General features: G+C 44.8%; 200 protein-coding genes, 1 pseudogene and 1 riboswitch (2 of these 202 cut by a window edge). Of the genes and pseudogenes, 34 read left to right on the plus strand and 167 right to left on the minus strand.

Translation table 11 applies throughout. The features are described 5' to 3' along the window. The 5 genes from AB4111_RS01645 to AB4111_RS01665 form a co-directional block, all read right to left on the minus strand. Nucleotides 1–699, minus strand: the 5' portion of a protein-coding gene (locus tag AB4111_RS01645) for a response regulator transcription factor (protein ID WP_442029918.1). It extends 417 nt beyond the left edge of the window; only the first 699 of its 1,116 coding nucleotides appear in the window; it begins with the start codon at nt 697–699; its stop codon lies off the left edge, out of view. Nucleotides 700–1,082: 383 nt separating this feature from the next. Continuing rightward, a complete protein-coding gene (locus AB4111_RS01650; protein WP_442029920.1) occupies nt 1,083–1,922 on the minus strand; it encodes a formylglycine-generating enzyme family protein in 840 nt (279 codons plus the stop codon). A gap of 133 nt (nt 1,923–2,055) precedes the next feature. Then, on the minus strand, nt 2,056–2,691 hold the full coding sequence (locus AB4111_RS01655) for a glycoside hydrolase family 11 protein (RefSeq protein ID WP_278295165.1): 636 nt from the start codon (nt 2,689–2,691) through the stop codon (nt 2,056–2,058). A 72-nt stretch (nt 2,692–2,763) separates the two neighbouring features. Continuing rightward, nucleotides 2,764–3,537, minus strand: coding sequence for an alpha/beta hydrolase (locus tag AB4111_RS01660; RefSeq protein ID WP_442029923.1), 774 nt, complete (start codon nt 3,535–3,537; stop codon nt 2,764–2,766). A gap of 41 nt (nt 3,538–3,578) precedes the next feature. Beyond that, nucleotides 3,579–4,862, minus strand: a complete 1,284-nt coding sequence (locus AB4111_RS01665) for an SGNH/GDSL hydrolase family protein (RefSeq protein ID WP_442029925.1) — start codon at nt 4,860–4,862, stop codon at nt 3,579–3,581. A gap of 290 nt (nt 4,863–5,152) precedes the next feature. On the opposite strand from AB4111_RS01665, the gene AB4111_RS01670 reads away from it, so the two are divergent. Continuing rightward, a complete protein-coding gene (locus tag AB4111_RS01670) occupies nt 5,153–6,295 on the plus strand; it encodes a glycosyl hydrolase family 8 (RefSeq protein WP_442029927.1) in 1,143 nt (380 codons plus the stop codon). Between the two features lie 224 nt (nt 6,296–6,519). Here AB4111_RS01670 and AB4111_RS01675 read toward each other — a convergent pair whose 3' ends face one another. The 14 genes from AB4111_RS01675 to AB4111_RS01740 all read right to left on the minus strand — a co-directional run bounded on the left by AB4111_RS01675 (nt 6,520) and on the right by AB4111_RS01740 (nt 27,697). After that, nucleotides 6,520–8,127, minus strand: a complete 1,608-nt coding sequence (locus tag AB4111_RS01675) for an ABC transporter substrate-binding protein (protein ID WP_442031551.1) — start codon at nt 8,125–8,127, stop codon at nt 6,520–6,522. 68 nt (nt 8,128–8,195) lie between these two features. Beyond that, nucleotides 8,196–9,125, minus strand: a complete 930-nt coding sequence (locus AB4111_RS01680) for a carbohydrate ABC transporter permease (protein WP_442029929.1) — start codon at nt 9,123–9,125, stop codon at nt 8,196–8,198. A 27-nt stretch (nt 9,126–9,152) separates the two neighbouring features. Beyond that, entirely contained in the window at nt 9,153–10,007 is an 855-nt protein-coding gene (locus tag AB4111_RS01685; RefSeq protein ID WP_091034906.1) for an ABC transporter permease, read from the minus strand. Nucleotides 10,008–10,282: 275 nt separating this feature from the next. Next, nucleotides 10,283–12,652 (minus strand): helix-turn-helix domain-containing protein, encoded by a 2,370-nt coding sequence (locus AB4111_RS01690; protein ID WP_442029931.1) that lies wholly within the window; start codon nt 12,650–12,652, stop codon nt 10,283–10,285. Between the two features lie 296 nt (nt 12,653–12,948). Continuing rightward, nucleotides 12,949–14,652, minus strand: a complete 1,704-nt coding sequence (locus AB4111_RS01695) for an RICIN domain-containing protein (RefSeq protein ID WP_442029933.1) — start codon at nt 14,650–14,652, stop codon at nt 12,949–12,951. A 276-nt stretch (nt 14,653–14,928) separates the two neighbouring features. Continuing rightward, a complete protein-coding gene (locus AB4111_RS01700; RefSeq protein ID WP_253435654.1) occupies nt 14,929–15,876 on the minus strand; it encodes a carbohydrate ABC transporter permease in 948 nt (315 codons plus the stop codon). 17 nt (nt 15,877–15,893) lie between these two features. Continuing rightward, complete coding sequence (locus AB4111_RS01705) at nt 15,894–16,739, minus strand: carbohydrate ABC transporter permease (protein WP_442029936.1); 846 nt, start codon at nt 16,737–16,739, stop codon at nt 15,894–15,896. Nucleotides 16,740–16,792: 53 nt separating this feature from the next. Further along, nucleotides 16,793–19,369, minus strand: coding sequence for a DUF5696 domain-containing protein (locus AB4111_RS01710; RefSeq protein WP_442029938.1), 2,577 nt, complete (start codon nt 19,367–19,369; stop codon nt 16,793–16,795). 17 nt (nt 19,370–19,386) lie between these two features. After that, a complete protein-coding gene (locus AB4111_RS01715) occupies nt 19,387–20,022 on the minus strand; it encodes a YIP1 family protein (RefSeq protein ID WP_253435645.1) in 636 nt (211 codons plus the stop codon). Next, a complete protein-coding gene (locus tag AB4111_RS01720) occupies nt 20,006–21,469 on the minus strand; it encodes a hypothetical protein (RefSeq protein WP_442029940.1) in 1,464 nt (487 codons plus the stop codon). The genes AB4111_RS01715 and AB4111_RS01720 overlap by 17 nt, the downstream gene beginning before the upstream one ends. A gap of 15 nt (nt 21,470–21,484) precedes the next feature. Continuing rightward, entirely contained in the window at nt 21,485–22,366 is an 882-nt protein-coding gene (locus AB4111_RS01725; protein ID WP_442029942.1) for a carbohydrate ABC transporter permease, read from the minus strand. Continuing rightward, the gene (locus AB4111_RS01730) at nt 22,363–23,319 is read right to left on the minus strand and encodes a carbohydrate ABC transporter permease (protein ID WP_253435636.1); all 957 of its coding nucleotides are present in this window, start codon (nt 23,317–23,319) and stop codon (nt 22,363–22,365) included. The genes AB4111_RS01725 and AB4111_RS01730 overlap by 4 nt, the downstream gene beginning before the upstream one ends. A gap of 19 nt (nt 23,320–23,338) precedes the next feature. After that, nucleotides 23,339–26,236 carry an extracellular solute-binding protein gene (locus tag AB4111_RS01735; protein WP_442029944.1) on the minus strand — a complete coding sequence of 966 codons (2,898 nt, stop codon included), beginning with the start codon at nt 26,234–26,236 and terminating at the stop codon, nt 23,339–23,341. A 105-nt stretch (nt 26,237–26,341) separates the two neighbouring features. Then, entirely contained in the window at nt 26,342–27,697 is a 1,356-nt protein-coding gene (locus AB4111_RS01740; protein WP_442029946.1) for an ABC transporter substrate-binding protein, read from the minus strand. 275 nt (nt 27,698–27,972) lie between these two features. Between AB4111_RS01740 and AB4111_RS01745 the strand changes: the two genes are divergently transcribed. Continuing rightward, on the plus strand, nt 27,973–28,740 hold the full coding sequence (locus AB4111_RS01745; RefSeq protein WP_253435627.1) for a response regulator transcription factor: 768 nt from the start codon (nt 27,973–27,975) through the stop codon (nt 28,738–28,740). Between the two features lie 129 nt (nt 28,741–28,869). Here AB4111_RS01745 and AB4111_RS01750 read toward each other — a convergent pair whose 3' ends face one another. The 5 genes from AB4111_RS01750 to AB4111_RS01770 all read right to left on the minus strand — a co-directional run bounded on the left by AB4111_RS01750 (nt 28,870) and on the right by AB4111_RS01770 (nt 37,176). Then, the gene (locus tag AB4111_RS01750; RefSeq protein ID WP_442029949.1) at nt 28,870–30,495 is read right to left on the minus strand and encodes a response regulator transcription factor; all 1,626 of its coding nucleotides are present in this window, start codon (nt 30,493–30,495) and stop codon (nt 28,870–28,872) included. Beyond that, nucleotides 30,480–32,246 carry a sensor histidine kinase gene (locus AB4111_RS01755; RefSeq protein WP_442031552.1) on the minus strand — a complete coding sequence of 589 codons (1,767 nt, stop codon included), beginning with the start codon at nt 32,244–32,246 and terminating at the stop codon, nt 30,480–30,482. The genes AB4111_RS01750 and AB4111_RS01755 overlap by 16 nt, the downstream gene beginning before the upstream one ends. Nucleotides 32,247–32,294: 48 nt before the next feature. After that, nucleotides 32,295–33,974 carry an extracellular solute-binding protein gene (locus tag AB4111_RS01760; RefSeq protein WP_442029951.1) on the minus strand — a complete coding sequence of 560 codons (1,680 nt, stop codon included), beginning with the start codon at nt 33,972–33,974 and terminating at the stop codon, nt 32,295–32,297. Between the two features lie 126 nt (nt 33,975–34,100). Then, a complete protein-coding gene (locus tag AB4111_RS01765; protein ID WP_442029953.1) occupies nt 34,101–35,651 on the minus strand; it encodes a glycoside hydrolase family 43 protein in 1,551 nt (516 codons plus the stop codon). Nucleotides 35,652–35,658: 7 nt separating this feature from the next. Continuing rightward, nucleotides 35,659–37,176, minus strand: a complete 1,518-nt coding sequence (locus tag AB4111_RS01770; protein ID WP_442029955.1) for a glycoside hydrolase family 43 protein — start codon at nt 37,174–37,176, stop codon at nt 35,659–35,661. A 162-nt stretch (nt 37,177–37,338) separates the two neighbouring features. Between AB4111_RS01770 and AB4111_RS01775 the strand changes: the two genes are divergently transcribed. After that, nucleotides 37,339–38,199 carry a helix-turn-helix domain-containing protein gene (locus tag AB4111_RS01775; protein WP_442029957.1) on the plus strand — a complete coding sequence of 287 codons (861 nt, stop codon included), beginning with the start codon at nt 37,339–37,341 and terminating at the stop codon, nt 38,197–38,199. Nucleotides 38,200–38,335: 136 nt separating this feature from the next. Here AB4111_RS01775 and AB4111_RS01780 read toward each other — a convergent pair whose 3' ends face one another. The 4 genes from AB4111_RS01780 to AB4111_RS01795 all read right to left on the minus strand — a co-directional run bounded on the left by AB4111_RS01780 (nt 38,336) and on the right by AB4111_RS01795 (nt 41,997). Further along, nucleotides 38,336–40,030 carry an ABC transporter substrate-binding protein gene (locus AB4111_RS01780; protein ID WP_442029959.1) on the minus strand — a complete coding sequence of 565 codons (1,695 nt, stop codon included), beginning with the start codon at nt 40,028–40,030 and terminating at the stop codon, nt 38,336–38,338. Between the two features lie 284 nt (nt 40,031–40,314). Then, a complete protein-coding gene (locus AB4111_RS01785; protein WP_442029961.1) occupies nt 40,315–40,590 on the minus strand; it encodes a barstar family protein in 276 nt (91 codons plus the stop codon). 14 nt (nt 40,591–40,604) lie between these two features. Next, complete coding sequence (locus AB4111_RS01790; RefSeq protein WP_442029963.1) at nt 40,605–41,039, minus strand: ribonuclease domain-containing protein; 435 nt, start codon at nt 41,037–41,039, stop codon at nt 40,605–40,607. 196 nt (nt 41,040–41,235) lie between these two features. After that, nucleotides 41,236–41,997 carry an alpha/beta hydrolase gene (locus AB4111_RS01795; RefSeq protein ID WP_442029965.1) on the minus strand — a complete coding sequence of 254 codons (762 nt, stop codon included), beginning with the start codon at nt 41,995–41,997 and terminating at the stop codon, nt 41,236–41,238. 139 nt (nt 41,998–42,136) lie between these two features. On the opposite strand from AB4111_RS01795, the gene AB4111_RS01800 reads away from it, so the two are divergent. The 3 genes from AB4111_RS01800 to AB4111_RS01810 all read left to right on the plus strand — a co-directional run bounded on the left by AB4111_RS01800 (nt 42,137) and on the right by AB4111_RS01810 (nt 45,046). Beyond that, nucleotides 42,137–42,748 (plus strand): TetR/AcrR family transcriptional regulator, encoded by a 612-nt coding sequence (locus AB4111_RS01800; protein ID WP_442029967.1) that lies wholly within the window; start codon nt 42,137–42,139, stop codon nt 42,746–42,748. A gap of 27 nt (nt 42,749–42,775) precedes the next feature. Continuing rightward, nucleotides 42,776–43,657, plus strand: a complete 882-nt coding sequence (locus tag AB4111_RS01805) for a helix-turn-helix domain-containing protein (RefSeq protein ID WP_442029969.1) — start codon at nt 42,776–42,778, stop codon at nt 43,655–43,657. 108 nt (nt 43,658–43,765) lie between these two features. Further along, nucleotides 43,766–45,046, plus strand: coding sequence for a glycoside hydrolase family 27 protein (locus AB4111_RS01810; RefSeq protein WP_442029971.1), 1,281 nt, complete (start codon nt 43,766–43,768; stop codon nt 45,044–45,046). Between the two features lie 67 nt (nt 45,047–45,113). Here the strand turns inward: AB4111_RS01810 and AB4111_RS01815 are convergent, their stop codons facing one another. The 6 genes from AB4111_RS01815 to AB4111_RS01840 all read right to left on the minus strand — a co-directional run bounded on the left by AB4111_RS01815 (nt 45,114) and on the right by AB4111_RS01840 (nt 52,484). Next, nucleotides 45,114–46,487 (minus strand): MFS transporter, encoded by a 1,374-nt coding sequence (locus AB4111_RS01815; protein ID WP_442029973.1) that lies wholly within the window; start codon nt 46,485–46,487, stop codon nt 45,114–45,116. Between the two features lie 68 nt (nt 46,488–46,555). Continuing rightward, complete coding sequence (locus tag AB4111_RS01820; protein WP_442029975.1) at nt 46,556–47,146, minus strand: TetR/AcrR family transcriptional regulator; 591 nt, start codon at nt 47,144–47,146, stop codon at nt 46,556–46,558. A 185-nt stretch (nt 47,147–47,331) separates the two neighbouring features. Next, nucleotides 47,332–47,730 carry a hypothetical protein gene (locus AB4111_RS01825; RefSeq protein WP_442029977.1) on the minus strand — a complete coding sequence of 133 codons (399 nt, stop codon included), beginning with the start codon at nt 47,728–47,730 and terminating at the stop codon, nt 47,332–47,334. A 134-nt stretch (nt 47,731–47,864) separates the two neighbouring features. After that, nucleotides 47,865–48,593, minus strand: coding sequence for an amino acid ABC transporter ATP-binding protein (locus AB4111_RS01830; protein WP_253435581.1), 729 nt, complete (start codon nt 48,591–48,593; stop codon nt 47,865–47,867). Next, nucleotides 48,586–50,034 carry an amino acid ABC transporter substrate-binding protein/permease gene (locus tag AB4111_RS01835; RefSeq protein WP_253435578.1) on the minus strand — a complete coding sequence of 483 codons (1,449 nt, stop codon included), beginning with the start codon at nt 50,032–50,034 and terminating at the stop codon, nt 48,586–48,588. Before AB4111_RS01835 ends, AB4111_RS01830 begins: the two co-directional genes overlap by 8 nt. A 344-nt stretch (nt 50,035–50,378) precedes the next feature. Then, nucleotides 50,379–52,484: a serine hydrolase domain-containing protein gene (locus AB4111_RS01840; RefSeq protein ID WP_442029980.1), complete on the minus strand. Its 2,106-nt coding sequence runs from the start codon at nt 52,482–52,484 to the stop codon at nt 50,379–50,381. A 281-nt stretch (nt 52,485–52,765) separates the two neighbouring features. Between AB4111_RS01840 and pdxR the strand changes: the two genes are divergently transcribed. Further along, nucleotides 52,766–54,196: a MocR-like pyridoxine biosynthesis transcription factor PdxR gene (gene pdxR, locus AB4111_RS01845; RefSeq protein WP_442029982.1), complete on the plus strand. Its 1,431-nt coding sequence runs from the start codon at nt 52,766–52,768 to the stop codon at nt 54,194–54,196. A gap of 45 nt (nt 54,197–54,241) precedes the next feature. Next, on the plus strand, nt 54,242–54,862 hold the full coding sequence (locus tag AB4111_RS01850; protein WP_442029984.1) for an NAD(P)-dependent oxidoreductase: 621 nt from the start codon (nt 54,242–54,244) through the stop codon (nt 54,860–54,862). Between the two features lie 134 nt (nt 54,863–54,996). Here the strand turns inward: AB4111_RS01850 and glyA are convergent, their stop codons facing one another. From glyA to AB4111_RS01900, 10 genes are all read right to left on the minus strand, one after another. Beyond that, complete coding sequence (gene glyA, locus AB4111_RS01855) at nt 54,997–56,241, minus strand: serine hydroxymethyltransferase (RefSeq protein WP_442029986.1); 1,245 nt, start codon at nt 56,239–56,241, stop codon at nt 54,997–54,999. A 25-nt stretch (nt 56,242–56,266) separates the two neighbouring features. Next, nucleotides 56,267–57,472, minus strand: coding sequence for a benzoate/H(+) symporter BenE family transporter (locus AB4111_RS01860; protein WP_181155406.1), 1,206 nt, complete (start codon nt 57,470–57,472; stop codon nt 56,267–56,269). A 19-nt stretch (nt 57,473–57,491) separates the two neighbouring features. Next, entirely contained in the window at nt 57,492–58,235 is a 744-nt protein-coding gene (locus AB4111_RS01865) for a YggS family pyridoxal phosphate-dependent enzyme (protein WP_192131644.1), read from the minus strand. 325 nt (nt 58,236–58,560) lie between these two features. Beyond that, nucleotides 58,561–59,493 carry a ribose ABC transporter substrate-binding protein RbsB gene (gene rbsB / locus AB4111_RS01870; protein ID WP_442029989.1) on the minus strand — a complete coding sequence of 311 codons (933 nt, stop codon included), beginning with the start codon at nt 59,491–59,493 and terminating at the stop codon, nt 58,561–58,563. Between the two features lie 14 nt (nt 59,494–59,507). After that, the gene (locus AB4111_RS01875; RefSeq protein ID WP_442031553.1) at nt 59,508–60,470 is read right to left on the minus strand and encodes an ABC transporter permease subunit; all 963 of its coding nucleotides are present in this window, start codon (nt 60,468–60,470) and stop codon (nt 59,508–59,510) included. A gap of 10 nt (nt 60,471–60,480) precedes the next feature. Further along, a complete protein-coding gene (locus AB4111_RS01880; RefSeq protein ID WP_442029991.1) occupies nt 60,481–61,962 on the minus strand; it encodes a sugar ABC transporter ATP-binding protein in 1,482 nt (493 codons plus the stop codon). Between the two features lie 14 nt (nt 61,963–61,976). Beyond that, a complete protein-coding gene (rbsD, locus tag AB4111_RS01885) occupies nt 61,977–62,378 on the minus strand; it encodes a D-ribose pyranase (protein WP_442029993.1) in 402 nt (133 codons plus the stop codon). Further along, a complete protein-coding gene (gene rbsK, locus AB4111_RS01890; protein ID WP_442029995.1) occupies nt 62,378–63,256 on the minus strand; it encodes a ribokinase in 879 nt (292 codons plus the stop codon). The genes rbsD and rbsK overlap by 1 nt, the downstream gene beginning before the upstream one ends. Beyond that, nucleotides 63,249–64,238 carry a LacI family DNA-binding transcriptional regulator gene (locus AB4111_RS01895; protein ID WP_442029997.1) on the minus strand — a complete coding sequence of 330 codons (990 nt, stop codon included), beginning with the start codon at nt 64,236–64,238 and terminating at the stop codon, nt 63,249–63,251. Before AB4111_RS01895 ends, rbsK begins: the two co-directional genes overlap by 8 nt. Before the next feature lie 304 nt (nt 64,239–64,542). Continuing rightward, complete coding sequence (locus AB4111_RS01900) at nt 64,543–64,950, minus strand: cupin domain-containing protein (RefSeq protein WP_442029999.1); 408 nt, start codon at nt 64,948–64,950, stop codon at nt 64,543–64,545. Between the two features lie 206 nt (nt 64,951–65,156). Between AB4111_RS01900 and AB4111_RS01905 the strand changes: the two genes are divergently transcribed. Beyond that, complete coding sequence (locus AB4111_RS01905; RefSeq protein WP_442030001.1) at nt 65,157–65,714, plus strand: TetR/AcrR family transcriptional regulator; 558 nt, start codon at nt 65,157–65,159, stop codon at nt 65,712–65,714. Between the two features lie 156 nt (nt 65,715–65,870). Beyond that, on the plus strand, nt 65,871–66,845 hold the full coding sequence (locus AB4111_RS01910) for a DMT family transporter (protein WP_442030003.1): 975 nt from the start codon (nt 65,871–65,873) through the stop codon (nt 66,843–66,845). A 102-nt stretch (nt 66,846–66,947) separates the two neighbouring features. On the opposite strand, the gene AB4111_RS01915 is transcribed toward AB4111_RS01910, so the two are convergent. From AB4111_RS01915 to AB4111_RS01925, 3 genes are all read right to left on the minus strand, one after another. Further along, nucleotides 66,948–68,090 carry a DUF4309 domain-containing protein gene (locus tag AB4111_RS01915; RefSeq protein WP_442030005.1) on the minus strand — a complete coding sequence of 381 codons (1,143 nt, stop codon included), beginning with the start codon at nt 68,088–68,090 and terminating at the stop codon, nt 66,948–66,950. Between the two features lie 298 nt (nt 68,091–68,388). Next, nucleotides 68,389–69,522 carry a serine hydrolase domain-containing protein gene (locus AB4111_RS01920; protein ID WP_442030007.1) on the minus strand — a complete coding sequence of 378 codons (1,134 nt, stop codon included), beginning with the start codon at nt 69,520–69,522 and terminating at the stop codon, nt 68,389–68,391. Nucleotides 69,523–69,738: 216 nt separating this feature from the next. Next, a complete protein-coding gene (locus tag AB4111_RS01925) occupies nt 69,739–69,933 on the minus strand; it encodes a hypothetical protein (protein WP_017688524.1) in 195 nt (64 codons plus the stop codon). Nucleotides 69,934–70,152: 219 nt separating this feature from the next. Between AB4111_RS01925 and AB4111_RS01930 the strand changes: the two genes are divergently transcribed. Then, nucleotides 70,153–70,827 carry a cyclase family protein gene (locus AB4111_RS01930; protein WP_442030009.1) on the plus strand — a complete coding sequence of 225 codons (675 nt, stop codon included), beginning with the start codon at nt 70,153–70,155 and terminating at the stop codon, nt 70,825–70,827. Nucleotides 70,828–70,929: 102 nt separating this feature from the next. Here AB4111_RS01930 and AB4111_RS01935 read toward each other — a convergent pair whose 3' ends face one another. Both AB4111_RS01935 and AB4111_RS01940 read right to left on the minus strand, forming a co-directional pair. Beyond that, the gene (locus AB4111_RS01935) at nt 70,930–71,802 is read right to left on the minus strand and encodes a YitT family protein (protein ID WP_253435530.1); all 873 of its coding nucleotides are present in this window, start codon (nt 71,800–71,802) and stop codon (nt 70,930–70,932) included. A gap of 91 nt (nt 71,803–71,893) precedes the next feature. Further along, a complete protein-coding gene (locus tag AB4111_RS01940) occupies nt 71,894–72,250 on the minus strand; it encodes a MerR family transcriptional regulator (RefSeq protein WP_253435527.1) in 357 nt (118 codons plus the stop codon). Between the two features lie 111 nt (nt 72,251–72,361). Here AB4111_RS01940 and AB4111_RS01945 point away from each other — a divergent pair, with 111 nt between their 5' ends. Further along, on the plus strand, nt 72,362–73,135 hold the full coding sequence (locus AB4111_RS01945) for an SDR family NAD(P)-dependent oxidoreductase (protein WP_442030012.1): 774 nt from the start codon (nt 72,362–72,364) through the stop codon (nt 73,133–73,135). Between the two features lie 192 nt (nt 73,136–73,327). Here the strand turns inward: AB4111_RS01945 and nspC are convergent, their stop codons facing one another. The 5 genes from nspC to AB4111_RS01970 form a co-directional block, all read right to left on the minus strand. After that, complete coding sequence (gene nspC, locus AB4111_RS01950) at nt 73,328–74,455, minus strand: carboxynorspermidine decarboxylase (RefSeq protein ID WP_442030014.1); 1,128 nt, start codon at nt 74,453–74,455, stop codon at nt 73,328–73,330. Between the two features lies 1 nt (nt 74,456). Next, nucleotides 74,457–75,695 (minus strand): saccharopine dehydrogenase family protein, encoded by a 1,239-nt coding sequence (locus AB4111_RS01955; RefSeq protein WP_105409674.1) that lies wholly within the window; start codon nt 75,693–75,695, stop codon nt 74,457–74,459. Nucleotides 75,696–76,250: 555 nt separating this feature from the next. Continuing rightward, nucleotides 76,251–76,712, minus strand: a complete 462-nt coding sequence (locus tag AB4111_RS01960) for a nucleoside deaminase (RefSeq protein ID WP_442031554.1) — start codon at nt 76,710–76,712, stop codon at nt 76,251–76,253. A 162-nt stretch (nt 76,713–76,874) separates the two neighbouring features. Continuing rightward, a complete protein-coding gene (locus AB4111_RS01965) occupies nt 76,875–78,128 on the minus strand; it encodes a cytochrome P450 family protein (RefSeq protein WP_442030016.1) in 1,254 nt (417 codons plus the stop codon). Between the two features lie 218 nt (nt 78,129–78,346). After that, nucleotides 78,347–79,240 (minus strand): TetR/AcrR family transcriptional regulator, encoded by an 894-nt coding sequence (locus AB4111_RS01970; RefSeq protein ID WP_442030018.1) that lies wholly within the window; start codon nt 79,238–79,240, stop codon nt 78,347–78,349. Between the two features lie 235 nt (nt 79,241–79,475). On the opposite strand from AB4111_RS01970, the gene AB4111_RS01975 reads away from it, so the two are divergent. Together AB4111_RS01975 and AB4111_RS01980 are read left to right on the plus strand one after the other, a co-directional pair. Next, nucleotides 79,476–80,123 (plus strand): TetR/AcrR family transcriptional regulator, encoded by a 648-nt coding sequence (locus tag AB4111_RS01975; RefSeq protein WP_442030020.1) that lies wholly within the window; start codon nt 79,476–79,478, stop codon nt 80,121–80,123. A 20-nt stretch (nt 80,124–80,143) separates the two neighbouring features. After that, nucleotides 80,144–82,468, plus strand: coding sequence for an MMPL family transporter (locus tag AB4111_RS01980; protein WP_442030022.1), 2,325 nt, complete (start codon nt 80,144–80,146; stop codon nt 82,466–82,468). Between the two features lie 106 nt (nt 82,469–82,574). On the opposite strand, the gene AB4111_RS01985 is transcribed toward AB4111_RS01980, so the two are convergent. From AB4111_RS01985 to AB4111_RS02005, 5 genes are all read right to left on the minus strand, one after another. Beyond that, a complete protein-coding gene (locus AB4111_RS01985) occupies nt 82,575–83,330 on the minus strand; it encodes a gamma-glutamyl-gamma-aminobutyrate hydrolase family protein (protein ID WP_442030024.1) in 756 nt (251 codons plus the stop codon). Between the two features lie 243 nt (nt 83,331–83,573). Next, complete coding sequence (locus AB4111_RS01990; RefSeq protein WP_442030026.1) at nt 83,574–84,323, minus strand: methyl-accepting chemotaxis protein; 750 nt, start codon at nt 84,321–84,323, stop codon at nt 83,574–83,576. Nucleotides 84,324–84,328: 5 nt separating this feature from the next. Next, complete coding sequence (locus AB4111_RS01995; protein ID WP_442030028.1) at nt 84,329–85,558, minus strand: HAMP domain-containing protein; 1,230 nt, start codon at nt 85,556–85,558, stop codon at nt 84,329–84,331. Nucleotides 85,559–85,801: 243 nt separating this feature from the next. Continuing rightward, complete coding sequence (locus AB4111_RS02000; protein WP_442030030.1) at nt 85,802–87,328, minus strand: response regulator transcription factor; 1,527 nt, start codon at nt 87,326–87,328, stop codon at nt 85,802–85,804. A 63-nt stretch (nt 87,329–87,391) separates the two neighbouring features. After that, the gene (locus AB4111_RS02005) at nt 87,392–89,155 is read right to left on the minus strand and encodes a sensor histidine kinase (RefSeq protein WP_442030032.1); all 1,764 of its coding nucleotides are present in this window, start codon (nt 89,153–89,155) and stop codon (nt 87,392–87,394) included. A gap of 206 nt (nt 89,156–89,361) precedes the next feature. Between AB4111_RS02005 and AB4111_RS02010 the strand changes: the two genes are divergently transcribed. The 3 genes from AB4111_RS02010 (at nt 89,362) to AB4111_RS02020 (ending at nt 92,448) form a co-directional block, all read left to right on the plus strand. Next, nucleotides 89,362–90,675 carry an ABC transporter substrate-binding protein gene (locus AB4111_RS02010; RefSeq protein WP_253435486.1) on the plus strand — a complete coding sequence of 438 codons (1,314 nt, stop codon included), beginning with the start codon at nt 89,362–89,364 and terminating at the stop codon, nt 90,673–90,675. Nucleotides 90,676–90,743: 68 nt separating this feature from the next. Further along, nucleotides 90,744–91,616, plus strand: a complete 873-nt coding sequence (locus AB4111_RS02015; protein WP_062834362.1) for a carbohydrate ABC transporter permease — start codon at nt 90,744–90,746, stop codon at nt 91,614–91,616. Nucleotide 91,617: 1 nt separating this feature from the next. Then, complete coding sequence (locus tag AB4111_RS02020; RefSeq protein WP_017688542.1) at nt 91,618–92,448, plus strand: carbohydrate ABC transporter permease; 831 nt, start codon at nt 91,618–91,620, stop codon at nt 92,446–92,448. Between the two features lie 170 nt (nt 92,449–92,618). On the opposite strand, the gene helD is transcribed toward AB4111_RS02020, so the two are convergent. Next, nucleotides 92,619–95,036, minus strand: a complete 2,418-nt coding sequence (gene helD, locus AB4111_RS02025) for an RNA polymerase recycling motor HelD (RefSeq protein ID WP_442030036.1) — start codon at nt 95,034–95,036, stop codon at nt 92,619–92,621. 411 nt (nt 95,037–95,447) lie between these two features. Between helD and AB4111_RS02030 the strand changes: the two genes are divergently transcribed. Beyond that, nucleotides 95,448–96,428, plus strand: coding sequence for an aldo/keto reductase (locus AB4111_RS02030; RefSeq protein ID WP_442030038.1), 981 nt, complete (start codon nt 95,448–95,450; stop codon nt 96,426–96,428). A gap of 76 nt (nt 96,429–96,504) precedes the next feature. Here the strand turns inward: AB4111_RS02030 and AB4111_RS02035 are convergent, their stop codons facing one another. Next, nucleotides 96,505–96,876 carry an iron chaperone gene (locus AB4111_RS02035; RefSeq protein WP_442030040.1) on the minus strand — a complete coding sequence of 124 codons (372 nt, stop codon included), beginning with the start codon at nt 96,874–96,876 and terminating at the stop codon, nt 96,505–96,507. Nucleotides 96,877–97,003: 127 nt separating this feature from the next. Beyond that, on the minus strand, nt 97,004–97,477 hold the full coding sequence (locus AB4111_RS02040; RefSeq protein WP_442030042.1) for an HIT family protein: 474 nt from the start codon (nt 97,475–97,477) through the stop codon (nt 97,004–97,006). A 335-nt stretch (nt 97,478–97,812) separates the two neighbouring features. Between AB4111_RS02040 and AB4111_RS02045 the strand changes: the two genes are divergently transcribed. Then, nucleotides 97,813–98,331, plus strand: a complete 519-nt coding sequence (locus AB4111_RS02045; protein WP_442030044.1) for a hypothetical protein — start codon at nt 97,813–97,815, stop codon at nt 98,329–98,331. A gap of 200 nt (nt 98,332–98,531) precedes the next feature. On the opposite strand, the gene AB4111_RS02050 is transcribed toward AB4111_RS02045, so the two are convergent. Further along, on the minus strand, nt 98,532–99,572 hold the full coding sequence (locus AB4111_RS02050) for an NAD(P)-dependent alcohol dehydrogenase (RefSeq protein ID WP_339261088.1): 1,041 nt from the start codon (nt 99,570–99,572) through the stop codon (nt 98,532–98,534). A gap of 192 nt (nt 99,573–99,764) precedes the next feature. Here AB4111_RS02050 and AB4111_RS02055 point away from each other — a divergent pair, with 192 nt between their 5' ends. Beyond that, entirely contained in the window at nt 99,765–100,178 is a 414-nt protein-coding gene (locus AB4111_RS02055) for a MerR family transcriptional regulator (RefSeq protein ID WP_442030046.1), read from the plus strand. A 151-nt stretch (nt 100,179–100,329) separates the two neighbouring features. Here the strand turns inward: AB4111_RS02055 and AB4111_RS02060 are convergent, their stop codons facing one another. After that, nucleotides 100,330–100,908, minus strand: a complete 579-nt coding sequence (locus AB4111_RS02060; protein WP_442030048.1) for a TetR/AcrR family transcriptional regulator — start codon at nt 100,906–100,908, stop codon at nt 100,330–100,332. Between the two features lie 294 nt (nt 100,909–101,202). Here AB4111_RS02060 and AB4111_RS02065 point away from each other — a divergent pair, with 294 nt between their 5' ends. After that, the gene (locus AB4111_RS02065; protein WP_442030050.1) at nt 101,203–102,126 is read left to right on the plus strand and encodes an AraC family transcriptional regulator N-terminal domain-containing protein; all 924 of its coding nucleotides are present in this window, start codon (nt 101,203–101,205) and stop codon (nt 102,124–102,126) included. A gap of 126 nt (nt 102,127–102,252) precedes the next feature. Here AB4111_RS02065 and AB4111_RS02070 read toward each other — a convergent pair whose 3' ends face one another. The 4 genes from AB4111_RS02070 to AB4111_RS02085 form a co-directional block, all read right to left on the minus strand. Continuing rightward, nucleotides 102,253–103,275, minus strand: a complete 1,023-nt coding sequence (locus tag AB4111_RS02070; RefSeq protein ID WP_442031555.1) for an NADH:flavin oxidoreductase/NADH oxidase — start codon at nt 103,273–103,275, stop codon at nt 102,253–102,255. Between the two features lie 81 nt (nt 103,276–103,356). Continuing rightward, the gene (locus AB4111_RS02075; RefSeq protein ID WP_442030052.1) at nt 103,357–103,719 is read right to left on the minus strand and encodes a rhodanese-like domain-containing protein; all 363 of its coding nucleotides are present in this window, start codon (nt 103,717–103,719) and stop codon (nt 103,357–103,359) included. A gap of 364 nt (nt 103,720–104,083) precedes the next feature. Next, entirely contained in the window at nt 104,084–104,509 is a 426-nt protein-coding gene (locus AB4111_RS02080; protein WP_442030054.1) for a MarR family winged helix-turn-helix transcriptional regulator, read from the minus strand. Between the two features lie 187 nt (nt 104,510–104,696). Beyond that, a complete protein-coding gene (locus AB4111_RS02085) occupies nt 104,697–105,725 on the minus strand; it encodes an ABC transporter substrate-binding protein (protein ID WP_442030056.1) in 1,029 nt (342 codons plus the stop codon). 211 nt (nt 105,726–105,936) lie between these two features. Here AB4111_RS02085 and AB4111_RS02090 point away from each other — a divergent pair, with 211 nt between their 5' ends. After that, a complete protein-coding gene (locus AB4111_RS02090; RefSeq protein WP_442030058.1) occupies nt 105,937–106,749 on the plus strand; it encodes an undecaprenyl-diphosphate phosphatase in 813 nt (270 codons plus the stop codon). Nucleotides 106,750–106,847: 98 nt separating this feature from the next. On the opposite strand, the gene AB4111_RS02095 is transcribed toward AB4111_RS02090, so the two are convergent. Beyond that, on the minus strand, nt 106,848–108,026 hold the full coding sequence (locus AB4111_RS02095; protein ID WP_442030060.1) for an MFS transporter: 1,179 nt from the start codon (nt 108,024–108,026) through the stop codon (nt 106,848–106,850). Nucleotides 108,027–108,383: 357 nt separating this feature from the next. Between AB4111_RS02095 and AB4111_RS02100 the strand changes: the two genes are divergently transcribed. Next, a complete protein-coding gene (locus tag AB4111_RS02100) occupies nt 108,384–108,749 on the plus strand; it encodes a winged helix-turn-helix transcriptional regulator (RefSeq protein ID WP_442031556.1) in 366 nt (121 codons plus the stop codon). A gap of 128 nt (nt 108,750–108,877) precedes the next feature. Here AB4111_RS02100 and AB4111_RS02105 read toward each other — a convergent pair whose 3' ends face one another. After that, nucleotides 108,878–109,348 carry a GNAT family N-acetyltransferase gene (locus AB4111_RS02105; protein ID WP_442030062.1) on the minus strand — a complete coding sequence of 157 codons (471 nt, stop codon included), beginning with the start codon at nt 109,346–109,348 and terminating at the stop codon, nt 108,878–108,880. Nucleotides 109,349–109,548: 200 nt separating this feature from the next. Between AB4111_RS02105 and AB4111_RS02110 the strand changes: the two genes are divergently transcribed. After that, on the plus strand, nt 109,549–110,214 hold the full coding sequence (locus tag AB4111_RS02110; protein ID WP_442030064.1) for an MBL fold metallo-hydrolase: 666 nt from the start codon (nt 109,549–109,551) through the stop codon (nt 110,212–110,214). Between the two features lie 71 nt (nt 110,215–110,285). Here AB4111_RS02110 and AB4111_RS02115 read toward each other — a convergent pair whose 3' ends face one another. Beyond that, nucleotides 110,286–110,909 carry a hypothetical protein gene (locus tag AB4111_RS02115; RefSeq protein ID WP_442030066.1) on the minus strand — a complete coding sequence of 208 codons (624 nt, stop codon included), beginning with the start codon at nt 110,907–110,909 and terminating at the stop codon, nt 110,286–110,288. A gap of 194 nt (nt 110,910–111,103) precedes the next feature. Between AB4111_RS02115 and metE the strand changes: the two genes are divergently transcribed. Next, nucleotides 111,104–113,398 carry a 5-methyltetrahydropteroyltriglutamate--homocysteine S-methyltransferase gene (gene metE / locus AB4111_RS02120; RefSeq protein WP_442030068.1) on the plus strand — a complete coding sequence of 765 codons (2,295 nt, stop codon included), beginning with the start codon at nt 111,104–111,106 and terminating at the stop codon, nt 113,396–113,398. A 161-nt stretch (nt 113,399–113,559) separates the two neighbouring features. On the opposite strand, the gene AB4111_RS02125 is transcribed toward metE, so the two are convergent. From AB4111_RS02125 to AB4111_RS02155, 7 genes are all read right to left on the minus strand, one after another. Then, nucleotides 113,560–114,102 carry a TlpA family protein disulfide reductase gene (locus AB4111_RS02125; RefSeq protein WP_442030070.1) on the minus strand — a complete coding sequence of 181 codons (543 nt, stop codon included), beginning with the start codon at nt 114,100–114,102 and terminating at the stop codon, nt 113,560–113,562. 11 nt (nt 114,103–114,113) lie between these two features. Beyond that, a complete protein-coding gene (locus tag AB4111_RS02130) occupies nt 114,114–114,827 on the minus strand; it encodes an ABC transporter ATP-binding protein (RefSeq protein WP_442030072.1) in 714 nt (237 codons plus the stop codon). Further along, nucleotides 114,820–115,641, minus strand: coding sequence for an ABC transporter permease (locus AB4111_RS02135; protein ID WP_442031557.1), 822 nt, complete (start codon nt 115,639–115,641; stop codon nt 114,820–114,822). Before AB4111_RS02135 ends, AB4111_RS02130 begins: the two co-directional genes overlap by 8 nt. Nucleotides 115,642–115,669: 28 nt before the next feature. Continuing rightward, nucleotides 115,670–116,251, minus strand: coding sequence for a nitrous oxide reductase accessory protein NosL (locus AB4111_RS02140; protein ID WP_442030074.1), 582 nt, complete (start codon nt 116,249–116,251; stop codon nt 115,670–115,672). After that, nucleotides 116,248–117,636, minus strand: coding sequence for a right-handed parallel beta-helix repeat-containing protein (locus AB4111_RS02145; protein ID WP_442030076.1), 1,389 nt, complete (start codon nt 117,634–117,636; stop codon nt 116,248–116,250). Before AB4111_RS02145 ends, AB4111_RS02140 begins: the two co-directional genes overlap by 4 nt. A 318-nt stretch (nt 117,637–117,954) precedes the next feature. Further along, nucleotides 117,955–118,629 carry a bacillithiol biosynthesis deacetylase BshB2 gene (bshB2, locus tag AB4111_RS02150; RefSeq protein ID WP_442030078.1) on the minus strand — a complete coding sequence of 225 codons (675 nt, stop codon included), beginning with the start codon at nt 118,627–118,629 and terminating at the stop codon, nt 117,955–117,957. A 23-nt stretch (nt 118,630–118,652) separates the two neighbouring features. Beyond that, entirely contained in the window at nt 118,653–118,997 is a 345-nt protein-coding gene (locus tag AB4111_RS02155) for a YojF family protein (protein WP_253435407.1), read from the minus strand. Nucleotides 118,998–119,254: 257 nt separating this feature from the next. Between AB4111_RS02155 and AB4111_RS02160 the strand changes: the two genes are divergently transcribed. Next, a complete protein-coding gene (locus AB4111_RS02160; protein WP_442030080.1) occupies nt 119,255–120,034 on the plus strand; it encodes a DUF817 domain-containing protein in 780 nt (259 codons plus the stop codon). A 24-nt stretch (nt 120,035–120,058) separates the two neighbouring features. Here AB4111_RS02160 and AB4111_RS02165 read toward each other — a convergent pair whose 3' ends face one another. From AB4111_RS02165 to AB4111_RS02175, 3 genes are all read right to left on the minus strand, one after another. Next, nucleotides 120,059–120,754 (minus strand): hypothetical protein, encoded by a 696-nt coding sequence (locus AB4111_RS02165; protein WP_442030082.1) that lies wholly within the window; start codon nt 120,752–120,754, stop codon nt 120,059–120,061. Nucleotides 120,755–120,899: 145 nt separating this feature from the next. Next, nucleotides 120,900–121,790 carry a UDP-N-acetylmuramate dehydrogenase gene (gene murB, locus AB4111_RS02170; RefSeq protein ID WP_442030084.1) on the minus strand — a complete coding sequence of 297 codons (891 nt, stop codon included), beginning with the start codon at nt 121,788–121,790 and terminating at the stop codon, nt 120,900–120,902. Between the two features lie 266 nt (nt 121,791–122,056). Beyond that, on the minus strand, nt 122,057–123,037 hold the full coding sequence (locus AB4111_RS02175) for an SDR family NAD(P)-dependent oxidoreductase (protein WP_442030086.1): 981 nt from the start codon (nt 123,035–123,037) through the stop codon (nt 122,057–122,059). 243 nt (nt 123,038–123,280) lie between these two features. Here AB4111_RS02175 and AB4111_RS02180 point away from each other — a divergent pair, with 243 nt between their 5' ends. Beyond that, entirely contained in the window at nt 123,281–123,955 is a 675-nt protein-coding gene (locus tag AB4111_RS02180) for a class I SAM-dependent methyltransferase (protein ID WP_442030088.1), read from the plus strand. 70 nt (nt 123,956–124,025) lie between these two features. On the opposite strand, the gene AB4111_RS02185 is transcribed toward AB4111_RS02180, so the two are convergent. The 11 genes from AB4111_RS02185 to AB4111_RS02235 all read right to left on the minus strand — a co-directional run bounded on the left by AB4111_RS02185 (nt 124,026) and on the right by AB4111_RS02235 (nt 139,330). Next, entirely contained in the window at nt 124,026–125,429 is a 1,404-nt protein-coding gene (locus AB4111_RS02185) for an outer membrane protein assembly factor BamB family protein (protein WP_442030090.1), read from the minus strand. A 193-nt stretch (nt 125,430–125,622) separates the two neighbouring features. Further along, on the minus strand, nt 125,623–127,674 hold the full coding sequence (locus AB4111_RS02190; protein ID WP_442030092.1) for a serine hydrolase domain-containing protein: 2,052 nt from the start codon (nt 127,672–127,674) through the stop codon (nt 125,623–125,625). Between the two features lie 111 nt (nt 127,675–127,785). Then, the gene (locus tag AB4111_RS02195) at nt 127,786–129,084 is read right to left on the minus strand and encodes a GHKL domain-containing protein (RefSeq protein WP_442030094.1); all 1,299 of its coding nucleotides are present in this window, start codon (nt 129,082–129,084) and stop codon (nt 127,786–127,788) included. Next, on the minus strand, nt 129,085–129,825 hold the full coding sequence (locus AB4111_RS02200) for a LytR/AlgR family response regulator transcription factor (RefSeq protein ID WP_442030096.1): 741 nt from the start codon (nt 129,823–129,825) through the stop codon (nt 129,085–129,087). It lies immediately after the preceding gene. Nucleotides 129,826–130,055: 230 nt separating this feature from the next. Continuing rightward, nucleotides 130,056–132,875 (minus strand): glycoside hydrolase family 2 TIM barrel-domain containing protein, encoded by a 2,820-nt coding sequence (locus tag AB4111_RS02205; protein ID WP_442030098.1) that lies wholly within the window; start codon nt 132,873–132,875, stop codon nt 130,056–130,058. A gap of 199 nt (nt 132,876–133,074) precedes the next feature. After that, nucleotides 133,075–133,596 carry a GNAT family N-acetyltransferase gene (locus tag AB4111_RS02210; RefSeq protein WP_442030100.1) on the minus strand — a complete coding sequence of 174 codons (522 nt, stop codon included), beginning with the start codon at nt 133,594–133,596 and terminating at the stop codon, nt 133,075–133,077. Between the two features lie 148 nt (nt 133,597–133,744). Next, a complete protein-coding gene (locus tag AB4111_RS02215; protein WP_442030102.1) occupies nt 133,745–134,539 on the minus strand; it encodes an SDR family NAD(P)-dependent oxidoreductase in 795 nt (264 codons plus the stop codon). Nucleotides 134,540–134,668: 129 nt separating this feature from the next. Further along, nucleotides 134,669–135,667 (minus strand): helix-turn-helix domain-containing protein, encoded by a 999-nt coding sequence (locus AB4111_RS02220; RefSeq protein WP_442030104.1) that lies wholly within the window; start codon nt 135,665–135,667, stop codon nt 134,669–134,671. Between the two features lie 166 nt (nt 135,668–135,833). Then, nucleotides 135,834–138,008, minus strand: coding sequence for a stalk domain-containing protein (locus tag AB4111_RS02225; protein ID WP_442030106.1), 2,175 nt, complete (start codon nt 138,006–138,008; stop codon nt 135,834–135,836). A 257-nt stretch (nt 138,009–138,265) separates the two neighbouring features. Continuing rightward, nucleotides 138,266–138,838 carry an alpha/beta fold hydrolase gene (locus AB4111_RS02230; RefSeq protein ID WP_301290355.1) on the minus strand — a complete coding sequence of 191 codons (573 nt, stop codon included), beginning with the start codon at nt 138,836–138,838 and terminating at the stop codon, nt 138,266–138,268. Nucleotides 138,839–139,021: 183 nt separating this feature from the next. Next, a complete protein-coding gene (locus tag AB4111_RS02235) occupies nt 139,022–139,330 on the minus strand; it encodes a hypothetical protein (RefSeq protein ID WP_442030108.1) in 309 nt (102 codons plus the stop codon). Nucleotides 139,331–139,492: 162 nt separating this feature from the next. Here AB4111_RS02235 and AB4111_RS02240 point away from each other — a divergent pair, with 162 nt between their 5' ends. Further along, nucleotides 139,493–140,728: an ATP-binding protein gene (locus tag AB4111_RS02240; RefSeq protein WP_442030110.1), complete on the plus strand. Its 1,236-nt coding sequence runs from the start codon at nt 139,493–139,495 to the stop codon at nt 140,726–140,728. 39 nt (nt 140,729–140,767) lie between these two features. Further along, entirely contained in the window at nt 140,768–141,196 is a 429-nt protein-coding gene (locus tag AB4111_RS02245; RefSeq protein WP_442030112.1) for a hypothetical protein, read from the plus strand. Between the two features lie 86 nt (nt 141,197–141,282). On the opposite strand, the gene AB4111_RS02250 is transcribed toward AB4111_RS02245, so the two are convergent. Then, nucleotides 141,283–142,515 carry an exo-alpha-sialidase gene (locus AB4111_RS02250; RefSeq protein ID WP_442030114.1) on the minus strand — a complete coding sequence of 411 codons (1,233 nt, stop codon included), beginning with the start codon at nt 142,513–142,515 and terminating at the stop codon, nt 141,283–141,285. Between the two features lie 18 nt (nt 142,516–142,533). Beyond that, the gene (locus AB4111_RS02255; protein ID WP_442030116.1) at nt 142,534–142,902 is read right to left on the minus strand and encodes a hypothetical protein; all 369 of its coding nucleotides are present in this window, start codon (nt 142,900–142,902) and stop codon (nt 142,534–142,536) included. 181 nt (nt 142,903–143,083) lie between these two features. Here AB4111_RS02255 and AB4111_RS02260 point away from each other — a divergent pair, with 181 nt between their 5' ends. Further along, nucleotides 143,084–144,358, plus strand: coding sequence for a stalk domain-containing protein (locus AB4111_RS02260; protein ID WP_442030118.1), 1,275 nt, complete (start codon nt 143,084–143,086; stop codon nt 144,356–144,358). Between the two features lie 87 nt (nt 144,359–144,445). On the opposite strand, the gene AB4111_RS02265 is transcribed toward AB4111_RS02260, so the two are convergent. From AB4111_RS02265 to AB4111_RS02305, 9 genes are all read right to left on the minus strand, one after another. Further along, nucleotides 144,446–144,664 (minus strand): hypothetical protein, encoded by a 219-nt coding sequence (locus AB4111_RS02265; RefSeq protein WP_442030120.1) that lies wholly within the window; start codon nt 144,662–144,664, stop codon nt 144,446–144,448. Between the two features lie 44 nt (nt 144,665–144,708). Next, on the minus strand, nt 144,709–145,884 hold the full coding sequence (locus tag AB4111_RS02270) for a Ger(x)C family spore germination protein (RefSeq protein WP_442030122.1): 1,176 nt from the start codon (nt 145,882–145,884) through the stop codon (nt 144,709–144,711). A gap of 18 nt (nt 145,885–145,902) precedes the next feature. Beyond that, nucleotides 145,903–147,018, minus strand: coding sequence for a GerAB/ArcD/ProY family transporter (locus tag AB4111_RS02275; RefSeq protein WP_442030124.1), 1,116 nt, complete (start codon nt 147,016–147,018; stop codon nt 145,903–145,905). 40 nt (nt 147,019–147,058) lie between these two features. Next, nucleotides 147,059–148,468, minus strand: coding sequence for a spore germination protein (locus AB4111_RS02280; RefSeq protein ID WP_442030126.1), 1,410 nt, complete (start codon nt 148,466–148,468; stop codon nt 147,059–147,061). A 201-nt stretch (nt 148,469–148,669) separates the two neighbouring features. Continuing rightward, on the minus strand, nt 148,670–149,551 hold the full coding sequence (locus AB4111_RS02285; protein WP_091016464.1) for a carbohydrate ABC transporter permease: 882 nt from the start codon (nt 149,549–149,551) through the stop codon (nt 148,670–148,672). A 14-nt stretch (nt 149,552–149,565) separates the two neighbouring features. Next, complete coding sequence (locus tag AB4111_RS02290) at nt 149,566–150,456, minus strand: carbohydrate ABC transporter permease (protein WP_091016465.1); 891 nt, start codon at nt 150,454–150,456, stop codon at nt 149,566–149,568. Between the two features lie 105 nt (nt 150,457–150,561). After that, nucleotides 150,562–151,827, minus strand: coding sequence for an ABC transporter substrate-binding protein (locus AB4111_RS02295; protein WP_442030129.1), 1,266 nt, complete (start codon nt 151,825–151,827; stop codon nt 150,562–150,564). An 85-nt stretch (nt 151,828–151,912) separates the two neighbouring features. After that, nucleotides 151,913–152,797: an AraC family transcriptional regulator gene (locus AB4111_RS02300; protein ID WP_442030131.1), complete on the minus strand. Its 885-nt coding sequence runs from the start codon at nt 152,795–152,797 to the stop codon at nt 151,913–151,915. 116 nt (nt 152,798–152,913) lie between these two features. Then, complete coding sequence (locus tag AB4111_RS02305; RefSeq protein ID WP_091016470.1) at nt 152,914–153,909, minus strand: LacI family DNA-binding transcriptional regulator; 996 nt, start codon at nt 153,907–153,909, stop codon at nt 152,914–152,916. Nucleotides 153,910–154,073: 164 nt separating this feature from the next. On the opposite strand from AB4111_RS02305, the gene AB4111_RS02310 reads away from it, so the two are divergent. Beyond that, nucleotides 154,074–154,499, plus strand: a complete 426-nt coding sequence (locus tag AB4111_RS02310) for a MaoC family dehydratase (RefSeq protein ID WP_442030134.1) — start codon at nt 154,074–154,076, stop codon at nt 154,497–154,499. Between the two features lie 81 nt (nt 154,500–154,580). On the opposite strand, the gene AB4111_RS02315 is transcribed toward AB4111_RS02310, so the two are convergent. From AB4111_RS02315 to AB4111_RS02450, 28 genes and pseudogenes are all read right to left on the minus strand, one after another. After that, on the minus strand, nt 154,581–155,771 hold the full coding sequence (locus tag AB4111_RS02315; protein ID WP_442030136.1) for an aminotransferase-like domain-containing protein: 1,191 nt from the start codon (nt 155,769–155,771) through the stop codon (nt 154,581–154,583). 179 nt (nt 155,772–155,950) lie between these two features. Further along, entirely contained in the window at nt 155,951–157,099 is a 1,149-nt protein-coding gene (locus AB4111_RS02320; RefSeq protein WP_442030138.1) for an NAD(P)/FAD-dependent oxidoreductase, read from the minus strand. Nucleotides 157,100–157,105: 6 nt separating this feature from the next. Then, the gene (locus tag AB4111_RS02325; RefSeq protein WP_442030140.1) at nt 157,106–157,825 is read right to left on the minus strand and encodes a methyltransferase domain-containing protein; all 720 of its coding nucleotides are present in this window, start codon (nt 157,823–157,825) and stop codon (nt 157,106–157,108) included. Beyond that, nucleotides 157,812–158,969: a type III polyketide synthase gene (locus AB4111_RS02330; RefSeq protein WP_442030142.1), complete on the minus strand. Its 1,158-nt coding sequence runs from the start codon at nt 158,967–158,969 to the stop codon at nt 157,812–157,814. The genes AB4111_RS02325 and AB4111_RS02330 overlap by 14 nt, the downstream gene beginning before the upstream one ends. A gap of 266 nt (nt 158,970–159,235) precedes the next feature. Next, a complete protein-coding gene (locus AB4111_RS02335) occupies nt 159,236–160,120 on the minus strand; it encodes an alpha/beta hydrolase (RefSeq protein WP_442030144.1) in 885 nt (294 codons plus the stop codon). Nucleotides 160,121–160,197: 77 nt separating this feature from the next. Continuing rightward, nucleotides 160,198–160,869 (minus strand): hypothetical protein, encoded by a 672-nt coding sequence (locus AB4111_RS02340; RefSeq protein WP_442030146.1) that lies wholly within the window; start codon nt 160,867–160,869, stop codon nt 160,198–160,200. A gap of 74 nt (nt 160,870–160,943) precedes the next feature. Beyond that, nucleotides 160,944–161,300, minus strand: a complete 357-nt coding sequence (locus AB4111_RS02345) for an MmcQ/YjbR family DNA-binding protein (protein ID WP_442030148.1) — start codon at nt 161,298–161,300, stop codon at nt 160,944–160,946. A 144-nt stretch (nt 161,301–161,444) separates the two neighbouring features. After that, complete coding sequence (locus tag AB4111_RS02350) at nt 161,445–162,872, minus strand: DEAD/DEAH box helicase (protein ID WP_105598631.1); 1,428 nt, start codon at nt 162,870–162,872, stop codon at nt 161,445–161,447. Between the two features lie 117 nt (nt 162,873–162,989). After that, a complete protein-coding gene (locus AB4111_RS02355) occupies nt 162,990–163,304 on the minus strand; it encodes a DMT family transporter (RefSeq protein WP_442030150.1) in 315 nt (104 codons plus the stop codon). Next, a complete protein-coding gene (locus tag AB4111_RS02360) occupies nt 163,304–163,642 on the minus strand; it encodes a DMT family transporter (protein WP_442030152.1) in 339 nt (112 codons plus the stop codon). Before AB4111_RS02360 ends, AB4111_RS02355 begins: the two co-directional genes overlap by 1 nt. Nucleotides 163,643–163,745: 103 nt before the next feature. Beyond that, nucleotides 163,746–163,846, minus strand: a riboswitch (guanidine-I (ykkC/yxkD leader). A gap of 70 nt (nt 163,847–163,916) precedes the next feature. After that, the gene (locus tag AB4111_RS02365; protein WP_442030154.1) at nt 163,917–164,546 is read right to left on the minus strand and encodes a pentapeptide repeat-containing protein; all 630 of its coding nucleotides are present in this window, start codon (nt 164,544–164,546) and stop codon (nt 163,917–163,919) included. Continuing rightward, nucleotides 164,543–165,322 (minus strand): class I SAM-dependent methyltransferase, encoded by a 780-nt coding sequence (locus AB4111_RS02370; RefSeq protein ID WP_442030156.1) that lies wholly within the window; start codon nt 165,320–165,322, stop codon nt 164,543–164,545. The genes AB4111_RS02365 and AB4111_RS02370 overlap by 4 nt, the downstream gene beginning before the upstream one ends. Before the next feature lie 611 nt (nt 165,323–165,933). Beyond that, a complete protein-coding gene (locus tag AB4111_RS02375) occupies nt 165,934–167,013 on the minus strand; it encodes a threonine aldolase family protein (protein ID WP_442030158.1) in 1,080 nt (359 codons plus the stop codon). Next, a complete protein-coding gene (locus AB4111_RS02380) occupies nt 167,010–167,432 on the minus strand; it encodes a MarR family winged helix-turn-helix transcriptional regulator (protein WP_091016501.1) in 423 nt (140 codons plus the stop codon). Before AB4111_RS02380 ends, AB4111_RS02375 begins: the two co-directional genes overlap by 4 nt. A 247-nt stretch (nt 167,433–167,679) precedes the next feature. After that, nucleotides 167,680–169,397 (minus strand): annotated as a pseudogene (locus tag AB4111_RS02385) (ABC transporter ATP-binding protein). Nucleotides 169,398–169,399: 2 nt separating this feature from the next. Further along, nucleotides 169,400–169,774 carry a hypothetical protein gene (locus AB4111_RS02390; protein ID WP_442030160.1) on the minus strand — a complete coding sequence of 125 codons (375 nt, stop codon included), beginning with the start codon at nt 169,772–169,774 and terminating at the stop codon, nt 169,400–169,402. A 177-nt stretch (nt 169,775–169,951) separates the two neighbouring features. Next, nucleotides 169,952–170,893, minus strand: coding sequence for an alpha/beta fold hydrolase (locus tag AB4111_RS02395; protein ID WP_442030162.1), 942 nt, complete (start codon nt 170,891–170,893; stop codon nt 169,952–169,954). Nucleotides 170,894–170,918: 25 nt separating this feature from the next. Then, nucleotides 170,919–173,048, minus strand: a complete 2,130-nt coding sequence (locus AB4111_RS02400; RefSeq protein ID WP_442031558.1) for a serine hydrolase domain-containing protein — start codon at nt 173,046–173,048, stop codon at nt 170,919–170,921. Nucleotides 173,049–173,242: 194 nt separating this feature from the next. After that, entirely contained in the window at nt 173,243–174,604 is a 1,362-nt protein-coding gene (locus AB4111_RS02405) for a sensor histidine kinase (RefSeq protein ID WP_442030164.1), read from the minus strand. Beyond that, the gene (locus AB4111_RS02410; protein WP_024634381.1) at nt 174,601–175,275 is read right to left on the minus strand and encodes a response regulator transcription factor; all 675 of its coding nucleotides are present in this window, start codon (nt 175,273–175,275) and stop codon (nt 174,601–174,603) included. The genes AB4111_RS02405 and AB4111_RS02410 overlap by 4 nt, the downstream gene beginning before the upstream one ends. 112 nt (nt 175,276–175,387) lie before the next feature. Next, entirely contained in the window at nt 175,388–177,478 is a 2,091-nt protein-coding gene (locus AB4111_RS02415; RefSeq protein WP_442030167.1) for a serine hydrolase domain-containing protein, read from the minus strand. A gap of 23 nt (nt 177,479–177,501) precedes the next feature. Beyond that, nucleotides 177,502–178,956, minus strand: coding sequence for an alpha/beta hydrolase family protein (locus AB4111_RS02420; RefSeq protein ID WP_442030169.1), 1,455 nt, complete (start codon nt 178,954–178,956; stop codon nt 177,502–177,504). A 132-nt stretch (nt 178,957–179,088) separates the two neighbouring features. After that, nucleotides 179,089–180,072, minus strand: coding sequence for an alpha/beta fold hydrolase (locus AB4111_RS02425; RefSeq protein WP_442030171.1), 984 nt, complete (start codon nt 180,070–180,072; stop codon nt 179,089–179,091). Nucleotides 180,073–180,198: 126 nt separating this feature from the next. Further along, nucleotides 180,199–181,197 (minus strand): alpha/beta fold hydrolase, encoded by a 999-nt coding sequence (locus tag AB4111_RS02430; protein ID WP_442030173.1) that lies wholly within the window; start codon nt 181,195–181,197, stop codon nt 180,199–180,201. 216 nt (nt 181,198–181,413) lie between these two features. Further along, complete coding sequence (locus AB4111_RS02435; RefSeq protein WP_442030175.1) at nt 181,414–182,784, minus strand: sensor histidine kinase; 1,371 nt, start codon at nt 182,782–182,784, stop codon at nt 181,414–181,416. Continuing rightward, entirely contained in the window at nt 182,781–183,455 is a 675-nt protein-coding gene (locus tag AB4111_RS02440) for a response regulator transcription factor (protein ID WP_124114570.1), read from the minus strand. Before AB4111_RS02440 ends, AB4111_RS02435 begins: the two co-directional genes overlap by 4 nt. Before the next feature lie 43 nt (nt 183,456–183,498). Next, entirely contained in the window at nt 183,499–184,032 is a 534-nt protein-coding gene (locus AB4111_RS02445) for a GNAT family N-acetyltransferase (protein ID WP_442030177.1), read from the minus strand. Nucleotides 184,033–184,130: 98 nt separating this feature from the next. Then, complete coding sequence (locus AB4111_RS02450; protein ID WP_442030179.1) at nt 184,131–184,736, minus strand: TetR/AcrR family transcriptional regulator C-terminal domain-containing protein; 606 nt, start codon at nt 184,734–184,736, stop codon at nt 184,131–184,133. 282 nt (nt 184,737–185,018) lie between these two features. On the opposite strand from AB4111_RS02450, the gene AB4111_RS02455 reads away from it, so the two are divergent. Beyond that, nucleotides 185,019–186,458, plus strand: coding sequence for a DHA2 family efflux MFS transporter permease subunit (locus AB4111_RS02455; protein WP_442031559.1), 1,440 nt, complete (start codon nt 185,019–185,021; stop codon nt 186,456–186,458). A 95-nt stretch (nt 186,459–186,553) separates the two neighbouring features. Here AB4111_RS02455 and AB4111_RS02460 read toward each other — a convergent pair whose 3' ends face one another. From AB4111_RS02460 to AB4111_RS02470, 3 genes are all read right to left on the minus strand, one after another. Further along, nucleotides 186,554–187,786: a cytochrome P450 gene (locus AB4111_RS02460; RefSeq protein ID WP_442030181.1), complete on the minus strand. Its 1,233-nt coding sequence runs from the start codon at nt 187,784–187,786 to the stop codon at nt 186,554–186,556. Nucleotides 187,787–187,997: 211 nt separating this feature from the next. Continuing rightward, entirely contained in the window at nt 187,998–188,285 is a 288-nt protein-coding gene (locus AB4111_RS02465; RefSeq protein WP_442030183.1) for a hypothetical protein, read from the minus strand. Beyond that, entirely contained in the window at nt 188,282–189,424 is a 1,143-nt protein-coding gene (locus tag AB4111_RS02470) for an NAD(P)/FAD-dependent oxidoreductase (protein ID WP_442030185.1), read from the minus strand. Before AB4111_RS02470 ends, AB4111_RS02465 begins: the two co-directional genes overlap by 4 nt. A 294-nt stretch (nt 189,425–189,718) precedes the next feature. On the opposite strand from AB4111_RS02470, the gene AB4111_RS02475 reads away from it, so the two are divergent. Next, nucleotides 189,719–190,534 (plus strand): AraC family transcriptional regulator, encoded by an 816-nt coding sequence (locus AB4111_RS02475; RefSeq protein WP_253435183.1) that lies wholly within the window; start codon nt 189,719–189,721, stop codon nt 190,532–190,534. Here the strand turns inward: AB4111_RS02475 and AB4111_RS02480 are convergent. From AB4111_RS02480 to AB4111_RS02525, 10 genes are all read right to left on the minus strand, one after another. Further along, nucleotides 190,531–191,172, minus strand: a complete 642-nt coding sequence (locus AB4111_RS02480) for an HAD family hydrolase (protein ID WP_442030187.1) — start codon at nt 191,170–191,172, stop codon at nt 190,531–190,533. The genes AB4111_RS02475 and AB4111_RS02480 overlap by 4 nt on opposite strands. Nucleotides 191,173–191,211: 39 nt before the next feature. Beyond that, complete coding sequence (locus AB4111_RS02485) at nt 191,212–191,805, minus strand: DUF1349 domain-containing protein (RefSeq protein WP_442030189.1); 594 nt, start codon at nt 191,803–191,805, stop codon at nt 191,212–191,214. 78 nt (nt 191,806–191,883) lie between these two features. Beyond that, complete coding sequence (locus AB4111_RS02490) at nt 191,884–193,128, minus strand: MFS transporter (RefSeq protein WP_253435175.1); 1,245 nt, start codon at nt 193,126–193,128, stop codon at nt 191,884–191,886. 92 nt (nt 193,129–193,220) lie between these two features. After that, the gene (locus tag AB4111_RS02495; RefSeq protein WP_442030192.1) at nt 193,221–194,252 is read right to left on the minus strand and encodes a zinc-dependent alcohol dehydrogenase; all 1,032 of its coding nucleotides are present in this window, start codon (nt 194,250–194,252) and stop codon (nt 193,221–193,223) included. Between the two features lie 43 nt (nt 194,253–194,295). Beyond that, the gene (locus AB4111_RS02500; RefSeq protein WP_442030194.1) at nt 194,296–195,603 is read right to left on the minus strand and encodes an aminotransferase class III-fold pyridoxal phosphate-dependent enzyme; all 1,308 of its coding nucleotides are present in this window, start codon (nt 195,601–195,603) and stop codon (nt 194,296–194,298) included. Nucleotides 195,604–195,640: 37 nt separating this feature from the next. Then, on the minus strand, nt 195,641–196,795 hold the full coding sequence (locus AB4111_RS02505; protein WP_091016536.1) for a glycosyltransferase family 2 protein: 1,155 nt from the start codon (nt 196,793–196,795) through the stop codon (nt 195,641–195,643). A gap of 353 nt (nt 196,796–197,148) precedes the next feature. Next, nucleotides 197,149–197,715 (minus strand): TetR/AcrR family transcriptional regulator, encoded by a 567-nt coding sequence (locus AB4111_RS02510; RefSeq protein ID WP_442030197.1) that lies wholly within the window; start codon nt 197,713–197,715, stop codon nt 197,149–197,151. Between the two features lie 215 nt (nt 197,716–197,930). After that, entirely contained in the window at nt 197,931–199,409 is a 1,479-nt protein-coding gene (abc-f, locus tag AB4111_RS02515) for a ribosomal protection-like ABC-F family protein (protein ID WP_442030199.1), read from the minus strand. A gap of 462 nt (nt 199,410–199,871) precedes the next feature. Beyond that, a complete protein-coding gene (locus AB4111_RS02520) occupies nt 199,872–200,384 on the minus strand; it encodes a GNAT family N-acetyltransferase (RefSeq protein WP_442030201.1) in 513 nt (170 codons plus the stop codon). A 35-nt stretch (nt 200,385–200,419) separates the two neighbouring features. Beyond that, nucleotides 200,420–201,277, minus strand: coding sequence for a MerR family transcriptional regulator (locus AB4111_RS02525; RefSeq protein ID WP_442030203.1), 858 nt, complete (start codon nt 201,275–201,277; stop codon nt 200,420–200,422). A 143-nt stretch (nt 201,278–201,420) separates the two neighbouring features. Between AB4111_RS02525 and AB4111_RS02530 the strand changes: the two genes are divergently transcribed. Continuing rightward, complete coding sequence (locus AB4111_RS02530) at nt 201,421–202,926, plus strand: MFS transporter (RefSeq protein ID WP_442030205.1); 1,506 nt, start codon at nt 201,421–201,423, stop codon at nt 202,924–202,926. 266 nt (nt 202,927–203,192) lie between these two features. Here the strand turns inward: AB4111_RS02530 and AB4111_RS02535 are convergent, their stop codons facing one another. The 23 genes from AB4111_RS02535 to AB4111_RS02645 form a co-directional block, all read right to left on the minus strand. After that, a complete protein-coding gene (locus AB4111_RS02535; protein ID WP_442030207.1) occupies nt 203,193–203,576 on the minus strand; it encodes a hypothetical protein in 384 nt (127 codons plus the stop codon). A 140-nt stretch (nt 203,577–203,716) separates the two neighbouring features. Continuing rightward, nucleotides 203,717–204,322 carry a pentapeptide repeat-containing protein gene (locus tag AB4111_RS02540; protein WP_442030209.1) on the minus strand — a complete coding sequence of 202 codons (606 nt, stop codon included), beginning with the start codon at nt 204,320–204,322 and terminating at the stop codon, nt 203,717–203,719. Nucleotides 204,323–204,573: 251 nt separating this feature from the next. Next, nucleotides 204,574–205,182 (minus strand): GNAT family N-acetyltransferase, encoded by a 609-nt coding sequence (locus AB4111_RS02545; protein WP_442030211.1) that lies wholly within the window; start codon nt 205,180–205,182, stop codon nt 204,574–204,576. Between the two features lie 32 nt (nt 205,183–205,214). Then, the gene (locus AB4111_RS02550) at nt 205,215–205,577 is read right to left on the minus strand and encodes an Asp23/Gls24 family envelope stress response protein (RefSeq protein WP_442030213.1); all 363 of its coding nucleotides are present in this window, start codon (nt 205,575–205,577) and stop codon (nt 205,215–205,217) included. A gap of 164 nt (nt 205,578–205,741) precedes the next feature. Next, nucleotides 205,742–206,218 carry a hypothetical protein gene (locus tag AB4111_RS02555; protein WP_442030215.1) on the minus strand — a complete coding sequence of 159 codons (477 nt, stop codon included), beginning with the start codon at nt 206,216–206,218 and terminating at the stop codon, nt 205,742–205,744. After that, nucleotides 206,215–208,233, minus strand: a complete 2,019-nt coding sequence (locus AB4111_RS02560; RefSeq protein ID WP_442030217.1) for a prolyl oligopeptidase family serine peptidase — start codon at nt 208,231–208,233, stop codon at nt 206,215–206,217. The genes AB4111_RS02555 and AB4111_RS02560 overlap by 4 nt, the downstream gene beginning before the upstream one ends. 21 nt (nt 208,234–208,254) lie before the next feature. Next, entirely contained in the window at nt 208,255–209,184 is a 930-nt protein-coding gene (locus tag AB4111_RS02565; protein ID WP_442030219.1) for an ABC transporter permease, read from the minus strand. Between the two features lie 16 nt (nt 209,185–209,200). Beyond that, nucleotides 209,201–210,118 carry an ABC transporter permease gene (locus AB4111_RS02570; protein WP_442030221.1) on the minus strand — a complete coding sequence of 306 codons (918 nt, stop codon included), beginning with the start codon at nt 210,116–210,118 and terminating at the stop codon, nt 209,201–209,203. A gap of 106 nt (nt 210,119–210,224) precedes the next feature. Then, a complete protein-coding gene (locus tag AB4111_RS02575) occupies nt 210,225–211,790 on the minus strand; it encodes an ABC transporter substrate-binding protein (RefSeq protein ID WP_442030223.1) in 1,566 nt (521 codons plus the stop codon). After that, nucleotides 211,787–212,998 carry a M20 metallopeptidase family protein gene (locus AB4111_RS02580; protein WP_442030225.1) on the minus strand — a complete coding sequence of 404 codons (1,212 nt, stop codon included), beginning with the start codon at nt 212,996–212,998 and terminating at the stop codon, nt 211,787–211,789. Before AB4111_RS02580 ends, AB4111_RS02575 begins: the two co-directional genes overlap by 4 nt. After that, entirely contained in the window at nt 212,995–213,747 is a 753-nt protein-coding gene (locus tag AB4111_RS02585; protein ID WP_442030227.1) for a FadR/GntR family transcriptional regulator, read from the minus strand. The genes AB4111_RS02580 and AB4111_RS02585 overlap by 4 nt, the downstream gene beginning before the upstream one ends. A 404-nt stretch (nt 213,748–214,151) precedes the next feature. After that, complete coding sequence (locus tag AB4111_RS02590; RefSeq protein WP_442030229.1) at nt 214,152–214,865, minus strand: glycosyltransferase; 714 nt, start codon at nt 214,863–214,865, stop codon at nt 214,152–214,154. Between the two features lie 319 nt (nt 214,866–215,184). Beyond that, nucleotides 215,185–216,282, minus strand: a complete 1,098-nt coding sequence (locus tag AB4111_RS02595; RefSeq protein WP_442030231.1) for a Gfo/Idh/MocA family protein — start codon at nt 216,280–216,282, stop codon at nt 215,185–215,187. A 12-nt stretch (nt 216,283–216,294) separates the two neighbouring features. After that, nucleotides 216,295–217,218: an AraC family transcriptional regulator gene (locus AB4111_RS02600; protein ID WP_442030233.1), complete on the minus strand. Its 924-nt coding sequence runs from the start codon at nt 217,216–217,218 to the stop codon at nt 216,295–216,297. 24 nt (nt 217,219–217,242) lie between these two features. Then, nucleotides 217,243–218,247, minus strand: coding sequence for a Gfo/Idh/MocA family protein (locus AB4111_RS02605; protein ID WP_442030235.1), 1,005 nt, complete (start codon nt 218,245–218,247; stop codon nt 217,243–217,245). Nucleotides 218,248–218,662: 415 nt separating this feature from the next. Continuing rightward, a complete protein-coding gene (locus AB4111_RS02610; protein WP_442030237.1) occupies nt 218,663–221,464 on the minus strand; it encodes an alpha-mannosidase in 2,802 nt (933 codons plus the stop codon). Nucleotides 221,465–221,482: 18 nt separating this feature from the next. Next, nucleotides 221,483–222,307 carry a carbohydrate ABC transporter permease gene (locus AB4111_RS02615; protein WP_076211825.1) on the minus strand — a complete coding sequence of 275 codons (825 nt, stop codon included), beginning with the start codon at nt 222,305–222,307 and terminating at the stop codon, nt 221,483–221,485. A 22-nt stretch (nt 222,308–222,329) separates the two neighbouring features. After that, complete coding sequence (locus tag AB4111_RS02620; RefSeq protein ID WP_442030240.1) at nt 222,330–223,196, minus strand: carbohydrate ABC transporter permease; 867 nt, start codon at nt 223,194–223,196, stop codon at nt 222,330–222,332. A 67-nt stretch (nt 223,197–223,263) separates the two neighbouring features. Next, nucleotides 223,264–224,643: an extracellular solute-binding protein gene (locus AB4111_RS02625; RefSeq protein ID WP_442030242.1), complete on the minus strand. Its 1,380-nt coding sequence runs from the start codon at nt 224,641–224,643 to the stop codon at nt 223,264–223,266. Nucleotides 224,644–224,739: 96 nt separating this feature from the next. Then, on the minus strand, nt 224,740–226,041 hold the full coding sequence (locus AB4111_RS02630) for a glycoside hydrolase family 125 protein (protein ID WP_442030244.1): 1,302 nt from the start codon (nt 226,039–226,041) through the stop codon (nt 224,740–224,742). Between the two features lie 223 nt (nt 226,042–226,264). Next, nucleotides 226,265–227,437 carry a GntR family transcriptional regulator gene (locus AB4111_RS02635; RefSeq protein WP_442031560.1) on the minus strand — a complete coding sequence of 391 codons (1,173 nt, stop codon included), beginning with the start codon at nt 227,435–227,437 and terminating at the stop codon, nt 226,265–226,267. A 149-nt stretch (nt 227,438–227,586) separates the two neighbouring features. Beyond that, nucleotides 227,587–228,348 (minus strand): YheC/YheD family protein, encoded by a 762-nt coding sequence (locus AB4111_RS02640; protein WP_442030246.1) that lies wholly within the window; start codon nt 228,346–228,348, stop codon nt 227,587–227,589. 200 nt (nt 228,349–228,548) lie between these two features. Continuing rightward, nucleotides 228,549–230,686, minus strand: the final stretch of a protein-coding gene (locus tag AB4111_RS02645; RefSeq protein ID WP_442030248.1) for a S8 family serine peptidase. Its footprint extends 3,112 nt past the window's final position; 2,138 of the gene's 5,250 nt are visible here — the last part of the coding sequence; its start codon lies off the right edge, out of view — the gene reads right to left on this strand; the stop codon is at nt 228,549–228,551.

The raw sequence follows: 230,686 nt of genomic DNA on the forward strand, positions 1-230,686 counted from the left end.
ATGCCATTCTTTTTCACATAGTATTTCTCTGTAAACCTCTCTTTTTCCATATTTCCGTAGCAACTCCCCATGGATATATCGGATGACATGATGTATCCATTCCAATGAAACTTCTGCTGTCTCACTCTTCTCTAGCAATGCACTCACTGCATTATCGATGGAAAAAGTGTCTCCGGCTTCAATCGACGCCAAGATATCTTTGGAGATGTTCATCATTTGCTCTAAATCATATTCTTCGTTTGTTCGATATTCATTAAGATGATTTTCATGGGCTTCATCTGTAACCATGATTTCATGCTGCTGTTTTTGCTCATTTCTACGTTTGTCCAGAGGTTCAATCATTTCCATAAGGATTTGATGAATTTCCTCTGGAACAAGAGGTTTAAGCACATACTGATCGACCTGATACCGTATGGCTTGCTTGGCATAATTAAAATCGGAGTATCCTGTAACGATAACGATTTTAGAGGTATAAGCGAGATCTTCTCGCAAGGTGTGAATCAAACCGAGACCATCCATAACAGGCATTTGAATATCAGTGACGACAAGATCGGGTTCAACCGAGTTGAATAAAGCAAGTGCTTCCTCCCCATCCGTTGCCGTTCCACAGAGTTCATATCCACAAGCTCGCCAGTCGATCATCGTTCTCCATCCTTCTAGCATAAACGGCTCATCATCCGCGACAATGACCTTGTACATTAGCTCACCTCTCTTTTGTCCGTGATCAGCTGCATGTATTTTATCTATATCTATGGGTAGATTTCATTTGATCCGAAAACGCTAAACAGCAGAACAACAGCAGGATTGTTGTCTGCTCGCACAACTTGGAGAACTTCAGGATCTGAAGATGTATGCAATTGTATAAGAAATAACATTTTCACCAGTCTCATCGTCATTAATCGATAACTTAGAATTGAATCTATCAGACGTATTATAAGAACGCTCCGATTATAACGAAGCGCCGGGAATGACAATACAAGTGTAACGCTTACATTTTTGCGCAACAACCTGATAAACTATAGGTTTTCACCCGACAAATTATAGGTCGAGCTCAGAAGTAATCCACTAACAGGCAAGAGATTTTATTCTCCACGCACAATACGGAATCCTTGATCAGGCCCAAAACCATTTGCATCAAATTTGCCTCGGAATGCTATTTCATTGTTATTTACACCACCAATCCAGCCTCCGCCTTTCACCACTCGCCAGGATTGTTGTGGACTCTCCGGATCGCTGTACCAGTCCCAACACCATTCTCTCACATTCCCAGACATATCATAGATTCCTAGCTCATTCGCCTTCTGAGTTCCGACTTTTTGGGTTTGATTACGATTGCTCTCAATAGCGGGCCAGCTCCAGTCACCTGTCAGAATCTTGTCGCCGGCATTTATCCAGTACCAAGCAACTTCATCAGGATTATTACTTCCACTGTATGTGTAATCTAAGCTCTTTTGGCCTCCGCTTGCAGCGTATTCCCATTCTGCTTCTGTAGGTAAACGGTAACCGTTGGCGCCTTCGTTGATCGTTACATTCCATTTGATATTGTCGTTTTCATTGTGATTATTCGTGTCCAGGTTGTCCTTGTCTATATTGTAATAAGGTTTCAGGTTTTCTTTTATACTTTTTTGATTACAGTATTCTACTGCGTCATACCAGCTGACCATTTCAACGGGCAGGTCATCTCCCTTGAAGCCAGACGGGTTTTCCCCCATAATTTCCATCCATTCTTTTTGAGTCACTTCATATTTGCCAATATAGAAGGAGTCCAGCGTTTCATTTTTATTAATCTGACTCGGCTTACTGCTCTTGAAAGCCCCTCCTTCGACAAATACCAAGCCATCGTTTAATTCAGAATTACCCGCTGAACAAGCACTTAGACTAACAAGCATTGCGATTAAAGTTAACCATATCAGCTTCCTCATTCAATTATTCTCCTTTGCTAAGCTTGAATCCGGCAACGTCGAGGTCCGTTAGTCTGGTAAATAACGATCCTCAACGCTTCCGGAAAATTGAACTCAAATGCAGGTGCAGACCTTGAACGGCATTACATCATTTTTACCAAACTGTCACGTTTGCGTTACCGCTGCTTTGATAACCTTCTGTTGCCATCACTTGATAGGACCAACTATTTCCAAGGTACATGCCTTTGCTCGCCCATGCATTCACATGATTGCTGAACGTAATGGTAGAATTGACACCCGTCGGTCTCTTGGTCTGTCTAACACTCCAATACTGAGGGAAAGTCTGCGTACCATCAATGGAAGGTGCATTGTATCTCATCGTTGTATAGATATCATATGTGCCACCATCACTATTCACCGTTCCCTTATACGTTCCTGTCGGACGATACGTTCCCCAACTATCCACCACGTAATATTCAATCAGAGCGTTTCTAGTCCAACCATAGAAAGTCAGATAGCCGTTACCTGAAGGAGCGAACACACCGGCATTGTAATTGACTACCCGATTAGGTGTGCCATATGTCCACCCTTTCCCGACAACAAAGTTCCCGGTATTTTGCCAACTCACGCTGTAATTCCCGCCTGATCCGTTAACGGCGTTGACCGTTCCTCCACCATCTGTCCAATTCTGCCAATAATCTGTTGCAGCGCTGGATGTAGCTGCGAAGACACCAAAACTCATGGAAGCTGCAAGAACAACAGTCATTAATTTTTTACCGAATTTGAACATAGAATAATACCTCCTGATATTTTAATAGATTTGGTTGATGCTACAATCCGATATGAATGTTCTTCAGCACATTCACTTGAATAAACGTTGCGTGAACAGATACAGATCGTTCTTCCACACGGGCCAATCATGTCCCCCACTTTCTTCATGCCAGATGTGAGGTACTCCCTGTTGCGCCAAATATCGGTGAACCCCGAGACTAATCTCTATAAGATTGTCCTGCTCACCGCAAGAGATCCACAACAGCGAGAGTAATGAATGCGCTTTCGTAACATCGGTGACAAGTAACTCCGGCTCTCTGGTGTTCGGGGCTGCGGAGAAAGCGCCGATCCATGCGAAATGGTCCAGATTACTTAATCCGATATTTAAGGATTGACCTCCGCCCATGGATAAACCAGCAATCGCCCTTTTATCCCGGCTTGTATGCACAGGATAGTTCGACTCCATGTAAGGGATCAAATCGTTCAGCAGATCGGATTCAAATCTTTCAAATGCTTTGATTTTTTCAGGTTCAAACAAGTCTCCTTCGGCCCGGTCATTCGTCATTGCGCGACCATTGGGGAAAACAATAACCATCGGCTCAAGCAAGTTATCGCTGTACAGATTATCAAGAATAATTTGCGGAGAACCATGGGTATGCCATTCGGTTTCGTCTCCACCAATCCCATGCAAAAGAAAAAGTACAGGATACATCGTTGTCGAAGAAAATTCTGGTGGGGTGTACACCATCGCTTTACGGGAATTGCCAACCGTCCTGGAAGGATACTCTACCGTCTCCATGACTCCACGTGGTATATTCTCCCGATATTGGTCATATCCCGTTACTGCTGATGAGATCAATTTCATTCTCTTTTCCTCCGAACATATGAATGACTATCAGTCTTCAATTAATCCACATAGCCAAAACCCAGAATGGTGAAGCATTTATGTTCATGACCTTCCGCCATTTCGATCTCGATGGAGTGCTCCTTAACATGCTCTTCATTAAGCAGAAGTGTGGCATGGCAATGGGTCCAGTTGATCTTACGCGGATCGACTTTTTGGACAATTACCCCATCTACCCTGATATGTGCGGTTCCGAATTCGTCGTTACCCGAATCCTTGAAGATCAGAATGAGGCGTTTGCACTGCAAACTTATCTTAAAGCTGCTCTGAGACTCTTTTCCCTCTCCTGAATGCATCCAGTTGTTGGGGAACTGAGGTGTACCATAGTCATGAGCATCCATCTCAGCCATCTGCAGATCCGTATCCGTTTTGCAAAAAGAGCCTGCATCGATTCGGGCAATGTTACTGCCGTTTGTCCGATCCAACAGCTTCACATGAACAAATTCATTTCCAATTAGCGGAGCTTTTTCAATATCATGATCTTGCTCATCCCATTCCGAACGATTCGTCATGTCGAACAAATATTCCAAACAATCGGCCATAATTCGGTGCCCCGTGTTAGTCGGATGATATATATCATGGAAAAATTGCTTTTTGGAAATAATGTTGCCCTCATCTTTTGTCTTGTTGAACTGATCTACGACAGCATCTTTCACACTTACCATTGGCAGATCATAATGCCAGCCTACCGGAGCGAGACGATCCTGCAGATTCCAGTCATTTTCGAATACACTGAATAACAAGATGACCGCTGGCTTGTTATCGGCAGCAAGTGCTTTGAGCACCAGACTCTCGTAACATTTACCTTGGGTTTCATCATCTGCGTCATTAACTGCGAATTCGATTATGACAATATCCGGCTGAACAGTACCTCCCCTTAACACATCACGATCATAACGTACAATCCCCAATTCCGAAGGAGTTCCTCCTACACCTGCTTTAATCAGATGAATCGGACTCTCTTTTGAAAGCGCAAACATAAACTTGAACGACTCATACGACCGATAAGCGTAACTTTGGAGATGAATAGGTATTGCACCAGCACCTTGGGTAATAGAGCCTCCAATATAAGCTATAACGACAGGTTCACCGTTTTTTGCCTTCTCAATGGCTCGTTTTAATCTGACATTATTCCCTTTGTTCAGAAGAGACCGGCCAATCATGTCGCGATATCCATGTGATTCAAAGTCAATTGCGGGCTTGACTGACGACGCTGTCACTCCAACTGGATCGCGCGGTGCAGTGAATTCCGTGTTTTCACCTGCATCTTCTGAATCCTGGAGCATAAATCACCATCACATCCTTTCGGCTAGTTTCTGATCATCCTCAAACCACATTTAAAGGATCACAGCTTGTATTATGATTAGATCAGGTGTGACCCTTCTCCCAAAGTGTATCGCTTACATAATTTTACAACAACCTGGCAAAGTATAGGATTTCAACCACTATATCATTTTAAGTTGAGTACAATAACATGCAGATCAGAACACCTATAATTTTTCATGTAAACGCTTTAATTTGTATACTATTTCCATGTTATAATTTTGAAAAACCGCATTGGTAAAGGAGGAAACTCATGAATATCACGGGTCAAGGCGCGTTAGATACGAGGACTTATACGAATCTGTTTCTGAAGCTAGGCTACGATGAGAATGAGATTATGAGCAGATTGGAAGAAACATGGAACGAGCTGTTTTATGGCGATGAAAATACTCGAATATATTACCCCATGGGAGAGGACAAGGGATATTTGCTGGATACTGGTAATCTCGATGTTCGCTCTGAGGGCATGTCCTATGGCATGATGATGGCTGTTCAGATGGACAAGAAGGAAGAATTTGATCGAATCTGGAATTTCTCCCACACTTTTATGCAGCATACCGAGGGTCGATACAAAGATTACTTCGCTTGGCATTGCAAGCCTGACGGCACCCGACTCTCGCAAGGACCTGCTCCTGATGGTGAGGAGTTTTTTGCCATGGCGCTTTTTTTCGCCTCCAACCGCTGGGGCGATGGCGCTGAACCTTATGATTACAAGGCACAAGCCCGCAAGATCCTTCGTGCCTGTATACATCAGGGTGAAGACAGCGAAGGTGACCCAATGTGGGACCCGGAAACGAAACTGATCAAATTCATTCCAGAAACACCGTTTAGCGACCCGTCCTACCATCTGCCTCATTTCTATGAACTATTCGCCAAATATGCGGATGAAGAAGATCAGGCTTTTTGGAAAGAAGCGGCTGACGCTAGTCGGGCATACCTGCATACGGCCTGCCATCCTGTAACCGGACTTTCACCTGAATATGCGAACTATGACGGCTCTCCGGCTCCAATACAGCCACATGGGGATTTCAGGCATTTTTACAGTGATGCCTATCGTACTGCTGCAAATATTGCGCTGGACTGGGAATGGTTCCGCAAGGATCAATGGCAGATCGAACAATCCAATCGGATTCAGTCCTTCTTCAGTGATATTGAAATTTCTGATTATCGTCGTTATACCATTGAGGGTGCACCTTTTGACGAACCTTCACTGCATCCTGTAGGTTTGCTGGCTACCAATGCCATGGCTTCACTGGCTGCGGACGGTCCACATGCTGACACATTCGTTCACAAGTTCTGGAACACACCTCTGCGTCAGGGAGAGCGACGTTATTACGACAATTGCCTGTATTTTTTCAGCATGCTCGCTCTAAGCGGAAGATACCGCATGTACTAAACTAAGGGAATGTGCATGAGCCGTTGAACCTGTCCTGTGAACGTTTGGCTTGCAGGACAGGTTCAATCACTGAATTTTAAGAAGGATGCAATGATATTACGATATAATCTATATCAATAAAAAACGTTCCCGGCTCGCATATGTTGACTGCGAATCGGGAACGCGTTTGGTTGTGCAAATACAGGCAGTAACTTTTCCCGCTCTGTATGATTCAGATACTTTAATTATTTGGAAACGGAAGAAGTATCATAGGAAGACTGCATAATCTCCAGATATCGATTAATGTTCAGTCCCTCCAGGCCTTTCACATATTCATCCCAATCCTTATCCAGACTTTTGGCTCCTGTAATAAATTGCAGGGCGTTCTGATCGATGTAATCCTTGAGATTGGTCTGCATCATGCTGGCTTCATCAGCTTGGGACGGATCTACCCACAATGCCCAATGAGGGAAAATCTCTTTCGGTTCCTTGCCCTCCATTAACAATGTCGCCTCATAGAGACGTCGCTCACCACCATCATTGGCATAGATGTCTGTCCCTTGTACTTCGGAGTCCCGATATGCCTGATAATGATTGTACTGACTCAATGCAGCCCAACTGTCATTACGAGGTTCTTCTCCAGAAGGAAGCGGAATGGCTTTATATAACGGCTCAATCTGATCATTGAGCGCCACTTCTCCTTCTTGTGGTTTGCGCCAGCTTACGCCCTCTTCTCCCAGATATGATGCCATGGTTCCTTCCTGGGTATAGAGATAATCCAGCAGCTTTATGGCCGCGATCTGCGTTTCCTCACTGGCTTTGTTTGTCAGTACAAAAGACGCTCCGGGATCAATCGGATAGTTGTACGTAGCATAAGCAGCATGGGGTCCCTTCAATGGAGGGATGGGATTGTAATCATTCCCGTAAGGAGAACCTTCGGCAGTGGTTACGAATAATGATGGATGCATCGCTGCTCCCGCACCGAGAAGCTGTGCATCAGCGTTATCTCCAATTTTTTTGAAGGCCCCGACGTTTTGGGTAAATGCCCCTGGATCAATCAACCCTTCATCGTACAGTGATTTAATATAGGCAAGCCCTTCTTTCCACTCCGGTTTGTTCACTACGGTCTCCACTTTCCCCTGATTGACAATGAGATAATTCCGATCGTCGTCATAGATAAAACCGTTCATCAAGTACGGAATAATGTGCACACCGAAATTTTCAGTCGAACCGCTTAGCGGTACTTCGTCGGCTTTACCGTTCCCGTTCGGGTCTTTCGTTTTAAATGCCCGAAGCATTTCCTTAAATTCTTCTGTCGTCGTGGGTTCGGTCAGGCCCAGTTGTTCCATCCATTTGGTGTTGACCCACATCTTGTTTGGGTATGAACAGTGAAAACATTCATTCAGACCCGTCAGACCATAGATATTTCCGTCAGGAGCAGTGTTCATGGCCCGATAATAGTCATTGCTCTCAAGTACTTTTTTAATATTAGGAGCATGCTCCTCAATCAGATCATTCAGCGGCAAAATAACCCCCTGCTGACCAAACTTCAACAAGTCTGTCTGGGAGAAACGATCTACCCAAGGGATGAGCAGATACAAGTCCGGGTAATCACCGGAAGCCAGTGAAATCTGTCTTTTCTCCGCTGCACCGTCGAATGGAACCGTAGTCCAGTTGAACTGAATATCAAACTTCTCTTCCATTTTCTTCGTGAATTTGTTAGTGGACAGGTTGGTATCCGAACCCTGGTGGGCAAACACATTAATGGCCGTCTTGCCTGATGGATCGCTGCCTTCCCCGTTACCCTTATCAGAACTTGAACATCCGGCAAGTACCAACGAGGTAAACAGCATACAGGCAAGAATGATGAATCCCGCTTTTTTCAATACAATCCTCTCCCTCAATTATAATAGAATTGAACTTATCCTTTGACTGAGCCAATCAACATACCTTGCACGAAATACCGTTGAACAAAAGGATAGATGATTAGCACCGGCAAGCTGGCCATCACAATTAACGAATACTTCATGAGTTCAGCCATCTGCTGCTGTTTGATCATTTCCGATGCATCCATGCTCCCCGTACTGCTGTTCAGAATAAGAATACTGCGCAATATCAGCTGTAGCGGATAGAGCGACTGTGATTTCAGGTAAATGAGGGCGTCAAAGTATGCATTCCACTGACCGACAGCGTACATAAGTGACAACACGGCGATAATCGGTTTGGCGAGTGGCAGGATAATACTGAAGATAAACCGGATGTCACTGCAGCCATCGATGTCTGCTGCTTCGGACAATTCTTCCGGTATCGAGTTCTGAAAAAAGGTACGGGCAATGATGACTTGCCATACCCAGACGGCATTGGGAATCAGCAACGCCCAGCGGGTATCAATCAGTCCCATGGTTTTGACCACCAGATAGGTAGGGATCAAACCGCCTGAGAACAACATGGTGAAGGTAATAAACATCATTAACGAGCTGCGGCCAACAAACGTTTTTTTGGATAATGGATAAGCAATCATAATGGTCAGTGCCACGCTGATGAAGGTGCCGCAGACTGTATAGAAAAGGGAATTGGCATACCCGGTAAGGACTTGATCATTCCGCAATACAGACTTGTAACCGTCAAACGTCAGGTCAATGGGCCACAACCAGACTTTTCCCGAGGAGACGGCAGCAGGGCTGCTGAGCGAAGAACTCACAATATATATCAAGGGATACAGCACGGCAATCAGCACCACTGTCAGCATGAAGTAAACAACCGTTATAAATACGCGGTCTCCCCAGGATTCACGAATCGTACTGCTGCTCTTGATCCGCGAACGACCTGCATTTGTCTGTGTGTTAGGCATGGGTTGATTCTCCTCCTTTCGCTCCCGTTACCATAAGCTTGTATTGGACAGTCGCTTGGCAACCGCGTTTACGATTAATAACAGAATCAGGTTAATCACCGAGTTGAACAGGCCAACCGCAGTAGCGAAGCTGTAATTGGCATTCAGCAATCCTATTTTATAGACATACGTGGAGATGATCTCCGAAGCAGACAGGTTGAGCGGATTTTGCAGCAAATATATTTTTTCGAACCCAACAGCCATGATATTCCCTACACTCAGGATCAGAATGATGACGGCTGCCGGAAGTAGTCCAGGCAGATCAACATTAATGATTTTCTGTATTCGGTTGGCTCCGTCCACTTTGGCGGCTTCATATAGGGATGGATCAACACCTGCCAGAGCAGCCAGATATATCACAGCGGAGTACCCCATTCCCTGCCACACATCGGAGAATACGTAGATGGATCGAAACAGTCCAGGCTCACCGAGAAAATTCACCGCTTCGAAACCAAGGGCACCTGCAATCGTGTTGACAATACCCAGCCTAGGAGACAGAAAGAGCATAATGATGGAGACCATAACAACGGTAGAGATGAAATATGGAGCATACGTCACCATTTGTACTGTTTTTTTGAATCGTATGTTTTTGATTTCGTTCAGCGCCAGCGCCAGTAATATAGGAATCGGGAAACCAACGATCAGGCTGTAAAACGAAATGTAGAGCGTGTTCTTGATCAGCATAACAAACGCCGGATTCTGAAAAAGTAATTCGAAATACTTGGTTCCGGCCCACGGACTGCCCCAGATCCCCTTGATGACGTTGTAATCTTTAAATGCCAGGACCGCATTCACCATGGGTACATACTTGAAAATAATAAAGTAAGCAATCGGTGGCAGGATCAGCAGATACAGCTGCCAATGTCGCCTCCAGCTTCTGGATAATGCTTGCTTCAAGGCAAACGGTTTACTTGGTTTCTCCACGGACTTTGATTCACTGGTCATTGTGGTTCTCAGAATCATCCCCCCATTCTTGGCTCCCAATCGTGCTGAACTCCAGCTCAATTTGGTAGCGCTTACTTTTTGTGTAATCATAAGATTGCGCTGGGGATGCGTAAAGGTACAGTTACGCTGAGAAAGTACAAAAAGCGAATATAGTTCCCGAGAAACAGCCAACATTAACCGCTATGAACGTCCATTTTCCGAAATACACTCGGAGAAATGCCGCGTACCCGCTTGAAAGCTCGGCGGAATGAATGTGCACTGTTATACCCGGTGGCCTCCGCTATCTCGTCAATGGTCTGACCAGTGGAGTGCAACAAGTTCGAGGCAGCATCAATGCGTACCCGTTCTACATAATCGGAAAGATTCTCTCCGGTATGTTCTTTGAAGAGTTGGGATATAAACTTCTCGGACTTGCTCATGTGCTCGGCAATCCGATAGATCGTCAAGTTTGCATCCCCATAATGTTGTTGGATAAAACAAATCATTTCGTTTACTGTATCCGCATGTGCTCTTGCTCTTCTTCTCTGGAAATCACCGCAGATGTCTTCCGTTAACCGTTTGAATTTTGCACGCAGCGAAGTGATCGTTTCTGTCATCTGAATGGATGTCACCCGAGATTTATATTCCTCCAGCAGGGAGGCATCCAGCTTGAATTTTGGTTCGTCCAGCTTCAGAAAGGTCCCCTTCAGCTCCATGATGAACTGCTGTGTCATCTCGTAGGACAGTTCTCGCTCCTCTAAATTACGAAGAAACAATTGCTCCAGAATACGTATCGCCTCTTCAGGCTCCCCGACTTTGATCGTGTTCAGCAGGCGCTGTTCAGACTCAATCGGATAATAGAACATTTCATTTTCCTTCACCGTATCTTCAAATCTCACCAGATGATCTGTTCCCATATGAATGGCATAATCCAGAGCTTGTTTGGCTTCGTCAAAGGAACGCCCTGCATCATTCCAGACCTCGTAAGCTGCACCTGTGCCAATTGTTGTGGATATCCGATGCTCCCGGTAGATCACTTTCATTAAAGTATTCAGCTCTTGTTCACATCTTCGCATCGCTTCATTCAGTGGATTTGCATCCAATGGACAAGCAAAAGCAATCTGATCCGTTCCCCAATCCGTAATCAGTACCTGGGCATTCCACTCTGTAAGTACCTGCTTGACGAGAAGCCTTGCGACGCCCAGTTCATGAATCGTCTCTTCACTGTCCGGATTGGCATAGCCGTTTATTCTCACCAAACCTGCTAAGCCCTTGCTGCTATGAAGTGAAATGTGTGCCTGTGATGAGATGACCTCAAGCTCAGTCGAGGTATAGAATTCCCCGGTTAACAAACGTTTGATAAAACCGTCTCTCAATAATGGAATCTGCTCATTCATCGCATTTGTAAGTGAGTCATTATTTGCAATCAGATTGTTAATATGGCTTGCCAAAAAATCATATTCATTGCCCCGTCTGCCGGGAGAATCAGTAATGTGTTCACGGAAAGTGGCCAACAGTTTGTACACGGGGGCACTATTCCGATAAGCCAGAACCAGCCCGAACAACAATCCCAGGGCAATCGTTGCCAAAGTAAAGGCCAGTGTGACTTGTTTAATCTGGTCCGCTTTGGTCATGAGTGCTTTCTCGGGAATGCCTGCCATGTAATTCCATCCATTTTGACTGGATTGAATCGATATCAGCAGTCGATCATCGCTTCCAGGCTGAACGCTCTGCACGTTCTGCACATTCTTTGCATTCTGCTCCGTTTCGGCAGCTTTACCTTCGATCCGGTGACTTTGTGCCACTTGCTTGGCCTCGGCCTGATCAATGCCTAGCGAGAAAATGATCTGTCCTTCTGCATCGGTGACGAGAGTCCAGCCGCCATATTGATCCACAATATTTTGAGTAAGGCTCGCCATCTTATCCTGATCAATCATGACACCAATTGTCGCTTGCGGTTTGTTGAAGCTGTTCAGAGGAAGAGATTGCAGAAATGTGATGGCCGGAACATCTGCAAGCACGGTACCGACGATTTCACGTTTATAGTTTCGAAGCGGTATGATCTCGTTAAAGTGCGGCTGTTTCAAAATTTGGTCATACCACTGTTCAAACGACATACCGTCCAGCTGATTGGCAGCATAATAATGTTCTGGACGATAATATACGGTTCTTGGTGTGATAATGGCATTGTAGTTTGGAATGTGAATGAAGAAATGGGACAAGTATTCATTGGTACTGCTGTACATGGAGAGGCTGCGCTGCATGCGGTTCATGCCGTAGACATTGTAGAGATCATGCGGCTTCGGGCCAGTAATTAAATTTTGCAAATCCGGATTGACGGCAAGCTGTCTAGTAAAGGCTTCGACTTGAAAAAGATTTCGCTCAATAATCTCTTTGCCGAGACTCAGCGACTTATAGCTGTTCTCAATGGAGCTGGAGCGGGCCGCTTCAATGGAAGCTCGATAAGAGGCATATCCCGCAATTTGAGGAATCATCAGAATGACAAGATAGGAAATGAGGAAGCGGCGGAACACGGGTGAAAATTTGGACCATAGGAGCTGCATATGTACCCCCCTTTTTTTTATCAAGCGCTTACATTTCTCTGTGATTAGGTAGCTGTTCCATGATACACCGGGCATTTCTTCTTAGTGAAGGTACAACTTCTTTCTTATGGTACATTTTCGTACTACAGCGTACAATGCTCGCATGAAAATAAATGTCTCTCTGGTGTTTGGTGCACAATTATAGTTGTATCTTACCTTCGCACGGCCTCCATGCCAAAGGATAAAAAATAAACGCAAAAAAACCTCCCCAAGACAAGGAATGGCTTGGGAAGGTTCTTTTTTTTAAGATTTGCTTTTTAATTGCTGACGGCAACAAATTTCCATTGTTGATTTGTTGCACCCGTGTAGGTGTTCTGCTGCAATTTGGCACCATCCGACGTGGAAGCGTTTGCGACTTCAATCGCTTTGTTGCTGTTCACGTTGATGATACTCCAGTACCCGTTGCCGAGGTCATTCACTTTGAAATGCTGAGCGGTTGTGTTCAGATTGCTCATGAGTTGGACCGCTTCCCCATTGGTGAGGGTACCGTTGCGAATGTCGATGACTTTGTCCGGTGAGTTCACACTTGTCAGCGTGTAGTTACCGCTGCCAATCGAAGTCAGAACCCACTTCTGAGGGTTGCCGCCCAGATCGCTCCACTGCTGGAGTTGAAGATTGTTTTCATTTTGACCACCTGGGACATCAATAACCTTGTTGGAATGCCGAGCTACAATTTTATAGGTTGCACCGGATACCAGACCCGTTGTTGGTCCACCTTGCCCACCGCCCGGGTAAGTCTGAGCACGTTCATGGTACCAGTTAAACAAGAAACGTCCCATCGCGCTCCGTGAAGCATCCCCGTCCCATTTCAGGCCTGCCGTTGGGTCGGCAAAGGAGCTTCTTGGTCCTTCACTTAGAATAAAACCATTCATATGTGCTGCAATGCTGACGTTGCCTGCTGCGTTGAAAATCGTTTTGGTATTGGTACCGAAACCTTCATTGCTGCCATTAAACAAGTTCCAATATGCCGAATCGCCAGGTTTGTTTTTGAACCAGGTCACCTCGGTAATGTTAATTGGATATTTGTCAGCGGCTGCCTTCACGTTGGTATTCCACTGGTCTTGCAGGATAGAGAAATTGTCATATGCGCCATAACCAGGGTACCAGTGAACCGCATATCCATAGTTGTTGAGCGGGTCAGTTAATGGATGACTTGCCGTCAAGCTGTAAAATTGGTTGTATCCCAAACCTGCCGCCCAGATGACGTTGTCCGCACCTTGGCCGCGAATTGTTGAAATCATGGAATTTTGGAAATTACGCAAGTCATTCCAGTGATCCACAAAATCATTTTCCCCGTTATATCCACCCCAATGTCCATTGGCATACGATTTCACTGGCTCGTTAATCAGCTCGAAGTGAACATTGTCTGCACTTTTAATCTCAGGGCGTGAGGCAAGATAACCCCAGATCTGATTGAACTTCTGCAGATTCGCAGGTGTTGTGGCCTGATCATCCTTCAATGTGAAGTCGAGTCCCAGAACAACATATACGCCTTTGCTCTTGGCATATTGGATGTATGGAATAATGACATTTTGAGTAACGGTCTGCACACCGGCAAAGTTATATGTACCCGCAGCCACATCTCCCATATCCTGACGGTCGATAAACAGACGTACCTGATTCATATTCCAGCCATGATTGCTTCCGTATTTCGGGCTAGTATCCGCAAATGTATCGGTAATGTCCTTCAGATAAGCCAGAGTTGCTGCATGACGGTTATTTCCGTGCAGATTGAGGTAATAATTGCTATCCTGATATGTCCAGTAGGCGCCTGAAGGTTGATGCCAACCGTTCAGAAGCACAGGCTGGTTGTTGCTGTTCACCAGGTTTTTGCCGTTAACGTGAAGCTTACCCATCGGCATGCCCACCCATGCCTCGGCTCGGTTGCCTCCCCATGGGACAATGGTTATCAATAAAGCAAGAATGATTAAAAGTTTACAAGATGTCAAAATCTTCTTCACTATAATTCCTCCTCTTCTGATGTAATGCCTTGCTATACTACGAAGCAAGCTCTGTCATAGCATCCCTAAACCAGCATATCGCTCAGGTCGGAGCCCGCTCCCGCAACCCATTCCATACCAGCAAGGGAATTCTGCGGAGCGAAGGGTTGCGGTACTGAAGCGAACAGTTTTGCAAAAGATCGCTGCAAGCCCCCTTTTTACAAGTGGAATGTTCCATGGAGTCCCTCCTTCCTTATCCAGGCTGATCGCCGCGCCAAAGGTACAGTTGAATTTAACTTAACCGACGATTCCTGTACGCTCTACACTCTCTACGAAATATCGCTGTACAAACAGATAGATGACGATCAAAGGCAGAATCGCAAGAAGAATTCCTGTATCCTGAATCATGCTCAGATAGAACGGATCAGCTTGGGAGGCAGCACCGTCGCTAACCTGCTGAGCCAGATTATAAGGAAGAGATGACAACTGGGTCGACATGACTTTACTCGAAGTCAGATAAGTTGTCGTATAGAAGCTGTCATTCCACTGCCATACGAACGAAAACAACATGACCGTTACCATGGACGGAATCGCATTGGGCAACATAATGGTTGAGAATGTTCGCCCGATGCCCGCACCGTCCACATAGGCCGCCTCCTCCACTTCCTTTGGAATACCTCTGAAGAATTGCCGGAAAATAAAGATATACAAGCCAGCCTTGAGCGAATTTGCTGTAATCGCCGTCAGAATAAACGGCCAATAGGTGTTCAGCAGATTAACCGGTTTGCCTGTGATAAGCGTCATAAGTCCCATCAGATCAAAGCTCTTCAGATTCAAGTATACCGGAATCAGAATGGTCGTCGGTGGAACAAGAATGGTCAGGATAACCCCGGCAAACAGCCAGTTGCTTCCCTTAAACTTCAGTCTGGCGAATCCGTACCCTGCAAGCGCACAGGATGCTGTAGTCAGCAGTGTGGTTGTTGCAGATAGTGCAAATGTATTAAACAGCGTTGCCCAATAATCCATGACGCGTATAGCCTGCTTGAAATTATCGATGGAGAAGTTCTGCGGGATCCACACTACCACTGCGGAATACAGATCGCCTTTATCCTTGATGGACGTTGACACCTTCTGGAATATGGGAAACAGGATAACGAAGGAAAGCCCGGTAATCAGGACAAACCGGATCATGGCCCACAGCCAGCCTTTCCAATGCTCCAGCGATAATAATCGTGAAGTTGTCACGTGGAACACCCTCCTTTCTAATCTTGATAGAAGACACGCTTCGAGAAGATGATGGATACGATAACGAGAATGACGGCAATGGCCAGGAAGTAGACCCATGCCATGGCGGAGCTTAAACCAAAGTCGAACTTGACGAAGCCAGTATCCCGGATCAGTTCTGTCATGGCATTATTGGCAAACGAATCGATTATTGTATAGATCGCATTGACAAAAATCAGCGGGCTGACCATCGGAAATGTAATTTTCCAGAATGCTTCATAACCCGTAGCTCCTTCCATCTTCGAAGCCTCATACAGCTGAGGGGAGATTGTCTGGATGCCTGCCAAAAAGATCAAAATCTGTACACCGGATTGACTGACGATCTGATAGATCCGATCTACGGCGCTGCTCAGGTACGTGACGATCCAGTCGCTCACTCCGGCGTTAACCATCAGATTTTCGAGTTCAAATGTCCCGAGTGAACTGCCGCCTGTACTGCTCTGGTTCACCGCTTCAATCAGACTCGTGCTTTCCAATGTCATAATCACTCCCGATGCCAGAATAACGGGCAGGAAAAAGATCGACCGCGCAACAGCCCGGCCCCTGAACTTCTGATTCAGGATGACAGCAAGGAACAGACTGAATATAACGATAAGCGGTACGTTGATGAGTACATCTGTGATTGCCTCGATTAACGCACGGTTGAAGCTCGTATTGACAGTCAGCGCCTGAATGTAATTAGCGACACCGGTGAACTGAATCGCTATACCTTCCGCGTTGGCCTGAATTGTGCTCATGCTATATCGCAGAGAGGCTAACAGCGGAATGAAGAAAAATAACACAAAACCAATGAGCCAGGGGAGCACGTAAATTACGCCCCACATGGCTTTCTGCTGAGCATACGTACGACTTCCCCATTTCCATTTCAGGAGCGTCTTCAGAGCTGCTCACCACCAGTCACATAGCTTTGGGCTTCCACTGTAACGTTGTCAACATCTACAGGGAAGTCGTTATAATTGACGATTACGAATCCGCCACCTTCATACAAGGTCCGGAACACGCCCTCTTCAATGGATTCATGGGACATCATGGAACGTCCCGTAAATGGCTGGTTTACGTCGTTGACCTCGTTGTAGATGTCAGCAGCCAGATCGATCCATTGTTCGTAATTCGCCGCGTAGAGTTGATCATAATCTGTTTCTTTCACAACATGGTTTGGTGCATTGAACCAGGCAAAGTAAGGGCTGGCTCCATATTCAATCAGCTTCAACACATACTGTCTTGCGTCCGTATATGTGGAGAGATTGTATGGCATGCCTGTATAACTAATGCTGCCGTGTACAACGAGCTGATAGAATGGAATCTCTTCATCCTCCAGCTTGAAACGGCTGCTGTTCATTGGAGCATCTGTCAACCCGGTTACATACGGCAGTGCGTAAGCATTTCCGCCTTCAGCAACAACGGGGCCTGCCTGCTGTTCGATCTGTTCGAGTGCTTTCTTGACAGAGCCCAGTGCTTCCGTTCGATCCACCAACTTTTTCGGATTCATGTCGCTGTTCAGCTGAGCGGCCAGGTCATTCAGACTCAACGAAAGTTCATCTTTTTGAAGAGACTTGAGTTCATCCAGCATCTCTGCCGTCACGTTCTCCAGCAAGTTGGGTGACAGCACATAGGATGGTGAACGATCCCTGTCGCGACGCTGTATGGCCTGGTTCATTGGATACATAACCGCCGGTTCCTGGGTTAAGGTTCGTGAAGCTTCTTTTGACGGTTTAAATCCTTTTTTGGATAACACATTCATCAGAGCCATATCGGGATAAAAGCCGATGCCTGCTTCTTTGGTGAATGCACTGAATTCCCGCAATCCCTTTTTGCCACCCACGGCGCCGTCCACGTTGATGGAATCGGGCATCCTATGATAAAGCCCGCCGTTAAACCACCCGGCATAGCGAACCTGTATATTGGATACCTTCTTCTCCTTCAAGGTGGTGAGAATGCTTTTGGCTTCATCAAACGTCGTCAGAGCCTCCGTTGAATCGTACGGTATGCCCAACATATGCTGCTTTGTTGTCATGGCACCGAACAGTTGCAGATAAAACGGAACGTCACTCTGATCCTTACTCGCGTTCGGCTCGGGAAGTCCGCCATTCTGCATCAGATAGTCCCGATAAAGAGAGGCAAGCCCGGAGTACGAGGCCTTATCCGCCCCTACAAAAGCGTATCGAACGGCGAAGTCGGACACCGTCGGATTCTTCTGGAATTTCGGAAGTGTCCGAACCATATCGCTTGCCTGAAGTGTCACATCGCTTTTGTTCACGACATAAAAGCTTGGATATACGTTGTTATAACTATTTAGCTTGCCGCTGATATCGGCATTCACAACGGCAACGGCATCCCCTTCCTCAACAATCCCCAGGAATGCCCCCTCTTTTCGAATGAGTCCAAACACCGGCAATCGGGCTTTGGCTTCATTCGAACTTGCCTCCCGCAGTTTCATGGTCATATCCGGTCCGTAAATATCTTGTTGATAGGCAGGATACTGCAACTTCCCATTATTAAAATGGATAAGGGCCCCCGATCCGTCCGGCACCAGCATGGAGCCTTCTTCATTCAATCCTCCGGCACCAAAATAGTCCAGTATGGATATGTTATTGATCGGATATTCTTCCGGAAAATGAATGCCTGATGAAGGAACACGCACCAGCAGATCTTCTCCATCCAGCTCATATTCCATCGTGATCATGAACAGCCGCGGTCCGCTACGTTCCTGTTCAATGCCGAACTCGGCATGATCCTGAGCCAGGTCCTCCGGTGTGTAACCGGCTGTGTCAAAAGCTTTCAACGCTCGGGATAACTGAAGTCCCTGCATCGCCTTATCAATCCGGACGTAAGTGCCTTCTTCTTTGTCCTCTGCGTATCCGACCTTCAAGGCACGCTGCCCAGCCTTATCAAGCTGAGCAAGCAGCTTTTGCTCAAAACGCTCTTTGCTGATCTTCATCGGCAAATCTTCAATGGATCGCTCGGTGCTGCCAAACTGGTAATTCACCCGTACGCCGTTTGGCAGTGACTCGAAGCTGATCTGCTTGTGTGCGGCACTGTCCGTGAAGGAATTCACCGTGCTGCTCTGACCCAGGCTGTTGAAGAAGCTGAGCTTGGTTTGTGAAGACAACAAGTCTTTGTTTATCCCTGCGGCAATTCCATCCTGTTCACGATCTGCAGGATTGCTGCGCCAGATCTGCCCGCTCTGCGTGTGAATCACTGCAATCTCGGCAGTCTCTTCGTGAATGAACAGCTGAAGCTTATCATTCTGTGCAATGCCAATCATGCCTGGAAGTCGGGTATCACTGAAAGAAGATTTCAGTTTTTCTCCGGGAGGCAGGGAGAGAACGTCCGTTGGATCTGCGGCAGATACCGCCTGGTTGGTCAGCGGTGCTGGCGAGAACTGACATCCGCTGAGCAGCAGACTGCCCGCGAGCAGCATTCCTGTTATTTTTTTGGCTACGGTATATTTCATCACATTCTCCTCCTCCCTTAGCCCCGAAGCACTAATTCCTGATAGATGGTTACAACAAACGATACAATCTGCTGTACAAGGCTAAAGAACAAGAGGCACAGAAATGCCATAAAGGCCATAGCTACAAGTGTCAGTAACATCGTGAGTATCGTTTTGGCTGGTGTGTACTGATGAACCGTCATATTTCCCACAAATAACAGGTACACCGTCCAGGCGACGGCGAGTGCATTGGAGAAATAATAAAAGGCAGTTTCTTGTGCAGAGATCACAAGACTCAGCCAGATCCACGGAAAATGGACTAGAAAAAGGGGCACCAGTGCAAAACAGGTCGACATAAAAATTTCAGAGAACTTGCCTTCCCCATCCATCAAGGTGGTTAACGACCAGTTGGCCACACACCAGAAAAGGACCGGCACGATCACATATACCATTTCGAGCAGACTGTTCAGGTATTTGGGATTACTGAGATTAATCAGAAAACCACTGTATTGGGCATGTAAAATTTTGGTGATGACCAGCAGTACCAGAATCATGAAAGCAATCAACAGTGAGTTTCTCTGGTTGCGCTCATATTTTAATTCCCAGTATCCATCAAACGGATGGAAGATCAGATGCAGCGGGTACTGATATAACTGTTTACTTGATGCCTGCATTCGTTGTCCTCCTTTTCTGCCTGCGAACGATGATGACGGTAACAAACGCAGCGACAGCCAGGAATAAACCGGACATCATCCATGAAAAATGCTCACGCATCAGCTCTTTGCGATACAAAAGAAAAGCTTTGGAATAACCTTTAGGTTCCATACTGCGCTTAAAGTATTTCGCAGATTCGCCGTATTCCTTCTGACGAAGCAGTGCTTTGCCGATTCCGGCATAGGCATATTCCAGATTGGCGTTCATCTCGGCAACTTTAGCAAACAGTACACTGGACTGCTCCTCGTCACCGTTATAATAACTGCGAACTGCTTCATGGAGCGTGCGTCCATATTCAGTTGTCTGAAAGACGGTGATTTCGCCAAGTGCTTTATCCAGAACTAACATCCGGTCTCCCGCACGTTCCAGAGCAACAGGTGTATTAAACTGGCCCAGGCGGTTTCCGATGCCGCCAAAAATATGGAGCAGATACCCGTCTCCATTGTAGGTGAAGATTCGGCCCTTGCTGGAATCCAGTACGGAATACATGTCACTGTCCCCCACGTCCACATCAATCAGACGGGATGGCCCGGCTTCCTGGGTATACACCATATCACCTTGCGGGGTCTGATAGCCTTCTCTGCGCAAGATATCTGTCCCCTGTGCATTCAGCTTCTTGACCGGATCTTTGCCGCGATCCCCGCTAGTCGCGTAGATGAAGCCCTCTTCATCCATATCCAGATTGGTAAATTCCGTCGGAGTGAACATAACCATCTGACTGCGCTGCTCACGTGTGGCGAAGCGTTTCCAGAGATACTCCACCGGGTCCACCTGAACTCTGTTTGCCCCAATAAACGACGAGAACGTACCGTCGGCGCTGAACTCCATGAATCCATCAAATACGCCCTCGGCCATGACGTAGATGCGTTCCCCCTTGTCCATAACAACACGCATAGGTTTGAATTGAAAATCCGCTTTTAACAGGTCCGATTTGGGCTCTGCGACAATCTTGACCAGCGTGCCTTTTTCATCCAAATGTACGACCCGATGATTATCCGAATCCGCGACCAGCAGATGGCCTTTATCGTTAACGTACAATCCCTGTGGATTTTTAAAATGATCTTCCTTGCCTTCTTGCTTAAATGAATCAATCGTCCGTACCAGCTTGAGGTTGCGATCCATCTCTATAATGCGGCCATTGCCCGAATCGAGCACAAAGACGTGCTGATTGGCGGTAACATGCATGTCGCTTGGCTCTTTCATAGGAATCGTGTTCAGCTTCTTGCCGGTGATAATGGTTGTTGCCTCATATGCCGCTGGTGCCGGAACTGCGTCACCCCAGAAGGAGTAATGATACGCATCCGTTTTACCGTCTGCACTCACATACGATGCCTCTTGAACGAACAACAGGAGGCAGATCATGCCCATGATGATCGATTTGCGTTTATTCCATGTGCTTCTCCGCACCTCGCTGCCTCCTTTCTACTCTTTCATGCCTGAAGTGGCCATCGTCTGCATGACACTGCTCTGGGAGATGATAAACAGAGTGATCGGTACAATCATCAGCAGCAAGGCCACAGCCGCACCAACACCCGCCCGAGCAATCCCTCCCTGTACAATCTGACTGAGTGCATAATGCAGCGTTTTGAGATTTTCACTGTAAATGAAACTCCCGCCGTCCGTCCCCCATAATGCAGGGAACTGGAGGATCATGAGCGTGAGCCATGCCGGCTTTACATTAGGCATCACAATGCTCCAAAATATGCGGTATTCATTGGCGCCGTCGATTTTGGCTGCTTCCAGTAATGCATCGGGAATCTGCTCCATGAACTGTTTCATCAGGAACAGTCCCAGGGAGAAAGCAAGCGATGGCACGATAATAGAAGCATGTGTGTTAATCCATCCAAGCCACGACATAACCATGTAGTTTGGAATCGCCGTGACATGCGGTGAGAACATCAGAGACAGAATGACAATCGTGAACAACACTTTCGAACCTGGAAAACGATATTTCGCCAGCGGATAAGCCGCCGCGGATGCAAGAAGAATGTGCCCTGCTGTCCCCAGGATTGTAATGAGCAGGGTGTTAGCAATATAACGGGATAACGGCACCCATGAATTGCCCATAAGGTTGATCAGATCGGCAAAATTCTCTGTTGTCGGATTATTCACCCAGAATCGCGGCGGAAAAATAAACAGCTCATCCAGTGGTTTGAATGCATTGTTGACAGCATAGATCAGCGGAAGCACCATAAATGATCCAAACACGGCCAGCAGTGCAAATAACATCAAGCTGACGGTAAATGACCGATTCAGCCTTTTTGGCATGCCAAACATGGCACGTACTTTGCTGGTCATTGTCATTCACCTATCTTTCTGAGCATTTTTTGCGTCAAAACGTTCGTACCAAGCATCAACGCAAATAGTACGGTTGCAATGGCTGAAGCGTAGCCCATCTCAAATCGGATTGTACCGAAGTCCATCAGATGTGTGACGACGGTGTGAGCTGCATAGTTGACACTTGGGAAACCGGCCAATGCAATCGATATCTCGGCCACGGCGAATGAAGCCGTAATCTGCATCACCGCACCAAACATCAGTTGCGGTCTCATCGAAGGCAGGGTGATGTACCAGAGTTCCTGCCAGCGATTCTTGATCCCGTCCACGGTGCCAGCTTCAACGAGAGAACGATCGATGGTCTGCAGTCCTGCAATAAAGGCCAGGAAGCTGGTTCCGAGGCTGAGCCACAACTGTACAATAATGACAATTGCGAGCACGTACTTCTCGTCTGCAAGCCATTGAATCGGCTCCAGTATGACACCAAGGCGCATCAGGAAGCCGTTCATATACCCGTAGCTGTCACCAGAGAAGATGATCAGCCAGATGAAGAAGACATTTCCCGATATGGAGGGGGCATAGAACACCAGCGTCATGACCGCTCGAATTTTGGGAGACAGCTCGTTGATGATCCATGCAAACAAAAAGCAGGCGATATAACTGAGCGGACCCGTGATTACGGCAAAAAGCAGTGTGTTTTTGAGCGCGATCAGGAATACGTCGTCATTCAGAAAAAGCCGGGAATAATTTTGCCACCCGACAAATCGCGGCAGCTCCAGCATGTTGAAGTGAAAAAAGCTGAGCCCCAGCGAAATGCCGACCGGGATGACAGTAAACATGAAAAAAATCAGCATGAACGGTGCCATCAACACATAATAATGCCTGCTGAGATACAGATCCCTTCTCAATAGGGACCACCAGCCGACCTGGCGGGTATGGACGGCTGGAGCGGCGGCTGTCTTGGTTGTTTTAGCTTGCAACCGTTACCCTCCCTTTCCTCTATTTCAGATTAAATTCCTTACGTTTCAACTCAATCTCATCATCAATGTACAGAACATAGTCCGATAAGGCTTCACGCGGATTTTCATTCGCATTGACCACCTTACGGAAAGCGTTATCCAGATGCCGTCCCGTGAAATAACCTCCAGGAAGCTGCGGGATCCCTTGTACCCATTTCCATTGCTTCTCCAGATTTTCATAATCCTTGACGGGCCAAGGAAGCTGTTTCAAAGCTTCAATGTTGGCTGTTGGGTAACGGGCTGCCGCTCCCATTAGGCCTTCCATTTCTCGTCCGTATTCAATCTGGGTCTGCTCGTCAGTCCACCATTTCATGAACTTCCATGAGGCTTCCTTGTTGCTGGCGTTCTCAAGCATCATTACCGCGCTTGTTGCGCTGGCCACCTCATGCCTGATGGAACCGTCCGGAAGCTGTGTACCAGGCACAATGGTAAAGTCCCAGAGATTGCGAATTTCCGGAGCCAAGACTGTCAACATGTTATAGGTTGTATAGTCCGCAATTCCAATCGGCATCTCACCGGTACGGAAGCGGTTTGGAAAGTCCGCTTTAAGCGGGAATTTATAATTGGTATAGAATTGTGTCCAGCGTTTAAACGCATCCATCGAAATTTCCGAATCAAGTGCACTCTTCTTCTGATCTTCCGTATAGAAGGTGCCATCATTCTGGTACAGCAGCATCGCAAAAGTCGAGTTCGGCACAAGGTTTGCGTTGTTCAGCGTATCCTCGATGGGCAGATAAAATTCCATATTATGCTTTTGCAGCACAGCAATGGCGTTATACACGTCCTGCCACGTTTTCGGAGGTTCCAGTCCCAATTCGTCCAGGATATCCTTGCGGTAAAAGAGCATCGGAAAATGTTGCTGTTCCGGGAGTGCATACACACCGTCGTTATATCGGTATGGTGTCAACCCGCTTTCACGGAACCGGCCCGCAATTTCCTCGAAGTCGGGGAATTTGCTCAAATCCGCTGCCGCACTTCTCATCGCATAGTTTACAGGGATGTCCTCACCCATTTGCATGGCAATGTCGGGTCCTTCACCTGCAAGCGTTGCGGGAAGCAAAATGTTGGGTGGCACGAGACGCAGCTGCACGGATACATCCGTATCCGGAGTAAACGAATCATCGATCATGCCTTTCAATACCTGAGCCTGATCCCGTCCAGTCGTGATCCATACCGTAATGGAATCCTTCTTTTGTTCCACGTTACCGATGCTGTCGTAATCTTCGGTATACGAAGCCACGTATGCACCCAGCTCATGTTTCACCTGCTGAATGGCCGTCGCTTCCGCATCTGGCAAGGCTTCACCCGGCGGAGACACGACGAGGTAATCCAGAGTGATCGGCTGTTCACGTACTGACAATATCCAGGTACCCAGGCCACCTACGTTAATTTTGAACGTATCCAGTCGTTTAGGAACGGTCTCCGGCTTGGCCGCCATATCTTCAAGCTGCATGACCATGGCGTGCAGCACGGCAACTTTATCACTTTGCTCACCCGTTGCCTTTTCCAGATAATCCGCTACAGAACGGAGCGTGTCTGCCTGTCGTTCAAAGACTTCCGTCATCTCCGGGATGCGTTGTTCCAACTGATAATCCCGAAGCGGATCGGGGCTGTTGGAGGTGATCATCAGAATCTTGCGATACATCTCATTCAATTCCAGCACGCTGGATTCCACGGTACGAAGCAGCGGAGCGATGTCGCCTAGCGTAACCGTCATTCGAATCCGGTGTTTTCCTTTGTCGAGATGAAACTGGTAAGGCTGATTTTCTGCTGCTCCCAGAACCTGAGTTTGCCAGGATGGGCTGTAGTTGAAGCGAATGCGTTTCATTTCTTTAAACGGAACTTCGCCGTTGATCGTCAGACTGCGGGTAGCGTAAATACCGCGCAATTGATCCTGTTTTACCTTTAACGCGATTTGATACAATCCGTCTTCAGGCACGTCGATTTCCCACTCGATCCATTCACCCGGCAGCTTCCAGTTGATGCCCCCGATCGCATTCATGCGAATTTTGGACACATCATAAGGTTCCAGCGATGGGCTCGAACGATCCGAGATGGGTGCCAGTGTAGGAGACGACTTGCTGACTGCTTGTTCCCCTTGTACTTTCAGCATGACAGGAGCCGCTGGTTTCAGCCCCTGTGAGGCATAAGTTGCCTCAAGCTCTGCATAGGTCGGGATCTCCCCTTCCTGATACAGCTCAATATAATCGATCGCCATACTTTCTCTTAACGAAGTGAGCGATAACTGCGGGTTTCCTTTTTCAAAATAAAACTGAAAGGGCTCCTCGAAATAGCCTCCGCTATCCTTGAAGGAAGTCAACTGCCACTCGGGCTGTTCCACTTGTCTTGGTCTGAGATCGTTATCCCGATCGTCACGACGAACGTTATCCTCGCGATTTCCCCACACCCTGTCAAACAAGAGAACATCGGCCCCTCTAAATGGAACCTCCCCGTTCACCTCGAGTCTGCGTTCAATACCCGAGCTTTTACCCTCTACAGGGTAATAGTGAATGCGAATATTGTACAAACCGCTCATTTGAACGGGAACATCCCAACGAATGGTTCCAGTTTCCGGCGTAATTACAGCGCTCCCATCCAGTCCTGCATAACCTTGCACGACCTCGAATTCCCCGTCAGTTGCCTGAACATAAGATTCGCCTTCAATGCGTATTGTTTTCTCGGGTTTAGCCGAATTGGCATGAGTAGTCAGATAATGGTCATAACTGTATGAATCCTCGGTTGCCGATACTGCGTCAAAGTCCTCAAGCGCATGTACCGTCCCCGGATAACGATCCCGCGATGGATATAGCGTCCATATGGAGAGTACCAGGGCCAGGACAAGCACCAAGATTAGTCCCTTTTTCTTACGTGACCGCATGTTCGAATGTATCCCCTTTCCTCTAAGCATTGCGAGAACTGGACGATTGACTAACCCGGACAGACCGCACCATCACTGGTGCGTTCTGCCCGTGTGTCATGATGCTTATTTGTATACCTCATCAATCGCAGCCTGGAAAGGTGCCTTGTATTTCTCAATCAGCGTAGATACAGATACCCCTTCTTTGAGCTCTCCATCAAAGTCCCAGAAAGGCAAGGACGGGAATGTATTATGGTCGAGAACCAGCATTCCTTCTGCGACCTCCCTGGCGTTGTTGATATCTGCTTCGTCAGTCAGATGTGTCTCCAGTGTGGATTGGCCCGGATACTCATAGATCGAATCAATCTCGTTAATTTTCTCCCAGATGTACATCAGTTGTTCCGGATTCTCTACTGCTTTAGGAATCGTTATAGCCTGGTAACGTGACTCACCAGAGTGATACGCTGATGCACTTGGACCTTTAGGGAAAGGTACAAAACCGATATCGTAATCCTTCATGTCTGTCATAATGCCTTCAACCTCGTACATAGCACCTGAATACATCAACGTATTGCCTTGACGGAAGAACGTGGACGGCTCAGTCCAGTCGCCGCCTTCAGAAGCTCTGCCGACCTTTTCCGTAGCCAGTTTGGACAGGAAATTCAGTGCTTCCTTCGTTTTTGGGTCTTCCAGGTTCTGCTTATCCTCTAGGGTCAGGGAAGCTTCATTGGAATACAGAATTGGTTCAAGCAATCCTGTCTGAGCGAGTCCCCAAGTGTCCAGCTTGCCATCGTTGTTCCGATCCTTGTTCGCTTGTTTCGCAACACTGAGGAACGTATCCCAGTTCCATTCATCAGCATCCACATATTCCTGCAACGGCTTCAAGCCCAGCTCCTGCATGAGGGTGCGATTATAGAAAATTCCGTTGATAAAGGAGGACTGGTCCTCTGTAAAGCCGTAACCTTTGCCTTCATATTGCATATATTCCTTCGTTGTTTTCTGATTGAATACTTTGTCGTTTTTAATATAATCATCCACTGGCCACAAGAGATCCTGTTTGGTCAATGCGGGAATGGCATAGTTTTTGCCCAATCTCACCAAATCACCAAGCGGTTCCCCTGCCATCAGGGAAGCGACCACCTTTTCCTGATATTCGCCAAAATCAATGGAAACGTATTCAATATTAAAATTGTGTTTTTTCTTCAGCGCTTCGAGATTCTCAAGGCGTTGAATGTTGTCCGGGTTGTTCCCCTGTATTTCCATGTCCCACCAAGCAACAACTTTGATTGTTCTGCCGCCCATGTCAAAATCCATTTCTGGCGTAGAGTTTTCATTCTTCGGCTCGGTTTCTGCGGTTTTTTGTTCTTCCTGTGGTGTCGTCTTTTCCGGCTCGGGTTGAGCGGTAGGTGCAGAACTACATGCAGCGATTACCAGCAAGACCGCAAATACCAGGCTCAGTAGCATGAACTTGTTTTTTCTCATCGTCTTCCCCCCTGATTGTCTTTTGCTATCACAGTGTATCGTCCAAATGAAAGCGCAAACAACCTGCCAAAATACAGGTGTTTACCCCGGCTGAATATAGATTTTCGTGATTTTGTGCGTACAAATTGCATTCTGGGTTTCAATTGGTAAAGAAATGCACTCTCTACAAAAATATGCACATTGTATGCGCTTTCTTTTATTACCATAATGAAATTAAGTCATAATTCAGTTAAACCTGGCGGATTACAATTCAGCAGAAGGCGAGGTATTGCTTCATGTATGATATTTTACTTGTGGATTTCAGCCGTCGTTTGTGCGGAGAGTTGCAACAGATGTTGCTACGGAGCAAAGCTCAATATACTATTGCAAATTGTGTGTTCTCATCGTCCGAGGCTTTGACCGCATTGTCAGAACGAGACTTTTCCCTTGTTATGGTACATACAGAGAGGTTTGATACCGCGGGGCTCTGGTTATGCAACGACATTCGACTAAAAAGTCAGATCCCCATCCTCCTGATGGGTGGAAGAGATCACTTCAGGTTCGTTCGCAAAGCCCTTACGTATCAGGTGAATGATTATCTCCCGTATCCTGTTAGTCCCTCTTCTTTACTTAACAGTCTGCATGGACTTCGATCCCACCTTGAAACCGATCCGGCACACAAAACGTCGTCGTTCTTCAAAACGCCTGTTCAAATGAATGGTAAGCCCATGCACTCCAGTCATGTGATTCGTATCGTCAAAGCCTATGTACGGGATCACCTGAGTGATGAAATCACGCTGAAGAAGATCTCTGACATGCTTCATTTTAACTGTGCCTATCTTGGACAGAAGTTCAAACTAGAAGAGAAAATGTCTTTCAATGATTATATGCTCCAGCAACGTATGGAAAAGGCCCAGCAACTGCTGTCTTCCACGAATCTGCGAATATATGAAATTGCGATTGAGGTAGGCTATAAGGATATTGATTGGTTCTATAAAAAATTCAAAGCGTATGCCGGATCGAGCCCCAATGCATACAGACGACAAAAAATTCACACTGCCTAAGGTGGTTCGCCGATTCGGTGAGTATATCCATTAGATAACAACCACAAAAACCGCAGGATGTATTCTACTCCCTGCGGTTTTTGTGGTTGTTGTGGTTGTTTGAGCTAGTCAATTCCAGAGAATTTACAATTAACGTACCAAAAGGGATTCCCGGTATTCTTGGGGAGTCATTCCCGTTATTTTCTTAAAAAGTCGGGTAAACGAATGCGCTGCCTCGTATCCCACTTGGAGTGAGACCTCACGCACCATAAAATTCGGGTTCTGAAGCAATTCTTTGGCTCTTCTTATTCGGCAGTCGTCAATGAACTCGGACAGGTTAATTCCCATTTCCTGCTTAAAGAATCGGGACAGATAGGATGGATTAAAATGATGAAGTTCTGCCAGTCTTACTAAAGAAAGATCTTTCTCAAGGTTCTCCTTGATGTAACTGCATAAGGAATGAATGACAACGTTAGCGCGCTCCTGTTCATTTGATCTTTTGTACCGGACTAGTTCATCGGCAGCACGATATAAAAATTGTACTGCATCCTTCATGCAAGTATACTCCCCTAGATGCAGCAAGCTTCGTTGATCTGGGATCTTCTGTTGAAGACCCCACCGATTGATGGTCGAATGTAATAATAAGGCCAGATTGTAGTAGGTTTCCATTGCACGTTCCATCGTGATATCCTGTTGCAGCAGTTCACCTGCAAGCTCCTCAAATATATCGTAAAATGGCTGAATTCGCCCCGTTTCCAAATATCCTGACATAATCTCAATCCGGTTTGAGATCCGCATGGATTCTTTGGGTACATCAGATGAGAGGTCATTGCGATGATCCGTGATTACCATAGATACGCCATCCCCTATTTTCATCCACTGGAGTAATCTCAGACGTTCATATTGTTTGGTTAACTCGGACCATTCACAGCTTTGACTGCTTAATGAGAATGCAATGGATACACCAAGAGATACCATACAAGCTTCCTGCACCAGTTCCAGTGTGCCTTCTAGAAATCGTACGAGTTTATCATTGGTCATCTCTTCTTCCTGCTTCGGCTGTAGCAACCAGATCGTATCTCCATAATGGTCCGTTACACTGACGCACACTGTTCGCTCATGCATTAGAGAAGAGCCGATAATACGAACAGATTCCTGGACTTGTGTGAGATCTGAACCTTTTTCTGGCGGATTATTGAACCGCCCCAGTATGAGATAAACAGGTGAGTTGATCTGTAATCTTATATCTCTTCTGAATAATTCGTCCTGCATATCAATAGTAGAAGCCATAACCGCTGTACAATCTTGAAGCAGCTTCCGCAAATACTCTTTTTGTTGAATCAGTGCAAGCTGCGAGTTGACTTTATGTGATTGTTCCAACAACTCAAGCATGCTGTGACTTCGCCGAATCTCTTCCATCACATCTTCGACAACAGACATCACCTTGTCATAGCCTTCCGTTTTGAGCAAGTAACGCACATTGGTCATTTGAAAAGCTTGATAGGCGTAATCAAAATCGCTATGTCCTGTTAGAAAAATGACGCGACAATTCGGCCAACTGGCTTGAATCCGCTCTGTCAGTTCCAAACCACTCATACCCGGCATGCGAATGTCCGTTAGAACAATATCAATTCTCGAACGCTGCATCCAGGACAATGCTTCTGTTGCAGAGTATGCCTTACATACATCAAGCTGGTCGGGGATATGTCTGGCGAATGTTTCATAGAGACTATCCGTAATAATCTCCTCGTCATCTACAATCAAAAGTCGATACATTCGTTCTCTCCTTCTTTCCACTGGATTCGAATTGTGACTTTTAATCCTTGCAGTTCACTTCTGGATAGGAAAAGGCCACTTCCTTCTCCATACGTCAGGACCAGACGTCGATGAATATTTATTAACGCGGTCATTTCATCCGTACTTCCGTCGTTATGCAAGCGTTGTTGAAGAGCTTGAATCTGTTGCTCTTCCAACTCATTTCCATTATCCTCTACCGTAATCTCGGCATATGAACCATCCATATTAAATCCAATAATTAGAAGACCGGAGGCCGTATTCTTTTCAAGGCTGTGTTCATATGCATTCTCAATAATGGGTTGAATAATGAGTCTGGGAACGTGAATATGCTCCATCTCAGCAGGTAGTGACCCAAAATCAACGTTGATTCGTCTGGAGAACCGTAATTGCTGAATCTCTGTATAGATTCGTGAATGCTCAACTTCCACTTTCAACTTCACATGATCGGTTTCATTCCGGGTGATGAATCTGAAATACTCCCCAAGCATGTTAGTAAATTGCTCAATACGCTCTGTTTCCCCTGTTCTTGCCAGAGAATTCAGAATAAAGAAGCTATTGTACAGGAAATGAGGATTAATCTGGGATTGGAGCTGTTTCAGCTCGGCCCGCTGCATCATCAGTGTTTTCTTGAAATCTCGGTCAATAAGGGATTGTAGATTTTCGATCATATGATTGAAACGGGTGTAGAGGAAGCCAAATTCATCCTTTCGGTTATGCGCGATGGGGACATCAAACATGCCTCCCTCCATTTTTTTGAATCTTTTCACCAACAACAATAATGGAATGTGTATCAACTTGTAACTTGAATAGAGATACGCCGTAATGGCAACAAATGATGTAATTGCAAACAGCCAAGCCCAATGATAGAACTTGCTAAGTGGCCTGGTTACAATGGCTTCGGGTAGATATGTAGCTACGGATAAGCCCAGGGAGTCCATATGCAACTGACTAACGTGATACATGGTGTCCCCCACCTTCATTCGAAAGCCATCCAGTGTGCCTTTTATATTGTGCTCACGGTAATTCGCGAGGATAACACCAGCTTGATGCTTATCGGTGATGGCATGGCCCGTTTTGTCCTCAATCAGAAAAGTTGAACTCTCCGGATACAAATTAAGCCGTGTGAGTTCATTCTGAAAGTGTTCTGTGTCCAGCTCCACTTGAATGACAAAAAGAGGGGGTTCTCCTCTCGTACCTGTCAGTCTGACAGCACTCAAGTTCAAGGTGTCCTCTTTTACCGTGAAACGTGTACCTTTTCCTTGCATGCTTGAACTGAAGTATAGGTAAGAACTTTTATTAAAATCATCGATGCCTTGGATCGCGGATATACTTTTGCCGACAGAAGGGATATGTACATGAACGTTTTTGATATAAGCAGTGCTATTCTTAAATGAAGCGAGTCGTTCGGTCAGGTAATTTAATGTATCACGCCGCTCAACCTGATCCATCATGTCCCAGAGAATCGCCAGACGATTCAGTTTTCGATCCTCAACAATATCAAACTGCTGTAATTCCATCCATTCCATCTCTCTGTTCAATTCCACGACATATTGGTTCAACCGTCTCTCCGTTGACAACGATATTTCCTGGCTTGCATTGTCATAACTCCAATGATACAGATACACTCCAAGAAGAATAAGTGGAAGAACGAATACCAGATAGGTAATTATCAATCGCGCAAATATGCTGTTAAGCCATGATCTAGCAGGAATCTTGATCAATACATTCACCTCCAATGCCAAAGGCTGAATTGGTTCCTTGTATGAATAAAGTGAACATTAGCGCTCCTTTGGCTTGCTGGTGTGAAACCATGCGTTAACTTCCGAAGTGATCTGATCTCCCCCCAGCTTGCGCCAGTTCTCTACGAATTGATCAAACTCATCGATCGACCTGCCTAGAATAATGTTCATATAGGCTTCAAGCTGAAGATCTCGAAGAATAATTTGTCGATCAACCATGGTGTCCGTAATGCCGCCAGTGAACTGGTCATAGAGAAGTTGGCCGTTCTGTTCATAAGAATCTGCAATGCTAAAAGCACCCGAAGGCCCATAGGTTTGTTTCCAGCCCCAACCGCTCTCTACATGGTTCACATCATAGGCTACAATTCGTTTATGAATGGCGAGAGCTTCATTCTGCAGAGCAGAGTAGTCTCCTGTACTTCTGGCATCCCGAATTTGTTTGTATGCATCTATATTTTTATTACCGGGAAAAGGAGTCACCGGTGAAAGCATCCACACCGCTTTGGAGTCATCATTGTAGTATGTTTCATACTGTGCCTGATCCCCCCAGTTGATGTCCAGATGCAGATTCATGAGCTTAACCACGACCTCTGGATTAGAGAAGCCTTTTTTTACAGCAAAGTATTGCCCAGTGTTGGAACGTAGCGGAACGAACAGACTCTGGTCAGACTTTGCAACAATGGGATATGCCTGCCATTCTACATCATTATCCGTATCACGGGTGGTCTGAAGCATAAAGGATGTCCACTGTTCCCCGTAGAGCATCCCTATTTTTCCATCCTGAACCATTCTAGACGCTTTACTTCCACTCTTATAGCCAAAATCCGGATCAAGCTGGCCTTCACGATACATCGTTTGCAGTGCTTTCAGAGCCTCTCGAACTTCAGGCTGTATGCCTCCATAAGTAAGGTTTCCTTCTGCATCTTTAACCCATATCGTAGGGTAGGCACCGTAGCCTGACATCAGCCCTGCAGCTCCCATAACTGGATCCCATAGATGGTTCGTTAGCGCAAGTCCGTACGTATCCTGTTCTCCGTTTCTGTCGGGGTCTTTCTCTGTAAACGCTTTCGAAATCTGCAGAAGCTCTTCCATCGTTACAGGTGGCCGCAGTCCCAGATTCTCCAACCAATCGGTTCTAATCCACAGGTACTGTGCAGTCTCGATGGAGGAAGAAGATTCGGGAATAGCCATCAGTTTGCCATCGATGGTTGCCGCATCAAATGCGCCTGTTCCCTCTGCCTCTAATATACTCTTCGTAAGAGGTGAAGCATGCTCTTGGTACACATGGGTTAAATCTTCAATCATCCCAGCGTTGCTCAGTTGTCTGAGTTGATATGGATTTACTTTTACCACATCTGGAAAGCGTCCTGCAGCAAGGGATACACCCAGTTTCTGATTGTACACATCTCCATTAGCAATCCAGTCGTAGTGAATCTGAATTCCCAGCTCCTTTTCATACAAACGAGTCCAGCGATTGTCCAGCATCGTCTCCCCAGGCAGCTGGTTAATCATGCGCTCAATGTCATCTCCGGTTTCCCTGACAAAAGAGACTACTATGGGAGGGGAATACCTCTCAAACACAGCGGGGAGTAGAACCTGCTGCCCATCTGGCTGCGAATGATGTTGTTTGGAATTCCCTTCGGTATGGCCTGCTGGTATCGACACAGCAAGGAACAGAATGAAGGTCCATTTTGTTATGTCCAGACATCTCTTATACATGACGACATGCCCCCAGTTCGGTTTGAACAACTCTTTTCTCTCTGGCAACTTTGAATCCATATCATTGTACAACAACTTGTAATCATTGAATACGAAAAGCCGCCGTTGGGCGGCTTTTACATATGTTCATTGTTTCTCTTCCGGATGAATCATACGATATTGGAAATTTGAAAAGTCAGCTGTTCCTCCAACCATTTGGGTTGAATATACAAACAACCCCGTTCGGCAACCCATAAAATGATCCAGTTTATATATCATTTTATGGACAATCCCGATATCTCTCCATTCAATTCCATCGAAATAGGCAAAAGAGCACTCATCCAGATTGTTCTCAAAATTTCCGAATGCTTTTAGTTTAACTACTGGACCTGATACCGGGATACGTTCATGCTCCGTAGCAGGCTCTTGGTCAATCAGATTACCAAATATGGTCGAGTCCTCACCATCTCTAGCATGCATGACCAAGTGAAACTGGTTATCCTGCTTCGTAAGAGCGATCATACCGTATGAACCGATCAGAAAGCATAACCCGGCATAATCGCCATTATTCAGACCACTGCCGTCAAGCGTAACGATTGCTTCGCAAGCGGGCCCCATTGAACGCTGGGTTAGTGTGTTGACGGCGAATGTCAGATTCGGGCTGATCTGTCCGGTTCGAACACGATAAACCCCGGGTTTCTCTGTGACGGACCAGAGTTCTTGATTAGGGGTATGATTCCATTGCCAAAAATCACGGAGGCGTACTCTTCCATCTTCTTCGGCTTCATAATTGAAACTGTCGCTACCTATTAACGGGTTATAACGGTACTCTGGTCTGGTGCTCGGAATATCAATCTGTTTTGGAGCTTTGTTCGCAAATACCGGAATACCTTGATCAAAATGGAGCGGAACCAAAACAGGAATCCGGCCTACAGCCCCATGATCCTGAAACAGCATTGCATACCAATCCCCATTCGGTGTATCCACGATGCCACCCTGAGCAACACCAGAATTGAAATAATCCATATCGTCATTAAATACTTCTCCACCAGTGAAGACATCTTCCAGAGAGTCTGCCGTATAACACGCCTGCGTTCTCCGTCCGGAAGCTTTCGTGATATGAATCAGGAATACAACATATTTCCCATTGATCTTGTAGAAATGTGCTCCTTCATAACCAAGGTGATAAGGCTGCTCTTCTTTTACAATCAAGCGATGCACTCCACCCGGTTTGGGCCCGGTCAGATCGGAGCTTAATTCGGTCAGATAAATCTCGGTATTCCCGTACACAAGATACACTCGTTCATCATCATCAAAAAATAAGGAGCAATCATGGTAAAATCCCTCCACTACTTGCTTCTTCCACTCTCCCGAGATGGAGGTCGACGTGTACAAGTACGTTTTACGGGTATCATTTGCGACAAAAATGACATAGAACATGCCTTGATGATAACGAAGGGAAGCGGCCCACATGCCTTTACTATATATATGTTGACCATTTTCAAGCCGTTGCGCGGGTGTATCATCCAATGTGTCGTATACATATGTGGCTACTTCCCAATGGATCAGATCATATGAACGCAGAATGACACATCCCGGCATCATATGCATGGTTGTACTGACCATATAATATGTGTCCTCTACACGAATCACGTCAGGATCCGGGTAATCAGCCCAAATAATCGGATTTGGATACATGCTTTAATTACACCTCATTTTTTCTGTTAAACTTCCATTCTCTTAAAAGAATAGTAGAGCTGTCTGTTGTACTTTTAAAGATAATATACAAGTCTTGCACACCTTGTGCACCCGTAACTTTGGTTGTTACCTCCATCCATTGAAGAGATTCGGTGGCGGGCGGAACAATGAGTTCTCCAATTAAAGGTCCGTCCGTGCGATCAATCCGAAGCTCCAACGTACCTTCGGTTCCTTGATTCGAAATCATGGCTGAGAAGCTAGAAGGTCCTCCACTTTCAAAATCGGCCTTGGATATGGCTATCCAGCTGTCATTTTGCAGCTTGGCGGCAATGATATTCGAATCTGATACAGACATCTCACCAGAGTCCGGATATTGCTCAGTGGATACTCTGCTGCTCCATCCAATTGTGGAACCTGTTACCGGCTTATAGGGATTGAAATACTTAATTTGATCCACGCCCTGATAATCTGCATGTACTTTCTTAATCTTACCCGTAGCCTCATCATGCTCGACTCGATTCACATGTGTTGAACGGTAACCTTCGGGAATATTCATGGCTTGGCATAATGTTTGGGCATGATAGGCAATGTACCACTGATCTGCTAGTTGAAATATAGCCTGGTGGTTGTTGCCGCCAATACCAAAGAAGTGTCCGGGATTCTGGAGCAGCGTGCCCTGATATGTCCATGGACCCATTGGTTGAACGCTAGTCATATAGGCAATCTCACCGGGTGGCGGGCTGCCCTCTGGCCGATCTGCCTTGTCAAAATTGGAACAATACGTATAGTAGTAATTATTATTATATTTATGTATCCCTGAGCTTTCAAACATATAAGGCGCCTGAATAACCTTAGCTGTGCCAACGACACTGATCATATCGTCTCCCAATCGCATAACTCTTGCCGTATCAGGTCTTCCTGCTTTCCCTTCCGGAATACCACCACCAAAGTAGAGGTAAGCCTCATGATCATCATCTACAAGTACAGCTGGATCGAACAGCCAAGTTACGTCTTCCACTCCCGGAGTCTCTCTTGTAATAAGTGCTTTTCCGATAGGGTCTACCCATGGACCTACAGGTGTTGGCGCAGACAATACCCCGATTCCACTGGCGTTGTTAGCGAAATAAAGAAAGAAGTAATCCTCGCCATCCAAGATTTGATGAGCAGCTGCCGGGGCCCAGGATTGCGAAGCCCATGTTGCTGCACCTTGAGGTCCGGCAACTCTGATCTCCCCATGATCAGTCCAGTTGATTAAGTCATCTGAGGAAATGACCGTAATCCGGTTGATTGAACTATAGCTGTTTTTCTGAGGAAGACCGTCCTTATCATATTCAAGCTTATCACTTGTCATATATAAGTAGACTCTATTGTTAAATACCAGAGCATAGGGATCGGCTCCGAATTTGTGGGCCACCAAAGGGTTCCCGTTTGGACGAAGCTTTCCAATCTCCCTTGGGATACTCTCCCAATTGGCATCTTGATCTTGGTTTTTCTCACCAGCAAGTGGTATAGAATGATGATTCATCGAATTAATCCCCCTATAATCGTTATTAGTTGTGCTCTATCTAAGAAAGCGTTTGCAATACAAAAGGTATCATGATAGGATGATTACATTTTAAGGTAACCTGAATACAATTTCATTGCGTTAACCGCTCTATTTATTGCGTGAAATGACAGGAGGTACTTCATGAGTGGATCCTCTGAGTGTTTTTATGATCCCATCGAGCCTGAGCTCTTATATCTGCACCGCGTAACGACGTATAAGCTGGAAACAATCTATCATCGCCATAATGCATACGAGATCTACCTGTTTCTTCGTGGGAACGTTCACTTTTATGTAGAAAATCGATGTTACCATGTACAGCCTGGTGATTTGCTTGTAATGTCACCCGAGGAGATGCACCGAGCCTTTATACTAGATGAATCTGAGTATGAGCGCATTACAATCAATCTAAAAAAACCATACCTTTACCAGCTGTCTACGCCATCAACCAATCTGTCGTCATGTTTTGATCATCGCCCAAAAGGAAAAGGCAATATCGTGCATTTAGACAATCAAGGCTTGAAAATGATGATGCAATGGACGAACGAACTGGAGGGTCTGCTTGCTTCGGATGCTTATGGCACGGACATCAAAATTAATGCAGCGGTAGCCCAATTGTTGGTCATGGTTAACGTCTGGTTTCACAACAATTCTTTTGTTCCCAATGACATCATGCCTGAACTGGTTCGTGAAACGATGGATTATATTGAGATTCATCTGAATCAAGATATTACACTTCGCAAACTTGCCGAAGCATTCTATATGAACAGCACATACATCAGCCGACAGTTCAAAAAGCATACCGGATTAACGATCCGCTCCTACATTTTGGGTCGTCGTATAGAACGTGCCAAATTCCACCTTTCTGATGGAATGAGTATTACGGATGCATGCTTTCAATCGGGCTTTAGTGACTATGCCAATTTTATTCGCAGTTTCACTAAAATGGTCGGCATTTCTCCGGGCAAATATAGCAAACAACGACGTGATGCAATCGAAATATGATGATGACGACAAGATAATTCGCTAAAGCAAAAAACATCAAGCCATGTAGGTTGGCTCGATGTTTCTCTTTTTCTTCATTTGCTTGCGAGGCGTATCTAATCTGCATTTAACCTGTTAACGAGATCATGTCCGCGGGTTAATTGATCTCTTTTCCCGTCCATAATCTAACACGATCTTTAATCCACTCTGTATACTGCTGTTCCATGGCAACTGCACCTGCATTATCAAGTTCGGTAATCATGTTATCATATATGTCTTCAAAAGCACTCGGAGAGGATGTAATTGCTTCCGCGATCCGTTTCTGAATAATATCTTGTGTCTTCTGATACACCACGTTATAGTCTCCGCTATCCGTAGGAATCGGCATATTATAAGCTGCACCCCACTCTTTCACCGGGAACTCATCTCCGTTAGGGAACAGCTCCTTCCAGGTTGTAATACCATAACCTTTCAGCGTTTCTTTTTCTATATCAGAATAACCTTCCTGGATCTGCAAAGGATAGTTGGTTGTATAATAGTTGTCCGTTGAATCTTTGACACCGTCTCCATAATGAGCGCCAAAAATGGTGTATAAGTTTATACCGGTTTCTTTGCTGAATGTGCTATTGTCTTTGTTTTTACGCTCCTGAATATCTGCCGGTATTTTGCGAACTCCGTCTTCCACAACGTAATGTTCACCTTCGATACCCCAATTTCTTAATACTTGACCTTCCTCAGAAGAAAGCCAATCCAGGAATTTGATGGCCCGGACAGGGTCTTCAGCATCAACAGTTATGCCGATACCATATCCATCAAATCCGATATCCTGAAAATCTTTGCGTTGGAAGCTGTCGTTCAGCGTTACAGGATAGAATCCGTAAGTCATGTCGTCCTTGCCTGCACTTTTCAAAGCATTTTCCGCATCGCTGAATCCCCAAAGCGGATCAAGCACCGATAGAACACGTCCACTGGCGATTTTGGACTTATACTGATCATCCTTTTGCACAAAACTGTCTTTATCTACTAGACCTTCATTATACATTTTGTTCAACCAACGGAAATATTCCTTCTCCTCAGGACGCTTATAATGAAGAACAGCTTCATATGTGTCAGGGTTAATGAAATATTCACCATCCCCAGGTCCTCCAGTAGCCATCACTGCCGGATCGGTAACGGTGATCATTCGCCGCCATCCATCTGCACTGAGTGTCAGCGGGATTGTCGGTTGGCCATCATCCGTAGTTGGATTATTTTTATAATACTCACGCAGGACATTTTCATAATCCTCCAAGGTTTTGATCTCGGGGTATCCAAGTTCTTTGACTACTCGGTGCTGAATAGCAGCACCATTCGTGGCATCGAAGCTTTCTTGATCAATCGCACCATTCGTTGGAATCCAATATATGGATGGGTCTTCATTGCTATATTTCAAGCGATTAAAATGCTCACCGTAAATTTTTTTCAAATTGGGCGCATGTTCTTCGATCAGATCCGTCAGATCAATCATTGCACCAGCATCAACAAGTCTGCTCAGGTTACCTTTAGGGAATATTAAATCCGGGTAATCACCGCTGGCGGCCATAAGGGATATACGGTCGTTTCCTCCTCCGCTTGAGATATCGAATTCAGCATTAATGGTTACACCCGTTTTTTCCGTAATTTTCTTCCCTACAGCATCCTGCATATTGTTCCAGTTGGGACTTGCATCTGCGCCAAAGAAGGTAAACGTAATCGGACTGTTGGGGTCACTGGTATTCGATTCGGAATTCTCTGCAGCGTTTCCGCAACCTGCGGAAACCAGCACAACACTCGTTACGAGACATGCTCCTAGCATTTTTGAAACGACTCTCATTATTTTTCTGCCCCCTAAATGGTGTTAGTCGTAATAACCAATCCAGACATTAAGATGGTTGGCTATGGAGTAGTATACGCTTACATATTCAACTGTTAGTGTACGAGTACACTCCCGCCTAACCTATTCCATGCTTAAAGTATAAGGAAGTCTACTAACCCCAACCTTGATTATTAAGCCATGAAATAGCATGATCTAGACATGAGTTTGAGTAGAGTCTGAGTAGAATCTGAAGACCAAAAAAGCGATGGTTGCCCATCGCCTCATCACACCAAACATACTTTTCAGTAATATAATTCCAACGTAAATCCTTGGATCTCCGCTTCAACTTCCCGCAACAATTCCATGACTTGGTCAGCGTAATCTCCAAGAATTTCTTTGCTCTTCTCGAAGCCAAGCCATTGAACGGTAAGCGGCATGCTTACAGCCCCGGTTAAGACATCCCACAGCGCGTCCAGATTTCCTCCGTAGTTCTCGTCCAACTCAAGCTGATTCCGAAGTACTTGATGCAATTCTTCCTTGCTGTGAATGTGGTATCCGTCAATCTGAATATTGCTCATATTAGTTCCTCCATTTATTTTAACTGTTCAAATGACTTGTAATGATCTGTCGTCTTATAGATTAGACCGTCATTCGAATATAGAATTCGGTCGCTTCCGCGCCGTCCTCCTGAGTAATTTATATCGGCTTCATACCATATCCGGCCTTTTTTGTTGGGGAGCAGTCCTTCCCGGTTTCTGAACACGTCGCCGCCAATGCTTTTACCTGGAGCCACTTCACGTAAATTCCCTTCACTTGGTTCCCATCCCAGATCACTGGCCTCTTTCTTGGTGATATAGTTGGGTGGGAGCTCTTTATACTCCGAGATATAATTGGCAACCTCATCAAATCCCATATCCTCCGAAACTTGAGGTGATCCGATATCAAGCACAGACTCTGATGTACAACCGGAGAACAATAATGCAGCGAGGATGATCACTAACGTGTAAGCAAATTTTCTGAAAAACATAATCTTTTCTCCTTTTGATGTTCTTGCTCTTGCTGTCTTCCGTTTATAAGCCTATCATTGAATTGAAATTCAATCAATAAAAGCAGTTAACCCTGCTCCACTGAGGCACAGCCGTATCCTTCAACAAAAAAAGCCGCTAAAATAGCGACTTTAATCGTACCACGAATCATTACCATTCAGCACATAGTTGATTATATTATTTTAATTTATCCATCCAGTTCCGCAATGCTACGACAACCTCTTCCAACTGCTCTTCTTCCGTAATAGCAGGCTGATTGTCTCCTTTTTGCATGCCATATGAGCCAAATTGACCGTGATTTCCACCCTCAATACTTACATATGTCGTTTTTTCCGGAAGATTTGCTTTGGAGTTCTCCCAGTCTTCCCAGTTAAGTACTCCGTCGTCCGAGCCTGTAATCTGTAAGATAGACAAGTCCGTATTCTTCAAGCTCCCCCCTTCATCTGCATAGGAAGCCAAGAAAAAGACGCCTTCCAACTTCTCATTGTGCTCAGCAGCATATCGTGATGCAAATGATCCTCCCAATGAATGGCCGCCAATTACAAATGCTTCATCGGGATGTTCCTCGATAAAGGAATTAGCCTTGTTTTGACCGAAAATCGCCAAGTTTATTGGCATGTTCGCGATATATACCCGGTGTCCCTGTTCTACCATTTCTCTGGCAAGTGGAGAATAACTTTCAGGTTCAACCAGACCGCCCGGATAAAAAATAATATTCGGTTCAGTTACCTCTACACCCACGGGTTCAAACCGGTAACCGTCCTTAATCTTGGTGACATTAACCTGTGCATCACTTGTCATTGCCGCTTCAGCTCGTTCAGAAGGACTATACGTAACCGAATTAAGATATACGAAAGCTCCGGCTACGATGATAACGATGGACAAGATTGTCCATATGATTATCTTCTTCCATTTGTTTGTACGTTGTGCTGTTTTCAATCCTAAAACCACCTTGTTATGAGGATAATGTGTTCTCTTTTTTAACTCTCCATAAATTATACTTACCGGTAAGTATAATTACAAGGTGATTTTGCTAACTATCGTTATTTGTCATAAAATATCCATGGAGGGAAGTCTAATGACAGAAAAATCATACAAACGTTTGCCAGGAAGACCCAAACATGGCGACGACGATATCTCAATTCAGCAAACCATTATTCATACAGCTTCAAAGCTATTCATGGAGTATGGCTACGAAACAGTCACACTTCACCAAATTGGCAAAGCATGTAACGTGTCCAAACCAACCATTTATTATCATTTCACCAGCAAACCAGAGCTGTTTAAAGTCGCGTTTACAACGATGCTTCAGAATGTGAGCCGGTTAACATCGCATATGCTCGATCAAGCCGAGAATCTGGAGTCGGGGCTTGTGCGTTTGGCAGAGGCCAGACTGGCCAATCCACATGCAGAGATTGTAACGATGCTTCGAGAAGCTGAGCCTTTTCTTGACCATGCCCAAATTCAGGACATACGTGAAGCAGAGCATCATATTCACGAAGTGTTAGCCACTCATTTTCAACGGGCAATGGATGCAAACAGACTACGGACGGACGATCCGTTTTTCCTGGCAGAGACCTTCTCGACCATGATGCTAATGGGTAATCGGGAAGATAACCTGCGTAAATATGGTTCCAATTTTTCATTAGGTCAGAGACTAGTGGATATTTTCATTCGCGAAGCGCAGTAAAAATTCAGGGCAACAAGGAGAACTGACATGAATATCCCTAGAGGTACCTATGGGTTTCGATTCGCCGAAGACAAAGAGCTCCAACTGTGTGTACTGTATGCGGCTGGATGTGATTCAATAACCGATCCTTCTTATCATTGGGATGGACTCGAACGTTCGGACGGGCCTCTCCTGTTATTCCAATATACAATCTCAGGTGAAGGTGTATTTGAGTCGAATAATCGCATTCATCATGTTTCCGCAGGACAAGCTTTTTTGGCAGAAATTCCAGGAGCACATCGCTATTACTATGATTCAGCATCAAAAGAACCTTGGGAGTTTCTGTTCCTGCTGTTCAGGCCCACTCTTATTCTGCCCCATTGGCGAAAATTCCTTCGGGAAGCGGGAGAAGTTCCCTATCTTCCCGCTGACTGTACACCCATCCGACTGTTGCGGATGATCGTGACTGATGCGGCGGCAGGCAGAATCACTGATCCTCTGATCGCATCATCCAGCGTATATCAGTTCATGACAGAATTGACTCGATTACAGAAAACAACATTGCACAACAGGGAGAATTGGTCTGAAAACATTCAAATAGCCGTTGAATACATAGAAAACAACTACTCCAAGATGATCAGCATCGATCACCTTGCCGAGCATGTTTCCCTTTCCAAATATCACTTTATACGTCGCTTTTCCTCCAGTACAGGCTTGACTCCAGGTACTTATCTGACCCGTGTACGTACCGAGAAAGCATTGGAACTGCTGCGCGGAACCACTTTTAGCATTGAAGTCATCGCCGAACAAGTTGGCTATTCCAGTGGAAGTTATTTTATCAAAGCTTTTCGCAGTATAACCGGGGTTACACCAGGTGAATTTCGTAGCGGCGGTGAAAGCCTTGTATACCGTAAATTGTTCTTTGACTAACCGCAATATTTTGCTATTCGACACTCAACATTACTGTAGATATTAATAAAATCCTTTATTATGATGAATTTAGTGAGAGCAATAATTAATCAGTAGAGGAGTATTCCCATGAATCATACGCTTGCAGCATCCACTCCACCGCTTGGCTGGAACAGTTGGGATTGTTACGGCGCGGCCGTTACGGAAGACGAAATTCGTGGCAACGCCGAGTACATGGCAGAACATCTTAAAGACTTCGGCTGGAGTTATATTACGGTCGACATTCAATGGTACGAGCCTTTGGCCAATTCTTCGCAATATCGTCCGTTCGTTCCACTAATCATGGATGAATATTCAAGGCTTATGCCTGCTGAGAATCGGTTTCCCTCCGCTGCGGGTGGACAGGGATTTAAGCCGTTAGCCGACTACGTTCATAGTCTGGGGTTGCAATTTGGCATTCACATCATGCGGGGTATTCCACGTCAAGCTGCACATGCCGGGACTTCGATCCTGGGCACCACCGCCACTGCACGCGATATTGCTCATCCAAACTCCATCTGTCCGTGGAATACGGATATGTATGGTGTCGATAGCGCAAAAGAAGGCGCACAGGCCTATTACGATTCGCTCTTTGAACTATATGCACAATGGGGCGTCGACTTGGTGAAGGTAGATGATATTGCCGCTTCCAGGCTCTATGATACTCATCAGCCCGAGATCGAGATGATATCCAAAGCGATTGAGCGCTCCGGGCGACCCATGGTACTAAGTCTCTCTCCTGGGCCTGCTCCGGTGGAATACTCGGAATTCTTAGCCGAACATGCGAACATGTGGCGTGTCACGGACGATTTCTGGGACCTTTGGCCGCTGCTATTGGATATGTTCGACCGCTGCCGGACATGGCAGGGCGTTCCCCAAGCAGGCTGCTGGCCAGACTGTGATATGTTGCCTTTGGGTCATATCGGTATCCGTTCTGTAGATGGTGGTGGAGCGGATCGCTGGACTCGGTTCACGCCTGACGAGCAGTTGACGATGATGTCACTGTGGAGTATCTTCCGTTCCCCGCTCATTTTTGGTGGTGAACTGCGAGATAACGATGACTGGACACTATCCCTGTTGACCAATCGTGAGGTTCTGCGAATGCATCGCGAGAGTTACGGAGCCAAAGAAGCCTTACGTAAAGACGATCTTATTGTGTGGGCTGCCCAGCATGCGGATGGTTCCTCTTACGTCGCTGTGTTTAACATCGGTGAGAATACTCTACCTGTGGATCTGTCCATTGATGAGCTCGGACTGTCCGGCATCACCGAAGGTACTGAATTGTGGAGCAGAGAAACAGCTGAATTTACGGAGAATTCCTTAGTTACGACTGTGCCAACACACGGTGTACGTCTTTATCGGTTTTCTTAAGCTTCAATAAGAAAAAGAGAGGTCTGTCATTCATTAGACAGGCCTCTCTCTCATTTCAAGTTCATCGTTAAGATGCACTCGAATGATGAACAGTTTTGGACTTACGCCCAAATTGCAGCATATATAGCATGGTCATCGCAATAACAAACAAAGCGAGCACAATAAAAATATTACTGTACACAAAAGCTGTCTTATCTTGAATCAAAGGGTTCAGTTGAAGCGTGGTTTTTCCCCCGTCAAGCACCTTTCCTAGGGCAGCAGTAGACACAGACACTGCAATGAAGTTAAACATGGATAGCAACCCCATCCCGATTCCAATTTGCTCTTTGGGAAGCGTCTGAGCAATGGTATTTGAGACTGCAATTTGCATATAAGACTGACCCAGAACACCAAAAACAAGAAAAAAGGAAATCAAGACAGGTGTAGCACCTACAACTAACGATAAGCTTATAAAACCAACAACAAGTAGTGAAGATGCCGTATATAGTAGAAAAGGATTCCCTTTTTCATCCGCAAGCCTTCCACCTCTACGCCCGAGAAGTGCAGCTACGAGCGCAGAAGGTAGCATAATGACACCTGTCCATGCTGGGGATAGACCATGTACTTCCGAGAGCAATTGTGGCGTAGTAAATGGAATAGCAGGACTGATAGCGACCAGAAGGAATGCAATTCCCATTCCAGCTGAATAGGCCTTGTTTTGAAATACAGCCGGTTTTACAAACGGCACTTCCGCATAACGAATACGCATGATGAACAGTATTAATAAGACCATTCCTGTTAATAGGAACCATGCATTAGATTGGGTTAATGAGAGCAACAGTGCAGCAACCGTTCCTGCTAATAACGCTCCACCCAAATAATCCATTTTTTCACTGCCGCCTTTTTCTTCATCCAGGTATTTTCGATAAAAAGGAAGCGTAGCAAGAGAAAGTAGTGGGATTACAAAAAGAAATTCCCAACTTAAAACGCTCGATACAAATCCGGCCACGATCGGAGCAAGGGCATTTCCAAGCGCTATACCAATGGCAGAGGTACCCAAGGCTTGCCCCCGTTTCTCCGGTGCGAAGTATCGAACGGGAATAATCATGGCCAAGGCAGGTATGACCGCTGCACCAGCTGCCTGTACGATCCGTGCGATAATAACCATCCAATACTCTGTTGCCACAATCCCCAGAAGAGAGCCTGCTGCCAATATCCAAAGACCAAACGAAATTAGAACCTTCATGCTGTATTTATCGGTAAGTTTCCCGTAAGTCACTGTACCAATCGCATATACAACTAAATAACCTGTAACGATCCAGCTCGCTTGAGAAGCAGTAAGTTGGAACTCTTCACCAATCACAGGTAATACAACATTAAACATCATTCCATTCATGACTGATATAATCAGTGTAAAAACAAGAACACGGAGTAATAACGCTTCTTTATTGGTGTTCATCATACTCTCCTCAATTCTTTTGGATATATTTAGTCTGTCAGTACTTACTGTCATTAAAAAACTTAAAAAAACTAGGGAGTTAATGCCCTAGTAAACGTCCATACACTCTCTGTAATAATGCCTTCCAATGAGAGCCCTGGAAAAAGCACTTCTTCTTCGAGATTATTTATGAATACACCATAATTCAATGACATGAATGAAAAAGCTTGCAGTTCAGGATTGATTTGAACCAACTTTCCTTTATCATACATGATATTAAAGTAATTGGTTAGAATAACCAAAAGTTGTTGAGGATGCTTTACCGTTCTCTCTCTATAACCGGGTAGATTCTCTACTTCTTTCAGGCTAATCATAAACAATTTGCGGTTACGGTTCATGATATTATGATATGTCTTGCTGATCAGCAACAAATCTGTATACAGATCCCATACGAGTTTTTCATTGAAGATCCTTGCCATCTCTTCTGCATAATGATATTGGTCAAAGGCAGTCTCTAACAAGTTTTGTTTAGTTTTAAAGAGACGAAACAAGGTTTTCTCACTTAGTCCGGCTGTTGCAGCTATTTCCTGTGTCGTCACACTTTTATAGCCTTTTTTTGAAATTAAATCGATGGCCGTCAACATTAATTTCTCTTTACTGCTAAGATTGCTGCTGATGGACATGTCTATATCCCTCCTTCCTGTATGTCAGTAGTCACTGTCATTGATGCAATGTTAACTAAAGAACTTTTTATTGTCAAGGTGTATTTCCAATAGCACTTGGAAGCACAAAAAAAGCCGCTAACTTAGCGGCCTCGAAGGAAATATGATCATATATCTTTTATTTCCCATTTTTGGGGTAATCAGAATTATACGTTTTTCCGCCCATGATCAGTCTCTATTCGATAGTCATGGGGGTTATCCATGGCTTGAACGGCCAGATGAAATGCTTTTATTCTTCTTTCCAGAAGAGTCTTTTGAGGGCTACCTTCTTTGGACTTGGCATACATGCTCTCAAGGGATGGAAACAATCCAATCAAGACAAGACGGGCTTCTGCTATATCTTCCTTCGTGTATGAATGAGCTTTTTGATCCCAGTGTTTATCCAACAGTGCTAGACCAATGTAAAAAGCTTGGAGACGTTTCTGTAGCAATGTTGTGTTATTACTATTCTGAGTCATATTCACTAAGGCATTTTCCGATTTGCGGATGGTTGATTGAAAGGCTTTGATGGATTCAAGTTGTTCTTCATGTGATACGTTTTCCATGGAGTACAGACCTCACTTTCTTGCTTGATTTGGTATTCAAATATATATTAAATTAAATCACCTCATAAATATAACAAAAAAAGCCGCTAAAACTAGCGACTTTCAATGTGATAACTGTATAGTCTTGATCAGTTCTAGAGTACCTTTTCCAAAAAGCTGATCGTCCGTTCATTCTTCGGACTTCCAAATATCTGTTCAGGGGTACCCTGCTCGACAATATAACCACCGTCCATGAAGATGACGCGATCAGCTACTTCACGTGCAAAACCCATCTCATGAGTAACAATGATCATCGTCATGCCCTCGCTCGCAAGATCTTTCATTACCCCCAGAACTTCGCCTACCATCTCTGGATCAAGCGCCGAAGTCGGTTCATCAAATAACATCACATCCGGGTTCATGGCAAGCGCACGAGCGATAGCAACCCGTTGTTTTTGCCCACCCGAGAGTTGACTGGGGAAACTATCCGCTTTATCAGACAACCCGACACGATCGAGTAGGCTAAGGCCCGTTTTTCGAGCCTCTTCTGCGTTTAAAACCCCTAATTCTCTTGGCGCAAACGTTATATTTTTCAAGACGTTAAAATGAGGGAATAAGTTAAAATGTTGAAATACCATTCCGATATTTTCACGCGCTTTATTAATGTTGGTTTTAGGATCATTGAGATCCTGATCATCCACGATAACTCGACCAGCTGTGATATCTTCCAATTGGTTGATGCAGCGCAAGAAGGTACTTTTTCCTGAGCCGGAAGGCCCGATGACACAGACCACTTCACCTTCGCTGACAGCCACATCAATTCCCTTAAGAACCTGATTTGTGCCGAAACTTTTTTTCAAACCTTCAACTTTAATTTTAGCCACGACGAACCTTCACCTCCAGATAATCAGCAATTTTGGTCAGTGTGATGATAACAATCAAATACATAACAGCAACCGTTAACCAAATGTCAAAAGAGGAGAACGTTCTTGCAATTACAATTTTACCCGATTGTGTCAACTCTACGAGACCAATAACGGATAAGATTGACGTATCCTTCAGCGTGATAACCATCTGGTTAATGAAGGACGGAATCATAACCCGCACTGCCTGCGGAATGACAATCTTAATCATTGCTTTGCGATAAGGAAGTCCCAATGAACGGGCAGCTTCCATCTGACCACGATCAATCGATTGAATCCCGCCTCGGATAATTTCGGTTACATACGCCCCTGCATTCAGACTAAGTGTCAGAATAGCCGCCAGGAACAATGGCATCGTGAAACCCATCGCCTGTGGAATCCCGAAATAGATAAAGAATGCCAGGACAATCAACGGAATGCCGCGGAAGATATCCACAAATACGGTGGCAACACCACGAAGGAATTTGTTCTGTCCCACTTTCATAAATCCGAAAATCAGACCGATGATAAACGCGAAGAACAGGGACACAATTGTGTATATAAGTGTGTTTCCCAGACCTTTAAAAAGTGCAGGAAGAGATTTCTGAATGAGCTCCCAACGACTCTGATTAGCAACAGTCGGAGCGTTCTCACCAAGATATTTCTCGGTAATGCGCTTATATTCACCATTAGCTTTGATATTGGCGAGACCTGTATTAAACATCTCCAGAAGCTCCTGGTTTTTCCCTTTGCTTACTGCAAATCCATAAGGAGCCCCTTCTTCTTTGTCAGTAACAATTTTCAAGCCGTTTTTCTGATTGACCCCATAAGCCAGCACAGGATAATCTTCAAAGCAGGCTACGGAATTACCGGTTTTTACATCTTCATACATTTGGTAGGACTCATCAAACGGAACGATCGTAAATCCATACTCTGAAGCAATGGACTCTGCAAAACTATACCCTTCTGTTCCGGTTTTTACAGCTACCTTTTGTCCACGAAGGTCTTCATAACTCTTGATTGTGTCATTGTTGGCACTTACCCCCATAACGACACCTGATTCAAAATAAGTATCGGAAAAATCAAATTTTGCTTTTCTTTCATCCGTAATACTCATCCCTGCAATGACACCATCAACCTGATTGGCTTCAAGTGCCTGCACAGCTGCATTAAAACCCAGAGCTTTGATTTGATACTTGAAATTTTGGTCTTTGGCGATGGCATCCAGCAAATCCATATCGATACCTACAAAATCACCATTCTCATCTTCATATTCGAATGGAGCAAATGTGACATCAGTTCCAATAACATAAGTTTTACTGGAATTGGATGTTGCAGCGGCTTCCCCCGCCCATCCTGATAGACCGCTCACCAGGAGCAGCATCAGTGAAAGTATAAAAAATGAGATCTTCGTTGTTTTCATGTGTCCTCCCCGTCTCGGTGTTGTCCGAATAATCATTATTTTCTTTGGAATCGGTATTACTGTTATGCTTCTTGTCGATCTTCTGCACATTTGATTGTTATTATTTACTGTATATTAACAATCAATGCTTTGCCTTTCCACTTGCAACATTTTCCTCCGTCATTTTTTTCCAACCAGTAAAAGCCCTCTTAATACTTACCCTCTAGGTTAGCTATGCGAAACCCAATATTACATTGTGGATCTCATAAAAAGGTACATTTACTTTAAATCCTATTATTTAAAATTTAAAACTCAAAAAAGCCGCGATTTCCGCGACTTTTTGTTGTACAGTTTTTTATCATCTATTAATTTTCTCTGGTTGTCAATACAATCTCGAACTTCGAACCAGCTTCACCCGCGAACACAATGGTTCCGTTCTCAGGCAATACAATTTCATTTTTTCCACTGACCACTGTATGATTAATACCTACACCTGCTTGGTCATATACAGCAAATGCGCTGTTTGAAGACATCTTGACCGTCATTTCTTTACCTGCGGCCGATGCCGGAATTGAGTACCATGTAGCATGACCATTCGCTTGAATTGTTGTCTTCGAATATCTTCCCGCATAGATCGGTTTTATGATTTCTTGAGCAGCGTAGACATTGCCTCCGGCAGTAACGTATTCCACGCCATTTTCCTCATAGAAATTGAACTCCATCGTGTCACGTCCGGCTACTCCAGGAATTTGCAATTGGTTTACGGCTTGGTTAGCTCCAATAATTTTATTGGTATAGATATAACCAGGCAGCTCATTAAAAGTATGAATGGGAATGCTCGGCATAGCTGCGTTGTACAATGTTGATGTGTATTTTTCATTGACCAACACGTACGCTTTGCCTTCCCGTTTCTGCCATGCGGCCTTTACTTCTGCAGACAATTCATTAGTTTCAAGCTTTTCTGCCTTATATTCCGAGGAAGCAACTTGTCCGAGTCCGGGAACAGACTGATACGAGCGAGACCACAAGTATGTGTTTCCGTTGACTTCCTGAACGAATTTAAGCTTTTCCGTACCCTCATCATTAATGAATGAGCCATCAGCACTGTAAGTATATGTCTGATCAGGGCTGTTAGGAGACGACAGATAAGATATCGTCATTTGTCCGCCATCCTTCACGGTCAAGTTCATTAACATGTTTGCACCACCGCCATACGTACCCGTATGCTGTGTAAGTTCCTTCGGCATGGTTGTTTTTACCGGTGCGCCATGTGACTTCTCCGGCTTACGCTCTGGAATAATATTCTTTTCCTCAAGCGCACCAAGCAACAGTTCAGTTGCCAGCAATTGATCCGTTGAGCTGTGACCACCCGAAGAGGTTACGGCAGCAGCCATATTATATTCCGGTAACACAATCAATGAGGAATGATAGGTTATCGTATTGCCACCTTTGCTTATTGCCTGGATGCCGTAATCATTAAAAGGAAACAGGTTCACGCTATCCCATCCCAGGCCATAGCCAATGGATGAATCCCCTTCTTCCGGCCACATACCTCTCTTGTATTCTTCCTGTTCCATGGCGTCTACAGATTTCTGTGAAAGAACAGATTCATCCTCACCTGTAAAGATTTTCGAGAATTGAACCAGGTCTTCTGCGGTGGAATAGATGCCTCCTGAGGCAATCATATTTGTAGTCTCTAATGGAAGTTTCTCCTCTTGTGACGGGGAATATGTTGCTGCCATCTGGCTAAGGTCCACAATATCCTGCGGTGTTTTAGTATGATCCATCCCAAGTGGTTCCGTTATGTAACGGTGCATGAAAGTGGTGAAACTCATGCCGCTGACGCGCTCAACCAGAATTTCAGCTAATGTAAAACCATCATTACTATACACCGAGTATGCACCAGGATCAGCCTTCAGATGTTGCGTTCCCAATTGTTCCAGTAACGTATCATGTGCGTAGGTATCATAATCTCCAAACAGGATTGCACTGTTACTTGACGTTCCGAGAAGTCCGGATGAATGATTCAGGAGCATACGTGGTGTAATCAGCTGGTAACGTTTGTCTTTCATTTTAAAGTCCGGAATATACTTCGCGACAGGCTCATCAAGATCGATTTTGCCTTGGTCCACGAGCTTCATTACGGCGGTTGTGAGCACCATTTTGCTAGTTGAACCAATGCCATACATTGTTTCAGATGAAAGCGGAATGTTGTTTTGCAGATCATTTTTGCCTGCCTGACCGGAAATTACAATCTCGCCTTGATCCATCAGTGCGTACTGCACACTTGTCGTAGCGTATGATTCGGTAAGTATCTTCGCCTTAGCACTTGCTGCCTTTTTAGTTACATCATACGTAGGGCTACTACCGTTACTGGTAGCGGGTGTGGCCATGGCCGACATTGGGGATATCATCGCAAGCACCAAGGTTATAGCGGCGATAGAAGTTCGTTTCTTTCGTGTCAATCTCATCTTCTCCTGTCTAGTCTATGGATTAGGGATCTCTGTGGTAGTACTCCCGTAGTGTAACTGAAGAAGATGAACTGTCTGTGGCTTGAATATGAATCGAGTATGAACCAAGCAGGATCAACCCAAATAGGTTGGACACACGGTATAAATCGCTTTAGTCCAGCTTTTGTTTTGTTTACAAATTAAACTTTTGCTATAATGGTATATCAATCAATGGAGTGCCAATAACGTCCACAACACATAAGTAAATGCAATCCATAACGCCCCACATTGGAGTTGAATTTATGCTAAAAGTGAATCGAGATGACCCTCGCCCGATCTGGCAGCAACTTTTGGATCAAGCGATTCAACATATTACAACCGGAAAATGGAGACCAGGTGAATTGCTGCTCCCATCACGTGAACTTGCTCAATTAATTGGTGTTTCACGGTCAACCATACAGATTGTCTACGAGGAATTATTCAGCCGAGGGTATACGGTAACTTCCCGTCGGGCCGGGACAAGGGTTAGTGATTGGACATACGCCCCTCGTTCATCAGAAGACGTCACAATGCAAGGGCCTATTCCGCCCGAACTGCCTTCACTAAACGAATCGATTGGTCATCTGCATCGTTGGTTCGGCAATAGAGACAATCGCAAGATCGAGATAGATTTTAATCCCCACGAGCCTTATCTGGATGAAAGTTTCACAAAAGCCTGGAGGCAATCTTTTTTACAAGCTTCCACTGAACCCAATCTGGATCTTTGGACTTACGGTGATGCCAGAGGCTTACTGGCGTTAAGAGAGCAGATTCAGCGTTATTTGTCACTTGAACGAGGCATTCATATCGAAGTGGATCAAATCTTGTTAACATCCGGTGCACAACATAGCATTGATTTAATCGCTCAGGCCCTCTTAAGTGAGGGAGACAGAGTTTCCGTAGAAGATCCCGGCTTCCCTGCTGCTTGGATGGCGATGAAACACCGCCGGATGCAAGTCGATTCCGTTCCAGTCGATGAGTATGGATTATGTGTAGATCGTATTCATCAACAGACTAAACTCGTATTTGTCACACCTTCTCATCAATGCGCAGCAGGTGTTATTATGTCAGAACCTCGTAGGCAACAATTAATGCACATGGCAGCTCATCATCGATATTGGATTGTTGAGGATGACTACGATAGCGAGTTTAGGTACCGTGGCGATCCGCTTCCCACTATATTCAGTCAGCAACCTCAGAATACGCTGTATATGATGAGTTTTTCCAAAATGGTTGCACCAGGCATTCGACTATCCGCTATCGTCGGCCCCAAAATAGCCATCGATCGCCTTACCCAAGTTCATGAATTAACCTATCGTCATCTGCCGATTATGGAACAATTAACGCTAACTCATTTTATTGAGCGTGGTCATTTTATGCGCCATATGAGAAGAGTTCGGAACATATATCGACGCAGACACGAAGTCATGACAAAAGCCATTGTTGCTTCTGGGCTAGGCTCACGATTTACATTAAGTGGTGTGGAAACGGGATTACATATGCTTCTAGAATCTGAAACGTCATTTGACGAAGAAGCGCTGACGAATGCTGCGCTTGATCAAGGTGTGCGCGTGTATCCGCTTAGTAGGTATTGCTTGGAGAGTCATCGAAAAGGATGGATATTAGGTTTTGCGAAAGTGAATGAGGATCAGATTAAGGAAGGCATACATCGACTCGCAAAGATTGTATTATGATGGAGAACATGCTCTCCAATCGGATTCGAAAGGATGTTTTTTTTAGTGAAAATTTTAGTGTTAGGAGCCACCGGACGGGTTGGAAATCATTTCGTCTCTAATGCCCTACGTTCCAATCATCATGTAACTGCACTGGTTAGAAGCCCGGAAAAGCTACAAATCAGCGATGAAAATCTCGTTATGTATCAAGGAAACGCGTTAGTCAGAGAGGATATTCATCACGCCATACAGGGTGTGGATCTCGTTGTTAGTTCCTTGAGTACCGATGGAACAACTACATTATCGCAATCCATGAGATTGATTGTTGAGGCCATGGCTCAGGAGCATATCAAAAGAATCATTACCATTGGTACAGCAGGAATATTGGAAAGTCGAACGGATCCAGGCTTGCTTCGTTTTCAATCCCCCAGTTCCAAACGCAAGTCAACTCGAGCCGCTGAAGAGCATCTGAAGATGTACAACATTCTCAAGGCCTCCGAGTTAGAATGGACCATCGTGTGCCCTACCTACTTATATGATGGAGAATCTCTAGGTAAGTACCGGGTTGAGCGTGACTATTTGCCTGACGGCGGAACTTCTATATCTGTTAACGATACTGCGGAGTTTGCCTATCAGCAATTAATATCTGATGAGTATGTACAGTCTCGTGTAGGGATAGCCTACTAGGGCGTGTCTTAAATGTTACTTACGGTATATCTCTTCTGTTCAAAAAAGTAATTTTCAATGTAAGCAAGCAAAATAAGAGCCTGCAATTGTTATCCATCAGGAACAATTGCAGGCTACATATATGTCTGCTGTTACTATTTAAGGTCTTCATATAGAGGGAATTGCGAAGTGATTTCGCGGACACTGCCTAATATCTGATTTTTCACCTTCGAACTCTTTGGATTTTTGAAAGCAAGCCCTATAAGCTGACCGATTTGTTTCATTTCCCTGACTCCAAGTCCTCTGGACGTCATAGCCGGAGTCCCAAAGCGAATACCGCTCGTGACCAATGGGCTTGCCATATCGTGAGGGATTGCATTTTTATTTGCCGTAATCCCTGCTTCATCAAGTATGGCTTCGGCTTCTTTGCCTGTAAGGTCGATGGTTCGTAAGTCAACCAACACCATATGATTGTCGGTTCCCCCTGATACAAGGGTGAGTCCTTCATTAATTAATGTTTCTGCCAATACTTTGGCGTTATCCAGAGCACTCTCCATATATGTGGTGAAATCGGGTTGTAATGCCTCACCGAATGCCACCGCTTTCCCCGCTATGACGTGCATGAATGGACCACCCTGAATTGCCGGGAATACAGCTTTGTCGATCGACTGTGCCCACGGCTCCCGGCACAAAATAGCTCCCCCTCGTGGTCCTCGTAAGGTCTTATGCGTGGTAGTTGTAACAAAATGTGCATGTGGTACCGGGTTAGGATGCAAACCTGCGGCAACAATTCCTGCTATATGCGCCATATCTACAAAGAAAAGCGCTCCCACTTCGGCGGCAATCTGGGCAAATAATTCAAACTCAATGGTCCGCGGGTATGCACTTCCACCTGCAACAATCATGCGTGGACGATACTTATAAGCAAGTTTACGTACTTCGTCAAAGTCAATGCGGCCCGTCTGTGCATCGACACCATATGGAACAAAATTGTAAAACCTACCTGAAAAATTAACAGTACTTCCGTGTGTTAGATGACCACCTTGGGATAGATTCATGCCAAGTATTGTGTCCCCAATCTCAACCGAGGCAAAATATACTGCCATGTTAGCCTGAGAACCGGAGTGAGGCTGCACATTCGAATGTTCAGCGCCAAAAAGTGCTTTAAGGCGACTATTTGCTATCTCTTCGACTGTATCGACATGCTCACATCCGCCATAATACCTTCTGCCCGGATACCCCTCCGCATATTTATTGGTCAATACCGAACCGGTTGCTTCCATCACAGCTTGACTTACAAAATTCTCTGATGCAATCAGTTCTATCGTATCCTGCTGCCTTCCAAGCTCTTGCTGGACAGCCATTCCTATTACTTTGTCTTGCTTCTCCAAATGTTTCATGAACATCTTCCTCTCAATATTACGGTTATTTATTCGTTCCAAATTGTTTTTTGGGGAATTTACTATTCATCAGTAGATGTGCCATCATTCCTGCAAACAGTCCCCAAAATGCACCACCCACACCAAGCAAAGTCACATTCGCTGCTGTCGCCAAAAACGTAATCAATGCAGTTTCACGTCCCTTAGGGTCCGTTAATGCATTGGCAAGACTGCCACCGATGGTTCCAAGTAAGGCCAATCCCGCTAATGTTGCAATAAAAGTAGCAGGAAGAATCAAAAACAGAGCAGCCAATGTTACGCCAAAAATGCCGACAAAAATATAAAAAACACCACAAGCAATACCTGCAATATACCGCTTCGTTGAATCCTCATGTGCATCTTTCCCTGTACAAATCGCTGCTGTAATAGCTGCCACATTAAAAGCATGTGATCCGAATGGGGCTGCAAGAAGCGAACCCAAACCTGTTACAGCTAAAATAGGATTGGCACTTGTCTTGAATCCATCATTACGCAGAACAAGCATTCCGGGCATATACTGCCCTGTCAAGGTAATAATGAACAGCGGTAACGCAACGCCTAGTAAAGCATTTAACGAAAATGCTGGAACAACAAATACAGGCGATGCTACAGCCAATTGGATCGTACTGAAGTCTGTTTTCCCCATACATATCAAATAAATCAAACCGATTGCCAATATGCCAACAATGGCGTAACGGGAAGTAAACCTTCTTAGCACGATATAGCCTGCAAACAGTACAATCACAAGCAAAGGATCTACCTTCGCCCCTCCAAAGGCCGAAATACCAAACTGTAGTAAAATGCCAGCTAACAATCCGGAAGCGATGCCTGGGGGAATAAGTCGAACGAAACGTTCAAACATGCCTGACAAACCTAAAATAATAAATCCGACTGCTGAAATCATGTAAGCGCCAATAGCTTCTGGATAAGGGGTTACCGCTAATGCTGAAACGAGAAACGCCACACCCGGTGTAGACCAGGCTGTAATAATCGGTTCCTTGTACCGATAACTGAGCCAAATTCCTGTCACTCCTACCCCAATCGAGATGGACCAAATCCAGGAAGCGGTCATTTCCGGGCTTAAACCAGCCACTTTTGCAGCTTGAAAAACAAGAATAAACGTACCCCCGTAATTCACAATTACGGATATTAAAGCGGCGATCATAGGCGATATCAAATCACGGCCACGTAACGAAGGGGATGCTGTCTTCATATTTAACACTACCTCTCACTTAATCATCGATGCGTGTGTTTTCATTCCAGTAATACTCGTCCGGTAAGTAGCGTTGACCAAATACACTTGTCCCTACCCGGATCATTGTAGCTCCTTCTTCAATGGCGACTTGGAAGTCACCAGACATACCCATCGATAAAATATCCATTTCTACGCGTGGAATATTTTTCTCTTTAATCTGTGTACGGATCTGGTTTAACAATCGAAAACAATGTCGTGTTTCTTCGTTCGTCGCATTCAGTTTTCCGATGGTCATTAAACCTTTCACGTTTAATGTCTCGAATTGAGACAACTGTTCTACAAGCTCAACGGCTGTTTCTGGAGATGCGCCAAATTTACTTTCTTCGTAGGACGTATTAATTTGCACAAGAATGTCTAAGGTCTTATTCTCTTTGACAAGCTGGTTATGTAACGCCTGACCCAGTTTCAGACGATCTACGGAATGGATGAGCGTAACATATTTAATAACGTCTTTTACTTTATTCGTTTGCAGATGTCCGATAAAATGCCATTCCACCTGTTCGTGTTGCTGCATAAGTGGAAATTTGTCCCGAAGTTCCTGAGCTTTGTTTTCTCCGAACAGAACCTCACCTGCTTGAATCGCTACCTCTAGTTTCTCAAGCGATACCGTTTTGGTCGCGAGCAACAACTGAATTTCCTCTAAGTTGCGACCGGAAGCCTGGCAGGCCAGTGCCATTTGCTGTCTTACAGTTTGGAGATTTTCTCCTACTAGATGTTTCATGTCAGCTACCTTCTTTCTATTCCAAACAGGAATGAATAATTGAGATTAGCTCCTCCTTATGTATTGTGAAGATTGTGTAGAACGTCATGCTAGTATAGCAACCCATGGATTGGATATACATATCCAAAAAAGCTATTTTCGAACAATCCAAAGTTACAAAAGTGGACATTAATTCAATTGGGGCACCTTTAATATGCTTTTAAAAGTCAATAATCTGATTGATGTGATGACCACACATTACGAAATGAAAAAAGCCGCTAAATTAGCGGCTTGGTTATATTCCTATGCTCTTCTCCACAAGACGAGAAACATGTTACATGATGATTTACTCGTTCACATTTTCCTTGGTTACCAGCTTCAATTCAGCCGGAATCGATGGCTCCACCTGCTTGCCACTGAGCACATCCAGAGCTGCTTGCAGCGCCAGTTGACCAATCAGTATAGGCTGCTGAGCGACTGTTGCTGTCAATTTCCCATCCTGAATGGATTTGATTGCATCATCATTGCCATCGAATCCGATGACCGGAATGTCTTTACCCGAGCTTTGAATCGCTTCAATCGCACCAAGTGCCATCTCATCATTATGGGCAAATACGGCCTGCACGTCAGGATTACCCTGAAGCAGATTCTCCATGACATTTAATCCTTTGGACCGATCAAAATCAGCAGATTGTTTGGAAACCACATCGAGTTGCTTGTCAGCCACTTCATGGAAACCTTTCCCCCGTTCTCTTGTTGCGGAAGCGCCAGGTACACCCTCAAGTTCAATGACTTTTGCTCCCTCACCCAGTTGTTCAACAAAGTATTCAGCTGCCATGCGGCCACCCTTAACGTTATCAGATGCCACTAGTGCCGCCACTTCGCCTTTATCTGCGGAGCGATCCAGCGTGATCACGGGAATGCCCACACTATTCGCGGATTGAACCGCTGTGGAGATCGCTGCAGAGTCCGCGGGGTTAATCAGAAGTGCACTAACGCCTTGCTGAATGAGATCATCCACATCATTGGTTTGTTTGGCCGAATCGTTCTGCGCATCCACCACGATGACCTGTACTCCCTGTTTTTTGGCTTCAGCCATGACCCCGTCCTTCAGTGATACAAAGAATGGATTGTTTAGTGTAGATATCGACAAACCTATTTTCTTCTGTCCGTTACTTTTGGAAGGGTCAGGTTTGGCCCATTCCGGTGGTTCCAAAGAGCATCCGGCCAGAACGATAATCATCATCACACTTACGAGTGTTATTGTCCACTTTTTCATATTCGCTTCTCTCCTTATGCTGTTTTCTTGCGGTCCAGCAGGACGGCAATGGCAATGACGATACCTTTCACAACCATTTGGTAAAATGAGTTTACTTCGAGCAAGTTCAATCCATTATTCAGTACGCCGATAATCAGAACACCGATCAGGGTACCGACGATTCGTCCACGTCCTCCAGCAAGACTTGTACCACCCAATACAACCGCTGCAATTGCATCCAGCTCATAGGATGTACCGGCCGTTGGTTGCGCTGAATTCAACCGAGATGTCAAGATTGCACCTGCCAGAGCAGCGAGCATCCCTGTCAGGGAGTAGATCATAATTTTCACGCGATTAACTTTGATACCCGAGATAATGGACGCTTTCTCATTACCACCGATGGCGTACGTTTTGCGGCCAAAAGCCGTCTTATGCAAAATAATCCATAGAATCATGAAGGTAATCAGCATCGTGATTGCAGGTACCGGAATGCCCAACAGGTATCCACGGCCGAACAGTTGGAACAACAGGTTATCCCCGAGTCCTGTAATTGGATTACCATTTGTGTACACCAACGTTAATCCTCTGAATATCGTCATGGTTGCCAATGTAGCGATAAACGGAGCCATTCTGCCTTTGGTAATCATCAGTCCATTCACCATACCCATGACACCACCGAGTGCTACACCGATAATGATGGACAAGATTGGATCCAGACCGGACAACATCATGTTTGCTACAAAAGCACTGGATAAAGCCAGGATCGATCCAACTGACAGATCAATTCCACCCGTCAGAATAACAAACGTCATACCGAAAGCAATCAGCGCATTAATCGAGACTTGACGCAATAAATTCAAGATATTAAGCGGTTCCAAGAAACTTGGATTCAGCACCGATACGATGAGAATAAGAATGATTAAGCCGAGCAGCGGTCCCAATTTTTGTATCACGCTTGAGAAACGGAAGTCGCTTTTAGCCGTTTTGTTTTCCTGCATTGTTGTCATATCACTGTCCCCCTGTGGCCAATGTCATAATGTGTTCTTGTGTTGCTACTTCCCTTGCAACCTCGCCACTGATGTGTCCTTCATGCACAACTGCGATCCGGTCGCTCATGCCCAGCACTTCAGGTAGCTCCGACGATACCATGATGATTGCAACCCCGCGGTCTGTAAGTTCATTCATCAATTCATAGATTTCGCGCTTCGCTCCAACATCCACTCCGCGTGTAGGTTCATCCAGGATAAGTACGCTTGGACCGATACCAACCCATTTCGCGATAACCACCTTCTGCTGGTTACCCCCGGATAGATTCCTTGCCGCCGTCTCGGAGGATTGCGTTTTGATCTGTAGACGTTTGATTAACGTATCTACGAAGTCTTGTTCTTTCGAAGCTGAAATGAAACCTTTGTTTGAGAAACTGAACAGATTCGTCAACGCCATATTCTCGCGAATAGAAAAGTCTAATACCAGCCCCTCATCCTTGCGGTCTTCAGTAATAAACCCGATTCCATGTTTCACTGCATCTGCCGGTTTACGAATGTTCACTTTTTTGCCGCGGATGAAGATTTCACCGCTATCCAACGAATCCAAACCAAAGATTGTTCTCATGATCTCGGTTCGTCCAGAACCCATAAGTCCTGAGAAACCGAGTATTTCTCCCGCTCTCACAGTGAAGTTAATATTCTCGAACAACCCCTTGCTGCTTGCATTCCTTACTTCCAGCACAACTTCACCATAAGAAGGATTCCGGACAGGATAACGCTCGGTAAGTTCACGACCTACCATTTTCCGTACCACTTCATCAAAGCTTGTCTGTGGGATTGGCTGAGTGTCTACCGTTCTGCCGTCACGCATAATGGTAATCCGGTCACAGATCGTGAATATCTCCTCCATGCGGTGAGAAATATACACGATGGATACTCCGTCCTTCTTCAGTGAGCTGATTACACCAAACAGTTTCTGTATCTCGCGCTCCGTGAGTGCCGCTGTTGGCTCGTCCATAATGATAACCTTGGCATCTGTCATAAGTGCTTTGGCGATTTCAATCATCTGCTGCTGCCCGACAGAGCATTCTCCCGCAGGACGTTCCAATGGGATGTGAACGGATAGCTTTTCAAACTGCTCTTTGGCAAGCGCTTTCATCTGTCTTGTATTAAGCAGACCGAAGGATGATGTCATTTCCTTACCAATAAAGAGATTATCCAGGACTGTCATTTCAGGCCATACGTTTAGCTCCTGATGTATAAAAGTGATACCTAACTTCTCTGCTTCCTTCGGACTTGCAAAATAGTTTTCTTCTCCGTCTATCGTGATGGTTCCCTGATCTCGCTGATGGAGACCAATCAGAATGTTCATCAGAGTGGATTTACCGGCTCCATTCTCCCCCATTAAGGCATGAACTTCACCATCTTTTAGTTCAAAATCCACTCCGCTTAGCACCTGGTTGGTGCCAAACGCTTTATGAATGCCTTGCATCTGAATGTGCATTACGCAACCTCCTTTTAACCGAAATGGACTCCCGATTGTAAAATACAATTGGCATACGGTGTCGCTTCACCTGTACGGATGACTGCCTTCACCTGTCGGGTTAACGCTTTGAATTGTTCGTGGCTGACGGAAGCGTCGATGGCTTCTTCCTCGAATCTCTCTGTAATGAATTGCATAGCTGCGGGATTGCCTTCGCAAATTTCATTCGCCACAATAACTTTCTCAATGACCATATCTTCTGCAATCGCCTCGACCACTTCGCGAAAACTTGGTGTTCCCAGTTTGAGGGCCAGATCGATTTTGACTACCCCGTCAGGTACCGGTAGACCTGCATCCGCAATCGCAATCATGTCCGTATGGCCCAGGTCAGATAGAATCTTGGAGATGTGACTATTCAACATGCCAGTTCTTTTCATTACAAGCTCTCCTCTACTTCATCACGCGTCGGCATGCCGCCCTGCGCTCCGAACTTGGTGACGGACAACGATGCAGCCCGATTGGCGAAGCGTATACTCTCTTGTAAAGGTTTACCTTCAGCCAGAGCAACTGCAAATGCGGCGTTGAACGTATCCCCTGCACCGGTAGTATCGACAGCCTCCACTTTATAAGTTGGGACTAGAACTTCCTCTATGCCATCAAAATAACGAACCCCTTTACTGCCCTCCGTGATGAACAGTTTGTTCGGATATTGGCGCAATGCCTGCGCCGGACTCATACCCTGAAACAAAATCTCGGCTTCATGCTCGTTCGGCGTGATATATGCAGCATTGTCGATGACTTCTCTCGGCAATGTCCTTGCCGGAGCGGGATTAAGCAGTAATGGGGTTCCGAACTCTGCACACAATGCGCTTACATGAACAACGGTTTCCTCCGGAATTTCTTGCTGAATTAGTACGATATCTGCATCACGGATCACATCAGCCGCATCATCAACATATGCAGGCGTAACTTCACGATTCGCCGCTTCAACCACTACGATACTATTATCACCTTCCGCCAGAATGATATGAGCTGTTCCACTTTCTAAATGTGTAACCGGTTTCACATTTTGCGTATTTACAGCATTTGCTCTGAAGTTCTCTAAAATATCTTCGCCAAATGCATCGTCGCCTACCCGGCCAATCATCGCAACCTCAGCGCCAAGTCTTGCAGCAGCAACAGCCTGATTGGCTCCCTTACCGCCAGGGACCGTTTTGAAGCTGTCGCCAAGAACGGTTTCACCCGCCCCCGGCCGTCTTGATGAAGTAACAACCAGATCCATAGAACTGCTTCCTATTACACATATTTTAGCCATCTGATCTCACCTTTCTCGTAGTGCCCCGTTCGATGAAGCTTACGGGCAACTGTATGTTTTTGTTCTCTATTGCAGCTTGTTCCACAAGCTGGATAAGTAATCCCGCCGCTTCTCTTCCCATCTCGTATGCTGGCTGATGGATGGTGGACAATGCCGGCGATAACAGGCTGCTCATCGGAATATCATCGAAGCCAATCACTTGTACGTCATCAGGAACCTTCCTTCCGACTCGTGATGCCTCATGCAGTACTGCCATAGCTGCGATGTCATTGCTGGCAATCACCCCATCTGTGTCCGCATACTTCCTGAATAATTCTTCAGCCCATATACCTGCCTCGTTAATTGAAAATGAGGTCGTCTGGATTACCCGGTAGTCTAACCCAGCATCACGGATGATTTCAATCGCCCCTTCAAATCGATCCTGAGCTGGTCTGATCTGTGACGGTCCCTGCATAACTGTGATCCGGCGACTGCCGCGTTTGATAATCTCCCTTGCAGCTAGTCTTCCACCTTCCCTGCCATCCGCATAGACGGATGGACGATCCAGTGATGTTCTATCCAAAAACACAACGGGAATCTTCAGGTTTTCATATATTGAAGAATGAGGGTAGTTCGTCGAAGAGATTACACCGACCACATTGTTCTGGATAAACGTCTGGATGTAATCCTGCTCCTTTCGTTCATCCTCATCACTATTTCCAAATATCAGTCTGTAATCCTGTTCCTGCATCCGGTCCTCTACACCGCGGGCCAACTGTGGGAAGTAAGGGTTGGCAATATCCGGCAACAACAGGCCAATCAGTTTGGACTTGCGCTTATATAATGAGCGGGCCACTTCATTTGGCGAAAAGTTAAGCGCCTTCACAGCATCTTCCACTTTCTTGCGAGTGTCCGCATGAACATAACCTCTATCATTAATTACTCTGGATACGGTGGCAACAGATACGCCAGCCAGTTGAGCTACGTCTTTAATTGTTTTCATAAGTTGCTCTCCTCTATGTGTAACCGGTTACAGACATTAAATTATCATATTATTTTCGATTTGACAAGCGTTTTCATTCTGGAAATTTCTCCAAGTATACATGAATCTTCACTAAAATCCACCTATATCATGGTTTTACCTGTCAGGGAGATCGATACTTCGTAGACGTAAAGAGGCCATCACTCGATTAAAACTCAGAGTGATGGCACCCAGATCAACACAAGAATCAGCAATCTCGCTGAACTTAAATAGCCTTTAATGTAACAAATTAGCTTTTCGATAAAATCAATTCATAGCATTTATTTTATAACTTACCGTAAACTTCATCTGTAACAGGTTCCAGCCACTCTGGTGTACCTGCAGTAATCGCAATATGTTCAAACCAACTATCTTTAGCGGCCCCATGCCAGTGTTTTACACCATCATGAGTCACGATAACGTCGCCGGCTTTTAGGAATTGAGCAGGTTTCCCTTCTTCTTGGTACCAACCTTCCCCACCAGTCACTAACAATAGTTGAAATCCACCGCGGTGAATATGCCAGTTGTTTCGGCATCCCGGTTCAAACGTCACATTCCCAACACCCACATTCACTTTGGGATCAGCAACCAAGGATTGGAGATAACTTTGCCCTACAAAATATTGTGCATATGCTTCGTTTTTTTCTCCTACCGGGAATATCACTCCATCTTTAACTTCTTCATATTTAGCCATTTTATTTACCTCCAATATGATCTTTTGTATTAATCCGTCCTGTTCCTAAGATGACCTAAAATATATTTTGCACACATACGTGCGATATCGCACATTTGTGTATAATATAGAATAATTGCACTGCTACTGCAAGGATCAAATGAACCCGATCTGTGCCTTATGGCGCAAAGGAACCACATCTGTGCAATTACTCTCTGGAAAGAAAGGTGATTACTATCGTTTCTATCACAGATCGAAGAGTACTTAAGTCTCAAGAAGCTATCAAATCCGCTTTTATTAGACTTATGAACGAAAAACCTTTTGACACTATTACGATGCAAGATATATCAGATCATGCTAATGTCGGCCGCAGAACCATATATCATCACTTTTCGGACAAATTCGACTTGCTGGATAAATTAATTGAAGAACATATTGAAGAACTAAGAAGATTATGCAAGGAAGCATCCGATCTGGATTTTATAGAAAGCAATGTACTTTGGTTCGATTATTTTGAAATGCACTATTCATTCTTCTCAGCTATGATACGGAGTAAAGGAGCCCCTTTTTTCCGCAGTCGCCTCCTCGCTCTCGTCATCGAAGAACTGGAAGATGAGGTGAATATAACAGAGGGAAAAAATAAAGGACTAACGAAAGATGTCATCCTTACGTTTTTTGGTACAGCTCTCGTTGGTATAGTGGAATCCTATTTCACGAATGGGTTACCCCGGCAACCTCACTTTGTTGCAGAACAAGTTGGCATTTTATTCGATAGAAACTTATAAAAAGACGCTTCATGAACCGCTCCTTCTTAAGAATCTTACTACCTGGAGAGCGGTTTATTAATTATCATTACAAATATTAGCGATATGTGATATGGTCAGTGAGGATAGTAGATTCGTACATACATATGTGCATGAAATGCGAGGAGAAGATTGAGAGTGATAGAGAGAAATACCCTTGAAAATCAAAAACCGAGTAAATTTAGTGATCCCATTTTTGTCATGCTCATAGCGAGCCTTTGTTGCTTGTTATGGGGAAGTGCGTACCCGTCCATCAAACTTGGATATATCGCATTTAACATTCTGCCGGAAGACATTGCTTCCAAATATGTATTTGCTGGATATCGATTCACACTGGCGGGCTTGCTGCTATTGCTACTGTCTCGTATCGTTAGAAAAGAGAAGCTTCAATTGTCCCGGCCTCAGTGGGCAAGCCTTATCATGTTAGGTATATTGCAAACCGGTTTGCAATATATGTTTTTCTACGTTGGCGTAGCCAATACGACGGGTGTCAAAGGTTCCATTATGAATGCAACGACGACCTTCTTCAGTGTTGTTCTGGCCCATTTCATCTATAAGAACGACAAATTAAGCAGAAATAAAATCGTTGGCTGCTTGCTCGGATTCGTTGGCGTTATTATCGTAAACTTCCATACGGATCTGCTTACTTTTTCCTTTTCATTTACAGGCGAAGGCTTCATTATTATAGCAGCACTTGTTTTTTCCGTTACAGCCCTTTACGCAAAACGTCTCACCGCGACCATCGATGTTCTAATCATTACAGGGGTTAGCCTGTTCGTGGGTGGACTGGTGCTTACGCTGTTAGGTCTATTACTCGGCGGTCGGGTCAACCACTTCACCCTGGAATCCACGAGTAACTTAATCTATCTGGCTTTACTGTCATCTGTGGCATTTTGTTTGTGGAATATGCTACTCAAATACAACAAGGTCGGAAAAGTGTCTGTATACAATTTCCTTATCCCTGTGTTTGGAGCATTATTATCGGCTTTATTCTTAGGCGAAACGATTTTCGAGCTGAAAAACTTGGCTGCATTACTGTTTGTTTCGATCGGCATTTATTTAGTCAATCGTGTGCGTTCTGTGCAAAGCTCTAATAACATTCCAATAAAATAGACTACCCGTCCACTTCCATGGACAATAAAAAAAGCCGCTGATCAGCGGCTTTTTTTGTAAATATGATTAAGCTATGCTTTCATTTCTTTACGATGCTATACCTTAATATATACTTGTAAAGTCAATCAAGTCCTCTTCTTCTTCATAATTGAATACAATGGCGTGATTACCCAATTGGTATACCATCTCATATCCACCCACGACTTCATTGTAATATTCTGAGGAAGGTTTTCCTATCCATATTCTTACATTCCACGGTGAAAGATTCTGCTTCTCATTGTACAAATCAAAAACGGCAATACGTGATTTATTGGTAAGCTCGTGCATATATGAATCGAATCCAACGCCGAATTTAGAATAATAATAGAACGCTCCCCATTCTTCATTTGAACGAGAATTGGGTTTCCCCAGCTTTTTTTGCGCATTTTGAAGCGTCATGCCAATCTTGATGTCCGTTCGGCCTGGCAATACACCCTTTAATGCAGCGTCCTTCAGGCTTTTCAAGTAAGCGCGATCGCCAACACCCGAGTTCGGCCAATCTCTTGTACGAAGGTTGCGCGTATCTTCCAGCCGCAATTCCAATTTGTTCACATTCAACTTAAACGTATTAACGCTATAGACGAATTGAAGGTTGTTGTAATTTTTGAACTGCACTCGGGCACCTGATAGAGTACGGATTCCACCATCTCTGATCGCTGAGTAGGAATCGTCAATTTTTTTTCCCTTATTATCGACATATGTTACACGGCGCAATTCCCCGGAACGAACAATATACGTTTTCACCTCATTGAAATTAGAAGTTCCCCAATCGGTGATCATCAGCATGTCTGCTGTACTAGCCTCTTTGCTTTTCACAACGAAGTTCCAGGTTTGAGGCAAAATAATCGTATTCAGATCCAGTTTTGCTGCTTGCACTGTTCCGTATGCTGCACCTTTTTTCAGCAAGGCCGCACGATACGTTCCTGAATAACTCTTGTCGCCTTTTTTATTGTTCGTCCAACCATTTTCTTCGGTCAGCGTACTTTTCTGTTCATCATAAGCAAAAATATAAACGGTGTATGCAGTTTGCTTGGCATCACGAAGCGTAAATGAAAGCCGGCTCATACTTTCCAGCTGTTTGGCTGAGATTTGCTCTCCTTTGGCAGCGGCATTGGGTGGTAGCAGAAGCAATGCGCTCAGAACATAGCCGATTATGGTAAGTAAGGCTAGGGAAGCCCATTTTGCGTTGTGTTTAGGGTATATCATTGTTGACTCTCCTTTGAGTAAAAAATAAAAATCTAAAATCTCTTTTTAAATTTTAAATCGTGTAAAATCTCAACATTAAAACAGCTACTTGCTAGATTGTAATCTTGATCAAACTATGTAATTAATACAGGTTCATATTCAATAAGCATGTCCTCCTACTAGTACTATTTTCCTAAGAATGATAACATACCCTTTCTAATAAAGAAATATATAACAATCCAATTCATTGTTTTTAATCCATATCACATAAAAAAGCCGCTGATTAGCGGCTCTTCATATATATACGAAAACGATATAATTATAGGCAGGAGTATATCACATTACGTAAGCGTCGTTGAACATATCCTTCCTGACTGTTCAGCAAATGCTGGGCATACATGACCGTAAGCTCTGAATCCGGATCAATAATAGCCATACAACCAGCAGCACCACTCCATCCAAATTCACCAAGCGGACTCAGCGAACCACTGCGTGCTTTGGAGATATGTGTACGGACACCTAATCCATAGCCGTATCCATACATATGATCCCACGAATAATCACCGCGAGTCATCTCGTTCAGATGATCCGTTCGCATCAGTTCCACTGAAGCTTGTGACAAAATGCGTACACCTTCAGGACTTGTACCACGCCCAGCAAGCGCGTTTAGAAACCGTGCATAATCGCTAACGGTTGATAGCAACCCTGCGCCACCGCTCTCCAGCTCGGTACCTACACGGAATCCATTACCATCCATACGTACAGCCTTTTCAAGTTCATCATTGTAAGCATACTGCGGAATAAGGCGTTTCTGCTGCTCATCGTTCAGATTGAACGCTGTATCGTTCATGCCAAGCGGTCCGGTGATTTCGTCCCGGAGATACGCACCAAAGCTTTTACCACTTACAACTTCCACCAAGGCTCCGAGCACATCATGGCACATGCTGTAATTCCAATGCGTTCCTGGCTCAAACAAAAGCGGTTCCTTCGCAAGCGCTCTCGCGAACTCACGTGTTGGCAGTGTTCCGTGGGTGCTTTTTACAGCTTCCTGAATGCTTGGACTACCCACGTCATAGGAGAACCCAGCCGTCATGGTGAACAAATCGCGTACTGTAATGGCTCTTGTCGCCTTTTCCAGTCGAATCTCTCCGTTCGCCATCGTTTTCTTCACCGTCATATCGGCATATTCCGGCAGATAATCGGACAGTGGATCACTTAACAGCATTTCACCCTTCTCCACTAGTTGCAGTCCTGCCACGCAGGTCATGATTTTGGTCATGGAGTATAGATTGAAGATTGCTCCATCGCTAATAGGCGTTTTGTCCTCCAGATTGGCGTAACCATTACGGTAATGGAAAACGGTATCATTTCGATGCATCACCAATACCTCAGCCCACGGTATACGCCAGGATGTCATGCGGTCAATAAATGTAGCAAGCGGTTTAAAGTCCATTTTTTCCCGTCCTTCTATGTAAAATCGTTTATCATTTTGCGATGTGGTCCATGTTCACTCCACAATCCACATAGTAATAATATACGACCTTTTACAACGATTGACCACCTTCTATATCCTCTCTTTTGTGCAACTACCATACATAGGTCCTCTGTTGTTACAATGCTTCGCATGAATAAGCCGATCCCATAAAGGATCAGCTTATGTTGGAACATTTTAGACTTCGCCGCGTCTGTTCTCAACCGATTTCATACGGTTTTGATCATCTGGTACCCGGTCAACACTGAACTCTTGGCCAGCTTCAACCTCACCATGACCTGAGATATTTCGGGAAAAATTAGTGAACTGCCTTTTTTGCTCATCCAATTCGTGTTTTTGCTTCAAAAGCTCTTGCGGGTCCTGCTTTGTCACTATGCTAACCTCCCATTAATGAAACCATATTATTTGTTCGCACTACAGAAGTTTTCCATAAGTGAACTCTAGTTATGCATGAGGTTCAAAATGCTTACATAAAATGAGCTCAAGCTTCCCATTAGCATCAATAGGCGAAAGAGCCTGTTTAGCCGTTTCACTATGGAAAGGGTGCTTGTCCAGAACTGTGCACATCGATTATAGAGGAGAGAACAACTGATGAAACGTCTGCTCTTATCCTATCCGCTTAGCGTAAATACTCCCGTATATAAAGATAATCCTCCAGTTGAGATCCAGCAGCAATCAAGCATAGCTCAAGGAGACCCGTACAATCAATTTATCATCACATCCCTCAACCATAGCGGCACTCATATTGATGGGCCTTGGCATTTTAACCCCAAAGGCAAAAAACTGAGTGAGCTTCCATTTGACGATTTTATCTTCCACTATCCTACGATCCTTGACATTCCCAAAAGTGATGACGAATTGATCACTAAAGCCGATCTGGAGCCATATGAGCACCTGATTGCAGGCTCTGATTTGCTGCTCATACGCACAGGTTTTGGGAAGCTCCGTTCCTCAGACCCTGTTCGTTATAGTGATCATAACCCTGGGTTTGCCGCATCTGCTGCCAGTTACCTCATGGTGTTTGATTCATTACGAGCAATTGGCATGGATATGATCTCTGCGGGCTCTTCACTTCATGAGGATGAAGCTATCGCTTTTCATCAGAAGATTCTGGGAAAAGATCGTGTAGATGGCAAATTCATTCTGGTCATTGAGGATATGAATTTAAACCAAGATTTATCAGATATCGGCGTTGTTTATGCTGTGCCTTTGTTTATTGAAGGGGTTGACAGCAGTTTCAGTACCATTTTCACTGAAAAATGTTAGCTGGAGCAGCCCGAGGTATTCATAAATAATATGTATTGTATACCAAAAAACGCGCCAAGAGATCCTCTCTAGCGCGTTTTTTATAGTGATTGATTAATGTTGTTAGTGAATATCTTTCTTTTTGAAATTGCCGCCTCTTACTTCAGCTACATCGTATACAACTACAAAGGCAGATGGGTCAATTTCATGAATAATATCTTTAATTTTACTCTCTTCCATCCGGTTAATGACACAAGTAATTTCCTTGAATTGTTCATTAGAGTATCCACCGTACGCCTCGGTGTACGTTGCACCACGACCTAGTCGGTCACGAATGGTTTCAACCATGATTTCAGGTTGATTCGTAATAATTTTAAATGTTTTGGAGCCGCTCAATCCCTCTTCAACAATATGTATTACTTTGGAAGCAATAAAATACGCAAGTCCTGACAAGATCGCTCCTTGCAGACCGAACACGGTAGAAACGACAATAAAGACAAACATGTTGAGGAACAGAATGAGATCACTGGTTCCAAAAGGTACTTTGCGCGAAAGGAGTACAGCCAGCATATCTATGCCATCCAGTGCCCCGCCATTACGTAATGCAAGTCCCATACCAAAACCGATGATAATCCCGCCGACTACCGTAACGAGCAAAGTATCGCCTTCGATGATGGTTGGTACATGATGCATCAGACTGGTGCTGATCGCCAGTGAAGCAATACCGATGATCGAATATAACGCAAAGCTTTTACCAATCTGCTTGTACCCGAGCCACACAAATGGAATATTAATAATCCCGATGAGCATCCCGAGTGGTAATCCAAACAGCTGTGATCCTACGATACTCAGACCTGTGACACCACCATCCGAGACATTATTCGGGATCAATATGGCTTCCAGGCCATATGCCGTTATAAATCCCCCAATGATAATCAATAATACTTTGGAGAGGATTTTTAACTTGTTTGATTTTTGTTTCCTGATTTGATGCATTCCATTTCCCCCTTGATGAACAACCGATAAAAAACAGTCTATAATAAAAATCACTGTTTTGGCAAATAGATCGGCATTGGTATGTGTTATATCATTGCCCGATGAACGTACGGTACGACGAAATTTTATGCTCAAGCATCTCATCGGCTGTGTTAAGTATGTGCATCTGTTTTTGAATTGACTCTTTGTGCTCCTCCAGCAGCTTCAAGCGATCTGCCGCAGTATGCTCCCCTTCCTGGAATAAGGATGCATACTTCTTAATGGTAGCAATGGGCATCTGGGTCTCTTTTAGTTTGATCACAAATTGAAGCCATTTCAGGTGGGACTCGTTGTATCGCCTGTCTCCACTGGCATCTCGGAGAGGAGTTACAATCTGTTCTTTCTCATAATAACGCAACGTATGTGCACTGATATGGAGTAAATCTGCCACTTCACCAATGGTATGCATGGTTAACCTCCCCTCTATATTCGAGCTTGACTTAGAGTAAGCTCTAATCAGTATAATCAACTCGTGCTCACATCACAATAAAAAACGAAATCAGATCCAGGAGGAATTCCCATGAAATACACAGTGATTACCGGTGCCAGTTCAGGTATTGGATATGAAGCGGCATTAGCTTTTGCAGCTCGTGGCAAAAATATGATCCTGGCAGCACGCAGAACCGATGAATTGAACAAGTTAAAAGGAAAAGTAGCTGAAATCAATCCTGATCTGGATGTTGTCATTCGTACAGTGGATCTTTCCATTGGCACTAATGTGCATGAATTCTATGAAAGTCTTAAGGATTATTCTATTGAGACGTGGATTAACAACGCCGGATTCGGGAATTTTGCTTCCGTGGGCGAACAACACCTGCCCAAAATTGAGCAGATGCTTCATCTAAATATAGAGGCTCTTACGATTCTTTCCTCCCTGTATGTACGTGATTATGCAGATGTCGATGGCACACAGATCATTAATATTTCGTCTGGTGGAGGATATACAATTGTAGCCGATGCAGTAACTTACTGCGCAACCAAGTTCTATGTAAGTGCCTTTACAGAAGGGCTTGCGCAGGAGTTGAAAGGTAAGAACGCAGCAATGCAAGCCAAAGTGCTCGCTCCGGCTGCAACCGAGACGGAATTTGCGAAACATTCCTTTAATGTAGAGGAGTTTGAATATGAGGGCAGAGTTCCCAAATTCCATACGGCGGAACAAATGGCTGGTTTTTTGCTGGAGTTGTATGACAGTGAGAGTGTAGTCGGCATTGTGGACGGGTTAACGTATGACTTTAAACTCAGAGAACCGATCTTTCCATACGCTGCGAGAGCAGCCTCGAAACCACAAAATTAACCCGAAGCTGAAGTTCAAACCGAGTCGCCTGAATACATTTAGACATAACCTAACCTTACTGATAGACATCGATGATAAACATCATTACATTTAATCATTAAACATTATTGGACGTTAAAAAGGGAACCTGTCTCCAGGCTCCCTTCTTTTTTATAAACAATTCTATATTAATACCTTCTATATAATGAAAGCTTATGCCAGCCTCATTTTGAAATCCTGATATCCAAATTCGCGAACAACTTCGCAATCGCCGTCTTTTCTTTTGACTGCAATCGCTGGAAGTGGCATGCCGTTGAACGTGTTGGTTTTCACCATGGAGTAAATCGCCATGTCCTCGAATACCAGACGGTCACCTTCTTGCAAAGGCTGATCGAATGAATAATCCCCAATCACGTCCCCAGACAGACAGGTTTGTCCACCTAGGCGATACAGATGAGCTTTCTCGCCCACTTCTCCCGAACCGATCAGCGGCGGACGATATGGCATTTCCAGCACATCCGGCATATGGCATGTAGCTGAAGTATCCAGAATGGCGATGTCCATACCGTTTTTATGGAAGTCCAGCACAGAAGTCACCAGATAACCAGCGTTCAGCGCAACAGCTTCTCCCGGCTCCAGATATACTTCCAGGCCATAATCATTCTGCATACGCTTGATGCAAGCTTCCAACCTTGGAATATCATAATCTTCACGCGTGATATGGTGTCCACCACCGAAGTTGATCCATTCCATTTGCGGCAACCATTGTCCGAACTTCTCGACAACTGCGTTCAACGTAGTCTCCAGATCGTCAGAATTTTGCTGACACAGTGTGTGGAAGTGCAGTCCGGAGACACCTTCCAACAGATCTGCTTGGAAATCCTCTTGTTTCGCGCCAAAACGCGAACCCGGAGAACACGGATCGTAGATCTCGTGCCCTTCTTGGGTAGAGCATTCAGGATTGACGCGCAAGCCGACCTTACGGCCAGCCTGAAGCGCCTTATCCTTGAATTTTGCAAGCTGTGAAAAAGAATTAAAAATAATATGGTCGCAGATAGAGATAATCTCGTCGATCTCTTCTGCGCGGTATGCCGGAGCAAAGACATGGTTCTCTTTGCCCATTTCCTCGTGGCCCAGGCGTGCTTCATACAAACCGCTCGCCGTAGCACCGCTCAGGTATTCTCCAATCAGCGGATACATCGCAGTCATGGAGAATGCTTTTTGAGCGAGCACGATTTTGGCACCTGTACGCTGCATAACACCGTTCAGGATTTTCAGGTTTCTCTCGATAAGCCCCTCATCAACAACAAAACATGGCGTCGGTAATTGCTCGAACCGCATTTTAACGAACAAGCTCCGATTCTTTAACTTCTTCTGGCAGCTCATCAACCAGTACCGGGTTGAAGTCTTCTACCCATGGGAGACCCCATTTGTTCAACTCTTCCATGAATGGATCCGGGTTGAATTCTTCTACATTGTATACGCCTGGTTTGTTCCATTTGCCTGTCATGACCATTGCCGCACCAATCATAGCTGGAACGCCTGTTGTGTAAGAGATTGCTTGGGAACCCACTTCTTTGTAGCACTCTTGGTGATCACAGATATTGTAAACATAATATGTTTTGTCTTGACCATCTTTTTTACCTTTGAAAATACAGCCGATGTTTGTTTTACCTACAGTACGTGGTCCAAGTGATGCTGGATCAGGCAGTACTGCTTTCAGGAATTGCAGTGGAATAATTTGTTTACCTTCATACTCAATAGGCTCGATTGAAGTCATGCCTACATTTTCAAGAGCTTTCAAGTGAGTCAGGTAGCTTTGACCAAATGTCATGAAGAAACGGATACGTTTCAGACCTGGCATGTTTTTTGCCAAAGATTCCAATTCCTCATGGTACAACAGGTACATGTCTTTCTCGCCAACTTCTTTGAAGTCGTAGACACGTTTGATTTCCATCGGTTTCGTTTCGATCCATTCACCATTTTCCCAATATCTTCCGTTCGCAGAAACTTCGCGAATGTTGATCTCAGGGTTGAAGTTCGTTGCGAACGGATAACCGTGGTCGCCACCATTGCAGTCCAGAATGTCGATGTACTCAATTTCGTCGAAGTAATGCTTCAGGGCATAAGCGGAGAATACGCCAGTCACACCAGGATCAAATCCACTTCCGAGCAAAGCAGTGATGCCCGCTTTTTCAAAACGCTCTTTGTAATCCCATTGCCAGCTGTATTCAAACTTCGCTGTATCATGTGGCTCATAGTTTGCTGTGTCCATGTAATTTGTTTTCGTTGCAAGGCAAGCATCCATGATTGTCAGATCTTGATACGGCAAAGCAAGGTTCATAACGATATCCGGTTTAACTTCGTTGATCAGAGCGATCAGTTCGTCAACATTGTCAGCATCTACTTGTGCTGTCGTAATTTTTGTTTTTCCGCCGTCCAGCTTGGCTTTGAGTTCATCACATTTGGATTTTGTACGACTCGCGATGCAGATTTCCTCAAAAACTTCGCTGTTTTGAACGCATTTGTGTACTGCCACGGAAGCAACGCCGCCGGCGCCGATGATTAGTGCTTTTCCCATTTTACATTCTCCTATCCCAATATGTATTTTTTTTAATTGGTTTAATTTGGTTTGATACAGTAACGACAACAAGACAACAAAAAAAGCAAGGTGAAAAATGCCCGCAATCGCGCATCATCACACTTGCTTATCGATATACATCATAAAAAAGACGTGAAGTCTCCATGACCAAAAAAGTTCGCAAGAACTCCTATGGCGGAAAGCTCCTTCATGTATATCAATATTGGATCAGAGTCTATATAGCAAATAATTCGCCTTTACCACTCTTATTGACCGTTTCACAAGTTGATGTGCAATTGCACTGGTTGTAAAGTAACCAACTTATAAAATTTGAGCTTTGAACTCAATCAATAAAGCAACGTAAGTTGCCAATCGGCGTTTGACCCGGCTGTCCGTATGGCCTTAACTTCCTGGTGAAGTGGTCAAAATTATCTGCTGGAAAGCTCTAATTCATATTGATAAATCAACTTCCCAAAATCACAGGTCTTACACTATCAGACGTTGAAAAAAAAATCAAGCAATTATCAAAAATTATTTTTTTTGTCCGGATAACGACTAGGAATGAAAATGATATCCTTCGAAGACTTTTAACCCTTCTGCGCCCAGTAATCGCCCTGTTACTTCAGGCTTTTGAGGACTTTTCTCAAACACTTCTTCACACGCGATCATGATGTTGCCACCAGCAATTTCTGCTAGTTGATCATGGGATACGCTATACACCAGCCTCCCCAGATTTGACCAAACCATAGCACCGGAACACATTACACACGGTTCACAACTTGTATACAGAGTGTACTCGCTCAGGTCAAACACATGATGTTCGGAACAATATTTTCGGATAAGCCCAATTTCTGCATGATGCGTAGGATCGCAAAAAGTGTTGATTTTATTTTCCCCAATCATGACCACTTCTCCATTTTTCACCAGAATGGCCCCGAATGGTTCGTTTCCTTCTTTGCGAGCTTGCAGAGCAATCTCAATGGCTTTATGCATAAAAAGTTCATCTTTATTCATAATCGTTTACCTCCAGAACAAAAATGATGTAATCAAATATATCTTTGCTTTTAATCATTGATCAATACCACGACTGAGCTCTTATCATTCCATTCTATCATCATTACAAATAAAGAGTATGACGACAATTCGTCATACTCCAGTGAGACACACTAAATTTATCTATTAAAATTTTACTGGTAATGATGCCAATCCCTCAGATAATAGTGAGTAGTGCCAATGAATCTCTTCCGGAGGAACACGAAGCTGAAGACCAGGAAGTCGTCTTAATAGCGTAGTAAACGCTACGTCTCCCTCCACACGGGCAAGTGGAGCACCAAGACACATATGAATACCATGGCCAAAGGCCAAATGCCTTTTTATTTTGCGCTCAAGATCCAGTTCTTCAGGTTGGTTAAACTGTAACTCGTCCCGATTCGCTGATTTCAAGAGAGGAATCACAACATCTCCTTTTTTAATCCGTTGTCCATCCAGTTCCGTGTCTTGCGTTGCATATCGAGGACCTGACGAAGTCGCGGGGCCGTTATATCGTAACAACTCCTCCACCGCAGAAGGAACCAGATTCAGATCTTGTTTCAGTTGTTCCAGTTGTTCGGGATGTGTCAGAAGTAGATAAGAGCCGGTCGCAATCAGATTCGACGTTGTCTCATGTCCAGCAAATATTAATAATGTGATCATGGATATTAATTCATCTTCATTCAGTCGATCCCCCTCCTCCTCGATCACAATTAATTGACTGATGAGGTCATCGGAAGGTTCCACTCGTTTGTTCGCCACAAGCTGTGACGTGTATTCTGCGAATGATCGCAAATGCTGGGCTACTTCAGGGTCTTGTTTACCGAAACCGAGACCTTTCGCAATGGCTTCAGACCATACATGGATCTGAGGTCGGTCTTCCTGAGGTACACCGAGCATTTCGGATATGACGTTAATTGGGAAAGGGTAGGCATAGTCTTTTACAAGATCCATCTCTCCTTTTCCTTCAAATTGATCAATTAATTCATCGGCAATTTCCTGGACACGCGGACGCAGGCTTTCCATATATCTTGGAGTGAATGCTTTGGACACCAAGCTACGCAGTCTTCGGTGATCCGGTTCATCAACAAAGAGCATCGACTTTCCGGTAAAAAAGGTCTGGGGTTCCGATGAACCAAGATCGTCTGAGAGATTCTTTCGAATATCATTGCCATTATCGATAGAGTTCATATCTACCGTAAATCGAGAGTGGTCTTTCAACACTTCCATGGCGACGTCCATCCGAGTTATAATCCAGGTTTGCTCTGCTCCACCCATTGGATTGGGAACAGGAACAACGGAACCTCTGGATCGCATCTGTTTAAACATGGCAAATTGATCTTTAACATTTTCTTCACTAAACAAATTGAATTCTGATTTTTCCGATGTTTGGTTATTATTCATTGAAATCTTCCTTTCATAGTGAAGTTATTGAAATCTATGGAAATATATGTTCATTTCGATTATATACTACTCGTATATTTAATTTCAAATCCCGTAATTTAAACTGCACCATTTAACTGTTATAACAACAATTAATTAATATACTAATAGTATATTAATAATAACTACAAGCATAAAAAAAGCAAAAAAAGAGGTTGGCTTTGGGGCCAACCTCCAAATTAATTATGGTGCTTCACAAGTTCCAAATACCACCAACAGGCTTCGGTTAGTCTATTGGCTTCGGAGTGAAATGCACTTGATTTGTACTCTTTGTGAAATGCTTGAAGGACAACTTCGATTACAGGAATATTTAAATCCTCTTTATCCTGTAATAACGCCAAAAGTCCCTTGGAAAGTTGCTTTAATGATGTAGATTCCTTGGATTTTTGAACAATCTTGTTGAACTCATCCAATTCCTCCAACAGCTTGTTGATATCGAGACCATGATCACGGTTATGCTCATCGGCATTCAGAAAATAAAGAGACTGAACGTCAAAAATATGTTCATTTCTTTGGTGCATTGTTCTTAATATCACTTCGATGTACGTTAATACTTTTGGAACAACTTCGCTCCAAACCGGTTTTTGCGTATTTAGACTTCTTGAGGTGTTGGCAATCTGATGTAGTATGCCATAACACAATATTGCACCTTCGTTGGCATATAAGCTGATGTCTTTTCCATACACCTGAATCAAGCGTGTAGACAGCCAGTTTAGATGCACTTTAGCCAGTTTCGCTGAGTTGATCTCTCCGGCGTAAAAACCAGTCCAATACAATTCCCACACTCGCTCTTTGTCAGGTCCAGACATGGGAATGGCAATCTGATCAACAAGCAGAGCATAATCCGAAGTATAATGATTTTGTTCAAGTTCCTTGCGAATGAAAACATCCTCCTGCATACGCTGATCAATAATCGAATATAAACAGTCTTCTTTCGAACTGAAGAATTTGTAGAATGTACCTTTGGATACACCTGATTGATCCAGGATCATCTGGATTGTTGTATTTGCATAGCTATGCTCTAAAAATAGTGCAAGTGCTGTTTCCAATAAACTTTGTTTACGACTACTCATATCTCGTTATCGCCCCAAGTTTTTCTATTGATTATAACATTCAATTCCTCAGGAGTTGAAGCATTGATTCGTAGTATAACCGTCATACAAAATAATTGCACAATGGGTAAATTTGCACATTGGGCAACTTGTTGCTATGATAAACCTAACAAAGTGCATATTCAGTAAGTGTGCTCTTCTTAAAAGAATTAAACCATAGTCATGGTGTGGGAGGTGAACGCATAAGCGGAGAATAATGATCAAACGAAACTTGCGACATTTGAAGAAAGAAGCAACTGAAAAAGCACTTGCTAGTGCTGCATTTGAACTAACCCTTGAACATGGGCTTGATGGCTTTACGGTCGAAGATATCGTGCATCAGGTGGGTTGTTCACGTAGAACATTTGCTAATTACTTCACATGTAAAGAAGAAGCGGTAGCAAGAGGCGCAATATCCGTTCAGAATACAACGGAACTCGAAGAGTTACTTACCGAAATGCCTGATAATGCCTCCTTGTTAGACGTGCTGTATAACCTGATCAAGATGCAACTTACAACAGAACTAATTGGAAGACTTCATCAGCTACTATCGCTATCCCAGACCTATCCCGTGCTTGAACCTCATTACCTCGGAGCCATGCACCGGATGCAGACGCAGGCACAAGATACCTTATTAGACTTATCCAACGGGAAGTATGACGAGATCTATACTTATCTTCTGATCAACGCACTATATGGAACAATACTGCCATTAATTGATGGAAGACTCAATGTGTTGCTGCCCGGACAAGTCATTACTGAAGATACCAAGCCCGGTGCTATCACCTTCGATCAATTTTTGGAAACGACGTTTAGTCATTTGCGGGCAGGATTCGAACATGCCAACCATCCACATTCATCATAGAGGGAGTGTAAAATAGATAAATGTCTACATTATTATACAGAGTGGGGAAAACCGCTTTTAGCAAACCTGCCTACTTCATCATTGGCTGGGTATTGATTCTGGGAATTGTCATCTCCATGATCAGTATCAATGGTATTCACATCAGTTCTGAAATGAAGATTGAAGGCACTGAGTCGCAGAAGGTTCTGGATCAATTGGCAAAAGAATTGCCAGCCGCCTCCGGCGGTCAAGGAAGTGTTGTGTTCAAGGCACCGGACAACGAACGTTTAGATACGCCCGAACGTTTGGCTGCCATGATGAAAGGTGTTAATGAAGTTTACGCATTAGACAAAGTCCTTAACCCTGCCGATTATGCAGCTGAAGCGAGTAATTCAATGGCTTCTGCTGAGATGGCTCAGAATGCTCAGTCTGCGGGTGCGGCTCAATCCGCAACAACCACGCCTCCTCCCTACGGACCTTTGATGGTGGATGGTGTTCCTGTACCTGGTATGCTGATCTCTTCAGACGGCAGTATCGCACTGTTCCAGTTCCAATTTACAATCGAGCAGTCTGCCATAACGCAGGATATATTTGATTCCGTTATTCAATCCGTTATGACGGTAGAGAAAGGAACCAACATTACGGTCTTGCCAGGCGAAACGCTCAAAGCGGTATCGATTGGGGTCGGCTCCGCAGAGATTGTTGGACTGGTCATTGCTGTAATAGTATTGCTGATCACCCTCGGCTCCGTCGTTGCAGCAGGTCTACCTCTGATCACTGCACTCCTGGGTGTTGCGATCGGAGTAGGTGGAGCATTCTCAATCTCCAAATTCATCGAAATGCCAAGTGTCACTTCCGTTCTGGCTCTCATGGTTGGATTGGCTGTTGGAATCGATTACGCTCTCTTCATTGTTAATCGCCAACGTCGAATGATCATTGATCAAGGCTTGAGCGCAAAAGAAGCAACAGCCAGAGCCATTGGTACATCGGGCAGCGCAGTATTTTTTGCCGGGTTAACCGTCATTATTGCACTATGCGGTATGCTCGTCATTGGTCTCACATTCTTGTCTACGATGGCTTTGGTTGCAGCAGCCACCGTACTCATCAACGTATTCGTTGCTTTAACCCTGTTGCCGGCTTTACTGGGATTGGTAGGAGAACGCATCTGTTCCGCCAAAGCTCGTGAGAAAAGCACGAAACATCCTAAAGCCGCTAGTCACGGAGTTGCGGATAGATGGGTGAAATTCATTATCAAGAATCGTTGGGCTACCATTATCGCCATCATCGTTATTCTTGTTTTTGCCGCGACACCTATCACCAAAATGGAAATGGGTATCCCTGGCGCTTCCTCAGCGAATCTCGATACGGACGCAAGACAGAGCTATGATGCTATCTCGGAAGGCTTCGGAGAAGGATTCAACGGACCACTTATTCTGGTCGCAGAGCCTAATCAATCTTCCGCAAGAGTCACGCCGGAACTCTTGGGTGGTCTGATGATGGAGCTGCAAGGTCAGAATAACGTAGCACAGGTTACACCGCTCGGTATGACAGAAGATTTGGCTATCTTTAGTCTCATTCCAAAAACAGGTCCTAACGACACGCTCACTAAAACAATGGTCAGTGATCTGCGCTCGGCTGATTCGAGTATCGCACAGAACAATGATGTGAAGCTTGGGGTTACGGGTCTTACGGCTGTTAACATTGATATGTCTGCCAAATTGGCGCAGGTATTCCCTATTTATGTAGGCATTATAATCCTGCTGTCGCTGATCATCCTGTTACTCGTATTCCGTTCGATCATCGTTCCTATCAAAGCTACAATTGGCTTCCTGCTTAGTATCCTGGCTACATTCGGGATTACGACTGCTGTATTCCAATGGGGCTGGCTGCATTCGCTCTTTGGTTTCGATACCGGCGGACCGTTGCTGAGCTTTATGCCGATCATCGTGACAGGTATCTTGTATGGCCTCGCGATGGACTATCAAGTCTTCCTTGTTAGCTCCATGCGGGAATCATATGTCCACGGTCATCGCGGGACCGAATCCGTTGTTCATGGGTACAATCAGGTCAGTCGCGTGGTTGTTGCCGCAGCAGTGATCATGGTCTCTGTATTTGCAGGATTTATCTTCACCGATGATGTCATGATCAAGCAGATTGGTTTCACCTTGGCGGTAGGCATTCTGATTGATGCTTTCATCATTCGAATGGGATTGGTCCCAGCCATCATGGCTATTTTCGGAGACAAAGCTTGGGCCCTTCCGAAATGGCTGGATCGCATTCTGCCAAACTTGGATGTTGAAGGCGAGAAGCTAATTGCTTCCCTTCATGCTGAAGAGCATGCCAACACGAAGTCTGGATTAAAATAATCAGTCCACTACAATGGTAATACCAGGATTACTCATCACGACTAGATTCACCAATACAAAGACCTCCTCTGTTTTATAAACAGGAGGTCTTTTTTTCTGCTCCAAATTATGCAGTGATATCTTCAATATGGACATTATATCGCGGGGATTGAGAAGCATTAACGAACGCCGCAAATAACTTTTGACTAGAGTCATCTACTTTGTAGCTGTACTCTGGATGCCACTGCACAGCCAAAACAAATGAACGGTTCGGCATGACCACGGATTCGACGAGTCCATCTTCAGCGACTGCCACCGCCGTTAATTTATCCGATAACATCTTGATCCCTTGATGGTGATAGCTGTTTACTTTTATCGTATCTGTTTGCAAAATATCGTATAGGATATTATTCTTCTCAATATGTACATCATGTACAAGATTCGTATACGGCGGACTTTGCTTATGCTGAACGATCTTGTTCACATGAAGTTGAAGGCTAGTCGGAATATCTTGATACAACGTACCACCCAAAATAACGTTAAATAGTTGTAGTCCACGGCATATGCCAAAGGCAGGTTTATCAAGCTCAATTACCTTTTGTAATAATACCGACTCCATCATATCGCGTTCAATACATAACTCTCCACAGGTGACCTCTGCATGCTCATGATACAGCTCAGGATTGAGATCATGTCCCCCGGTGAACAGGAAGCCATCGAATTCATTAGCCAATGTTCCTATAATCTCGGTATCCGTTGTCAAAGGTAGCATAATCGGAATCCCACCTGCTCCCTCTATTGCGTTCATATAATCCGGAAGCATCCAGTAACTTTTTTTGTCAGTATCATATAAAGGCAGTACACCGATCATGGGCTTTTTCATGGCTTTACCTCCCAGCTCTTCATTCATTTTATCAGATCTCTTCATATATAAATTCACTGAATTATTGCATTATCCTACCTCTATTGTCTGCGAACCCGTTTCATCCGGAATGCTAGAAAGGATATGTTGAGGATGAGTGATCACATTCCTACTCCTCTCTCTAAGCTCAGCGCACAAAAGACGCTCCCTTTGGGGAACGCCTTTTGCTTAACACGTTTCGTTTCACGCTTACTTACTTCTACTCTAGAGCTTAAACCGGCGAACAAGTACTTGCATATTCTCAGCTGTTTTGGATAGCTGTGCAGAAGATGCAGATATCTCCTCCATTGCCGCCATTTGCTCTTGGGCTGCTGCTGAAGTTGTCTGAGCGCTATCAGCCGACACTTTAGAGATATGACTCATCGCGGCAACGGTAGCCGAGACTTCTTCCGTACTGGCTGACAACTGTTCGGAGACAGCGGATATATCCTGAATTTGATCCACGATATGAGTTGTATATTGTTCAATGTTGGATATGGTTGCAGAAGCTTCTTGACTGATCCGCATTCCCTCACCAACTTGATTGCGTACTTTATCATTCATAAGGGAGGTGGATTTGGCAATCAGATCGAGCATTTTGCCAATGGTAGCGCCAATGTCGTCCGCACTTTGTTTGGATTGCATGGATAACGTGCGCACCTCACCAGCAACAACAGCAAAACCTTTACCGTGTTCTCCTGCTCTTGATGCTTCAATAGAGGCATTCAGTGACAGAAGGTTGGTTTGCCGAGAGATATCCGCAATCGCTTCATTCATTCGATTGGCTTCGGCGGACAGACTGGACAGCTCATTAATCAATGCCGAGGTTTCTTCAACAGCTCCGAGAATATGTTCCATTTGTTCTCCGACCTGGTTAATGGTTTTCCCTCCATTAGCAACAGCGCGCTCCGTCTCTTCAGCGGAATCAACGATGGCACTCGCAGATTCTGCAATTGTACTGATGCCTCTCGCCATCTCTTCTACGGCATTCGCGGTTTGTTCCGAATTTTCCGCCCAACGATAGCTGACTCCGCAGTCTGGTGCATGGTTTCCGCCACATGTTGAACCGATTGGGTAGTTTGTTCTGTACTCTCCTGAATCATCTGGGAAGAGTGACTTAACAACGATGACGTCTGATGAAGTTCGGCAACCACCGATTGAAGGGAAATGGTCATCTGGTCAAAATCATTGGCCAATATGCCAAATTCATTTTCAGTTTTAAGATTAACCCGTTCGGACAGATTCCCTTCGCTTACGCTGCGAGTGGCCTTTCGCAGTTTTTGCATGGGTACAATAAACGATCTCAGAATGAAGAAAATAATAACTCCGGCAATCAATACCGATACAGCAATGACGGTTAGACTCGATACCATGATGGGTTTCGCTGCGGCGATGAAGTCTTCATGCCCCATCAAAGCAATGACATTCCAACCCGTCAAAGCATTAACACCGTTATATACCTCCAGATCATACGCCAGATCCGTTCTGACAAATTGGGAAAATGCCATCGGTTCATCGGAACTTGAAGCCGTATTCGGATGCACTGGAATTCCTTCGATGAGCGCTCCGCCGAGTTCTCCTCCCCCACCTTTTACAATGGCACCGGACCAAGCCGCGATTGTTCGATTGGCGTCAACCACAATCAGGCTCCCATTACCTCCGACATCCACAATCGATATTTCATTTGCTAATCGCTCCAGATCAAGTTTAATACTTGCTACACCTTGTTGATTTGAAAGAGCCTTTGAAATTTCTACATAAATCTTCCCGGATACCGGATCACTCATAATGCTCGAAAAATAGAGTGATCCATTCTTACTTTCACCATTGGTATACCATTCTGTGCTGCGCGGATCATATGTTGCATCCTCTACTGCTGGAGATGATATGAAATCACCTTGGTCGTTACCCACAGTTATAGCAAGAATATCAGGATATGTATCAGCTAATTGCTCAATTCCTACTTGTACCGCTTCGGTATTCGCCTGACTGGGAAGGGAACCATACATACTGTCTATATAACTCAATAATTCTGCTTTTTCCCCTACCAGATTGTTAATATGCTGTCCTGTCATCGTTAAAATTGTATTGATGGGATCTGTCATTTTTTGTTGCACCTGATCTTTGGCACTATGATACGAGAAATAACCGATTAGTGCAGTTGGGATAATAAGCACCGCAAGGAAAGCTGCAATGAGTCTAGTACTCATTAATCGTAAACTGGCTCCTCCTTTCTTATAAAATGACCTTTTTTTCTTTTCTTTTTCCAAAGTGAATCTTCCTCTCTGTATTCATTTTTAGTAAAATCAACCGGCAAGTAAACGCAAAAAAACCCATATATGTACACACCCAAAGAAACTTTGAGCATGTATATACATAGGTATTGCCTGAATGAATTCAGTAACAAGCCGTATTTGTTTCGTATTATAGCATAAATAAAAAGGGTTTGTTAGCTATGATTGGTTCTTTATACCAGGCATCTGTTGTTTATATTCCGTAGGACTTAGCCCCGTATACTCTTTGAACACCTTCGAGAAATAGTGTTGATCGCTAAACGATAGCAAATCGGATACTTCCTTAAACTTCATGTCTGGTTGGCTTTCCATCAGTCTGCAGGCTTCCTGAATGCGAAGCTGGGTGTAATACTGAACAAATGTAATTTGTGTTGCATGTTTGATCACTCTGCTGACATAAGACGGGCTGACGTGAAACTTCATGGCAATGTCGTTGATCGACAAGGGAGAGTATTTATTTAGTTTTACGTAATCGTCAATCTGTTCGAACAGTATCGCCTTGCTTTTACGAACGTGGGATTGCAGCATATCGAAACACTGTCCCGTCCATTCCGTTAGTTCCCGGCAAAAATCGGCATAGGACTGTGCCTGGACAAATTGTTTTGCCCGAAGCTCCAACCCCAATCTCATGCCCGAACCCTGTTCCTCGTACAGATAGGCAAACGTGTCTACGATCAATCCAATAAACCGCTCCACCTCGGTCATATGTACATTATCCTCTGCCCATCGATTCAACAATTCAGATAGCTTAAGAGCAAACCGTTCTTTCTGCCTGGCCTGTATCATCTGTACAAAAACAGATTCCAGCACCGGATCCAGACAGCCTGACTCGGATCTGGCCATCGACACCGGATTCCCGGTATCCAACACTATTCCTTGCTTCAACCGTTCCTGCTCAGACATAATGGACGACATGCGGTGATAGAGCTCAGGCAGATTACCAGACTCAGCGAATAGGAGTTGTCCTCCAATGATCGCATCGATGTCATGCGCAACCAAATGCCGTCGCAACGCTTCAAGACATTCATGTACGGAAGAGTACACCTCAAGTGCACTTTTGTTGACAAAAGCGATAAATTGATATGAGGTTTGACTGGTGTACACACGACAAGAATAGAATGTAAAAAAATTCTGCATGATAGCCTCAAGCTCCACCTGCACCCATCGTTCATGCCCTGCGGTGAAGGGTTGTTTACTCATAATAATCATCATCTGGCTGAATAAGGGCGGAAAATCCTCCCCTTGTTTCAGCGCAGTCTCACATTGGGGATGAATGATTTCCTGCAAATCCAGCAGTTCCTTGGACATCTGTTGATCAAGTTGGTCAATTACCCGGCCCATGACTTCTTCAAGCGCTTCTCGCTCGACAGGTTTTAGCAAATAGTCAAACACTTGCAGGTTCAATGCTTTTCTTGTGTATTCAAAATCGCTGTACCCGCTAATTAGAATGACCTTCAGATCCGGGTTGGCAAGCTTGGCTTGCTCAATCAGGGACAGTCCATCCATTTTTGGCATTCGAATATCCGTCAACAACAGATCAATCGATGACTGCTTTATCGCCGCCAAAGCCTCCTCTCCATTCGTTGCCGTAGCCGCTACACGAATCGGGAAGCTCAGCGTTTCCAAGAGCATTTTAATATTACGTAATATCGGTTTGCTATCCTCTACGATCATCGCATTATACATCGCCTTTGCCTCCTAGTCAGGTCGTGTCTCAAATCTGCTTGCTTCGGAGTTTTCATACACGCCCTAGTAAAAATCCTTTGTCAGTGAGCCGATGATTTGAATCGTTGCTCCATGTTGCTCTTCCGAATGATTGTTGAAAATATTAATAAAGAGCCGGTTGTTATACATTAGTTTGAGTCGATTAACACTGTTGATAATCCCCATATTACCAAGGGCTGTGGCACGGTCGGCAGTCTGGTTCATTCCGGAGCCCGATGCCTGAATATTGGCTATAATCTCCTGGATCTTATCTGGTGGAAACCCCTCTCCGTTATCCTTGATCTCCAAAGCCCATAATCCGTTATATTGCTTCACGGTAATCCGGATATGCCAAGGCGGCGCGGTGTTGGCAAAGGCATGTTCAATGCAGTTTTCCACAAACGGCTGAATGACCAACCGTGGCAACCGGATTTCGTTCGCCAGCTCGTCAGCACAGATGTCCCATTCCAGATCCTCCTCGTACTTTTGTTGTACAAGGGACAGGTAATGTCTCGTATGTTGAAGCTCCTCAGCCAAAGTCACATGCGCGTATGGTGAAGAGACAATATAACGCAGACTGTCCGAGAGATGTTTACACATATCAGATACAACTTTGGTCTTCCCCTCTTGGGCGGCAATACTGATCAGATATAGAACATTATGAATAAAATGAGGTGCGATCTGGGCTTGCAGCGCAGAATTACGCGCCTTTACTTCTTCATGAAGCGCCGATTTTTCCCGGTCAATGGATTGTTGAAGCCTCTCCATCAGATCCTGAAAGGCTTCATTCAGCAACAATAGATCGTTATTTTTCGGCGTTTCATCCACTTTCAGATTCATATTGCTGTAGTTCATGCGCCAGATCTGGCTGCGTAGCTTGCGGATAGGCAGCAGCAGATTACGCGTCGACAGGAAGATATACACGAACGAAACCAGCATCAGTGCTGTAATCAGCAGGATGGACATCGTCTGAACCGAATGGATCGAGCCTAGAACAGATTTTTTGGGCGTTATGATGTATGTAATCCAACCTGTACTCGGTGACGTAGAATGTGTGACATAATTGTCGTCTTTGTCGACATCTAATCCCTCGTCTAATGCAGGCTTCATCCAATTGGCAAATGTCACACCCGCTTCCGTGCCTGTCATCTGCTCTCCTTGTTCATTCAGAATATAGACATCCCCTGCTGTAATGCCTTCCGTTAGGTTCTGTATATAAGCTTGTTCCATCTGAATGCTAAGATAACCGTACACCTTGCCATTCTGATCATTGATCGTACGAACAAAGGAAATGGTATCGACTTGGCGCAGCAGAACAAAACCACTCTCCGTCCAATCTCGTCCGACTTGACTACTCTCCATCATGGTGTTCAGGATGGCGGGCGGATTACCCGAACCCAGATACGACGTCAGGAGAACGCCGTGATTGTCATAGATGGACATGTCCTTGATATTCATGCTCGGCCCGATGGCCTGGAACATGATGTCTTTAATGATCCGAATCTGTTTCAGTCTTTCATAATTACTATGTGCTGAGGAGCTCTTGTCCATGGCCGCAAAAATATTTTTGCTGGATAATATTCGCTGCGACATCTGGTTCTGCTGCTCCACGTAGAGGTCCACTTGCTCTCTTACCTTCGTAGCGGTCACGAGCGTATCCTGCTCCGTTTTCAATTTGAGCGGGCGGACAACGATCACATTCACATAAACGATAAAACAGCCCAGCACAAACAAAAGCAGAGCCAGAAACGTCAAAAACACCTTCGTTTGCAAACTGAATTGGGTGGTTTTATGTATGAACTTTGCCATTATTCGAGATGCCCTCCTGTTCTGACATGATGTGAAATCCCTTACATTGATGCCTACTCTATCACGGTACTCCATGAAATGATAGCGATTTCAAGTTCAGGATTTTACACATCAACGTTCAAGCACAGACATGTACCGGGGAGAGAAAAGAATCTATAATCGGACTTGTAAACGGATTCACTACACGTTTTAGAGGGGGATTTGCATTGAAAACAATAAAAAGAAAAAAGGCGATTTCCATTATTCTGGCCAGTTTATTATCCATCTCATTAACCGCTTGTGGTTCAGGGGATACGGATTCAGGTACAGCTGCTGGCGGGGACAGCAAGAGTGGCAAAGTCACATTGGAGCTGGCGATCTCTAAAAGTTCTCAGGACTCTGCCTTCATCCAGCAGGACATTCTCGATGCATTTGAAAAACAAACGAACATTCGCGTCAATTTGCAGCTGATTCCAGCGGAACAAACGACGACAGTACTGCAAACCAAACTGGCTGTAGATGAAACACCTGATATCATTCAATACAATCTGGCGAGTGCTGTCACGGATCTGAACCTTGAACGTAACTTCGAGATTCTGGACAACGAGCCTTGGGCAAGCAGAATTGTGAACAAGGACGTTCTCTCTTCCGGTGGTCATCTCTACAGCTTCCATGTTAGTCAGGATACAGGGATGCAAGGGGTTGTTTACAACAAACAAATCTTTGAAGAACTCGGTTTGTCGATCCCAACGAACTACGAAGAATTCCTGGCCATCTGTGAAAAAATCAAAGCAAGTGGCATTACACCTGTATTCATGCCTTACAAAGATGCCTGGGCTGCCAACATCTGGCCCGCTGCAGCTTTTGCCGACTTTGTAGCCAAAAATGATCCGACGTTTTTTGATGAGTTGAATAGTAACAAGAAAAAATGGTCCGATATTCCCGAATTCAAAACATTTCTGGAACAACAGTATGAAGTGTACACCAAGGGATACACCAACACCGATGTACTTAGCGACAGCTATGACATGGCAGTAGGTAAATTCCTAAACAAGGAAGTAGCCATGATGTTTATGGGCGATTGGTTAATTGAAGGCGTGGCCGAGCAAGATCCAAATATGGAACTGGGCGTATTCCCGATTCCATCGTCGGATAATGCCAGTCTCGGTGCAAGTCCACTCGGCGGACAACTGTTCATTCCGAAGAAATCCAAACATTTGGATGAGGCGAAGCAGTTCCTGGACTATATCGCTTCCAAAGATGTCGCACAACAGATCGTGGATTCCAAAGGATACGTATCCAATTTCAGTGACGTTACTACACCGGAACTGCCGGCATACAAACAGGATATTGTAGACAATTACATTACGCCGAAGAAAACCGTGCTAACAACGGATGCATACATGCTGGTTGATCGCAGTGAATTGTACCGATTGTTGCAGGATCAATTCGCTGGTGGATTGTCACCAGAAGAAGTGCTGAAATCCTGGGATGAGAAGTTCAGTCAGCTGATGCAGGATAAAGGCGTAGAAGGTTTCTAAAGAGTGAAATATAAGGCAGCATAACATGATCGAACGTTATGCTGCCTAGCTATAACGGAGTGTGAGACATGAAAAGGACTAAAAATCTGTACTCGTATTACATGATATTTCCCGCACTGATTATCTACTCCATCTTTTTCGTTGTGCCCGCTCTTGCCGCATTTTATTACTCATTCACGGATTGGCGGTTGGACCGGCTGGAGTTGAAGTTTATCGGGTGGGATAATTTCGAGAAAATTTTCTCAGACAAAACGTTGATTCTGGCGCTGAAAAACACGGCGATATTTGCGATTGTCACTGTCGTTGGCAAGAATGTCATCGGCCTATTGCTGGCCGTTGGACTTAACATGCGATTAAGAACAAAGAACCTGCTGCGTGCGATCTTCTACTCCCCTTCCATTCTCAGCATACTCGTGATCAGCATTCTGTTCACTCCCATGTTGCGTACCGAAGGTACCATCAACAATTTGTTGGAATCTGTAGGATTACATTCGTTAAGCCAAGCTTGGCTAACCAACCCATCGATTGTAATCTGGACGATTGCCATCGTCTCCATCTGGCAGAGCGCCGGGTTCCAGATGGCCATCTATCTGGCTGGTCTGCAGTCCATTTCCCAGGAGTATTACGAAGCCGCCAAGATCGATGGAGCAAGTTCGTGGAGAAGTTTTTTCAAAATCACACTGCCACTCTTGCTGCCGGCTATTAACATTAACCTGATGCTGACATTAATCGGTGGACTCAAAGTATTCTCCGAAGTATATGTCATGACCGGTGGTGGCCCGGGTAACGCTTCCCAGGTCGTAGGTACGATCATTCTGCGATCTTTCGGCGAAGGCAACTGGGGACTTGGAACGGCGGTCAACACCCTTCTGTTCGTAGTCGTTACCATTATCGCTATACCGCTATTGATCTTCATGCGGCGTAAGGAGGTTACGGAATAACATGGGCTATACACGCAAACTCGCCATTCGCAACTATATCGTGGAAGGCTTCCTGATTCTGGCCTCTCTTATCGTTCTGTTGCCGCTTGTCATTCTGATCTTTGGTTCATTCAAAACCAGCGCCGAAGTGCTCAGCTTCTCCCTGAGTTTCCCGGAAACATGGCAGTTCTCGAACTATGTTCGTGTCTTCCAGGAAGGCGGTCTGTCGCGAGCATTCTTCAACAGTATTTTGATTACTGGCGTATCTTCCATCATTAATATCGTTGCTTCTTCGGCAGCGGCATTCATTCTGGCACGTCGGGAAACCAAACTATCCGGCACGATCTACATGTATTTCTTCATGGGACTGATTGCACCAATGTCGATTATTACGACCATTCGTGTTGTACAGGGATTGGGATTCTACGGCAGCATCACAAGTGTTATCCTGATCTATGCCGCGTTAAATACAGCCTTCAGTGTCTTCTTGTATAGTGGATTTATCAAAACCATTCCACGAGCGTTGGACGAAGTGGCTTTTCTGGAAGGAGCAAGTGTGTTCGGCGTGTTCTTCCGCATCGTCACACCGCTCATCCTGCCCGTTAACGCAACGGTAGCAATCATGGTATTCATGTCCGTATGGAATGACATTACGATTCCGGTGTACTTCCTGACAGACAGCTCCACATGGACAATGCCACTATCAATTTACAATTTCTACGGCAAATATAGTCGGGACTGGAACCTGATCTTCGCCAATCTCGTGCTCACTTCGTTGCCTGTATTCATCCTGTATCTATTCGGGCAAAAATATATTGTCAGCGGCCTTACTGCCGGTGCAGTAAAAGGTTAAACCTTATATTCTCGCAGAACTTTAATACGTGAAAGAATTTGAGAAAATTCATTAGGCATTTTAAAAATGCATAACGATAGACAAAGAAAAGACCCACCTTAATCGGCGGGTCTTTTCTTTGTCTGTTTTGCTACACCTTTTTACAACAACGTTTAACGCCTTCACGATTATTATTTTTGATAGGTGTCATACAGATTCGCAGGTAACGCCTGCACAAACGGTGACCACTCGTTCGTCGTGTAGAGATGAAGTCGGTGCATGGCCCGTGTGCAGGCCGTATATAGAAGTTTACGATCATATTCCTGGCTGTAAGCTTCTGGTGAAGCATCATAGACCAGGACAGCATCGAACTCGACGCCTTTCGCGAGGTACACAGGAATAACCATGATTCCTTTTTCAAAAATCTGTGTATCCTTCGTTATGAGTTGTAACCCTTCGCCTCCTTGACTTTGTAACCTTTCATGGGCTTCCTGGCTTTCAGCCGCGGTCTTCGTTATTACAGCGATGGAATCGAACCCCTCTGCCTTAAGCGCAGTGATGTCTGCCAGAATACGCGCACCACGCTGCTTCTCGTCCTTCAATCTTGTTAAAAGAGGCTTCTGATCTCTCCTTTCAAACGGTCTAATCTCTTCTCCCCCTGGCAACATGTGTCTCGTGAATTCAACAATCTCTTGGGTTGAACGATAACTGCGTACCAGGCGTATCAACGTGGTTTCAGCTTCTCCATAAAGGTGGATCAATGGCGAGTTGGACGCTGCTAACTCCGTAGCCTGCATAAAGATTGCCTGCCCGAAATCCCCCAGTACGGTCATGCGAGCACGAGGGAACAGTTTCTTGAGATATTCGTATTGAAACGCCGAATAATCCTGACCTTCGTCCACGAAGACATAACGAATCTCTCTATTCGTCCGAACGCCCTCGATCAATTCTTTTACATATAGGTAAGGAGTAGCATCCTCATGGAAAAGCTTGTTCTGGAGGATTATCTCTTTGGTTTGTTTGCATATCTCAGCCCAATGCTGCGGGGGGATTGCCCCATTCGTTCGTTCCCGATAAGCGGCTTCATCTGCAAATAGTTGTTCATATATACCTTTCACATCCACGAACTGGAATTTCCGCACACTCTTTCTTAAAGGTTTAAACATGTTTTTCACCAGTTTCTGACGAAGCAATTCCTCTTCCCGCACTGCAAAGTTAAATGCACCCTCATCTTGCTCTGCGCTGTTATTACCGTTATCCCGTGCTGCATACTTTTCCGCGACATCGAACACAGGCTTTTCTTTGTGAAGCATACCGTAAGCTTCCACATACTCATCGGTGTCCAGATAATTCAACTCCTCCTGAACCCAGTCTGCTTCTCGTTCCAGACGTTCCAGCGTAATGAGTTCTCTCAGCAGCCATTCCTGCACAAGAAGAATTCGGTTGGACAGTGTCAGATTTTGATCCAAACTGTAAAACTTGATCTTGATTCGGTCTGCAGTGATGAACTCACGTTCCCGAAATCGAATCCCATTGAACAGCATCCCCTCTCCTCCCAACCACTTACCGTAGTTTTGGAGCACTTGAAGGAATGTCTCCGAAGCTTTATACTTGATCGCCTCCATACGAGCTTCATATCCTGGATCTCCCTGGGCTGTCAGCACATATTCAATCTGATCAAAGGCATCCTCTGGTCGTAAGGAGGAATCCAGCCAATAATTCAGATATTCCTGAAAAGTGGTCTGCTGCATGTTCTCTTCGCCAAGTTCCGGGAGTACGGTGGAGGTATAACTGGTAAACATCGGATTCGGCGAGAAAAGTACAATCTGATCTGCTTTAACAGTCTGGCGGTGTTTATATAACAAGTAGGCCACTCGCTGTAACGCAGCGGACGTCTTGCCACTGCCAGCTGCCCCCTGAACGATGAGCATTCGGCTTCGGTCATCACGGATAATGGCATTTTGTTCCTTCTGGATGGTTGCTACAATGCTTTTCATTTGTGAGTCTGCACCTTTGGCGAGTACTTGCTGTAACAATTCGTCACCGATCGTCTCATTTGAGTCAAACATGCTAAGAAGCTGCCCGTGTTGGATCTTGAATTGACGCTTGAGCTCCATCTTACCCTCGATCTGTCCTGAAGGAGTGTCATAACTTGCTGGCCCGGGAGAGTGATCATAATACAAACTCGCAATTGGCGTACGCCAGTCATAGATTAGAAAGCTCAATCCATCTTCATCCATGAAGGAAGATACACCGATGTAGATCTGTTCGGTAAATGTCATGCCTTTTTCCTTATAATCAAAGCGACCAAAATAAGGTGTTGGAAGCAGTCTCTTTGTATTTTTCCATTGCTGTGTTAACAGCTTGTGCCCGCGCTCCCTCTCGGCCAACACTCTGGATTGCTGATTAATGGTATAGAATGCATCTTCAAAGTCCGTGTATGAACCCGTGTTAATCGTCACTTCTTCCCAAAACCGTTTACGAATTTCGGCAGCCTGTTCATGCAGTCCTTCAACCTTCGGTTCAAGCTCGTCGAGTCTTGCCTGAAGCTTGCTCCTTACCTGCACTAATCTTTCCTCTTCCAACTTCCATTCAACGGTTTTATCCATGAATGAGTCCACTCCCTTTTCCATTTATTAGGACCCCAAAAAAAAGCATTGACAAATCGGAATGTCGGATGTAAAATTAAATTAGGAGAAATAATGATTCATCCTTTTTACATATTCGAAATGTCAATTGCGCTATAGATTATATCATGGCGTTTTTTCTAGTTCAATCTTTTTTTCACTGTCTGAGTTGGAGTTCAATAATAATAGATCATACATAAGATGTCCCTTGAGTTACAGGGGGGCATCTTTTATTATGTCCTCTATCTAACGGATTCTAGGATTGTGATAGGATTAGGCAAAAGTTTGATAGAAATGTGGTACACGCTGGTTCATTCCTTATGACATAATAATGTGTAAATAGGTCACCATACAGGTGGCAATAATAAACATTAGAAAGGATTTGAACATAACATGGAATATACGAAACTTGGTAACACTGGTTTGGACGTATCTCGATTTTGCTTAGGATGTATGGGATTTGGAGATGCCAGTAAATGGGTTCATCAATGGGTATTAAATGAAGAGGATTCTCGTCCCGTGATCAAAAAAGCGCTGGATCTGGGCATCAATTTCTTTGATACAGCGAATGTATACTCTCTGGGTACGAGCGAGGAGTACCTTGGTCGGGCGTTAAAGGATTACGCAAATCGGGATGAGGTAGTTATTGCAACCAAAGTACATGGTCAAATGCATAAAGGACCCAACGGTTCTGGCCTTTCTAGAAAAGCCATCCTGAGTGAGCTTGATAAAAGCCTGAAACGATTGGAAACGGATTATGTAGATCTGTATATCATTCATCGTTGGGACTACAATACGCCTATTGAAGAAACCATGGAAGCCTTACATGATGTGGTGAAGTCCGGGAAAGTAAGATATATAGGGGCTTCAGCCATGTTCGCTTGGCAGTTCCAAAAGGCATTACATGTAGCAGAGAAACATGGTTGGACCAAGTTTGTCTCCATGCAGAACCACTTGAACCTCATCTACCGTGAAGAGGAACGCGAAATGTTACCTTTATGCAAGGAAGAAAAGATTGGTGTAACTCCATACAGTCCTCTTGCTTCAGGCAGGTTAACTCGTGACTGGTCCGTATCAACGCTTCGATCCGAGACAGACGAAATTCAGAAATCCAAGTACAATGCGACCAGTGATGCAGATCGACTTGTTGTTGAACGGGTTGCATCCATTGCAGAAAAATACGGTGTCCCTCGTACACACATCGCACTTGCGTGGTTGCTACAAAAAGATACTGTAGCGGCTCCAATCATCGGTGCCACCAAATTATCACATCTGGAAGATGCTGTAGGTGCTCTTTCCGTTAAGTTGACCTCAGAAGATGTGACATTCCTAGAAGAACCTTATGTACCTCACCCTGTAGTAGGTGCTCAATAATCGCTTTTGGTGCTTATAATGTAGAAGACCCCTTCTCTCCACTTACGGAAGTTGGGGGTCTTTTTATGTGTACGATTTATTTGCGCCAAAATGTTGAACATTCTGCCTTATCCGCGATATTAAACTCAATCATTCTCTCAAGCAACGAAAAATCAATTTCCTGCTTCCACTTCATCCGCACCAATTCTTTGGTGTGATCATAACCGGCTTTAGTGATCTCTTCCGAAAAACGATTAATTCCTGCCTTCTCGGGAGCAACAGCCAGATGTTGCTTGGATACACTAAAACCAATAATGAAGGTATCATGGTCGGTAAACATCGGTTGGTTCCAAGCTATTTTTTGTTTTAAATTCGGGAATCTTTCAGTGATCCAGTTCAACACTTCTTCCGTTCGTGCCTGGTGTTCCGGGTTATCGATGCGTGCTATAAATTCTGCAAAGGTCTCCATTGGTTTCCCCCTATATCATGAAATATACTATCTAATTTGCCCCATTCAAACTCATTCTATCATGAATATCTAATTCAAACCCCCTTATCTGCCCGATAACTCAAAACGATAAGTAGCTTGCTAGACTTTAAATGTTTTCCTTAATCCAAGAACGCAACTGTTCAGCACAGAATGCGCGTTCATCTGGATCGGATTGAGAACCCTTTGTCAGATAAAGTTGATCATTCACGTATCTGGGATAAACATGCAGATGATAATGCCATACATCTTGATTACCTGCAGGTTCATTATGCTGTCGTGTAGAGATTCCTTCACATCCATATGTACTTTTCATTGCCAATGCTGTAAGTTGAGTCGCGCGATGAATTTCAACAGCGTAATCCGCAGGTAGTTCAAAGATGTTCTCGAAATGTTGATTTGGAACAATAAGAACATGTCCTTTATTGTTTGGCCACCATTTGCCTGCTATAAATGCCGTTACCATTTCATTCTGATAGATAATATCTCTTTGTTTGGTTCCCTGATCAGGTCGCTCGATACCCCAGATACCACAAAATGGACATTCGTATCCTTCAGGCTGATGTGAAAATGCTGCTGTCATCTTTTAAACTCCACTCCTTTCATGTTTCTCCACCTAGTTATCAGACGTATGCAACTTCTTTTCGTTGCGATATTCTACACGTTAGATTTAGCTAGCTTCACACCTATGTCTGTAGCAAATTCAAGATAGAATATTATAATAACAAACAACCTATATAATTGGTAAATTATTCAGATAGATCTATTCCCTTTTTTTGTGTTAACCTCTCTAATGTTCTGTACAAAAAACGTTATGGGGGTTACATAATTGAAAGTTTTAATTTCATTGGGAGGAGTATTAGTTCTCGTAGCTGCAGAATTACACTTCATTCTGACTAACGGAAGCCATAAAATTGCATGAAAAAATATTCTAATATTCTCATAGTCCTTGTGGTTCTATTGATCATTGGTTCAACTTTTATTTTAATTCAAAACTCAACTCGCAAGAAAGAAATTGCGGTCAATTCGGATTATTATACTAGTTTTGTTTCGCGAGTACAGAATCTTGATGATACACTTTCTCAAAACAGTGAGGTACAGTCTACTGGAGAAATCGAGCAAATGTTTGATGTTTATACTTCCATCATTTTAATAAATGACCGGTTAACGCTCATCAAAGAACATACTAAAAATTTCTCTGATTATATCAATATTCTTATCAACGACTTTTTAATATTTAGAAATGAATATGGGTATCTTCTAAGGGATCAATTAAAAGGTAATCGTGCAGATTCTGAAGTACGTATAAAAGTAGCCAAACAGATCAAATTATTCCTGAATGACTTGCCTAGAGAATACCACGATTCAGAAGAATTTTCTGATCAGTTCAGTGCCGCTGCTAAGTATATTAAGCCATTGCTGCATCTTAACTTTTAATTTATTTGAGCCGCCGTTGCGGCTCTTATGCCGGCTACCTTTATTACTTTAGCAGGCAAGTTTTTATATCCATGCCTAGTAAGAACATCACCATGAGGGTGGGTTATAGAACGACCCTGAAAATAACAAACAGAAGAGCAGCTGACCTTATCGGTAGCTGCTTTCTTCTAATTTTAAAGATCAATAATCACACTCCACACTTACATGGTGTTGATATCAATAACAAAGCGATATTTCACGTCGGAAGCCAGTACACGCTTATAAGCTTCGTCAATCTGATCAGCCGAGATAACCTCAATGTTAGGCGCAATATCATGTTCTGCACAGAAATCAAGCATCTCCTGCGTCTCACGAATGCCACCAATCATGGAACCTGCGAATGAACGGCGATGACCGATCAGAGAAAATACGTTTACGGCTAATGGTTCTGCAGGAGCACCCACGTTCACGAGTGTACCATCGAGCGTAAGCAGTGAGAAATACGCGTTAATGTCAATATTGGCACTCACCGTGTTAATCATCAGATCAAAGGTTCCTGCAAGTTTTTCGAAGGTCTCCGGTTCGCTTGTGGCAAAGTAATGATCTGCACCAAATTGCAGTCCATCTTCTTTTTTGCTCAAGGATTGGGAGAGGACCGTTACTTCCGCACCCATCGCATGTGCGATTTTGACAGCCATATGACCTAGACCCCCCATACCTACAACGGCAACCTTCTTACCTGGGCCAGCTCCCCAGTGATGGAGTGGTGAATACGTCGTAATACCGGCACACAGCAAAGGTGCAGCTGCATCAAGTGCAATGTTATCAGGGATGCGAACGACGAAATCCTCTACGACAACAATATGAGTTGAATATCCACCTTGCGTAGGCTCACCGTATTTGTCTACTCCAGCGTAAGTTTGAATATTTCCTTTGAGACAGTATTGCTCTTCACCTTTGCGGCAGTTAACACATTCACCACAAGAGTCGACCATACATCCGACCCCTACTCGGTCACCAACCTTATATTTGGAAACTCCGCTTCCTACATCAGTTACAATCCCGGCAATTTCGTGCCCAGGAACGAGTGGATAGTTCACTGGACCCCATTCACCGTGGGCTGTATGGATGTCAGAATGGCAGATACCGGCATATTTAATCTCGATTAATACATCATTGGTATCCAGATCACGTCGTTTAATTTCAGCACTTCTGAATTGTTGGTCTGGTCCGTCAACGGCTCTGGCTTTAGCTATAATCAATGGTATAACCTCCTCGTAATTTAAAGTCCAAAATAATCTTACCCCCTCTAGTTAACTCTAGGTCAAATGCTTATCTTATTTTTTTATATCCAACGTACTTTGACATCCTATAATCCAACATGGTAGAATTCACTCGGATCAATCCTAGAGTTAACTCGAAGTCTACCCCAAGTAGAAAGGAATTCATTCTAAATGACCTATTCAATCGGTGAAGTTGCCAAAAAATTAGACCTTACGGTATATACATTGCGTTACTATGATAAGGAAGGACTTATGCCTTTTGTAGAACGTACCACGAACGGAACTCGGTTGTTCAAAGATTCAGACATCGACTTTCTAAAGATCATTCAATGCCTGAAGCTGACCGGGATGCCAATCAAGGACATCAAAGATTTTATTGAATGGTGTTCTGAAGGGGACTCCACCCTGAAGCAAAGATATGATATGTTTACGGAACGAAAAGCTAGCGTTGAAGCACAAATGGAGGAACTAAGAAAAACCATGGAAGTCATTGAGCACAAATGCGCCTACTACGAAACTGCTCTGAAGGCTGGAACTGAAGAGATTCACAGATCCAAACCAGCAGTAGATGCCATCACCAATTGATGATCATCCTTTTCATTTCTTAAATGGGTACAAAAATAGCAGCTTGGAGTCCTATAACGGATTACAAGCTGCTATTTGGCATATGTCTAGGCTCATCATATAGAATAGCATTTCAGGGATATGCATTTGTATGCGTGTAGAGCTAGCCGTCTCATTTTTTCAACAGTTTTATCGATAGATTGATAATTCGATTTAATTTTTCTTTATCCGTCGAGGTTCTGGTCATGGCTCGGATGCCGACAGAAATATTGTGCAGGTACTCTGCCATTTCCTTCGCATCATGGTCTGAGGAAAATTCTCCATCCCGCTGTCCCCATTCGACGATCTGCTCGAACATTCGCTCTGTATCGTTAAATGATTCAAGGGACCGGGTATCTACGTCCGAATCGCGTGTGCCCAGTTCTACTGCCGAGTTCACGATCAGGCAACCCGATGGTGTATCCTCTGCTTTACTGATCAACAATCCATAAATTGTATGCAGTGCTTCCACTGCCGTCTTGGACGCTTTAACTTCTGCAAGTAATGTAGCACTGATCTTGCCTTTATAACGATCCATAGCCTGCAAGAACAATGTATGTTTATCATCAAATGTATCATATATACTTCGGCGATGTATTCCCATATGCTCCACAAGGTCACTCATCGACGTCTTCTCGTAACCTTGTTCCCAGAAGATCTTCATTGCTTTATCCAACACTTCGTTCACTTCAAACTCTTTACTTCTAGCCATTTGACTTCCCTCCCAAAATCAATCTAACACATCGGGAACGATCAGTAAATAAAAGATGCAGATAACTCTTCCCTTCTCATCTGCTCATGAATTAGCCGATCCGTAAGTGTATATCTTCTGTACTTGTTGTATATCATGACCTGTGTACTTGTGAATATGTAACAATCAGTCAGCATGTCTTATCCATTTACATCAAATGTTTGCCTATTCCTATCCGTTTTCTACCGTCTTGGGTCAATATGCGATAGAATGTGAGTTATTATTATGATATTGTGCGAAAAAGGAGATCTACGTATGTCTGATCGATTACACGAACATCAAGACGAATTAGCCAGACGCATTGACCGTTATTCCAACAAGGATGGGGTGCATCCGACGGCTATCCCTTCATTATTTCTAATCCGTGAATCGGTTGTTACTGAACCTATATTTAGAGTGAATGAACCTTCCTTCTGCATTATCGTACAGGGTCAGAAAGAGGTGCTGCTGGGACAGGATCGTTTCCGATATGGCCCAGGAAGTTATATCGTGGCAACCGTGGACTTGCCGGTTAGTGGACAAGTGATTCAAGCCTCGTCTGAGGCTCCCTATCTGGCCCTGAAACTTGAATTCACATCCAGTGAGATTCTGGAGGTATTGAACCACTCCGATTTCCCAGCAAAACCGAGAAAAACGACGAAACGTGCGATGTTTGTCAGCCAAGCTGAGCCATCTCTGCTGGATGCAGTTGTCAGGTTAACACGTTTGTTGGAAGATCATTCGGAAGATATTCCACTGCTCGCTCCTTTGTTCAAGAAGGAAATTCTCTATAAAGTTCTGAAAGGGCCCCATGGGATTGCCTTGGAGCAAGCTACCATGGAGGGTAGCCACACCTATCGAATCAAAGATGTTATTGATTATATTATGAATCACTCTGATCAAAATTTTCGGGTTGAGGATCTGGCGGATTTGGCGAATATGAGTACTGCCTCGCTGCACAGACACTTTAAAGAAGTGACTGCCATGAGTCCGATTCAGTTTCAAAAACAACTTAGGTTGCAAGAAGCTCGGCGCTTGTTATTATCCAAGTCCACCGATGCAGCAGATGTAGCATTTCAGGTAGGTTACGAGAGCCCTTCGCAATTCAGTCGTGAATATTCTCGCATGTTCGGATTACCGCCCAGAGAAGACATTAAACGCCTGCGAGGTAAAGCCGATGAGACGACTACCCTCTCTTGATTGGTTACTGGCTAATATCGTTCCTTCAACTTGTCTGGGTTAAATACAAAAAGGACTCCTTCTGTGTTGTCAGTCGGAGTCCTCTCTTGTTCATGTATTGATGAAGATCATAAAATGATTAATTTGTTAAAACCCAGTCGTATATTGTTTTGGAACGTCCGTGTTTTTGCGTAAAGTAGACGCCGCTTCCAATGCCCAGTAAGGATTTCTTAACAATCCCCGGCCAACTGCAACCAGATCAGCTTCTTCATTTCCGATGACTGCGTTCGCCAAGGTAGGATCATCGAGTCTTCCAACAGCAATCACAGGCACATTAAGACCCTCTTTGATTGCTTTAGCAAGAGGCACTTGATAAGCCGCGTGAGTTCCTGGTCTGCCCCACGCAGCAATTTGTCCCTCGCCACCAGATGAGATGTGAAATACGTCAACGCCTGCCTCTTTATAAGCCTTGGCAAACTCGGAACTTTCGTTAATGCCGTAGCCACCTTCTACATATTCTTTTGCTGAAATACGCATTATCAAGGGCATATCTTCGGGCATCTCTGCCTTGGCAGCCTGAATAATCTCCCGGCCAAATAACGTTAAATCTTGACCATATTCGTCTTCGCGCTTGTTCGTTAGTGGAGAATGGAATTGATGAATCAGGTAACCATGTGCACCATGAATCTCAATCGCATCAAATCCCGCTTTCACAGCACGAGCTACAGCACTCCGGAATTTTTCAACCATGCCTTTCACTTCATCCGTTACGAGCGCTCTGGGTTGCTTGGAATTCTCATCAAAGGCAATTGCGGACGGAGCAACTGGAACTTCGGCATCTTCTGCCTTGCGGCCCGCATGTGCAATCTGGATACCCACTTTGGCACCATAACTGTGACACGCATCGACAATCCGTTTCAGAGCCGGGATCTGTTCATCGGACCACAGGCCGAGATCAAAGTCTGTAATACGGCCATCCGGTTCCACATCTGTCATTTCAATGATAACGAGACCTGTACCTCCCACAGCACGACTAACGTAATGCATGAAATGCCAATCTGTTGCTATGCCATCTTTCTGATCAACTGAATATTGGCACATTGGAGCCATTACAACACGGTTTTTGAGCTCTAAACCTTTTAAAGAATATGGACTAAACAAATCTGTCATCATATTAAAATCCTCTTTTCTTAAAATAATTATAATGCATGCGCAAGCATCAAATTTGCCATATTAATTTTCCCGTATATTTTACGAAATCACATCAACCTTATACTTCATCACATAAAGGTATTTGAATCCACGCTTCCGCAATATGCGTGCAGCCTTTTTGGATTGGAGTATGCCAGGAGACATAATAATCACGTTATCTTCGCGAAGAAGGTATTTTTCCCATGTGAAAGCAAGACGTCCCACTGAGATGTTAATGGTATCCGGAGTAGGATTAGCCAAGTAATCTGTTGCATCTCGGATATCGATCACCTTATATTGTCGAAAATCACGCTGTTGTCTGAGATATTCTTCATAATCTATATATTTAAGATTAGGCAGCGGCCAAAATGGACGAACAGCAATGAAAATTCCTATCACGGACACCAGTATAAATCCAATCATCGCAAAGCCCTCTCTTACCTCTAGGGTTATCGTAAAATGTATCTGGTCTGATTAAAACTTACCTTGTGCTTCGGATATTTCAACCTTACCTGTGCTGCATATTTGTCTACCTGCTCTTTGTTTTTGTACCATGGTAAGAACAGTGTGTTCTTCACTTTTTTCAAAAGCTGAATTAGCTGTTGAACAATCTGTCCATTTGATTACACGACTAACACCTTCATGTTCAGTACCTCCTTGTAAATAAAACCCCCGCACATCATATAAAAGCATGCGCATGCATTTAATTTAACGGATATACTCAAACGTGTCAAGTCTTCTTATAGGGTAAAAATATGATGTTACCCTATAGTTATCACCTTAAGACTTAAAACAATTTTTTTGTAAGGTCCTCTAATTGAGTTTCGAATCCGTCTTTTTCAAGTTCGGTTTGCAAGACCTGGTTATAGGTTTGAAGTGCTTTGTTATATTTGTTTTCGCCAAGCTTGGTAATACGAGTGTAGATCCCACGTCGGTCATCTTCACATGTGTGTCTTTCCAATGCCCCACAGTCTTTGGCTTCCATCCTTACTACAAGTCTGGATACCGCACTTTGGCTCAACCCCACCAATTCTTGCAGTTGCAGCAGACGTAACTTCTTTTCCTCTGCATTCGATATAAAATGTAAAACATAAAATTCCTTCAAAGATAGATCATATTCCTGAAGCAGTGCCAGTTCCAACTTCTCATTCAGATGGGTATGAATGTTAGACAAAGACAACCATACATTTAATAGTTCACTTTTTTGTTGCAATTCTAGATCACCCCACTTGATAATAAATGTTCATCAACAGTTCTCTTATTGTATCAAGCTTAATTAGATTGGTCAAAATCCATACATCATCGACCTATATAAATTAATGCGGTCATAAAAAGAGCATCTCCGCGTCTTGTAACGACGCTTGGAAATGCTCCAGTACTATCAATTATGCTGTTCAACCTTACTTCGTCGAAAGCAGACTATCAGAAATAAACTGCAGCTGACCTTCCAACGTTAACGGATCGTTGTACGAGTCTGAAGTCGGGTCAAGCTGGAACACATGATTGGCCTTCACCGCAGGCAAGTTCTTCCATAAGGTATTATCATATACGATCTTGGGATCAGTTTTATCTCCCGACCACGGGCTGGTGAAGATGATATCTCCCGAATACTCCGGTAATAGTTCCATGGAGATCGAAGCCCAACCAGTTCCACTGTCAATCGCTTCAGCTTGGGCCTTCGCAGGTGCTTTTAGACCAAACTCCCCGTAAATAATCTCACCGCCTCGGCCGTAATTATGACCGAATACATATAATCCTTTGGCGTACGGATTCAGAATGGAAACGGTGCGATCACCGACAGCCTCCTGAACCTTGGGCTTCAGTTCGTTGATCTGTGCTTCCCATTTAGCATTCCAAGCCTTGGCAGCGTCTTCTCTATTGGTGAGCTTACCCATCTCAAGCATGAGGTCCTTGAAATTGCGCTTACCATAGTCAATCTGTACGACTGGCGCAATCTGCTCCATCTTGTCGATCCCTTCTGTGCCAGTGTATACAATAATCAGGTCGGGTTTTAAGCTGATTAGTTTCTCTGGCGTAGGCTGTTCACCCAGATCGCTGGTGCCCGCTGCTGCAAGTTGATCCTTAATATACTTGTTGTTCATCGCTCCTGATAAAGCGCCGACTACCGGTGCATCCAGGGCAACAAAGTACCCTGTCGAAAATGACGTCAAATCAATAATGCGCTTAGGATTCTTGGGTACCTGCACTTCACCTGCATCCGATTGATATGTAACGAGTTCCTCTTCGGCAGTTGCCTCTGTACCAGCAGAAGAAGCTGAATTCGAATCACTCTGGGTTGCTGTCTCCGCAGCTGTATTCGTGCTGTCCCCGGTAGTATCCTTGGTCGTGGCAGACTGACCACATGCACTAAGAACAAGCAGCATGATAAGTGCCATTATGATCCATATTGGTTGTCTCTGTTTCCGCAAAATAAACCCACCTTTTCGTTGATATTGATAATCGTTATCAACGATATCATGCTCTGCAGGATTTGACAAGCTATGTTTATTTCCCTCAATCTATGAACTCTAACTTGCAAGTCACCAACTTAAACGGCTATCATCAATAGAGTAGGCAAGTCACTTTTATTAAAAAGAGAGATCATTGGAAAGCCAATGAAACGTATTCAAGGAGGACAACATGGAAGAGATTATATTGTGGTTAAAGTATTTGTTTTTAGGTATTGTTCAAGGTGCGACGGAGCCGATTCCCGTCTCCTCAAGTGGTCATCTGATTATCGCGCAGAGGCTCATGGGCATTAAGCAGAATGGATTGTCATTTGAAATTTTAACAAACACAGCATCACTTATCGCTATTATTTTTATTTTCCGGGAAGATATCAAAAAGTTGATTATTGGCGCAGTTGGTTACCTGAGTACTCGTAAAGAAGAATATAGAGCAGACTTCATGTTTTGCTTATACATAATTATTGGTACGATCCCAGCTGCTGTTGTTGCGGTCCTGTTCAAGGACCGGATTGAAGAAATTTTCTCGTCCGTATATACCGTTTCCATCGCGTTACTGATCACCGGGGTTGCCTTGTGGTTGATTCGTAATCTTCGTGGTCGTAAGCAAGATGGAGATCTGTCTACGAAAGATGCACTGTTGGTGGGTCTGGCTCAGGCGGTCGCTCTTATTCCAGGCATTAGCCGTTCAGGGGCAACTGTTATTGCCTCCATCGCTGTCGGCATGAAACAGGAAACGGCTTTGAAATTCTCCTTTATGCTGTACATTCCCATAAGCATTGGTGGACTCATCATGGGCGTATCGGACATTGCCAATGATCCGAATCGATCACAGTTGGCTATTCCTTATCTAATCGCATTCATCACGACACTATTCGTTACCTATTTCTCCATGAGATGGTTTATGGGCATTATGGCGAAAGGCAACCTGAAATACTTTTCGTATTACTGTTTTGCCGCAGGAACATTGTTACTGATCTTCTTATAAAATATGACGTATACAAAAGGAACAACCAACAGGGTTGTTCCTTTTTGTATACTATGGATAGTGCCATATTCCATGAAAGCACTGTTTAAAATGCCGCTCTATAATGTTAGACTGGGCTCCTTATGTCTCTTGTTAACCCGTTCTGTCGCAACAAACATGATACCAAACAGGAAAAGTAAAATTACAGGGACCATCGACATCCCCCATTGGCTTGCAATAAGCCCCATACCTAACGGAATGAGTGTTGACCCCGTATAGGCACTGGCCATTTCAAGTCCAATTACACTTGGGGATGCCTTCTCTCCGAAGCGTTCCGGTGTTGCATGGACAATGCTTGGATAGATTGGCGCTCCACCCAATCCCACGATCAATAAAGCACCTGCGGCAACCCAATACGGAATCGGCATAACCAGGATAACCAGTCCGAAGCATCCAACGATTCCACCATATCTAATGAGCATTTTGCTGGATACATGAGTCGAAAGAAAGCCTGAGATGACACGTCCCAAGATGATGCCAATGAAAAATAGGGAGGAAAGTGCTGCGGCAGTACCTGGAGATACTCCTTTGCTACCTATGAAGAACGAAGCCATCCACAGACCGGCTGCAGTTTCGGAACCATTATAACAAAGCATGGCAAGCATCGACATTTTCACGCCAGGGATGCGTATGGCCTCACGATTGCTCACCCGTTTCTTCTCATCAGCAGACTCCTCTACTCTTTCCTTCTCGAAAATCTTCCATAGAGATAACGTTGATAATAAGATCACCGCGATCCCCAGCAGAATTAATCCTACAGTGACATATCCTGCACGCCAGTTGTTTGCTTGATTCAGCCAATATGCCATAACGAGCGGGCCCGTCACCGCACCAATTCCCCAGAAACAATGCAGCCAGTTCATATGCTTGGCTTTGAAATGCAATGCTACATAATTACTTAGAGCTGCATCCACCGAACCTGCACCCAAACCCAGAGGGATCGCGAGAATAAGTAAAAACCAAAAATCCTCAGAGATGGAGAATCCCATCAGAGCCAATGTCGTAGAGAGGATGCTGAATAGTGTGACTTTACCTGTTCCAAATCGGTGTAACAATCGACTGGCCGAGAGACTGGACACGACTGTACAAAATGAAATAATTAACGATATGTACCCTGCCATTTCTGTTGTCGCATGTATATCGTTCTTCATAATGGACCAGGCACTGCCAAGTAAAGCATCTGGCAATCCAAGCCCTATAAATGCGAGATAGATAATAATTAACAATAACGTGACCATCTGGGTATGCTCTCCTCAGTTTGTTTAATTTCTGATTCTCATTGAACCACCCATATAATAATATTGATATTTTTATCCGTAATCTTCCTATATTTTGACTTGATCTATCAGTATTCTGATATGTGGGCAACGAATTAATTATTTCTATCCGTCAGGGATGAATAGATGCAAAAGATAAGTCGCTGATAAGGTGACTTACACCCTTTTATCCTGCAATTGCGGCTTGAACAGAAGAATGTTTTTTTGAGGCATCGTAAATCTCCTTTACTTCAAAGTAAGGTTAGTATAAACTGAGCCCAAACAAATAAATAGTACGGTCTTTAAGGATAGGTACTACCCGAAAGGATAGTGTTAATGATGAGTATGGCTGAATACCACGGAAAAGTTAAAAACATTCAAGATACCCCTTTTGGATATACGTTGTCCGTTATTGGTGGCAAATGGAAAATGGTGATTATGTATCTTCTGGCAGAAAACCCGCCTGTCCGCTTCAATGAACTGAAAAGGCAGATCGGAGCCATCACGTATAAAACGCTAAGTTCACAGCTCAAAGAACTCGAAGCAGATGGCATGGTAGAGCGGAAAGAGTACCCTCAGGTCCCTCCTAAAGTCGAGTATAGACTGACAGTCAAAGCTGAGAGATTACTGCCCGTGTTGGAAGGCTTGTGCGAATGGGGCGCTCAACATCAAGACCCATCGATCATTCATTCCGCAAAGGATTAAAATCCTTGGTCTATCCTTTCAAAAACCGGATAAGTTAAAGCTAAAAAAGTCGCCCATAGGCGACTTTTTCTTGTATCTTATGCTCCTCTACCCGTTCAGTGAATGGAAGTTATGATTCGTTCGTAGAATTATACTTTTTCGTGTACCAGATCTTTCTGGTAGGCCAACACTTTATCCCAATTGCCACTGAATACAGGGATTCGATAATACCCTACACGCTCATACAGCGCTGCAGCTTCTGGTTGCAAGGGACCTGTTTGCAGTTTCAGATTGGTATAACCAAGTTCGCTTGCAAGACGCTCAGCCTCAGCCAAAATAGCCTGGGCTATCCCCTTACGGCGGTAGCCACTGCGTGTATACATGCGTTTAACTTCTACAGAAGTTTCATCAAGGGGTCTAAGTGCTCCGCAACCAACCGGGTACCCGTCAATTCTGGCAACGATAAAAGCTGCACGTGGTACTTCAACGTCTGAGAGCTGAAATCCCGCAGTCCCATCACCACCATAGAGCAAACCAAGCTCTTCGCTCAGTTCCTTAATCAATTGCAGCGAATCCTCGCTCCGAATATCTTCAGCTGCTGCATGCACGATATGTGTCACCCCGCATACCCTCTTTATCTTATTGGATTTATTGCTTTTAATAATATATCTAAATTATCATTCCCAACACCCAGCGTCAATTCCCCCATCCATTGAATATTTATATAAGCATCCGCGTATCTTTTTGCCGTCTTTATTCGTTTACCTAAGTAATATAATGATCCTTTTTTATATCAATTTATTTTTTGGAGGTCGGCATTATGGAAATTCCAAAAGGAATAGAGATGTTACAGCTCAATTTTGAAGGGAATGTGATTCACCCTATTCTGATACGGGATGAAGAAACAGCTGTGTTAATAGATACCGGTTTCCCAGGGCAATATGACGATTTAAGTCGTGCGTTAGAAAAGTTAGGCATGCCGATCAGCCAACTTAAAGCAGTCATTTTGACGCATCAGGATGTGGACCATATCGGGTGTCTTCCCGAGATTTTGCAAGAGTGTGGCTCACAAGTCAAGATATACGCGCATGAACTAGATAAGCCGTATATTGAGGGACAGCTGCCTCTTCTCAAAGACGGTCACCTTGAGCGTCTTCCAAAGGGCAAAGTAGATGAAACGGTGACTGATGGTCAGGAACTTCCGTTTTTCGGTGGAATTCGCGTTATTCATACACCTGGTCATACGCCAGGTCACATCAGTCTTTATCTGAAGCAAAGCAAGACACTCATTGCCGGTGATTCAATGTACAGTGTGGACGGCATGCTTGGAGGCATTCATGAACCAACTACACTGGATATAGAGACAGCCCGGTTCTCATTGAAAAAATTTGCCGAACTCGACATTACTTCTGTGATTTGTTATCACGGAGGACTAAGTCATCGGAATGTAAATGAACAGATCTCAGGACTTACTCAAGAGTTATAAATAATAATATTGCTATTCCACGAACGGGCCGTCTAAACCAGTAACCATCCATAATTCTTGGCATAGTGGTTCTATGGTTTGGCATACTGCAAAATGGCTGTAGCCGCACGAATTCGCAGCTCTTCTTCTTCACTGTGCAACGCTTCCTTCAGCACATGAATAGCTGCTTGAATTGTGGCTTCATCTATTCCTGTTGAGAGAGTGTGTGTTGCTTCAGCTGCTATGCCGACTGCAAGTCCGCGATCCAGCTGTGCTTGTGAAACGGGATGCTCAAACTTTGCAAGGGTGGATGAATCTTTTAGCAGTGCCTGAACTTTGTCATTTAGCTCAACGAGAGGAATACGACCCAACCATGTAACCCCGCGGCGGTGACAGATCAAGTCCTCTTCTGTGCCAGCAGAATCATCGTAATAATAATCCCCGATATCCCCAACATACGTCCATTCATCATCGCTAATTAAAACATAATCTCCATCCTGCATGAGGTTAGCAAACATATGTAGTGTCGCGAGTGCTCTCGTCAATTCGGCTTCATCCAAGCTAGCGTGTTGAACCAACTGTTCCTTCCATAGCTCCGGGGGCGTTTGTTCCAGATCGCCTGTACCGGACCAAGCGATACCAATATAATTTTCTTCCAAAAATGATGCTACTCTGTTGATTCCGTGCACGGTAGACTGGATGTGATACAGATTCATGCTTATCGCCTTCCCTTCAATCATTCGTATGAACATAGTTAACCATTGTAACATTAGTGGTGTCTATTTCAAACGTAATGATCTCTTTTTGATATAGCCACAGGCTATAACTAGGTATAATTTAATGGAATTACATTATAACTCCGGATCTGTGATAAATTTTGTGTAACATAAAAGCAGAGGGGTTTTAAACGATGACGAAAAGTAGTGTATTGGGATATCCGCGTATTGGTGCTGATCGGGAATGGAAGAAAGCATTGGAAGCGTTCTGGGCAGGCAAATTGGAGGAAACAGAATTTCACGCACGTTTGCAGGAGATCCGCTTAGATCATTTACGCAAGCAGCAAGCGAAAGGCATCGACCTCATTCCGGTTAATGATTTTAGTTATTACGATCATATCCTGGATACGGCCGTGATGTTCGGCATTATTCCTAAACGTTTTGCTTATGATAGTGGCTCGGTACCGTTGTCCGTATATTATGGCATTGCTCGGGGTACGAAAGATGCCGCAGCGAGTGAAATGACAAAATGGTTTAACACCAACTATCACTACATCGTACCTGAACTGGATGGGGCTTCCCCAACTCTGACGGAGAACAAACCCCTTCTCGCTTATCGTGAAGCAAAAGAAAAACTCGGCATTGAAGGAAAACCGGTCATTGTTGGACCGTTAACCTTCCTGAAGCTCTCCAAAGGCTATGATAAATCCGAGACTGACGCTTGGCTCGATCGCTTGCTTCCACTTTATACTCAATTGCTTCAAGAACTTGCGAGCGAAGGCGTTCAGTGGGTGCAGATCGACGAACCTATTCTGGTCACCAAATTAGATGATGAAGACGTACAGCGTCTGAATAAAATATATGAGACATTTGCGGCAGCCGTGCCGGGCCTGAATATCATGCTGCAAACGTACTTTGAATCTGTCGAAAACTACAGCGACATTGTATCATTGCCAGTGCAAGGTGTAGGGCTAGATTTTGTACACGGACTATCTGGTAACATACAATCCATTCGCACATCCGGTTTCCCGACAGACAAAGTGCTCGGAGCAGGGATTATTGATGGACGTGGGATCTGGAAAGCTTCCCTTCAAGGCAAACTGAAGTTGCTGAATGAACTGGCTGAATACGTAACGTCTGAACGTATCTTCGTGCAATCATCCTGCAGCCTGCTGCATGTGCCCGTTACCACTGCACGTGAGGCAAAACTTACATCCGAACTGAAAAATGCTCTTGCATTTGCAGATGAAAAGCTGGATGAGATTGTTCTTTTGACTACAGCCCTATCTTCACCAAGTGCAGAGATTACGGCCAAAATAGACGAAGCAGAGCTTCTCCTTCAGGCACTTCAGCAATCCGAAGATCGGAACCGCACCGCTGTTCAGAAAGCCGTTGCTTCCCTCAGTGTTCAACAGCCAGAGCGCTCCCGTCCTTTTGCCGAGCGTCATGAAGCTCAACAGGCCAAGTGGCAATTGCCACTCTTCCCAACGACAACGATTGGCAGTTTCCCACAATCTGCTGAAGTCAGAAAAGCACGTCAGTTGTGGCGCAAAGGCGAGTTGAATAACGAGCAATATGCTGCCTTCATCCGGGAGCAGATTGATATCTGGATTAAGCTTCAGGAAGAGATCGGAATTGACGTGTTGGTACATGGTGAGTTTGAGCGTACCGATATGGTTGAGTTCTTTGGCGAGAAACTTGCCGGTTTTGCCTTTACACAGTTTGGCTGGGTACAGTCATATGGCTCCCGTTGCGTGAAGCCACCTATTATCTTCGGGGATGTTGCGTTTACGGGTGAAATGACGGTGGAAGAAACGAAATATGCTCAATCGCAGACCGATCGCCCTGTTAAAGGCATGCTGACTGGCCCGATTACCATCATGAATTGGTCGTTCGTACGCGAAGACATTGCTCGAGAGCAGATTGCCTATCAATTAGCGTATGCGTTGAGACAGGAAGTCGAGGCACTTGAACAGGCAGGCATTGGCATGATTCAGGTTGACGAGCCGGCTGTTCGCGAAGGGCTTCCGTTGAAGGAAAATGAACAAGCCGATTACCTGGCCTGGGCGGTCAAAGCGTTCCGCATTTCCACGTGCACGGTGCACGAAACGACTCAAATTCATACGCATATGTGCTATTGTGAATTCCATGACATGATCGATTCCATCGAAGCCATGGATGCAGATGTCATTTCTATTGAAACATCCCGTAGTCACGGGGAACTGATTCATAGTTTTGAAGAGAATACGTATGAGCTGGGTATCGGTCTTGGCGTATATGATATCCATAGTCCACGGGTTCCAAGTGTGGATGAAATGAGCAGCATGATTGAACGCGCCCTGCGTGTTCTTGATCCGAAGCTGTTCTGGATCAACCCGGACTGCGGATTGAAAACCCGTGGACAGGAAGAAACAGTTGCTTCCCTCCGCAACATGGTAGATGCAACCAGAATCGCCCGTACAAATCACGCTTCAGCTGCTGTATTGTAATCAGCTGCGAAGCAGCATATTTTCAAAAGCAAAGCCTGGCATCCCTTGGTTAAATGGGTGTCAGGCTTTTGTATTTTACTCTTTGAACATACAATCATCTACTCCAAATTTGGGCGATCTCGGGCATTCCTGCCCCTTTTCTCACCATCCAGCGCTTGCAACTAGATGCTCTCTTCCAGCCATTGCTGCAAGGGGATGTCTTCAGTCAGTTCGCCGAGCAATATATGACGGAACTTCCCTTCCTTATCAATGACCATCGTAGCGGGCAAACCCGTAATACGATACATGCCTGATATGGTACCCGTCACATCAATGATAACCGGAAAATCAAACGCTTGCGTATCCATAAACTCACGAATTGTACCCTTCGATTCCCCCACGTTAACAAACAGGGTTTCCACATCATTCTGATAGTCCTGAGCAATCTGATGAACGAGCGGCATCTCCCTTACACAGGGCGTACACCATGAAGCCCAAAAGTTAATCATGACGGCTTTGCCCCGATAATCCGACAGCTTGACTTGCTCACCTGCTGAATTAACCGCTGTGAACTCAGGAGCCATGGCACCCACTTCAATGGCGTTGCCTCGCTCAGACTCGGGTGTCGACACATTTTCGTAAATGGCCCATGCACCTGTAAGCACTGCCACCACGCTAATCAAAATGGTAAGTATACGCTTGTTATTAAACCTCTTCTTCTGCAATGAACTCACCTTCACTTTAAGCCAAGACTTTGATGAAATGCTGCATGGAGCGAACCAAATTGATCACGAAAATCATGGGTAGAGCCCTCTCCAACATTGCGTCCATGGTTCATGAATATCACCTGATCCGCAATATCGTCTGCGATCTCCAACTGATGGGTCGAGAACACGACCATGTGGCCATCCTGCTTGATATCCTTGAGCAGCTGAGCTAACTCCTGCATCCAGAATGGGTCCAATCCATTCGTTGGCTCATCCATGATAAGAAGTGGAGGTTTGGACAACACAGCCTGAGCGAATAACACACGTTGACGCATGCCTTTGGAGAAGTTCGTAACCCTTTTGTTCTTTTGATCCTCCAAGCCGACCATGATGAGCACTTCCTGCACTCTCTCCTTCGGAACTTTCCTCAGATAAGCCCAGAATAGCAGCATTTCCTCCGCACTTAATCCCTGATTGAATTGATAATCATCCGGCATATATCCAATCTGCTGTGAATAACGCTTGCGCTCCTTCAACCAACGAATATTGTTGACTACAACTTCACCCTTGGTAGGCTGAAGAATTCCAGCGATCATACGCAGCACCGTGCTCTTTCCTGCACCATTCCCTCCACAGAGGGCAAGCACTTGGCCGGAACTCATGCGAAAGGAGATATCCTCAACAATCGATTGCTTTTTAATGGATTTTCCCAATCCCAGTACTTCGAGTCCCACCTTATCCATGAGAACGCCCCCTCTCCCAGATCACGTATATGGTCAGGACAGAGCAGCTTATCCAGAACAGGCATATCCCGATGAAAATCCAACTGCCACTTGGTTGCTGCACCCATTCCACCCATTGATAATATTCCGGTCCCAGGATTGAGCCGCCTCCCAATTTAATGACTACAACCAATCGCACCAGCTCTGCCGGATTGATGAACGTTAGCATAACCAGTAGCGGTTTCACCCACAGATAAGGCATCAATCCCAGCACAGAGAGCAGTAAAGTCGGCCATCCAATGACAGCGAAAAACCATACGGTCACCGAGATGGTTAATGCCTGCCACCGATTGCGCGACACTGAACCGATAAATAGAGCCAGCGTCAGGAATAACAACACCAGTCCACACGAGAATACCAGAAATAGAAGATATGTCATGACATCCAGTGAATTCCCGATTACCCCGCTAATCAATCCCATCAGGCCGTATCCAAACGCAACAATGGTGATTAATACAATCGACAACCCAACATACTTGCCCACAATAAAGGACATCGTACCGATGGGATATGTCGCCAGCAATTGCCAACTTCCATCTTCCTTTTCGGATGTTAATGAGAAGGAACCGAGGAACAGCGTCATTAGTGGCAAAAGGTAGAGAATAAGATTCAACATCGAACCTGTTGTGCCCGAATATCCTTGAACCAAATTCTGCGAATTCAGGAGTAACAAGCTTAAGCTAAATGTGCAAAAAAGAATCAGAAACGAATACGCCCAGGGATTGCGAAATCCCATCTTCACTTCCCGTCTTGCAATCTGTATCATATCTGCCATCATTGATCACCATTTTCTATTGTCATACCTAGTGACCTGACTCTTCTTTCGTCTCATCTTCTTGGTGTCTCTCATTACTCATTCCTTCGTCACTCATACCCTCTTCTCCGTGCCCATGTTCACCCATCATGTCCATATTCTCTGTATTCTGTTTCCAGTCATGCGATGCAAGATCCTCAGCAGTCATAAGGGTCCCCACACCTTGCTCTGCAACGAACGCTTCAGCCGATGGCTTGTCCTTGAAAGTTAGAATTCCATATGCCATGGGCGTGCGCAATGAAGCATCGTATACATACGTGGCTTTACTGTATTCAATCCATTCCTTGTCATTGTAATCACGCACGTAGTCCATGCCGATGTTATCTGTGCCATTTTCTGTTTTCCACTGGTTCATGCAGCCGATATCATCGAACTTGTAATTTTGGCCATCTTTCGTAGTGAGCTGCGTTGCATATGCATCGTCCTTCACCTGCATTTTACATATCGCACAGATATCCACATCTTCATTGATCGGCAATGCCGCGTATTTTGTTCCGCAAGCAGTTAACAATACGATGCCAAACATAAGTACCATAAGCATTGACCATCTTCTGTTCAAGTTTTTGTTCATTTTCGTAATACCCCCATATAGATAATTATAAAAGTTGATATACTCAACAGAACTAGCCCAATGATCCAAACCACATGGTTACCTATAGCTATTTCCACTGGCATGGGCAGGTCAGATCCCTTATCCATGCTCATTCGTGGCGACTTGTCGGTAGTCCACTGTTCTCTGCCTTCTGTAAACAAGTCACTCAGAAAGACCATGCCCGGTGATTGAAAAAAGAGCTGATACGCAGAATTTCGACTGACCAGTTGCTCATAAAAAGGATTAATGGCATAGGAGATTTCACTGATTCCGTCCTGATTTAGATCGAGCCCCTGAAAGGAGTCCCAGTAATTCTCCATCATGACATTATTCGGGCTATCCAAGGCCGAAGCTTCAATAACATTGGATATCAATTGGTTACGTGTAAACTCGTTAGCTTCTGCCAGAACCAGCTGGATGCCAACAAAATTCCGAAGCACCGCATTGCCACGGATCTCATTGCTCGAGGATTCTGCTATATTCATACCGACACGGTTACCCTCCACCACATTGTTGAGAACGGAGGATTGATGTACGTCATACAACAGAATGCCTTGGGAATGAACATTGGTACTCTGTTTGCGAAAAGAATTGCCCGATATAACCGTATTCTTGACGCCCATGATCATGGCACCTGTCATGTTCTCCTCTCCGGTATTATCCATGACAGAAGAACCGTCAATGTACATGCAATGGATGCCATACCTTGTATGTACCAGCCTGTTATTTCGAACGGTTGATTTGCGACTGTTCTCCAGATAGATGCCATCCCTCATGCCAGTGATCTCATTGGAGTCAATATAGTTATCATGGGCGTTATACAGATCTATTCCATTGCCTTTCTGGCTGCTGGTTGCAGAACCAGACCCCACCCAAGTGATCTTGTTCCGCTTAATCGTTGCCTGACTCGAATTCCGGATGATCATCCCAAAACCCTGGGTCTGAATATGCAGATCCGTGATCTCACTGTTGTTCCCTTCAACCTGAATGGCTGCAGTCTGTTCATTCGTATCATGATCAATTGTAAAACCGCTCAATTTCACCCCATCCGAGCGAATCATTATCGTAGAGGTGGCTTCCGCATTAACAACTATGACCGTAGGATCACCCTTAATGGTGATGTTCTTATCAATCGTTACGGGGCCTGCATATCGGCCTGATTCAAGTACAATAACATCTCCGGATGCAGAACGGTCAATAATTGGCTGGAGGGGAATGAGATCACGTTCTACAGAAGCTGCGATGGCCTTATCCTGTGGGAAATACAATAGGGCAATAAGCATACCAATCAGAAAAGCTAGAGCCAGGACCCTGCTTTTCTTCCAACAGTCGAATGTACCCAAGCTGTCCCAAAAATTATTCATAATTCATCCCGCGCAAATCTGGCTCCTTGTTGCTGAGGTGTATTGCTGTGGCGTTGTGTTTAACAGATCTTACTTCAATCTCAAACGTACTTTGGCTGTACACACCATCCCTCCATTCCACTCAGAATCATTCATTGTTACTCCTTATCCATTTAAAGCAACCCCATAAGTGAAGCGTTATCACAATCCTGATCACAGTGTACTTAAAACGAATTTTTTTCCATATAGCTCAATTAGGCTATAGACAGCACATTTTTGTGTCGATATTGTGATGTAACCAAAAAAAGCCGCCATAATGGCGACTTCTAAGTGATCCGATTATTCAAATGGATAGGTCCAAAATGTTTCTCTACCAAAGCGTTTCTTGATTTCTTCATCATTCAGCTCACGATTTCCGACAAGTTCCGCTGCCTGGAATTGTGAACGATGGGCACGAATTGATGCCATTTTTTGACCTAGAAATCCGGTTACATCAACGAATACATCTGCTTTGCCAATGAACTGTTCATGATTATTCGAAAACGCAACACAGTGAACCACTGGGCGCTCAGCTACAGGAAGACGAGTAATCGTGCGAATGACGGCTTCTCCGGTAGCATCATGATCGGGATGAACACTGAAGCCCGGATAGAAGGTGATGACGAGTGACGGTTTCAGTTCCTCAAGCAGTCCCATAATACAATCGTCGAGCAGCTGCGGGTCTTCAAACTCAATCATTTTATCGTGGAAACCGAGCATTCTTAAATCCTGAATTCCAATCGCTGCGGAAGCTTCAATCAGTTCTTGCTTGCGGATCGCAGGCAATGTAACTCTGTTGGCAAAGGGAGGAATGCCCATGTTGCGCCCCATCTCGCCAAGAGTCAGACAAGCGTACGTTACATGGGCACCGCCATCTATGTATTTGGCTAATGTTCCCGATACAGAGAAAGCTTCATCATCCGGATGTGGATACACCACCAAGATTCGCTCATGCTCATTGTGTATAGTATTCATGGTTTTTCCATCCTCCACTTTCATCAGAACATCTCCCGACTCAGTTGTAACGCCACAACCAGCTTGCCTTGAGTGTCGTGACCAGCCAGAATAAGTCTTTCGTTTTCCAGTTCGTCAATATGTGTAAGACCCTCGGCATATATCCATCCCTGAGTGGTTTTTAGACCTACCCGGTATGGACCCGTACCCGAAATAGAGCCCTGCGTATATCGTATGGCCGCATTGGTAATGAATGCCGAAGCCGGATGCTTCGAACTGTCATAGTGATGTGCATATGCACCAGACGTGAGTTCGAGATGTACGTATAAGTCCTGATCAGCAAGTTCACTGATTCGGAGCTGAATATCTTGAGGTTTGATCGGTTGCATGGCGGCCTCCTTGTCTAATGTAATTGTTCGAATTCCATTTTAACATAACCACGAGAGAATATACATGGAAGGACCGAGTTATCACGGTTGAGGGATACAATGCTGAAAAACAAGAACAGATTTGCGCGTTTTTTTCTCTTTTTAATCACAGAAATATCTATATGATGAAGTGTAGGCAAAAAAACGCCTATAATGAACACCCTTAAATCTTAAATAAATCTTGCTCCAACATGTTTGGAAAGGAGTTAAAACTTGAAATGAAACCTCTAATACAGCTACTTCATTTCGGCTATCATCAGGCGATGAGCTGCATATTTCCTGTAGCGATTTTTGGAACATTGGCCCTCTCCAGCGTAATCCCGATTCCTTTCCTTTATCGATATGATGCCATCCTGCTGGTATTGCTTGTTGTGCAGTACCTGATGTATCGAAGCGGCTTGGAAACCCTGGATGAAATCAAAGTCATATGTGTATTTCATATGATTGGCCTGGTGCTGGAAATCTATAAAGTATGGATGGGATCATGGTCATACCCTGAGCCAGCGTACACCAAAATCCTTGGTGTCCCTCTATACAGTGGATTCATGTATGCGAGTGTAGCCAGCTTTATGTGTCAGGTGTGGCGAAGACTGCGAATGGACATGACTGGCTGGCCTGGTTTATTATCTTCCGGTCTGCTCGGAGCAGCCATTTATATCAACTTTTTCACCCATCATTTTATTCCCGATTTTCGTTGGTGGCTGACGGCACTTGTATTTATTGTCTTCTGGAAAACGTGGATTATCTACCGGGTACGAGCAACAACCTATCGAATGCCGTTATCCATTGCGTTTATCATTGTGGGTTTCTTCATCTGGGCTGCTGAGAATATCGCAACATTCTTTAATGGCTGGAAGTATCCCGATCAGCATGATGCCTGGCAACTGGTTAGCTTTAGCAAGATCAGTTCGTGGTTCCTGCTGGTAATAATCAGCGTCATCATCGTTGCGCAGCTCAAATATGTGAAAGCCAATCGAACGGCAGATGATCCTGTGTAATATCCATCATCACATCCATATGAATCATCTTTCAACATTCAATGAGCCGCTGTCATTCGCATCTTCAATTCGCTTGCTTGCTATAAGTTCGCCCTCAACATTATAAGCTTGAATTGTATAAGGAATATCTGCTGCGAATGGCAGGAAGGCATACCAGATCAGGTTCTCTGGGCCCACCTCAACTAATTTGGTTTCTATCGCTACTGGTTTTCCATTTAGCTTGATCTCAACAGTTACACGTCTGATGGTTGGATCTATTATGTCACCAAACAACATGGGAAACGGGGCCGAGACTTTATCCAACTTCGGTATATTCATATAATTCAGAGCAAACTTGGTGTGTAGACCCTCACTTATGGAATAACCTCCACCCCATACCCATTTCCATCCGAAAATGTTCTTGCGGGTATACTCCATTTGAAGATTACTGTTGTTTTCCCGCCCCTTTTTTTGCGTGAACAAAATCATGCCTCCGTCAACGGCCTCCTGATGAATAAATTGGGAGGTATAAAACTCGCTTCTAAATTCCCGAACTGCGCTCTCAGGACTGTTCGCTATAGGGATATGTATAGGTTCACTCAATCCCCAAAGCTTGGATATCCGTTGATCGGCTAGCCCGCCTGCACGTTCATTCATATACATATATGTCAGGACTGACAAGGGCGACAGTAAAATCACCATTGCCGCGATTAATAGAATTCTTCTGTTACGTTTGAACATCTCAATGCGCACTCCTTATGATAACGATAAGATATCAAACAAAATCATTCTAATATTACCATAATTAGCATACTGATATTTTTCGAACCATTTCCACAATCAAAAAAGGCCGCCAGTGGCGACCTCTCAAGTATTTCACCCGAAACTATTCACCCAGGAAGATCACTTCGGTTTCCAATTCAACCTGGAACGTATCATATACTTTCTTCTGAATAAATTGAATCAGATCCATGTAATCCTGGGCAGTAGCGTGATCCACATTAACGATAAAACCGGCATGCTTCATGGAGATTTCAGCCCCTCCAATGCGAGTGCCCTGCAAGTTGCAATCCTGAATCAGTTTTCCGGCAAAATGTCCTTCGGGTCGTTTAAATACACTTCCACAAGAAGGGTACTCAAGTGGCTGCTTGGATTCCCTCAGGAACGTTAATTCCTTCATTTTGCTTGCAATATCGTCCTTGTTTCCTTTTTGGAGTCCGAATTCGGCCTCCAGTATGATATAGTGATCCATCTTGAAGAGACTATTTCGATAACCAAACTTCATCTCTTCTCGCGGGATCTCCAACACTGCGCCATCTTTGGTGATCACAGTCGCACGTTCAACAACATCTGCGATCTGACCGCCATAGGCACCCGCATTCATGTAAAGTGCGCCCCCCGTGCTTCCGGGAATACCGCAGGCAAACTCCAAACCAGTTAAGCTATGCTCCAAAGCAAGTCTGGATACATCAATGATATCAACGCCGCTTTGCGCAATCATGCTGTCCTCACTCACTTTAATCTGATCGAAGTGGCTAAGAGAAATGGTGACACCACGGATGCCTCCATCTTTAATGATGACATTGGAGCCTTTGCCAATAACCGTCAGCGGCAATTGATGTATGTTGGCAATCTCTACGATTTTAGTGATTTCGTCTATCGTTGTTGGATGGATGAGGATATCTGCTTTGCCACCAATTTTAATAAACGTGTGATTTTTTAGCGGTTCATTAAATTTCACTTTTTCCAAAGGTATGTGTTGCTCAAAAATATTCATGATTTTCTCTCCCTGCGTTCTCAAAAAGAACATGATTCCTCTATTTTAAATGGAAAAGCACTAACATTACAATCCATCACAGTTATTTCACTTCATTGACCCGTATAATGTATCCTTTCTTCCCTCTATTCTGATATATGATATTCACCTAACCATGAGGGATGTTACTTTCTCAATTCGTATGAGCAAAAATAAAAAAAACGCTACTGACAACTTCAGTAGCGTTTAGAGTGTATCTCAATTGAATTGTTGTGTAAATCAAGGTTTTACGTGGTTGGGATATCCGTATCTGTCAGCTCCACGGACAGTTTCCATAAACGAATCGCTTGCCCGGGGTCGATGGCATACTTCTTCACCCCATAGAAACCTCCATCCTCTGGAGCCAATTCACTGATGTCACAATCCTCGCAGTAGACACCGCCTTTACCTTCAAGCTGAGGAGAGGTTGCAGCCCAGACTTGCGTCGCTGCCCCCTGCTCAGGTGTTTTGAACGCCGGATTGGCGACTTGTCCAGATTCATCGATCCATCCCAGAGCAATCATCTCATCTTTCGGCATATGACGCTGCAACGGCGTCATTATTCCACCTGGATGAACTGAGAACGCACGCACTCCCTGTTCAGCACCACGTCTGTCCAGCTCAACGCTGAATAAAATGGTTGCTGTCTTGGACTGACCATAAGCAGGGAATTTCTCATAACCATGCTCAAACTGGATGTCCTCCCAACGAATCGGTGAGAAATGATGTCCCGCTGATGCCAAGGAAACAACACGTGCGCCACCCTGACTTGCAAGTGCTGGCCATAACAGATTAGTCAGTGCGAAGTGGCCTAGGTGATTGGTTGCAAATTGAGCTTCCCAGCCCGGACCTACCCGCGTCTCCGGACAGGCCATGATGCCTGCATTAAGAATTAACATGTCGATGTTGCGATCACTCGCGAGGAACCGCTCGGCAAAAGAACGGACACTGGAGAGATCCGCGAGATCCAGTTCGTCAATCTCAACACCGGACAGTCCGGATAGAGCTTCTTGGGCAACAGCTGGCCGGCGTGCCGTCACAACGACATGAGCTCCTGCTTGGACGAGCGCGCGTGTCGTCTCCAGTCCCAGACCGGAATAACCCCCTGTTACAATAGCAAGTCGTCCTGTCAGATCAATATTACTTAATACGTCCTCCGTTGTACTCCGATGATCGAACCCTGAGCCAATTTTATGTTGTAAGGTTTTAAAGATATCTTCTTGTGTCATCTCATCCGTCTCCTTTGAAATAGTTCCTAGCTAATGCAAGTCTACACCTTAGAGTACACTCTAGGTCAAATGCAGCGAATCATTCGTCTTAACGTCTCCGTTCAATCTGAAAAAAGCCGCCAGTTGGCGACCTTTTGACTCGGAACCCATAGTTCCAGCCTATGAACTTATCCATAATCGGTATTTCCCTTGTTTCCTTCCAGTTTGTAAACTATGGAGAAAACCTCAAGGAGTGATGAGCATATGGAACTTTCAGTAAAGCAGCTGTTCGATAAGGTAGCCCAAGATTATGATGTGCAGCGAAAACAGCTTATCCCTTGTTTTGATGATTTCTATGGAATGGCTCTAAATCTAATGGAATGTTCGCTCGATTCGCCACGTATTCTTGATCTCGGTGCAGGAACGGGGCTTCTCTCCGGATTGGTCCTGCAAAAGTATCCCAACGCACGATTGACCCTGATCGACATCAGTGATCAGATGCTCGATGGGGCACGTGAAAGGTTTGCTGATGCTAAAGAAATAGAGTACTTGATTGGAGATTACTCAAGTTACAACTTCACCAGTTCCTACGATATGATTATTTCCTCCCTGTCTATTCACCATCTGACCCACGCTGACAAGAGAAAGGTGTTTGGAACGGTACATAAGCTGTTAGAACCAGGGGGTCGCTTCATTAACGCAGATCAGGTTCAGGGAAGAACCCCTGATACGGACACCTATTACCGCGAGCGGTGGTTAGAAGCAATTCATCAAAGTGGTTTGTCTGATGAAGCCATCTCGGCTTCAATTGAAAGACGCAAAGTGGATATCAATGCCACGCTGGAGGATCAGTTCGTGTGGTTGGAAGAAGCGGGGTTTCCTGTGGTTGATTGCATGTACAAATCCTTGGACTTTGCGGTATTTTACGCGCAAAAATAAAAAAGACCGGATTAGAGGCGCAAGCTATGCCATGATCCGGTCTTCTCCCTTAATTTTCATTCTGAATCACTTATTTCAGCGATGCTGGAAGCTTGACCCCAAGAAGTTTGCCTTCGGCTTGAATGATGATCATTCCGTTTGTCTTCAACGTCGTGTTGTGCAGGTCACCACCGGTGGAGACTCGAAAAGCAGGCTGCCCCGTCATCATGTTGAGTGCAAGCAGGGTGCCGTTACGTTGCGCTCGATACATGCCTTTACCATATACATCAATCTGAGAAACGGGAGCATCACCATGCCACTTCACCTCCTGACCATTAGCCAGCTTAATGCCTGTGAGCTCTCCTGTATTGGCATTTTTGAAGATCAACCGTTCCTGTGTAATGCCAACCCACACCATATTTTCTCCATGAGGGCTATGAAAAGTTCGAAGTGGCGTGGGTTCCGACTTGGTTGAGGTCAACGAGTACTCCGCTATCTTATCCCCTTGCAAAATGTATAGTTTATCTTTACTCGCAAAAATTCCGCCATAGCCATTCACATACGGTGGATCCCCCGGGATTTTCCAGGTGTACTCCTGACTTCCTTTTATCACACCTGTCTTCAGGTTGTACGCATTAATCTTCCATTTCCGTTCAGGCGATGATTCGTCATCCCCCAACATTGGAGAATAATAATCCGCTGAGTATACAAGACCGTCTTTGATCTGCAGAGCCTCCCCCTGACCAAAATGACCCCATAGCTTCTTGCCCGTTTTCTTGTCATATGCATTAAGCTGAGTGGACGTAAGTGCTCCTTGAACAAAAAAAGTTCTCAGCACCACACCATTAGATTCTTCCAGATACTCAGTACCATGACCTTCCCCTAATGGTTCATCTGCCTTCCAACGCAGTTTGCCTGACTTGATATCCAAAGCAAACGTTGTACTCCCCTTAATCACGTATAGGGTATCCATCGTTGGAATCAAGACTTCTGTACGTTCATACGTATCAATCCAGGTGGATGTGCCTGACTGCCATTGCACTTTGCCTGTTTTTGCATTCAAGGCATAAGGTTTATGATCTCTGGTCAGTCCGTAGAGGACGCCGCCTTGATAGGTAATATAAGGTGTCAGTTCTTTGCCGTAAGTCCACAGTCGTTTACCTGTTGTCGCATCGAGCGCAATCAGCTTCGATCCGGCAAACGTGAATACTTTGCCTTCTTCTGCAATGGCACTAGCTCCAATGTACGTCTCGTTCATATTCAAATAGTTATCTACTTTTGCAGTCCAAGAAGATTTAAGTTCAGGTACAGTGATTCGCTGATACGCGTACCAGTTGCGGATGGATACATCCGATGCTTCCGCATATGCCTGAGATGGCAACACACCGATGAATCCGTGAACCATCAGCATGCCGGCAGTAAGACCAGCAATGATGGGTCTGCCTGCTCTTCTTTTGTAATGCTTCATTGTGTGACGTTTATGTCGATTGATCATAGAAAGTGATTCCTCCTGTGATAAATGAGCCTGATATATAACTACATAAAATATGACGAGCAGTGAGGCCGAAAAGTTACCCGATTGTTAAATTATTCTAAAAAAATCAAAAAGCCGCCTTAGGGCGACTGTCTGAATACTACATTATTTATGTGACACGTTGGGAACGTGCCTTTGCAACAAGGTCCCTGCTTTACTTTAATTCAATCTGGAATACATCACCGGCGTTGCCACCAAAAACGATAAAACCACTTTTCGGGAGCTTCGTCGATTTCTGATTGGTTGCTACAGAGAAGTCAACCACTTCCCCTTGTTCATTATACACTGCATAACCGCCGGAGTTCGGAGAATTCACCGTAATGGATTTATTCGCCGATCGGGCGTCAATGGCATACCAACGGGCTTGACCGTTTGCCGGGATAGTCGTAATTCCTTTTTTCCCACCAAAGATTGGCGTAATCGCATCCTCTGCAATGTATTCCTGCCCATCCTGGATTAAAATCTCCGCGCCATTCTTCGTGTAAAATTGCAGATCGAACGCATCTCTTCCATTCATCACAGGAATCTGGGCGATATTCTTTGCAAGATTCGCATCCATGATTTCTGTACCATTGGCGTAACCATTTTCGGCATCAACAGACAGATTCTTGATCAGCATCGATGGAAGCAGATAAAAGATCGACGTTATTTTTTCATCCAGAGCGTAATATTTGGAGCCGTCACGAGCTGTCCATTTCTCCTTTGTTGTTGCGTCCAGCGCATGTTGATCCAGCTTTTGATAATCGTATGTGTTCATTATGGTTTGGCCTATGCCGGGTAACGTTATCACGGCCTGAACTTTAACATACACCTTGTCATTACGTTCCTTCACAAAACTGACTTTCACGCTGCCATCTGTACTTGTAAAATGTTCTTCGCCTGTGTACACATAGTTCTGCTCCGGGATAATTCCACCCAACAAGGCAGGCAATTTGAATTCACCATCCTTGATTACGATATCCAGTGTTTCACCTACCGTACCATACAGACCTGAGTACGTATTCAACTCCGTGGGCATCTTCGCTTTGACAGGTGGTAAGAATGTCAGGTCAGGCTGAACTTCGTCAATGATGCCCTGATCCGCAAGAACGTCCAGCAGCACTTTGCTGGCAAACATCTGATTGTAGACGGAAGATCCACCGGATGATAAGACCGCCATTGAAATATCATGTTCCGGTATAGTGATTATCACGGCATGATACATCATGGTATCTCCACCTTTGGCAAGTGCGGTAACCCCATAATTGCTGAACGGTGCAAGGTCAACCGCATCCCACCCCAAGCCATAATTGATCGTATTTTGCTCATCTGATACCCACATGCCCTTACGATATTCATGTGATTGCATGGCCTTCACTGAAGATTCGGACAGAATATCCGGTCTGTTCCCCATTAAAACCTCTCCGAATTGACTCAACTCCTCTGCGGTGGAGTACACTCCGCCTGTACCGATAATGTTTGCATTTTCGGTCGGCATCTTCATTGCAAGTGTTGGCCAATAGGTTTCGGATAACTGCTTTCTATCAAAGTCATCCAGTGGTGTCTTCGTTGAATCCAATTTCAACGGCTCGCTGAAATACTCGGCGATATATTCGCTGTAGGTTAACCCACTCACCCGTTCCACCATAAGCTCCAGCAACTGGAAGCCATCATTGCAGTAGACAGAATAAGCTCCCGGCTTGGATTTCAGTTTTTCGGACTGGAGTTTGAGCAGTAGCTCGTCATGATTACGGGTGTCATTATCGTCAAACAACATGCTGTTTCCATAATGTGTACCGTAAAGACCGGATGAATGATTCATCAACATGCGCGGTGTGATTTGAGTATATCGCTCATCTGCCATCTTAAAGTCTTTGATATACGAAGTGAGCGGCTCATCCAGATCTATTTTGCCGGAATCGACCAGCTTCATGGCGGCTGCCGTAACAATCATTTTGCTAACCGAACCTATGCCATACATGCTTTCCTTGTCTATTGGCTTCTGTGATGCCTTGTCGTGCAGTCCGACACTATCTGATAAAATGAATTCCCCTTCATCCATGATCGCATATTGCACACTGGTGACACCGTAGTTTTGCACCATCTCCGTGGCGATCTGCTCTGCCCGTGCCTTAATCGTTGTACTAGTATTCGCCTCTGCGCTGACGTCTGTCATCGGTGTAATTACAAGCACTGCTGTACATAAAAGACTAATTAATTTTTTCATCCCAATGTCCTCCCTCAAATGTTCTTATGATTGAATTCATCATATCCGGGAAATGACAGATCGAACGCAAATAGACCCTGAATGGAAAAAAACAATCCCCGAACGGTATGTTCAGGGATTGTCGGTGTGAAACGGAAGCACGACCATGTTGTTAAACTTCCGATGTTGATGCTCAATACTCATATGTCCACCATATTTCTCGCAAATTCTCGATATATTGGTTAGACCGATGCCATGGTACTCGGGATTTGGCTTTTCACTTTTCAAGTCAACGATCGGTTGCTCTACATGATTCATAATCTGGATGACAAGTGCAGAAGATGTGGAGTGAATGGCAATGAGAACATATCGATCCTCCGCCTGTCTAACTTTCTTGGAGGCTTCAATTGCGTTATCGAGCATGTTACCAAGCACCACACACAGATCATATCGATCGATCTGGATATGTTGCGAGTGGAGTTGGATTTTGGTGTCGATTTTGATTCCATTTGCCTGCCCCATAGCCAGAGTATTCGTAACAAGAGCATCAATGACCAGATTGCCGGAATTCACCCGCTGATACGCACCTTCAATGGTATTTAATGTAGACTTGATATGGTCACCTGCCGCCGCCAGTTCGTTACGTTTGATACATTCATCAATATACAGAAATTGCTGATTGATATCATGGATGATGCTTTTAATATTTTTGAAACTGTGAACGGTCTTCTCATAGTTGGCATCCTGGTAATCCATCTGACGCTGTAACTGGGTATTTTCATGCGTGAGCTGTACTTTTTCCACCATATTATCGAATACATAAACAATGAACACGTTGAGAAAAAGAGAGCCCAGTACAGAAAAGACGTAAAATAAATTTTTTTCACTATAGATGGAAGCCACATTGATCTGATAGATCGTAATGATCGGCACGATGAGAAACAGCAAATAATAACGATAGTGAACGGCAAAACTTCTACGTTTGGCGACTAGACGGACAACTTGAATAACAATGAACATGATGCTGCAACCAAGTAGCATCACCTTGGAGAGAATCCAGTGGTTTTCTCCGTTGAACTGTTCCCATGAGATGAAATCTGTGGATTCCAAAACGCCGAGAATATATACAGCTATCGTATTCGCCATCGTAATCAAAACCCCGTAAAGGATGGTAAAAACAAGCTTGATTTTAAGCTCCACATCATAGGATTGTGCCAGACTGAAGATTAATACCAGGGCAAACGCTGTCGAAACGATGTCGGAGAAGGAAGTTGCCAAATAAAAATAATCCAGCACAATAAATGCCAAGAAATAAACCGTTCTGCGCGGCTTCCGCTTGGACTGCCCCAGCACAGAGTCAAAATAAAAATTCGCCTGGAATGCCATAAGTAAGGTCACGAAGATGATGGAAAAGATCATATACGTATCCATTTACTGAATCCTCATAATCATGTATTTAGTGTAGGCATCCTTGACTTCCTTGATCTTGGAACGGCCTATGGGCAGTGCTGTCCCATTTAACATGACAACTTGGGCACCGGAAAACTTCTGAACGTGCATAAGATTAATGATAATCGAGCGATGAATCTGCAAAAAACCATGATCTTTCAAAGCGGCTGCATAGCTGGATAAAACACCTTTGGTCTCATGTACATTTTCCCGGGTCACCACGTTCAACTTGTTCTTGATCGTTAAGCTTTTGACGACCTCCATCCAGAGAATATCATCATATTTTAGCAGCAATTCATCATAGTCTGACTTGATCAGCACATACTTTTTCTCCAATGCCTGAAAATATTGACACAGCTTAATCATCTTCTCCTCGAAAACTTGCGGCTGTATTGGCTTAATCAGATATTGAAAGGTGATGACATCGAAGCTCTCCACCATGTATTCCGGGTAACTGGTCAAGAACATAATCTGTACATCCAGAAACTTCATATTCCTGATCTCTTTAGCGGTCTGAATCCCGTTCATTCCGCCCATCTCCACATCCAAGATGAGAATATGAAATGTATCCCCAACCTCTCTGTAGTGTGAGAGCAGTTGTTCACCAGATGTGAATAGGCTAATTTGAAAATCAAAATTGGTTTTTAGGGATAAGGAAATCAGCATCGATTTCACGAGTTCTCGCTGCTGCTCCTCATCATCACAGATTGCAATATGGAACATGGGGGACATCCGCCTTTCATCGACATCGACTCTGAATTTCACTCTCGAATATACTATATTAGCATAGGTTTCAGAGTCGAATTAGGCTGAAATGCTTAATATTAACCTTGAAGTGTAAGAAAATAAAAAAATGCCAAAGGCCCTGCCACGAATGGAAGGGTCTTATAAGCGCATATTTCTGAGAATACATGTTTAAGAAATAGGAACCTGCTGCCACTTCACTACTAGTCTTAGTTAAACAATTGGCGAATCTCCTCGACTTCCAGGCGGGCAGCTGGCTGGTAGGCCGGACTCTGTACATAACGCTGGAAGCTGTATAATAATTGTCTTCCCTCCAGCGTTGTCATTAGACGCTCCAGATTCAGTGCACCCATTAGCACTCTACCATTCCGCACCTGGCACTCTATCAATAGCCCAAGCTTATGATTCCGTTCAAAATTATCAATGGTCTGCACGATTGGCTGCAGGTCTTTGTTCAGCTCATCCAGAATGATGGATGACGATTCAGAAACGATGCTCCACCACGGATAGGTCGAGTATTCCTCTGTGACAAATTCTTCAAAGGCCGGGTGATCCTGTTGAATCAACAAACCCATTGTGCCCACAGGCACTTCTCTTTTCATATTCTCCGATATCGATCGGAACATAGGGTAAGACCAGAAGTCGGTGCTGTAGAAACCTTGGATCGCGTGTTGAATCTGATTAGGATTCGGGAAAAGTAGAATATCCTCCCCCTTTTCAAGCAGACCCAGCGCTTGTTCCGAAAGTTCGGTAAAGAGGTTAAGACCGCTCAGATCCACTTCGAGTTGACCCGGGTAGATCCACAAGTCGTAAGACTTACGGATATCCGTGCCCGGAATGGATAATTTCAGCTCCACTTTGGTCATATTGGAGACCTCAGGGATACGAATGCTAAGATCCGTGATACTCACATAATGTTCTCCATGGAACGCTGGTAAGTCAGCTTTCCCTTCTACAAGGATACCATCTTGTTGCTGCTCGCCTTGTAACTTCCATTTCAGTTGAAGTCCATCCAACACTTGTCTCCGGAAGTAACTTAGTTCAATGCGCACTTCGAACAATTCACCAGCTTGATAATTATATTTGGGGAATCTCGCGAGCAGCACCGCATCGGAACAGAACGTTCTCCACTCCTCCGGTGTAATCATGCCCTTGGAATCCATGAATGCGTCCAGTACACCTACCAGAGCTGTTCCCTGACCACTGAAATCCTGGAGATCCAGCAGTTGGAATCCGGCTAATTCCTTCGAACGAAAAGCCGCTTCCAGTTCCTCCTTGTAACAAGCAACTGCGAGTTTACCAGAGGCTCTGAAGTAGGCTTCCGCCAGATGTCCCAACCCTTTGGCTTCCAGGCGTTCTTGGAACACTTCAAAGTTCTTTGCTTTAAGGGAGCCCGTATACTTTTTGATCTCCTCGAAGTTGGGAAACGTGGCATATTGTCCAATTTCATGCGAGATAATCGGTACATGTGAGACGAGTTCATCACTTCCAGCTTCGGCCTGTACCGTTTTGGAACCTGTGCCATACTGGATCTGAATCTCTTTGTCCCCCGTTTGAGCAGAAGGGACAGCATCACTGCCTTGCTCAGGTACAATGTTCGAATCGTAATCCTTCAATGTGTTGGGCAAGTCGGTCTGTACATGTCCTAGCGGAGCATCACACATGGCATACGAACCTCTGAACAGACGCTCTTTCGAGAATCGAACCCCGCAAAAGAATTCACTTTCCTCCAGAATGTCCGGCACAAACTGAAAGTTGTTGGAGCCTTCGGTATATAGATGACGTTGATCGTATGCTTTGTATGCCTTCAAAATGGAATTCATTCTGTCCTTACTGCCCCACAGTTCATTTCCCAAGGACATCATCACAAACGAAGGATGATTACCAAAAGCTCGCAGCATCGCAAACCCCTCGCTGATCAAGTAATCCTGCTCTGCTTGATTATGCCCCTCTGTTGTTTCATCCGTAATAGTCCCCCAGAACGGGAGCTCAGGCTCCATATAGATGCCTAACAGATCCGCAGCAATAAAAGCAGCCTCTGGAGGACAACAGGTATGGAAACGGTAGTGATTAATACCGTAGGACTTGGAGATGCCAAGAATGCGAAGCCATTCGTCCACATCTGTTGGCGCATATCCTGTGAGCGGAAAGATTAGCCCGTCATGTTTGCCTCGCAAAAACGTTTTGCGACCATTGATAGTAAATTTGTCTCCAGCAGCCCTGAATTCACGCAAGCCCGTCCATATTTTAGTGGAATCCAGCATATCACCTTTCTGGTCTTGCAGTTGAATGTGAAGTTGGTACACATTAGGTTCATCATCACTCCATAACATCGCATCTTCGCCAACCTTGTAAGTCAGCCCAATCTCCTGCGAATCCGGGAAGAAGATCTGTTCCTCCGTTGTATATACCGGATCAGCACTGACAGCAATAGCGGCTATGACGATCTGTACTCCTCTCAGATCACCGACAAGTGCTCCCTTAATCTCAAAAGATCGATTCGCAAGATCAGGGTAGACCTGCACATTATCCAGAAAAACACGCTCAAAAAATTGAAGTTCCATCTTACCCGTGATCCCGTTCCAATTGGTCTGCGTGTCTTCAGATGTAAGATGCCCGCCTTTGGTTGGATAATTGGTATTGTCCACTCGAATCGTGATCGTATGTGTCCCAGCCGTTAGCCCTGCCTCCGACTCGTAACGGTGAGGTGTATTTAGACTGTTTTGCGTGCCCAATTCCAATCCATCAATCCAAACTGTGGTTACTCGCGTTCGTTCCAGATGCAGGAAGCAACGTTTATTCGCCAGATGTTCGGGAATATCGATCTCACGTGAAAACCAGGCATATCCTTCAAATAAATACTCATCCGTCAGCGCACCGATTAACACATGTTCGTTTCTCTTGCCTTTGCCCGCATGAGAAGTTGTATTGGGTAAAGTAATAACGTCTGAGAAGTTCAGACCATTCTCCACTTTATGCTCATCGAGCTGAAGTTTCCAGATACCTTCCAGATTTAATGCAGCTATCATAATATTGTCTCCTCTTAATTCATCTAATTGATAGAAGTAATCGCTTCCAAGTCACAGAAACCGTTTTCGATAAATCATACCTGTATTATAAACTTGATAGTCCCCCTCGCATAGGTCTTATGAATAAAATAACGCACCTCTTTTCAAAACATACGTCTCCAAAGCTCTTAATAGTATCTTTTATTATATTGACGTATGATTATAAATTTTCTAGAACATTGTCAACATTATTCCATTCATAGGTCAGCTCGTTTAACATTTTTCCACCGATCCTAATTTGACTTGATTTGACTAATTTAGCACCAAAATGTTCATAAAAATAGCGAGTTTTATTTCCCTCAAGAACGTCAACAAATATCCTGTTATAGCCCAATTCTTTGAAATGTTTGAACAGTGCTTTGAATATCTTCCTTCCTATGCCCTGTCCTTGATATTCCTCAAATAGATAAATAGAGGTTAAGTCCCCCGAATTCGTCACTTTATTGGTTTCTCTCTTAAAAGCATCTGCGAAACCTATGATTTGACCTTCTGTATTTTCTGCAACAACAACATAATTATCTTCTTTTGCAATATTTTTCGTCCACAGTTCTGTTCGTTGTTCATAAGATAAATTCTTTAGAAATTCATCTGAGATAATGCCTTTATAAGTTGTTCTCCAACTATCAACATGAACTTTCGCGATACCTGATGCATCATTTAATATTGCTTTTCTTATAATCATTTGCGCCCCAACCTTTCCTCGTAGATTGATGACTCCATTATAGAACATTTGTGTAAGCAAATATCAACAACGATCTTTAACATAGGCATTAAAAAGTCGCCATTACTGGCGACTTCTTGAGAATACATATGCTGTATCCTGAACAATTTTAGAATATGGTGGGAACCATGCCCCCGTCCATACGGATCGGAGATCCTCTAAAAGCTGAAGCATACGGGCTGCATACAAAAGCTGCAAGTCTGCCTATTTCACTTGGCTTGATGAATCGCTGTAATTCAGACTGAGGCAGATTGCTTTTCATAAAGTCCTTCTCTTTTTCCTCGAAAGTCAACGTCTCATCTGGGTATATGCCCTCAATGATTTCACGTACGTTTTCGGACAGTGTCGGGCCTGGTAGGATCGTATTGATCGTAACTTCAGTCCCTGCTGTCAGTTTGGACAAACTTTTGGATAATGACAGCAACATCGACTTGGTCATGCAATACTGAGGCATCTGGCCTGAGGGCATGAGGGCTTCTTCACTTGCTATGAAAATAATGCGCCCGTCATTGTTCTTCATCATTTTAGGTAAATAAAATTGGGACAAGCCATTAGCAGCCAACACATTAATACGGAAATATTTTTCCCACACTTCATCGTTCACGTCTTCATAACTCATGATTTCATATATGCCCATGCTATTGATTAATATATCAACTTCGGGAAATTTCTCAAATAAAGCTTGGCGTTGCGCCTGATCAACAAGATCAGCCGTTGCCTTTTGCGGAGAGGTGTCTGGAAAAGTGATCTTGATTTCACGAACTGTTCGTTCCACCTCTTGATCATTGCGTCCATTAATCAGCACATGAACACCTTCTCGGGCGAGTTCCATGGCAATCGCTTTACCGATTCCTTTTGTTGATCCTGTAACTAAGGCTGTTTTCTCTTTTAGTCCCATATCCATCCTTCATTCTCCTTCTTGATTACAACTATCCGGCAGCGGCTTCTTGAATATTGCCAACAGCTTCATGCACCGGATAGGTATAATATTACGAGGTCTGAAGGGCTCAGTAACTAGCACCTTGCGCCAGAGTTATTGCCTGACACGCCAATTCGAAGGTGTATCTCCTTCCCAGGTCCGGAACGCACGATAGAACGAATTCTGGTCTTCATATCCAACCAGGAATGCTACTTCTTTGATATCGAGCGAAGGATCTGCCAGGTATTCCCGGGCCTGCTCACGTCTGGCTTCGGTTAATAATCGCTTGAAATTTGTGTTCTCTTCCGCCAGTCGCCGTTGCAAGGTACGATCACTCATATGAAGCTCTTTGGCGACCGTCTGGATGTCAGGGCGCTTTCCTGTGAGGTTGCGTTTCATAATCCATTTGACCACTTCAATAACGGACCGACTGCTCTTCTGTTCATCCAGCGACCGATCCAGAGCCGGGCTCAGGATCTCCAGTAACTCCTCGTTATACGAGAGAAATGGAAGAATCAGATCTTTTGGATCTAGCGTCAGCCGATTATAGCCAGAATTTGTATCGACTCGGCAGCCAAAGTACACCTCAAGGGTATCTACGTCACCCATTGGTTGGGAGAACTCAACTCTTTTGGCAGTCAAAGGCTGGCCTGTGCCCTTCCGTCCAAGTTCGAGCAGAAATGCCAGCGTAATACCGACCAGTAATGGCGGACCCGGTAGCTCCTTATGTAACCATTCGAGTTCAATGATACACTCCTCCCCTGCTTCCGTAATCTGCAAACTCTCGGGAGGACACATCTGCTTGTAACGGACCATTCGATTCAACGCATCACGATAATCACGAGCATGGTACATCGCCAGCACAGGCGGAGGATACTTCGATATCTCATATCCGGTTGCAAGTTTGATGATGCCTTCGGCAGTTTCTCCAATGAGATCTGAATAAGCCTGCCAGATTGCATAGTACTGAGATTGAGTCACTACAGGTTTATTTATTGTCTCAAGAGATAGTTGTGCTGTGCGAGCGATGTCTTCTGCACCAATCCCTATTTGATGTAATCCGGCCCAAAAGCCTGGGTGAACTTTAATTCGATCATTCGGTTGAGATTGCATGCATCCAGACTCCTTTAGCTTGTTCCATTTTTCATTCTGATGTCTAATTATAGAACGGTTGTAGCTATTTTTGAATCTTACCTCGCAGAGCCATTTCCCATCACAATAAAATAAATTGAAGAGGCCCTTGCTGTTCAGCATGGACCTCTTCTACTCTTTTGCTCTTCTAGAAATCTTTAACCGTCTCAACCGCATATTGCGGCAGAGGATTACCAGGTAAGGTTATTTTGGTGATTGCAATCACTTGTTTATCCGACATGAACAGTTTTAGGATTGTTCCTTTGGTCGTTAGTGTATCCGTCACTTTAAGTGTTTCAGTATCATACTGTTTAATCAATCGATCTTTTCCTGTGAAAAAGCTTTCCTTATGCGCTGAATGTACAGCTACATAGTCAAACGGATCGATTGCAGTCACATATTGCATATTACTTGCAGAGTTATTGGTAGCGGACAAAACCGTACCGGCTCCGTTTAATACGTACTTCCCATCAGGTGAAATGCCAATAGTCGTCGAGAACTTGTATTCACCGTGATAAGGAGAATTCTGGTTACTCGTAAACTTGCCATCCATTAACCGAAACATCTCGATATCTCTTGGCGAAGTGTCTGAGTCAACAGCATAGATCCGATCTTCCGATGGATGTATGGCAATACTGCTAACATTTCGAATGGAGGCACTGGAGATTTCCTTCTTTGTCGCCCGGTCATAACTAATAATAGAGGTCCATTGCCCGGAGCCCGAAGTAACGAAGACATGACCAGAATGGTCTAACACAAATTCATATGGATCGATGCGGGTATCCCACTGATCTTTGATTTTAAGCGTGTCTGCTTCAAGTACTACGATCTGTCCTCCCTGCTGCTGTTCAAAGCGGTATGGACTGTAATCAGCATTGCTGAAGATGACATAGATCTCACCATTTGCATATAGAAGCTTTCTGGGAGGAGTACTGAATGCAGTGGACTCTGCCAGAACCTTATTGTCAGCGTAGCGATAAGCAAAGATAGTCGATTGGTTCTCATCAATTGCATAGATAACGGAATGATCCGAATCTGGAATGGCTTCACGTACCGTTCGGCCCATTAGATGAACATTCTGGCTAACAGTTGATGGTTTTTCTACAGATGGCTCTTGTTCCGTCACTGCTGTTTCCCTGAATTGATCTTGGTCAAGCACAGGAATGGATGAAAAGGATAATGCCGTGTATTTCTTGATCCAACGGGATGCATAATCAATGGGAATAGCAAAGTTCAAATCCCCTTTTTCTATACCCATTGTATTTACCCCAATGACTTCACCTTTCATATTAAGCAATGGTCCTCCAGAACTGCCGTTGGTGATGGGAGCCGTAGTCTGTATTAGCCTGTCACTTCCATAGTTTCGAATACCGCTAATGATCCCTGTCGAAATCGTGTTTTGAAGTCCTTCCGGATTACCTATGGCTACTACAGGCTGCCCCGTAGTAATTTTGGTCGTTAGACCTACATGAAGTGGCGGAATATTCGTACGCATTGATGTTTTGACTATGGCCAAATCGAGATTCTCATCCGCTGCAATGACGCCTTGTACGTCATAATATTGGTCCTGACTCGTCTGAATCATATAACTGCTCGAATCAGCAATGACGTGATAATTGGTCAAAAACAATCCGTACCCGATCGATATGGCACTACCGAATCCGAGATAATTATCATCCTTGTCATACGACTCCAGCATGACTACACTCTGTTCCAGACGGGCAACTTGTTCTGTGGACAATGTTTTACCCGTATATGGATCTTTCGAATAAGGAGCAAGTACAAACTTCAAGTAATCAATGATTTCCCTATCCCGTTTTGCATTAAGAATAGTGGTATTACTTACGACGATAATGCCTCGGTCAAAAAACACCTTTTTAGCAAACGCTTCGCTTACGGCCCTTAACGGAATGAACACTCTGCCTTCTTTGTATTGTGCCGGAGCATCCAATGCGAAAGATTTGCCGTTAATGAACATCTTATTGCTGCCTAATGTTACTTTGATGGATTTACCTGAGGCTTTAATTGTAGCTGTGGATGTTTTCGAATCCCATGCCACTTGTGCTCCCAGACTCTCGCTTATGAAACGCAGAGGCAGGAGTGTCCGGTTATTTTTAACCAGAGGAACGATATTAAAATTGGTTTGGTCAATCAACGTGTCAGTATTATCAACGACTGCGTTTGGGCTGCCAAGCGAGAGAATAATAGCCCCTTGGAATGTTGCATTAAAATCAAACGAATCTTCTTCTGCGTAACCTGTAAAAGGTGTACATGATAACCCCAAAATCATGGTTACCATTAAAACAAGTGTGCGTTTCATCATTTTCTTGCTGTCTCCTCGTGATGTCAGATGATAGGCTGTTGCCTTTGACAGTTTACAGGAATTCTACCTATATTTCCTCTGGTATTATATTGTTTTTATTTACATATATCGGATAATCATGGAGTTCGAGTGGATCGCGGGAAGGGGACTGCATTATCCTTCCGGATCATACAAAAACACGACTACCCATGAATGGTCAGTCGTGTTCAAATCAATCATTCAATATATTATGAAAGAATGCCATTTTACAATGTTAGCTACTCGTTCAACGCGGTTTTGATCAGTGCGTTTACCCGTGAATTAAACAGCAGACCGATATGGGATACAAGGGAAACAGAAATGTTGTTCGCCCCGTTCAACCGCGAAAGTGCTGGGGACACAATCGTGTCACTGGTGGAATAGATCGAAGTCACCTTTATTCCACTAGGTGCTGTAGATGTGGTTAAACGATTAGCCCCACCAAGGGTAATTAATTTGTCCACTTTGGAAGCGCCGTCACGGTTAAGTATGTAATATAGACTATTCGCTCCGCCCATGCTATGCGCTACAATGTTAACTTTTGTGTGACCTGTTTGTTGCAGTACATCATCTACAAAACGACTAATTGCTGCGGAGTTCAATAGTTGGTTTCCTTGTTTGCTAGGGAGGTCAATGGCAAATAGTTCATCTCTCGTCCACCCTTGACTACGCAAATAACTCTCAATTGCTGTAAAATTGCTATCTGAACCAGTCAGTCCATGGACCAATACAATGGGTGTACGTGCCGTAGCTGCGGAAGCCTGTGAACTGGATCCTATCCCAGGTACCGATACAGCAAGGATCAAACTCATGAATACAACAAGTAATAATTTAGCCTTTTTCACTTAATCCAACCTCCTGTAAAATGATTTATATTCCATATATTACAAGATAATATATGGAATATAAATGAATCTTTAGTCTCATTTTTACAGGATTATCCAAGTCGGACTATGACTAACATGATTTTATCAAAATCCAGATCTCAGCCTTTTTTATCCTTCAACAATATCTGCACGTAGATCCGTTGCAATCTCAATCATTTTGGGTACAATAGCTTCGTTAGAAATAGCTACATAGATATCCCCCATGTACAAACGAAAAGCAATCTGTGTTCCCTCAAGGTCCCACATAAAAAAATCCCCATCGATGGACATGGTGCTCTCTGCTCCAACAATATGAAGAACCGATGAATAGGTAAATTCGGGCTTGGACTCGAAGTAGAGTTTGCATTCTTCTAGGGAGATGGATTGTTCCGCATTGCTGTCTTGTACGGACCGGGTAATTCGAAAACGCTGATTCATTGAAATGCCTCCACCACTTAATATATTTTTCATGTTCTACAGCATTATATTTTCTCATTTCCATCTTCCACTGTCAAAACCATACATGCTCTATTCTTCGAATTCATATATACTGAATACAGTGCACAACGAATTTCTACAATCAGGAGGAGTCAAATCAATATGTTGAAAACAGAATTCATTGATGTACTATCTATAGTCTCACATAAATTATATGATTCGGCTGCTAATGTTATGGACACGGCAAGCAGGTTAATTCCTGCAAATACGTTTTGTATCGCTCAGTTGGATCATCTATCCACCAAAGTTCTGAACGTATATAATCGCGACAAACTAATTCTGGGTGAGGGACTAGTCGTTGAGAACGCCGAGTCATACTGTGCACTTGTGACTGAACATACCCAAGGTCCATTGGTAATCAATAATAATCTGACTCATCCATTGACCAAACATATGGACGCTACAGAATTCGTAGGCGGTTGTTCATTTGTAGGTGTACCTATACATAATGAGAACGGAGAAATTTACGGATCCCTCTGCTCGTTTGATCAGAATTACTATTCCTATCAACAAAAGGATGTGGATCTGCTTCTCTCCTTGTCTTCATTCTTCACGGGTCTTCTTGAGATGGAAACGACGCTGAAACAGTTAAAACATGCGGAAGAAACCGCTGCAAAAGTGCTGGAAGAGAAGAAAAATCTCCTAGCCGTCCTTAGCCACGAAATCCGTACCCCGATGAATGGTGTTCTTGCAATGGCCAATCTATTGCAATCTACGAAGCTGAATGAGGATCAATCGTTATATGTTAATGTCATAGAATCTAGTGGAACCAGCCTGCTATCTATGATGGATCAAATTCTCGACTACTCCAAAGGAGAAGCGGGTGCGATTTCTCTGGAGATTAATCCCTATAGTGTCGTAGAAACCGTCGACCATGTACTCCAGTTATTCTCATCTGAAGCCCAGAAAAAAGGTGTCCGATTATACGCAGAATACGATATAAATGATCATTTGATGCTTATAGGCGATCAGCAAAAGGTGCGTCAGATCCTAATCAATCTTGTTGGCAATGCGTTGAAATTCACGGAGCAAGGTGAAGTGTGTATCTCTACTCAGGTATCTGCTGATCCAGAAGGTACACTCCATGCATCTTACGAGATAATAGATACGGGCATCGGCATCCCGCAGGATCGCCAAGATCTGTTGTTCAAATCCTATTCGCAAATTCACGGCAACTCCGGAAAGTATGGTGGAGCGGGGCTAGGCCTATCCATCTGTAAACAACTCGCTGAGTTAATGGGTGGGATTGTATGGCTTAAAGAAACAAATCACTTGGGCAGTCGGTTTGCCTTTAATATTTCCAGCGCGTCATCAAAGTCCATGCAAATTTCTAAATGAGGAATATATTATTCTATCTGAAACAGATAGGAGGTATATATGTTGACACAATTTCTGGATGCAAGATCATCGCAAAATGCTGGGTTGTTTAATTCCATTTCCATACCAATTCCAGTGATTAACACGCCTCAACTATTCGCACAGATTGGTCTGCAAACGGCTGGAGCCGGAGCCAATCTACGAGTTTCATTAAAAGGAACCATTACGGTGCGACTACCGCTTGCACTCTTTCAAGTTAGAATTACTATTGTTAGAGGCACCGTTGCTACGGATCCGATTGTGTACTCTGCTAACTTCACGTATGGTCTAAGTGGTCTCCTTAACCCCGAAGTTATAGTTTTCTCTGCCAACGACTACAATCCACCGATCCAGCCACAAATAACGTACACTGCTTTTATCAGTACTAACCTGCTCGGAACGGTGAGGGTGGGCCCAGAAAGTTTCGACGGATTTATCGTTTCGGATTAGAATGCATGTGTCCACCTGTTCCCCCATACTCTTAGCCTGTATCAACATGGGCTAATTGGTATGGGGGTGTTTTAATTTCTGTCGAATTAGTTCCCAAAATAAACATCCAGTTTCCCCGTAGGCGGTGTTGTAGCCATCCAGACGGCTGCCAGATTATCCGGACTAACCGTAGCTGCCGTTATGTAATCTCCGATCAGAATCGTAGGCATCGGTGAGTTACCATTGGGATTGAACGATGTGGTTGTAATTCGACGGTTGGTGAAGCTCGCCCCGCCATCGAACGATTCTGCCACAAAAACGTCCAGAAGGAACCCGTCAATTCGATTGCTGTAATAAATAACCCTGATCGTCCCGGCAAACGGAGATACGGTTATGGAAGGAAAGAAATTCTGCGTGCCTGGAGGGGCGCCTGTAATACTGATCGGGTCTGACCACAGGAGACCATCCGGAGATTCGCAGAGTAATACATCGGTATAGCCAGCTCGTGCATCATTCCATACGGCATATACGGTTCCACTGTTAGGTCCAACGGAAATATCTGCTCCCAGACTTAGATTGGTCTGTACCCGAAAAGCGTAATTCGGTACAGGTAACGGCGAAGGTGCTGGCACAACGGATGATATAAACGTTGCCTGTCGCTCGATTGGGGGCTGATAAGTAATTCCCCCATCGTATGAAATACGCAAAAGCGCAGAGGGACTGGCGGGCCCCGTTATGATATACCCTGCATAAACTTCACCCGAGAATCCAACAGCCAGCGCTGCCCGGTCATGAATTCCTCGCGGATTCGACTGTCGGTCAGGTGGCTCCCAGGTTAGCCCTTGCGAGACCGACCGTTGTGTAAATATGGCGGAAGAAGTCGTGGCAAGTGGTGTATACCCGACATATGCATTGCCTCGATATGGGCTACCGGGAGAACGGTCTACGGCAATGAATGGTTCATCATTATGAACAATAGTACCGAAACCCGCCTGCACGATAACCGGTGGCTGCCACGTTAGTCCATCGTCAAATGAGGTGTAACTTGCAATGGTCCCATCATTAATTCCATTAAACAAGTGAACGGTAACGATAAAGGTATTGGGAAACGTATAGTCTATGGTTGGTGCCTCTGCTCCTGCATACCCTGCCGGTTGAGGAAGTGTAGTCGTGGACCATGTACTGCCACCATCAATGGAACGATAGAATCCAGTCAACGTTGGTCCCGTACTGGTATCTACGGCGACTACGCACATGATATTGGGGTTCAGGGTGTTAACCGCAATGGAAGGTTCGAATTGGCTGCCTGCTAATGCTCCAGTAATATTCACAACTGCCATCTGCTCACCTCTCTTCCTTTAAGGGATATTTGTGAATCGGTCAATTAATGTCATCTCGGATTGGAGCACACGCTGGATGATCTGACCTGTAGAATCAGCACCATATACATGAATGATAGTGCTTGTAGCGCTAAAATAATCACTTTGCACCTCGAAAAAAGCGGCGTTGATTAGTGGATAGATTAGGGTTCTAGTCGCTTGAGGTAATAATTCAAACAGATCATGACCAATAGGTACGCGCGCAGTTTGAGATGTGTCCCATCTGAAAACTTCAAGCTCAATATTAACAGGAGCATTAAGCGAGTCATTAATGCATGTCACAATGAGCTGAGTGGATTGAGTTGCACCCGTGGTCGGATTGTATATAAAACCCGTAGAGTTTGGCAAAAAGCACACTCCTTTCGCAATGTATAGTAAAGTATATTGCGATTCTTGCTGCCAGTATGACTAAACTTCGACTCTTATATTGGAATGATATGAAAATTTTGTTATGCTACATATGCTAGATTACTAGATTACTTTTATAACAAGAATCTACTATTATGTACCGAGTTGGAGGAAACAGACGATGTTCATTAAACGTGTAGGAAAAATTGCTGCGGTTACAGTGATTACTCTCTCTGTCCTTGGAAGCACCCCAAATATCGGTGGAGCCTATGCTGCTCCGGCCATTACCGTTCAACTGGACGATGTCCCCTTAACGTTTGATGCAGCTCCACGCATGGATAAGGGTGTCACTTATGTTCCGTTTCGGACGGTTGGAGAGGCTCTTGGTATCGATATAACGTGGAACAGCAAAACGCAGACTATAAAAGCAACGAATGCTGTCAAAGGTCAAACCACCGAGGTAGTATTAACGGTAGGAAGCACTACAGCAACCGTAAACGGAAAGAACGTAAAACTTCCTGCCCCACCAGTTCAGCGGGAAGGACGAGTGCTCATTCCGCTCAGTTCATTTAGTAACCAATTCGGTGTGAAAGTAAGCTGGAATCAGTCAACCAAGACGGTCTCCCTCGTCTCCCCACAACGCGAGATGCACCTGAGAGCCTTCTATGCATTGCAATCCTTTCAAGAAAAGGATCTCATTACTTCCATGAATTCTGTAGCATTTGGCTGGAGCCGCATTGATCGCGAAGGTCAGTTTACACTCCAGGGGGAAGAGTACCGTCTTCCTGCTGCTGCGGGTGATATTACGCCGCAGTCCATCGTTGCTGACGCAGCAGATCAGCATATCCAACCGCAACTAATGGTATATGCATTGGACGGAAACGGCGAACTGACCAAAATGTTGAGTGACACCAACCTGCGTCAGAAATCGATTGATGGTATAACCTCTGCTGTTACTGAGCATGGTTTTGGCGGAGTGGTTCTGGATTTTGAAGGCCTTGGCTTTCGATTGGATGCGGCTCAGCAACAGAAGTTGCTCAATGGATATGTGAAGCAATTAAAGAGTTCCTTGCCCCAGGATACAGCCTTATCACTAGCGGTACCACCTCTAAACAGTGCTTATAAAGGTTATGATTACAAGACACTTGCCTCTATTGCAGATGACCTTATTATTATGGCCTATCAGTATAATCCGGTTGGCACCAAATCTCAGGTACCTGAGCCAAATAGTCTTGTAGATCAGGCGATTCAATTAGCGATACAGGCCGGTGTCCCGAAGAGCAAGCTTCTGCTCGGGATCAGTCTAAGCAGTGAAACGCCCTCCTCTGTAGATGATAAGCTCGGTCTTGCCAAACGTTATGACCTCAAAGGAGCCGCGTTCTGGCGTCTGGGTCTGTTCCGTTCCTACAATACAAAGATGGAAGATGCCGTGAACGCTTCTGTGATCAAAGAATAGACATCTTTAAGTGGATGCAGCTCACTTAAAACAAAAGAAGGACCTCATCTCTGGTACGTAAAGACGTGGTCCTTCTGTTCCATATTCTCACTTCATTAATTTATCCACGCTTCCAAATACAAGCTTCATAACCTGGGTAGGACCAGGAAAACGGGGCTGAAAGAGAAGGATGATCCCAATGACTGTCGTCACTGCAGTAATCCCCGCACTCACTATTCTGGCTCGCTTCTCTTTGCTACTCTTCCACTCTCCATACATTATCGCAGCCGCCAGCATCAAAATTCCAAGGATTGAGCCAATTTTCATACAATCACCTCATTTCTCAGGCTTATAACAGGAGCGATCTCTGTTCAATTTTCGTCCTCATCAGGTATCCCCTGTGGTCCTGTTGATTTTCCGGTACGTACTACATGTGCACCCACTTTAACTTCCACGTCCAATTCAGGATAGATGGTTTCCCAGTTCTTCTCCTGCTTCTTCCATTGATGCGGATAATATCTACGAAATTCAACAGCAAATTTGAAGAGATCAGTACGCAGCTCCTTCTGGGCCATCTCTAAAGCATCATGAGCCAGAGTTGTAAGCTTAGCTGACCATTCCTGTTCCAATTTAGTTATCACAGCGGGATCAGTCAGATCGCCCTCCGTCGTATTTAACACCACTTCTCCCCGGGTTTGGATGTCGACCTTCATACTCCACCGTTGGTTTACAATCCGAGGCTTCAAGACCGTTTGAATTTCAATGGGCTGGATCGAAAAAGAACCTTTTAACGGCTTAATTTCAACAGGCATAATAATGTTGTTCAATTCTTTTGCAAGTAATAATACACCTACGCTTAGTGGTTCTTTGACCGTCTTGACGTAGCGGTCCTCCTTATAAATGCTCAGACCTTTCACATATGGCGTGGTTGTCAGTTTATCCTGTTCGGGCTCCGGGGGTAAGATTAACATGCGAGACAAGATGACGGAGCTACCTGGACCTTCGATCGATTTACCTAGTTCAAGAGCAGTCATCCGTGTACCCAGCTTCATATTGGCCATTTCTCGCAACGACTCTGCAGAACTTCGCTCCAGAGGATCAAGCAAGGCAAGGATATCTTTCGCCGCCCTTTCGCTGGAAAAGACATATGCATGCTCCCTGAACTGTGGGTAACGCAAGAAGAAATCGATGTACTCTCGAATCCCCCGCTTGCCCGCTTGCTCACTAATGATGATGACTTCGCAGTGGCCCCAGAACATATTCCGAGGAACCTTACGTTGTAACCGATTCAATGCCTCGGCAATTGTATGACCGTCCGCCGTTCGAATCATCGTAACCCCGCTTGGACTACCTCCGCTCCCACTGCTATCTCCTGCACTGGCCTTTCGCGGAATGAAAATCTGTGAAGTCAGTTGCACTTTACCATCTTCGTAATCTATACCCGTAGCCAGCACAATAGCCAAATCGTTAATCTCAATGCGATCCCAGCATCCACTTAAAAGTACACAACACAATATTGGCATTAGTAGTACTCTATATATTCGCAAGTGCTCCTCCCCCATCAATCAGGTGTTCGCTTGATTCTTTCGAAAATGTGCCCACCCTTTCTTCAGCCATGCCAAACCGTAGATCATAGCCGGAAGGATCAATAAAATGCTGATCGTATACAAGTTAGCTGAAGGCCCAATCAGACTGGATGCACCCGATCCGCCGGACACAACCCAGTAGGCATATACCATGCATAGAAACGAAAGCGGCACAACGACGGGTTTGTAATCCTTCAAACCGAACCATTCTGCTGTGGATGTCGCAAAAATATAAAGAAAAACAGAAATTTTGACGAAGATTCCAAAAATCCAAACCGCAATAATCAGGGATTCAATATGTTGCAGAAAGTCTGCAATGGTTATGTATCTTGCGGCAATCATAACCGGATATACAAAGCTATCCGTCAGATCTCCAATTAAAAACAGGCAAAACAGATTGATGACCGTCATCGCGGTTGTTGTTATTAGAAGGGAACCCAACATAACTCGTGTTGTGCGTTTTCTACGATTGACATAAGGAAGCAAGAAGGCAATTACGATGTATTCACTAAACCATGCAGCAGGAGCAAGGGCTCCTTTAATGCTAGGTAGCGGTCCGTTCTCCATGAAAGGGAATAATTCCGCTGGATTCAGTTCCCCGATCAATAGAATGAAGATTAGACTAAGCAACACGATAAGGAGGGTCACAAAGATTTGAGAGGTGCGTCCAACTACTTCGATTCCTAGTCTGACATTAAGCGCACACACCGCAACCATCGTCCCCATTACAACGAATAGCGGAGTCCGCGGAAGTGCATTGTTAACAATGAATTCACCGTACGTCCGTATAATCAAGCCCGTCAAGTGGGGCAAAAAAATGATATACACCAATCCTATTAATTTTCCAGAGATACGCCCCGCAATCGATACACTCGATTGAATGAGTGTTTTTCCGGGGTACAGGCGATCCAGTCCTATAGAGATTGCTACCGCTGCAAAACCAATAATGGAGCCTATAATTGGAGAGAGCCACATGTCATGACCTGCATAATGCATTGTAATTCCAGGAACAGACAAGATGGCTGTTGCGAGAATGGCAGGAAAGATCATGAATGCCAATTGAGTTTCCGATATTTTTCCTTTGTCAGTTAACATGTGTAATCCCTCTCCCTTGATTGCTTGAGTATGAATTGTTCTAATCCGGTTTGTTCCTTGGTGCTGGACGCCACCATACATCCTTGAGTTCCTTGCTCATCGTAGGGGCTACTGGTGACAGATAAGGTGTTCCGAATGAACGAAGACTGCTCAGATGAATGACAACCAGAATGACTCCCAACATGACACCTGTGAGTCCCAGCGTTCCCGCCAGAAACATCATAGGAAAACGCAGTAATCGGGTCGCGATGCTGGCAGCGTAGCGAGGAATCATGAAAGAAGCGATACCGGTTATCGCAACAATGATAATCATGGGGGCTGACACAATTCCGGCACTCGTCGCCGCTTGACCAATAATTAAGGCTCCCACGATACTGACCGCTGATCCGACCTGCTTCGGCAAACGGACGCCAGCCTCCCGCAGTGCTTCAAAGGCGATTTCCATAATGAGCGCTTCCACCAGTGCAGGAAAAGGGATCTCTTCTCTCGCCCGTGCAATACTGAGAAGCAATACGGTAGGAATCATCTCCTGATGAAACGTCGTAATCGCAACATAAGCTGATGGAAGCAGCATGGATAACACAAAAAAAATGTATCGCAGCCAGCGTACAAAAACACTCATAAACACATTTTGATAATAATCTTCGGGGGATTGTAACATGGAAAAGATGGTCACTGGCGCAATAAGGGTGAATGGCGTTCCGTCCACAAGAATAGCAAAGCGACCTTCCAGCAAGTTGGAAGCGACAACATCCGGACGCTCCGTCGCAATCATCTGTGGAAATGGGGAGTATCGCTGATCGACAATTCCTTCTTCAATGTACTGACTCTCCAGTACGTCTCGAAGCTTTAAATCTGAAAGTCGTTTTTTCACTTCCTGTACCAGTTTGGGGTCAATAATTCCTTCCATGTATACAAGTGAAATACTGGTGTTGGTACGATCTCCCATGTTACGTGTATGAATCTTCAATGCAGGTGTCTTGAGACGTTTGCGCAGAAGAGACATATTCATGGTCAACGATTCTGTGAATCCATCTCGTGCACCGCGCACGGTCGATTCAGCTAACGGTTCCTCGGTTGAACGATTTTCAGCTTTGTATAGAGGGTATGTAGTTCCAATCATTGAACCTTCCAGCAGTAACAAAGCTTCCCCCTCTAATATCGCCTGCACCGCCTGAGTGGTTGTTTCAACACTCTTAACAGAAGCCAGAGGAACCTGCGCAGCTTCAATCCCCATCTCCTGAAAAGGCGTTAGTACCTGTCTCTCCAGCCGTTCTGTATCGCATAAACCAATACAATATACGCATAGCGCTGAAGTATGACATGCGGTTTGGAATGTATGAAACACAACATCCGAGCAACCTGCAAAAACAGAGCTTAACATTTCTTGATCAACAGCAAGATGTCCGGTTAACGGCAGGTTCTGTTGTGTTATCAGTGATGTGTCCATACCGCCCTCCCCTTTCTGTGCATGCTGCGTCCAGATATTCTCAGTTAAAGGTATCCTTTACTTATAAGTTGGGATATATACGCAAAATAGTGAATAGCAAAAAGAGCCGCCCTCTTGAGCGACCCTGATGATATAGAATGCTGTTCATTCCTATGAATACGGCTATCTTGCTCTTTGCTATACCCTATTTTCTAGTTATCACTATCCTTTCACAGCACCCAAAGCAACACTTCCAATAATCTGTTTGGAAAATACAGAGAATACAACAATAATAGGCAGGATTGAGATTGCTACGCCCAAATACAAGAGCCCATAATCCATCCCATAGTAACCCTGCACTAACGCAACCAGTACTGGAAGCGGATATTTATCCAGGGAGAAAAACAGAACAAGCGGTGTTAGAAAATTATTCCACGAACCAATAAACGTGAAGATGCCAAGGGCTGAGATTGCCGGTCCCAGAATAGGCAATACAATCTGATTGAACGTCCGGAACTCACCGGCACTGTCCACACGTGCAGATTCAATAATCTCATCCGGGATACTGCTCTCCATGAACTGTTTGATAAAGAATACATTAAACGCGTTAGCCGCGGCCGGCAAAATAATCGCGGCATAGCTGTCCAGAAGCCCCAACATACTGAATAGGCGATATACCCCAATCAGGGCCAGCTGGCCCGGCACCATCATGGTCGCTAACAGAAACAGGAATAACCAGTTCCGCCCTTTGAATTTGAATTTGGCAAAACCATATGCGGTCAAAGCACCAATATACAGAGATAACACGGTTGATGATCCAGCAATGAAAATACTGTTGGCAAATCCACGCCAAATGTTGATTTTGGATACCATGTTCATATAATTATCTACTAAAAACGATCCGGGAAGAAAGGTGAATGTTGAAGCAATCGTTGCATTGTTATGTGTTGAATAGATGAGCATCAGATAAAATGGAATAATGCACAGCACGGCAAGACCAATCAATAACAGATAGATGATGATCTTGCCTGCGGTCAGTCGCCTTGTGGTGGCATATTGCTGAATCGCTGCATTTGGTTGTTCAACTGATTTTGCAGTTTGCATGAGAACTCCCCTCCCTATGAACGGCTCTTCCGCTTGGTCATGATGAAGGATGCAACGGACAACAGTATGATGATAATAAACAGACAAAATGCGATTGCAGCGCCGTAACCAAAACGAGTGCTCTGAAATGCGACATTATAGAGATACATAATGCTTGTCATGGCTGCCCTGTCAGGACCACCATTGCCATTGGTTAATGTAAATGGCTGATCAAAAATCTGAATGCCACCAATTATGGATGTGATCATCTGAAACAGAATAATGGGACGGAGCATTGGCACGATGATATGAATGAAAATATGTTTCTTTTTCGCTCCATCCATCTGGGCAGCCTCCAGTAGCGACGGGTCGATCCCCTGAAGACCTGCGAGGTAGATGACCATGGAATAGCCAAAGTATTGGAAAAAGAGAATCGAGGACACAATCAGACGCATAAACCACGGATCATTTTTCCAGTTAATTGGATCTTGTATGATACCGGTTTGCACCAAAAAATGATTCAGTCCGCCAGATTGCCAGTCAAAGATCAGGCTGACAAGCAACCCAAGGGATGCAGCCGTTACGATATTCGGAAAAAAGTATACGGCCCTGAAAAAGTCCCGTCCTTTGAGCAGCTTATCATTCAAAATAAAGGCTAACACCAGGGAGATCGTCAGCTGCGGAACGACAGATACGCCCCAGATGAATAACGTATTAAACAAGGTTTTGTAGAACAACGGGTCTTGTAGTACGGCCACGTAGTTACCGATCCCTACAAAGTCAGGCGTCGTGATGCCATCAAAGTTGGTGAAACTGATATAGAGCGAATATAAAATGGGGTAAAGTCCAAAAATGGTGAAAATAATAAAGAACGGAGCAATGAAGTAGTAGCCGTAATGGTCCTTGCGAATCGTTTTGGCAAACATGTTCTATCCCCCCAGTTATCATCGGATGTGTGATGTGTATAACCATCGCTTACTTCGAGGGCGTGTCTGAAAACTCCGAAGGAAGGTTTTCAGACACGTCCTAAGCTAATCCACTTCCAGCTCCGGAAATCTCAAGGTGACATCACGTTTGATTCGCTTTACGACTTCTTCCTTGGTCTGAATGTCCTTATTGAGATACAACTGGAGTACATTCTTGTAGATATCGTTGTTAATAATCGCATCATATTTGGTGCGTTCGTATACAGGAATCCGTTTCGCAGCCTCCGAGAAAAATTCGAAATGCTTCTGTCCTCCCAAATAGGACGATGAGAGAGACGGAGCAAGTTCATCATTCACAACCATGTTGCTCGTGAAATAATCCTGCTCTTTCGCGAGCTCCGACAGAAAATCATGGTTAAAGTTATAGAACTCGATAAACTTCCAGGCGAGATCTTTTTTGTCACTTTTACTATACATCGCTATATAAGTTCCGCCTGCACTAAACGCTGAAGGTCCCTGTGCCAGGCCCCACAATCCTTCGGTATCCGGGGCATTTGCCTTGAACGTAAATTGCAGGGCCCAGGTTGCCCCGGGATAGAACATGACCTCTCCTTTTTGCATGGATGCAGCGTAACCCGCACTTCCATCATCATACTCGGCAAGTACTTTCCGCTCACGTGCTTCACGTACAAGATCGAGCACTTCCAAGTAGGTTGGATCGATGACGAGTTTGCCGTCCTTCACCCAAGGTATACCATCATATGAATTCGATATCGCATTCCAATTTGCCAATGCATGTACTTTATTCCCGCTTAGTTGCTGCACCTTCTCTCCAATCTCGAAGATTTTCTCCCATGTATCGATCTGTGAACCCACCTTCTCAGGATCATCGGTGCCCAGATATTTCTTCGCCAAATCCCGACGATAATAGATGCCCCCTGGTGTTCCCTGGTAACCTATCGCTCTGACATTTCCTTCGCTGTCTTTTTCATTGGCCTGCACAAAAGCATATTGTTCCTGGATAAGTTCATTGGCGTTGTACGGCGAAGCTGATAGATTCTCCAGATAAGGAACGTCAATCAGTTCTCGAATATTCGCATTTTCAATCATAAATACATCTGGAGCCTTTGAGGTTGTCTGTAGCGCAGATTTCAGCTTGGTGATATAGAAATTACCGGGGATGTTGACAAAGTTCACTTTGATGTCAGGATGTTGCTGCTCGAATTTCTCGATGGCATATCCTGCTTCATCCGTAAAACTCCACACGGTAATCTCCTGTTGCTTGGTTTGATTGGATGGACTGAACTGACAACCAGCTAACAACAGTGCTGCACATACAAATACAATAGTTGGCTTAAACCACTTCTTCATAGGCCCCCTCCTTCAAAAAGGAAACGCTTACAATTTATTAGAGTATATTGATTTTGGAGAGGGCTTTCTCCACAAATATTGTGCATTACCCTCCATATTTTGTGATATTCGTACGGTGTTTTTTACGAAATTCGGAGGGTGTGCAGTCATTATATTTTTTGAAAAGACGGTTATAGGAGTTTACATTGTTGAACCCATGTCCGATCGCAATCTCCAGAATGGTATCCTGACGGAACAATAAGGCCCACTCTGATTTGATAATTCGAAAGTGATTCAAGTATTCCATCAGTGTTACGCCCTTAATCTCTTTGAACAGCTTGCAGACATGGAACTTGCTGAACTTAATATGTTCCGCCACCTGTTCCAGCTTGATCGGTTCAGCATAGTGCTCCTCCAGGTATTCACAGACCGATTCAAGGAATTCAAATTTCTTGGAGGAAGTATAGGGCCATCCTGAAGATGTTGATTCATCAGTGGTAACCGGTACGATTGTACGTAGTAAAAGTATGATGAGATCATATAATCTGGATACCATTAACCATCGATATCCCGGCTTCTGATTTTTCTTCTCGGTAATGATGACATCTATATAATGAGCCAGATTGCTCTGACTTCCCGTATTCGAGGGAATAACTGTTGTTTTGTTGAAAAGTTGTCCGAGATCCTGAATTTCGGCTTCGGTCGTGAAACTTCCCGTTAACAATTCGAGTCGGAACAAGATAATGGTTAGCTGTTCAGTCCCCGGAAAAAAGCAGTGCACATCCCCTGGTTTGATCAGCAGCACATCCCCTTTTTCCAACTCACAAACATGGTCGTTCACGCCAATTCTGGCACTCTTACCATTGACAAGAATCAGTTCAACCTCATCATGCCAGTGCGCGGCATAATTGAACTGATTTCCTGTGTGAATTACCCGAATGGGAAAACCTTCTTGCATATGACCTGTCTCCAAAAAAGTGGGTACGCCCATCGTATCACCCTCCATTTATTTCCAAAGAAAAAAACTCCTCGTCTTTATATTATGCACAAATGGCTACTCTCCTTTCTTTTTAAGTATTTAAAATTCTACAGAATGGAAAAAACTCCTCAACTCAGGTTGAGGAGCCGAACAGAATCACGTTCCACGCATTGGATGTCCAGTGTATACAACGTCTCTACGATCTCTCCATTCAGCAGTTGGAAGAGAACATGACCTGCAAGCTGGCCTGCATCCCTCTTCGGCTGACGAAAGGTGGTTAGTGGTGGATTCATATACTGAGATGCAGGTATATTGTCAAAACCAATTACGGATAACTGCTCAGGAATTGAAATATCATGCTCCCTGAAGGCTTCCAAGCCGCCGATCGCCATTTCATCATTCGCAAAAAAAACAGCGGAGGGCAACTCTCCTTCAAGCAGTTTCTTGGCTGCAATGTAGCCATCTTGCTTCATGTATTGTCCGCCAATTTTCCATTCAGGGTTCTCTTCAATGCCTGCCTCCTTCAAGGCTTTCAAATAACCTTGATAACGATGGAGATTACATTCCGATTGTGACGGACCACTGATATAAGCTATTGTCCGGTGACCTTTATCGATCAGATAACGGGTAGCCAAGTAACCGCCTTGCGTATCACTCATCAAAACCTTTACAATATGTTGAGCATCCAGATCCCGATCCATGACGACAATCGGAAATCCTGCTTCAGATGCTTCAATAAGCAATTGATCTTGAATATTCTGAGCGATAACAATAGCTCCATCAATTCTTCTTTCTCGGATGTATCGATGGGCTGTTGATTTCTCTCCACCCAACGAACTACATACAATCATATCGTATCCATGACTCATGACGACCGTTTCTATTCCGTTCACCAAATCCGAGAAATACGGACTGGACATGTCATGGACAATAACACCAATGGTTTGTGTACTATTTCGTTTTAATTCAGATGCAGGACCATGCCTAACGTAATTGAGTTGGCTCGCTGCCTCAAGTACTCGGAGTCTTGTCGGCTCACTTACATTCCCTTTATCGTTGAGTACACAAGATACGGTCGAACTGGCTACACCCGCCATCTTGGCTACATCTTTAATCGTTATCATCTTATATACTCCTCAAAGACAGTTTCATCTTTTTATTTCATTATGTCAGTAACACAGCAATACACACCGGACTGTTCACTAGCATTTTAACACGTCAGTCCAGTCATGTCTCTTTCCAAGGCATCGACTACGAAAAAACATATTAAAGAAACCGAGGTGCCTTCATGAGATTCAGTGAATATGTAATAGGTCAGCGCTACGAAACCACATCCTTGGCATTGTCCAAGAGCGATATTATCGAGTTTGCCACAACCTATGATCCACAGTACATGCATTTGGATGAGGAGAAAGCCAAGCAAGGCCGCTTTGGCGGTTTAATTGCTTCTGGCATGCAAACGATGAATATCTCCTTTAAATTATGGATTGAGGTCGGGGTCTATGGAGAGCATGTCGTAGCGGGCACCGGAATGAATAACATTCAATTCCTGAAGCCTGTCTATCCGGATGATGAACTTCATGTCATTGCAGAAGTCATTGGATTGACACCCAGACGAAAAGGAAATGGGATTGTTACCGTGCTGCTGAGTACATTCAATCAGAAGAATCAAAAGGTTTTTCAGGCAGAATTAAGTGCTTTAATTGATAATTAGAGCTGTGAAATAGCTGTGAAAAAAAACAATAAGAAGCCGCCCATCGGCGACTTCTCAGGGTATATTGCGTCTTTTATAAGGTTACGCGTTGTAGCCCTTAAATACCTGCCCCAAAATCTCTACACCCTTGATAATCTGTTCGTCTGACGGGGTTGAGAAATTAAGTCTGATGGCATTACAAGGGTCTTGCTCGTTCACCAGGAATGCATTTCCCGGTACAACCGCAACCCCTTGAGCTGCCGCTGTCTTGGCATAATCAAGCATGGGCACATGTGCTGGCAGGTCACACCAGAGGAACAGTCCACCATCCGGTTGAGTATAGGTAATGGACTCACCCATATGCTCTTGCAGCTTGTCCATCATCAATGTTGCTTTTCTCCGATATACCTCACGAATGCTGTTAATGTGGCCCGCGTAGTCATACTCTGTCATGAACTTGTATGCGAGAATCTGTGGAAGCATGGCTGTATGTACGTCTTCTCCCTGTTTGGCAACAACCATCTTCTCCACAACTTCATGTGGCGCTTGTACAAAACCGACACGCAGTCCCGCCGACAAAATTTTGGAGAATGATCCAACATAGATGACCAGACCCTCATCATCCATAGACTTGATGGTTGGCACATCGTCTCCATTGAATCGAAGTTCTCCGTAAGGATTATCTTCCAAAATCATAACGCCATACTTCTTAGCCAACTCGTATATGGCCTTACGTTTCGCAAGACTCGTCGTTACACCGGTAGGATTCTGAAAACTTGGGATCACATAGATCAGTTTCACATTGGGCTCCGTCTGCAGCGCCTGTTCCAGCTTCTCAATATCCATGCCATCCATCTCCATCGGAACACCGGCAAGCTTCGCACCGGATGCCCGGAAGGAGTTCAGGGAGCCGATGAAGCTTGGACTCTCACAGATAATCGTGTCCCCTTCATTACAGAACACTTTACAGGCAAGTTCAATCCCCTGCTGCGCTCCAGATACAATGAACAATTGATCGGATGGCTTACCCGTTTCAAAACCTGTCTTCAGATGTTGCGTCAATGCTTCCCTGAGGGGAACATACCCTTCTGTAATTCCATATTGCAGAGCCGTGACCGGGTCATGCTCCAGAATGGTTTGGGTGAACGTGCGAATCGCCTCAATAGGAAAGGTCTCCGGTGCGGGGTTTCCCGCAGAGAATGGAATCACATTTTGCCCCGAAGAAGCCTTCAGAATCTCGCGAATAATGGATGGTTGCAGTGCTGCGATACGATTGGAAAATGAATAGTTCATCTTAAATAGTGCCTCCCGACATTTCATCTGACTTAGTTCTCTATCGTTACATTAGATTCTATTATACGAGCATTTCCCGAATTTCCAAACTGTCTCCACAAAATTAATGTTTATACACCAAAAAAGAGGCCGCCGTCAGCAACCTCTTTCGCATCAGTATTGAGCAAAGTTTCAATGGATTAGCGCGCTGCGTTCATCTCGGATAACCGTGTGGCCTTCACGACATAAGCAGCTAAACCGGGGATCATCCGAGCCAGACCAGGATAGAATTTATTGGTTTTGGCAAAAGCCAGCTTTTGAATTCTTCTTGCGCGTCTGAGCAATTGTGTGAATTCACGGCTTGCTTCCAGCGTGTAATTACTTTGCCAATCGGCATGTTCAATGTCGCCTTGCAGGTACTTGTCAGTCCACCTCGCACACAGGAGTGAGGAGCGGAGGGCAATGGACATTCCGTCCCCACATAAGGGCGGTATCATCAGCATGGCATCTCCAATATGCGGATATTGGGACCACGGTTCAGGAACATTGGACAGATGTAGAGGCGCAATCGACACTTGCGTTCCGTCTACAGGCTTTCCTTCGGCTAAACGGGCTGCCAAACTCACGTTGGTCAGGGATGCCGCCTGTAAAATATCGTTTACAGACTTGCCGCTTCCCTGTACGGTATCCAGTGTCAACAATGCGGCGACATTCACAATGCCATTTTCAATCGGAGAAATTCCCACATAGCCACCCTCGCAAAAATATAATTCTACCCGTGCGGGAATCTCGATTCCGCTGAAGTGGGATTTAACCCCAACATATACGGTTTGGTCCCGCAGATCAGGTGCGGAAGCCATCCCACGCGGCTTCTTGGTACCATGTGCCCCGATGACGGCTTTGGCTCTGTAGCTCATCCGCTCATCTCCCTGTTTCACCTGAACCTCATAACTGGCATCCTCAAGCTGCTCTATACTCGTTATCGTCGCTTTGGTAACAATCTGGGCTCCGGCCGCCAGAGCCTTCTGATGCAAAATCTGGTCCAGCTCATATCGACTTATGCCATATGCGAATCCTGGTAGCGGTGCTTCGATCACTCCGCCTTGTGGCATAACGATTTTGGCATGATCCATAGTGCTGGGTTTCTTCGTTTGGTCCAGAAGGTGAATGTCCAGAACCTCCAGCATCTCCTTGGTTTCGGGTGACATGAACTCACCGCAGGTTTTGTGCCGAGGGAACTCTTGGCGATCCAGCAAAAGGGTCCGATGACCTTTTCCAGCCAGTTGCATTGCACACGTACTACCGGCAATTCCGGCTCCGATGACAATCACATCTATCGATTTCGACACGTCAGATCACCTGCCTTTCGTGGGAATAACAACAGAGTAACGGAATAAAGGCTTCCATTCATAAGTCATCGTGTCATGATTTAGCCGTTGTTTGAGTTCCTTCCAATCCCTCCCTGTAAAACCTTTGGCTACGGAAAGAGGCCCATCATGACGAATGTACCGATTGCGCGAGATCATTCGTGTTGTAATCCAGACCGCTTTATAGGATACCGGATGGCGGTGAATATCATTAATGACGACACCATGCCTGGATGCTCGCAGCATATGAGAAACCATATCAACCAGCATATCTCCGTCAAAATGATGCACAAACTGGGAACCTGTCACGATATCTGCTGAAGCATCCGGCAGTTGTGTAAGATCGGCACGTTGTACCCTGACTCGGGGTTCGTCACGGAATAGTTGTCTTGCTTCCTCACACGCCTCTTCCGTCAGATCAACCAATGTAATTTTCAACTGAATGCCTTGGCGATCCGCCCATTGCAGCAGTTTCTGGTTCACATCCCCTGAACCTGCCCCCACATCTAGAAGAGACAGTTCATCTGGCCTGCCGACAGAGTTCCATAACTTCTCAACACCAGCCAGCGTTGGGCCGGGTGCTGAGAATATTTTGTTAAGACGTCTCAGATGTCTTAGCGCTTCACGCAGCTCCTCCCCTCCCATAGAAAAGTCATCCATCAGTTCATCTTCCTTGGCCCGAATGGACAATGTTCTAAAAAAGGACATGATCTTGCTCCTCCATCACTGAAGTTAATGAGGGTACATAAGTGAATTTCATCAACTCTGCGGTGAGTCCCGGTCCAAATGCCATGGCTACACCATCTGTAGAGGATTGACCCTGTACCTTCATGTCCTCACGCATCGCATTCAGCACAAACAGAATGGTATTGGAAGATAAGTTACCATACGTTCTGAGGACATCCCTGCTATACTTTGTTTGCTCGTCTCGCAGTTTCATTACATTCTGCACAGAGTCCACAATCCCACGTCCTCCCGGATGAATGGCCCATAGTTCAGGAAGCTGTTCACTTTGCAATAAGAGACGCAGTTCCTCTTCCAGGTGAATACCGAGCAGCTTCGGAATACGAGGTGATAGATACAGGTCATACCCCAGATTCCCCACCTCCCAGGTCATATCTTCAGTCGAATCCGGAAGAAGCACAGAATAACCCATGCCCAGACTCAGAACATTCTTGTGCTGAGGTTCTGGTGTACCCACTACACAGGAAGAAGCAGCGTCTCCAAAGAATGAAGCTGCAAACAGCGCTTCCCGATCTTGTACGGGCTGAAAATGAATGGTGCACAACTCTACACAGACCACAAGGACCTGTGATCCGGGAGCTCCCTGCACGACATCTCGTGCCATCTGAATGGCTTTCAACCCTGCGGCACACCCCTGATAGATCAGCGGCAGTCGATTAACTCGGGCAGACAAACCCAAATGACGGATGAGCATAACATCAAGACCCGGCAGATATTGACCGGTGCAGCTGACCGTGATGATATGCGTGATACTCTTTGGAGATACGCCTGAATCCTCTAGGGCTTTTTCTGCCGCTTCAATCCCGAGCGGAAGCGCCTCCCGCTTGTATGTATTCATTCGTTCTTCCGTTGTCGGGATGTCTGATCGCTCGCCAGAGGGCAGATATCGGCATTCTTCCAGTGAACCGAGATAGCTCGGTTCCACGGTATATCGCGTTTCAACACCACAGGACCTGAATATTCGCCTGGCAAAACGGGCCAAATCCGGCCGATCCTGAAGAGAAGAAGCGATTAGTTCTGCAATATCTGACTGTGCTACGGGGTGAGCAGGGAGAGCCGTTCCCATGCCAAGAATCGCGATATCGGATGGACTGTTATATTGGTTCATAATAAACCTCCTGGTATTGGTTATTATTTCCTCTAATTAACACTCTTACCCTTAACGATATCGTTATAATCTCAAGAAGGCTCCTTATCCAGTTTATTAACACATCCGCAAGATCAGAAGCTTGGTTTCACCAAGCGATTGAAGCAATCACATTACTGATCCAAAAAAAGCCGCCATTAGGCGACTTCAAGGTAACTTTTTAAACAACTTGCTCAAATAATATCTAACCACTTCTCAGTTCTTTCTACACGTCATTCTGATGTACTTTATTTGGAAAATGCTTCTCTTATCTTGTCACTCATCCGGTACCAGGCATCCTCAGCCATCTGAAGATCGCCAAAATGCGTAAATCCATGAGCAGCTCCCTCATACTCTTTAAGAGTCACCTTCACACCGCTTTCTTCCAGCCTTGCTGCATATGTTCTTGCTTCTTGGGCTAGTGAATCTTTCTCGGCGGTAATGATCAACGCTTCCGGTAGACCCTGAAATGTTTTTGCAAGCACAGGTGACGCTAATGGATCATGGGCATCTTCTGGCGTTTTAAGGTACATGGCATTGAAGGTTCTGGCGATATCGGCTGGAATGGCTTCTTCATAACTCGGTTTCTCGGCCGGATCTTTAGCCACATCCAACACGGCATAATCGATAACCTGAAGTACAATTGGCAGCTCGCCTTCACGTTGCTGATTCAGTAAACACACTGCTGCAGCAAGATTCCCCCCAGCACTATGCCCACCAATGGCGAATAGAGACGGGTTCACCGAGAAGGATTCCGGATTGCCGTGGACCCACTTTACAACGTCGTAACATTCATGGACTGCGGTTGGAAATTTGTGCTCTGGTGCAAGACGGTAATCGATATTCATGACCACACAATCAGCACGATCAGCGATCAGACGACACCATGGATCATCCATCTCTGCTTGTCCGAGGATGAAACCACCCCCATGCATATTGAAGAAGACCGGCAGAGGTGCGGAATGATCCCGATCCGGTGTATACACAAGTACACGCGTATCACCTTTCTTCGTAGGAATCATGACTTCTTCTACTGTGACAGCATACGTGGAACTGGGTTGAAGAGCTGCATCTGTACCGACGACATTTTGACGCATGTGTTGTACCATTGCCAGTTGTTGTTGTTGATCCATAGATATCACTCCTTATTATGATTACCGATGAGTTCCTGCAACCTCAGACTTGAATGATAATTTTCCTCTCTTGTATCTTACTTTTCGTCGTTTCCATTCTCCTGCTCCATACTGGACTGCTTTGTCTTGTGGAACATCATCCAGACCCCCATCAAACAAAATAAAACGCTGCACCCCATGCCAAACAGGCTGCTGGTTTTTAATGCAAGAGGTGAAGCTTGCATGGTAAGCAGTGTAGCTTGAGTCACGACAATGGACACCATGGCATCGGTGAAGTTAATCATTTTCAATGTAGATATGATCGGGTTATGGAGTTGACGGTTAGCCCAGGTACCCTGTATGGCAAATGCCAGTTTGGTAAAAGCGACTGCAGCTACGATGTACACAATGATACCGCTATATATAAAGGCATCGCCAATCAGATACATTCGCAGGCAGACGATTGAATAGGACACACCCAGTAAACACAGCAAAAGACCTCCACGCTTATACACCGCAAGCTCCAACGAATATCTGTTTCGGGGGGAGGCTATTCCTTTGGCAACTTTATACTGATGAAGCACCTGTCCTTTGGCCACACACAGAATCAGATAATACACAGCATTCGTAATGAACCATCCGGAAAGGAGATATAGCCCCAGGATTAACTTGCCTATACCGATCAAGGCATTGATGACAAGGGATGCAACGTTGATCATGGCTGTTCGATCTTGTTTATTTCCAAGGTAACGGTCCCACACGGATCTCATGTATGTCTTCATTTCCATAAGATATTCAATCTACTTGGCGAGCAGACCATTGGCCTTTTTATGAGCGAAATGCCTCACGATTCGACCAGAGATTCCCGAACCCTTTTTGGAAGGGATTGGATAACCATATCATACGAGTGATCGATCATGAAGTAGACATCCTCATTGGACAAGGAACCATCCAGCGTAATGGTATTCCAGTGTTTTTTGTTCATATGATATCCTGGTTGAACTGCTTCATGCTGCTCTCTCAGGTTCTCTGCAATTATAGGATCACATTTTAAGTTCAAGCGACAGTGCTTTTCTTTATTTTCAAAAATCAGCGCGAACATCTTACCCGCGACCTTAATCGCGACTGGATCAGGTCCAAATGGATAATCCTTGATCGCACCTTTCTTCTTCAAACTGTATTCAATCATCGTATCCTTCAAGTCAGTACCTCCCCTTTCACCAGTGGACAATATAATGATACCGAATGTAAGTTCGTATGTAAATAAGCTCTCTACACATACAATAAAACCTCCTCCATAAGATGGAGAAGGTTTTATCTGGGTTTATTTCGGTTTATTTAGGTCTTAATTGGCTCTATCATTCCTTGTTTTGCTACTGCGGCTGAATGAACCATTATTTGATTTACTGCTACTACTGTTCGATCTGCTGCTACTGCTGTTTGATCGATTGCTATTGGATCTACCTTCGCTTGAACGACTGCTATTGGCTTTGCCACTCTTGGCAAACCACTCGGATTTCGGCTTGCGTGCCGGGTTCGCCTTGGACTTCGCCGGTTTGCCTGCAGCCGATTTGTTGAACGCAGGTTTACTGCCCGATGGTTTGCTGGTTTTCTCAAACACAGGTACACCTGTCATCGGATACGGATGACCTTTCACTTCAGGAATCGTCTTCTTGATTACTTTCTCGATATCCTTCAGGAACGGAAGTTCATCTTTTTCACAGAATGAGATCGCCATCCCGCTTTTCCCTGCTCGACCTGTACGTCCAATACGGTGAACATACGTTTCCGGAATGTTAGGCAGGTTAAAGTTAATGACATGTGACAGTTCCTCCACATCAATTCCTCTTGCTGCAATATCCGTCGCCACCAGTACTCGCGTAGCCCCACTCTTAAAGTTGTTCAGTGCCCGTTGGCGGTCGTTCTGAGACTTGTTGCCATGAATGGCCTGTGCCGTAACATTCACTTTGGCCAAATCACGTGTAACCCGGTCAGCGCCGCGCTTCGTGCGTGTGAACACCAATGCCGTGACGATGGATTTATCCTCCAAAATTTGGTTCAACATAAGCTGCTTCTTGCCATTCTCCAACAAATATATAGACTGCTCAATGCGGTCTACGGTTGAAGATACCGGTGTAATTTCTACTTTGACTGGATCAACAAGCAAAGTCTTAACCATTTTGGTGATCTCAGGAGGCATGGTCGCTGAGAAGAACAGCGTCTGCTTTTTGTTCGGCATTTTGGCAATGATTCGTTTCACATCATGAATGAAACCCATGTCCAACATCCGGTCTGCTTCATCCAGAACGAGAATCTCAACCATCTTCAGATCAATACGTTTCTGGTTAATCAGATCGTTCAATCTGCCAGGTGTTGCAATAATAATATCTGCACCTTGATTCAACGCACGCTCTTGTACTTTTTGCGAAACACCGCCAACGATTGCCGTACAACGAATGTCCGTATACCGGCTATATACCTTGATGTTATCCGCGATCTGAATAGCCAGTTCTCGTGTTGGTGTCAAAATTAATGAGCGAATATGCCGTGCCGACTTTGATCCTTGTCCTTTGGATCTTTCGCTTAATAATTGAATGATCGGCACCGAGAATGCTGCTGTCTTGCCTGTTCCTGTCTGTGCACATCCCAGCAGATCTCTGCCAGCTAATACAGCTGGTATGGCCTGTTCCTGTATAGGGGTAGGGTTAGTATAGTTTGCTTTGCTTAACCCTTCCATAATAGAGGGGATAATATTTAAGTCCTTAAATGTCATGTTTTCTCCTTCATTTACGCACATCTATGAATAAGACGCATCTTTTATTTCACACGTAACGTATAAGGATACCATTAAAAACGTAATCTGTACATTATCTTTTTAATATTACTTTGTTTAACTGACCAATTTAAGACCTACTGCCGATCCCAGCACCATAGCGATAAACAGAATTCTTAGGGCATTTCGAGGTTCTCCATAAAACACCATGCCCAGAATAGCACCACCGGAGGCCCCGATTCCCGTCCATACGGCATATGCTGTCCCCATCGGAAGAGTTTTCATCGCAAGGGACAGGAACAGGAAGCTTAAACCAAACCCGGTTACCAATAGAACCAGTGAAATGAGATTACGGTCTTTGTGCAACTTGTTTATCATAAGCACTCCGACCATCTCAAGTACCCCTGCCAAGATAAGAAATACCCAGTTCATTATAGCTGCACCCCCTTATTCTTCTCTTTACTCAGCATTTTAAGACCAATTACGCCGAGTAAAAGTATACCAATGAGTATCATTTTTCCGGCTTGAACAGTTGCATCAAACAAAATAATCTCTGCTAATACAGTACCAGCGGTACCGAGGCCAACGAATACTGCATAGACCGTTCCCACAGGCAGTGTACGGGAAGCTGCAATCATCAAGGAGAAACTGATCAGAATGGCAACCAGTGTAAAGCTCCACTCCAGCAAACCGCTGGCATGTTTCAATCCAATGACCCACCCCACTTCAAACAACGCAGCAATCACAACCGACATCCACGTTTTATTCATACCTGAAACACTCCTTCTCTACTACATTTTCTGTACAACCTGTAAGGGTTCATTAGCGAAAAAACAAAAAAAACCCGGGAAACAAACTGCATGATCGCAGTTCATCTCCCAGGCTTTTATCCCTCCGTGGCACAACCAACAGGTTGCGGGTTTTCTCTCGGACCAGACCGACACAGACATCGCGGAACCCTAGAAAACCTGTTTTTATTCTAATGTGTCTCCAATTATACACACTTCTACTATCTTGGCAACCCCGTTAATCTGATCATGCCATTTATTTGATAATCAAACCCATTAATCCTACAAATGTGGCGGCTTGATGTGGTGAGATCACACAACCGTTAAGATCTTCCATGGTTAACACCAAGGAATCAAATTGGCAATCGCTAAGATCCAAATCCTTCATTTTGGTCCCCGTTAAGGAAGCTTGGTCGATGTTACATTGAGTGAACTCCATTTTCTGAAGAGCCAGATAGGCAAAGTCCGCACCAATCAAGGTACATTCCGAGAAGGAGACCTGTTTCAGATGGGCAAAACGGAAATTGCTGTAATCCCCTAAACCATGAAGGAAACTGACATTTTGCAAGCGACTATTGGAAAAATCAGTTCCGACAAACTTGCAGTTATGCCATTCGATCCGGTGCATGAAGGCACCAGAAAGATTGACATTGGAGAAGTCGCAGTGTTCGAACCGGACATCGGTGAATTCAAATTGTTCCAAGGCAGACTCTGAGATCGTCACATGTCTAAATACAACATTTTCAAAGGAAACCTTACTCGCTTCCTGTTGATCCAATGTCATGTTCTCAATCAGTTTGTGTTTGTACTCCACTTTGGATTCGAGAAAACCAATCGTTTCCGGTTCGAGCAACTGCTCCTGAAGCTTGGGTTTGTCCACTTTCACACCGCATTCCCCGATTCCTTAATAGCCACAACTCGCAGTCGGCTTCTGTCCAGATACCATTGTCCATCCCGCATCAGTTGTGGCTGTACTTTTTTCTCTACAGCTTCCATAATAACATCCTGTTCCGCAGGTGTGATACCCCTGAATAAATACTCCGCGAAGCTGTCCAACCACTTTCTGGGACCTTGCTTAAACGGGGTAAATTGGTCAACATGCTGGACCAGACTAACTCGAAATCCGTTTTGCTCCAGTAGATTAGCATATTCGCCAATGGTAGGGTGATACCATGGATTCCGACCTTCCCATTCGTATCCACGGGCATGCAGTTCTTCCCTTACCGCTGTTATTAATATAGCCGTGTTACCACTTCCAGCAAACTCAGCCACGAACCGTCCGCCCGTCTTAAGCGCTAAGGATATGGATTGTACTACAGCTGGGGCATCCTTTATCCAATGCAGAACGGCATGAGAGAAGACCGCATCAAACGATTCTTCAGACCGATAATGACAGGCATTAGCGACTTGAATATTCATATCAGGATATTTCTGTTTAGCTTGCCTAATCGTCTCCTCTGAAAAATCAATGCCTGTTGTCAGCGCTCCTGCCGCTTCAATTTTGGCTGTCAGATCCCCATTGCCGCAACCCACATCAAGGATTCGTTCTCCATGGGACGGCTGGAGCAAGGATAAGATAGGTGTTTCCTGTAACGCTGTAAAAGGAGCAGAATGACCACTCCACGATTCGTTCGTTTGACCGGATGAATGTCCGTTATTCATAGAATATAATCTCCTTCTTAATTAAGGATCTAATGTATCTATGATAACTTTAATATAAGAGAACTGTCAATTTACTTCTTAGAATATTAAAAAAGCCTCCGGGCAAAGTCCTTCAATGCACGTCTAACCATTTCATCACTGGTCTCTAATTTCATCTCATCCATCCTTCACATACTCCTTGAATTTTTACTTTAAGAGGATGTTGTCTCCACCTCTTCTGTAACGAGCTCTAACCAGCATGAGAAGTATATATCTCGATGTACGGAATTTTCTTCGTACTTGATCTGTGATTCGAGCCTGTCAATTAAAATCTGCCTCACATGGTTTGATAACCACTTCATCATCTTAATCACCCAACTTTTCGAATAAACTTTAATAGTTTAGCTCTGTTAACATACTCTTAGTATGCCGAATTACGGGCTGCAAGCGATATAACGATCATCTTAATTGTTTGCCTGATCCTCTCACTCTCAGGCCATTCCCATCATAATGGTGCAATGGAAAAGGCGATTCCTTGCCTGTAGGCTTACTGAACTCTTTATCTCAGGAAAAGCATACGAAAAAGGACAACCCCGACGAGTTGTCCTTTTTCAGTATTAACATTTGCAAAGTTAAACCAATGCTTCGACGCGCACCGTAACCTGGATCTCTTCATGCAATAATTGAGCAATATCACGAGTCAGTGCATCCACATTCTCCTGCCGGGTTGCCCAGCTGGTACAAAAGCGCACCGCACTGTGTGTATCGTCAACCTTTTCCCAGAAGGAGAAGGTATAATCATTCCGTAATTTCTCAAGCAAAAGATTAGGCAGAATCGGAAACTGCTGGTTGGTTGGTGAGTCATACAGGAAGCGTACTCCCTGCTGTTCGAGTGAATCATGAATTCTCAACGCCATATCCACGGCATGACGGGAAATCTCAAGATACAGGCCGTCTTCCAATAAGGTTTCGAATTGAATCCCCAGCAACCTGCCTTTGGCAAGCAGGCCACCTTTTTGTTTGATCATATAACGAAAATCTGGTTTGATCGCTTCATTCAGGATAACGACAGCTTCACCCATCAATGCCCCAATCTTGGTTCCGCCGATGTAAAATACATCGCACAAGCGCGCAAGATCAGCAAGTGTCATATCACAATCTCGGGAGGCAAGTGCATATCCAAGGCGTGCTCCATCCACGAAAAATGGAAGACCGCATTCTCTGCTGACTGCGTGCAATGCTTGCAATTCTGCCTTGCTGTACATCGTTCCGTTCTCCGTTGGCTGAGATATGTATACCATACCTGGCTGTACACAATGTTCCGGTGACGACTCGTTCATGTGCGCATCATAGACTGCCTTAACCTGTTCAGGCGTGATCTTTCCGTCCTCGCTTGGGACCGTGAGTACCTTATGACCCGTTGCTTCAATAGCTCCAGTCTCATGAACCGCAATGTGTCCCGAGGTCGCTGCAATCACACCTTGATATGGACGCAAAATAGAGGCAATCACCGTTGTATTCGTCTGTGTACCGCCAACCAAGAAATGAACATCGGCCTGCTCGTTGTCACAAGCCTGACGAATAAGCATTCTCGCGCGTTCGCAATGCTCATCCGTGCCATACCCGCTTGTCTGTTCCATGTTGGTTTCCATCAGTTTTTGTAAAATGCGTTCATGCGCACCTTCGTTATAGTCACATTCAAATCGTATCATCGTGTTGTCTCTCCTGCCTTCTTGTTCAACTTCTCTTGTATGTTCATCATGGAGGTGTATACCTCTTGAATCTCTTCTTCATTGAGGTCTTGCATTAATTTCAGGATCTGTTGATCCGAACGATCATTCAATTGGGCATACAGTTCCTCACCCTTGGCTGTCAGACGAATCAGACTGACCCGGCTGTCGGCCGCAGAATTCACTTTCACCAGCAGACCTTCCTTGGACAGCTTGTTTACAATGCGGCTCATATAACTGCGATCAATGGTCAGTGTATCCACCAGATTGTTCGCGATGCTCTCTCCCCGAATTCCAATCTCAATAATGACCCGTACTTCAGCAAAGGAATACCCTGTTCCGAGAATATGCTTGTCGAGTACGCCAAGTATGTTGGTATAGAAACGGTTAAAACGTCGCATGTCAGCCAGAATATCTGGATTTATGTACTGAGAGTCGATGTCAAACCCTCCTTTTTAGTGGACATTGTCAACATTATAATAGTCAGGTTAGTGGACGTTGTCAACATTATATTTTCCCTTGGTATTTGGTAACCTCATTTTTAAGCCAAACCAAAAAGCCGCGCATATGCGCGGCCTTCTGGGGATAACAGCGATCGGAAGGTTATTCTGTCATCGGAGTGGCCAGTGTAAATTTAATTTATATGGATTAAGAGTGACTATATTGCACCTGATGAAGACGGCTGTATATACCCCCAGCGGCGACCAGTTCCTCATGATTGCCCTGTTCAGCGATGCCATCTGTGTTCACTACGATAATTCGATCCGCATTCTTGATCGTTGTCAATCGGTGTGCGATCACAAGTGTCGTTCTACCCACCGACAATTCAGCGAGTGATTGCTGAATAAGTGCTTCCGTTTCCGTATCCAGTGCAGAGGTTGCCTCATCCAGAATAAGAATGGGTGGATTTTTCAAGAACATACGAGCAATGGATAAGCGTTGCTTCTGTCCTCCGGATAGCTTGACTCCACGCTCGCCAATGACGGTATCCATGCCGTCCGGCAGCGTAAGAATTAATTCCTCCAATGAGGCACGGCGAGCGGCATCCCAGATCTGTTCGTCCGTTGCACTCAGGTCACCATAAGCAATATTCTCCTTAATGGTACCCGAGAACAAAAATACATCCTGTTGAACGATCCCGATATGCTTACGCAACGATTGAAGCTTAACATCCCGAATGTCCACACCATCTACAGTGATTCGTCCCTCTTCTACCTCATAGAATCGCGGAAGCAAGCTGCAAATCGTTGTCTTACCTGCGCCTGACGGGCCAACAAAAGCAACGGTTTCCCCTGGCCGAACAGACAGACTGATATCATTCAAGATACGCCGACTGGATTCATATCCGAACGAGACGTTCTCGAAACGAATATCGCCCTTCACACTTTCAAATTCCACGGCGTTTTTGTTATCCGCAATTTCAGGTTCTGTATCAATGATCTCCAGATAACGCTTGAAACCAGCGATGCCCTTCGGATAACTTTCAATGACTGCGTTAATCTTCTCGATAGGTCGGAAGAAGATATTCGACAGCAGCAGGAAGGCCATAAAATCACCCATATTAATTCTGCCATCAATATAAAACCAAGCCCCGCTGATCATGACAAATACCGTGACCAGTCGCATCATCATATAACTCACCGAGATACTTTTCGCCATCGTTTTGTAGGCAAGCAGTTTGGTTTTACGGAAATTCTGATTGTCCACCGCAAAAAGTTCTTTCTCGTGTTCTTCGTTGGCGAACGATTGCACAACACGCATGCCACCGACATTGTCTTCAATGCGCGCATTGAAATTGCCGACGTCTCCGAAGAGTCTTCGATACGTCTTCGTCATACGGCCTCCAAATACGATAATGACCCAAGCCATAATTGGGATAATGATAAAGGTAAGTAGCGCAAGCTCAAGATTAATGTTAGCCATCAGCCAGAATGATCCGATTAATGTCATCACTGCAATGAACACATCTTCAGGTCCATGGTGAGCAACCTCGCCGATATCGTTCAGATCATTCGTGAGATGACCAATTAAATGACCCGTTTTGCGATTATCGAAGAACCGGAAAGACAACTTCTGCAAGTGAGCGAACATCTTCTCACGCATGTTGGTCTCAATGTTAATGCCCAGCATATGTCCCCAGTATGTAACGACATAGTTCAATACCGTATTAAGTGCATAGATGGATAACAGCACAATACAGGCAAGCAAAATAAGAGGCCAATCCTGACCAGGCAACAACTCATTAATGAATTTGCTGACGGCAAGGGGGAAAGCCAACTCCAGAAGACCTGCGAGTACAGCACATCCAAAATCAATCAAAAACAGTTTTTATAAGGACGATAATACGAGAAAAAACGACGAATCATACTTATTCACTCTCACTCTCCAGGTTCTTATTGGGAATTACATCTTCATTTTGCAGTTCGAAAAGATGGACATACTCATCGATGACCTGATCAATGGCTTTCAACTCCCCACTGATTATCGGGCGAATATGTTCATACTCCTCCTGACCAAGTTGTCTGGCGAGCGTTGTTCTTCGATTCTGCATCTGTTCCAGAAATACAAGAATCCGGCCGCGACGGAATGTTTGCGCACCATGGCCCCGTTTCCCCTGATGTTCACCATGTCCTCTGCCACGTCTGGAGCGCTCTCCACGTTGCTCACTGTCACTCACATCACGTTTCGGACGTTCACCTTGACGTACACTTCCATCCGATTCTTCGATCTGTCGATCTCTCATCCTGCCACCTCCATTGCATGTATACATATGTATACAACGCGCTCATGTATACGATTGTATACGCAGTAAAAAACGGTGTCAACCTTAATTTTCCAATAAAGTAACTACGCATGTATGCTCATCACTTCTTTCAATAGAAAAAAGCCGCGATTTCGCGGCTTCTTTTGTTGACACACTCTACTCTATTTCACTCATAAACTTCCTATATTCTTGAACGATTTCTTTGGATCGGGTGTGATGCAAATAATGTTCTCCCTCGAAAGTCATCACTTTTCCATGCACTGAATCTTTGACTTGCTCTTCATGCAAGGGTATCCATCCTTCCGTTTCGGTATCATTCGCTTGTAAGAAGAAAATCAACGGAAGATCTTTGGGGAAAGACAAGTTCTCAGTTGCTTTGAAATTAGGAGCGAAATTTTCGCCTTCATTCAAGTTGTTCGGATTAAACGTATTTTTGAGTGAAAGTATTCTAATTTGCTCTCTGGTTTCATCATCAACATCGGGTGCAATCAGTTGATCAGGGGCCAGTTTCATTAACAATCGGTAGAATCCTGATTTTTTAAGCAATTTGTACGTTTCAGTTGGGAATGGATCATCGTTACCTCCCTGCGTTGGGACACTGCTCTCGATGCCGACAAAGGAAGTTACTTCGTTTGCATATTTGTTCACATAATCCAGACCGTATATCCCTGAAATGGAGTGAGCCATGAGCGTGTAACGTTGAATACCAAGTTGCTGTAACGCTTCATGAATTTCACTAACCATATTTTCCGTAGTACGCTCTTTTTCAGTAATGTCACTTAATCCATAACCGAAAGGTTCAATAACAACGACTTTGTAAAATGGAGATAGCTCATCGATGAGCGGTTTGAAATCAAGGGCTGGAGCGGGTGTTCCATATCCAGGAAGCAATACCACCGTTTCTTTGCCTTTTCCTTGAATCAACACATTCATGTTTTTGCCATCAACCGCTACAAACTGGCCATAAGGTTTTATTTTCCCTTCCTCCGATTTATTGCTAACTGCATTAACAATAAAGACAGTCGCAATAAATAATGCAAAAGCGATAACGATCGCTCCGAATATTTTGAGCAAAATGATTAATATTTTTTTCATCATGATGGTTCTCTCCTGTTGAGTTCATTTACTTTTTTAATGAAATTTCAAATTTGGCTCCAGCCTCACCTGCAAATACAATACGGCCGTTTTCGGGTAAAACAACAACATTCTTACCGCTGACTACGCTGTGATTAATACAAATTCCGTTCTGATCATAGATAGCAAAGGCTCCATTTGCAGGTAACTTCACTGTCATGACTTTTCCTTTCGCAGTAGCGGGTACCGAAAACCATTTGGCATATCCATCTGCTTGAATGGTTGTTGCGGATTGTTTACCGGAATAGATTGGTTTTACCAATCCCTCACTGGCGAATACATAACCTGAAAATGTAAGATACTCTCCATCGTTCTTTTTGGAGAAATGAATGTCCATCGGTTCTCGTCCGGCACTACCCGGAATCTGCAATTGATTGGCTGCTTCGCCTGCTCCAATAATCTTATTATTGGACATATACCCTGGATTCTCTTTATTCAATTGAATAGGCAGGATCGATGTAGCATTAAGATAGAGCATGGATGTGTATTTCGCATTCACCAGATAATATTTTTTACCATCACGCTTTGCCCATGCAGCGTTAATCTCCTTGGGTAATGTATTGGCTTTGAGCTTTTCCGCATTATATTCTGAGAGAGCCACCTGTCCGAGTCCTGGAACGGAGATATAAGATCGAGACCACAGGTAGGTATTCCCATTTTTCTCCACAACGAATTTCAACTTTTCTGTACCATCATCACTCACAAAAGTACCATCTGATGTATAGGTGTATTCTTGAACCGGATTACTTGGAGCCGTGAGAGAGGAGAGCGTCATTTGTCCTGCCTTATTTATTTTGATCTTCGTAACTGAATTATTGCCACCATAATTCCCTGCAAACTTGGAGATTTCTTTAGGCACATCAGCCTTCACAGGTACACCAAATGATTTTTCCGGTTTCCGTTCTTTAATAATGCCCTTTTCTTCAAGTGCGCTAAGTAATAACTCACTCGCAATGAATTGATTGGTTATGCTTGCTCCGCCTGAAGAGATCACGGCTGCAGCCATGTTGTATTCCGGAAGTACGACGAGTGAAGAATGATAAGATAACGTATCTCCACCTTTCGTAACAGCCTTGATGCCGTAGTCACTGAATGGGAACAAGTCCACACTATCCCACCCTAATCCGTAAGACATAGAAGAATCACTATCCTCTGGCCACATGCCTCTTCTGTATTCTTTTTGCTCCATGGCTTCTACCGACTTGTTGGAAAGAATCCCTTTGACCTCTCCTGTGAAGATTTGCGAAAATTTCACCAGATCCTTAGCGGTGGAATATAAGCCTCCTGAAGCTATGATATTATAATTCTCGCGTGGAAGCTGCCCCTTATACACAGGAGAGTAGATTCCCGCCATTTCTCCCGTATTAACTATATCCTGTGGTGTTTTGGTATGATTCATTTTCAGAGGCTCTGTAAAATTTTTGTGTATAAATGCCGTAAAGCTCATACCAGTGACTCTCTCAACCAGAATTTCAGCTAATGTAAATCCATCGTTAGAGTACACCGAATACGCACCTGGCTTTGCCATCAGATTCTGGGTCGCCAATTGATCCAAAAAGGTATCATGTGCATAGGTATCATTGTCCCCATACAGTATAGCACTACCGACAGAGGTTCCGAAAAGCCCGGCCGAGTGATTCAGCAACATACGGGGTGTAATCTGTTTGTATCGTTTATCTTTCATTGTAAAATCTGGCATATAGTTCACAACAGGCACATCCAAATCGATCTTGCCTTCATCAACCAGCTTCATTACAGCGGCTGTAAGCATCATTTTACTGGTTGAACCAATGCCATAGATTGTGTTCGAAGTAAGAGGTACCTTGTCGTTTAGATCGTTCTTGCCCGTTTGACCGGACACCGTAATCTCTCCACCATCAATGAGCGCATATTGCAGACTCGTCGTACCGTACGTTTCAGTCAGCAACTTAGCTTTTTCGATTACGGTTTTCTTTGTTGTCTCATACGTAAGGTTAATGCTGTTATTCATGGCAGCCGGTGCGGCCATTGCAGACATTGGGGCAAGTATCGTCAGCATGAGAGTCACAGCAGCTATAGTATTTCTCTTTCTTGCTCTCCTCACACTCATCTTCAGTTTTGTTACCTCTCTTGGTTTCATTCTTGCATCTACTCCTGTCTTCATCATTGTGTTAAGCCACCATAACGTGGGCGCTAAAGACAATATAACAAACCAAGATGTCCCCCTAATGACTACAACATGAACGGAGGATGAACAGGCAAAAAAAGTTTGCATCATCATACGCAAGGAGGTTAATACAGGGTGTCATAGCCTAGTGAAGGCATGAAATCCAATCACTCTGTGGGTGTTGTGATTGGCAAGATGACTATGAAGGTCGTTCCTCGTCCATATTCGCTCTCCACCCGGATGTCCCCTTGATGAAGCGAGACGATCTGCTTTACAATAGCTAGTCCCATACCGCTTCCTTCATATTTCTGACTGTGGGAACGATCAGCTTTAAAGAATCGGTCAAATATACGCTTTTGATCTTCCGGGAGAATACCAATACCCGAATCCGATATGCGGATCATCACGTTCTTGATATTCTGTTTGATCGTGACGTTAATTCGGGCACCATCTTCGGAAAATTTGATGGCATTGCCGAAGATATTGATCCACACCTGATTTAACTGGTCATAATCGGCCGTGATTTTGGTGGGCTGCAAATCAAGATCGATCTGAATGTTACGGGCCGACCATTGGGGTTGAATAGCAACAATTACTCGTCTGATCTGTTCATCCAGACTGAGCGTGGCGAGCCGCATTTGCAATGATTGAGATTCAAGCAAACTCAGCTTTAGCAGACTATCACTTATTTTGGACATTCGTGCAGTTTCAGTGATGATAATGTCGAGATAATCGCTTCTTTCGTCATCCGGGAGGTCTACCTGCTTGAGCGCTATAGCAAAACCGGAAATGGAAGTGAGCGGAGACTGAACTTCATGGGACACGTTTGCTACGAATTCCCTGCGCATCTGCTCAAGCTGCTTTAGATCGTGCATCATTTCTTCAAAGCTGCGAGCCAAAGTACCTATCTCACCCTTTTGTTTAATATTAAGCTTGACTTTGAAATCTCCAGCAGCTATAAGCCGGGTCGCTTTTGTCAATTTTTTGATCGGTCTTACCAGAAAAATAGCCGCAATTAGTATCAATAGGCTTCCTGCTAACAACGAACAAATCAAAAAGGTTACAACAAACTTGATAAGAAATGAGCTGGAAGAGGAAGTGAGGGGCTCTACAAACATTGCTATGCTTCCCATTTCAGTTTTTATCGGCAATCCCAAGAAGATCGTATCGATTCCATTAACTTGGACCCTTTCCCCATCCAGCACTTTCTTCACTTGTTCTGTAGTCACTAGGAAAGGATGTTGTCCTTTAAGTTCTCCATAGGATTGAAACTGCCCCGTTGCTTTATAGATTCGAATGTGGTAGGAGTTGAGTTGTTTCATTTCACTTATAAACATTTCTGCTTCGCGTAGAGGCAATGTCTCGTAGATGCGGACGATATCCTGGCCAAAGTCAAGCAAGGAGCCTTGTAAGTTTTCGTTTAATTTATCTTGAAATATCCAGGTTGTAGCAAGAAAAGAAAGGATTGTGCCCCCGATCACGGAGACCAGAAAGGTCAGGACTACACGTGTATAGAGGGAGCCGGTCACTCCTGCACCTCTAGCCGGTAGCCAAGTCCCCGCACCGTTTCGATACGAAAATCGGAGATATCGGCAAAACGTTCGCGTAGACGTTTAATATGCACGTCTATCGTTCGATCATCACCAGTATAATTAATTCCCCAAACTTGATCGATTAATTGCTCCCGCGTATAGACTTGTCCCGGTAATCCAGCAAGTTTATACAATAATTCGAACTCTTTAAGCGGCAAGGTGAACGACTCTGTACCCCTCAGGACCTTATAAGTCTGCCGATTCAGAATAACGTTGCCTAATTGGATGGTCTGCGTTAAACCTATACGGTATCGTTTCAACAGTGCCTTGACGCGAGCCATCAACTCAAGCGGATCGAATGGCTTCGTCATATAGTCATCTGTCCCGAGCTGAAATGCTTGTACTTTCTCCCAGGTCTCGTTTCTTGCCGTCAACATGAGTAACGGAAGATCCGGATTGGCTCTTCGAAGTTCCTCGCATAATGCCCAACCGTCCATGACTGGCATCATAATATCAAGAATAACCAAATCGACTGGCGTGGAGGTATAGATAGCCAGGGCTTCCTTTCCGTCTACGGCGTTGATGGTTGTAAATCCGTCGTTGCGCAAAAATAAACAGACGAGTTTGCGAATATTCGCATCGTCGTCAGCAACTAATATCGTAGGCATCGTTTCCACTCTCCTAAAAAAGAATATAAATATATCTTCTTCAATTGAACAAAAGCAGCCGATTACTTTGATCGGCTGCCTTCGTTAAACATGCTACCTTACTAAAATTCATCTATTTCAATGAAATTTCAAATGTGGAACCAACGTCACCTGCAAATACAATGCGGCCGTTCTCTGGTAAAACAACTTCATTCTTACCGCTGACCACGGTGTGATTAATACAAATGCCCTTTTGATCATATACGGCAAAGGCACCATTTGAAGGCAGTTTAACGTTCATGACTTTTCCATTCACCGTTGATGGTATAGAAAACCATTTGGCGTAACCGTCTGCTTGAATCGTTGTTACAGATTGTTTGCCCGAATAGAGTGGTTGTACAAGTTCCTCACTGGCGTATATGCTACCTACAGCTGTGATGTACTCCACTCCGTTCTTTTCGGCGAAATAAATCTCCTTGGTATCACGTCCAGCCATACCAGGGATCTGAAGCTCAGTGACTGCTTCGTTTGCTCCAATAATCTTGTTATTGGACACATACCCCGGAGTCTCCTTACTCGTATAAATAGGAAGAATTGATGACGAATGGAGATAAACTGTTGATGTATACTTCTGATTCACCACGTAATATCTTTTACCTTCACGCTGTTCCCACGAGGCGATAACATCCTGGGATAATTCATTGGCTTCCAGCTTCTCCGCTGTATATTCGGAGAAAGCCAACTGCCCAAGTCCTGGCAAGGATATATAAGATCGAGACCACAGATAAGTACGTCCATTCTTCTCCGTAACAAATTTCAACTTTTCTGTACCTTCATCGTTAACAAAAGTACCATCTGTTGTATATGTGTATTCTTGAGCCGGATTACTCGGAGCTGTGAGTGTGGACACAGTCATTTGTCCAGCATGATTCATTTCAATCTTTTTAACCGAATTATTGCCGCCATATATACCTGCATACGTGGAGATTTCTTTAGGTATATCTGACTTCACTGGCACGCCAAACGATTTTTCCGGCTTTCGTTCTGTAATAATACCCTTTTCTTCAAGTGCGCTGAGTAATAATTCACTAGCAATGAACTGATCTTTGGCACTTGTCCCACCTGAGGAGGTAACGGCTGCAGCCAGATTGTATTCCGGAAGTACGATTAATGAGGAGTGATACGATATGGTATCCCCACCTTTGGTAACAGCCTTGATGCCATATTCACTGAATGGGTACAAGTTCACACTATCCCACCCTAACCCGTAAGATATAGACGTATCGCTATCCTCCGGCCACATGCCTCTTTTGTATTCTTCTTGCGCCATGGCCTCTACCGACTTACTGGAAAGAATGCCCTCGACCTCTCCCGTGAAAATTTGTGAGAATTTCACAAGATCTTCAGCAGTGGAATAAATGCCTCCCGTAGCGATGATATTATAATTCTCTTGAGGAAGCTGCCCTTCAACCAAAGGAGAATAGATTCCCGCCATTGCTGCCGTATCAACCACATCCTGCGGTGTTTTGGTATGTTTCATGTCCAGGGGCTCTGTAATATATTTGTGTATAAATGCAGTAAAGCCCATGCCACTAACTCTTTCGACCAGAATCTCCGCTAATGTAAAACCATCATTACAATATACGGAGTATTCTCCTGGATCTGCTTTCAGATTCTGTAGCGCCAATTGATCCAGAAAAGTGTCATGTGAATACGTGTCATTATCCCCGTACAAGGTAGCATTGCTGCCGGAGCTGCCCAGCAGACCGGAGGAATGATTCAACAGCATGCGTGTTGTAATTTGTTTGTATCGGTTATCTTTCATTTTAAAGTCAGGGATATAGTTCACAACAGGCTTATCCAAATCAATCTTGCCTTCGTCAACTAGCTTCATTACAGCAGTGGTAAGTACCATTTTACTGGCGGAACCAATGCCATAGATCGTGTTCGAAGTAAGAGGCACCTTATTATTTATATCGTTCTTGCCCGTTTGACCGGACACCACAATCTCTCCAGCATCGATTAATGCATATTGCACACTGGTCGTACCGTACGTCTCAGTAAGGATCTTCGCTTTCTCCGCTACTATTTTCTGGGTTGGTTCATACTTCAGATCACTGTTGTTACTCGTAGCTGGTGCGGCCATGACTGACATTGGAGCTAACATCATTAACACCAGAGTTAAGGCGGTGATTGAAGTTCGTTTTCCCGTTTGTCGTCCCATTCACATCATCTCCTGAGTTTCAATTAGAGTTCTTTCGGATCTACAAATTTCACCTCTGGGTAGATGTCGCTCGGCTCCTGTATCAGGTTTCCACCCATTCCTTTCAATTGTTTGTTAAAGAAATCGAGTACATATTGATTTACGATACTTGATCCTCTTTTACCATTGATCTCTCCCGTGATCCCGGACAGTTTAATCAGTTCTGAATAAAATTGAAGATCCGTGAAATTGAAGTGCTGGGTTCCTTCTATATAAATCACATTTCCCCCATGTTCAATAACATTTTTCATAATGTGCAGCTCATCTGAAAGAAACTTAGTTACTTCGTCATTCGAATTTCTATCCTTTTCAAAAGTGGCTAACCACTCTTCAAAATTTCCCGATCTGATAAACATAAACGGCTTGTTTATATCATCTCTATCTTCTACTTCATTCAGTGACCCATCCATATTAACCCCGGCCTTGATTCGATGATCTAAATACGTTGCATTAAACGCCGTTGCACCCCCAAAAGAATGCCCCATCGAGCCTATGTTATTTAGATCCATTTTCCCTTTAAACTGACTTTCAATTGCACCTGAATTCAGCTTTTCGATTTGATCAATTACAAACTCCACGTCTTTTGTCCATATATCCCCAACTTCTCTGCGGTCATCTATGGTTGTCATCTTTGTTGTATAACCCGTTACACGGCCATCAGGAAAAAGGGTAGCAAACGTGCTGTACGTATGATCGATTGTCACTACGATAAACCCATGACTGGCCAGATTCTCCGCCTGTGATGCTTGTAGAACTCTACTGGTTCCCATACCATGAGATAGCAGCACCACAGGATAAGGACTTGCAGAAGGTAATATTTCTACATTTTCATAAGAGTTGCTATGACTATACTTCCAGTAGTCGAGCACAAATTCAGGCAGTTTCAAAGAAGCAGAGAAGCTCTTAATATACGTTTTGAACATTTCTTTATTATTTGGAAACAGCGTGTCACGCTTGTTGTTATTAATATTTTCAGTTGGGTACCATACTTGAACCATTAGCTCCCTCTTATCACTTTGATCTTCAGTCAAGACTTCATCTCTGTTCTGATCTGTAAAATGAAAGGTTTGAGTACCCACTTTCTCTGGACCATCCGGCTTCGGCAAATTAAAGACAGGTAAGTATACGGACAAGAGGGTAGAAGCAACAAGCAGAATGACGATTAAGGAAGATAAACTATATCTCAACACCTTTCCTATTTTTAGATTCACCATTTTTTCGGAATGCCTGAATAAAACGATGATTATGAATAGAGCCGTCATGACATATACCAAAAGCAACTGCCATCTGTATCCCTCAACCAATAAATGAGCTACGAGTATGACGCTGCTTCCTATACCTACACCCAAGCCTGTTTTCTTTGCACTTCTTTTAATAAATAGTAGGTCTACGAGTAAAGCGAAACAGGATAGAACTAAAAGTATCTCAAATAATCTCATTTTGAATGCCTCTCTCTTTCATCACGGACATCGTCCGAATTAGATATATTATGGAAAATCCGCCCCGCAGGACGGTTTCTCCTATTCGTTCATGCACACCTGTTAAGTTAAAGAGTGTACGTCTACACATATTTACTGCGCTTCGTTCATAAAAGCTCTAACGTCTTCAGCAATTTTTTTGAATTGAGTATGATGTAAATAATGTGAACCATCCATTGTGATTACTTTCCCATGTACCGAATCTTTAATCTGTCCTTTGTGCAAAGGTATCCATCCTTCTACCCCTTCATTATTCGCTTGTACAAAGAGAAGCAATGGAAGATCTTTAGGGAAGGTTAAACCTTGAGCACCTTTAAAATTGGAATAAATATGATCCATCTCGTTTAATGACGTGGGATTGTACATGTTTTTGTTCGAGATCATTTTCATCTGCTCAACCGTCTGTTCATCGAACGCAAGTCCCTCATAGGGGTCTGCACCCAGTTTCATCATTAATCTTAAGAAACCTGTATTTCTAAGAAGAGCAAACGTTTTTAATGGGAACTTCGCATCTGTAATACTTGGTTGGGTGGATACACTGCTATCAATACCGACAAAAGCAGTTACCTCATCCGGATATTTGTTCACATAATCAATGCCGTAAATGCCCGCAATAGAGTGACCCATGAGCATGTACTGATGAATATCAAGTTGCTCCAGAGCTTCATGAACTTCACTTACGATATTCTCTGTGGTTCTTTCTTTTTCAGTTTCATCACTTAATCCATAACCGAATGGCTCAACAGCAACCACTTTGTAATATGGTGATAATTGATCAATAAGCAATTTGAAATCAAGCACTGGTGTTGCTGTTCCATAACCGGGCAGAAGCACAATCGTTTCCTTGCCTTCACCTTGAATGAGCACATTCATATTTTTTCCGTCTACAGATACATGCTGACCGTAAGACTCAATCTTTTTCGCCTCAGAATTACTGCTGATTACATTTGTGATATAAACAATACCTAGAAACAGAACAACGGCAATTAAGATTGCTCCTAGTATTTTAAGTATAATATTTCGTACCTTCTTGACCCTGGTTCTATTCTTGGCTTTCTTGCCTTCTGGTTGTGTCACGCTAATCTTCTCCTGTCCTGAACTGTTTGTTCGGTTGTCTTGTTTGGTGCTAATGAAATCTTATCCAATGAAAATGTACTCTCCGTGACGTCAATATGAACTGAATATGAACAAACTAATTAATATTTACCGTTGCGCCATAAAACCCATGAATTTTTCAGCGATTTCTTTGGCATGGGAACGGTATAAATAATGATTTGCTTCCAGCAGCACCATTTCACCACGCGCAGAGTTCTCTATTAACTTCTCGTGTTCGGGAACCCAATTGTCCACTGCAGGATGATTCTTTTGAACAAAGAAAAGAACCGGGAGATCAACTGGGAACGTTAACTGTTCAGCTGCTTTAAAATTGGAATACATGCTTACAATCTCGTTTAACTGAGTTGAATTAAACATGTTCTTTTGTATCAAAATGTTCAATTGCTCTTTGGTTTGTTCATCATACGGTAGCCCAGCATATGGGTCATCACTCATTTTCAATTGCAAACGTGGGAAACCCAAGTTACGGTACCATTGAATCGGTACGATTTCTGATGCTTCAACCTTCTGTTCACTAATCGCTGGAACACTGGTGTCCAGCCCAACGTATGCACTTACTTCATCTGCATATTTGTTCACATAATTCAGACTATAGATGCCCGAGATGGAATGACCCATCAAGATATAACGATCAATATGTAGACTCTGTAACACTTCGTGGATTTCACTGACGATATTTGCCGTACTGCGTTCCCTTTCGGTCTGATCACTTAATCCATAACCAAAAGGTTCAACCACGACGACTTTATAATATGGGGCTAGCTCCGAGATAAGTGGCTTAAAATCTAGTGCAGGTGACGCTGTTCCAAAACCCGGCAGAAGCACAATCGTTTCCTCGCCTTCGCCTTGAATGAACACATTCATATTTTTCCCATCTACGGATACATGTTGACCATAAGGCTCCATTCTTTTTTGCTCCGAATAACTACTGATTTTATTGACGGTATATACGATAGCTACAAAAAGTATGATTGCTATAACGATTGTGGCAAGCACTTTAAGCAAGATGCTTAACACTTTTTTTGTTTTGCTCTTACTTTGACTCTGACTCTGTACTCCTTTGTCTCCTTGATGTTTCACGTTCATCTGCTCCTATCCTCATCTGTATATTGGGCTAACAGGTTGCTAATGCAAGCCTAACCAACAAAGATGTACTCCCCGTGACCAGAGTATGAACGGAGTATGAACAAGCAAAAAAATACCATGTGTAACCATGCAAGGAAACTTGCATATTACACATGGTATGAAAATTGGGTTTTGATACTTGGAAGAATATTCTGTACCTTGGCTTATCCGAATAAACTAACTGTCTGTTGATGGATGGATAGGCAACGTAATGATAAAGGTCGTACCTTGACCAGGTTCGCTTTCCACCCGGATGTCACCCTGATGAAGGGACACGATCTGTTTAACGATAGCAAGTCCCATACCACTCCCGTCATATTTACGACTGTGGGAACGATCTGCCTTGAAAAAGCGCTCGAATATGCGCTTCTGGTCTTCAATGGGAATACCAATGCCCGTGTCGGATATTCGGACACTTACATGGTTGATATCCTCTTCGATACGGACTTTAATCATACCACCATCATTGGAAAACTTGATGCTATTTCCGATGATATTGGTCCATACCTGATTTAACTGATCGTGATCAGCCGTTACCTTCACGTTCTCCAAATCAAGCTCGAAATGAATATTGCGCGCAGACCATTGTGGTTGGAGCGCCACAATAACCCGCCGGATCTGTTCATCAAGACCTAAGGTATTGAGCCGAAGTTGCTGTGACTGCGATTCAAGCAAACTCAGCTTGAGCAGGCTGTCGCTCATTTTGGACATTCGCTTGGCTTCAGCAATAATAATATCCAGATAACGGTTCCGCTCGTGTTCTGAGAGGTTTACTTGCTTCAGTGCTGAAGCGTAACCGGATATCGAGGTGAGCGGAGACTGAACCTCGTGTGAAACATTGGTAACGAATTCCCTGCGCATCTGCTCCAACTGCTGCAGATCGTGCATCATCTCTTCAAAACTGCGAGCCAACGTACCTATTTCAGTCTTTTGCGTGATGTTCAGCTTGACATTGAAATCTCCAGCTGCAATCCGTTTGGTCGCTTTGGTCAATTTCTTGATTGGTCTCACCAGGTATACAGAAGCAATTAGAATCAGCAGACTTCCTGCAATCAACGAACAGCTTGCAAAGATTAAGCCAAATTGGACTACAAAAGAGGCGGAGGGCGGTGCGAGTGTTTCCAAAAACATCGCTTTTGTGCCCATTTCCGTCTTGATCGGTAGCCCCAAAAGAACGGTAGCGATCCCCTTGGGTGTGTCTTGAACAACCCCTCCATTTAACACTTTTTTGAGTTGCTCCATCGATACAGCAGCTGATTTATGTCCATTAAGCTTCCCATAAGTCTGGAGTTTGCCCGTTGCATCATAAATTCGAATATGATATGAATCAAGCTGTTTCATTCTGCTAACGAATAATTCTGCTTCATCCAGAGGCATCGTCTTATATATCTGCACTACGTCTTGGCCAAAGTTGCGTATGTTTATTCGGGCATTTTCATTCAATTTATCTTCGAATATCCAGGTTGACATAAAAAAAGAAATAACTGTACCCGCGATGACAGAGATCAGAAAGGTGAGCACCACACGAATGTATAATGATCTGATCATTCATGGACCTCAAGTCTGTATCCCAGCCCACGCACCGTTTCAATCCGAAAATCAGGTGTAGTCGCGAATCGTTCGCGCAGGCGCTTAATATGTACGTCTATCGTTCGATCATCTCCGGCGTAATCAATACCCCATATCTGATCGATCAACTGCTCACGTGTATAGACTTGACCTGGTGTTCCAGCAAGCTTATACAGTAATTCGAACTCCTTAAGGGGTAGCGTAAGCGACTCCGTACCTCTCATCACCTTATACGTCTGACGATCCAGAATGACGTTGCCAAACTGGATTGTATGTGTGGAGCCAATCTTGTATCGTTTTAACAATGCTCGGACACGGGCAGTCAATTCCAATGGATCAAACGGTTTGGTCAAATAATCATCCGTACCCAATTCGAATCCTTTCACCTTCTCCCATGTCTCACCTCTCGCCGTCAGCATGAGTAACGGGAGATCGGGATTGGCTCTTCGAAGTTCCTTGCACAGTGCCCAGCCATCCATGACTGGCATCATAATATCAAGCACAACCAGATCCACTGGCGTTTCGCCATACACGGTAAGAGCTTCCTTCCCGTCCGCAGCTTCCACTGTTGTGAATCCATCATTTTTGAGAAATAGACAGACGAGTTCGCGAATGTTCGGATCGTCGTCCGCAACGAGTATAGTAGCCATAGATTTCTCCTTTTCCTGTTTACGATCTAATAAAACATCATGCTTATAGTATATTTACAGCAAACATCGTATGTTCTTTCAATGTTCCCTGGATTGGAATAGGCTGTGACCCATTCTCCTTGAATCCTGCCTTTTGAAGGACACGGATGGAGCCAGTGTTTTCTGGTACAACACCCGCTTCGATTCGAGTAATTTCAGTTTCATGTTTGGCAAACTCCAGCACACATTGCAGGGCTTCGCTCATATACCCTTTTCCTTGATGTAGAATATCCGTCACATAACCAACGATCCATTTTGGGGTAGAATCCATTATGATCTCGAACAAAGAAATCTCACCGACGAGTTCATCCGTTGTATGTAGAAAAATACCAAAAGAATAGCGGTTTCCGTCTTCTCTCTTCTTGTTCCAGCTCTCAATGAGTGACCTTTGCCCCTCCAAACTGTAGAAAGACTCCTCCCGATTACTCGCTGAGATTTTCTCGATTTCCGCACGATTTCGAACCTGCAGATCCAGAAGCAATGAAGCATCTTCCACATTCCAAAATCTCACATAGATACGTTCTGCGCTGTATTTCATTACATTATTCCTCCTCTATTAACGTTAGGTGCAATGGCCTGCATTTTCCCTGTCATATCCCCCCGTTTGCTGTCATTGGTCAGTGGATTGTAGTTTGATTATATCAGGTCATTATAAGAGTACGAGCGAATCAAAGAGAATTGTTTAGCCAGGAAATGAGGTGAATAAGGCATATCGTTACGCAGCCAGGCAACAATGGTACCAATCAGGGCCGAAGAACCGTACCAGATTGCGATTTCTTTGTGAATGCCGGATTCTTCGAGTTCATCCTCCATTTCCACCCGATCAATTTTGGCTTTGACCAGCGTACTCAACAATTTGAGCAGTCGTTCTGTGAAAATGGGTGTGCGCTTCGAGGCAAGTACCACCTGATAGAACGAAGCGTTCTCCGCAAAATGCTCCAGTAACTTGACCAGAACAGGCCATGCCTCTTCTGTTCTTTGCTTCTCAAAATGAGGGGCATATTCATCCACGATCCGTTCAATATGCTCAATCATCTCATCAGCCATCTTTTCCATCATATCCGTAATATCACGATAGTGCAGGTAGAAGGTTACCCGATTAATCGTCGCTCGTTCGGCAATTTTGTTCACTGACAATTTTTCAATATCCATTTCCTGCAGCAATTCAACAAATGCACCTCGAATTAACTGACGTGTTCGCAATATTCTTGGGTCCACGGTTGATTTCTTTTCTTCTTTCATTCCCATCTCTCCTTTCAAAATTTTAAAATTACAATTTTAAATAATCAGTCGTTTATTAGTAAGACAGACTACACTTTTTATTTTTTTGTAAAATAAACAACGAAAACCATCCAAAACGTAAATTGTAATCTGTCCGAATATGTATATAATTCAATAAATACAATGTAAACTATACAACACGTTGTAAATTTAGTCACGTGTGGATTGAAAGGATGAAAAGGATTGAGTCAGGCTAGAGTACAAGAAGAATTATCCGTAAAGAAAGGCCCCATCCTGTTTATCATGATTTTGGGAGCCTTCCTTGCAACGTTGAATCAAACGATCATGAGTGTCGCTACACCGGAACTGATGGGTGATTTTAACATCTCCGCAGCAACAGCCCAATGGTTAACGACAGGTTACATGCTGGTGAACGGGGTTCTTATCCCTATCACAGCCTACTTCATGCAACGCTTTTCAACCAAGCAATTATTCCAAGCTTCGATGTTTATTTTCCTGATCGGTACCATCGTATCCGCTCTTGCAACCAACTTCGGCACATTGCTGACAGGACGTATGATTCAGGCAGCGGGCGCAGGTATTATCATGCCGCTCTTGATGCACGTTATTTTAACCTTGTTTGCTCCTGAAAAACGAGGATCAGCCATGGGTATGGTTGGTTTTGCGATCATTTTCGCTCCTGCCATCGGGCCTACACTTGCCGGTTATATTCTGGAGAACTACTCTTGGCAAACGATGTTCTATGGCATGATTCCATTAACACTTATTGTCATTGCCTTTGCGTTTGTATACCTGAAGAATGTATCCGAACGGGTCAACACCAAGTTCGACACGATCAGTGTCGTGCTGTCCACCATCGGATTCGGCGCATTGCTGTATGGCTTCAGCAGAGCAGGAAGTCTGGGATGGTCAAGTGCAGAAGTACTTATCTGTATTGCTGCTGGACTTGTTGCACTTGCGCTGTTCACTTGGCGTCAGCTCGTTTCGGAAGATCCATTGCTCGATTTGCGGGCTTTCAAGTACAACATGTTCTCCCTGACCACGGTCATTAGTATCGCGATTACGATGATCATGTATGCTGACATGATGTTGCTTCCCTTGTACCTCCAGAATGCACGTGGTTACACTGCACTGGAGTCCGGATTATTACTCCTTCCGGGTGCCCTTGTTATGGGCTTCCTGATGCCTGTAGCCGGAAAATTGTTTGACCGGTTTGGAGCGAAATGGCTGGCTGTTATCGGCATGGTCATCACGATCGTGACGACCATTGGTTTCATCGACTTAACGGATTCAACCAGTTATGGTTACCTGGTGTTAATGTCGACCGGCCGCCGAATTGGTATGGCTTTGCTCATGATGCCGATTCAAACTGCGGGGCTTAACCAACTGCCACCAAGACTCGGTGCACACGGTACAGCCATCTCCAATACCGTCAGACAAGTTGCTGGCGCTGTAGGTACTTCATTGCTCGTAAGTGTCATGACCTCCCGTACAACGGCACACGTACAGGATATGATGGCAACTGGTGCAGCCAATGGCCTCAGTCAAAAGCAGTTGGCTACAGAATCCATGATACAGGGTATCAATGATGCGTATGTCGTTATCATCGGTATCGCTGTCGTGGGATTGATTCTTTCCTTCTTTATTAAACGTACCAAACAAGCCAAAGAGGAAGAAATCAAACAGGTTGTAAGACAAAAAGTTTCCATGAATTCAAATTAAGTTATCCAGCCTCATACTTGCACAACAAAGCGGCAGATCAAGACGTTCACGTCTGATCTGCCGCTTTTTAGATTGTTATACGTGGAACCTGTTCTCTACCCAATGATCTTCACTGGCAGATGGGTCAATGACTGTCCCGGAGCTGAAGTGGCCAGATTATTCTCCAGATCAAAGGACTCCACGGGTTCAATTCGAGCAATCTTCTCCACAAATGCAGTCAAGGCAATACTTAATTCCATTCGTGCCAGCGGAGCACCCAGACAAAAGTGTGGACCATTGCCAAAGGTAAGATGTCTTTTATTATTATGACGATGAATATTTAACTCAAACGGGTTTTCAAACATCTGCTCATCCATATTGGCTGCACTCATCCAGGAGATGACAACATCACCCTTTTTCAAGTCCACTCCAAGCAGTTGGTTATTCTGCTTCACTGTTCGATGCCGCTTGGCATTATGAAACCGATAACGAAGCATTTCTTCCACTGCTAGCGGTACCAACTCCGGATTCTGTCTAAGTTCTTCATACAGACTCGGGTCATCGTACAGGAAGGAATAGAATGTATTGGACACCATATGGCTCGTTGTCTCAATACCAGCTCCAAGCAAAAGCATGGTCGTGCGAACAACCTCATCTTCCGTGAACTTCTCTCCTTCAACATCAACACTCAACAGATCCGTAATGATATCCTCACCAGGATGGGTCCGTTTATGAACCACTATAGGATAGAGGAATTGATAATACTCTTGAGCCGCAATCTGTTTTTTCAGTTCACTCTCCTCAGCAGTCTTCGGATCGGTGGGTTGAAACAGAATATCTACCCAGTTCTTAAAGCGATGGCTGTCTGTAAGAGGGATACCAAGCAGATCGGCCATAACCATCGAAGGCAGGGGAGCGGCCAGCGCCTGAACAATATCAATGGTCGTATCCGGTTTAATATCAGCTACGAGCTGCTGTGCAATGTTGCGAATTCGTGGCTCCCAGTTTTTCAGACTACGCGGTGTAAAAGCAGCGGATAACAACGAACGATTTTTTTGATGACGGGGCGGATCGATACTTGAAATGTTTAATTTGTCCGGAGGTGTGCCTTCGTTATTCTTCGCTCCGACCGCAATGGTCGTTCGAGTTCCTTCAGCTGAAAAATACTCATGATTGCTCAGGACCTGCTTCACATCATCGTATCTGAACACATTCCAGGTATCTGTATCTTCGTGATAGTACACAGGATGCTCGGACAACATTTTTTGAAACCAGTGAAGTGGAAAAAACTCCTCAGATCTGGTCTGGAACCCTGTGATGTCCTCAACACGTATCACTTCTTTATACATTAGGAAGCCACCTCTCAGAATAGTTTCATGATTGGTTACATGGGTACCTGAATTGACAGTTCAGCACCTACATCCATTTTATACCACCCGTTCATTAATTGGTATAAACCATTTGAACTAAATCACAAAAACCCCTTAAATAAGGGGTTTTCTTGTATACACAGCGTATATTTAATTTTCAGGGTTTCAGAACACACGAGATATGAGCCGATCAATCCCCTAATTTCGCCAATGCTTCCTCTAGCTGACCCAGCTGTGCAGAAAGGGTTTCAATCAAGTTCTGTGTTTGGTTTGCCTTCTCCATTAAGACTTGTTCGTCCGAACCGTCTATCGATGCATTACCGATTGGTGATGATTTCAATTCGGACAATTCGCGTTCGTATGTTTCTTGTTTCTCCAAAGCGATTCGCAGTTCTTCTTTTGTCGTACCGATCTGATGCTCCAGATATATGATGTCGGACGAGTTCACTCCATCGGATAAACGTTGTGAATATGTCATGACTCACCTCTTTCCATTTCATCCATTGCTTTGCCAACATTATACGGCTCAATATCGATATCCAGTTCCATTCCAAGAGCCAATTTGGCCAATTGACTCCCGATAAATGGACCCATGGTCAAGCCAGAGGCACCAAGTCCATTCGCGGTAATCAGCCCCCGCCACCCTGGCACAGCTCCCATTACAGGCAGAAATCCAGGTGTGAACGGACGGAAACCCACTCGTACTTCCTGGAATGTACTGTTTGCGAGACCCGGTGCCAGTTCCAGGCCCTTATTTAAAACCTCCTGCATACCTCCTGCAGTTACTCTTGTATCATAACCTTCCACATCATTTTCATGAGTGGCGCCAATGACAATCTTCTGTTGATCAAAGGCCAGGAGATATTGGTCAGACGGGGGCATAATCACAGGCCAGCGGCCTGTATTCTCCTCATCCGTGACATGTAAATGCATAATCTGTGCCTTTTGATAGTGTACTTTAAAGTGTATGCCGAGAGGCTTCAGCAGTGTATTGGCCCATGCACCTGCACATACAACGACTTCATCTGCGAGAAAGCTTTGATCATTAACACTAACACCAATGACCCGATCCGCTTCGAATTGAAGCGTGGCGTCTCCATGGATCACTTCCGCTCCATTCCGCTGTGCAGACCGGATCAAGGCATCGCGCAGCGCCCTCCCATCTATACGCGCAGCCCCGCTAATATGTACTGATTGATAACGTTCATCCAGTAGAGGAAAACGATCACGAGTTCCTTTGGCATCAAGAGGTGTAATCTCACCAATCTCCGGTGCATCTGCTTTGCGAAGGTATGCCCGTTCTTCCATCTTGTTGATTTTATCCTCATCCGTGTGAATGCTGAGCGCGCCCACTTGAGCATATCCGGTTTCCGTTTCTCCTTCATCCTCAAGCTCCGCTATGATGCCAGGGTAGAATCGCGCGCCACCCTTGGCGAGCTGATACCAATCCTTGTTGCGTCGCTGTGACAGCCATGGACAGATGATACCGGCAGCTGCATCCGTTGCCTGTCCTATATCTTTTCGGTCTATAATGATAACTTCTGCGCCCCGTTTGGCTAATTGATAGGCTGTTGATGCCCCCAGAATACCCGATCCAACTACGATGACTTTCTTCATGTTTGCATCCCTTTCCTTAATCACTCATCCATTATAGCGTATACTGTTTCGCATTCTGTTGGCAAGGCAGGCGTACTTTCAGGTCCAGAAATAGAGACTGATCTGACTGCGGTTCATGCTCGTCCATCCAATATAGAATGGTTGAATCATTTCTTTGAAAACGTTTTATTATTGCTCGCCATTCAATTAAAATTATTCCATTTATGTAATATAATTCATTCTAGGTTTCTTTTAACTCTGTAACCACGCCACTTACGCACATGATCCTTTAACGAAAAGAGGAATAACACGACGATGCCGAAACCTAGCATGGGGAATCCGCTGGATACCGATATGCCGCTCATGATTACAGGGCAAAACCAGTTGACCGTTGATGAATTGATGAATTGGAGCGACCATTCACGGGATTACAGCATTGTACAGTGCATCGGAGGAACAGGGCGAATCGCAGCTAAGAATCATGAATTTTCGATCAAAAAAGGCACAGCTCTCATTTTGTTCCCGGAGGTAACATACCGTTACCACAATCTGAGTGATTCATTACGATTTGATTGTCTGTCTTTCAATGGCTATTTATTACCACGATTCTTGCATACCTTGCAGATCGGGGAGCTGCGCGCCTTCAAGCCGGATGGAATGCTTCATATCCTGTTGCATGAAATTACGTTGGCGCTGCAGTCCCGGCACAAGGATCAGATCTGGCACGTATCTGCATTACTGTACATGCTTTTGGTCAGATTAACCATTGAAGGTAAACGCTATAGTGCTTACGAACGTTCTGATGCCCGATTAAGATTGGATGAACTCATTACTTTTATCAAACAAAATTATCATCAGGATATCTCTCTCCCCATGTTGGCTGAGCAGATGGACGTAACCGAACAACACCTGAATCGGATATTCAAAAAAGAATTTCAAATGACTCCACTGGAGTATCTGATGCGATATCGGTTGTTGAAAGCCAAGGAAATGCTCATTGAAAATGATGCAACTACGGCTCATGAAATAGCCAAAGCCGTTGGTTTTAACAGTGCCAGTTACTTTGGATCGGTGTTCAAAAAATATGAAGGGATCTCCCCTATCGAGCTACGCAAGCAATATCTGGATTAGAGAACCTCCATATCAATCTCGGCCAGCGAGGATAACCGCAGTTCATGCATGGCGAATTCCAGACCACGCGTTACCTCGTTAGGCACGATGATGCAACGAATACCTGCGGCATTGGCTGCCTTCAGTCCGTTAGGTGAGTCTTCGAACACAATCGCTTCCGAAGCCTTGATTCCCAGACTCTGGAGAGCAAGAAGGTATAGTTCAGGATCAGGTTTGACTCTCTTCACATCTTCCGATGTATGAACAACTGTGAAATAATCAAAAATGTCTAATTTCTGCAAGTAACCATGAACCCAGTCCCGTGTGGAGCTGGAAGCAACGGCAAGCTGAATGCCTTTTTCCCTCGCAGACTCAAGCAATTCATACACCCCAGGAAGAATAGCCGCCTGTCCCAAATAGGTTTCGTATTTCTGTTCAGACAGCAGTTTGATATGATCATGATCAATTTTTCTTTGAAGCGCCTGCTCCAGATACAGAAAAGGATGAAATTCATCAAAGGATGTCCCCACATTTTTCGACCATAGGTCCAGACCAAGTTCAACCCCGTGCTCTTCATAGATATCGCGAAACGCATAATACCAAGGTGTCTCTGTATCGACAATGAGTCCATCAAAATCAAATATGAATGCTTTTACCATGAACCTGTTCTCCCTCCAATGATCGGCCGGGGGAGCAGATTAGAAGCGTGCGGTCAAGTCCGGATGAGTAACGTTCACAGACAAAAAGTGACACGTACAGCCCGTTCCAGTCGGCGATTGTGCAACTAATCCAGCTCGAAGTTCCCCTTGTATCGGCATGCCAAAATATCGAATTAGTTTCCACTCTTCCCCATCAGGTGAATAAAAGAATGATATGCAGTCCTCTACTTTCCGTATACGCAGATAGGGATTAGATACGGAGACTTCAACCGAATTGCAATCATCGGATGAACCATCACGTGTGACCACCGACACGATGGTAGGTGTTTTTCCATCATACTCAAAACAAATTTTGCACCAGTTAAGATCATCCGCCATCACCATCAGGCATCCGGAATCGTATTGATTTTTCATATCTACGGTTAACTGGGTTGTGATTTCGAAGTCGCCAGGTACAGGCATGGACAGGAAGGGTGCAGTTGCACGAATATGCTTGCCCGCAGGGTCCTGGAAAAAGTCGGTATCCGCTTTCGCTTCCACCATCACACCTCCCTGATCCGTATAGGACCAGCTCTCGGGCTCGTTCATCCAGCTCCACTGATTCCGTGCTTCTGTTGTCATTATGTTCATCATTCCGTATCCTCCCAAGTTAAGTTATTTTTAGTTTTTTCTGTACTACATATTCGATTGATATACAGAAAACCCCTTCTTCTACATATTTTTGTAAGGTTCCAGCACTTGGGAGTGCTTTTGTGGATCCGGCAGGAAGAACATGATGACCATGAGTACGATATATAGACCAAGAATGACACTGAACAACAGCGTTGGATTGTGATGGTAGAGCAAGCCCGTCAGGTAACCCGATGGAATGGCTGTTAACGTCATAACCGTCTGCACGGCCGAGAACATGTCGGCTTTTTCATGCGTTCCCAATCGATTCATCAGCAGGGAATCCCGATACGTCTGCAAAATGAAATTACCGGCAGCGAGCACGATTAGTGTGAGAAACAACATGCCTATATTCCCCACCGGAATCAACAGAAAGAGAATGGCCCCGGCCGTACTAAGCACAATGGAAAAACCAACATACTTCTCTTCCGAACGCCGTTTCAGTCGCGGAATGATGACCAGATAGAGCAGCATGACAGTGACCGCAGTCACCACTGGAATAAACGATATGACACGGTCATCGAATTTCAACTGCTCCTTGAAGAAAATGACCTGAAAGAAATTCAACTGCAAAATCAGATTCGACAACACCGTAATCAGAATGATCGGGAACAGTCTCCGTTTGTAGAACGATTTGCCGAACAGGCGCAGACTGGCACCCAAGCTCTGAAGTACGCGGGTTTTACTATGCAATCCCATAAGTTCCTTGCCGACCTCAGTCTCATCTGTGTACCGGTTCCGAATGAAGAACATGGCGGTCATGAGGATGCCCCCGACAAAGTAAATGCTCGCCAGTGTAGGTACAATACCGAAATCAGCTATAACAACTCCTGCAATTGGCGTAAGTACCCCGGCTCCAGTAATAATCATGTTGAGAATAGCAAATACCTTGGATCGTTTGTGTTCCTCGACATCCTCTATGATCAGACAGTTAAAGGCAACCGTTACAAACTTCGATGTTGCGTTCAGCAAGTAGGCGATCAGAAACAGCCAGAAGTTCTGGGAGAAAGCCCAGATGAACATGGGAACACTCCAGGCAAGCAGATCGAAGATCAGCGTTGTTCGTTTACGCCCCAGCTTATTGGTAATGGAACCCGCAAACAATTGAAAGATAAAGGCAAAATAAAGATTCACCGAATTGATTAAACCGATTTCAATGTCCGAAAGTCCGGCTTCCTTCATATATAAAGGAGCGTAGAAGAGAACGATCGTGCCCGGAATGGCCCATACCGGTTCGAGTAAAATGGAGTAGCGTGGATTCTTCGGCAAATCTTGAAGCAATTTCAATCGATATCCCTTCCTTCTGCGGTTTTCACCGCTGCGAACTCCAACTTCTCGCAGCGGCAAACCCGCTAATGTCTACATGCTTAGAGTACCTCTTATAGGATAAGAGCTGTTTTGACTGAATTCATCGGCAACTTCTCTCCGGTATGCATGTCATAACCAATCGTTCCATTAAAGGCCTGTTCATAATCACTCAGCAGTTCCTTGGCTGTCACCATCTGTTCCAGTTCCGGAATGCTTTGGGCAAATTTCAGTGCAGTACTGATCATCGAGTGGTTGGCAACTGCACCGATGATACTAATGCCATCATTAATCACAGCTGTTGATTTGAATGTCACCTCATAGCTGTCGTCATATCCCATAGGAATAATTTTGCCACCTTTAGCAATCATCTCAAATCCCACATGAAGCTGGTTACCAACCGCGTCCACCACAATATCAAACTTCTTGTTATTATTGATCTCGTATACTTTATCCAATGTCAGATCCTGAGGATAGAACACATGATCTGCGATCCCTGAAGCGAACTCTTTGCGGTATGGATCAACTTCCGTGCCTACAGTAAGCCTTGCCAATCGTTTGCTCACAAGCTGACACAGAGAACCGATTGCACCTGAACCGAGGACCAGTACTGCGTCACTTGGCTTAGTCCCTGCTTTCATGAACGTCTGAAGCACACATCCCAGTGGTTCGATCATCATGGCCGTTTCCCAACTCATGGAATCCGGGATGGCATAGATATACTTTTCGTCCCCAACAAAATATTCAGCAAAGGTTCCGTGTGTCGTCATCCCTACTTGATAGTCATCAAAATTCTCGCAGTAGATGAAGAGACCTTCGCGGCAATAGGAACAGGTACCGCAAGATTGCGTGGGATCAACCAATACCCGATCGCCGATCTTGAAACCACGAACTTCATCGCCCACCTCAACGACGGTACCCACGCCTTCATGACCAATGATCGTCCCTTTATTGGCAGGTACTTTGCCTTTGACAATATTCAGATCTGTACCGCAGATACCTGAACCATAGATTTTGATTTTCACCTGGTTTGGTTTTTGAATGGTTGGCTCCTCAATCTCCTGATAAGTCACCTGTTTGAGATCCTGATATACGAGTGCTTTCATTGAATAATTCCTCCTAGTCAATTGTCGATTTCTAATTTGTGGATTAAGCTTTAAACGTTTTCGAAAATTGCATCAAATGAAGATGTTCCTGCTTCTGAATCTCTTTCCAGTCTGACAGGATCTGTAACAGAGCTTCCTCGACCCACAGCAATTCTTCCCGTGTATGGGCATCCGAGAAAATCAAGTAACCTTTGGTGAAGATGCCGAAGTGAGCCATTCTCTTCACCATGAACTCGCGGAAAGGGTCCGTTTGAAAGTTATCCTCGGCCAGGGATTGAATGCAGAAGCTTGCATACGTCCCTTTCACTTCCAATTGATCTGTTAATCCGAGTAACACAAGTTCAGATTCCAGACGATCCATGATCCGGGTTGCCGGATCACGCCAGGTCGGCCATACTTTCGCATTCTTCATTAATCGTTCACAGGCAATGGCTGCCGCGAGCGCTGTTGTTTCGCTGGAATGGGCATTGCTGAATCGGACTTGTCCCGACAGAGACATCAAGTGCTCTGGCCCCAAAACCGCTGCGAGCGGTAACCCGTTTGCCATACCTTTGGAGATACAGAGCAGATCAGGCCAGATGTCATATTCTCCTGCTGTAGCACGTTTGCCCATTCGAATACCGGAAGTAACCTCATCGAATATGATAATGATGTCCAGAGACCGGCATAGGTTTACGACTTTCTCCAGCGCGTCCCTTTTCCACTCGTTGGGACATAAAACAATACATGCGATATCCTCGGGAGATGAGGTAATCTGGGCCTCAATTCGCTCTGCAGTAGGTTTGTTGACCCAGATTGTCGAACGCTCGATATCTACTGGAATGCCCCGTTCTTTCGTTTGGCCACCATAATAGCCGTATGCGGACCAATCATGCCACCCATGATAAGCCGTCGCAATAACCTTGCTTTTGCCACTTGCGGCACGAGCAAGTCGTACGGCCCCACTCACTGCATCGGCACCACTCTTGGTGAAGCGCAGCGACGGATAACGACCCTCGAACCGCTCCAGAATTAACTCGGCGCATTCAAGCTCGATATCTGCCGGTACCGAAAAGCTTGTCCCTTTTTTCAGCTGATGAATGACGGTTAATTGGACTTCATGCCTCGCATGGCCCCAAGACGCCGTACCCATGGCCATTTCGCAATCCAGCCATTCATTTCCGTCGATATCTGTAAATCGGGATTTGTAAGCCTCTGCACAACATACGGGTGTATGCCCCGGAAATAAACGTTCAGGTGCTTTGGCTAAAGTGCTGCATCCGCTCGGAATTACCTTTTCGACTTGCTCCAACCACTCCAGATTACGGGTAAATCTTACGGCACGATCGAGCGTGCTCTCTTTTTCTTTCACCTTAAGTACCTCCCTGTTTATTTTCGTTGTGCGTGTATTATCGAACTTTGGTTCCAGGCCAGCATCCATCGTAGATGCGATCCATCGTAATTACATTGCCATACAGATCAATGATCAGATCCTTGGCTCGATGAGCATGTCTCATCTCAATCCAGTAGCGGTTCTCTAATAAACGGGCGAAATTGTCTACCAAGAACAGTAACCGGTTCTCACTATGAATCAGTTCCTTACCCAGTACCTGTGGCAGCCAGATGGCCCCGTTGGAATTGAAGCGATTGGAATAGTCACGTACCTCGGCTACATTGGCAAAGTCAGCTTCCTCCAACTTGGTCCAGAATGTATCCGCATCACTTCGAACCTCGGCAAGGTCAATTCCAACAATCGGCAGATGCTGGTATTCAACTTGGCTCTCTAGCTGCGCTTTCAGATGACTGAAAACGAAAGGCCACACATCCGCCTCGATTTGACCGCCCCACTTTTTCCAGAAGCGTGCCAGATTATTCTTGCGGTTGAAGTTCCGGTGAATGCCGCTGCTGCGTTCCCAGTGATATGCTTGAATATTCGGATTAATGACCGTATCGTATCCGGCAGCTCTTGCCCGCATCTGATAATCAAAGTCCTCGTACCCGTTAAAGAATTTCTCATCGAGGTTGCCGATGGTCTCATACACCTCCCGCTTCATGCCAAACATGGCGAACACCACCAGTTGAACCGAGAAGGTTTCTTTCGGGATATCATCAGGGGATGCGTTCAGGAACAGGTGTCGACCGATGGTGTCTGCAAAAGCAATGCCGCAGTGCTGCACACCTCCGGTTTGCGGATACAACAGAACGCCTCCAATCATGCCAATCGTAATATCGCTGTCCAGTGTCTCTTTCATCATGGGTTGCCAATTCGGTTGAAGAATGGTATCGGAATCCAGGAAGAAAATGTACTCTCCCTTGGCAAGACTCAGTGCGCTATTAATCGACACGGCGCAACCGAGTGGAAAATCATGCTGAAGAATTTCGATGGTCACACCTTCTCTTACTTCTTGCTTCAGTTTATCCAGATGTTGAAAGACTGCTGAACCGGAACCGTCGTTGATGAAAATAATCTGGGTGGATGGGCTTACCGTCCGGAGCAGCGAATCTGTGAACAGGTTCAAAATGTTATAGTCCTGGTTGACTGGTACAATAATGGTGTAAAGCATGGAATCCCTCCTGATTTGGGTTGATGGAATGAGTACTTGAACTGATGTTGAACTGCATAATTACAGGTAGTTCTGCCCGACCTCCTCGCTTGAATATTTTGTCTTTATTTGGTAATGATTTGGATCTACTAGAAATTTATATCATTTTTTGTAAACTGGAAATCTTAAATTCTGAACCCTGTTAATATTTGAATATTAGTCAAAATCAAGTCCATGATGCTTGTGCATTGAGAAACGCTGTTGTGAACGCAAAAAAACACCCCCAAAGAGTCTGCGTATCTAACGATACGATTGACTGTTAGGGGGTGTTTTCGCTAGTGAAATCTGATGTTTTTGCTTCTATTGGCGCTGACCTAGTGCTGCTTAAACCCATGATAAAACGTGTCTACTACAAGCGCAGGGGCTGCTTTTCTCGCGATATGACCACTTACAACCTGCTGCCACGTCAGGAACATGATGGAATACAGCACATCGACAATCCAGGTTTTATCAAGATCGGAGCGGAAATAACCTTTCTGTTGTAACAGACCGACCGCATGCAGTACCGGTTCTCTCAGTTTCAGATCTGCTCCCTCGATCTCTGGATTATAGTTAATGGTGGTGTCATGAGCCAGAAAATATATTTTGTCGCCTAATGGAATCAGCGCCTCGATAAGCTCAGGTATGTACTTTTCACAGTGCTCTTCATCCAGTTGAACTTGTTGCATAGTCTCACTGACCACCTCGATTGCGCGTAATCCCAGATGAATCATGAGCTGTTCACGGCTTTCCACATATCGATGTAACGTAGCAATTCCGATTTTTGCAGATTCTGCAATTTCATTCATGGAAGCATTCGGTTTTTCAATCAATAATTTGGTGGCCTCGTCCAAAATGGAATTGAGCCTAGTTTGTTTGATTGTAGTCATTTCCTTTTTCATTGGTATTACACCTCTTAGCGTGTATAGTTCAACAATTGATCTGTTCATCCATCATATGATTGGATTAGACTATAAAATTATAGCATACTTCCTCAACATTCCAATGCGTGCGTGCAACAAACAACTTTTATATTGTTGATGGAGAGATGAGATTGTATAAAGATTAAGAGCCGCCATATGGCGGCTCCTAACAAGGAATTGTTCTTCGTTACTACTCATAATTCAATGATTCTTGTTGCAATATTGGTACAAAATTCACGATCATGCTCTACAAAAAGCAGGGTTGGTGAGTATTCCAGTAGCAAGTCTTCAATCTGCATACGTGAAATGACATCTACATAATTGAGTGGTTCATCCCAAATGTGCAGATGAGCTTTCTCACTAAGACTTTTGGCAATGAGCACTTTCTTTTTTTGACCTGCACTAAACGTTGAAATATCTTTCTCCAATTGCAGTCTGGAAAAATCCAACTTTCGAAGTATCGATTTAAACAGGCTCTCATCAATCCCCTGTATCGCCGCATACTCAGATAAATGCCCTCCGAGATCAGACGTGTCCTGCGACACATACGAGATTTTAAGCTGATAATCCTTTCGGAAAAGGCCTGTGTAAGCAATATCTTCACCACAGATCAGTTTAAGAATGCTGGATTTGCCAGATCCATTTTTACCGTAAAGGGCAATACGATCTCCTTTTTCAACCGTCATACTGACATCCTTGCACACTGTATTGGCCCCGTACGATATCGACACATGTTCCAATTCAACAAGTTCATTCTTGTGAAAATCCAGCTGATGAATCTGCAGTCGTTCTGCACTCTCGATATTTTTGAGAAGTTTAGACTTATCTTGAATCGCAGATTGCTGCCTTTGTTCGATATTTTTGGAACGTTTCATCATTTTGGCAGCCTTATGCCCAATATATCCTTTATCCACCTTGGAACCGGAGTTTCTCGTACCATTTTTGGTCTTTTCGACTTCATGGGACCAACCACCGGTCCGTTTGGCAGAATCGGATAAACGCTTGATATCTTTTATTAATTTCTCATTACTCGCAAGTTCAAACTGATCTTGCCTTCTTTTATTTTCCCACCAAGCGGAGAAATTGCCTTTCTGAATCTCGATGTTACTCTTATTGATGGAAAGGATGTGGTCTACACTTTGATCCAGGAAGGATCGATCATGAGACACCAAAATAAATCCACTCTTGCTGCGGAGATAATCACCTACGATTTCTCTCGCATGAAGATCAAGATGATTGGTTGGTTCATCAATGAGCAGAAACCGATTGTCCTTCAGGAACAAGGCAGCCAGCATCACCTTTGTTTGTTCTCCGTTGGATAACGTGTCGAAAGGCCGATACAATACATCTTCCGACACCTTCAACAGGTTAAACTCGCGTACAACTTGCCAGTGCAGATATTCAGGATGAATCTCGCCGATGACATCGACCGTCATGGCTCCCTTATTCTCTACCTGGAAAGGAAAGTATTCAAAGCTAACATTCGCAGAGATATGTCCGCTGTATTCATATTTACCGAGCAACAGATTGAGGAATGTCGTTTTGCCTCTGCCGTTCCTGCCGGTAAAACCCAATTTCCAATCGGAGTCTAACTGAAAACTAACATTTTCAAATATATTATCGTAACTGCCATCATAGGCAAAGGTCAGGTTGGTAACGTTAATTAAAGACATGCAGATCATCCTTTTTATGTGAAATATAAAAGTAAACTGACGGGATTTCACCATCGAACCTGGCATGGATTCCCTCACTTTAATATTTGAACATAATCAGAATTTAGATTCGCTTATACGATAAAGAAACCTGGCGATATAACATTCAGCGCCAAGTAGATCTATGCATAGGAGGATAAAGTGTTGGATTCTGATTAGTTATATTGTGAACCATGCCATTGTTTAAGTTCGTTGACAGGTCCACATAAACATCTACAACCTCTAATTCTGTCATCACTTTATCACCCCTTTGAAAGCTCATAATTTGAATACAGAAAACGTAACATGGAATATGATATGGGTCAAGGCGAGAAAGCAGATAGGGCCTCATCGCACAACCCACCTAAACCACTCTTTGTTTAATTCTTAGTCGCCATTCGATTGTTTCTAATCAAGCCTTCCTTCCATGTCCGCACGTAAAGATTAATATAAATATCCCAAAAAATCGAGTTCTCCTTCTCCCCATGGCCGGTTTCCAACTTCTTTAATCATTAGCCCCTCCACCTTTTGAGTCCCTACTCCAACTGTAGTTAAGGTTTCATGATTAATTTTCAACCACGTACATGTGTTGCTTACCGTTTTGAATCCATTTTTGCTATACAATTCCTCATGATCCGCAAATAAAAGGACAAAATCAACATGCCCTTTGGCCAACCTTTCCACTTCGGATATTAACAAAGAAGCGATTCCTTGAGAGCGAATAGCCGGAGAAACACACAAATCGATGATCCCCATCACTCTGATCGGTGTTCCATTTAAATTCATCACCCTGTAATCCAGTCCCACTTGCCCAACGAGTTGGTTGTCTGGGGTGAATGCCAATACTCTACTTTGTGGTATTTGCTTAAAGAACAATCTGTCTTTCGGATAAACCGCTGGAAAGCTGGCAACAAGTAATTCTTGAAGAAGAGTTGACCATTCTTCACTTAGATCCACATCATATGTTTTGATTAATTTCAGAAAAAATCCTCCTAAACCACGTTATTCTGTTCTTTGCTTATGTTATCAGCTTTACTTACCTCTACGTAAATTTTGATGATGTACTCATCGGGATTACTTTCTGCAAAATAAGTAAGCAGGTCCAGTGCATACACATGTCCACAGACTTGCAGTCCCTCTTTTTCTATCTCCTCTTTCATGAGGGAATACGTCTCCGGCATGCTTTCGTATGAACCTCGATGATTCATGACGGCATACATCCCTTTTGGCTTAATCCATATCGTTTCCCCTGAAATGGGAGCTTTTATTTTGTTGCCAAAGTAATCCGGATAGTATTCTCCTGCCTCATAGTGCTCCTGAGTTAAGATCGTCCATACCGGAAACTCATAGTCGATCATCTGTTCATCACAATGGGTCCTGTATTCAATGAACTTACGGAAGAATTCCTTATCCCCATCCCCTTGTTCCAGTTGTACAGCAATAAAATACTCCAGCCCACATTGTTCAATATGTAGCCCTTCAGGAGAAGCATCCGTGGCTTGTTTCGTCATTTCAATGGCACCACTTAGCAGCTTTTGCATGCGTTTGATTCGTTGTTGCTCCAACTCAAGTGCCTTTAATTTCTGTTCAAACAGCTCAATTAACAACGGTGTATTCTGATTTTGAATAAACGACTTAATCTCTTGGAGTGAGCTTCCTGCCTTCTTTAGCACATGTATGACATCCAGCACATACGTTTGTTGCATACCATAATAGCGGTAGCCCTTGGCATTGGTATATTCAGGCTTTAACAGCCCAATCTCGTCATAATGAAACAAGGTATGTTTGGTCACTCCGCAGATCTTGGCAAATTCACTGGTGGTAAAATGTTGTGCGTGATGTCCAGCCATCTATGGGCCCTCCATGTACATATATATGTAGTCTAAGTTTTATCAATATAAATGCATTATAGTGTGTAAAGAAAAGTTTGACTATAGGGTTACCCGATAGTTTAGTCTTGAATTGTAAGTTATTCATATCGTCGGAGGGAAACATGTCTAAATTCAAACGTTGGATGATTCTTGTTATTGTCTCAAGTGCACTATTACTCATTGTGATGGATATGACCATCCTGTACACAGCCCTACCCAGCTTGACCCATGATCTCGGTGCATCTGCTTCGGAGAAATTATGGATTCTGAACGGTTACTCCCTTGTCATGGCGGGTCTTCTTCCTGCAATGGGAACACTCGGGGACCGTCTTGGTCATAAAAAAATATTTACCCTGGGCTTGCTCGTCTTTTCTGCTGCTTCTCTTGCTGCTGCCTTTTCTCCAGTACCGGCTGTGCTGGTCATGAGCAGAATTCTTCTTGCCGTAGGTGCATCCATGATGATGCCAGCGACATTGTCGATTATCAGAGTTACGTTTACGAATGAGCGAGAACTCGCACTGGCAATCGGCATCTGGGGTTCCATTGCATCAGGTGGTGCTGGACTGGGACCGATTGTTGGTGGACTGCTTCTTCAACATTTCTGGTGGGGCTCTGTGTTTCTGATTAACCTGCCCATAGCCATTATCGCGTTTGTATTCGCCTTGAAAATGATCCCTAAACATCAAGGGGATACCTCGAAAAAGTGGGACTTCACCAGTTCCATTCAGATCATGATTGCCATGGTCGGAATTATCTATTCCATTAAGGAATTCACAAGACGCGAAGGATCTCTCACACTCGCTATCATTGCTGCTGTTGTCGGTGTTCTGTCCCTGATCATCTTTATTCGCCGTCAGAATAACAGTCCCAACCCACTGCTGGATCTGTCCTTATTCAAAGTCCCAAGATTCAGCACCGGCTTTATTACCGCACTGGTTGGCTTGTTTGCACAAATGGGTGTGCAATATATGGTCACTCAGCGGCTTCAACTGGTGGAAGGCATGTCACCTCTTCAGGCTGGACTATTCACCGTATCCATACCTGTTGCAGCACTCATCGCCGGACCTGTTACGGGGGCCACTATGCACCGTGTGGATGTTGTATATATCAAAAGCTTCACTCTCTTCATCGCTGCCCTTGGCATGGGGACGTATCTGATGTATTTCAACGCTGGGTTCACCGGGCAGATTCTCGGTTTGGCACTGCTTGGTGCAGGTCTTGGATCAGGCATGACCGCTGCATCACATTCCATCATGAGTTATGCCCCACCACACAAAGCGGGTATGGCCGCTTCCATTGAGGAAGTGGGTTATGAGCTGGGCGGAGCATCCGGTATTGCAATCATCGGAAGCATGTCGACCCTTTTCTACACACTCGCTATGAAGATTCCTGTGGGAATTAGTGTGCCAGCCAATGCGAAAGACAGTTTGGATGAAGCGCTTATCGCTGCCGAAAGCTTGCCCGCTGCGTCTGCTGAATCGCTCAAAAATGCCGCCTTTGCTGCATTTGACCAATCCTTCTTTGTTGTCATTGCAGGTGTGACCGTATTTCTGTTCATTGCTGCTCTGATTATGAGTTGGGTTGCTGTGCGGTTGAAACGAGCCCCAAAGCACAGCGTTAAAACGTAATGAAATTCACTTCATGAAACAAAGCGAGGTATATATAATCATGTGGTTTCCAATAACCAATGGAGTTGTTATTTTATTAGGTATAATAGCTATTTTTCTGATCGTTAGAAATATGTCAAAAGAAGAGGATTAACTGCTGACTGTCGATAACTTAAACAGCTTGTTACCATTTTTAATTAAATTAACATCAAAAACCACTACCTGAGTTGTTTCAGGTAATGGTTTTTGACATGCCTGATAACCGAAGCTTACCACCATGCTGCACCTCACGGAAGGTAGGCATCCTCTACCTCAACTTTTCGTTCATTCCCCATCGCAATGTATCTTACGTTAATGACATTTCCTTTCTGAAAATGGGGAACATGTGTGATTGGAATATAAGTCTCTACAATTGTTGGGAAGGTGCGGCCGTCAACTTGGGTTACAGTCAGATCCAACCGCACACCAGGCCTTCCATCCCTACTGGATGATGTCTGTACAATATCATGAATTATTGCTTCTGTTGGAATTCCGTCCATCAGAATGCTCTTGCGAAGGTGATGTTTCTCTGTATTGTTACGTAACAGTTTAAATGCCATAATCGTAGTGATCGTGCCTGTTATAAGCCCAAAGACAATAATAGCAACAAAAATAATTAATGTGACGGTCATGATAACCTCCTTTTAGTTGAAACTTATGTTAACTACTTCTTGTTTAGATCTCTTTTTCCTGCCTATTCTCTCTGAATCGGAAAACCTCAAAGTCAAAAAAGCCGCCTTAAGGGCGGCTTCATGCTGTCTATGTGTTCAACTCAATCTACTTTCGCACCATACGAGCGCACAAATAGAACAGCTTGTTCGCGATCCAAACGTACACCTTTGATATCCAGTGATTTCAGATCGATGCCTTCCAGGCTAGCCCCTCTTAGATCGGCCCCTTGCAGCTTGGCTCTGCTTAATACAACTCGGGTAAGATCACAGTCTCTCAGATCCGCTTTGGTGAAATCCGTGTCCGTAAAGTCAGCTTCAAAGAAACGAATTCCTCGTAAATCCTGTTTGCCTAATCGGGTATGTCTCAGATTTGTATAAGACCAATCGCCGTGACTTAGTGTGATGCCATCCATTTGCGCACCTGAAAAGTCTGAGCCTGTCATCTTGCAGGAGCTGAATTTGGAAGCAAATAGATTCGCACCACCGAAGGTACAGTTTTCAAAAGCCGATTCCGTATGAATCGAACCATTCATCGAAGCGCCTTTGAAGTCACACTCGATGAACCGGCAGTTACTTGTCTCGATCTCTTCCATAGAAGCGTTCATAAATGTACACTGTTTGAAAACACAACTTATGAGTTCTCCATAGCGCAAATCGCGTCCCTCAAAATGTACTGCTTCATATTCCTGATCCTTATATTGATACACTGGTTACACCCCACATTGTATATTTCTCCGTCTTTCTTCATTAAATGAACTTTTTATACTATACCACACCCCTGTCAAGTACCTGCTTAAACACCCGTAAAAGTCAAGTTACTTTTTTTATGAGAAAAATCTGAAAACTAAAAAAGGAACGCATAAAGCGCCCCTCCAGCTCACACTTTTAACTGTTCCAATGTGGGCTTATATATATGAAACTCTCCAGTTAGCTGCTTGTCTATTCCTAGCAGAAAGCATTACACCAGTTTTTTGGACATTCGGTACAGGGATAGCGAAGGTTTATTGATTTCCCCTACTCTCTGGTATCCCAAACGCTCGTAGAGTTTAATAGCTAGTAGATTTTCCTTTTTAACCGTAAGTGAAGACTTGGAGAAGCCTTGTATCACAGCTTGCTCCTCTGCAAATTGAATGAGCTGTGTCCCTACACCAAGTCCTCTGCTCTCAGGCAAGGTAGCCAATGTTCCGATGTGGTATTCGTCATTGTCTGCTTCTTTTAATGTCACCATGGAATAGAACTCTTTCCAATGTTGAAGATTATACTTAATCAGGCTCCATTGACGAAGTTCAAACAGCTTCGTGAACGTTGGCAAAGCGAGTTTGTTCATTAAAGTGGTCGGATAACACATGATCATGCCCAACGTTTGGCTACCCATTTTGGCTTCATAAGCGTATTGGTGACTGAATCGGTTTTGATTCGCACGCCATAACTTGTTGAATGTTTTTTCTATAATGCCTTTATCTTTGGTTCCTGCAAGCGAATAGGCCATATATTCAAGTGCCATCTGATTTAGTTGCCCGCCGACTAAGGATTGTGGACTGGCTTTTGTTATGGAAATCTTATTCATCGCTGTCACTCCTCTAGGTAGCTGAAATTGGATTAAGTCCTTACATCAGGTTGGTTGAATGATAACCCCTCAACGATCACATTCACCGTATCAATCGTTAATCCGGTCAGCTGTTCCACATGTACTCTTACATTGTTTTGTAATTCCCTGCAGACTTCATGCACTTTCGTTCCATAACGAACAACAACCTTCAAGTTAATCTCCAATCTGGATTCTACGTTACGGACGGCTATGCCATTTTGCAGACTTTTCCCACTCCACTTTTTGGTGAATCCTTCTACAAATCCTGTCGACATGGAGGAAATCTCACTGGAAGTATTCGCGATCTTGCCGACAATTTTGGAGATCACATCATCCGATATTTGAATTTTTCCCAAAACATGTTGAATGGACATCCTAGGTCCTCCTCTTTACGTCTGAATTATTGATAGATTATAATATCATTTAATATAAATATAAATCATGCGGAGTCCGATTTCAACTTTTTGAATTCGGTCGTCCACATTTCTACCTGTACATATCAAAAAAGCCGCGATCATCGCAGCTTCTGTTGGTCATACTATGGGAATTTCAATTGAATACGGACAGGAATGTGGGAGGATGGCCCGGTATCTGTTCTCCCTTCCTCTACTGCCTCTGTTTCTTCTACTTGCACGTTCCACTGTCTGCCAATTAACGATTGCAGCAATTCAATCTCTTGTACGGTCAGATGAATATGCTTCAGTGACAGTTCATCTTGAACATAATCCCGATCCACCTTACGGTCAAACCGGAAATCGAGCAATCGTTTCAACCCGTTAATATGCAAAAATTTGAACTCATAACCTTGACGTATCGCCTTTTCCCAATCGTCTCCGATATCAGCTGCTGTCTGTAATCTTTCATCAAAATCCATCGCGGATTCCTTAACCAAAGGTAACAACTGGGAATAGTCCCGACGTTGTAAACATTCAATAATCACTTCTCCCGGTATTCCACTTGTCAGCACATTCTCTACAAGGAGCCCGACAGGAATGGACAGCTGAGTTCGACTCATTGCTCTCCCTCCTCAATCCCGAGATACTGATTGAACCAGGCATTTACCTGTTCGAAGCTATCGATCCGCAGTGAAGGTTTACCGCTTTTGAGCAAACTGTGGTTGGAGCCCGGATAACGAATCAGCTTGGTCTTTTTGCCGTATCGTTTTAGCGTGGTATACAATTCCTCCGCTTGCGCAATCGGTGTCCGATAGTCCTGTTCCCCGTGCATGATCAGAAGTGGCGTCTCAATGTGATGTGCATGGGCAAGAGGTGAGCGAGACCACAGGAATTCGGCGTTTTCCGCCGGATTCCCCCCGATGACTCCCTCGACGTAGGAAATACCAATATCGCTCGTTCCATACATGGACAACCAGTTGGAGATACAGCGCTGGGTTACAGCTGCTTTGAAACGGTGCGTATGTGCTACAATCCAGTTCGTCATTACGCCGCCATAACTGCCACCTGCGACACCCAGACGAGATGCATCAAGGAATTCATACGTATCCAATGCATAATCAACAGCTTCCATCAGATCCCGGTAATCCCCTCCGGCAAAATCGCCACGGCAAGCTCTGGCAAACTCCTGACCGTATCCCATACTTCCGCGAGGGTTGATCCATAACACAGCGTACCCTTGCGCAACGAGTGTCTGCATCTCATGACTGTATGTTCCCGTATACATCGCGTGAGGTCCACCATGAATCTGTAGTATCAGTGGTAGCTTCCCATTGTTGTCACGTATTGCCGGAGTAGCTAACCAACCTTGAATCGGCCATCCATCGGAAGACTTAAACTCTACACGCACAGGCGCATTTACGGCTAAACCAGCCATGAATTCATCATTTCGCCGGGTGAGCCTGAACATCTCACCACTGTCGACATCCACGCGATATAACTCTCCAGGTTGTTGAGCAGTCAAAGCAGCGATAACCAGCGACGTACCATCTGGCGTTAAGGTATACTGATACACATCCTTTTCACCAGCACCCGTCACCGTTTGATAAGCTCCATCTTCTTGAATGCGGTACACGTCCACATTCCCGTTATGCGTTCCGAGCACATATACACCACGTTCCGGATGATGGACATCCGAGATAGGAGAAGGTGATACACCTGCTGACTTCATATCTCCCAGTGCTGCGTTACCAATCTGCATATCTAACTGTGGTGCAATTATCCTGGGTTCCCCCCGATGAACTGGGACAGCGTATAAGCTGTTGTGGCTCCCGCTCCCATACTCACGATCACTGGCGATTAGGATCAGCTGCTGCCCATCCGGTGAATAGGAGAACTGGCTCACTGCCAGACTGGAATCCGTCACTTTGAAGAGATCACTCTCTCCCAATCGAATGCTGTATACATCTGTAAAGTACAGCAGATCCGCATCGAGTTCCTCATCCTCCACTTGCTTGGATATGAAGGAAAGGTACTGGCTATCTGGCGACCATGCTGGAGCACTGATATTCCACAGCCCAGAAGTCACCTGTGTGATCTCCCCACTTCCGATCTCGTATACAAACAAATGGCTGTATTGACCATCCCACCAGCCAGCCCCTTCCGCCTTCGGCGTTGTACGCTCAAAAACCTTGCCTCGCAGCACAGGTGCGGGCTCCTGTTGGGCGTCATCGTTCTTCTGTTGATCCTCTGGTTGCACTTTACTGGTAAACGCAATGTACTGCCCGTTCGGGGACCAGATATAATTCAATATTTTACGTGCGGGAGAGATCAGCATGACAGGCTCTTTTTTATCCGGATCGAGTACCCATAGTCCCTTACCCCCATCCGCGGAGCGAATGAATGTGAGCTGTGTGCCATCCGGCGACCAAGCGGGAGATGAATCCTTCGTACCATTCGAAAGTGCAATATCTTCATCACCATCGAGCGAAATCCCTCGAATTTGCGTGTTATATTCGTTTTTATCCTGATCTATGGTCTGTTCCACATAAGCCACTTGTCCGTTCGGGCTGACAACAGGCTGACTTATCCAACGATAGTGAACCAGATCCTCCGGCATAATTGGTCTTTGATTCATCTTCATGGCTCCCTTCCCTGTTTATTTTTGGGTTGTCTCCGTACGTGGATCAAGCACATCACGCAGCCAATCACCAAGGAAAATAACTCCGAGTACGGTAAATGTAATGGCTAGTCCCGGGAATGTAGCAACCCACCAGCTTGTTGCAACGTATTGTCTGCCATCACTGAGCATACCTCCCCAGGACACATCGGGTGGTTTGATACCCAGACCCAGGAAACTGAGTGATGCTTCCATAATAATCGTCGTGCCGACATTCATACCGCAGATTACGATAAAGGATGAAAGGATATTTGGCAGAATGTGTTTCACAATCAGTCTTCCATTCTTCGCGCCGATCGATCTGGCCGCATGAACAAAATCCCGCTCTTTGATACTAAGTACCTCACTTCTGACCACACGGGTGAATGGAACCCAATTTGTCACCCCGATGACAAAGATCAGCGTTGTAATACCCGGACCAACAATCGCCATCACAACAAGCATGAACAGAATGGTTGGAATCGCCATGAAGGCATCACCTACACGCATGATGAGTGCATCCAGCCATTTCCCGTAGAATCCGGAGACCAGCCCCAAAATGGCGCCAATGATGCCTGACACAATTACGGCACCCATCCCGACGATTAAGGAAACCCGAGCACCATATACAATTCGGCTCCACATGTCTCTGCCCAGATTATCGGTACCCAGCCAGTATTCGGCCGTTCCACCCTCAAGCCATGCAGGCGGTTTAAGGCGGTTGAGCGGATTAACCGCCCCTGGATCATGACTCGTCAATAGAGGTGCACCTATGGCGATTAACACAACCAACAACACAAGCACAGCACCAAACATTCCGGTCTTGCTGATGATCAGTTGTTGCCAGATATAACGAAATCCCGTTGGTGCACGCCCATTGTCTTGTTCCTGTTCCGTACCCGGAATTGGCATTTCATTGCTGCCTGTCATATGATTGCACCTCCTTCTAATCGTATTTGATGCGCGGATCAAGCAGCCTGTAGGCCACATCCGTCAAGATGTTGATTACCACAACGATAAAGGCAATGACAAACACCGCGGCCTGTACAATCGCCATATCATGTGTGTTGACTGCAACGACCAGCAATTGACCCAGTCCAGGCCAGGAGAATACCGTTTCCGTAATCAAAGTTCCCCCGATCAGACTTGTAAACTGCAAACTCATAATTGTCACGACCGGAATCAATCCGTTCCGAAACGCATGTTTCACAATGACAACCATCCGACCAAGTCCCTTGCTGCGGGCTGTTCGAATATAGTCCAGGTTCAGAATCTCCAGCATGCTGGAGCGAATCAGCCGGGTCATCTGCGCAGCTAATCCAACGCCAAGTGTGAATGCCGGCAAGATCAGATGTGACAATCCACCGCGACCGGATACCGGCAATACACCCAACATGACGGAGAACAAGAGGATAAGCATGATCCCCATCCAGAAGTTTGGCATTGCCTTACCAATGACGGATATTCCAGAAATGATGAGATCGGTAAACGTATTTCGTTTGACGGCTGAAATGACTCCAAGTGGCACAGCCATAAGTACGGCAAAAAACATGGCGGCTACTGCCAGTTCAAAGCTGGCAGGCAATCTCTCCAGCACGAGCTCTAACGCAGGTTGATTGTAGCGAAAAGACTGTCCGAAGTCTCCCTGTATCGCACTGCCCAGAAACTTCACGTATTGCGTATATAAAGGCTGGTCCAAACCGAGTGCCTGCGTCAAAACAGCACGATCTTCAGCGGTAGCCGTTTCAGGCAACATTAGCGCAACCGGATCCCCGGTGACTCGAACCAAAATGAACACAATTAATGAAACAATGAACAGCACCGGAATGATCTGTAGTAATGACTTAAGTACATATTTGCCCATTCCTTGTTCACCTCCCTTGTTAAGAAAAAGAACGGCAGGAACATGGTTATCCAGTCCCTGCCGTTCACGGCCTTATCTTTTCAATGACCGGTTGTTATGCTCGATGTTACTGTGCAACAGGTGTGATCTCGTCAGCATAGAACATCTCGTCACTGCGCGGCGCGAAGTTCACTTTCGCATTTGTTCCGTAGACACCTTCCATTTGGTACAGATATACAGCTGGGCGTTCTTCAGAGAAGATCTGCTGCACTTGCTGATACTCTTTCTCACGAGCTGCAGGGTCCATGTTCACCAATGCCGATTGAAGCAGTTTTTCTACTTCAGGATTGTTGTAATCCGACTCGCCTTTGGCTTCTTCCAACATATAACGATTGTAGTTATTCGAAGCATCGAACAAGGAGTTACCAATACCGATCATGAAGATTTCTTTGAATGATTTGGAGCTGTAACGTTCACTAAATGCACTTGCTTCCAGGACATCCAGGTTGATTTTGAATCCGGCTTGTTCCAGCATCGCTGCAACAACTTCAGCTTGTTCTTTGTATTGTGCGGAAACGGAGATGGTCATCTCGGCTTCACCTTCTGCATAGCCAGCTTCTTGCAGCAACTGTTTTGCTTTTTCCAGGTCATAGAGTGACGTTTTGTACAATGAAGGATCAGCACCGAAGTTGCCTGGTGTTACGGACGTGCGAGTTACGATACCTGCTCCGCCGGCAATGCTGTCCACGATTCCTTGTTTGTCGATCGCCAGGTCAATCGCTTCACGCACTTTCGGATCAGCCGTGATGCTGCCTTCCGTCTGACGGAAGATCAACTGAAGCACACGCTGGATTGGTGCTTTGACAATCTTCTTGTCTGCTTCACCTTCGATCCGTGCAATGTCAGTGGACGGAATGGAAGATGCAACATCTACACCACCGGCAAGCAATTCGGATACACGTGTAGAGGCTTCAGGAATAACGCGGAATACCACTTCATTCCATTTTGGTTCACCATCGAAGTAGTTCTCGTTTTTCACCAATTCCACACGATCATCTTTGGTCCATTTACTGAACTTGTAAGGACCTGTGCCTACCGGTTGTTTAAGGAAAGCATCGAATCCTTTATCCGCAATATATTTTGCCGGCAGAATTCCAGCTCCCATTTTGGACAAACGATTCAGCAAGAGCGGATCAGGACCATCCGTGATAATGTCTACGGTATAGTCATCCACCGCTTTAACTTCTACGATATTTTTGAAATAACTGTTTTGTTTCAGTGTCTCGTCCTTGGCTACGCGCTCCAGCGTGTATTTTACATCTGCCGAAGTGAAAGGATCGCCATTGTGGAAGGTTACGCCTTCACGCAGTTTGAATCTCCATGTTGTATCATCAACCTGATCCCATGATGTCGCAAGTCCCGCCACTTTTTTCTGTTCACTGTCATTCTTGATCAAATAATCAAAAACATTGACCAGAACCGCCTCACTGGAGGTGTTGTTGTTGTTGTGCGGGTCGAAACTCTCAATATCTGTTGCTGCAGCAATGGTCAGTGTTGTACTTGCGCTTCCACTGCCCGTTCCTTCTGTTGCGGCATTGTCATTGGTGCTTGTCGTTTTTCCTCCGCAGGCGCTGAGTACCATGACGATTGCCAGTAACGTGATCCACAAGCCAGTCCATTGTCTTTTTTTCATTGTGATTGCTCCCCCTCAGAAGTTGTATTCCTTGCCAAAAATTCAAGAGCTACTGCGGACAACATGCCCACACCATAAGGCATCGCTGTCTCATCAAGATCAAACATGGGATGGTGAAGTGGATATCGAGTCCGTTCCTCATCATTACCAGATCCAAGTCTGAAAAACACGCCCGGAATCTGTTCACAATAAAAAGCGAAATCCTCGCCCCCTGTAGAAGGTTTGATATAGTTCCATCCCTTCTGCGCATTAACCTGGTCGCAGGTCTCTGTCAGCAGGTCAACCATGCCGAGATCATTCACGACAACAGGGTATCCATCACCGTAGACGACTTCGCATCCTGCTCCGAAAGAATCACAGACCCCTTTAACAACCTGTTCGATCAAAGCTGGCATCCGTTCACGAATGGCAGGTGAGAGTGTACGAACCGTACCGATCATCTCCACTTCCGGGGCGATGGCTGTTCCCATATAACCTCCGGTGATTTTGCCAATGGTGACTACAGCGGGTTCAAGCGGATCGACCATCCGACTGACGATATTTTGCAAGGCGGTGATGACCTGAGCAGATACCGCAATCGCGTCAATGCCTTCATGCGGACGAGCCGCATGTCCACCCTTGCCAAACACCTTGATAATCAAGGGATCAGCTGAAGCAAATGCAACGCCCTGACTTACGCCCAAGGTTCCCGTGTCCTGTCCAGGGGTCATGTGTAACCCTGCGATGGCATCAACCTTCGGATTCTCCAGAACACCGTCCTGGATCATGGCTCTCGCCCCTGCGAGTCCCTCTTCCGCTGGCTGGAAAATGAATTTGATGTTGCCTGATTTGGGTCTTCCAAGGCCAGTTAGCAACTGGGCAGCTCCCATCAGGATGGAGGTGTGAGCGTCATGTCCACACAGATGCGCTTTGCCATCTACTTGCGAGCGGTATTCCACCGCTTTCTGATCCTGGATTGGCAGAGCATCCATGTCTGCGCGCAAGGCAAAGGTTGGTCCATCTGTCTCTCCGCGAAGCAGGCCTGTGACCCCGGTCTGTCCCACATTACGTGTAACTTCCAGGCCCAGGCTTTCCAGATGTTCAGCTACGATAGCGGATGTGCGGTGCTCCTCGTAGCCAATCTCCGGATGGCGATGCAGATCTCTGCGCCAGGCGCTTAACTGGGCTTGTAGTGGCTGAGCCAGCTTAATCAGTTCTGAACGATTCATTCGCTGTCATTCCCTTCATTTTCATCCGATTCAGAAACCAAACGGGCATAGATCGCGTCAGCTGAGAATTCAATATGTCTTTTCATCGTCTCCCGGGACTTGAACCTGTCATGTGCTTTCAGCGCTTCAAGAATCTCCATATGTACACCGTGGTTGACGGTACGTATGCGGTCATCATAAGGCATCAAATCCAGAGCCGGATTAATTTTGGTCCGGATCTGTCTGACCGCTCTCTCGCAATAGGGATTCCCCGAAGCTTTGGCAATGGTCAGATGAAATTTCACATCCAGCGCCCTGAACCATTCCCTTGTACAGCCTGGCTCTATACTTTGTTCCATATAGCCCTCAAGTAGCTCCAGTTCGCCTGCGGTGATCCGCTCAGCAGCGAGAAAAGCTCCCTCCGGCTCGATGATGGTTCGATATTCAAACACCTTGAGCATCTGTGACCAATCCCGTTTAATCTCTTCTCTGGTCCGTTTATGCGAATTGGCTGTCAGAGGCAGTACAAATGTTCCGCCTTTGGCACCTACCCTTTTCTCAATCAAGCCTTTCTCTTCCAATGAAGAGAGTGCCTCGCGAACGGTAATGCGGCTTACATCAAAAATCTCTGCCAGATCGCGCTCGGCTGGAAGCTGTTCTTCACTCATCAATTCTTTCAAGATAATGGCTTCTTCCAGTTGTTCTCTTATGAATTCACTAACCTTTTTGGTGGATACTTTCTCAAAACGAAATGAAAACGTACTGGACATCTAAACACTCCGATCTGTATATGGTCTAGACCTTATACCATTAATATAATTCCGACTAAACTTATATGCAATACTTTTTTTCAATTAAATTCATATTTTTTTCTCACCACCTCCCAATTGAACCATTTGGGCACAAAAAAGACGCATCTGCACGCAGCAGATGCATCTTCCCCTTAGTTGATTTACACCGTTCACTACGATGACAGAACAACCTTCCGATCACTGTTATCCCCAGATTTCTTTGAATCCCTTTTTGAAAGGGGGAAAATCCGGGGATAGCGTATGCTTCCGATGTAGCTTTCTTTCAGAAAGCTTGTAGGCGAACGCTCCGCTTCTTCAGGTTATTTCTGTCCTCTCCGTTTTGTGTAAATGTTTAGTTCAATCTATCTAGTCTTTTCTGCCCTCTATACCTTTTTATTAGCAAAGGGTCTGAAATCCTCCGTAACTGCAAGTTTGGTGCTTCCCTCCAGGTAAAAGTTATCATCTGCTCTCCACGTATGGCTTTTTTTGTTTTTTCTCCGGTGATACACATAATTGAAAGGTGAGGTCGCGTACGCTTTGAATCCTCTTTTCCTGCATTGTCTCAGGAAGGTTACATCTTCCCCTACTGAACGGTCCGTGAAGCGGACCTTTTTCAAGATCTCCCTTTTGAATAAAATAGTACCCCCTTGCACAAATTCAACCGGTTTATTTTTTTCAGAGGGGGATCTGACCAATAGTGTCTTGGAGGCACCCAAGTAGACCAGGCAGGAATGTTTGCCCACAATATCACTTTTAGTCCGTCTAAGTTCTCTCACCTGTTCTGTCAAATAATATGGCGAATAGTAGTCATCATCATCAAATTTGGCAATCAACGAAAAGCGAGTCCTTGTTATTCCGGCGTTCAGGCTTTGTCCTAATGAAATGCTCTCCGGAACTTGATATACATGAACATTGGCAAGATTTCGAACGCGGTTTTGGAATGACGTCAGATTCATACTGTCATGATTCAGGACAATGATCAGTTCTTTGCTTTTATAATGCTGCCGACTGTAATTTTGCAGGATGTTTTCAAAAAATTGCGGCCGATTGGTACATACAACAATGGAAACACCATGACTCATTTTGTTTTTAGTCAAGACATACCCTCTTTTCAGCTCAGTTTTCTCTCATCATATGTACCGAAATAGAGTCTGGTATGGACCAATAGCTAGGGCTGTCTCAAAACTCGCTGAAGTGCATCTTTTACCGCCTTTTCGCCCCCTGCTGCGTCACTTTCCCTTGACGTGCCCCGGCACGCCTGCGGAAAACTTTCTGGCTTGGAACGAAAATTCGGCAAAATCTGCTTCCTTCGGAGTTTTCAGACACGCCCTAGTAACCAAAACACCAAAGAACCCTCTTTCCCCAATAAAGGGACAAAGGGTTCTGTAATCTGTGCTTTCTGTATTTCCTTCTGTTCTATGCTTCGCTAGCGTTATTCAAGTATACAGCCTTACCTGTGCGAGCAGATTCATAGAGTGCTTCCAGGATCTGAGATACAACCAGCGCTTGTTTTGGTGTAACGACTGGCTCCTGATCGTTCTCAATCGCTTCAATCCACTTTCTCATCTCCACATCCGGTGCGCTCTCGCTCTTACCATCGTAGAATGCTACCCCGCCTGCACTCAGTTCAATCTCGTTGGTGTATAGACGGCTGAATTTCTCGCCATTGATGCGCAGTCCGTTCTTCATATCCGCACCTGCTTCGCTGCCACTCAAGCTACATTTGGCTTCATCCACGTCCAGTGAGTTGAGCGCCCAGCTGGATTCCAGCATGATTGTTGCTCCATTCTCCATCACAATCATGCCGAAGGCCGAGTCTTCTACGGAGAATTGTTTCGGGTCCCACGGGCCCCAGGCGTTGGCCGCATTTTCACGTTGCGAGAGCTCATTATAGGTCGTGCCGAGAACAACCTTTGGTTGATAGTTATCCATCATCCATAGCGTCAGATCAAGTGCGTGGGTACCAATATCAATCAGCGGACCGCCGCCTTGTTTCTCCTCATCCAGGAAAACACCCCAGGTTGGTACTGCTCTACGTCTAATGGCATGTGCTTTGGCAAAATAGATATTCCCCAGATCACCCGCTTCGCACACCTTCTTCAAATATTGACTGTCTTCTCTGAAACGGTTGTTGTATCCAATCGTCAGTTTCTTGCCGGTACGCTCTGCCGCTTCAAGCATGAGTTGTGCTTCGGCAGAGGTCTTCGCCATGGGCTTCTCACACATAACATGCTTGCCTGCTTCCAGGGCAGCAATGGAAATCTCGGCATGAGAAATATTCGGCGTAAGCACATGCACAATATCCAGAGACTCATCTTTGAGCAATTCCTGATAATCGGTGTAGACTTCAGCATCAGTAGAGCCATATTTCTGCTTGGCTTCATCTGCACGTTCCTGAACAATATCGCAGAAAGCCACCAGTTCAACATTATCCAGTTTACTCAGACTTGGCAGATGTTTACCATTCGCGATTCCACCACAGCCGATAATTCCGATACGATATACTTTACTCATATATATTCACCCTCACTTAAGTATTGGTTGTTTCATTTTACGAAAAGCCGACGGGGTCATCCCCAGACGTTTGCGAAATACAGCATGCAAATAGTTGGCATTATTGAAGCCTGAAGCGAGAGCGATCTGTTCGATGGATACGTTACTTTCCTCCAGATTACGGCACACGGCGCGCAGACGAATATCCTCCAGTACGCGGCTGAATGGCATCTCAGGCTGTACTTGATAGAAGATTCTCTGCAATTGTCTGCTGCTGATATGAAGTTTCTCAGCGACATGCTCCAGCGTGACTACTGTTGGATGATTCGCCTCCATATACTGAACGGCATACTCATAACGATACGCCGACATGTCCCGAACAGGGGCTTCCGGTCGATTCCCACCGGTGTCGTATGCTCGCACGGTTTTGAGTAATATGCTAATGACCAGTTGCTTGATTGACGTATAATAACCTAACAATTTCTGATCACATGCCTCATAGGCTTCCAAGAAACACTGCATCGCGCGATGATAATCATTCACCGGAGTATGCGGAAGCGTTCTCAGCTTTTCAATCGTCTCCTCGGATTCAGCGGCTTCCCAAGGATCGACATGCTCTCTTGGCTTGTGAATGATATCCACATGAAGACATAGTTCATCCATATCCTCTTTGGCGTCCGCCTCCTGATAATGTACGACACCCGGACCAGTCAAATACAGCATACCTTCCGAAAGTGCATGTGTCTGATCATCAAGAATAACTTTGCCTTTTCCTCTCGGGATAAAATGAAACTCAAACTCCGCATGATTATGGAAATCCACAACTCGGCCTGCTGGAAAAGAAGTCAGATGAAATCGCATCACGCGAATCTCATAATGTCCCCACACCATTGCAATATCCAGTCTCTCCAGGAGATCCTGCCGTTCAAGCATTTTCTCATAAGGATACAGGCTCAAGATTGCACACCTCCTTAATAAAACCTAACGCTTCAACTCACTCAGAGCGATTCTGCGCTCTTCCTTGGCAGAGAGATTCGCAGCTTCCATCAACCGGGTTAGCTCCATAGCGATCTGCACGTTTTCAATTGCATCCGTATCATTTTGTATATGTGCGACCCACTGATTGAATGCGCTTTCTCTTTTGTCTGCCAAAGGAAGTTCAGTCCACTCTTCATACTGTCCCTGTGCTGCTTTTGTACGAATCAACAGCTTTTCATCAGGTGTCCCGTACAGAAGTGTACCTTCCGTACCATGAACCTCAATCGTAAATGGAGAATGGCTGTTCACAAAACCAGCTTCAACAACGCCAACTGCTCCGGAATCCGTAAACAAGGTTGCAACTGCATTATCTTCCACTTCTTTGCCTGTAATGTATCCGAAGTTCGCATTAACCGCTGTTACTTCCTGACCCAGAAACAGTTTGGCCAGATACATTGGATGGCAGCCCAGATCAATCAGTGCACCGCCCTGACAATCCTTCAGAACATAGAAGTGTTCAGGTAACCAGTTCGAAATCGCTCCATCATGCGATAAACGCGCTCTGACGTAAGTCACTTTGCCAAGCAATCCCTGGTTAAGTACATCCTGAATCGTGAGCGTATACCCTGCATTCAGACGTGGTAAGGAGACTGTCATCTTGACTTTGTTTGCCTTTACCTCATGAAGGATTCTGTTGGATTCCGCTTGTGTCGCTGCAATAACTTTCTCCGTGAAGATGTGTTTCCCTGCTTTTGCAGCAGCGGTGATCACTTCTTCATGGATGCGGGTTGGCGCATCTACAATAACGGCATCGATGTCATCCTTAGCCAGCATATCTTCGAGTGAAGCATAGAATGGTACGTTTAAACGTTCAGCCGCTTCCTGTCCCCGCTTGGCATCTTCATCCCACACGGCTGCGATGACTGTATCTTCATGTTCCTGTGCCTGCTTGATGTAATCCCATGCGTGAACATGCCACAAGCTAATTTTCCCAATTCGAATGGTCACTGTTGTTTTACCTCCAAAGGATATAAGCTGAACCTGTAAAATTTACACTGAGCCACTCCGATTGCAGTACCATCTTCCGATCACTGTTATCCCCGTATTTTTTGAATCTTTTCCTAATGGAGAAAATCCGGGGATAAAGGTGAACGCTCCGCTTCTACAGATTGGTTCTGCACTCTTCGTTTTCGTGTAAATGTTACATTCATCTTATATAATATTCTGACATTTATCTATAAGTTATCACAGACTTCATGTATTTTTAATAGAAACTCACGACAATAAATGTATAAGATCACGACATAAATATCATTAGATATTGATTCATCATAACGCTTTGGTGCAGGAGCACATGACAAAAACCTCCTGTCCACGCACAGTGAACAGGAGGTTCCTAAGATAATAATGTTCAAACGTCAACTCAACGTAACGCATACCCTTGTGTAACAATCTTGAAGCCGGATACCGTCTGGCTGTCCCCCTCCAACGTATCCTTGACCCGTTCCAGCACATCGCTCTCATATACGGAGGCACATTCGAATCCAGGCTGAACGTTCAATTCACCAGCTTCGGAATTCAAATTATACCAGCGAGCGATCACGTCTCCGGTTTCCTCTGCGATCTTCAATGTGGAGAAGGCTAGAGACGAACTTTGTGCATTCCACGCTAACCATTGCTTCGACAGAGGTAGTTCCACCTGTTGCCCATCAGCTCCAGCATGACCCTCTTGCTCAAACGTGCGTGCTAATGCCCCTAGCTGCACAGTTGTCCACGGAATCGGATACACGTATGCGGATGCACATGCACCTGACTGTGCCGCATCACCTGCAAATGGAATAATCGCATATTCCACACTCTGAGGTCCCAGACATTGGGCTTCCGGTGTTTCAAACACACCCCAATCTCCCAGTTCCGAAGAGGCGCGCAGCAGCGTAACCGCAATCGTACTACCTTCTTCATGCTGTAAAATCTCGTATTCATTCAGCCCTTTGTTTGCAATCATCAAGCCATGATCACCATCGGTCACATGTACAAACGCTTGCTGATGCTGCGCATTACTCGGATTCACCCATTCCTTGGCCGGTGTGTTCGAACGTTTGGCAACCTCAAAGATGGAATCTGCATAATGATCCTCTGTCACCAGTCCCGATGGAAAGAGTGCGCGCAACCGATGATCCTTGGCCTGATTGTTAAATTCAGATTTTACTTTGACCATATTACTGCCTGCTTCTAGCGTATACGTTGTCTTAATCACCAACGGAACAGTGTTCTTCACCCGCTGCGCCTTCCGTTCTGTAAAAGGAACCATTTGGCGCTTCTCCTGTTCGAACAGTTCATCTGCTCCAGCAGGAATATCCCAGTGTAATACACTCTCCATGACTGCACGATACGGAGATTGCTCCACGATCCGCAGGTCTGCCTTCAGATGTTCAGAGGTCAGAGTCGTCTCTCCGTCAGGCTGACGATAGACGTATTCATTGCCGATATCACCAGTGTTCTCATATGAATTCAGTCCCCTGTATACTGCACCGGAGACCTTATCTTCAATTGTTGCCGTACCATTCTCTTCAATCGTCACCCGCAAATGACCGTTTTCCATCATCATTCCCTGAACCTGAATGTGTTCGCTCGTAGCGGGCACTTCAGCAATCTCAGGAATCTCTGTTTGCTTCTGAACTGGAATGAGAGCATACGTGTTATAACCCAGCGAAGGTACATCCAACGCCTGGAAAGTCACTCTTACTTTACGAGCCATATAAGGCTGTCGGAAGCGATCCTTCGGAAGTTCATAACCGAAATGGGAACCCAGATCCTTGATTTCTGCTGAATACTTGCGTCCATCCGAATCGATCAGCTGATACGCTGGCAGTGCATCTTTCTCCACCTTCTGCGCAAGTGCCTGAGGATTAGGCCCTTCCGGGAAAAAGGCTTTGTCCACAATCAGGTCCATCTCCATGATTCCATTTCGATTCCACCCACTCGTGTTGAACACAGTGAACAGCACCGCTTCCTCTCCCCAAGCCTCAGCAGGTTGCACATGAATGGATTCAGCAATCGCCTGCGCGCTCTGGGAAACTAATTTCTCTGCAAGCTGTCTGCTCTTGGCGAAGCGGGTCACCATCTCACGGTGAACCTCATCCACACTGCATCCGCAGATGCTATCATGCGGATGATTCTGCATCAGCATCTTCCATGCATGTGTCAACAGATGGTGCGGATAATCTTTTATCCCGGCTATGTGGGCCATGGCGGCCAGTGGTTCGGCTACCTTTTCAAGCAACGTCTGCCCCTGCTGATTCAACTGTTTCAGATACACCCGGGCGGATGCCGTATTCACCAGTGTTCCCCAACCATCCGTGTGCTGACTGCGAAGTTCGCCTTCGATGGTCGCCAGATGCTCAGGGACATCTTTCGTAACCGCCTCAATGTAATCGTCAAAATTGGAGTGAATAAATTCCACATCAGGATACAACGCAGCCGCCGTGCGTAAAGCCTCGGGCAGATCCGTCTGGATCGGCTGGTGATCACAACCATTCATGAACAACAGATGCGGGGTCGAGGCGAACTTCTCGGCATCTTCCAGATTTTTATCCCAATATACTTGGGCTTTCTCTGGATCAACCGGAACTTCCATCCCGTTACAGTACCAATTCGCGAACAAAATGCCGAGCACTTCCGAACCATCTGGCGAACGCCAGATCATCTCAGAATAGGGAGATTCGTAACTATCCGCATCTACCACAGCATTATTGAATCCGGTAGGCTTTACCCCGCGCCCGAAGATCGCGTTATGAATGTCGGCTTGTTGCAGAATTTGCGGTGCCTGTCCCATATTTCCGAACGAGTCTGGAAAATATCCCGTCTTGGATATCACGCCCAAAGGTCGAGCATCACGATGCCCGATGAGCAGATTACGCAAGTTGGCCTCACTGCTGGTTAGAAACTCATCCTGTAACACATACCATGGGCCAAAATGAATGCGTCCTTCACGAATATAACGGTCGAGCCTCTCCTGTTGTTCAGGTCGAACCTGCAAATAATCTTCACGAATAATCGTCTGCCCATCCAGATGGAAATAGCGATATTCCGGGTCCTGATCGAGCGTATCCAGCAGTTTATCCATCAGCTCAATAAGCAGAACATGATGATGTTCATAAGGCATATACCATTCGCGGTCCCAATGGGTATGCGAGATGAGATGTGCCGTCTTTTTGATTGTCATGTTGCGTACCTCCTGTCATTAACCTTTGGTTGCCCCGCCCATGCTGAAGCCCTTGGACATGTAGCGCTGGGAGAAGATATACAGCACAACCGAAGGCATCGTATAAAGTAGTGAAAATGCAGCCAATCTGCCGTATTCAACCATGCCGTGGCTGCCGAAGAATTGATAGATCGTGACCGATGCCGGAAGTTTCTCCGGTGTCTGGAGCAGGATGTATGGCACGAAGAAGTTGCCCCAACTTCCCGAAAAGGTAAATATCGCTATCGTTGCAATACCCGGCAGCATCAATGGCGCTACGATTCGTCTCAAGCCATTCCAGACGGACGCTCCGTCAATCCATGCCGATTCTTCCAGATCAATGGGCACCGAATCCATGAAGTTTTTCATCATCCAAATACCGTAAGGAAGTGAAGATGCGGTCAGGAACAGCATTGTGGCAATGATGCTATTTTGCATTTTGAAGAACAGAAACATTTGAAATACCGGAACCATCACGGCCGTAATCGGAAGAGCTGTCATGAACAGAATGGATAACAGGAAGCTTTTTTTGAATCTCATTTCATAACGGGATAAAGGATACGCGGCAAGAACCGATACCAACACAACCAATATCGCTTGCCCTCCTGACAGAATCAGGCCGACACCAAATGAACGAAGATTGCTCGAATCCCCGAGTACATCCTTGAAATTTTGAATGGTCCAGGTACTTGGCATTTTGATGCCCTGCTGTGCGTTCGGGTCAAATGAAGCCAGAATGATCCAGAGCAGCGGCAATAAAAAGCAGAGCCCCAGAAAAACTAGAATCCCGTACTGGATTTTGCGTTGAAGCCCATGTTTGACCATAGGGATCGAACCTCCTTCATGGTTACACTTTCACTTTCATGGTTCTCATGTAGAACAGGCTGGCGATAATACCGATGAACAACAGAACCAGCGATATGGCTGTGCCGTATCCAAACTGATAGTTCACAAAAGCCTGGTTGTACATGAAGATCGGCAAGGTTTGTGTCGAAGTACCCGGGCCACCACCGGTCATCGTATAGATCAGCGTGAATACGCCAAGTGTCTGTAGAGTGACTAGCATCATGTTGGTCACGATGGATCCTTTTACCATTGGAATCGTAATGTGTCTGACAATCTGGAACCCGGTGGCACTGTCAATAATCGCAGCTTCTTCAACTTCCTTCGGGATATCATCCAGTGCCGACTGATAGACCATCATCGAGAAGGCTGTGCCGTGCCAGATATTCGCGATAATGACACTCACCATAGGGAAACTGAACAACCAGGAGATTGGACTTGCCCCAAACCAACCGAGAATCTGATTCAATGAACCATTGTCACTGAAGAAGGCAACCATACAGAATGCCACAACAATCTCGGGTGTCACCCAACCGGCAATGACGATGATGCCAATGACCCGGCGGAACGTCACATTTTTTTCTTTCATGAGAAGAGCCAGAATGAACCCAAGCAATACCTGACCAATCACTGCGGAGAAGATGAGAAAGACCAGCGTACGCCAGACACTAATGCGGAAGTCCGGATCATGGAACATATTAATGAAATTCTGAAATCCGACAAACTCCAAACTCTTGGCTGCCGCCCCGGTCAGAGCCATATTCGTAAAGGCAAAGCAGATCGTCAGAATGATGGGAACAATGAAAAACACGAGTAATAACAGTACGGAAGGCATTAGAAACAGAAATGAGCCTGGTGCTTTCCTTTTCATAAGTCACTCTCCATTCGAACCGGAAAAAGGGGAGATTGTGCCTCCCCCTCCGAATATATCGATATCCTTATTTCTCTTCGATGCTGTCCGCGCCAAGGGAACGGGATACGTTGTCCTTCAATTGTGTAACTCCCTCTTCCGGCGTCAGCTTGCCAGAGGCAATACTCTCAACAATGCTTTGCAATTGTGCGGATACCGCTGCATATTGATCGTTCGCTGGACGGAAGTGGGCCACATTCAGGAGTTCCTGTGCTTCTTTGGTATATGGACGATCCGTATACCCTTCAACTTCTGTGGAATCATTACGTGGACTGAGGCTGCCTTCCGCTATTACGCGTGCAGTCGCATTTTCCTTATTCATCAGAAACTCGATAAATTTCCAAGCTTCTTCCTTGTTCTTCGCTTGTGCAGGAACAGACCAGGCCCATCCTCCAGACATCGTCGTTGCACCAGGTGCTTCCCCATTTTGTGTCGGGAATGGTGCAAAGCCTATTTTCTCTTCGACGTTTGCAATTGGAGCAGCACCGTTCTCGGCCCATGTCGAACCTGCCCAGCTGCCATCTACTGCCATCGCCAGTTTGTCTTGCGGGAACTGTTGCTGGAATGCGATACTGCCAGCTTGTCCATTCAAGGCAACCTGCATGGTCGGACCTGTTTTATCCGTGTTAAACACTTGATCTATGAATTTGAAGGAATCCAGAAGACCCGGGCTGTTCACTACCCATTTCTTGCTAGTGTCGTTATACAGCGTATCCGCCGTACCATAGAGCAGCATTTCCAGCGTTTGCATGGTGACACCTTCACCGTTTGCTTTGCCCACGATCATATTAAGCGGTGTCACACCCGGCAGTTTTTGCTTGATGGTACGTGCTGCTTCGAGTACTTCTGCCCAGCTTGCAGGTTTGAACGGAACTTCCAGACCTGCCTGTTGAAACAGTTCCTTGTTATACCAGATTCCGCGTGTATCCGAGGTAGCCGGAACGCCGTACACTTTGCCATCTTCTCCAGTAACCCCTGCCTTCAGATTGTCGATGATGTGTTCTTCCCAATCGGGCCATCCCTGAACCTGTGTATCCAGTGGCTCCAGATATCCCGCAGCAGCATCGGATTTGATGATGGATGTATCTTCGGCAATGACATCAGGTGCCGTATCCGGGGATTTCATCTGCAAAACCATTTTGGATGTATAATCACCCTCACTTGCCAATACAGGCGCAATGTTGATTTTGATATCCGGATTTTCTTTCTCGAACTGATCCACCAATCCTGATTGGAAAAACTTCGTAAGTGTATCTTCAGATCCTGAAGAACGGAACGATACGGTTACTTGCTTCTTGCCATCACTGGTTGTGCCTGTACTGGAACTTCCGCCTGAACAGGCTGTCGTTAGAATGAGCAAGGATGTCATAACTGCTGCTACCGGCATTTTCAATGATATTTTTCTCATGGTTCGCTCTCCTCTTGTCGAAATTCAACGAACTCCGAACGTTATGATGTACTCGCAGGTTCTCTCTTGCTTTCCTATCTATTTCTGTACGCAATCCTATTTCTCTACGCGGAATCCGCAATAATCCATCATCAGTTCACTAAAGAGCATGTTGGACCATGAAAACCATGGACGTGTATATTCATGTGGATTGTTAGCCGAAAAGCCTTCATGGGTCAATCCGGTGCCCGCATCCGTTTGTTGGATGAGCTGGAGCAATCGCAGTTTTTCGTGGCGATCCTCTGTAGTTAGCCCCTGCATCGATAAAGCGATATGCCAGATGTATCCTTCCGGTGTATGCGGACTTCCGATTCCAGCAGCTGCTGTACCCTCATAAAAATACGGGTTATGCGAGGATAGAATGAAACGGCGCGTATTTTGATACACCTCGTCGTTCTCATCCACGTATCCGAGATAAGGTAAAGACAGCAGGCTCGGCACATTGGCATCATCCATCAGATTGTGATTGCCTTTCCCGTCGGTTTCGTATGCATATATGGTTCCATATTCCGGATGTTCAACGGTGCCATAATCCTGAATACCTTTGTTAATCTGTTCCTCCAACTCTTTAGCATTCGCTACCAGCACTTCATCCTTGAATACGGTTTCAGCAATTTCCTGTAGATATCGAAGCGCCACAACGGCGAACATATTGGATGGAATCAGATAACCATATTCACAGCGATCGTCGCTGGGACGGAATCCCGACCAGGTCATGCCTGTGTAGGCTGTTTCAGTACCTCGTCCCTCTCGGCTGAGTGTATCGGTTTGGGGAGCATCCAGACGTTGGAACGTGTAGGGTGATTTCGTCTCATGATGCTGTTCCACTTGCCATAACTGCATGATAATCTGGGCTGCTTTGCGGAACGTGTCATTGAATTGTGTTGTTCTGCCCGTGTTCTTCCACAAGAGATAACTGAGCTGAATCGGATAAGCCAGAGAGTCAATCTCATACTTCCGTTCCCAGATCCAATCATTCATCTGCGTCAGATCTTCCTGATGTCCTTTCCCACTCTCCGTCTCATTAAAAGCGTTTGCATAAGGGTCCAGAAGAATATAATTCAGTTGACGCTCAACCAGTCCAGCGATCATATCGGCGATATCTTCATCCTCTGAAGCGAGAACCAGATAAGGTCTGACCTGAGCAGCAGAATCACGTAACCACATGGCAGGGATATCTCCCGTAATCACAAAAGTGGTTCCATCTTCTTTGCGCTGAATTGTGGTCGCCATCGTATTGGTAAAACAGTTTTTGAACATTTGGTTAAGTTCCGGATAATCCGGCATACGTTTGTTAACCCGATCAATCATGTCGTATATCGAGGGGGAAATGTCTTGATCATCTCTGGGTGTCAGCATGTTGTCCTCCTTATGTAATCCAGTTTGTTAACCGCTTTCATCATCCTAAAACGAATATAATGTTATGTCAATATATTTATTTGTATATTAGCATGTTATTCTCTTTTCACATCACTAAATAATATACCAATCAAAGTGATGCTCCTTTATTAATCCACACCAAAAAGAGACCTCGTTTCCACGAAGTCCCTGTCTGAACCCAATAATTATATAGCAGCTAAAATTAACCTTTTTGTATCAGCGTACTCGTTGATTTCCCCTTCACCAAGCGGGCAGGCAAAACAACTCTGTTCACTGCCATTTCGTTGTTCTGCATACTTTGAAGCACCATCTCGAATGCCTGTTTCCCCATATCAAACTGGCTCTGTCGCATATGGGTCACACGGCTTCCTTCGGCAGCGTTCGGACTGTCAAAACAAATGATGGACAAATCTTCCGGAATCCTCAGACCAAGCTGATCAGCTGCCTGTTCTGCAAGTAAAGCAATATGGTACTCCGCAGCAAAAAGTGCAGTAATCTGCGGGTATTTCTGTAAATGTTCCACCAGTGTCTCCACATCGCGGACCTCGACTTGAGGATCGAACACACTAGGCAATGTCGAAAGAAAAGATTCTAACCACAATTCCCTATTCACCAGTACACCTTGATCATGATGTGCCTCAATAATCCCTTCAATTCGTTCTTCAATCGGTGTGGTGTTCGCCGGAGGCTGTGTCAGAAAAGCGATGTGTCGATGACCAAGGTTGAACAGATAATTCATCCCTTCTCTCGCCGCGCCTACGTTATCCGTACTTACCGAAGAAGCTGGAATGCCTTTCAAATACCGGTCAATCAAGACAAACGGGAATTTGTTAACGACCAGTTTAAGAATCTCATCGCTGAAATATTCACCCTGTGCCGGGAAAATGATCAATCCGTCCACACCCAGTTCCAGCAGTTCCTGAATGCTGCGTTCCTCCTGCTCGGGAATCCCGAAGGATCGTCTAAGTACGAGAAAACAATCATGCTCTCGTGAAGCTTCTTCCATGCCATATAACAGTTCTGTACCATACATGTCACTGAAGTTGGTAATGACCAGACCAATGAGCAGCTTCTTCTCCGGATCTTTAACCGCACCATGCGGAGCAGGTCTGTTAGGTCTTTCCTGTAACCCCTCTGCCGTATCGGCTACAAAAGAACCCCGTCCCGGCTGACGAACAATCAACTGTTCACTCGCCAACATTTCAAGCGCTTTTTTCGTCGTAATCCGGCTAACTCCGAATTCATCACATAATTCCTTCTCCGAAGGAACACGTTCACCCACTTGATATTGATGAAGCTGTATCCGTTCGCGCAAGGATTCAAAGATCTGTTCATACATCGGCTTGGATGCCGAGTCTTTCCCCAATACAAACACCTCCATAAATACCCATACTTCTCATGTTCTACATCCTAATATATCATGTTATATCATTATTGTGAAGAAAGGAGACAGAGATAGCTTGTCTGGCTTTCTATGTAAATAACCGTTCTGGTTATGAACCAGGACGGTTATAATTCTTCACTTCATTTGTTGGTGGACTGACGATAATATCGAATCACCTTGCGATACATCGTCTTGTCCTTTAACTGATTGAATATATAGGGATCTGGCTTCGCATTCACCTCAATAATCCATGGAGTCAGACTTCGATCAAGCCCGATATCGACCCCAATGCTCTTCAAACGCGTATACTTTTTACTCATGTGTCGAGCTATGTCAATGCCCAAGCAGTTCATCTCCTGGATCAATTCATTAATCCGTTTCTCAGAAGCATGGGATTTCAGCAACGTGTGAATGCTCATTGGCTTGGCACCACTATGGTAGTTGGTCACGATTTTCTTCGGATGACCCAGTCTTCCGATGACCCCCGTCGCTTCCCATTTCTGCCCGGGATTCAACTGGACCATTACCCGTATATCAAAGCGTCTGTTGTGATGTTGCAAAAGATGAATACCTCGCTGAATGAGATAGCTCTTATGCTTAACCAGATGGGTCAGACTTCGATGGAACGACTCGAAGCTGTTGAACGTTAAACGCTTTTGATGGATCTGGTAGGCAAAATGATGATTGTCCATCTCAGCTTTAATGACTCCCATTCCAAAGGTGCCTATCTCAGGCTTGATATATACCATTCTATATTTCCCCAGCATGGACTTCAGGTTGGATTGGCTATATCGCTGTGTATCGGGGATAAATGGTTTGATCGCCGAGTTATTCAGCAACATTTTGGTTTTGAGCCATTTACTTCGTAGCGGTTGGGATCGTTGTAATGCATCAACTCCCACAGTTTACTCCTCCTGTCATCGTATTTTTTAATCCTAATGCTGCAAACCATGCAGTATATGCATTTTGGTTGAACTAATCTTAGGCTTCAGCTATGAAAAGAGGATATAACAAAAAGCCGACAAGCCCGGATACCTCGGCTTATCGGCTTCTTGCTTAGATGGTCAAAACGCAGTTATCATCCATGTCATACTTTGTTTAATTAAGGTTGCAGACCCTCAGCAGACGGTGGACTAGATTCATTCGATTCCGTCTCTGCTGGGCTCGAATCTGGTTCTGGAACGGATTGTTCTTGTGCTGCACTGACGAACAATCGTCCAGCTGCTTCCGCCTCTACTTTGTTGCCTGCTGCATCCTGAGCGCGAATCACAATGACTCCCCCCTCTAGAACAAGGGATGAAGGTGTTGTGTACGTACCCGTGTAACGACCAGGTTCGGTCTCCACTAATGGAATCTCTCCTGCCCCTTGGGCATTCAGATTCAGCGGTAACTGAATCCGGAAAGATGCTTGCAGACCAGGTTTACTGTCAAAAGATACGGTGACACTTTCCCCTGATGTGATTCGAACATCTTCAGCTGGCGTAATATTCGTAAGTTCTGGCAACGCCGTTTCCACGTATACGGTGCGGGTTACCGTTGTTTTGTTGCTAGCGAGATCGGTTGCTGTAATGGTAATCGTGTTCTCGCCTTCGTTAACCAATACGCGATGACTGAAGCTTCTGTCTTTGCCCACTTGTACGGTTTGTCCGTTAACAGTCAACTTATCGAGGAATTGTTCCACGACATTACCCGTTACGTGAACAACTTCCGCATTGATCCGGCTTCCTTCCGTCGGGCTCGTGATGGTCAACTGCGGTTTGGTCTGATCCAGAATAATGACGATAGGGAGTGAACGGTCGGTTGTTTTTCCGTCCACCACGGCCTCGGCAGTAATCGCATTAATCCCAGAACGGAGTTTCACACCGTATGAGAACTTCCCATTTGCGACAGTTGTTGTACCAGCCAGATCTTTGCCGTTGTAAAACTTGATCTGAGCGCCGGATGCCGGAGACGTTCCCGACACGGTGAAGGTTGATTGATTCGTATACGTGTTCGCAGGTGCTGTGAGCACAGGTGCATTTACCGGATATCTCACAACTGCACGAATCATGTAGTTACCTTCTTCTGCAGGTGAAGTGCTCCACGCTCCACCTACTCGCTGCCAGCTTCGACCTGCATTTGGACCATCCTCATCGGTAGCGAGTCCCGGAGCGCTAGTTCCAGCTAAACTCTGTACATACACGATATAGAAATCACCCGTTACAATGACCGGTTCCGGGAATTCAACAGTTGTCCATTGATCGTTACGAAGTGCAGTACCGTCAAATGGTCCAGCCAGTTGTCGTCCCGGAGCTCCGCCCGCACCCGATGCATCATATACGGCATATTGGAACGCTGTGCCTCCAGGTACTGGCCATTCGGTGTTCCAGAATCGGAACGATGCACCTGTCAGTTGAGCGGTCTCCAGCTCTGGTGTCATTCGAACTGCCCAAGCGTTATCCGCAGCGTTAAAAGCTCGTGCGTTCTCTGCTGTTCCATCATCATAAGCAATTTCTCCAGGGAAACCGATGAACGGCTTCAAGGCAACATTCGCCTCTGCCGTACCATTACCAGGTACAGTCACAGTGACGGTTTTACTGTAATAATCAGCAGCCCGGATGGACAGAGTATAACTTCCTTCCAATACCTGAATAACGAAGCTGCCATCTGAACCTGTGCGAACTTCACCTACATTGGCATCTTCCACCACAAGAACAGAAGCATCAGCCAGTGGTTGTCCTGTCCGCTCATCCGTTACTACACCTTCAATCTGTCCATGCGGGATTGCTTCCAGATTAAAGTTGGCTTTGGCTCCACTGCCATCGGTGATCGTTACCTGCTGAGTTCGAGGATAATATCCATATGCCTCAGCTTTTAACGTGTAATCACCTGCTACGTGTGTGAAGCTGTACTTTCCTGTAGCCGAATCCGTCTTCACCGAACGCCCGGTTTCCAATACGGTAACCGTTGCACTTGCAGGCAGGCTTTGTGGATTAACCGAACCTGTTCCTGGTTTTTCAACTTTCGGTTGTTGCTGTTTCGTTTTGTTAAATTCCGCTTTGTCTGTCCGCGAAATTTTGTACCATGGGTTATCGTAGGACGGTTTTGGTTTGTCACTGTTAAGTACAACCGCACTGTCCTCGGTTACCGTCTCCGCAGCAACACCCAGTACTCGGAAATCATCAATGAACCAGCCTGTCTTCACAACACTGTTGTCTGAGGTCAGACGGAATCGGAATTGTACTTCATTGCCGGTAAGTG

The sequence above is a fragment of the Paenibacillus sp. 2KB_22 genome, assembly GCF_052115745.1.
Lineage (GTDB): Bacteria > Bacillota > Bacilli > Paenibacillales > Paenibacillaceae > Paenibacillus.

Coding starts and splice junctions, on each gene's coding strand:
- AB4111_RS02075 (WP_442030052.1), bottom strand. CDS start 103,719: ATGATTGGATTTATACTGGTGTCCGTGATAGGAATTTTCATTGCTGTT.
- AB4111_RS02035 (WP_442030040.1), bottom strand. CDS start 96,876: ATGGAGACCTTTGCAGAATTTATAGCACGCATCGATAACCCGGAACAC.
- bshB2 (WP_442030078.1), bottom strand. CDS start 118,629: ATGAATACTATACACAATGAGCATGAGCGAATCTTGGTGGTGTATCCA.
- AB4111_RS01865 (WP_192131644.1), bottom strand. CDS start 58,235: ATGAAACATCTAGTAGGAGAAAATCTCCAAACTGTAAGACAGCAAATG.
- AB4111_RS01840 (WP_442029980.1), bottom strand. CDS start 52,484: ATGAGATTGACACGAAAGAAACGAACTTCTATCGCCGCTATAACCTTG.
- AB4111_RS02295 (WP_442030129.1), bottom strand. CDS start 151,827: ATGAAGAAGTGGTTTAAGCCAACTATTGTATTTGTATGTGCAGCACTG.
- AB4111_RS01670 (WP_442029927.1), top strand. CDS start 5,153: ATGAATATCACGGGTCAAGGCGCGTTAGATACGAGGACTTATACGAAT.
- AB4111_RS01975 (WP_442030020.1), top strand. CDS start 79,476: ATGATCAAACGAAACTTGCGACATTTGAAGAAAGAAGCAACTGAAAAA.
- AB4111_RS01860 (WP_181155406.1), bottom strand. CDS start 57,472: ATGAAGACAGCATCCCCTTCGTTACGTGGCCGTGATTTGATATCGCCT.
- AB4111_RS01725 (WP_442029942.1), bottom strand. CDS start 22,366: ATGACAATGACCAGCAAAGTACGTGCCATGTTTGGCATGCCAAAAAGG.
- AB4111_RS02420 (WP_442030169.1), bottom strand. CDS start 178,956: ATGAGATTATTTGAGATACTTTTAGTTCTATCCTGTTTCGCTTTACTC.
- AB4111_RS01990 (WP_442030026.1), bottom strand. CDS start 84,323: ATGGCGAGAGGCATCAGTACAATTGCAGAATCTGCGAGTGCCATCGTT.
- AB4111_RS02435 (WP_442030175.1), bottom strand. CDS start 182,784: ATGATCAGATCATTATACATTCGTGTGGTGCTCACCTTTCTGATCTCT.
- AB4111_RS02130 (WP_442030072.1), bottom strand. CDS start 114,827: ATGGATAAGGTGGGACTCGAAGTACTGGGATTGGGAAAATCCATTAAA.
- AB4111_RS02310 (WP_442030134.1), top strand. CDS start 154,074: ATGAGATTCAGTGAATATGTAATAGGTCAGCGCTACGAAACCACATCC.
- AB4111_RS02545 (WP_442030211.1), bottom strand. CDS start 205,182: ATGAATAAGATTTCCATAACAAAAGCCAGTCCACAATCCTTAGTCGGC.
- AB4111_RS01940 (WP_253435527.1), bottom strand. CDS start 72,250: ATGCATACCATTGGTGAAGTGGCAGATTTACTCCATATCAGTGCACAT.
- AB4111_RS01740 (WP_442029946.1), bottom strand. CDS start 27,697: ATGAGAAAAAACAAGTTCATGCTACTGAGCCTGGTATTTGCGGTCTTG.
- AB4111_RS02475 (WP_253435183.1), top strand. CDS start 189,719: ATGCCGAAACCTAGCATGGGGAATCCGCTGGATACCGATATGCCGCTC.
- AB4111_RS02360 (WP_442030152.1), bottom strand. CDS start 163,642: ATGAATAAAACGTGGATGTCGGTTGTGATTGCTGCGTTGTTTGAAGTG.
- AB4111_RS01920 (WP_442030007.1), bottom strand. CDS start 69,522: ATGGACTTTAAACCGCTTGCTACATTTATTGACCGCATGACATCCTGG.
- AB4111_RS01880 (WP_442029991.1), bottom strand. CDS start 61,962: ATGCACATTCAGATGCAAGGCATTCATAAAGCGTTTGGCACCAACCAG.
- AB4111_RS01995 (WP_442030028.1), bottom strand. CDS start 85,558: ATGAGTACTAGACTCATTGCAGCTTTCCTTGCGGTGCTTATTATCCCA.
- AB4111_RS02020 (WP_017688542.1), top strand. CDS start 91,618: ATGGGCTATACACGCAAACTCGCCATTCGCAACTATATCGTGGAAGGC.
- AB4111_RS02480 (WP_442030187.1), bottom strand. CDS start 191,172: ATGGTAAAAGCATTCATATTTGATTTTGATGGACTCATTGTCGATACA.
- AB4111_RS02610 (WP_442030237.1), bottom strand. CDS start 221,464: ATGACAATCAAAAAGACGGCACATCTCATCTCGCATACCCATTGGGAC.
- AB4111_RS02045 (WP_442030044.1), top strand. CDS start 97,813: ATGAAAAAATATTCTAATATTCTCATAGTCCTTGTGGTTCTATTGATC.
- AB4111_RS02185 (WP_442030090.1), bottom strand. CDS start 125,429: ATGATCAATCGACATAAACGTCACACAATGAAGCATTACAAAAGAAGA.
- rbsB (WP_442029989.1), bottom strand. CDS start 59,493: ATGAAAAAGTGGACAATAACACTCGTAAGTGTGATGATGATTATCGTT.
- AB4111_RS02395 (WP_442030162.1), bottom strand. CDS start 170,893: ATGATGAAAAAAATATTAATCATTTTGCTCAAAATATTCGGAGCGATC.
- AB4111_RS01735 (WP_442029944.1), bottom strand. CDS start 26,236: ATGCGGTCACGTAAGAAAAAGGGACTAATCTTGGTGCTTGTCCTGGCC.
- AB4111_RS02415 (WP_442030167.1), bottom strand. CDS start 177,478: ATGGGACGACAAACGGGAAAACGAACTTCAATCACCGCCTTAACTCTG.
- AB4111_RS02400 (WP_442031558.1), bottom strand. CDS start 173,048: ATGAAACCAAGAGAGGTAACAAAACTGAAGATGAGTGTGAGGAGAGCA.
- AB4111_RS02215 (WP_442030102.1), bottom strand. CDS start 134,539: ATGGATATGGGACTAAAAGAGAAAACAGCCTTAGTTACAGGATCAACA.
- abc-f (WP_442030199.1), bottom strand. CDS start 199,409: ATGTCTTTAATTAACGTTACCAACCTGACCTTTGCCTATGATGGCAGT.
- AB4111_RS02355 (WP_442030150.1), bottom strand. CDS start 163,304: ATGAACTGGGTATTTCTTATCTTGGCAGGGGTACTTGAGATGGTCGGA.
- AB4111_RS02535 (WP_442030207.1), bottom strand. CDS start 203,576: ATGACCGTCACATTAATTATTTTTGTTGCTATTATTGTCTTTGGGCTT.
- AB4111_RS02005 (WP_442030032.1), bottom strand. CDS start 89,155: ATGGCAAAGTTCATACATAAAACCACCCAATTCAGTTTGCAAACGAAG.
- AB4111_RS02165 (WP_442030082.1), bottom strand. CDS start 120,754: ATGTTCAAACGTAACAGAAGAATTCTATTAATCGCGGCAATGGTGATT.
- AB4111_RS02290 (WP_091016465.1), bottom strand. CDS start 150,456: ATGTTTGCCAAAACGATTCGCAAGGACCATTACGGCTACTACTTCATT.
- AB4111_RS02325 (WP_442030140.1), bottom strand. CDS start 157,825: ATGTCCTTTTTTAGAACATTGTCCATTCGGGCCAAGGAAGATGAACTG.
- AB4111_RS02510 (WP_442030197.1), bottom strand. CDS start 197,715: ATGAAAAAGGAAATGACTACAATCAAACAAACTAGGCTCAATTCCATT.
- AB4111_RS01970 (WP_442030018.1), bottom strand. CDS start 79,240: ATGAGTAGTCGTAAACAAAGTTTATTGGAAACAGCACTTGCACTATTT.
- AB4111_RS02200 (WP_442030096.1), bottom strand. CDS start 129,825: ATGTTCCATATTGCAATCTGTGATGATGAGGAGCAGCAGCGAGAACTC.
- rbsK (WP_442029995.1), bottom strand. CDS start 63,256: ATGGCTAAAATATGTGTAATAGGAAGCAGTTCTATGGATCTGGTTGTT.
- pdxR (WP_442029982.1), top strand. CDS start 52,766: ATGCTAAAAGTGAATCGAGATGACCCTCGCCCGATCTGGCAGCAACTT.
- AB4111_RS02380 (WP_091016501.1), bottom strand. CDS start 167,432: ATGCGACGTTTTAACCGTTTCTATACCAACATACTTGGCGTACTCGAC.
- AB4111_RS02330 (WP_442030142.1), bottom strand. CDS start 158,969: ATGAACCAATATAACAGTCCATCCGATATCGCGATTCTTGGCATGGGA.
- AB4111_RS01665 (WP_442029925.1), bottom strand. CDS start 4,862: ATGCTCCAGGATTCAGAAGATGCAGGTGAAAACACGGAATTCACTGCA.
- AB4111_RS01805 (WP_442029969.1), top strand. CDS start 42,776: ATGAATATCCCTAGAGGTACCTATGGGTTTCGATTCGCCGAAGACAAA.
- AB4111_RS01980 (WP_442030022.1), top strand. CDS start 80,144: ATGTCTACATTATTATACAGAGTGGGGAAAACCGCTTTTAGCAAACCT.
- AB4111_RS02210 (WP_442030100.1), bottom strand. CDS start 133,596: ATGATTATAAGAAAAGCAATATTAAATGATGCATCAGGTATCGCGAAA.
- AB4111_RS02580 (WP_442030225.1), bottom strand. CDS start 212,998: ATGAATCGTTCAGAACTGATTAAGCTGGCTCAGCCACTACAAGCCCAG.
- AB4111_RS01715 (WP_253435645.1), bottom strand. CDS start 20,022: ATGCAGGCATCAAGTAAACAGTTATATCAGTACCCGCTGCATCTGATC.
- AB4111_RS02145 (WP_442030076.1), bottom strand. CDS start 117,636: ATGAATAATTTTTGGGACAGCTTGGGTACATTCGACTGTTGGAAGAAA.
- AB4111_RS01765 (WP_442029953.1), bottom strand. CDS start 35,651: ATGTATCCAAATCCGATTATTTGGGCTGATTACCCGGATCCTGACGTG.
- AB4111_RS02340 (WP_442030146.1), bottom strand. CDS start 160,869: ATGAGATCCGTGTGGGACCGTTACCTTGGAAATAAACAAGATCGAACA.
- AB4111_RS01780 (WP_442029959.1), bottom strand. CDS start 40,030: ATGAGAGTCGTTTCAAAAATGCTAGGAGCATGTCTCGTAACGAGTGTT.
- AB4111_RS02250 (WP_442030114.1), bottom strand. CDS start 142,515: ATGGCAGTTGTGAATATTACTGGAGCATTAGCAGGCAGCCAATTCGAA.
- AB4111_RS02300 (WP_442030131.1), bottom strand. CDS start 152,797: ATGGGCGTACCCACTTTTTTGGAGACAGGTCATATGCAAGAAGGTTTT.
- AB4111_RS02555 (WP_442030215.1), bottom strand. CDS start 206,218: ATGAGTCGAACTCAGCTGTCCATTCCTGTCGGGCTCCTTGTAGAGAAT.
- AB4111_RS01770 (WP_442029955.1), bottom strand. CDS start 37,176: ATGAATCATCATTCTATACCACTTGCTGGTGAGAAAAACCAAGATCAA.
- AB4111_RS02230 (WP_301290355.1), bottom strand. CDS start 138,838: ATGAGTTTGATCCTTGCTGTATCGGTACCTGGGATAGGATCCAGTTCA.
- AB4111_RS02135 (WP_442031557.1), bottom strand. CDS start 115,641: ATGGCAGATATGATACAGATTGCAAGACGGGAAGTGAAGATGGGATTT.
- AB4111_RS01935 (WP_253435530.1), bottom strand. CDS start 71,802: ATGCATCAAATCAGGAAACAAAAATCAAACAAGTTAAAAATCCTCTCC.
- AB4111_RS02625 (WP_442030242.1), bottom strand. CDS start 224,643: ATGAGAAAAATATCATTGAAAATGCCGGTAGCAGCAGTTATGACATCC.
- AB4111_RS02370 (WP_442030156.1), bottom strand. CDS start 165,322: ATGAATAACGGACATTCATCCGGTCAAACGAACGAATCGTGGAGTGGT.
- AB4111_RS01680 (WP_442029929.1), bottom strand. CDS start 9,125: ATGCCTAACACACAGACAAATGCAGGTCGTTCGCGGATCAAGAGCAGC.
- AB4111_RS01760 (WP_442029951.1), bottom strand. CDS start 33,974: ATGTATAAGAGATGTCTGGACATAACAAAATGGACCTTCATTCTGTTC.
- AB4111_RS01895 (WP_442029997.1), bottom strand. CDS start 64,238: ATGAAAACAATTAAAGACGTAGCTCAACTGGCTGGCGTATCTGTTGCC.
- nspC (WP_442030014.1), bottom strand. CDS start 74,455: ATGCGGTTCGAGCAATTACCGACGCCATGTTTTGTTGTTGATGAGGGG.
- AB4111_RS02070 (WP_442031555.1), bottom strand. CDS start 103,275: ATGACAGATTTGTTTAGTCCATATTCTTTAAAAGGTTTAGAGCTCAAA.
- AB4111_RS01820 (WP_442029975.1), bottom strand. CDS start 47,146: ATGTCCATCAGCAGCAATCTTAGCAGTAAAGAGAAATTAATGTTGACG.
- AB4111_RS02550 (WP_442030213.1), bottom strand. CDS start 205,577: ATGTCCATTCAACATGTTTTGGGAAAAATTCAAATATCGGATGATGTG.
- AB4111_RS02060 (WP_442030048.1), bottom strand. CDS start 100,908: ATGGCTAGAAGTAAAGAGTTTGAAGTGAACGAAGTGTTGGATAAAGCA.
- AB4111_RS02455 (WP_442031559.1), top strand. CDS start 185,019: ATGATTTTGGGAGCCTTCCTTGCAACGTTGAATCAAACGATCATGAGT.
- AB4111_RS02350 (WP_105598631.1), bottom strand. CDS start 162,872: ATGACATTTAAGGACTTAAATATTATCCCCTCTATTATGGAAGGGTTA.
- AB4111_RS01965 (WP_442030016.1), bottom strand. CDS start 78,128: ATGAATAATAACCAAACATCGGAAAAATCAGAATTCAATTTGTTTAGT.
- AB4111_RS01930 (WP_442030009.1), top strand. CDS start 70,153: ATGAAACGTCTGCTCTTATCCTATCCGCTTAGCGTAAATACTCCCGTA.
- AB4111_RS02095 (WP_442030060.1), bottom strand. CDS start 108,026: ATGGTCACGTTATTGTTAATTATTATCTATCTCGCATTTATAGGGCTT.
- AB4111_RS02530 (WP_442030205.1), top strand. CDS start 201,421: ATGTCTAAATTCAAACGTTGGATGATTCTTGTTATTGTCTCAAGTGCA.
- AB4111_RS02240 (WP_442030110.1), top strand. CDS start 139,493: ATGTTGAAAACAGAATTCATTGATGTACTATCTATAGTCTCACATAAA.
- AB4111_RS02245 (WP_442030112.1), top strand. CDS start 140,768: ATGTTGACACAATTTCTGGATGCAAGATCATCGCAAAATGCTGGGTTG.
- rbsD (WP_442029993.1), bottom strand. CDS start 62,378: ATGAAAAGAACTGGCATGTTGAATAGTCACATCTCCAAGATTCTATCT.
- AB4111_RS02615 (WP_076211825.1), bottom strand. CDS start 222,307: ATGGTCAAACATGGGCTTCAACGCAAAATCCAGTACGGGATTCTAGTT.
- AB4111_RS02440 (WP_124114570.1), bottom strand. CDS start 183,455: ATGGCTACTATACTCGTTGCGGACGACGATCCGAACATTCGCGAACTC.
- AB4111_RS02470 (WP_442030185.1), bottom strand. CDS start 189,424: ATGAAGAAAGTCATCGTAGTTGGATCGGGTATTCTGGGGGCATCAACA.
- AB4111_RS01800 (WP_442029967.1), top strand. CDS start 42,137: ATGACAGAAAAATCATACAAACGTTTGCCAGGAAGACCCAAACATGGC.
- helD (WP_442030036.1), bottom strand. CDS start 95,036: ATGGATAAAACCGTTGAATGGAAGTTGGAAGAGGAAAGATTAGTGCAG.
- AB4111_RS01815 (WP_442029973.1), bottom strand. CDS start 46,487: ATGATGAACACCAATAAAGAAGCGTTATTACTCCGTGTTCTTGTTTTT.
- AB4111_RS02630 (WP_442030244.1), bottom strand. CDS start 226,041: ATGCTGACACCCAGAGATGATCAAGACATTTCCCCCTCGATATACGAC.
- AB4111_RS02485 (WP_442030189.1), bottom strand. CDS start 191,805: ATGATGAACATAATGACAACAGAAGCACGGAATCAGTGGAGCTGGATG.
- AB4111_RS02390 (WP_442030160.1), bottom strand. CDS start 169,774: ATGAGAGATCGACAGATCGAAGAATCGGATGGAAGTGTACGTCAAGGT.
- AB4111_RS02260 (WP_442030118.1), top strand. CDS start 143,084: ATGTTCATTAAACGTGTAGGAAAAATTGCTGCGGTTACAGTGATTACT.
- AB4111_RS02525 (WP_442030203.1), bottom strand. CDS start 201,277: ATGGCTGGACATCACGCACAACATTTTACCACCAGTGAATTTGCCAAG.
- AB4111_RS01955 (WP_105409674.1), bottom strand. CDS start 75,695: ATGGGAAAAGCACTAATCATCGGCGCCGGCGGCGTTGCTTCCGTGGCA.
- AB4111_RS01690 (WP_442029931.1), bottom strand. CDS start 12,652: ATGCAGCTCCTATGGTCCAAATTTTCACCCGTGTTCCGCCGCTTCCTC.
- AB4111_RS02140 (WP_442030074.1), bottom strand. CDS start 116,251: ATGAACAAAAACTTGAACAGAAGATGGTCAATGCTTATGGTACTTATG.
- AB4111_RS02450 (WP_442030179.1), bottom strand. CDS start 184,736: ATGAAAGAAGAAAAGAAATCAACCGTGGACCCAAGAATATTGCGAACA.
- AB4111_RS02180 (WP_442030088.1), top strand. CDS start 123,281: ATGGAACTTTCAGTAAAGCAGCTGTTCGATAAGGTAGCCCAAGATTAT.
- murB (WP_442030084.1), bottom strand. CDS start 121,790: ATGAATATTTTTGAGCAACACATACCTTTGGAAAAAGTGAAATTTAAT.
- AB4111_RS02315 (WP_442030136.1), bottom strand. CDS start 155,771: ATGAACTATTCATTTTCCAATCGTATCGCAGCACTGCAACCATCCATT.
- AB4111_RS02195 (WP_442030094.1), bottom strand. CDS start 129,084: ATGGATACGTATATGATCTTTTCCATCATCTTCGTGACCTTACTTATG.
- AB4111_RS02205 (WP_442030098.1), bottom strand. CDS start 132,875: ATGATAGCTGCATTAAATCTGGAAGGTATCTGGAAACTTCAGCTCGAT.
- AB4111_RS02335 (WP_442030144.1), bottom strand. CDS start 160,120: ATGGATCAACAACAACAACTGGCAATGGTACAACACATGCGTCAAAAT.
- AB4111_RS01705 (WP_442029936.1), bottom strand. CDS start 16,739: ATGTGGGGCGTAATTTACGTGCTCCCCTGGCTCATTGGTTTTGTGTTA.
- AB4111_RS01825 (WP_442029977.1), bottom strand. CDS start 47,730: ATGGAAAACGTATCACATGAAGAACAACTTGAATCCATCAAAGCCTTT.
- AB4111_RS01750 (WP_442029949.1), bottom strand. CDS start 30,495: ATGTATCGACTTTTGATTGTAGATGACGAGGAGATTATTACGGATAGT.
- AB4111_RS02570 (WP_442030221.1), bottom strand. CDS start 210,118: ATGGGCAAATATGTACTTAAGTCATTACTACAGATCATTCCGGTGCTG.
- AB4111_RS01915 (WP_442030005.1), bottom strand. CDS start 68,090: ATGATATACCCTAAACACAACGCAAAATGGGCTTCCCTAGCCTTACTT.
- AB4111_RS02000 (WP_442030030.1), bottom strand. CDS start 87,328: ATGTATAATGCGATGATCGTAGAGGATAGCAAACCGATATTACGTAAT.
- AB4111_RS02090 (WP_442030058.1), top strand. CDS start 105,937: ATGGAAGAGATTATATTGTGGTTAAAGTATTTGTTTTTAGGTATTGTT.
- AB4111_RS02375 (WP_442030158.1), bottom strand. CDS start 167,013: ATGATACGATTTGAATGTGACTATAACGAAGGTGCGCATGAACGCATT.
- AB4111_RS02110 (WP_442030064.1), top strand. CDS start 109,549: ATGGAAATTCCAAAAGGAATAGAGATGTTACAGCTCAATTTTGAAGGG.
- AB4111_RS01945 (WP_442030012.1), top strand. CDS start 72,362: ATGAAATACACAGTGATTACCGGTGCCAGTTCAGGTATTGGATATGAA.
- AB4111_RS02190 (WP_442030092.1), bottom strand. CDS start 127,674: ATGAAAAAATTAATTAGTCTTTTATGTACAGCAGTGCTTGTAATTACA.
- AB4111_RS02225 (WP_442030106.1), bottom strand. CDS start 138,008: ATGATGAAACGCACACTTGTTTTAATGGTAACCATGATTTTGGGGTTA.
- glyA (WP_442029986.1), bottom strand. CDS start 56,241: ATGAAACATTTGGAGAAGCAAGACAAAGTAATAGGAATGGCTGTCCAG.
- AB4111_RS02575 (WP_442030223.1), bottom strand. CDS start 211,790: ATGAAAAAAAGACAATGGACTGGCTTGTGGATCACGTTACTGGCAATC.
- AB4111_RS02030 (WP_442030038.1), top strand. CDS start 95,448: ATGGAATATACGAAACTTGGTAACACTGGTTTGGACGTATCTCGATTT.
- AB4111_RS01650 (WP_442029920.1), bottom strand. CDS start 1,922: ATGAGGAAGCTGATATGGTTAACTTTAATCGCAATGCTTGTTAGTCTA.
- AB4111_RS01775 (WP_442029957.1), top strand. CDS start 37,339: ATGAGTGGATCCTCTGAGTGTTTTTATGATCCCATCGAGCCTGAGCTC.
- AB4111_RS02595 (WP_442030231.1), bottom strand. CDS start 216,282: ATGAGTAAAGTATATCGTATCGGAATTATCGGCTGTGGTGGAATCGCG.
- AB4111_RS01710 (WP_442029938.1), bottom strand. CDS start 19,369: ATGAAATATACCGTAGCCAAAAAAATAACAGGAATGCTGCTCGCGGGC.
- AB4111_RS02160 (WP_442030080.1), top strand. CDS start 119,255: ATGAAACCTCTAATACAGCTACTTCATTTCGGCTATCATCAGGCGATG.
- AB4111_RS02305 (WP_091016470.1), bottom strand. CDS start 153,909: ATGATAACGATTAAAGATGTAGCCAAGATGGCGGGTGTAGCCAGTTCG.
- AB4111_RS02220 (WP_442030104.1), bottom strand. CDS start 135,667: ATGCAATCTCAACCGAATGATCGAATTAAAGTTCACCCAGGCTTTTGG.
- AB4111_RS02235 (WP_442030108.1), bottom strand. CDS start 139,330: ATGAATCAGCGTTTTCGAATTACCCGGTCCGTACAAGACAGCAATGCG.
- AB4111_RS02285 (WP_091016464.1), bottom strand. CDS start 149,551: ATGCAAACTGCAAAATCAGTTGAACAACCAAATGCAGCGATTCAGCAA.
- AB4111_RS01810 (WP_442029971.1), top strand. CDS start 43,766: ATGAATCATACGCTTGCAGCATCCACTCCACCGCTTGGCTGGAACAGT.
- AB4111_RS01835 (WP_253435578.1), bottom strand. CDS start 50,034: ATGAAAACAACGAAGATCTCATTTTTTATACTTTCACTGATGCTGCTC.
- AB4111_RS02265 (WP_442030120.1), bottom strand. CDS start 144,664: ATGAAAATTGGCTCAATCCTTGGAATTTTGATGCTGGCGGCTGCGATA.
- AB4111_RS02460 (WP_442030181.1), bottom strand. CDS start 187,786: ATGTATAAAGAAGTGATACGTGTTGAGGACATCACAGGGTTCCAGACC.
- AB4111_RS02015 (WP_062834362.1), top strand. CDS start 90,744: ATGAAAAGGACTAAAAATCTGTACTCGTATTACATGATATTTCCCGCA.
- AB4111_RS01985 (WP_442030024.1), bottom strand. CDS start 83,330: ATGAAAAAGCCCATGATCGGTGTACTGCCTTTATATGATACTGACAAA.
- AB4111_RS02495 (WP_442030192.1), bottom strand. CDS start 194,252: ATGAAAGCACTCGTATATCAGGATCTCAAACAGGTGACTTATCAGGAG.
- AB4111_RS02065 (WP_442030050.1), top strand. CDS start 101,203: ATGTCTGATCGATTACACGAACATCAAGACGAATTAGCCAGACGCATT.
- AB4111_RS01900 (WP_442029999.1), bottom strand. CDS start 64,950: ATGGCTAAATATGAAGAAGTTAAAGATGGAGTGATATTCCCGGTAGGA.
- AB4111_RS02055 (WP_442030046.1), top strand. CDS start 99,765: ATGACCTATTCAATCGGTGAAGTTGCCAAAAAATTAGACCTTACGGTA.
- AB4111_RS01790 (WP_442029963.1), bottom strand. CDS start 41,039: ATGTTTTTCAGAAAATTTGCTTACACGTTAGTGATCATCCTCGCTGCA.
- AB4111_RS02100 (WP_442031556.1), top strand. CDS start 108,384: ATGAGTATGGCTGAATACCACGGAAAAGTTAAAAACATTCAAGATACC.
- AB4111_RS02560 (WP_442030217.1), bottom strand. CDS start 208,233: ATGAATCAAAGACCAATTATGCCGGAGGATCTGGTTCACTATCGTTGG.
- AB4111_RS02445 (WP_442030177.1), bottom strand. CDS start 184,032: ATGAAATACAGCGCAGAACGTATCTATGTGAGATTTTGGAATGTGGAA.
- AB4111_RS02620 (WP_442030240.1), bottom strand. CDS start 223,196: ATGAAAAGGAAAGCACCAGGCTCATTTCTGTTTCTAATGCCTTCCGTA.
- AB4111_RS01785 (WP_442029961.1), bottom strand. CDS start 40,590: ATGAGCAATATTCAGATTGACGGATACCACATTCACAGCAAGGAAGAA.
- AB4111_RS01675 (WP_442031551.1), bottom strand. CDS start 8,127: ATGCTGTTTACCTCGTTGGTACTTGCCGGATGTTCAAGTTCTGATAAG.
- AB4111_RS02040 (WP_442030042.1), bottom strand. CDS start 97,477: ATGACAGCAGCATTTTCACATCAGCCTGAAGGATACGAATGTCCATTT.
- AB4111_RS01875 (WP_442031553.1), bottom strand. CDS start 60,470: ATGCAGGAAAACAAAACGGCTAAAAGCGACTTCCGTTTCTCAAGCGTG.
- AB4111_RS02565 (WP_442030219.1), bottom strand. CDS start 209,184: ATGACAGGCAGCAATGAAATGCCAATTCCGGGTACGGAACAGGAACAA.
- AB4111_RS02410 (WP_024634381.1), bottom strand. CDS start 175,275: ATGCCTACGATATTAGTTGCTGACGACGATGCGAATATTCGCAAACTC.
- AB4111_RS01655 (WP_278295165.1), bottom strand. CDS start 2,691: ATGTTCAAATTCGGTAAAAAATTAATGACTGTTGTTCTTGCAGCTTCC.
- AB4111_RS02175 (WP_442030086.1), bottom strand. CDS start 123,037: ATGACACAAGAAGATATCTTTAAAACCTTACAACATAAAATTGGCTCA.
- AB4111_RS01745 (WP_253435627.1), top strand. CDS start 27,973: ATGTATGATATTTTACTTGTGGATTTCAGCCGTCGTTTGTGCGGAGAG.
- AB4111_RS01660 (WP_442029923.1), bottom strand. CDS start 3,537: ATGAAATTGATCTCATCAGCAGTAACGGGATATGACCAATATCGGGAG.
- AB4111_RS02465 (WP_442030183.1), bottom strand. CDS start 188,285: ATGACATATTCACAACGTTTATCCGATGGAGTGAACTCGTCCGACATC.
- AB4111_RS02430 (WP_442030173.1), bottom strand. CDS start 181,197: ATGAACGTGAAACATCAAGGAGACAAAGGAGTACAGAGTCAGAGTCAA.
- AB4111_RS02280 (WP_442030126.1), bottom strand. CDS start 148,468: ATGGACACATCACTGATAACACAACAGAACCTGCCGTTAACCGGACAT.
- AB4111_RS02505 (WP_091016536.1), bottom strand. CDS start 196,795: ATGCTTTACACCATTATTGTACCAGTCAACCAGGACTATAACATTTTG.
- AB4111_RS02115 (WP_442030066.1), bottom strand. CDS start 110,909: ATGAATCTGTATCACATCCAGTCTACCGTGCACGGAATCAACAGAGTA.
- AB4111_RS02275 (WP_442030124.1), bottom strand. CDS start 147,018: ATGTTAACTGACAAAGGAAAAATATCGGAAACTCAATTGGCATTCATG.
- AB4111_RS02585 (WP_442030227.1), bottom strand. CDS start 213,747: ATGTCCAGTACGTTTTCATTTCGTTTTGAGAAAGTATCCACCAAAAAG.
- metE (WP_442030068.1), top strand. CDS start 111,104: ATGACGAAAAGTAGTGTATTGGGATATCCGCGTATTGGTGCTGATCGG.
- AB4111_RS02155 (WP_253435407.1), bottom strand. CDS start 118,997: ATGCAACCGATCAAACCTCAAGATATTCAGCTCCGAATCAGTGAACTT.